Source organism: Trinickia violacea (genome assembly GCF_005280735.1).
Classification (GTDB): Bacteria; Pseudomonadota; Gammaproteobacteria; order Burkholderiales; family Burkholderiaceae; genus Trinickia_A; species Trinickia_A violacea.
On the sequence record NZ_CP040078.1, the window covers coordinates 1,879,787 to 2,110,472 of the forward strand.

The following is a 230,686-nucleotide window of genomic DNA, read 5'->3' on the forward strand; positions in this document are numbered from 1 at the left end:
CGCAAGATCGACCTCATGTACCTGTCGACAACCGACTACGTCCAGCACAAGGCGGCACCGGGCAGCGCCGACGCCAACGCGTTCTACGCGATGATGGACCGCTACCTCGCGCAGCTCGACGAACTCGGCTGGGCAATCGGCCTCACCGCCGACCACGGCATGAACGCGAAGCACGATCCCGAAACCGGCGAGCCGAACGTCATCTACTTGCAGGACGTGATGGACGAATGGCTCGGCGCGCGGGCCGCACGCGTGATTCTGCCGATCACGGATCCGTACGTCGTGCATCACGGCGCGCTCGGATCGTTTGCGACCATCTACCTGCCGCGCGATGCCGACGCTTCGCAAATCATTGGACGCATCGCAGCGATGGACGGCATCGACATCGCGCTCGACAACCGTACCGCGTGCGAGCGGTTCGAGCTGCCGCGCGATCGCGTCGGCGATGTGGTGGTCGTGAGTCAGCGGAACGTCGTGCTCGGCACGCGCCGCGATGAGCACGACCTGTCGGGGCTGACGGTGCCGCTGCGTTCGCACGGCGGCCTGTCGGAGCAAACGGTGCCGCTCGTCTTCAACCGCAGGACCGATGGCTTGCCGGGCCGCGCCCGCATGCGAAATTTCGACATCTTCGATGTCGCGCTGAACCACTTGGGGACGCAATCATGAACACGCTCAGCCATCGGCATCCGGCCGATCACCCCGCGTTTCGCGCGGAAGCGCTGCGCATCAAGGGAGAACGGGCTGTGCGCGAGCGCACGCTCGATGTCTTCGATCCTTATACGGGGCAGCGTGCCGGAACCGTCCCGCTTGCAAGCGTCGAAGACGTGCGGGAAGCGCTGACGTATGCGGCGAACTATCGGGCGAAGCTGTCGCGCTATGAGCGATCGCACATCCTCGAGCGTGCAGGTGCGCTGTTGCGCGAACGAACGGAAGCCGCCTCCGATCTGATCTCGCTCGAATCAGGCTTGTCGAAACAGGATTCGCGCTACGAGATCGGCCGCGTCGCCGACGTGCTCAAGTTTTCCGCGATCGAAGCGTTGCGCGACGACGGACAAAGCTTCTCGTGCGATTTGACGCCGCACGGCAAATCGCGGCGCGTGTTCACGCAGCGCGAGCCGCTCGCGGGCGTGATCGTCGCGATTACGCCGTTCAACCATCCGATGAACCAGGTCGCGCACAAGATCGCGCCGGCGATCGCGACGAATAATCGCGTGGTGCTGAAGCCGTCGGAGAAGGTGCCGCTGTCGGCGTATTTGCTGGCGGACATCCTCTATGAAGCAGGACTGCCCGCGCCGATGCTGCAGGTCCTGACCGGCGACCCGCGCGAGATCGCCGACGAGCTCATCACGAACCCGGCGGTGGAGCTGGTGACGTTTACCGGCGGCGTGGCGATCGGCAAATACATCGCTTCCAAAGCGGGCTACCGGCGCGTCGTGCTGGAACTCGGCGGCAACGATCCGCTGATCGTGCTCGACGATGCCGACATCGAACGCGCCGCATCGCTCGCGGTGCAGGGCTCCTATAAGAACTCGGGCCAACGCTGCACCGCCGTCAAGCGCATGCTGGTGCAAAAGAGCATCGCGGAGCGATTCACCGAGCGGGTCGTCGAAAAGACGCTTGCATGGTCGTACGGCGATCCGTTCGACGAGTCCAATCAAATGGGCACCGTCATCGACGAACCCGCCGCTCAGCTATTCGAGGCGCGCGTGAACGAAGCCGTCGCTCAAGGCGCGCGGTTGCTCGTAGGCAACAAGCGCGCGGGCGCGCTGTATTCGCCGACGGTGGTCGACCGCGTGGACCCATCGATGACGCTCGTGCGCGAAGAAACCTTCGGCCCCGTCTCGCCGATCATCACCTTCGACACGATCGACGACGCCATCCGCATCAGCAACGGCACGGCGTTCGGATTGTCGTCGGGCTTGTGCACGTATCGCAGCGACGTGATCGCGCGCTTCGTCAACGAACTGCGCGTGGGCACGGTCAACGTGTGGGAGGTGCCGGGATATCGGATCGAGCTGACGCCATTCGGCGGCATCAAGGATTCGGGCCTTGGCTATAAGGAAGGGGTTCAGGAAGCGATGAAGAGCTTTACGAACCTCAAGACGTTTTCGTTGCCTTGGGAGTAAATGAATGGCACTGAGTCTCGACGATATCCGTTCGCTGTTTGCCCAGCATGGCGCCATCTCGTACAGCGGCGAGCCCGTCAGCCAGCTTGAACATGCATTGCAAAGCGGCAAGCTCGCGGAAGACGAGGGCGCGAGCGAGGAGCTGGTCGCCGCGGCGTTCCTCCACGACCTGGGGCATCTATTGAATCTGCACGGCGAGACACCGACGGCGCGCGGCATCGACGATCTCCACCAGTACTTCGCGCTGCCGTTCTTGCGGCCGATCTTGCCGCCTGCGGTGCTCGAACCGATTCGTTTGCACGTGGATGCCAAACGCTGCTTGTGCGCCATCGACAAGACGTACTTCGGCAAGCTCTCGGAGGATTCGGTGCGCAGCCTGAAATTGCAAGGCGGCGTATTTAGCGACGAGGAAGCGCAGGCATTCCTGCAATTGCCGTATGCACAAGATGCACTGCGTTTGCGGCAATGGGACGATCGCGCTAAGACGGCGGGTAAGGAGACGCCGGATATCGAGCACTTCTTAGGCGTCGTTGAGCGGGTGATGTGCTAGCGGCTTTGCGGTGTTTTTCTAGGCAATGAGCACTCGTGCTTAGCTGGCTTGCCGAGTCACTCACTACTGCTTCTATATAGAGCGACGCATGCGTGCATGCGTCGCTCTAATTTCTTCAAAATACCGCTTGCCAGGTATGCGGAGGGTGGCTAGAATCTCGGTCTTTCGCGCTTCGGAGTGAAGCGCGGGGGAAGCGAGGCAGGTCGGGTGCAAGTTGGACGAAGCCCGATGTGGCAAGGCTTTCGGCGGGGTTGATAAGTTTGAGTGGTTAAAAAACTTGTTGACGAGTGACGAAAGATTCTGCATAATCTCGTTTCTCTGCTGCTGATGCAGCGACGCAAGACGGTAGCGAAGTTCGGTGCTGTTGCGCGATGCGATCTTTAACAATTTACAGCCGATAAGTGTGGGCGCTTGATGGCGATGCGAGGCGGATCTTTCGGGGTCTGCTCCAAGCAAAAGTATCAAGTCTCACACAGTATTAGAGGAAGGTTTATCCGTCGAAAGATGGATTAATCATCGTCAGTACGTTGAGTGAGCGACCGGTTCTACGGAACCGAAAACAGTAACAGGTATTGAACTGAAGAGTTTGATCCTGGCTCAGATTGAACGCTGGCGGCATGCCTTACACATGCAAGTCGAACGGCAGCACGGGGGCAACCCTGGTGGCGAGTGGCGAACGGGTGAGTAATACATCGGAACGTGTCCAGTAGTGGGGGATAGCCCGGCGAAAGCCGGATTAATACCGCATACGATTTTAGGATGAAAGCGGGGGACCGAAAGGCCTCGCGCTATTGGGGCGGCCGATGGCAGATTAGCTAGTTGGTGGGGTAAAGGCCTACCAAGGCGACGATCTGTAGCTGGTCTGAGAGGACGACCAGCCACACTGGGACTGAGACACGGCCCAGACTCCTACGGGAGGCAGCAGTGGGGAATTTTGGACAATGGGGGCAACCCTGATCCAGCAATGCCGCGTGTGTGAAGAAGGCCTTCGGGTTGTAAAGCACTTTTGTCCGGAAAGAAATCCTTGGCCCTAATATGGCTGGGGATGACGGTACCGGAAGAATAAGCACCGGCTAACTACGTGCCAGCAGCCGCGGTAATACGTAGGGTGCGAGCGTTAATCGGAATTACTGGGCGTAAAGCGTGCGCAGGCGGTTCGCTAAGACCGATGTGAAATCCCCGGGCTTAACCTGGGAACTGCATTGGTGACTGGCGGGCTAGAGTATGGCAGAGGGGGGTAGAATTCCACGTGTAGCAGTGAAATGCGTAGAGATGTGGAGGAATACCGATGGCGAAGGCAGCCCCCTGGGCCAATACTGACGCTCATGCACGAAAGCGTGGGGAGCAAACAGGATTAGATACCCTGGTAGTCCACGCCCTAAACGATGTCAACTAGTTGTTGGGGATTCATTTCCTTAGTAACGTAGCTAACGCGTGAAGTTGACCGCCTGGGGAGTACGGTCGCAAGATTAAAACTCAAAGGAATTGACGGGGACCCGCACAAGCGGTGGATGATGTGGATTAATTCGATGCAACGCGAAAAACCTTACCTACCCTTGACATGGACGGAACCCTGCTGAAAGGTGGGGGTGCTCGAAAGAGAACCGTCGCACAGGTGCTGCATGGCTGTCGTCAGCTCGTGTCGTGAGATGTTGGGTTAAGTCCCGCAACGAGCGCAACCCTTGTCCTTAGTTGCTACGCAAGAGCACTCTAAGGAGACTGCCGGTGACAAACCGGAGGAAGGTGGGGATGACGTCAAGTCCTCATGGCCCTTATGGGTAGGGCTTCACACGTCATACAATGGTCGGAACAGAGGGTCGCCAAGCCGCGAGGTGGAGCCAATCCCAGAAAACCGATCGTAGTCCGGATTGCACTCTGCAACTCGAGTGCATGAAGCTGGAATCGCTAGTAATCGCGGATCAGCATGCCGCGGTGAATACGTTCCCGGGTCTTGTACACACCGCCCGTCACACCATGGGAGTGGGTTTTACCAGAAGTGGCTAGTCTAACCGCAAGGAGGACGGTCACCACGGTAGGATTCATGACTGGGGTGAAGTCGTAACAAGGTAGCCGTATCGGAAGGTGCGGCTGGATCACCTCCTTTCTCGAGCTTAACGCGTCAAAGTTAAGCGCTCACGCTTATCGGCTGTAGATAAAGACAGGCTTAAGGGGTCTGTAGCTCAGTCGGTTAGAGCACCGTCTTGATAAGGCGGGGGTCGTTGGTTCGAATCCAACCAGACCCACCAATTGTCTGCGGTGGCTGGAGCTCGGAACCCTTGGAGTGTCAGGTACGGGGGATTAGCTCAGCTGGGAGAGCACCTGCTTTGCAAGCAGGGGGTCGTCGGTTCGATCCCGTCATCCTCCACCAATCACTAATGATAAGGACTTGATCCGAGTGAGGATCGAGTGTTTGTCATTGGCGATTGAGCCAGTCAGAGCGGTAAGTGAAAGCTTATCGGCTGTCGTTCTTTAACAATCAGGAAGAAGTAGTAATGGATAGCGAAAGCGCTTAGAGATGGGCGTGGACGCTATCTGGGTTGTGATTGTATCGATGTATCTCAAGATGATTCGAACTTAATGTTCGGCTCAATTGGAATACGGCACAACGCGAAAACTCAACCTATGACGGGTGTGCTTGGAAGCGGACGCGAAAGCGCAAGCGAGCGAGACGCACTAGTTATAGGGTCAAGCGAACAAGTGCATGTGGTGGATGCCTTGGCGATCACAGGCGATGAAGGACGCGGTAGCCTGCGAAAAGCTTCGGGGAGCTGGCAAACAAGCTTTGATCCGAAGATGTCCGAATGGGGAAACCCGGCCCGTATGGGTCATCCTAGACTGAATACATAGGTCTAGTGAAGCGAACGCGGTGAACTGAAACATCTAAGTAACCGCAGGAACAGAAATCAACCGAGATTCCCAAAGTAGTGGCGAGCGAAATGGGATCAGCCTTGTACCTTTTATCTTAGTTGTTAGCCGAACGCTCTGGAAAGTGCGGCCATAGCAGGTGATAGCCCTGTAGGCGAAAACAGTTAGGAAGAACTAGGGGTACGACAAGTAGGGCGGGACACGTGAAATCCTGTCTGAAGATGGGGGGACCATCCTCCAAGGCTAAATACTCGTGATCGACCGATAGTGAACCAGTACCGTGAGGGAAAGGCGAAAAGAACCCCGGGAGGGTGAAATAGATCCTGAAACCGCATGCATACAAACAGTCGGAGCCTCGCAAGGGGTGACGGCGTACCTTTTGTATAATGGGTCAGCGACTTACGTTCAGTAGCAAGCTTAACTGATTAAGGCAGGCGTAGCGAAAGCGAGTCCGAATAGGGCGTTCAGTTGCTGGGCGTAGACCCGAAACCAAGTGATCTATCCATGGCCAGGTTGAAGGTGCGGTAACACGTACTGGAGGACCGAACCCACTAACGTTGAAAAGTTAGGGGATGAGCTGTGGATAGGGGTGAAAGGCTAAACAAACTTGGAAATAGCTGGTTCTCTCCGAAAACTATTTAGGTAGTGCCTCGTGTATCACCTTCGGGGGTAGAGCACTGTCATGGTTGAAGGGTCCATTGCGGATTACTTCGCCATAGCAAACTCCGAATACCGAAGAGTGCAATCACGGGAGACAGACATCGGGTGCTAACGTCCGGTGTCAAGAGGGGAAACAACCCAGACCGCCAGCTAAGGTCCCCAAATATGGCTAAGTGGGAAACGAAGTGGGAAGGCTAAAACAGTCAGGAGGTTGGCTTAGAAGCAGCCATCCTTTAAAGAAAGCGTAATAGCTCACTGATCGAGTCGTCCTGCGCGGAAGATGTAACGGGGCTAAGCCATATACCGAAGCTGCGGATGCACATTTATGTGCATGGTAGGAGAGCGTTCCGTAAGCCTGCGAAGGTGCGTTGAAAAGCGTGCTGGAGGTATCGGAAGTGCGAATGCTGACATGAGTAGCGATAAAGGGGGTGAAAGGCCCCCTCGCCGTAAGCCCAAGGTTTCCTACGCAACGTTCATCGGCGTAGGGTGAGTCGGCCCCTAAGGCGAGGCAGAAATGCGTAGCTGATGGGAAGCAGGTCAATATTCCTGCACCATTGTTAAATGCGATGGGGGGGACGGATCGCGGAAGGTTGTCCGGGTGTTGGACGTCCCGGTCGCTGCATTGGAGAAGGTGCTTAGGCAAATCCGGGCACAGGATTCAAGGGTGTGGCGCGAGCGACTTCGGTCGCGAAGCAATTGGAAGTGGTTCCAAGAAAAGCCTCTAAGCTTCAGTTTAACAATGACCGTACCGCAAACCGACACAGGTGGGCGAGATGAGTATTCTAAGGCGCTTGAGAGAACTCGGGAGAAGGAACTCGGCAAATTGGTACCGTAACTTCGGGATAAGGTACGCCCCTGTAGCTTGACTGGCCTGCGCCAGGAGGGTGAAGGGGTTGCAATAAACTGGTGGCTGCGACTGTTTAATAAAAACACAGCACTCTGCAAACACGAAAGTGGACGTATAGGGTGTGACGCCTGCCCGGTGCCGGAAGATTAAATGATGGGGTGCAAGCTCTTGATTGAAGTCCCGGTAAACGGCGGCCGTAACTATAACGGTCCTAAGGTAGCGAAATTCCTTGTCGGGTAAGTTCCGACCTGCACGAATGGCGTAACGATGGCCACACTGTCTCCTCCCGAGACTCAGCGAAGTTGAAGTGTTTGTGATGATGCAATCTCCCCGCGGCTAGACGGAAAGACCCCATGAACCTTTACTGTAGCTTTGCATTGGACTTTGAACCGATCTGTGTAGGATAGGTGGGAGGCTATGAAACCGGAACGCTAGTTTCGGTGGAGCCGTCCTTGAAATACCACCCTGGTTTGTTTGAGGTTCTAACCTTGGCCCGTGATCCGGGTCGGGGACAGTGCATGGTAGGCAGTTTGACTGGGGCGGTCTCCTCCCAAAGTGTAACGGAGGAGTACGAAGGTACGCTAGGTACGGTCGGAAATCGTGCTGATAGTGCAATGGCATAAGCGTGCTTAACTGCGAGACCGACAAGTCGAGCAGGTGCGAAAGCAGGTCATAGTGATCCGGTGGTTCTGTATGGAAGGGCCATCGCTCAACGGATAAAAGGTACTCTGGGGATAACAGGCTGATACCGCCCAAGAGTTCATATCGACGGCGGTGTTTGGCACCTCGATGTCGGCTCATCTCATCCTGGGGCTGTAGCCGGTCCCAAGGGTATGGCTGTTCGCCATTTAAAGAGGTACGTGAGCTGGGTTTAAAACGTCGTGAGACAGTTTGGTCCCTATCTGCCGTGGGCGTTGGATATTTGAAGGGGGCTGCTCCTAGTACGAGAGGACCGGAGTGGACGAACCTCTGGTGTACCGGTTGTCACGCCAGTGGCATCGCCGGGTAGCTATGTTCGGAAGAGATAACCGCTGAAAGCATCTAAGCGGGAAACTCGCCTTAAGATGAGATATCCCCGGGGACTTGATCCCCTTGAAGGGTCGTTCGAGACCAGGACGTTGATAGGTCGGGTGTGGAAGCGCAGTAATGCGTTAAGCTAACCGATACTAATTGCCCGTACGGCTTGATCCTATAACCAGTGCGTTTCTGTCGACCAGTGTTAGCGCTTCAGCGCTTACTCTGGTCCCATGCAGAGCAACACGCCCAAGGTTGAGATCAACCGCGTTGTGCACACAGTCACAACCCAATCCATTACACACCCTACTTCTTCCCAGATTGGCTGCGCCGCCTCAAGCGATGCAGCAACAAGTCATGCCTGATGACCATAGCGAGTTGGTACCACCCCTTCCCATCCCGAACAGGACCGTGAAACGACTCCACGCCGATGATAGTGCGGATGCCCGTGTGAAAGTAGGTAATCGTCAGGCTTCTCTATACGTCCACAACCCCACCCCTCAAAGGTGGGGTTGTGGCGTTTACGCGCTAGAAAAACCAGCCCCGAAAAAACGTCGGAAGACATGCCGGTGCAGCTAAACCGGCTCCGCAGCGCCACGGCGGCGGAGCGTGGCCCATCCTCAGAACACTCCGCCGTAAAATTATTTGCCTAGCCTCATCCTCGTTTGATGAGGCGGATAATGAATAGCAAGATAACAGCGCCGATCACTGCAGTAATGATCGATGCGATCATGCCGCCGCCGAGCGAGATCCCTAGTACGCGCGCCAACCAACCACCAATAAACGCGCCGACGATCCCGACGATGATGTCGACGATCAATCCGAAGCCGCCGCCTTTGACCAATACGCCCGCTAGCCAGCCAGCGATTGCGCCGATAATGAGCCATGCAATGAGCCCGTGTTGCATAGTGGAGACTCCGTGGTGAAGAGTAAAAAGAAAAGCGCCAAATCATTGCGCTGACCGAGCTTAAATGGTGCACATAGGCGAGTCCATAGTTAGGATACGCAATTAACACTATTTAGAGATGTTGCTGGGGGGCTGAGCGGAGCGGGTAAATCACGTCGAATTGGATTTAACCGGTGCTCAAGGAGAAGCAAGTCGCCGCGAACGCCGAAGATCTCTGCGACAAGGCAACAAGCCAATGCACTGCGCGCAGTCACTGAGTTCATATCGTTCTCGGCGTCGGGCTGCACAGAGGGAAAGAACGATGGCCGATCCCGCGTCGGCGGCTAGGGTCCATCGCTTACGCTTGTTATAGGTGACAGTACATTCATTCGCAAGCGGGAACGCACCACAGCACATTCTAATCGAGTCGATCTGTTGGCTATTTGAAGGCTTGGCGCGACCGAGCGTTTAAGTGACTCTCATTCGGGCGTGGGTTCGGCTTCCTTCGCGGTCCAACTCACGCTCGACACGCCTTTTTCCATGCTGATGCGGCTTGCCATCAGCTCGAGCTTCGATTGATCTTTGGGATGCAGCTTGAGCGTTGCTGTCACCAGGATGCGCCCGGCCGCATCGGGTACATCTTCGCTCGTGAGGCTCTGGAACGACAACGGCGCCGAGTACATCGAGTTCGAAAGTGCGGTGCGGATGTGAATCTCGTCCTCCTCTCGGCAGACGACGGACAAAACGTACTCGCGTATCAGGTCCGCGTTCGAAACGGGCGTTGCATTGATGGCTTGACTGACTGCACGCAGAACCGTATTCGTCAGCAGCACGACGGCGGTGCCGGCGAGCGCGGGACCATAGTGGCCGGCGCCGCAGAGCACGCCGACAGCGGCGGAACACCACAACGTCGCGGCTGTGTTGATCCCTTGGATGGAGCCCTTATCTCGCATGATCACGCCGCCACCGAGAAAGCCGACACCCGACACGACGTACGCGGCAATTTGCGTCACGCCAGCGACTCCGTTGCCAGTAAGGACGCCGAGTGTGACGAACAGGCAAGCACCACTTGCGACGAGGGTAATGGTGCGCAGACCGGCTGTGCGTTGGCGCATCTGGCGTTCGATGCCGATTGCGACTCCGCACGCAAACGCGGCCAGCAACCGGAGGGCGAATTCAAGCGTCATGAGATAAGCGTTCTAATGGTTTTGGTGAGTGATGGATTCGACCGCGAGCTTGGGTTTCATACGTGGCCCTGTGAACAGTCAGGAGCGTGAGCATGCCACGCTTCGGTGAACGTATTGATGTCGTACGGCGAACACGAACTCGGTAGTCAATGCGCAACGGGACGCACCTCGGGTATCTCGAAGATCGTTGTCGGTGGACAGGGCAGCGCACGACAACCCTTCGCGCGAACACTGGCGCGCTATGGCTATCGGGAACACGAGTACACAGGGGTGCAGCGAACTGCGACGCGCACCGCTCGCCTGTTGGCAAGACGGCGGCAGAGAGAAAAACTGGCGCGGGACTTGCCGTTCAGGCGGTGAGACCAAGTAAGGATCGACTACTGCTGCTGTCCAAGGCGGCGGACCTCAAAAATTGAGAATAGCGAAATTTTAGGCAGTTGCCGACGCGAGCGTCAACTCGAAATTGCTGCACTGCGCAGAACGCGTGAGACATTTGAAGAAGTGCGTCCAAAAGAAATACGGGTAAGCAAGAAATCGCGTACTCCTTGCTTCGAGTCAGGCCGCGGCGCCCGCCACCAGCCTCAGCCGCGTGATCTCCGACGGCGCCCCAAGACGTTTGGGAGGTCCCCAGTAGCCTGTGCCTCGGCTCGTGTAGACCCACAGGTTGTTGAGGCGCGCGAGTCCCGCCGTAAACGGCTGTTGTAGCCGAACGAAGAAATTCCACGGAAAGAACTGCCCGCCATGCGTGTGTCCGGACAGCTGGAGTGTGAATCCCGCGTCCGCGGCGGCAGGCGCGGTGCGCGGCTGATGCGCGAGCAGCACGCGCACCCTGACGTCGCCGGGCGCACCGGCGAGCGCCGCGACAGGGTCGCTGCGGTGCGATGGGTCGAAGTGCCCCGCCGTGTAGTCGGTCACGCCCGCGATCAGAACCCGCGCGCCATCGTGATCGAGGACGACATGCTCGTTCATCAGCACATGCAACCCGAGGTGCTCGAATTCGGCAATCCATTGGTCGGCGCCCGAATAGTATTCGTGGTTGCCGGTGACGAGGTACGCGCCGTATCGAGCGCTGAGACGTCCGAGCGGGCGGGTGTGGGTCGAGAGCTGCGCGACGCTGCCGTCGACGACGTCGCCTGTCACCGCGATCAAGTCCGGCTTGAGCCGATTGACTGCATCGACGATCGCGTCGACGTAGCGCTGTTTGATCGTCGGGCCGACGTGGATATCGCTGATCTGAACGATCGTGAAGCCGTCGAGTGCGGCGGGCAAGCTTTCGATCGGTACGTCTACGGTGACGACGCGCGCGCGTCGGCGAGCGTTGATAAACCCGATCGCCGTCGACAGCAGCGCGAGGAGCGGCACCATCGCGGCGGAGTCGATCCGCCAGCGGGCGAGCGGCACCGTGTGCGGCCAAAGCGCGTCGATGGTCAGAAGGGATGCCAACGCAACGTCGCGAACCAACGTCAGCATGAGCAGCGACGAGAAGAAGCCCATCGTAAGCAGACCGATCCAAGCGAGCCGGTCGGCGAGCGGCTGGCGCTCGAGCGTGCGGGCAAGCATACCGGCGGGAATCAATCCGCACGACAACACGAGCCACAGTGCCGCGAGCCCACGGAGCACGGGGCCTACCGGCAACTCGGGAATGAGCCGCAAGCCGACATAGATGTGCAGCAGAACGCCGATGCCGATGGCACGGACAAAAAAGCCTGAGCGACGCATAGGGCAAGAGGGAGAGAAAAGGGAGGCCCGCAAGGCGGCGCTGCGCTTTGCAGCGTTCCTTGGGTGTGGCCGAGTCATTTTACAGACAGAACGCTTTCGCCGTCGGCGGCCGATTTGGTGCGCCGACCGCGCACGACGGCTGTTTTTGTCCGGGCTGCCGATTTTTACGCCGAAGCGGATTGTTCCGCGCGAATGCTGATCTAAACTATTGATTTCATGGTTCGGTTCCACCGCTGCAGTTGACGGGCACGATGGAAGGAGGCGAATGATGAAGATAATCAGGTTTGCGGACCATCCGCATCGCGAACACCACGTCGGCTACGAAGGCAGTCATGTGATGCTGCCGCTGGTGGGGCTCTCTTTGATGGCGCTAGCGGTTTATTTCGGCGTGCGCCGTCTTGACATGCTTGATATCTCGCGTGACGTGCTGTTTTACGTCGTCATGGTCTTCGCCGCGCTAGGCATCGCGGGGCTGTTCGGCGCGGCCGGCGCCTGGCTGCGATCCGGTGGCGACGAGCGGGGCGAAGGCTTTTGCTTCGTCGGCGCGTTGCTTGGAGCGCTCGTTTTTTATATCGCGTTGCTGATGTAAGCCGGGCTGCAGCGCGCTGCTACGCTCGCTGACGAATGGATGAAGCGGCGCCCTTGCGCGTGTGTGTTGGCACGCACGCGCAAGGGCGCCGCTTTGCATCGGTCAGACGATTCTTGCGGTTTCGTCGAATGCGAAGCGAGGGCTGCGTTCGAACAGCTTCGACGGGTTGCCGTATCCCAGATTGACGAGGAAATTCGATTTCACGGTCGTACCCGCGAAAAAAGCCTCGTCGACTTTTGCCGAATCGAAGCCGGACATCGGGCCGGCGTCGAGTCCCAGCGCGCGGGCCACCAGGATCAGGTAGCCGCCTTGCAGCGTCGAATTGCGAAACGCGGTGGCCGAAATCGCCGCGTCATTGCCAGCGAACCAACTACGCGCATCCGCGTGGGGAAAGAGCTTCGGCAAATGCTCGTAAAACGCCATGTCCATGCCGACGATGACCGTCACTGGCGCGGCCATCGTTTTCTCGACATTGCCCGCCGACAGCGCGGGGCGCAGCTTTTCCTTGGCTTCCGGCGTCTTGACGAACACGAAGCGGCCGGGGCTGCAGTTTGCAGACGTGGGTCCGAGCACGACGAGGTCGATCAATTGTTTGAGAAGCGCGTCGTCGACCGGCTTCTGCAGCCAGTCATTGTGGGTGCGCGCGTTGCGAAAGAGTTGATCGAGGGCGGTATCGGAGAGCGTCATGGCGCGAGGGGTGAGCGGAAGTTGAGGCGGAGGTTGTCGGCTGCGGTGGCCGCCGATGTCATTGCGATTAAAGCTATGGATCGCCGGCAAGCGGCGTTGCTCGGTGCCTGGATGATAACCGGCGAGCGGGGGGCTTGCTGGCGCTCCGGGCTACGACTGCAGTAGTTTCTTCAGCAGCTCGGCGACATGGCGACGGGCCGTGCGCTCGGCTTCTTCTTCGTCGCGAGCCTGAAGTGCGCGGAGAATGGCGTCGTGCTCGTCGCGGTTCGCCTGGAGTTCGTCAAAGCTAGTGGCGCGTTTTCCGCACATCGCGCGAGTCTGCGCATAGAGCGCCGACAGGGTTTTCTTGATCGCGGGACTTTGCGCGGCGTCGAGCAATCCGTGATGGAACTGCAGGTTCGCCTGATCGTAGGCCGTCCGATTTTGCTCCTGAATGGCAGTCGACTGGCGATCGATCGAATCCGCCAGCGCCGCGAGTTCGTCCGAGCTGATCCTGCGCGCGGCCAGCCGGGCCGCCATACCTTCCAACGCTTCGCGCGCTTCGAACACCGTGGCAAGCCGTGCGGGTTCGAATGCGATCAAAAAAACGCCTTGCCGCGGCGTGACTTCGACGATCCCCTCGGCTTCCAGGCGCGCCACGGCGGACCACACCGGCGATCGGCTGACGCCCAGGTCCCCTGCCAGTTCCTCGACGCTGATCTTGTCTCCCGGTGCATAACGATCGCCGTCAAGCAGCAGGTCGCGCACGGCGACGTAGGCATCGACGGCGAGCGTCGAGCGCCTGAGTTTTTGCGGTGCGGCGGTCATTGCCAAACGGCCCCTTTGGTATGCGGTCGACGGTATGCAACATGCAATCCTTTGCCTACCGGAATCAAGGTTGCGTCGAATCGCGGCAGTGCATTGACGGCGGCCAGATAGCCGGCGATTTCTTCCGGGTGCGATAGGGCGTTGTCGGCGATCAGCAGCACGTCGTCGGTCAGCTTCGGAAGGAGGAGTTCGAGTTGGGACGGGGCGCTGATTCGATCCGCGTCGAAGAAGACGCAGTCGAACGGGCCATCGAGAGCGGCACAACATTGCGTCGCGTCGCCCTCGATAACTTGCGCGTAGTTCTGGACGCAGGCGCGGCGCAGGTTTTCGCGCGCTTGAGCGGCCTTGGCCGCGTCTCGTTCGATCGTGGCAATCGGATCGCCGGCGGTTTTCGCCATCGCCCGGGCAAGCCAGATCGCGCTGTAGCCGTTCGATGTGCCGATTTCCAGTACGCGTCTGCGCCCGCTTGCCGTCACCAAAAGAAACAGCAACTCGGCAGTAGGGCGTTCGAGGTTCAATAGCTTTTGCTCGCGGTCAGTCGCGGTGGCGTCGACGCTCGCACCGTGTGCTTCCAATTCACGAAGCACGGCTTCGATTTCAGCGGTTAGCACAATATCTTCCTCTTAATTCAGGATTCGTGTTTCATGATACGTGATAGAGGGCGACAGGTGAACAACAATTGGCTAACGTGACACAATGACTTTCACAACCGGAATGCGCCCATGAAAGCGATGATTGATGACATTTTTGGTGATATTCCGCAGCCTGATGTCGATTGGTATCCGAATTGGTTGTCGTCGGACGCGGCGATGCTCATCCTCGAGCACGTCATTGCCGAGGTGGAGTGGAAGCAGGACACCATGTACACCCCTGCGGGGCTCACGCCGTTGCCGCGTCTGACCGCATGGCAAGGTGACGCCGGCGCGGTCTACGTGTACTCGGGCATACGCAACACGCCGCTTGCGTGGACGCCGACCGTTCTGGAACTCAAGGGCGCCGCGGAAGCCGTTAGCCGTGCGCGCTTCAATAGCGTGCTTTTGAATCGCTATCGAACCGGTAACGACAGCATGGGATGGCACGCCGACCACGAGCCGGAGTTGGGCGCGGAACCTGTAATCGCGTCAGTGAGCCTCGGTGCCGCGCGCCGGTTTGACCTGCGCCATAACAAGACTGGGGCGGTTCAGTCTTTTCAATTGACGGGCGGTAGCCTGCTCGTGATGCGCGGACGCACTCAGGCGGAATGGCGCCACCGCGTGCCGAAGGAGCCCAGTGTCCGCGGCGAGCGTATCAATTTGACGTTCCGCTTCGTAAGCCCGCGCTCTTAGCTGACGCCACGTTTTCGGGCGACAAGCCTGCAAATTTTCGATTGCGCTCCGCTGGCTCCTGAATACACGTGGGCCTTAATTCCGCACTAGCGCACGGCGGTAACCGGTACTCGCGAGATCCTGACCAAGCGTGCCAGAACGCTGTGGCTAAAGAAATTGAAGACCGTATGCAGCGGATCGTTGCGCGGCGCGGCCAGCAGGATTTCATCGCAGCCGGTTTTTTCTGCGCATTCCGCAATCGTCGGGACCAGCGGTCCGACCTGAATCGTGACGGAATATTTGACGCCGGCGTCCTTGAGGATGTGCTCCGCACGATCGAGTGCCGCGTGCGCGTAGGAGTTTTCGAGGAAGCGCAGCTTGGAGAGGGGGTAGAACGCTTCGAGGCGAGTCGATTCGAGTGGCGGCTGGACGTTCATAAGCACGATTTCTGACGCACATCGTTCACTGTAGAGAAACGCCGCGTGCCGAACGGCTTGAAGCGAACGCGTCGAGCGACTAACCGGCACTAGTATTTTCAACATGATTTTCTCTCCCTCACGCCGAGGGCTGGTCTCGAAAGCGAGCGGTGACGGGCATGTCGATAGGCTATCGGATCGTATGTAGGGCTGGCCTAAAGAAAGCGAGTGATGGTGTAAACGTGATGTAAATATTGAGTGCTTTGCCAACGGTCTCGGTATTAAAACTTTTTAAAAAGTTTATGCGCATAACAATAGGCCGACCGGCAGTTTGACAGCTGGGTTCGGACGCTAGCTCGTGACGCAGCGCTTGCCGTCTTCGAGTCGGTGTCCGATGGGCCAATGCCCGCGCTTCTGCTTACGCCGGCAGGCGATATTCATGTATATGCATGTAAAATGCCCTCATCCTTGGCGGTCTTCCAAAGAACCAAAAGATGCTCAGCCGTGGGTTTTCAGTCGCACCGCATCTCGCCAGATGCGATTTCCGTCTAACGAGAGGGGCACCATGTCGGAACCGCCGTTGCGGTTGCTATGTCATTGCGGCACGCTGCGTCAGGCCGCGCGCGCCGTTACGTCGCTATACGATGCTCAGTTGGCGAAGCATGGCATCCGTATCACGCAGTTCACGATCCTGATGGCGCTGGATCGCGACGAGCCCGTCAGCACGACGCAGCTATCAGACGAACTGCTGTTGGATCAGACGACCTTGAGCCGTACGCTTGCGACGCTGCGAACCAAGCGCTTGGTCGCGGCAGAGGCGGGCGACGATCTACGCATGCGCTTCTGGATGCTCACGCAGAAGGGCGTCGCGCTGCTGCGCGCTTGTGAAAGCGACTGGAAGGCGGCACAGGAGGAACTCTATCGCCGGGCCGGAAAGCGTCATGTCAAGGCGCTTGACGAGCAGATCTATGCGCTTGCGAGCAAGCTGATCGAAGACTAGCCACAAACGCTTCAAATTTCACTGCGCGATCGACTAGGCAAAAAAAACGGCCCGTCGACATGAAAGCCGAGCGGGCCTAGGAGGGTTGGCCTCGAGATAGCCAGGGCCGAATATACGCGTTGATTAGCGTGCGAGGGGGCGCCGGTAATGATCGGTAAGCAGAATCGTCAATGGCACCGATCAAGCGCGCGAGAAGCGATGCATCACGCACGCGCGTGCTCGATGGGCAACAAGATGCGGACCTGCAGGCCACCGTCGCCGGCGTTCGATATGTCGCAGCGTCCGCCGTGGTCTTGCGCGAGTCGCGCGACGATCGCGAGCCCAAGGCCGCAATGCCCTTCGCCGCCGCGTGCCGAATCGAGCCGCACGAATGGCTTCATCGCCAGTTCGACTTTCTCTTCCGCGATGCCGTCGCCATGGTCGCGTACGGAAATGATCCACTCTTTATCCGTTTGCGACGTCGAGATCTCAATGGGTGGCATGCCGTGTTCGAGCGCGTTGTCGACAAGGTTCGTAACGAGCCGGTCGACCAACGTGCGCGGCAACAGGAAGGCGGGGCCCGCCATAAGCGAGAGCTCGAATAACGACGTTTCGCCCGTGTCTTCGTCGGATACGCAGAATTGCTCACGCAGGAATTCGTCGACGGGAATGGGCGGTCCGGAATCGGTGGTTTGTCCGGCGAACTCGAGAAACTGCTGGACGATATGGGTCAGCGAGTCGATGTCGCGGATGAAGTCCGAGCGCTCCTCTTCGGCGACCGATACGCTTGCGCGAAGTTTGAGTCTTGTCAGAGGCGCTTTCAGGTCGTGAGCGACACCGGCCAGCATGACGGCCTTGTCGGCATCCGCTTCGTTCAGGCGCCGCATCATGTCGTTGAATGAGTGGATCAGATCGCGCAATTCGCGCGGACCACGTTCATTGACTTCCTGCGGGCGCGCGCCGTCACCGAAGGCACGGGCCGCATCGGCGACGCGCGTGAGCGGGCGCTGCATCTGCCACGCGGCAAGCAGCGACAAGAGCAGCGCGGCAAACAGCATCGAGAGGGCTTCGACCACGAAGTTCGGACGCGGCGGGATATCGATCGGCGCGACGATCCAGGCCGACCTGCCGGGGAAGCGCACCCACAACCGCGGCGGATGAGCATCGTCGATGGCGATTTGTGTGCCGGTGGGCAAGCGCGTACGCAGATGCTGGACCAAGTCGACGAACGGCGCACTGGACGGCTCGCGCAACTGGACGGCAGCCGGCATGTTCCAGGTGGGCACGAGATGCACGCGCAATGCAGGGGCAAGCTCCACATTGGTCGACTCTTCACCGTTGGCGGCTTGCAGCACGAGCAGCAACCCGCGCGCGAAGCCGTCCACTTCATGACGTGTCGGCTGTGTCGTTAGTAATGCGAACCACCCAGCTTGAACTGCAAAAAGCACTGCCGTTGAGAGCAACGCCATTCTGCCGAATAGCGTGTTCAACGGGTTCTTCATGCGTTAGACACGGCCTCGGTGATCGCGTGCGAGGGATTGGCGTCCGGCACGAACACGTAGCCTTTGCCTCGCACCGTTTGCACGTAGCACGGGTTCGACGGATCGTCTTCGATGATGCGTCGCAGGCGCCAGATCGGCACGTCCAGGCTGCGGTCGCGAAACGCGAGTTCGTCGTGGTGCACGAGATCGTGTATCAGCACGCGCGACAGCACCTTATACGGATGATTGACGAAGATCTTCAAGAGCGCGAATTCACTGTCGCGAAGCGGGAGCCGCGCGCCGTCACGCAGCAGTGCGCGCGTTGCGAAGTCGAGCTCGAAAGGGCCGAAGCGAAACCGGTCGCGTGCTTCCGGTGCGCTGGTCGATGCCGGGCCGCGGCGCCGCAGCACGGTATGGATGCGCGCCAGCAATTCACGTGGATCGAAGGGCTTCGTGATGTAGTCGTCCGCGCCGAGCTCGAGACCGACGATGCGATCGGCGACCGAACCCCGCGCGGTGACGAAGATCACCGGAATATCGTCGCCAGCCGCGCGCAGATTCGCGAGCGCGCGCAAGCCGTCGGTGTTCGGCATCATGATATCGAGCACGACAACGGATGGCCGCTCGCGCTCGAGGCGGCGGCGCAAATTGCTACCGTCATGCAGTACGGAAACATCGAGGCCGTTTTCTTTGAGGAACCGGCACAAAAGATCGCGCACGACCGGATCGTCGTCGACGATGAGGACCTGTGTATTCATGGGCCGGATTTTAGATCGGCGTGCGTGACGGAAAAGGAATTGTTTTCTTACTGATACTTACATAACGAACGAAGCGGTAAGAAGTGGCCGTTCGCCGTCCGAGAATCGGCGAAAAAAAGCCCGCTATCAAGCGGGCTTAAGAGCGCACACGTGGGCGGTCCTCTGCCTCACGACTCAAGTCTAGCCACAGTCGGAAAAGGCGACTGTCAACCATTGTCAAGGAAGCGGGCAGGCACGGGCTCTGAGAGTTGCGACTGGCCTGACATTCGGGGTGGGTGAACTAGTGGACGGCCGAGTCGACGAGGATCGTCGTCAGACTGGCCGTGTTCCTGAAGCTCGGGCGCTGGTGGCTTTGAGCGGTGCGACTTGCGATGTTCGTGAGCAGCGCTTTAGCGCCGGAACACGCTGTTTTCTGCAGAAACGGATTGGCGATCGACAGCTTGCAGGCGCCAGAATCCGTCCATCGGGGTGTGCTTTTCGACGCTTGACCAGGCGGCGGCGCCATGCGCGGTCGAGACGCGTTGGTGGCGATCGACATGCAGTCCGCGCAACGTGCACAGAGGTGCGTCCTCGCTCGGGGCGCACAGTGTGGTGACACCGTTTTCGTCGCGCATTTCGCCCCAAGGCGGAAGATCGATCCCATCGTGCGATTCCCTCGACCAAACTCGCTCGTCCGTGTCGAGCCACAGCACGGCGTAATCGTGATTCACGGTGGGATCGGAACCGTTAATCAGAATGGTCAGACGCATTTCATGTCCTCCATAAAAATCCGCAGAGCGTGATTTAACAGTCTAGATCGCAGACGAATGAATTCAAGCTCACAAAACTACGGCTTCCTGCTGCGGCGCGAGGCATGGTATGGGCCTAGAGGCGATGACGAGGACGCTTAATGAAGTCAGTCCCCTTCATTACCTAATTGCCGGTTGCACGACGATGCGCTGCCGAAAGATTTACCGAGGTAGGCGCGAATTTCACGGTTTCAAACGCGAGCGACGCACTCTCGTCGCCGTGGATTCCACCCGCTCAGTAAAGCATTCTGGGCAGCCGCTCGGCTAAATCCTTGTCGTAGGCTTGTGCGTCGAAGTCGCGACTAGCGAGCCGCTTGTGCATTTGTCCTGCGCTCGGCAGTTTCGAGCGCTCGATGTGCCGCTCGGGGTCCCATAGACGGGAGCGCGCCAACGCCTTCGAACAGTGGAAGTACACCGCTTCGACGTCGACGACGATCGCCGTGCGCGGCAGCTTGCCGTCCACTTCGAACGATTCGAGCAGTGCTGCATCGTTCGAAACGGTCGCGCGCCCGTTGACACGCAGCGTCTCGCCGACGCCCGGCACGATGAAGAGCACCGACACGCGTCCGTCGATGACGATATTGCGCAGATTGTCGATGCGGTTGTTGCCGGGCCGATCCGGAATCGCGAGCGTGCGCTCGTCGATGATTCTCACGAACCCGGGAGCGTCTCCCTTCGGCGAGCAATCCGTGCCGTCGGGCCCGGCCGAGGCCAGTACGATGAAGGGCGACGCCTCGACGAACGCGCGGTAGTCCTCGTTCAGATAGGGGATTTCCTTCCAGATTGCGCGCTCTCCTGGCGTGCCGTAAATCGCTTCCAATTGCTCGACGCTTGTCAGCATGGTGTTCGTCCGTGAATGGGGGGATCGGCTCGATATTGTGCTTGGTATTTTGCATACACAACGCGGAATATTGTGTTTTGTATATCTTCGATTGCGCGTTGCAATTGGGCAGTCGAACCCTATTTCGCGGACGGACGCCGCGCTGGCGCTACTTGACCGCATTGACAGAGGCCTTGCGGATCGCGGCATCCTGATCTCCTGCTCCGCCGCTCCGCCGCTCCGCCGCTCCGCCGCTCCGCCGCTCCGCCGCTCCGCCGCTCCGCCGCTCCGGCAGATCGCGTTGCCCCACGATGAACAGGTTCCCGTCGTTCAGCGGACGACATACCCCCGGTCTTGCATGCAGTCGCCGTATGCGCGCCAGTAGGTTGTCATCGGCGGCTCCGGCGGCGGCAACGGCGGCATCTGAACGCCGCTCGCGCCCGAAGCGCCCAGCGCGCCTGAAGCACTCGCGGGACCGAGCGCGAGCGTCGTCGACGATGCCGCGCCTGACGCAGCGGCTGCGTCGGAAGCGGCTGCCATTGGGGTGCCGGATGCGGCTCCACTGGCGGCACTTGCAGTTGCCGCACCGCTCGCCGGGTGTGCGCCGCTTGCGGCGATGCCGGGTGGCAGCGGCGGCGCCGACGCGCCGTGCCCCGCGTCCGCGGCGAAGTTGATCGGCGTCGTGCGCGTCGGCTTCTGCGGCTGGCGGGCCATGTCGATATGGGTCTGAGAATTTGCCTGGCCGTAGCAGAGCGCGTTGTCGATCGCTTGCTGCGCCGGGCTCTGGCTGCGCGCAGGATAAACCACAGGCCGTTGCGCTAACGCCGTCCCGCTGATCGTCAGTAGTGCGATGCAGGCGCAGGCGGAAATGCGGATACTCATCGTTTTTCTACTCCCTTAGCCGAAGCGGAAGGGCTCGAGGCGAAGCGGCGACGGACGTTTCGAGACGCGCGTCCTGGCATCGGGCCACGCAGGCCGCCCCATATGGGTCGTCCCATGCGGGCCGCCCCGGTCCGCCAAGTAGCCTGCAGACAGGATACCGCCGCTCCTAGGCCCGCGATCAAGAGAGTATCGGCGTCATCCGCCATCTTTGGCGTGAATCGCCAGTGGGACGAAGCACATTGGCGTCTATCGACTAGTCGTCGCGCGTCAGATGGCGTTCGTACGCGTCAGCCATTCGCGCCCCTTGAGCATGCCGTTCCAATAAAGCCAGGGCATCAGCACGGTCTTCATCTGCCAGGCAAGTCGGCGCGGTACCGTTGGGTCGAGGGGAAAGGTCGGTAGCAGTTTGCCGTCGTAGCCGAACTCAGCCAGCACGACTTTGCCGTTCTCGACCGTGAGTGGACACGCGCCGTAGCCGTCGTAGCGCGCGGGCATCCGCTGGCCGTTACGAACCGCGAGGATGTTGTGCGCAACCACCACGATTTGCTTGCGTACTGCCGCGGCGGTCTTTGCGTTTGGCGTCGACGTCACGTCGCCAAGCCCGAACACGTTCGGATAGCGGGGATGCTGCAGCGTCGCCGGATCGACTTCGCACCAGCCGCCGGCATTGGCGAGAGCGCTGGCGCGGATGAAGCCGGGCGCCGTTTGCGGCGGCACGACATGCAGCATGTGGAACGGTTTGTCGACACGGGAGACCTTGCCGTCGGCATCTTTCACATCGAACGAAGCGATGCGGTTCGGTCCGTCGACGGCCACGAGATTCGAATTGAGCGCGAGCTTCGTATCGTAGCGTTCGATGTACTTCATCAGCGAAGGCACAAACGCTGCGACGCCAAAGAGCACGGGCCCAGCCACGTTGAATTCGACATCGATGCGTTCGAGCAGGCCCTTGCGACGCCAATGATCGCAGGCGAGATAGAGCGCTTTTTGCGGTGCGCCCGCGCACTTGATGGGCATCGGCGGTTGCGTGAAGAGCGCGCGTCCTGCTGGTGTTGAACGCACGAGTTGCCACGTATAAGGCGCAAGATCGAAGCGGTAGTTCGACGTCACGCCATGCTTGCCGAGCGTGGCTTCGAGCCCGTCGACCTGATCCCAGCGAAGCTCCAGGCCGGGGCAGACGATCAATTGGCGATAGCCCAGTTCACGGCCGTCGTCGAGCTGCACGCAATCGCTGTGCGGAGCGAATCCGGCGACACGCGCGCGAATCCAGGTGGCGCCTTGCGGAATAACCGATGCCGTTGGACGGACTGTCTTTTGGATGTCGTAAGCGCCGCCGCCGACGAGCGTCCAGGCGGGCTGATAATAATGCTTGTCGCTCGGCTCGACGATGGCGATCTTGAGATCGGTCTGGCGGCGCAAAAGGCTCGCTGCCACGCCGACACCGGCAGCGCCGCCGCCAACAATAAGGATATCGAATGAATCGGCTCGGGCTGCCGCGTTCATTGAAGCAAGATGGGTTACCTGCATGTTGTTATGGATTGTCGATGGTAATGAATTGCGTGCTATAGCACGTTCAACGGCGTTTTCAGATAGCGGATGCCGTTGCTCTCGGGTTCAGGCAGAACGCCTGCTCGGATATTGAGCTGAATCGAAGGGATGATCAGCGTGGGTTTGCCAAGCGTTGCGTCGCGCGCCGTTCGCATGGCGACAAAGTCGGCTTCGGCGATGGTGTCGCGCACGTGGATGTTCATCGCGCGCTGCTCGGCGACTGTGGTCCGCCAGCGGACGCCGCGCCCCGCGGGCGGGTAGTCGTGGCACATATAGAGGTCGGTCTCGTCCGGCATCGCCAGGAGCGAGCGTATCGACGCGTATAGCGTGCGGGCGTCGCCACCGGGAAAGTCGCAGCGGGCGGTGCCGACGTCCGGCATGAAGAGCGTATCGCCGACGAACACTGCGCCGTCGAACATGAACGCCACGTCTGCGGGTGTGTGTCCGGGCACGTGGAGCACGGTGGCCTCGAGCTCGCCGACGCGCAGCGTCTCGTTGGCCGTGAACAGACGGTCGAACTGCGAGCCGTCGGGACGGAATGTCGGCTCGAAATTGAAGACCGGCCCGAAAATCTTCTGCACCGAGCAGATGTGTTCGCCGATTCCGATCGAGCCGCCCAGCTTTTCTCGCAGATACGGCGCGGCAGACAAATGATCCGCGTGCGCATGCGTTTCGAGCAGCCACTCGGTTTGCAACTGCTGTTCGCGCACGTAGTCGACGATGCGATCGGCCGAAACGGTCGACGTGTGGCCGGAATGCGGCTCGTAGTCGAGCACCGAATCGATGATCGCGCAGCGGGTGCCGGGGCCCGCATGGACGACATAGCTGATGGTCGCCGTCGCGGAGTCGTGGAATGCCTGAATCTGGGGTTTCATGGCGAGCCTTGTTGATTATCAGTCGCGCGGCGTGCGGTGGGGGATGCGAGAGTCTATGTTAAGCGGACCGTCGCAGTGGCGGTAGTCAATGTGACGCCGCGGCGCACCATGATGCGCCGCGGCGGCCGGCGGTCACGCATGAGAAGACGAGGGCGGGCGATGTCGTGGGCTGAGGCGCAAGGACGGCGGCGGCTCGGTGCGCCGGCGGCCATATTGCCGGCCCACGGCGCACGACGACCAGCAGGCGCATCAGCGAGCCCAATAGCCTTCGATGTACACCCATCCTGGCCCGGACCTCACCCAGCGGCCGGGCACCCAACGCCATCCTTTCCGGCCGCTGATCCAGCGGCCAGACACCCAGACATAGGTGCCGTTGTGCCAGCGCCAATGCCCATTGGTCCAGATATAGCCGTGAGCGTGCGGAGGCGGCGGACGGCGTTCGTGACGAGGCGGCGGCGGGGGCCGGCCCGGGCCGCCCGGAGCCGGCCGAGGTTGCGGCCCGCCAGGAACGGGCTGTGCCGGGGGCATACCCGGTGGCTTTCCGCCCGGTCCGGAGGGGGGCGGATAGGGGCCGCCGTTCGATCCTGGCGGCGGTGGCGGTGCGGGCTGTGAGAGTGCATCCAGCGCTTTGACGCCGGACAGCAGGCTCGCGGCGGCCATGGCGAGGCGTTGCAGGCATGCGCGTCGATTCATAGGGCTCCTTTGACTGTTGGGCGCGACGAAGGGTAAGCGCGGAAAGCAGCCGGGGTACGGCGAAACGGCTCGCGTCCTTCGTTCGGCGGTATGCGAGTGTCGAGTGGGTTCGGGGCGTGTCGGTCGGAGGCGTTCGCGAGCGACGAAATATACCGTGCGACCCCTCATGTCTGTCGAACGCAGACATCTAATGACACTCAGCACGCCGATAAATTCAAACGCAATTCGCTGCAAGCAGGCAGCCTGTCTTGTTCGGAGTGCGGATAATTTTTAGCCGTGTGACGCCTTTTTTTGAGTGCTATGACGCTATTTTCGAGACAATTTTATTAACGTTTAGTTGTTAATTTACAACTAGAAGGCAGATTGTAATGCTATGAGATAAGCGTTGCATGTCCCCGGAAGGGCTCGCGAGATGATGGAAAATCATTTGAAAACAATTGGTTATGTGGGGTGCCTCTCTTTATTGTTTCTGTAGGCGAAAAAATGTATTGCATGATGTATGTATGCTTCGTGTAAGGCTGGCACGTAGACTCGGTCTTCGTAAGGCGGTTGATAAGAATCTGAACGACCACTGTAAGTGGTCGTTTCGAGTGATGCCTCCGTCTTTTTATAACAAGGTCGCAAGGCCAGTCTTATTAAGGGAGCTTGTCTCACATGAAAAAAAACCTAATCGTGGCAGCCGTTTCCGCTTCGTTTGCTGTCGCAGCTCACGCACAAAGCAGCGTCACGCTGTATGGCGTGCTGGATACGGGTATTACGTATCAGAGCAATGTTGCTCCGGCGCTAGGCGCGACTGATGGCAAGTCGCTGTGGCGCATGGGCAGCGGCATCGACCAAAGCCGCTGGGGCCTGCGCGGTTCGGAAGACCTGGGTGGCGGTTTGAAGGCGATCTTCACCCTCGAAAGCGGCTTTAACATTGGGAACGGTGCGCTTGCCAACAACGGCGGTATGTTCAACCGTCAAGCGTTCGTTGGACTGTCGAGCGGCTACGGCACGGTGACGCTGGGCCGGCAGTACGACGCCGTGCAAGACTATCTCGCGCCGTTCACTGCAACGGGTACTTGGGGCGGTACGTATTTTGCCCACCCAGGCAACTTCGACAATCTGAGCACGAATGGTGGTTTCGCTTCGAACAACACCATCAAGTTCGCGAGTGCCAATTACGCGGGCCTCCAGTTCGGCGGCACTTACAGCTTCTCGAACGACACGAACTTCACGAATAACCGCTCCTATAGCAGTGGCGTGTCGTATCAATACCAAGGCTTCAGCATCGGCGGCGCATTCGCTCAGCAGAATAACCCGAACGCTACTAAGTTCGGTGCCACGTTTGATGGGAACCTCTCCAGCGATACCTATCGTCAACGTGAGTATGGTGTAGGCGCCGGCTACGTGTTCGGTCCGGCGTCGGTCGGCGCGGCATGGACGCAAGTTCGTGTCGACAACACCTCGGCCCTGAGTGGCTTGACGCTTCGCCAGAACAATTACGAAGTCAATGGCAAGTACAACTTGACTCCGGCGTTGGGTCTGGGCCTCGCGTACACGTTCACGCAGGAAAAGGCGGGCGTGGGTGGTTCCGACTTGAGCACGCGCTTCCACCAGATCGGTGCGCAAGCCGACTACTCGCTGTCGAAGCGCACGGACGTGTACGCTCAGGTCGTGTTCCAACACGCAATGGGTGACGCGGCGTTCGCATCGATCTACAACGGCGATTCATCGACGCTGTCGTCGACCTCGCCGAACCAAACCGCAGCAACGGTCGGCCTGCGTCACCGCTTCTAAAGCGACGCGGCGGGGTTGTCAGTAGTATGAAAAAAGGGTGCCGGACGCGGCACCCTTTTTTCGTTCTGCGCGTGAGCTCTTTAACGCGCGATCTCTTTAACGCGCGATCTCTCTTCTTGGCGATCTCGGCGCCGCGGCTGGAGATTCGCCGCGGCACTCGTACCTCAAAGCGTGAAATCAAAGCGTGAAATCATCCGCCGCTTCCGGCTGGAACACGATCTGATCGACTTTCAGCGTCTTCACTTGCCCGCTCGGCGGGGTGAAGCGGATCATGTCGCCGCGCTTGGAGCCGAGCAACGCGAGGCCCACCGGAGAAAACACGTTCAACTGACCCTTTTCGAAGTTGGCCTGGGGCGGATAGACGACGGTCCATGTCATCGGCTCACCGGTGTCCTTGTCGACGAGGGTCACTTTCGAGTTCATGGTGACGACATTGGCTGAGACTTCGCGCGAATCGACGATGCTGGCGCGTTCCATCAGTTCATCCAGCATGTCGAGATAGCCAGCCTGCGGGCTTGCCTGTGCAGCGTGCTTTTCAAGGCGCGTGACGTCGAGTTCGGTAAGGTAGCAAGTCTTCTTTTTCATGATCGGATAGGGCGCAATGGCGGCGAACAGGCGCGGGCAGAAGCCGACCGCGCACGCGCTGCCAAATGCGAAAGTAAAAATAAAGGGGAATGTAAGGAATGGTATCACGCGAGAGGCGGTATCCGCGAGCGTCTACGCCTCGATCGCGGTGTGACCCTGCTCGCAACCGTGTCAAATCTGGCGTTGCGGGCTTGTTTCTCATTACCGGGTATCGTTGAGAGTGTGTTCAACCGGTTATCGAGGAAATGACGTGAGCGAAACGACTTTGCCCATTGACGCCCCTTTCGCCGACGCTGACCCGGTCGCCGCCCAATCCACCCCGTTGCGCACCGATGTGCTGATTATCGGCGCCGGCCCGGTGGGACTATTTGCCGCGTTCGAAGCGGGGGTGATCGGCTTGTCGTGTCATATCGTCGACGCGTTAAAGGAAGTCGGCGGGCAATGTATCGAGCTGTATCCGGAGAAGCCGATCTTCGATATTCCGGCCGTGCCCGTGTGCACGGCGCGCGAGCTGGTCGAGCGTTTGATGGAGCAGTGCCGTCCGTTCGGGTTTCCGATTCATCTCGGACAACAGGTGCGAAGCGTCACGCAACGCGCCGACGACAAACGCTGGACCGTCGTGACCGATCAAGGGCTCGAGTTCGATGCCGCGGCGATCTTGCTGTCCGCCGGCAACGGCGCTTTCGTGCCGCAACGCATTGCGCTCGATGAGGCGCCGGCGCTGGAAGGGCGTCACGTGCACTACGCGGTGCGCCAGGTTGCCGCGTTTGCCGGTCAGAACGTGATTGTCGCGGGTGGCGGCGACTCCGCGCTCGACTGGGCGCTCGCGCTTCGAAAAGTCGCGCGGCATGTGACGCTCGTGCACCGGCGCGACGCGTTTCGAGCGGCCGAAGCGACGGTGCAGGAGGTCAAGCGTGCGGCAGCCGACGGAGAACTCGACATCGTGATCGGCACGCTCGCCGCGCTCAAGGCTCCGGGCGGCGCGCTCGAATCCGTCGATATCAAGCAGATCGGCGGAGCGGTCACCCTGCCGGCCGATCATCTGATCGCGTTGTATGGTCTGGTGGCGGATCTGGGTCCGATAGCGGACTGGGAGCTCGATATTCGTGCGGGACGCGTGATCGTCGACACCAGCGGCTACGAATCGTCGCGCCCCGGTATTTTTGCGGTCGGCGATATCGCTGGCTATCCGAACAAGCAAAAGCTGATTTTGTCGGGGTTCCACGAGGCGTCGCTCGCGCTGCGCAAAGCCTACGGCTATGCCTATCCGGACAAGAAGCGCGTTCACGTCCATTCGAGCTATGACGCGAAGCTGTCGGCGCGCATTCTCGGCACCGAGGCACCGTCGGCGGATTTGCCTGAGCGCTGATCCGCCCCTCACCGCGGTATCGTCGCAGTCTTGTCTGCCAGCCATCTTCGGGAGGTTTCGCAACGTGACCGCAGCGTCATTCAATCAGCGCGTCGGCGCGGCACTCGCGCCGCTTGCAAACGCGGAAAAAGCTGTCGCCATGCGGGCTTATATGCGCGACCAGTTCGACTACCTGGGCGTGCCGACGCCGCAACGGCGTGCGGCCGTGCTGCCGATTCTCCGCGAACTCAAGGGCGTCGACGCGGCCCGGCTCATCGAGCTGGCCGAGGGCTTATGGACGTTGCCACAGCGTGAATATCAATACGTGGCAGTCGACCTGCTCGCGCGTCATTGGAAAGCGTTGACGCTCGAGCAGCTTCCGGCGCTGCTTTCGCTCGCGCAGCGAAAGTCCTGGTGGGATTCGGTGGACGGTCTTGCGGGCGTTGTCGGCGATGTGGTCAGGGCGGACAGAAAGCATGACCCGGCTTGCCAGATCCACATGGATCGCGCGTTGGGGCACGAGAACCTGTGGGTCCGCCGCATCGCGATGCTGCATCAACTGGGCTGGCGCGACGAAACCGATGTCCCGCGCCTATTTCGTCACGCGCGCGAACTCGCGCCGGAGACCGATTTCTTCATTCGCAAGGCGATCGGCTGGGCATTGCGAGACTACGCGTGGCACGACCCGCAAGCGATTCGGCAGTTTCTCGACGAGATGCGCGATGTGCTGTCGCCGCTTAGCGTGAGAGAAGCGGGAAAGAATCTGTCGCGCTTGGGGTGAGTCGTTTCGGGTCTTTAGCCGATTCGCTGCTACACATTCGCTGCCACATGTTGCGCAGACGAATCGATGCGTGCGCCGATACCGAACCGGCTGCAGAAGCTATCCTTTAAGACGAGTCCCACGGATTCGCGTCGCGTGTAACGCGCGGGTTTGCCTGCGGTTTTCGAGCGCGGTTCCGTGGTGCCTCACGGACAGTTGATTCGAGTCAATGTGCAAAGGCGGTGCAACTTTCAAACTGAACATTCTGCGCGCCGCAACGGTTGCGCAATCCCTTCAACGAAAGCAGGCGCAAGCCCGGGAGAGTGTCATGTACGAACGAATCATGGTGGCGGTCGACGGCAGCCAAGCGGCGCGGCTCGCGCTCGACGAGGCTTCGAAGCTCGCGGAAGCGATGCGCGCAGAGGTGCTCGCCGTGTGCGTCGTGGCGCATTCGCCTCAACTGGTCGATATCGGAGGCGGTTTCGTCGAAGATAACCGGACGAGCTCGGCGGCTGCCGATGCGGCCACGAAAGCGCTCGACGAAGCGCGCGAATTGTTCGCGGCTAAGCGTGTGGCCGGCAACGTGCGGGCAATCGATTCGTACGGCGAAAGCATCGCGCAGGTGCTGACGCGTGCCGCCGAGGAATTCGACGCGAAACTCATTGTGATGGGAACCCATGGCCACACCGGAATGAGGCGTCTGTTGCTCGGCAGCGTTGCGGAATCGCTGCTGCGCGAGACGACCGTGCCGCTTCTGCTAGTCAAGGAAACGCCGCGGTCGTAGCCGGAAGCCGAACGCCGAGGCGAGCGATGAGGGCATTGCGCCCGCGTAAGTGCGGGCGCAATGAACCATGCCCAACAGCAATGCCCAATGCACGGTGCTTTGGAGTAAAGGAGCGCGTATCCAAAGATTGGACGATAGCGAAATAGCGAGATAGTGCGGGAAGTATAATTTTCGTTTTGCCCGGGCAACTCCCCGACTGTCCCGAGCTGTCTATCTCGCAACCGTAGGGCGCATTTTGACTATTCCAACAACACAGCAAAACGGAGACGGCCTCAAACGCGGCCTGAAAAACCGCCATATCCAATTGATCGCGCTCGGCGGCGCGATCGGCACAGGACTCTTCCTCGGCTCGGCGAGCGTACTGCAGGCGGCAGGCCCGTCGATGATTCTCGGCTACGCGATCGGCGGCCTGATCGCGTTCATGATCATGCGCCAGTTGGGCGAGATGGTTGCACAGGAGCCCGTAGCCGGTTCGTTTAGCCACTTTGCGCATAAATACTGGGGCGACTTCGCCGGCTTCCTGTCCGGCTGGAATTATTGGGTGCTTTACGTGCTCGTGAGCATGGCCGAGTTGACGGCGGTCGGCACCTATGTGCACTTCTGGTGGCCGGCCGTGCCGACGTGGCTGTCCGCGCTCGTCTGTTTCGTCGCCATCAACGCGATCAATTTGGCCAACGTCAAGGCGTACGGCGAAACGGAATTCTGGTTCTCGATCATCAAGGTGATCGCGATCATCGGCATGATCGTGTTCGGGGGCTATCTGCTGATCTCGGGGCGTGGCGGACCGCAGGCGTCGATCACCAACTTGTGGAGCATCGGCGGTTTCTTTCCGCATGGCTTCCATGGCCTCTTCATGATGCTCGCCGTGATCATGTTTTCGTTCGGTGGGCTGGAGCTGATCGGCATCACCGCGGCCGAAGCGGACAATCCGCGCAAGAGCATTCCGAAAGCCGTGAATCAGGTGATCTATCGAATTCTCATCTTCTACGTCTGCTCGCTCGTTGTCTTGTTGTCGTTGTATCCGTGGAATCAAGTGGCTCAGGGCGGCAGCCCGTTCGTGATGATCTTTTCGGAGATCGGCGCCGGGTTGACGGCCAATGTGCTCAACGTGGTCGTACTGACCGCCGCGCTTTCCGTCTATAACAGCGGCGTGTATGCGAACAGCCGCATGCTCTACGGTCTGGCGGAGCAGGGCAACGCGCCGCGCGTGCTGATGAAGGTCGACCGCCGCGGCGTGCCTTATTTGGCGATCGGTCTTTCGGCGCTCGCCACCTTTGCCTGCGTGATCATCAATTACCTGATTCCTGCGGAAGCGCTCGGGGTGTTGATGGCGCTGGTCGTCGCCGCGCTGGTGCTGAACTGGTCGTTGATCAGCCTCACGCATATGAAGTCGCGCAAAGCGATGCTCGCCGCCGGCGAGACACTGGTGTTCAAGTCGCCTTGGTTTCCCCTCACGAACTGGATCTGCATCGCGTATATGGCGATGGTGCTCGTCATTCTCGCGATGACGCCCGGGCTCTCCGTGTCGGTCTGGCTGGTGCCGGTCTGGCTCGTGGTGATGTGGGTCGGCTATTTGGCGAAGCGCCGTTCGTCAGAGGGCATGGCGCGGGCGGCGGGTCAGGCAGGTCAGTAAGAACGCTTGTTGGCGGCGTGTCGCGACGCTAGGCATGATCGCGTTCGCCATGTACGCGTGCGCGGCATTCCGGTGACGGGCGAGGTCTGGGTTCCGAGCGAGGCAAACGCAGTTTAGCTGGCAAACGAATAAAATCATTTTATCTGTTTTGCGGATATTTGACGTTTATTTGTTTGGGGCATAAACTGCGTTTATTCGCGCTCTGGATGACCGCCGTGCAACAACTCCTCGCCACTGCCGATCAACTCGGCACCATCCTCACCGCCGCCCGGCGGGCCGCAGGCTTGACGCAGACGCAAGCTGCCGCGCGAGTCGGTGTGAGCCAGAGCCGGCTCTCCACGATGGAATTGAATCCCGGCACGATCACCGTCACGCAACTGTTCGCGCTCTTGGCCGTCTACCGCCTCGAACTGCAGGTGAGCGACGAGCACCCGACGTTCGAACTGCGCGATTCAGCGAGCGAGTGGTAGCCGATGGGCCGCAAATCGCTGACCCGGGCGCTTTCCGTCTGGGCGAACGGCACCCGGATCGGCGTCTGGCGGATTCCCCCGCGTGGCCCCATGGAGCTGCAATACGACGACGCGTGGCTCGCGTCGCCGGCAGGGCGTCCGCTGTCGCTGTCGCTGCCGTACAGCCCGAACAACCTGCCGCTGCGCGGCGACGCGGTACTCAACTATTTCGACAATTTGCTGCCGGATAGCGAAGCGATCCGCGCACGCATCGCGAGCCGTTTCAGAACAGCGTCGGCCGATACCTTTGACTTGCTGCAAGCGATCGGGCGCGATTGCGTCGGGGCGGTGCAGCTGCTCGACGAGGAGGAAGCGCCGCACGACGTCGCGAGCATCCGCGGCACGCCGCTCACGGAAACGGACGTCGAAGCGCTACTTGGGCAAACCGTCAGCGGGCGGGCGCTCGGCGCGAGTGGCGTCGAGGGCGACGAATTCCGTCTGTCGCTCGCCGGCGCGCAGGAAAAGACCGCGCTCCTGTGGCATGGCGGCCAATGGATGCTGCCCCACGGCGCGACGCCGACGACACACATCCTCAAGCTGCCGCTCGGCCTCGTCGGCAACAAGCGGGCCGACCTCAGCACGTCGGTCGAAAACGAATGGTTGTGCTTGGAGATTCTCGCGGCGTACGGCTTGCCGGTGGCGCGCGCGGAGATCGAGACATTCGGCGCGCAGAAAGTGCTGAGCGTCGAGCGCTTCGATCGCCGCCTGCACGAGTCGAAAGCGTGGTGGCTGCGCCTGCCGCAAGAGGATTTTTGCCAGGCGCTGGGCGTGCCGCCGTATCGGAAGTACGAAGTCGACGGCGGGCCGGGCATGCGCGATATCGCGCAGATTCTGCGCCGCTCGGAGCGCGCAGAGACGGACATCGAAACGCTGGTGGCGGCGCAGATCGTCTTCTGGATGCTCGCCGCACCGGATGGCCACGCCAAGAATTTCAGCCTGCATTTGCTGCCGGGCGGGCGCTGCCGCCTGACCCCGCTTTATGACGTGATGTCGATTTGGCCGGTCGAAGGCGACGGGCCGAGCCAGTGGTCGTGGCACAAGGCGAAGCTCGCGATGGCGATCGAGGGCAGGAGCAAGCACTACGCGATGAAGGAGATTCAGCGCCGGCATTTCAACGCGATGGCGCCGAAGTGCTTCTACGGACACGATGCCGAGCCGATCATCACACGTTTGATCGAAGCGACGCCCGGCGTGATTCAGGCGGTCGCGGCGCGCTTGCCGGCCGCGTTTCCGCTCAAGGTCGCCGAGCGGATTTTCAAGGGCTTGCAGGCTTGCGCCGAGCAACTCGATGCGGCGCCGGCGTGAAGCAGGGGATGTCTTAGCGCCTGTTATTGGTGTGAACAGGCACTAGCAAGCTAGCGCCGACGAGACGCCGCCAAGGCGCCTGCTCGCGAAGTGCGCCCTGAGCGCGTCACTTCCGCTGTTCGTCGCTGGCAGCGGCAGCCGGCACTTCCTCGTGCATCGCCGCGCAAACCGCATCGGCAAAACGCTGCAGTGCCGGCAGCGAGCCACACACGCTGTGATACGTTTCGCGGCCGATGCGTGCGTCCACCAGGACTTGCATGCCCGCTTTCGTCGCAATTTCAAGAATGTCCATTTTCGCCTCCCCAACAGGCTGTTGGTTATCAGCTTTGCGACGCCGACTGAGCGTTTGGCATTGATGGCTTTTGGATCGGCGCGATTCCAATGAATCGCGGCAAAAGCTCAGTCGGCACCCCCCTCGCTGATTATTATTTGGCGCTTGCCGCCAATTGCGTGTGCGATAAAGGATGCATTGATCTCGCAAATCGAATCGCAAGTAATTTTCACGCCTGTGTATTTTCTCGCGCTTCTTCTTGCCGGGAATGTGCGGCCGCGCACAGGCCGATGTTCCCAATGTCTGCTATCCCGCTTAACACCCGCAATGGCTTGCACCATCTGCCCCTCGCGCCACATCACCGCTTCAGCGCAACCCCCGTATCCCCGTTTTGTTTGCTGCTTATATACGACGAATTCTAGGTGTCGGACTTAGCGCAAACAACACGATTTAGAGTAACGGATTCCCGTAAATGTTAACCCACCGCACGTTTTCACCGATAGGGCTTACGAGATCGGAAATCCGCGCGGCGCTTATTCTTTTTAACGGTGCGATTCGCAGAAAACTTTAGATTAGGGGAATTGCGTAGTCTGGTGTCCGCAGTCCCCAATCAGCCCGTCTTGCGCACCGGCGGGAAATGCCGCTTGCCCGATCCCGGCGTGAGACGCCGGAAGCGCTCCTTCTTGTGCTCCTCGTCGAAGTGCGCAAGCGACGTCTTGACGAGGTCGCTGCGCGAAACGATGCCGGCGAGCCGCATCGTCTCCCGGTCTGCGACGACCGGCAACCGCTCCAAGCCGTGCACCGCGAGGCGGGTGGCGACGGCGCGGCACGATTCGCTCACGAGCGCGACCGGCATCGAACGGCCGGCGAACGCGTCGGCGACGCGCGTGTCGGGGCCCAAGCCGTCCGCGCCGTCTTGCAGCACAAGCAGACTTTCGCGATCGGCGATACCCGCCAGCACGCCTTCGCGCACGACGGGGTACGCGCGATGCGTCTGCATCGGGCCGAAGAACGCGATCAGCGCTTCGCGCACCGTGAGGTTGCCGTCGATCGTCTGCACCGAGCGCGTCATGACTTCATCGACATAGTGGCGCTCGAGTGGATCGACGCCGTATTCGCGGTAGATGTGATAACCGCGGCGCGCGATCTTCTCGGTCATGATCGAGCGGCGCATCACGACGGTCGCGAAGCCGTGTGCGACGAGCGTCGCGGCGAGCAGCGGCAGCATCGCGTTGACGTCGTGCGTGAGACCGAACGCGAATATGATCGCGGTGAGCGGCGCGCCGAGCGTGGCGCCGAGCGTCGCGGACATGCAGACGAGCGGCCACAGCGCAGGCTCGCCGCCCGGCAGCACATGGCCCAGCACGACGCCGAGCCCCGCGCCGAGCATCAGAAGCGGGGCGAGCACCCCGCCCGACGTGCCCGAGCCGAGCGCAATCACCCAGATGATCGCCTTCACGACGAGGATCGCCACGGCGATCTGCAGCGGCAGATTCTGATGCAGCAGGTCGCCGATGACGTCGTACCCGACGCCGAGCGCGCGCGGTTCGAGGAAGCCGCCGATGCCGACCACGATTCCGCCGAGTGCCGGCCACCACATCCAGTGGATGGGGAGCTTGTGGAACCAGTCTTCGACTTGATAGAGCGCCGCCGACAAGCCCGAGGCCAGCGCGCCGCACAAGAGCCCGGCGATCACGCAGGAAACGAGCGACGCGGCGCCGGGCGCGGCCGTTTGCAGCGGAAACAGCGGGCCGGTGCCGAAGAATAGGGCGCGCGCGAAGCCGGCGACCGCGCAGGCGAGCGCGACCGGCAGGAAACTGCGCGGGCGCCATTCGAAGAGCAGCAATTCGACGGCCAGCAGCACGGCGGCGACCGGCGTGCCGAAGACCGCCGTCATGCCCGCCGCCGCGCCCGCCACGAGCAGCGTCTTGCGTTCGGCCGACGTGAGCTTGATGAATTGCGCGAGCAGCGAGCCGAGCGCGCCGCCGGTCATGATGATCGGGCCCTCGGCGCCGAACGGGCCGCCGCTGCCGATCACGATGCCCGATGACAGCGGCTTGAGCACGGCGACCTTCGGCGACATGCGGCTCTTGCCGAACAGGATCGCTTCGATGGCTTCGGGAATGCCGTGGCCGCGAATCTTCTCGGACCCGAAGCGCGCGATCATTCCGACGACCAAGCCGCCCGCCGCGGGGATGAGGATGACCCAAGGGCCGAGCTTATTGAGCGCGGGCGAATGGTCGGCGATCGAGAACGTGCCGAAGAAGAACAGATTCGTAAACAGATGAATCAGATCGAGCAGCACGACCGCGGCGATCGTGCTCATCACGCCGATGACTGCCGCCAGCGCTGAGATGCCCGGAAGGCGGGCGTTGACGGAGAAATCCCGTTTGTGGGAGTCGAAGTGCGTGTCCATTTCAATAATCGATTTGAGGAACCTTGAATGCGCCTTCGAGCGACTTCAATTCGGCGCGATGCAGTTCGGCGAGTCGAGAAAGCAATTTCTCGCCGGTTTTTTGCAGATGAACTTCGACTTGGCGGCGGTCGGCTTCGCTGACCTTGCGCCTGACGAGATCGAGCGCCTCGCAGCGCGACACCAGCGCCACGACGCCGTGATGCTGCGCTTGCAGGCGTTCCGCGAGCTCGCCGATGGTGGCCCACTCGCGGCCGGGGTAGCCCTTCACGTGCAACAGCAGCAGATACTGCAAAGGCGTAATGCCTTCGCTCTGCGCGGCTTGCTCGGAAAAGCGCTCGAAGCGGCGCATTTGATAGCGGAATTCGGATAGCTGTTCGAAATCCGCTTTGTCGAGACCGTTGCGGGTGGGCGCTTTCATCGTAGGGTCGGCAGGAAAAATGGAAAGCGTGAATAATATCACGGTGTGATATAAATGGCCGCAAACGCCCTATTTATCAAGAGGCTAGAGCTTATAACCGGGCCTGCCGCGATCTGCGCGGCGCGCCCATCAGGCGGCGCGCCGCGCCTTGGCTTGCTCCTGGCGATAAAGACCCGAGATCAAATCCGCTTGCGTGATCATCCCAGCCAGACGCTGATAGGTGTCGAGTACCGGAATGTGATGATGCCCGGAGTTCGCGAAGATCGGAATCAGTTCGGAGATGGGCGTGCCGACATTGACGGTGCAGACCGCCGTGGTCATCAGCTCGCCGACTACGGGTGCCGGGACCGTGCTGCGCTTGAACCAGCGCACGAGCGGCAGCTTCGGTCGCGACGGGAGGCCGAACGCGCGTTTCTCGACGAGGTTCGCGCGCGTCACGATGCCGACGACGTGCTGCGTATCGTCGGTGACGGGCAGCGCCTTCACTTGATGACGCCTGAGCAGGCTCCACGCCGCCGCAGCCCGCGTGCCGCGCGAGACGGACACCACATTGCGCGACATCACGTCGGCGCAGGTCAGCTCGCTCGCGCTGCGCGCGTAGGCGAGCATTTGCGCCTCGTGCAGCAGCGATTCCAGGTCGTCGTGATCGATGTCGAGCAGCTCGCCGCGCCGCTTCACGAGGGCTTCCAGCTCGGCGCGCGTGATGCCGGTATTGGCGGCTCCCGGACGGACGGCCCCCGCATTACCGGCCCCTTTATCGTCGGCATGCTGGCGCCCCGCGTGCGGATAGCGGTGCCCCGTGACGGCGTGATAGACGAGGGCGGATGCCAACAGCGCGGCCGATTGGATGGCGATCGGCTCGAGCACGAAGCGAAAGCCGAGCGCATGCACGGCCGGGCCGCCGAGCACGGCGGTCAGCGCGACTGCGCCCGAGGGCGGATGCACGCAGCGCAGCGCAAACATCGCACTAATCGCCAGCGCGACGGCCAAGGCGGCGGCGGACACGGGGTCGGCAAGCCAACCCGCGCAAGCGACGCCCACCGTGGCGGAGACGAGATTGCCGCCGATGATCGACCACGGTTGCGCGAGCGGGCTCGCCGGCACGGCGAACAGCAGCACGGCTGAAGCGCCCATCGGCGCCACCAGCAAGGGAATGCGCGTGTCGGGCCCGAGCAGGACATGCATGGAGATGCCGGTCACGGCGATGCCGATCAGCGCGCCGATACAGGAGCGCAGGCGCTCCTGCCATCGGACGGAAACCGGACTGGGAGTGAAGCTGACGAACCAGCGAGCGAGGGCGGAGCGGGACAAGATCTGACCAGTGATTGAAACGAGGTGGACGATGCGCCAACGGGGTCACACCTTAAGGTCAAACCCTCGGGAAGCGAAAGAACGAGTTCTTATGATTATATTTCATTGTGATATAAAACGGCGCATCGCCTTGTGCACGCTACGTGATGAGCGGTATTTGCAAACGCTCATCAAACACTCGTCAACCGCTCATCAACCGTAGTGGCAGACGTAATCGAGCGTCTCGACGACTTCGATATCGAAGCTGCTGTTGCCCGGCACGTCGAACGATTGGCCGGCGCCATATTCACGCCATTCGCTCTCATCCGTCAGACGAATGCGGCAACGTCCGCGCGTCACGTCCATTCTCTCCGGCGCTTGCGTCGAAAATTTCAGCGTCGAGGGGAAAATCACCCCTAGCGTTTTGCGGCTGCCGTCGCCGAACAGTACCGTGTGAGACACACACTTGCCGTCGAAGTACGTGTTCGAGAGCTTGAGGACCGACACGTTGTCGAATTGCGTTGCGCTGGTCATGCGTGAGAGTTCCTTTGGTCGTTGGTGCCGGAGAGGGTCTTCGCCGGCAGAGGTGCATGATAACCAGCATCCGCGCCGGGCCACGCTTCCTTATTGTCATTCTTCAATTGCCGCATTACGATTTCTGACAATTGAGTCAGCATGATAATTACATTTAAATTACTGACAAATTTGCCATTCTCGCGCCAGCAAGGCGTTGGGGCTGCGGCTCTACGATAGTCACCGAATCACCGGAAGATGCGCGCAAGACTGCCTCTGTTCGCTCCTGCTCGAACGTGGCGATTGCCGTATGATGCGGCCGCATGGGGCTTGAAGCGGCCCTTGCGCGTTGCCGACGCCCGCTGCCGTACACCACTCGCCGTGGTGCGCCCAACGGCTATTCACGCGTTTTTCGTTCCGGCGTTTCGTGCGAGTTATCTGCGCGTAATTTGTGTTCAGCCGGCGTAAAACGTAGCGCACACGTTTTATCCCTGGCGATTCCACTTCCTTTCTGAATATTGCGGGCGCGTATCAATGTGGATTGTTAACGTTGCGCTTAAACGGCCATACACGTTCATCGTGATGGCCATATTGATATTGCTGGCGACGCCGTTCGTGCTGATGACGACCCCCGTCGACATCCTGCCGGACATCAACATCCCGGTCGTCAGCATTATCTGGAACTACACGGGTCTGTCCGCCGAGGACATGGCGAACCGGATCACCTCGGTCAACGAGCGCAGCCTGACCACGACCGTCAACGACATCGAGCACATCGAGTCGCAGTCGCTGCCGGGCATCGCGATCATCAAGATCTTCCTGCAGCCGACCGCCAACATCCAGACCGCGATCGCACAGACCGTCGCGATCGAGCAAGCGCAATTGAAGCAGATGCCGCCGGGCGCCACGCCGCCGCTCGTCATCAGCTATTCGGCGTCGAGCATCCCGGTGATTCAGCTTGGGCTTTCAAGCCCGAAAGAGTCGGAGCAGCAGCTCAACGACACGGCGCTCAACTTCCTGCGTCCGCAGCTCATCACGATTCCCGGTGCCGCCGTGCCGTATCCGTACGGCGGCAAATCGCGCCTGATCTCGGTCGACCTCGACACGCGCGCGCTGCTCGCCAAGGGCCTGACGCCGATCGATGTCGTCAACGCCGTCAACGCGCAGAACCTGATCCTGCCGACCGGCACCGCGAAGATCGGCGCGAAGGAATACACGATCGACATGAACGGCTCGCCTGCGACAGTGGCGGGCCTGAACGACATTCCCGTGCGCACGGTCAACGGCGCGACGACCTACCTGCGCGAAGTGGCCCACGTGCGCGACGGCTTCTCGCCGCAGACCAACGTGGTGCGCCAGGACGGCCATCGCGGCGTGCTGATCTCGATCCTGAAGAACGGCAGCGGTGCGTCGACGCTCTCGATCGTGGGCGCGCTGCGCGACCTTCTGCCGGGCGCGAAGGCGGCGCTGCCGCCGGATCTGAACATCACGCCACTGTTCGATCAGTCGGTGTTCGTGAAGGCGTCGATCGCGGGCGTGATCCGCGAAGCGCTGATTGCCGCCGCGCTGACCGCCGCGATGATCCTGCTGTTCCTCGGCAACTGGCGCAGTACCTGCATCATCGCGATTTCGATCCCGCTGTCGATCTTGTCGTCGCTGCTCGCGCTGCATGCGCTCGGGCAGACGATCAACATCATGACGCTCGGCGGCCTCGCGCTCGCGGTCGGGATACTGGTCGACGATGCGACGGTGACGATCGAAAACATCGAGCGGCACCTGCACATGGGCACCAATCTGCACGACGCGATTCTCGAGGGCGCGGGCGAAATCGCGATTCCGGCACTCGTCTCGACGCTGTGTATCTGTATCGTGTTCGTGCCGATGTTCTTCCTGACGGGCGTCGCGCGCTATCTGTTCGTGCCGCTCGCCGAAGCGGTGGTGTTCGCGATGCTCGCGTCGTACATCCTCTCGCGCACGCTCGTGCCGACGCTCGCGCTCTTGCTGATGGGCCACGCGCACAAGCCGAAGGACGGCACGAAGCCGAACGTCTTCATGCGGCTCTATCACCGCTTCGATCAGCGCTTCGAGACCATGCGCGCGGCCTACATCGTGATTCTGTCCACGCTGCTCGTGCGCCGCCGGATGTTCTCGACGGTGTTTCTCTCGTTCTGCGTCGTGTCGCTGGGCCTTGTCTTCGCGCTCGGCCGCGATTTCTTCCCGACCGTCGACGCGGGCGACATCCGCATGCACATGCGCGCGCCGACCGGCACGCGGATCGAGGAAACGGCGCGCCTCGCCGACGACGTCGAGCACGTCATCCGGCAGGTGGTGCCGCCTAAAGAGCTGCACACGATTCTCGACAACCTCGGGCTGCCGTATAGCGGCATCAATCTGTCCTACAGCAACGCGGGCACGATGGGCACGCTCGACGGCGAGATCCAGGTCGCGCTGAACGAGGACCACCAGCCGACGCAGGGCTATATCGACAAGCTGCGCGCGGTGCTGCCCGAGCGCTTCCCGGGCGTCGAGTTCTTCTTCCAGCCCGCCGACATCGTCACGCAGATCCTGAACTTCGGCCTGCCCGCGGCGATCGACGTGCAGATTACCGGCGCGGACCAGCGCGGCAATTTCCAGGTCGCGAGCAATCTGCTGAAGCAGGTGCGGATGATTCCCGGCACGGTCGATACGCACATCCAGCAGAAGCTCAATGAGCCGACCATTCATCTCGACATGGATCGCACGCGCCTCCAGCAATTGAACCTGAGCGCGGCCAACGTCGCGCAGAACGTGCTGATTTCGCTGTCGGGCAGTTCGCAGACGGCGCCGGCGTTCTGGTTCAACAACCGCAACGGCGTCGAGTACAACGTTGCGGTCCAGACGCCTCAATACCAGGTGTCGTCGATCGACGAGCTGCTGCGCACGCCGGTTGCCGCGCCCGCCGGCGCCGGACCGGCCCAGTCGACGCAATTGCTCGGCAACCTCGTGCAAGTGTCGCCGCGCAATGAATTCGCCGAAGTGACGCACTTCAACATCCGGCCTACCATCGATCTCTACGTGAGCGTGGAAGGGCACGATCTCGGCAGCGTCGCGGTGCAGGTCAACAAGCTCGTCGACGAGGCGCGCGCGCAACTGCCGCGCGGCAGCACGATCGTGATGCGCGGCCAGGTACAGACGATGCGCAGCTCCTATATCGGGCTCGGCGTCGGCGTGGCGATGGCGATCGTGCTCGTGTATCTGCTGATCGTCGTGAACTTCCAGTCGTGGATCGATCCGCTCATCATCGTGAGCGCGCTGCCGGCGGCCTTGGCGGGCATCGTCTGGATGCTGTTCCTGACGGGCACGCACCTGAGCGTGCCGGCGCTGACGGGCGCCATCATGACGATGGGTGTGGCGACCGCCAACAGTATTCTGATGGTCGCGTTCGCGCGCCAGCGGCTCACGGCCGGGGCGCCGCCATTGACGGCGGCGCTCGAAGCGGGCGCGAGCCGGATTCGTCCGGTGCTGATGACGGCATTCGCGATGATCATCGGCATGATCCCGATGGCGCTCGGTCTCGGCGAAGGCGCGGAGCAGAACGCGCCGCTCGGCCGCGCGGTGATCGGCGGTCTGCTCTTCGCGACCGTTTCCACGCTCTTTTTCGTGCCGCTCGTGTTCGCCGGCATTCATGGCCGCCTCGCGCGCCGCCTTGCGAAGGCGGAAGGTGACAACCCCAGCGGCGACACGCACGCTTGAAGCAACGAATGACTCTGGTTGACTGACATGACAGAAAAAACGCATGCATCCCTTGCGATTCCCGCACGAGAAACGGTGGACGGCCATCAGCTGCCGCCGCGCACCCGGGAGTGGAAGCGCGCGAAGATCGCGATCGTCATCGTGCTGCTCTTGCTCGCGATCGGCGCGCTGCGCACGGTGGTCTCGAACATCATCAACAACCGCACGGTCGCGGCCGTCACGGTGCAGAACGCGAAGCAGTACGTGAACGTCGTGGTGCCGAAGCAGACCGACGGCGGCGGCGATACGCTGCTGCCGGGCACGTTGCGCGGCTTTGTCGAGTCGCCAATTTATGCGCGCGCAAACGGTTATCTGCTGCACTGGTATGTGGATATCGGCGCGCACGTGAAGCAAGGGCAGTTGCTCGCGGACCTCGACACCCCTGAAATCGATCAGGAACTCGCGCAAGCCGTCGCACAGCGCGACCAGACGAACGTCAGCCTCGGCCTCGCGAAAACATCGTACGAACGCTGGCAGCAATTGCGCCAGCGCGACGCGGTTTCGCAACAGGAGCTCGACGAGCGGCAGAGCGCATACAACCAGGACGTCGCGAATCTCGCCGCGGCAAACGCCAACGTGCAACGTCTGCAGCAGCTCGAGTCGTTCAAGCGGATCGTCGCGCCGTTCACGGGCGTGATCACGCAGCGCAACGTCGATGTCGGCGACCTGATCGACGCGGGCAGCGGCACGAGCCGCGCGCTGTTCGCGCTCGCGCAGGCGGACCCGCTGCGCGTGTACGTGCAGATGCCGCAGGCGTACTCGCAGAACGTGAAGGTCGGCATGCAGGTGGTGGTGACGCAAGCCGAGCTGGCAGGCCAGCCATTCCACGGGACGATCACGCACATTGCCGGCGCGATCGACGTGCCGACCCGTTCGCTGCAGCTCGAAGTGACGCTGCCGAATCCGGACGGCAAGCTGCGCCCGGGCGCCTATGTGCAGGTGGCGGTGCCGTCGACCGAGCACGCGCGGCTGCTCGTGCCGGATAACGCGCTCTTGTTCCGTGCCGAAGGGCCGCGTCTGGCGGTCGTCGATGCGAACGGCGAGGTGCATCTGCGCAAGATCGTGATCGCGCAGGACCTGGGACAGAACCTCGAAATCGAAAGCGGCATCGAGCCGACCGACAAGGTGATCGTGAACCCGAGCGATTCGATCTCGGACGGCGACCACGTGACGATCGCGCCCGCTTCGACCGACAAGGAGCTGTCGTGATGCGCGCACGCCGCTTCGTGGCACCGCGATTGCCGCATTTGCCGCGTGTGCCGCATTTGCCTGTTAGGCCGCCGCTCGGCGCGGTCGCGGCGTTGTGCGCGGTGACGCTCGCGGCCTGCACGGTCGGGCCCGATTACAAGGCGCCGCAGACCGAGGCGCCTGAAGCGTGGCGCACCGATTCGTACTGGCGCGTCGCCACGCCGTCGCATGCGCCGCTCGCGCTCGACTGGTGGCAGATGTACGGCGACTCGACGCTCAACGACCTCGAAACGCAAGCGCTCGCGCAGAACCAGACGCTCGCCGCGGCGGTCGCGCACTACGAGCAGGCGAAGGCGACGCTCAAGTTCACGTCGGCGCAGCAGATTCCCGAAGTCGATTTGTCGGGGCAGGCCGATCGCCTGAAGATCTCGCGCAACCGCCCGGTGAGCTCCTACACGGTGCCGAATCAGTCGACGGTGCAGAACCAGCTCCAGCTCGGCCCGTCGATCAACTACGACACCGATTTGTTCGGCCGCATCCGGCGCGAAGTCGAGGGCGCGAAAGCGTCGGCCGAGCAGTCGCGCGACGATCTCGCGAACGCGCGCCTCGTGCTCACGACTGACCTCGCCACCGACTACTACTCGCTGCGCGAACTCGATGCCGAAATCGACGTGCTGAACCAATCGGTGGTGCTGCAGCAAAAGGCGCTCGACTACGTCAATTCGGAGCATGAGTTGGGCTCGGTGTCCGGGCTCGATGTCGCGCAGCAGCAATCGGAGCTCGATTCGACGAAGGTTCAGGCGACGCTGCTCATCAACACGCGCGCGCAGTTCGAACACGCGATTGCGGCGCTCGTCGGCGTGCCGGCGCCGCAGTTCTCGATCGAACCGAAGGTGCTGGCGATGACGGTGCCCGCGATTCCGCTCGGCGTGCCGAGCGATCTGATGCAGCGGCGTCCTGACATTGCGTCTGCGGAACGCTCGATGGCGGCGGCGAATGCGCAGATCGGCGTGCAGAAAGCGGCGTTTTTCCCGAGCCTGACGCTGACGCCGGGCATCGGCTGGGAGAGCACGAATTTCGCGAGCCTGCTGAGCGCTCCGAGCCTGTTCTGGACCATCGGCGGCACGGTCGGCCAGGTGCTGTTCGACGGCGGGCGGCGCGCGGCGAACGTGAAGTTCGCGAGCGAGGGCTATCAGGCGGCGGAGGCGACGTATCGCCAGACGGTGTTGAATGCGTTCCAGCAGGTGCAGGACGGCGTGACCGGCTTGTCGGTGCTCGACGATGCGTCGAAGCAATCGCATGCTGCCGTGGGCGATGCACAGAAGCTGCTGCAGCTCGCGAACGATCGCTATTCCGGCGGCCTCGTCGCGTATCTGAACGTGATCGACGCGCAGCAGTCGCTTTTGACGAGCGAGCGCCAGGACGTGCAGATTCACGGGCAGCAAATGACGCTTTCGGTGGCGCTCGTCAAGGCGCTCGGCGGCGGGTGGGACGTGAAGGCGCCCGACGCCGGGAATCCTTCGCAGGCGGCGAAGCCGGATGAAGCGCAACGCACGGCGGCGCTTCCGCAGAATTAATCGATTCGGAAGCGCCGGAATTGACTGAAGTGCAAAGCGAGGCGGCTAGCGTAAGACGCCAAGTGTCAGGAGAGCAGAAGGAGAGAGACACTGCGTTTCATATAATCAAATAGCGCAGACGAGGGATACGCAATGAAATTACTGATCGTGGAAGACGAGCACAAGGTCGTCGATTACCTGCGCTCCGGTTTGACCGAGCAGGGCTGGGTGGTGGATGTCGCGATGGATGGCGAAGAGGGCACGCATCTCGCGATCGAGTTCGACTATGACGTCATCGTGCTCGACGTGATGCTGCCCAAGCGCGACGGTTTCTCCGTGCTGAAATCGTTGCGCGCACACAAGCCGACGCCGGTCATCATGCTGACCGCGCGCGATCAGATCAACGACCGCGTGCGCGGCCTGCGCGAAGGGGCGGACGACTATCTGACCAAGCCGTTCTCGTTCCTCGAACTGGTCGAGCGTCTGCATGCGCTCGCGCGGCGCACGCGCTCGCAGGAATCGACGCTGATCTCAGTGGGCGATTTGTATGTCGATCTGATCGGCCGCCGCGCGAGCCGCGATGGCGTGCGGCTCGATCTGACCGCCAAGGAATTTCAGTTGCTCTCGGTGCTCGCGCGCCGGCAGGGCGATATTCTGTCGAAGACGGCGATCACCGAGCTCGTCTGGGACGTGAATTTCGACAGCCACACCAACGTCGTCGAAACGGCCATCAAGCGCCTGCGCGCGAAGCTCGACGGCCCGTTCCCGACCAAGCTGCTGCACACGGTGCGCGGCATGGGCTACGTGTTGGAAGTGCGCGAAGAGGCAGAGACGTGAACCACCCCCACGCTCACTATCGTCCGCTGCCCCCCGAGGAGGCATCGTCATGAACCCTTCGATCGCGCGGCGGCTGGCGATGATGTTCGCGCTCGTCGCGCTCTTTGTGTTCGCGCTCGTCGGCACCTGCCTCTACCTCGTGCTGCGTACGCAACTCCATAACCACCTGCGCGAATCGCTCGACGATCGCCGCGAGATCGCGCAGCTCATCGTCACGCATTCGGTGACGCCAGAAAAATGGAAGATGGCGCGCGAAAAGCTCGCGGACATGACGCCGCGCGACGGCAGCACGCAGTATTCGGTGACGAGCTCCGATCCGCATTTCCACTACGGGCATCCGGTCACCGGGACTGAATTGTCGGAATGGATTCCCGGCTATAAGAAGATACGCCCTGCGGGCCACGGCGCAGCGGACATGCTCGTCAACACGACGACGATTCCGGCGAGCGGCGTGCGTCCGGACGTGCAACTGCAAGTCGCCGCGTCCTGCTTGCCGAACACACGGACGCTGCGCGTCTTCGGCTTCGCATTGACCGCGCTGGTCGGGCTCGGCACGCTCGGAGTGCTGTTGCTGAGCCACTGGGTGGCGAAGCTCGGGCTCGCGCCGCTCACGCGCCTGACGCGCGATGCGCAGGCCGTCAGCCCGAACAACCGCTCGCAGCGGCTCGATGCGCGCTCGCTGCCGCATGAATTGAACGATCTCGCGAACTCGTTCAACGGCGCGCTGGAACGGCTCGATGTCGCGTATGGGCGGCTGGAATCGTTCAACGCCGACGTCGCGCACGAATTGCGCACACCGGTCACGATCCTGATCGGCCAGACCGAAGTCGCACTGACCGCGCGCAATCGCTCGATCGAAGATTTGCGGCATACGCTGCAATCGAATCTCGAAGAGTTCGAGCGCATGCGCGGCATCATCAACGACATGCTGTTCCTCGCGCGCGCCGATCAGGGCGAGCGGGCGACGGGGCTCGTCGAGGTGTCGCTGGCGGCGGAGGTGGGGCGCACGCTCGACTATCTCGAGATGCCGTTCGACGAGGCGCAGGTGCGGGCCGTATCGCACGGCGACGCGCGGGCGCCCGTCAATACGTCGCTGTTTGGGCGCGCCTGCACGAATCTGCTCATGAACGCACTTCAGCACTGCACGGATGGCATGACCGTGACGGTGACGCTCGCGCGGCACAACGAGCATGTGCACATCTCGGTGGCGAACCCCGGCGAGCCGATCGATCCGGCGGCGTTGAGCCATTTGTTCGACCGCTTCTACCGTGTCGAGGCGTCGCGGACCAACAGCCGCGAGAACCACGGGCTCGGGCTCGCGATCGTGAAGGCGGTCGCCGAGATGCACGGCGGCACGGTGTACGCGGCGAGCGCAGGCGGGATCAATACGTTCGGCTTTTCGGTGGCGGCGGGAAGTGCGGAGCCGCGCGAGCCGGAACGCGAGAAGAGGGAGATCTCGGTGCCGAGGGCAGCGCCGAGCGCGGCGGTCGAGTTGGCTGCGACCGCTACGAACGCGCGCAGACTTGGCGCGCGCTCGGGGCGCTGATCCAGCCGCGAGTTCGACCGCTCATCTCAGTTCGAGCGAAACGAAGCTGCGCGCGTTGTCGCGCTGGATCAGCAGCGCGACTTCCCTTCCTGCCTTGGCCGCAAGCGCAGCCACCTCCCGCTGCGAACTGACCGGCGTGCCGTTGAGCGACAGGATGATATCGCCGGGCTGAATGCCCGCGTTTGCGGCGGCGCCGAACACGCCGTCCACGATCAAGCCGCGTGCGACGCCCGTTGCGCGCAACTCCGCCGCCGTCATCGGATGCGCGACCAAGCCGAGGCGGTCTCCCGCGCCGGCGTCGCTTTGCCGAGGACCCAGGTCCTCGTCAGCCGCGCTTGCGCCGCTGCCGACCACGATCGTCATCGGCCGGCGGTTGCGGATCAGCTTGAGCGCCATCTTGCCGCCCGTCTGCGGGTCCGCGAGGCGATCGACGAGATCGGCGGCGCGATCGATCGGCTGGTCGCCGACTTGCACGATGACGTCGCCCGGCTTGAGGCCGCTCGTGGCAGCCGGCGTCCCGGGCTCGATGGCGGTGACGAGTGCTCCCGCCGCCTGCTGCAAGCCGAATGCGCCGGCCAAACCGGGGTCGACGTCCTGCGCCTCGACGCCGAAATCGCCTCGCGAAACCATCTTGCGCTGCGTCCGCAACTGCGCGCGCACCTTGTTCGCCAAGTTGATCGGAATCGCGAACGTGAGGCTCTGGTAGCGCTCCGTGTCGGCGTAAATCTGCTCGTGGATGCCGACCACTTCGCCCGCGCGATTGAAGATCGGACCGCCCGAGTTGTCGGGATTGATGGAGACGTCGGTCTGGTAAAACGGAAAGTTGGCGCCGTTCGGCGTCACGTGCGCGGTGGAGCTGACGATGCCGTTCGTCACGGTGTTGTCGAAGCCGTAGGGCGCGCCGATCGTCAGCACCGGTTCGCCGACACGCACGCGGGACGAGTCGCCGAGCTTGACCACGGGCAGCCGCGCGGCTTCGATCTTGATGACCGCGACGTCGTTCTGGAGGTCGGCCACCAGCACCTTGCCTTTGAACTGGCGCTTGTCGGTCAGCGTGACCGTCACTTCGTCGACGGAATCCACCACGTGGGCCGTCGTCAGAATGAAGCCGTCCGGGCTGACGATGAAGCCGGACCCGCTGCCCGAGATCGCGCGCGGCGGGCTGTTTTGCGCATCCGTCCACGTGGCAGGCGCGCCGCGCCTGAAGAACGCGGTGAACGGATCGTCGGGATCGATCGGCGTGGGCGCTTGCGCCGACGCCGGCTGATCCGGGCCCGCCGTGCTGATGTTCACGACGGCTGGCCCATAACGTTCGACGAGGGTCGGGAAGTCGACTTGTGCCGCCGCGTTGACGCTCGTCGCTCGCATCTCTCTCGCAGGCGCGGGCGATGGGGGCATCCCAGGTGCCGGCGCGGCGCCCGCGGCGAGCGCGGTCGCGTGCATGCAGGAACATCCGGAGACAGCGAAAGCCATCACGGCGGCGTGAAGCCAGGTGCGGAAGCGGGGCGAATGGAACACAACACACCTCCAAGGTGGTCGTATGCCGGGAGCCTGGCGCCACACGTATTGGGCACCGGTGGGCTGACAAGCACGGTGGCTGAATTATTTCGCGCACCGTCGCCGTCGACTGTGATGCAGCACACCGAGGCGGTAGAAAATTTATTCGATGTGCGCAACAAAGCCCGATTGATCCGGTGCGAATTCGGGGCGCAACGTGAGTGCCGGAATCTCGTACGCCCCGGCGTTCTGCGGGCGATACGGAATCGGCGTCGTGGTCGCGAGCGCATCGAGCCGCTTGCCGAGCGCGTCGCTGATCTCTGCGTAGCGCGCTTGGTCGATTCGACCGGTCCGGTACACGACGAACGGCGGCAATACGTCGAAGCCCGGGTAATAGAGGACGCCGTGCTGAATCGGAAACAGCACGTCGTCGATCGGGCCGTTGATGCCGCGCGCGCTGTAGTGAGACTCCCATCCGCCCGTCGTGACGACGAGCATCGCGCGCTTGCCGGCCAGCATGCCTTCGCCATAGCGGTCGCCCCAGCGTGCCTCGGAGTGTTCGCCGACGCCATACCCGAAGCCGTATGCGTAGACGCGCTCGACCCAGCCCTTCAGGATCGCCGGCATCGAGAACCACCACAGCGGAAACTGCAGGATGACGGCATCGGCCCAGCGCAGCTTGTCCTGTTCGCGTGCGATGTCGTCGCTCTGCAGCCCATGCTCGAACGCGTGCTTGGAGTCGAGCGAGGGATGGAAGCGCTCCTCGGATACGCGGTGCGTGCTGTCGTTCGCGTCGAGCGTGGTTTTCCAATTCATCGCGTACAGATCGGAAACCTGCACGGTGTGTCCGGCATTTTCGAGGCGCTTCACTGTGAAGTCTTTGAGCGAGCCGTTCAATGACTTGGGTTCGGGATGGGCATAGACGAGCAGAACATTCATGGTTGGAACTCCGTGGTTTCCGTTGCTGAACGGAAGCAGAGTAGGCCGTCTCCAGGTATATTAAAAATGAATATTCAGAATTACAGGTATTGCCATGATTAATTTAAGACGGCTGGACCTCAATCTGCTCGTCACGCTCGATGTGCTGCTGTCGGAGCACAACGTGACTCGCGCGGCGGAGCGCCTGAACTTCTCGCAACCGTCGGTGAGCGTGCATCTTGCGAAGCTGCGGGATATCTTCGGCGACCCGCTGCTGCTGCCGGGCCCGCGCGGCATGCGGCCGACCGCGCGCGCCGAGGCGCTGCGCGAGCCTTTGCGCGAAGCATTGGAGGCGGTGGAGCGGGCGGTGTCGCCGGTCAGCGCGTTCGATCCCTCGGAGGCTACGCATACTTGGCGCGTCGCGGCGACGGACTATGGCGAGTCGACGATCGTGCTGCCCGCGTTGAGCCGCTTGCGCATGGCTGCGCCCGGAGCGCGGCTCGCCGTCCTCGAGCTGGCTCCGCCGCGCATCGCCAAGCAAGCGGAGCAGGGGGAGATCGATCTGGCGTTCCATACCACCGAGGGCGCGCCGCCAGGCCTGCGCAGACTGCCGCTTTTTACGGAGCGCTATGTGCTGGTCTGCCGCGCCGGTCATCCGCGCTTGAAACGAAAGCCGACGCTCGCGCAGTTCTGTGCGCTCGATCATGTGATCGTCTCGCCCGACGGCGGCGGTTTTTACGGCGTAACGGATGAAGCGCTTGCTGAAGCCGGTCTCTCGCGCCGAGTGGTGCTCTCGGTCCCGCACTTTCTGTTCGTCATGTCGGTGCTGGCGAGCACCGATCTCGTCGCGATGCTGCCTGAGCGTCTCGTGCGCGACGTGAGCGCGCTGAGGGTTTTCGAAGCGCCGGCAGAGGTGCCGGGCTACGAGATGTCGATGCTCTGGCACGAACGTTCGCATCGCGATCCCGCGCATCAATGGCTGCGCGAGCAGATCGCTGATTCGGTGTGACGCGCGGACTTCGTACCCATCTCGCCGTGTCCCATTGACGACCACTTGGCTCGCCGCGCGGGCGCCGGCGAGCGAAAAGGCGCTGCCGTCTTCCCTAACAAAATATCAGTCAATCCTTACACGACTTTCGCTGTAGGGATGTGCGGCTCAAGCCGTTTACCCAGCAAAGAGAAAAGATATGAGAGACGAGGTTGCTTTGCCTTAAGCAATCGCTTCAACGAGGGCTCTAGCCATTAACGTTAGGACACGGAACCATGAGCCACTTCACGCAAACCATCAGATTCAAGATCATTCTCGCGCTCGGTGTTTGCGGAATCCTTCTGCTCGCGACAGGGCTCTTCGGCATTTCTGGGCTCTCCAAACTGAATGTGAATCTGATCGGAACCTATTCTGGAAACGTCCTTCCCCTCGCGAATCTTGCGGAAATCCAAGCGGCGCAACTCGAAATCCGAGTCAAGCTCAGGACGATGCTGGAGGCCAAGACGGCCGACGGCATGGCCAAGCCGCTCTCCAAGGTGGAGGGCTACATGGCGACCATCGATAAAAAGTGGCCCGACTACTACCCGTCCGGCGTGTCCAACGATACCGAGCGTGCCGTCGCGGATAAGATCGCGCACGATCTCGTGACGTTCAAATCGCAGGTTGCCGATCAGATGGCAGCGCTCAAGTCCGGCGATCTCGAGAAGGCCGGCAACTTGATCAATGCGGGGACCGAAATCTCCGAGTCTTTGCACGAATTGATCAGCCAAGACATCAAGATCAACGTCGACGAGGCGAAGCAGTTCGTGGACGACAGCGAGTCCACCTTCGACAGGCTGCTGTGGACTGCGATCGGTTTGGTGATTGCCGGCGTCGTCGTGGTCGTCGGCGCGTCGGTGTATCTCTTGCGCGCGATCTCGAAGCCGCTCGGCAAGGCCGTGGACATCGCCAATCACATTGCCTCCGGAAGGCTCGACAACGATATCGCCGTCGACGAGAAGGGCGAGTTCGGCATGCTTCTCGAGGCGCTGAAGAGAATGGAGCAGCAACTCGGCGATACGGTGCGCGGCATCCGGACGGCGACGGAATCGGTCACCGTCGCGTCGCGCGAAATCGCGAGCGGCAACACCGATCTGTCGGCGCGCACGGAGGAGCAGGCGGCGTCGCTCGAAGAAACCGCGTCGAGCATGACGCAATTGACGGAGACCGTGAAGCAGAATGCCGATAACGCGCGGCAGGCGAATGCGCTCGCAGTGAGCGCGACCGACATGGCCGATACGGGCAACGATGCCGTGCAAGGCATGGTGACCACGATCGGGCAGATCAGCGGCAGCTCCAGCAAGATTTCCGAAATCACGGGCGTGATCGAGGGCATCGCGTTCCAGACCAACATCCTCGCGCTCAACGCGGCAGTGGAGGCGGCTCGCGCCGGTGAACAGGGGCGCGGTTTCGCGGTGGTCGCGAGCGAGGTCCGCAGTCTCGCGCAACGCTCGGCTGCGGCCGCGAAGGAAATCAAGGAGCTGATCGGCTCGTCGGTCGCGATGATCCACGACGGCGCACAACAGGCTTCCGAGGTTGGCGAGACCATGGGCCGCGTCAAGCAGGCGATCAAGCAGGTGTCCGACATCGTCGGAGAGATTGCTGCCGCTTCCGAGGAGCAGAGCACCGGCATCGAGCAGGTCAATCAGGCCGTCACGCAAATGGACGACGTGACGCAACAAAACGCGGCGCTCGTCGAACAAGCGGCAGCGGCGGCGCAATCGCTCGAAGAGCAGGCGCTGAAATTGGGCAGCATGCTGGCGGTATTCAAACTCAGCGAAACGGGCGTGGTTCCGGTGCGGGCCGACGTTGTGCCCGGCAAGCCGCGCGTGGCGAGTGCGAGTGTGCCGCCGTTGCGTCGTCCGGCGCCGGCCGCAAAGGTCGCGGTTGCTGCGCCGAAGCGGGCTGCACCCCGCGCCATTGCGGCACCCGCACCTGCAAGCGAACCCGCTCTCGCAAACGACGACTGGCAATCGTTTTGATTGGACCTGAATACGGCGCGTTCGAGCCTCACTTAGTCACGTCACTTAGTCACGTCACTAAGCGAGCATCGAGAGGCTCGAACTCGAGTCGGGCCTCCGCCGCCGCGCGAGGTGAATGCCTGCGAGCATGCAGCGCACGGAGCCGCCCGCCATTTCGATGGTCGGCACATCGAGCGGCAGGAGCTGCGCCGACCGCTCGATCAGCTTGCGCTGACGCGGCGAAAGGCATTCGAACGCGCGCCGCGAGAGCGCCAGCACGCGGCCATCGCGGCCCGACAGCTCCAGCGCGTTGCCCGCGAAGCTCGCGATCTGCGCGTTGTCGAGCGCGATCACGGTGCGGCCCGTTTCGGCGAGACGCCGGTGAATCTCGTCGCGCCGCGCCGCGTCGACGATCAGATCGAAGCCGACCAGCGCGAACTCTGTCGCGACGCTCATCATCACGTTGGTGTGATAGATCGGCTGGCCGTGGGCGTCGGCAGTGTCGAAACAAATCGGCTCGAAATTGAAGTGGGTGCAGAAGCGCTCGAGCGCGACCGGATCGGCGCGGCGCGAACGCGCCGTGTAGGCGATGCGCGCGATGTGATCGAGCACCATCGCGCCCGTGCCTTCCAAAAAGACGTCGTCGTATTCGAGGCCCGAGTAGTCGATGACGTCTTGCACGCGGTACTCCGCCTTCAGCATCTCGATGATGTCGGCGCGCCGCTCGCGCCGGCGGTTCGCGCTGTGCATCGGATAGAGCGCGACGTGACCGCCCGGATGCGTCGAGAACCAGTTGTTCGGAAACACCGAGTCGGGCGTGCCGTTTTCGCCGTGGTCGTCGAACACGTGGACGCGAACGCCTGCCGCCGTTAGCGCACGCGCGGCCGCGCTGACTTCGTCGCGCGCCGCTGCGGCGAGCGACGCGGTCTCAATCGCATCCGCCGCCACGGCCGTGCGCTGAAACGCGTTGTCGGCAGCGGTTTCGGGGTTGGGAAGGAAACCATGCGGCCGGATCATCACGACGGCGGCAGGGGCTTGAATCGAGAGCAGACTCATGTTCGGCAACGGATCAGCGGTAAAGGAAACGGCACGTCGGGACGGGCGCTCGATCTCAGCGATCGAATGCATACGATTCGGCGGGAGCGGGGGCCGCGCTCGATGTTCCCGACGCGCTGGGCGCGCCGATCAGCGCGAACAGGTTCTTCGGATCGGCGGCGGGCGGGATCAGCGCAATCTCGACGCCGGCCTGGTGCCCCAGCGCGAGCGCGTAGAGGTAGCGAAGCGCCGAATAATCCTCGAGCGCGAACCCGACCGAATCGAAAATCGTGACTTGCGTCGCGTTTTCGCGGCCGGCGGCCACGCCGCGCAGCACGCGCCACAGCTCGGTGACGGGGAAGTCAGCGGGAAGCTGCTGGATGTCGCCTTCGATGCGCGTCTGCGGCTCGTACTCGACGATCACGCGGCCCATGCGCAACACGTCCGCATGCAGCTCGGTCTTGCCCGGGCAATCGCCGCCGACCGCGTTCAGATGCATGCCGGGCTCGATCATGTCCGGCGTGAGGATGGTCGCGTAAGCCTTGTCCGCGGTGACGGTCGTGACGATGTCGGCGCCGCGCACGGCGTCGGCGGTCGAGGCTGCGCGCACGATCTTGAGCGCCGGATACGCCGACAGGTTGCGCACGAGCTTGTCGGTCGCGCGCGGGTCGACGTCGAACAGGCGGATTTCGTCGATGCCGAGCAGCGTGTGAAACGCGATCGCTTGGAACTCGCTTTGCGCGCCGTTGCCGATCAGCGCCATCTTGCGCGCCTCGGGGCGCGCGAGCGCCTTCGCGGCGAGCACGGACGTGGCCGCCGTGCGCAGCGCCGTGGTCAGCGTGAGTTCGGCGAGCAGCAGCGGATACCCCGTGCCGACTTCGGCGAGCGCGCCGAATGCCATCACGGTATGAATGCCGCGTTCTGCGTTGATCGGGTGGCCGTTGACGTATTTGAACGCGAACAGCTGCGAGTCGGCGACCGGCATCAGCTCGATGACGCCGTCGCGTGAATGGCATGCGACGCGCGGCGATTTGTCGAAATCGCTCCATCGAAGATAGTCGACGCGCAGGGTGTCGACGAGTTCGCCGAGAAAGCGCGGCACGCCGATGCGGGCGACGAGGCGGCTGGTGGCGGGGACGTCGAGGAAGCGGGTCATGGGATGTCTCCAGTGGGTGCGCGGCTTCGAATGCCGCGGGTTGGAAGCATTATTCCCAGGAGCCCGGCCAACAAAAAGCCAGCAAACCTGGCAAATTCATCGATAGGATTGGCAAATTGATGGATCAAAATAGCATTTTGTGCAATCGATGCTGGCATGACGGCTCAAACGGCCTCAAGCTGCGGCTTTTCATGAATTCAGGCAGGGATGTCCTTCCATGATCAATCTCGACGACGTCGACCGTCAGCTCATCGCCTTGCTGCGCGATAACGCGCGCGTGCCGGTGGTGACGCTCGCCAAGCAGTTGAAGGTCGCGCGCGCGACGGTGCAGAACCGGTTGACGCGTTTGGAGCAAAGCGGTGTGATCGTCGGCTATACGGTTCGCTTGAAGCCGGCGGCGGAAGCGCATCGGATTCGCGCGCTGATGTCGATCGCGGTGCAGGGCAATCGCGCGCAGGAGGTCGTCAAGGTGCTGCGCGGGTATCCGAATGTCGCGACGATACACAGCACGAACGGGCGCTGGGATCTCGTTGCGGAGCTGCAGGCGGATTCGTTGGAGAACTTCGATCGCGTGCTCGGCGCGATTCGGTTGATCGACGGGATTGCGAATACGGAGACCAGTATTTTGTTGTCGACTCATAAGGTGTGAGGGGGGAGCGGCCTCCGGCATGACCGGGGGCCGCTCCGCCTGCCTGCAAAAACCTAAACCCTGCCTACCGACTCAAAATCTGCAGACCGGCGGTGGTTTGCGCCGTTGCGTGCGTGTAGAGGTCGAGGCCGCCCACATAGCCATCGCCCTCGTCGGCCACGTAAAGCGTGTTCGCATCGGCTCACCTCACCGTCTCACGCGCGGCGCACCTTGGTTCGAGTTGCGCGCGAGTTCGACGAACGCGTGCAGATAGTCGATCGACGCATCGGCCTCTCGCGTGCCCAGAAAGATCTGCTTCGCGATCCCCTCGCGCCCGAGCTTCACGCTCGTCACGGGCATACGGTCCGCGTACTCGTCGGCGAGCCAACGCGGCAGCGCGGCCACGCCGCGATCGCTTGCGACCATCTGCAACATGATGTCGGTGGTCTCGATCGTCTTGTGGCGGCGCGGCACCACGTTCGCCGGCCGCAGAAACTGATTGTAGATATCGAGCCGGTCGGTCTCGACCGGGTAGGTGATCAGCGTTTCGTCGACGAGCTGCTCCGGCTTCACGTAACGAACATTCGCGAAACGATGCCGTTCGGAGACCACGAGCACCTGCTCATAGTCGAACACGGGATCGAAGCGCAAACCCGGACGCATGAGCGGATCGGGCGTGACGAGCACGTCGATGTCGTAGCCGAACAGCGCGCCGATGCCGCCGAACTGAAAGCGCTGCTTCACATCCACGTCGACGTCGGGCCAGCGCGCCAGATACGGCGACACGACCTTGAGCAGCCACTGATAGCACGGGTGGCACTCCATGCCGATGCGCAGCGTGCCGCGCTCGCCGGCGGCGTACTGCTTCATCCGCGCTTCGGCCTGCTCGAACTGAGGGAGCAGCCGGTTGGCGAGCGAGAGCAGGTATTGCCCCGCTTGGGTGAGCCGCAGGCTTCGTCCTTCACGATCCCAGATCGGGGTGCCGAGCTGCTGCTCGACTTTCTTGACGGTATGGCTGAGCGCCGACTGCGTGAGATGCAGGACCTCGGCCGCCGCCGTCAACGAGCCTTGACGCTCCACTTCACGAATGATGAGTAGATGAAACCGTTCCAGCATGGCAAAGACTCGCTAAGAGATGCGTGAATAAACTCGCATGAAGAAATCTAATGGATCAATGAAATAATGCCATTTTATTTCATGAGCTGAAAATCCTATCATCGCTGCCAGCACTTTCCATCCTCCTCTACGGCAGCTTCCATGGTCACGACACACAATCTCGGCTTCCCGCGCATCGGCGCCAAACGCGAACTGAAATTCGCCCTCGAAAGCTACTGGAAAGGCGAGTGCTCGCGCGACGAACTCAAGGCACTGGGCGCGCAGCTGCGTCAGCGTCACTGGGAGAATCAGCAAGGTCTCGATCTGGCGCCCGTGGGCGACTTCGCGTTCTACGACCAGGTGCTCGACATGAGCTTCACGCTGGGGAATCTGCCGGAGCGTGTGCAGGGCTTCCACGGCGACGCGCTCGACAACGCCTTCCGTGTGGCGCGCGGCCGGTCGGCGCAGACCGCGGAAGACCATGGCGCGTGCTGCGGCGGCGTTGCGGCGGGCGAGATGACCAAATGGTTCGATACGAACTATCACTACATCGTGCCGGAGTTCACGGCGTCGACCGGCTTCACGCTGGACCCGTCGCGCCTCGTGACGCAACTGACCGAGGCCCGCAATCTCGGCGTGAACGCGAAGCCCGTGATCATTGGGCCGGTGACGTACCTGTGGCTCGGCAAGGCCAAGGACGAAACGGACCGCCTCGCGCTGCTGCCGAAGCTGCTGCCGGTCTATGGCGCGCTGCTCGACACGTTCGCGGCACAAGGCGTCGAGTGGGTGCAGATCGACGAACCGGCGCTCGTCACCGAGCTCGATCCCGCCTGGCAGCAAGCGTTCGTCACCGCATACGAGACGCTCGAGACGCGCCGCGTCAAGCTGCTGCTCGCGACGTACTTCGGCCAGTTGCAGGAGAATCTCGGGCTCGCATGCTCGCTGCCGGTCGACGGCTTGCATATCGACGCCATCAATGCGCGCGACGAAGTCGCGACGCTCGCCCGCGCGTTGCCGGCGGAGCGCGTGCTGTCGGTTGGCGCGATCAACGGCCGCAATATCTGGAAGACCGACCTGACCGCGACGCTCGACTGGCTCGAACCGCTTGCCAAGACGCTCGGCTCGCGGCTGTGGATTGCGCCATCGTGCTCGCTGCTGCACGTGCCGGTCGATCTGTCGAGCGAACAGAAGCTCGATGCCGAAATCCGTTCGTGGCTAGCGTTTGCGTTGCAGAAACTCGACGAGCTGAAGGTGCTCGCGTCCGCGCTCAATCAGGGCCGCGCATCGGTCGCCGCGGAGCTGGCCGCGAATGCGGCGGCGATCGCGTGCCGCCGTGCGTCGCCGCGTGTCCACAATCCGGCCGTCAAGGCGGCGCTCGCGCGCATCGACGCCGCGCTCGGCCAGCGCCAGAACCCGTATGCCGCCCGTGCGCCGAAGCAGTCCGCGCGGTTGAAGCTGCCGGCATTCCCGACCACCACGATTGGCTCGTTTCCGCAGACCGCCGAGATCCGTCACGCGCGCAGCCAGTTCAAGGCCGGCGCGCTCGACGAGGCCGGCTACCAGGTCGCGATGCAAGCCGAGATCGCCCGCAGCGTACGCGAGCAGGAAGCCCTGAGCCTAGACGTGCTGGTTCACGGCGAAGCCGAGCGCAATGACATGGTCGAGTATTTCGGCGAGCAACTCGATGGCTACGCCTTCAGCCAGTTCGGCTGGGTTCAGTCGTATGGCTCACGCTGCGTGAAGCCGCCCATCCTGTTCGGCGACATCAGCCGCCCAAAGGCAATGACGGTCGAGTGGATCCAGTACGCGCAGTCCCTCACCAGCAAGCCGATGAAGGGCATGCTGACCGGGCCCGTGACGATCCTGAACTGGTCGTTCGTGCGCGACGACCAGCCGCGTTCGGTGTCCTGCTATCAGCTTGCGCTCGCGATCCGCGAGGAAGTGCTGGACCTGGAGCGCGCCGGCATCCGCGTGATCCAGATCGACGAGGCCGCGCTGCGCGAAGGCCTGCCGCTGCGCCGGTCGCAATGGCAGACGTACCTGGATTGGGCGGTCGAGTCCTTCCGCATCACGGCCAACGGCGTGGGCGACGAGACGCAGATTCACACCCACATGTGCTACTCGGAGTTCAACGACATCATCGCGTCGATCGCCGACATGGACGCCGACGTCATCACGATCGAGACGTCACGCTCGGATATGGAGCTGCTCGACGCCTTCGACACCTTCAAGTATCCGAACGAGATCGGGCCGGGCGTGTACGACATCCACTCGCCGAACATTCCGAGCCAGGAGCACATCGTTGCGCTCATGAAGAAGGCGGCTGAGCGGATTCCGGCGGAGCGTCTGTGGGTGAACCCGGACTGCGGGTTGAAGACGCGTCAGTGGGCGGAAGTCATTCCGGCGCTGACGAATATGGTGTCTGCCGCGAAAACGCTGCGCAGGCAGGTGCAGTAACGGCGCGATCCGCCCGCCTGCCGCAGCAAGATCCGGTAAGCAGAGGTCAGATTCCCGGGATTCTCGATGTTTTGCCCAGCGTCTTTTCAGCGATCATTGCCTGGGCCCTAAGCTGGCAGCGCACATGGCCGAAGGGCAACTTGGTCAAGAAATAGCGAAGACTCATCGTGAATACTTGGTTTGCACGAACCGTGCTGCTGCCGGTCGCCATGCTGCTCGCCGCGCACGGCGGATATCAATTTCTGACGCCCGCGCCGTCGCGTGACGACGGCTTCGCGCTTGCGGCGGGCAGCCCGCGCATGGACGCCCGCGGGCAGGACGGCGGCCAATTCGATCTCGCCGTCGCCGGCGCGCCTCCGATCAAACCCGCTATAGCAGTCAAGCCGCGGATCGTCGATCTAAGTGCGCCGATCGTTCGCAATGTGCTGGCCGAAGCGTATTGGCCGTGTGCGTTTAGGCGAACCGCCGACGCGCGGCTGCCGGACGACGGTGGATTGAATGTTTCGATCGACGCTCGCGTGGCGGCGCTGATCCTCGTTGCGCCGCTGGCGCTGCTCGCGGTGTGCTTGTGGTCCCGCCGCACGCAGCGCGCATGGCGCTCGCTCGCGCGCACGATCCGCGAATCGCACGCTTGCGGTGCATGGGCGGGTTTCGAGGACGCGCCGCGCGACGTGCGCCGGGCCGCGCGCACGCTTCGCGACCTCATGTGCAGTCGAAAGCGTGCGCTGGAGGAACAGTCGGAGGCGATGTCGGCGTTCGCGCGTCACATCGACGAGCGGGTCTCGCGGCTTCGCACGCGCGCGCTGACCGTCGGCAAATGGCACCAGCGCGCCGCGTTCATCGAGGAAATCGAGGCGTTCACGGCTGTTGCGAATCAATTCGCCGGGGTCGCGGCGCCGCATGCCACACCTCACTCAACCGCTCATTCGACCCATACGCCGCTCGTGCCCGTCGATTGGTTTCTGCGCGATTGGTCGTTGCAGGGCGGCGCTGACGAGCCGTCGGTCGTGCTCCATCTCAAGGCCGGTCCGCACTTCATGCTGCCTCGCGCGGCGCTCGAGCGCATGATCGGCAACCTCGTCGGCAATGCCCTCGCGCACGGCGCGCCGCCGGTCGAGATCCGCACGACGGGCAGTCCGCGCGCCTGGACGCTCAGCGTGCGCGATCACGGCGAGGGCATCGAGGAGCGCGACTTTGCGGCGGTGCTTCAGCCGTCCGCACCGCGCGATGCGACAGGGGATCTCGGCGAGCACTGGGGGTTGGGGCTCTCGATCGTAGGACGGCTCGCCGAGAGCTGCGGCGCCAAGCTCAAGCTCGGCAATCATCCCGAGGGCGGGCTTTGGGTACGCATTATCGTGCCGGTCGCTTGATGGACGGGCGCCGTCCATAGCCCGGCAAAGCAGACATTATTTGCCCGCGTTGCCGCCCCACGTCTGCCCGTCGAACAGAACATCGACGCGCGTCTCCTCCGGAATCTCGACATCGCAGAGCGCCGCCGCTTCACGGTAAAGCGATGTCTGATTGATACCGGCGGCAATCGCCGCATCGCCCGCGCTGTCCCCATCGCGCAGCAAGTTCCAGCGACGGTATTGCGCGAGAAACCATTCACCGTCGGATAGCCGCGGATAGTTGACCTTGCCGCCATCGAAAAAGCTCATCGCGAGCGGCGGTTTCGCGAACTGCGCGCCTTCATAGATGCCGACGAGACGCGGCTCGATCACCTCGCGCGGCACGTTGAGCACCTCCGGCTTCGCGAGCCACGCGGAGATCTCCGAGCGATGCTCGCGCGTGTCGACCCAGCGGCACGCTTCGAGCATCGTCTGCACGAGCGCACGCGCCGTATTCGGATACAGCGACACGAAATCGCGCCGGCACGCGAGCACTTTCTCCGGATGACCGGGCCAGATGTCGCTCGTCGCAATCGCGGTTTTCCCGGCGCGCCGCGCTTCGGCGACCGCATGCCACGGTTCGCCGGCACAGAAGCCGTCGAGCTTGTCTTCCGCGAGCGCATCGACCATCTGCGGCGGCGGAATCACGACGCTTTGAATATCGCGCAGCGGATGCACGCCCTGAGCCGCGAGCCAATAGTAGAGCCACATCGCGTGCGTGCCGGTCGGAAACGTCTGAGCAAAGACGGGCACGCGGTTCAGCGACGCGAGCCCCGCTTTCAGGCTGCCATGCTCCTTCACGGCTTGCGTGAGCCGGTTCGAAAGCGTGATGCCTTGCCCGTTGCGATTGAGCACGAGCAGCACCGCCATATCGGCCTGCGGCCCGCCGATGCCGAGCTGCACGCCGTAGACGAGCCCATACAGCGCATGCGCGGCGTCGAGCTCGCCCGAGAGCAGCTTGTCGCGCACGGCAGCCCACGACGGCTGGCGGCACAGTTCGAGCGTGAGCCCATGGCTGTGGCCGAATTCGAGCACCTTGGCGGCGACGAGCGGCGCGACGTCGGAAAGCGCGACGAAGCCGAGGCGCAGGTGCGTCTTCTCGAGCTTGCCGTGAGTGTCTTCGGCCACATGCGAGGAGGAGGGTGTTGGCGTAGTCATATCGTGCGGTCAACCGAGAAGATCGGCCATCGAGACGAGCTGCCGCGCGACTTCGGCAACCTTGATGCCCTGGTCCATCGCGCGCTTGCGCAGCGTCGCATACGCTTCCTGCTCGGACATCTTGCGGCGGTCCATCAAGAGGCGTTTCGCGCGGTCGATCATCTTGCGGTCGGCCAGTTCACCTTCGACTTGGTGAAGACGCTGGCGCAGCTTCGCTTCGTGCGCGAAGCGCGCGAGCGCGACTTCGAGAATCGGCGCGAGCCGCTCGGCCGCGAGTCCCTCGACGAGATAGGCCGTCACGCCCGCGCCGACTGCCGCGTGGATCAGCTGCTGGTTCGCATCGCTGCTGAACATCAGCACGGGGCGCGGCGCCGTTTCGTTCATGACGGCGAGCTGTTCGAGCGTGTCGCGCGACGGCGATTCGGTATCGATGATGACGACGTCCGGCCGCTCGCTTTCGACGACTTTCGGCAGCGCCTGGGGCGTCGCCGCTTCGGGCAGCATGTCGTAGCCGAGGCGAGCGAGCGCCTCGCGCAAATCGCCGATGGGTTTGTCGGTGTCGGTGACGAGCAGCACGCGCAGCATGGGGGAGGGAAGGCTCGGCAGATCAGGTTCCAGTGTCTCGACGCCGCCGCGCGCAAGGCGGCTGGGCGTTCATGTGTTCAATATACGCAGGTTCGCGCGGTTCGCGTGAGCGCGGCGTGCGCGCGGCTGACGAGGCCCGGCGTCGGCGCACTCCGGCAAGGCGCTCGGCGGTGCGGCTATCTGCGCGGAATTGGGCTGAGTCGCGTCGGTCAGGCCGCATACGCGTACCCGTCGAGCGGGCGGCGCGGGGCCGCGTTGGCATCGTCTTGCGCCGAGGCGCTCGATGCGTCGAGCGCAAACCCCTCGGCCGCGCCGATCGCGTCGCCGATCAGAATCACCGCCGGGCTGCCGAACCCGGCCGCAGCAACATCGTCAGCCAAGCTTCCGAGCCGGCTCAAAAGGCGCCGCTCGCTGGCCGATCCCGCCCATTGGACGACGGCGGCGGGCGTCGATGGCGCGAGCGTTTCTGCGAGGCGCGCACACACGTGTGCGATCCGGCTCATGCCCATGTAGATCGCGAGCGTCGTGCGCGTCGCGGCGAGCGCGGCCCAATCGGGCTCGCTGTCGTCCTGCAGATGCGCGGTGACGAACGTCACGCCTTGGCAATGCTCGCGATGCGTGAGCGACACGCCCAGCCCCGCCGCTGCCGCGAACCCCGACGAAATGCCGTTGACGATTTCGACTTCGATGCCCGCGCGGCGCAGGTCCGCGATTTCTTCGCCCGCGCGCCCGAACAGCAGCGCTTCGCCGCCTTTCGCGCGCACGACGTGAAGCCCTTTGGCCGCATAGCGCCGCATGAGCCGCTGAATGAACGCTTGCGGCGTCGACTTGCAGCCGCCGCGCTTGCCGACGCGGATCACGCGCGCGTTCGGCGCGAGCGTCGCGAGCTGCGCGTTCGCAAGATCGTCGAGCAAGAGGACGTCGGCGCGTTCGAGCGCTTTGGCCGCGCGGATCGTCAGCAGATCCAGGTCGCCGGGGCCGGCGCTCAACAGGGTGACTTTGCCACTGACCATCGTCATGTCCTTTACATCAGTGCGCCGCGGCCGGCACGGCGTCGTAGAGGCGCCGGATTTCCGGCACGCACGAGCCGCAGACGCTGCCGCAGCCGAGTGTCGATTTCAGTTCGGCGAGGTCCGCGCCCGCCGCGATCGCCTCCGCGATCTGCGATTGCGTGACTTGCTTGCAGTTGCAGATCACGCGGTCGCGCGGCGCGCGCTTGCCTTCGACGAACACGGCATGGCGTGGCCCGCTCCACGGGGCCGCTTCGCGGATGCGGTCGATCAGCGCGGCCGCGCCGGTCGTGCCGCTTGTACCCTTCGCGCCGCCTGCGAGCATGAAGCCGTCGATCATGTTCTCGTGCCACGCGACGCGTTTTTCGTGGCCGCGCCGCGCGTCGCGGTATTCGAGCAGGTCCTCGCCGCGCGGCAGGCCGAGCGCGTCGTGAAGACGATCGAGCCATTCGGCGGGCGCGCGGACGTCGGCGGCCGAGACGATCAGCATCTCGCCGCCGTTCTCGTCGGCTTCGATCCGCACCGACGCGTAGCGCCGCTCGCGCAACAGCGGCTGCACGGCGGCGTGCAGCGCAAGCACGTCGCTGCCACCGTCGCCGCCCCGTTTAGCGGCGACGAGACGCCACGGCAGGTCCGCTGCTTGCACGCGCACTGCCGCGTGCTTCAGTTCGGGCTGCGCGGAATGCGGGTCGACGGCGGGCACGGTCGTCTCGTTGATGCCGCCGCTGTTGAGGAACTGCCCGTTCCAGTGCATCGGCGCGAACACGGTGCCCGAGGCGACGTCGTCCGAGATTTGCACCGGCAGCACGAGCGAGCCGCGGCGGCTCGCGATGGTGAGGAGGTCGCCGTCCTTGAAACCGCGCCGCGTGGCGTCCGCGCGATGCATCGTGAGCGCGGGCTCCGGCGCGTGCGCGAACAGCGCGCCTACCCGGCCGGTGCGGCTCATGCCGTGCCATTGGTCGCGCAGGCGTCCGGTGACGAGGCGGAACGGATAGCGTGCATCGACGGGCTCGGCGACCGGCAGATAGCGCGTCGCATGAAAGCGCGCGCGGCCGTCGGCGGTGGCGAAGACGCCGTCGGTATAGCGGCGCGCCTGGCCTTGCACCGCATCGGCCGCGAACGGCCATTGCTGCGGGCCATCGGTTTCGAGCTTCGCGTACGACAACCCGCCGATATCCAGATCGCGTCCTGCGGTGAGTCTGCGGTGTTCGTCGAAGACGGCTTGCGGCGTGTCGAAGCCAAACAAGGTTGGCGTCTGCGATGACAGCTTCGCTTCGATGCGTCGCGCGACTTCGTTGACGATCCACCAATCGGGCTTCGCTTCGCCGGGCGCATCGACGGCCGCTTGCACGCGCGAGATGCGCCGCTCCGAATTCGTGACGGTGCCCGATTTTTCGCCCCAGCTCGCAGCGGGCAGCAGCACGTCCGCGTAGGGAACGGTATCGGTCTGCGCGAACGCTTCCTGCACGACGACGAACTCGGCGGTCGCCAACGCTTCGCGCACGCGCACGATGTCGGGCATCGAATGCACGGGGTTCGTGCACGCGATCCAGATCGCCTTGATCTTGCCGCTGCGCACGGCATCGAACATCTCGACGGCGGGCAGTCCGGGCCGATCCGACAATCCTTCCACGCCCCACAGCGCTTCCACTTCCGCACGGTGCCCGGCATTGCCGATATCGCGATGCGCGGCGAGCATCGTCGCCATGCCGCCGACTTCGCGTCCGCCCATCGCGTTGGGCTGCCCCGTCAGCGAGAACGGCCCCGCGCCGGGACGGCCGACCTGGCCCGTCGCGAGATGCAGGTTGATGAGCGCGAGGTTCTTGTCGGTGCCGTGGCTCGATTGATTGAGACCCATGCAATAGAGCGAGAGCGCCGCCGGGCTCGCGCCGAACCATTCGGCCGCCTGCAGCAGCGCACGCTCTTCGATCCCGCAGATCTCGGCCGCCATGCGCGGCGTGTATTCGCGCACGAGCGCCTTCAGCGCATCGAAGCCCTCGGTGTGCGCGTCGATGTACGCGCGATCGAGCATGCCTTCCCAGATGAGGTGATGCAGCATGCCGTTGAACAGCGCGACGTCGGTGCCGGGCTGGATCGCGAGATGCAAGTCGGCCATCGCGGCCATGTCGGTGCGGCGCGGATCGACGACGATCCAGCGGATGTCCGGATGCTTCGCCTTCGCTTCTTCGAGCCGCCTGAACAGCACCGGATGCGCGTACGCCATGTTGCTGCCCGCGAACAGCACGGTCTGCGCGAGTTCGAGGTCTTCGTAGCAGGTGGGCGGGCCGTCCGCGCCGAACGCCTTCTTGTACGCCGTGACCGCGCTCGACATGCACAGCCGCGAGTTGGTATCGATGTTGTTGGTTTTGACGAGCCCCTTCGCGAGCTTGTTGAAGACGTAGTAGTCCTCGGTCAGCAGTTGGCCCGAGACGTAGAACGCGACCGCATCGGGGCCGTGGCGTTCGATGACCTGCGCGAAACGCTCGGCGACGAGATCGAGCGCGCTCGACCAGTCGGCGGGCTCGCGCTTGGCGTCGCGCGTCGCGCGCACTTCGGGGCGCAGCAGGCGGCCCGTCACGCTTTGCACCGTCAGCGGCAGCGAGCGGCCCTTCGTGCACAGCCGGCCGTAGTTCGCCGGGTGCTCCGGATCGCCTTGAATGCCGGTGATGCGGCCGTCCTCGGCTTCGACGAGCACGCCACAGCCCACGCCGCAATAGCAACAGGTGGAACGGGTGACGGTTTTCATGGCGTTGGCGTTCGTGGCGGTTGAGGACGATTCAATCGGCGAGTCAATCGACGGTTCAATCGATTCGAGCGGATCAACCGGTTCAAGCGAGGCAGACGAATACTGCATCGCCTTCCACCTTCACCGGAAAGCGCCGTGCGCAGCCTTCATCCGGGGCGCGCGCCTCGCCGCTGGCGAGTTCGATATTCCACGCGTGCAGCGGACACGTCACGGCCTCGCCGTGCACGATGCCTTGCGAGAGCGCACCGCCTTTGTGCGGGCAGTGGTCGAGCAGCGCGAACACCTTGTCCGTCGCCGTGCGGAAGATCGCGACGTTGCCATGCTCGCGCTCGAGCACGCGGCTGCCGAGGCGCGGAATGTCGGACACGTTGCAGACGTGCGTCCAGGTCGAAGGGAATTGCATATCCATGTTCCGTTCCTTGAATCCTTAAGCGACGACCTTGATCGGGATGTACTCGTGCTTCTGCGCACCGCCCACGCGGGCTTCCCACGGATCGGGCAGTCCCTCGAGCGAGTACAGCAGGCGTTCATACAGCGCCTTGCGGTTCGCGGTATCGTCGACGATCTTCTTCTTCACATAGTCGAGCCCGACGCGCGCGATGTAGTGCACGGTGCGGTCGAGGTAGTGCGCTTCCTCGCGATAGAGCTGCAGGAATGCGCCGCTGTATTCCATCACTTCGTCGGAGGTCTTCACCTTGACGAGGAACTGTGCGACTTCGGTCTTGATGCCGCCGTTGCCGCCGACATACAACTCCCAGCCGCTGTCGACTGCGATCACGCCGACGTCCTTGATGCCGGCCTCCGCGCAATTGCGCGGGCAGCCGGACACGGCGAGCTTCACCTTATGCGGCGACCACATGTTGGCGAGCATCGTTTCCAGATCGATGCCCATTTGCGTGCTGTTCTGTGTGCCGAAGCGGCAGAACTCGCTGCCCACGCAGGTTTTCACGGTGCGGATCGATTTGCCGTACGCGTGGCCCGACTTCATGCCGAGGTCCTTCCACACGTTGACGAGGTCTTCCTTCTTCACGCCGAGCAAGTCGATGCGCTGGCCGCCCGTGACCTTGACCATCGGGATGTGGTACTTGTCGGCGACGTCCGCGATACGGCGCAATTCGTCGGGCGTCGTGACGCCGCCCTTCATCTGCGGCACCACCGAGAACGTGTTGTCCTTCTGGATGTTCGCGTGCACGCGTTCGTTGACGAAGCGGCTTTGCGGATCGTCGACGGCGTCGCGCGGCCAGGTCGAGATCAGGTAGTAGTTGATCGCGGGGCGGCAGGTCGCGCAGCCGTTCGGCGTGCGCCATTCGAGGAAGTCGTAGACGGCCTGGTGCGAGAACAGCTTGTGCTCGCGGATCGCGCGGCGCACTTCGTCGTGGCTGCGGTCCGTGCAGCCGCAGATGGCTTTCGTCTTCGGCGTTTCCTGGAAGCTCGTGCCGACCGTGCTCATCAGGATCTGCTCGACGAGGCCCGAGCACGAGCCGCAGGAGCTCGCGGCCTTGGTGTGCTTCTTGACGTCGTCGAGCGTGAAGAGGCCCTTCTCGGTGATGGCCTTGACGATCGTGCCTTTGCACACGCCGTTGCAGCCGCAGACTTCGTCGCTGTCGGCCATCGCCGCGGCCTTGTCGTGGCCCGACACGCCCGCGTCGCCGATGCTCGATTCGCCGAACATGATGTGGTCGCGCAACTCGCCGAGCTTGCGGCCTTCGCGCAGCAGCTTGAAGTACCACGCGCCGTCGGCCGTGTCGCCGTAGAGGCAGGCGCCGACGAGCTGGTCGTCCTTGATCACGAGCTTCTTGTAGACGCCGCCCGACGGATCGGACAGCACGATCTCCTCCGTGCCCTCGCTGCCCAGAAAATCGCCTGCGGAGAAGAGGTCGATGCCGGTGACCTTGAGCTTCGTCGACAGCACCGAACCCTTGTAGCTGCCGATGCCCATCAGCGCGAGGTGATTCGCGCACACCTTGGCCTGCTCGAAGAGCGGCGCGACGAGGCCGTAGGCGACGCCGCGATGGCTCACGCATTCGCCGACCGCGTAGACGCGCGGGTCGTAGGTTTGCAGCGTGTCGTTGACGACGATGCCGCGGTTGCAATGCAGCCCCGCCGATTCGGCGAGCGTCGTGTTCGGGCGGATGCCGGCGGCCATCACGACGAGGTCGGCGGGGATCTCGCTGCCGTCCTTGAAGCGCACGCCCGTCACGTCGCCCGCATCGTTGCCGATGATTTCCGTGGTCGCCTTCGAGAGCAGGAACGCAAGCCCGCGTTCTTCGAGCGAGCGCTGCAGCAGCTTGCCCGCGGTCGCGTCGAGCTGGCGCTCGAGCAGCGTGTCGGCGAGGTGCACGACGGTCACGTCCATGCCGCGCAGCTTCAGGCCGTTTGCGGCTTCGAGGCCCAGCAGGCCGCCGCCGATCACGACCGCGTGCTTCTTGACCTTCGCGGCCTCGATCATCGCTTCCGTATCGTAGATGTCGCGATAGGTGATCACGCCTTTGAGCGTGTTGCCCGGCACCGGCAGGATGAACGGCGACGAGCCGGTCGCGATCAGCAGGCGGTCGTAGGGGGCCTCGACGCCGTCGCCGGTGGCGACGACGCGCTTCTTGCGGTCGATCTTCGTGATCGTCTTGCCGAGGTGCAGATGCACGCCGTTTTCCTCGTACCACGCGAGCGGATTGAGGACGATGTCGTCGAACTTCTGCTCGCCGGCGAGCACCGGCGAGAGCAGGATGCGGTTGTAGTTCGGATGCGGCTCGGCGCCGAACACGGTGATGTCGTAGTGATCGGGAGCGAGCGCGAGCAGCTCTTCGATCGTGCGGATGCCGGCCATGCCATTGCCGATGACGACGAGACGGGGCTTGTTCATGATTTCTGTTCCTACAAGGTCGATGCTGGTGCGATTCGATTCGGGGCTATTCAGTGCGTTGCGCTTAAAGCTCGCTCATACGCGAGCCGTCGCGCCAGTCCACGACGCGCGCCAGCGGCGCTTGACGTTGGAAAGGCCGAGCCAGCCGAGCGCTACGAGGCATGCGAAGAGCCACAGTCCGGCGGAGTAGAAGCCGGTGGCCTGCTTGATTGCGCCGAGGCTTGCGGCCAGCGCGAAGCCGCCGACGCCGCCCGCCATGCCGACCAAGCCGGTCATCACGCCGATGTCCTTTGCGAAGCGCTGCGGCACGAGCTGGAACACCGCGCCGTTGCCCATGCCGAGGCACAGCATCGCGACGATGAAGAGCGCGAGCGACACGGCGGGTGCGCCCGCACTGAAACCTGAGGTGCCGATCAGCGCAGCCACGGCGCCATACACGGTCAAGAGCGAACGCGTGCCGCCGATGCGGTCGGCGAGCAGCCCGCCGAACGGACGCATCACCGAGCCCGCGAACACGCACGCGGCGGTCGCATAGCCGGCGGTCTTCGGATCGAACGCGAATTGATCGTGGAAGTAGCCTGGCAGCGAGCTCGCGAAGCCCGAGAAGCCGCCGAACGTGAGCGCGTAGAAGAACATGAACCACCACGCATCGCGGTTCGCGAGCATGCGGGCGTAGTCGCGCAGATGCTTGTGCTGCGACGGAACCGGCGCGTCCTTCGCGCAGAAGACATAGATGACGAGTGCGCCGGCGAGGGGAAGGCAGGCGATGCCGAACACGTTTTGCCAGCCGAGCGCGACGGCGAGCGCGGGCGCGAACAGCGCGGCGAGCACGGTGCCCGAGTTGCCCGCGCCGGCGATGCCCATCGCAGTGCCTTGATGCTGCGGCGGATACCAGCGCGACGCGAGCGGCAGCGCAACGGCGAAGGACGCGCCGGCGACGCCCAGGAGTGCGCCGAACACGAGCGCCTGCGCCATGCTGTGAATGCCGACGCGCCAAGCGCCGAACAGCGCCGCGATCACGACGATCTGGCCCAGCAGGCCAGCACGCTTCGCGCCGATGCGATCGGCGAGCATGCCCATCGGCAAGCGCAGCAGCGCGCCCGCGAGGATCGGCGTGGCGACCATCAGCGCGCGCTGCTGAGTCGACAGTTCGAGCGTCTTCGCGATCTGGATCTGCAGCGGCCCGAGCAGATACCAGACCATGAAGCTCAGGTCGAAATAGAGGAAGGCAGAAAAGAGCGTCGGGGTGTGTCCACTGCGCCAGAAGCTGCGGTCCATGTTGAGTTCCGTCGTCGTGCCGCGAAGGGAAGCGAAACCGTCGCGGCGAACGTCGATGCGCCATTGCTCGACCAAACAAAAACGGCGTCCGCCCGTGTCGATGCACGAGGGGACGCCGTTGTCCTGGTGGGCCGCGGATTGATCCGATGATGTCGCGCGTGCCCGGTGATCCATGTGACCCGGCGCCGTTGCCGGGTACGGGCAAGCATTACGCAACCTCCGTGCCAAGCTGCACCATCGCTGGAAAGCCAATGCTGGCGTGGCTTTGCGGCGATTGCACCAATTTGTGCTGTTGCACCGCAGCAGTGCGGCGCGCCGCCGTGCCGCACAGGATCGGCGCGGTGTGCATCGTCTTGGGGGGAGGGGCCCTGGGCGGGCTTTATGGGGTTTGGGGCTGTTTTGGGGCTGTTTGGGTTTGTCGTGCAACTTTGAATTCGCGGCGTTCCGTATAGTCCGTCCCTCCCCGGGACCGGGGTTACTTTTGTCCTTGCCAAAAGTAACCAAAAGCGCGTCCTCGCCGGACGGCCCGCCCGGAGGCACTCAACCCTGTTAGTACCGGTGTTCCGAGTGCAACCGTGGGAAACCGTTATCGCTCGCCTTTAGTCCCGTTTGCATGCGGCACAGAATTTCGTCCGTTCGCGTCAAATCAGCGATGCAGGTCAGGAAAGACCTGAAAGTGCTTGTCTTGCGGTGGGCCCATGCGCTTGGGCTCCCTTCCCATCGTAGGCAACGGGGGGCGCTGCCAAATCGGTAGCGTCGATTTATATCGTATCGGCGCAATTCTGTGCCGCGTACTGATGGGACGTGCGGCGAGCAATAACGGTTTCCCACGCTTGCGCGGAACATCGGCACTAACAGGGTTGAGTGCCTCCGGGCTAGGCCGTCCGCCCAGGACGCGCTTTTGGTTACTTTTGGCAAGGACAAATCTATGGTCAGCCTGACTTTTGCAAGCGAGGTGGTGTTGACGTAAATTGGACGTGCGCAAATCTATCCGGGGTCGCTGTGGAAACAGGTTTCCGCCCCATGATGAGAGCCGCACCGGGCAAACCTCAAAAGTGACTCAGCATGGGAACGCTGTTTTGTCTTTCAGGTTGCTTGCCCGGCCGTTGAGCCGTTTATGTCTTCACGTATCTCGCGTCGCAAAACCAGGAAGTGACTAGGGTAAAAGCTAACGCAAGCGGCGCAGAGTGTCAGGCTGCGGCTACAGCCTGAGCACCTTGGTAGTGCGTGCCTCTGGCGAGGATGGCCCAGGCGATCCTCGCCAACTTGTTCGCCAGCGCGCACGCCACCACGTTCGCATGCCGTCGGCTCAGCAGGCCGCGCACCCAGGCGCCCAAGCGATCGGTGCGCCGCTCGATGTGCTGCATGATGGCCTTCGCGCATTGCACCAACAGCCGCCTTATATTCTTGTCGCCGCGCTTGCTGATCCCCAGCAGCGTCGGCTTGCCGCCCGTGCTGTATTGGCGCGGCACCAGCCCGACGGACGCCGCGAACTGCCGGGCCGAAGCGAACTGCCGCGCGTCGCCCAATTCGCTCGCCAGCACGCTGGCCGTGATCGGCCCGATGCCCGGAATCTCCAGCAAACGCTGGCTGCGCTCATCCTCCCGCAGTTGCCGCATCAGATCGCCCTCGATCTCGCCAATTTGTGCATCGAGGTACTTGAAATGCGCCTGCAGACGCTCGAGCAGCGCGATCAGCCGCGGCGGCAGATCATGCGCGCCCAGCACGGCCGGCAGCCGGCGAATGACGGCCATCCCTGTGGGCAAACTCACGCCGAATTCCAGCAAAAAAGGCATGAATCTGATTGACCGTGCCGGTGCGATCGCGCACCAGCCCCTCGCGCACGCGGTGCAAGGCCGAGAGGGTTTGCTGCGCCTCGTTGCGCGCACTGACGAAGCGCATGCTCGGGCGCGAGGCCGCCTCGCAGATCGCCTGCGCATCGGCGAAATCGTTCTTGTTGCTCTGCAGGAATGGTTTGACGAACTGCGGGGAGATCAGCTTGGCCTGATGGCCCAGTGCCTCGACCCGCCGCGCCACCCAGTGCGCACCCGCACACGCTTCCATGACCACCGTACAGCTCGGAACATTGCCAAGCAGGGTGAACATCTGGCTGCGCGTGAGCTTCTTGCGCCACACCATGCGGCCCGAGGCCGACTGCGCGTGCAGGTGGAAGCAATGCTTGCCAAGATCGATTCCGATCAACGAGATGGGGTCCATGACGATCTCCCGAAAAGGAAGCAGCCCGATCAGCGTAAGCCGATCGGGCTGCTTCGGTCAGGCTGACCATCTCATTAGTGACCCCGGTCCCGGGGAGGGACGGACCATACGGAACGGCGCGAAATCAAAGTTGCACGCCAAGCGCTAACGAACCAAACCCAAACGATTCAAACACCGACGACGAGACTGTCAAAGTTCAATGCTAGAGTTTCGAGTTCCATCTGCATCAGGCTTGGCGGCCGGCCCATCAAGGCCGCCTCGCTGCGGACACGATTCGATCGAGCGGGAGCACACCGGTGAAGAAAGCAACAGACGCTATCCATCACGCGGCAGCCGAGGGCTACACGACGAGCGCCGCGAACTACGTGCGCGGCAGGCCCGGCTATCCGCCGGAAATCGCCGGCTGGCTGCGCGACGGCCTCGGGCTTCATGAAGGCCGGACGGTGGTCGATCTCGGCGCGGGGACCGGCAAGTTCACGCACGACCTCATCGAGTCGGGTGCCACAGTGATTGCCGTCGAGCCCGTTGCGGAAATGCTGGAGACGCTCTCTGCCGGGAATCCGCGAGCCTTGGCGCTGACGGGCACGGCCACGTCGATACCGCTGCCCGATGCGTCGGTCGATGCCGTGGTCTGCGCGCAGTCGTTCCATTGGTTCGCGACGGCCGAGGCGCTCGCGGAGATCCAGCGTGTGCTGAAGCCGGGCGGCAAGCTCGGTCTCGTCTGGAACATGCGCGATGCGCGCGTCGATTGGGTGGCGAAGCTCGATGCGATCGTCAACCGTGTCGAGGGCGATACGCCGCGCTACTACACGGGCGCGTGGCGCAATGTGTTTCCATATCCCGGTTTCGGGCCGCTCGACGAGCAGCACTTCAGTCACGGCCATACGGGCGCGCCCGAGGACGTGATCGTCACGCGCGTGCGCTCGACGAGCTTCATCGCCGCGCTGCCCGCCGACGAGCGCGCCAAGATCGACGGCGAGGTCTACGCGTTGATCGCGGCGGAGCCGTCGCTCAACGGCAAGGACGTCGTGACCGTTCCCTACGAAACGGCCGCGTTTTTCACAGTAAAGGAGTAGGTGTCATTCCATGAGTGGTCGATTCAATCCCGCGCTGACCGCGCTTCTTGCCGCCGCGCTCTTCGGCGCGACCACGCCGTTCGCGCGCGTGTTGCTTGGCTCGCTCTCGCCCTTTATGGTCGCGGGGCTGTTCTACGTGGGAAGCGGCGTCGGTCTTGCCGTGTGCTTGATCGTCAAGCGGACTTCCCGTGCGATAGTGTCTGCCTCCGAGCACCACCAGCACGAAGGCCGCATCGCCGCGTCCGAAGTGCCGTGGCTGCTCGGCGCGATCGTGGCGGGCGGCGTGGCAGGGCCCGCGCTCCTGATGCTCGGCCTCGCCACTACGCCGGCCGCAACGGCGTCGCTGCTGTTGAATCTCGAAGGCGTACTCACGGCCGTGATCGCGTGGGTGGTGTTTCGCGAGAACGTCGATCTGCAGGTGTTTCTCGGGATGGTCGCGATCGTCGCGGGCGGCGTGCTGCTGTCGTGGCACCCGGGCGCGGCGGGCGTGCCGCTCGGCGCGTTGCTGATTGCCGGCGCGTGCCTGTGCTGGGCGATCGACAACAACCTTACGCGCAAAGTCTCGACCAACGATGCCATGGTGATCGCGTGCTTGAAGGGGCTGATCGCGGGGCCGGTGAATCTGGCGATCGGGCTCGCGCTCGGCGCGCATTTCCCGTCGTTCGCGAAGACCGCTGCCGCGATGACGACGGGCTTCGCAGGCTATGGCGCGAGCCTCGTGCTGTTCGTCGTCGCGCTGCGCAATCTCGGCACGGCGCGCACGGGCGCTTACTTTTCGGTCGCGCCGCTGTTCGGCGTGGCGCTGTCGTTGCTGATCTGGCCGGAATGGCCGTCCGCGCTGTTCTGGGCCGCCGCCGCGCTAATGGCCGTGGGCGTCTGGCTCCACATCCGCGAGCGTCACGAACATGCGCACACGCACGAGCCGCTCGAACATACGCATCGGCATCGGCACGACGAACACCATCAGCACACGCACGACTTTCCCTACACGGGGGACGAGCCGCACTCCCATCCGCATGTGCATGCGCGTATCACGCACACGCATGCCCACTTTCCGGATATCCATCACCGGCATTCGCATTGAGGCGCGTCACGCGCGGCGGGGTTTGAGCGGGTCGCTCCAGTTCGCCGCGGCGTGGTCTTGCATGACCAGATGCCACAACTGTGTGACTTCGTTCACGACGTCCGCCTCGGCCGCACCCAGGTCCGCAATCGGATAAGGCACGTGCGCGGACGCGGGGGCGTGGCCCGACAAGCCTCGCGCGATCTCCTCGCTCGAAGCCGCGATCCAATCCCCCAGCGCCTGGCTCGAAGCGGACGTTTGCCGCGACATGCGCAGGCGGGTCGACGTTCCGGCGATGCGCCTCAGCACCTCGAGCGTGGCCTTCGCGTTGCGCAAACCGTCGGTGCGGCGCAGCGGCTCGAGCCGCGCGAGCTTCAGCAGATCCTCGGCCTTGTTGCTCGCGAGACCGGCGCTTCGGCGCGCCGCCTCGCACGCGGCGAACGTGGCCGGCGTTTCGTGCAAGGCGGCGATCAGATAGGCGAGGTTGTTGCGAACGGCATCCGCCACGGCGCTCTTGAGATCGCCGGTATCGCGCTTCGGCCACAGCAAATAGGTGACCAGCAGCGCAAACAGGCATCCCAGCACATTGTTCTCGAGCCGGGCGACGGCGTAGCCGAGTTCGCTGGCGGGCGCGGCGAAATCGGCGACCAGCACGAACGACGGCGTGAGAAAGAGCGCATAAAGGCCGTAGCTGACTCGCCGTAGCGACACGGTCAGGCAGACGAGCGGGAACACGACCAGCGAGATCGCGAGTGGCGTCTGCACGAGCAAGCCGATCGCGGCGGCCAGTGCCGCGCCGGCCGCGCTTCCCGCCGCTCGCTCGAGCCCGCGCATCCAGGTGTTGCCGTTCGACGGCTGGAGCACGACGAGCGTGGCCATCGTCGCCCAATAGCCGCTCGGCATGTGCAGCAGCTTGACCGCCGCATAGGCCGCCGTGGTGGCAACCGCGAGCCGCACGGCGTGCCGGACGCCGAGCGACTCGAACGACGCGTTCTGCTTGAGGCGCTCCCAGTTGGCGAGCAGCGTGTGGCGCAGCGCAATCGGCCACGGTTCCTCGTACCGTACGGTGCCGCCGCTGCCCTGATCGGCCGGCATGGGCGGCAGCGACAGGTTCTGCTCGGCCGGCGTGGCCAGTTTTCTCGACAAGGCAGGCAGGCGTTGCCGCAGCGATACCGGATAGTCGGCCGACGGCACTTCGAATCGCTCACCCATGCGATACAGCACGCCGCCCATCGCCAACAGGCAGCGTGCGGCGCGCGTGCGGCGAAGCGGCCCGTAGTGCGCGTATTCGGCGGCGTTCGAAATCGCGATCAAGTAGCCGAACACGCTTTCCGCGTCGGCTGCCGCAAACGAGAGGTTTTGGTAAGCCTTTGCCCCATCGATTCTTGCCTGAGGCATGCTGAGCAGCGACCGGTAGGCCGCTTCGATCGCGGCGCGTGCCTGCGCGCGCACCTCGGTCGCGTGCCGGGCCCAATCGCCGGCATCGGCATGGCTTGCCTCGATCAACCGGGCGCAGTCTCGCGCGAGCTCCGAGAGCCGCGCATACGCGAGACGCAGCGCGTAGCGGCTGGGGGCGAAAGGGTGAATGCGCCAGACGGTGAAGCTCAGGAGGGTCGCGAATACACAGCCGCTGAAATAGATCGTCAGCAACGGAGCGGCGGCAGCGAGATCGTGTTGCGGCTTGTCCACCAGCACGATGCAGGCCACGGCCGCGAGCAGCGCCACCTGATACGCGGCCGAGGAAAAGATCGTCGTCAAGCCGGCCAGCGCCGAGAACGCGAACACGGCGGCGACCGCGTACGGTATCCCGGCGCCCGAGGCGAACGCGGTGATGCCGCCGCACAGTGTCGACAGGAGCGCGAAGCCGCCCATCGATGCGAGGCGCCGGCGTGGCGATTCCGCGGCGTCGGCGAGGCAGGTCCAGAACGCGCCGATCGCGGCCCACGCGAACAACGGATTGTTCAGCCACTTGCCGAGCAGCAGCATCGCGGTCGCGGCGAACGCGGCGCGCAATCCTTCCGACAGACTCGCTTCTTCAATCGAGAAATAGACGAGCCATGACGGCCGCAGGCGGGACCAGGCTTGCACCATTGCGTTTATCGCCGGGTGGCGTCTGGGCAAGCTTGACATGGAGGGTCTGTCTGAAGGAGTGGACGCGAGCGGCGAGAGGCAATGATGGTAATGAGAGGGAATTGAGTCGTAAAGCGCGAATTAAAGAAGGGCATACGCGCCTACGTCAGCAGGTAGCCGGGGCCCGGCGCGGCTTCGGCGGGCACGTCCTTGCCGCACAGCTCGAGCAGCGACCGCTCGATGTTGCGCGTCATCGCATCGAGCGCGAGATGATGCGGGGCGGTGCCGAACGGTTCGGCGATTTCGCTTGCAATCGCTTCGAGGGCGATCAGCGTGTACGACATGAATACGGCGATGATCGGTGTCGCCACGCCGATCGAATCGACGAGCCCGAATGGCAGCAGCACGCAATAGAGGTAGACGGTCCGGTGCAGCATGACGCCGTAGGCGTAGGGGATCGGCGTCGATGCGATCCGCTCGCAGCCACCGACGGTCGTGGCGAGTTCGTTCAATTGCGCGTCGAACATCCAGAGCTGGGTGCCGGAGATCGCGCCGCGCCGCTCGAGTTCGGCGAGCTTTTGCCTGAGATCGTTGAGGATCGCAATGGGGCGAAAGTGCAGCGGCGCCAGTCGACGCGCCGGCTCGGCGCCCAAGTAGCGCGACAGGTCGTCAGTGGGGTCGGTCCCGCGCAATTGATGCTTGAGTGCGTAGACGAACGCGATCACGCCGTTCACGAATTCGATTCGTCCGCTTGACGTACCGTCTTGCGCAGCATCGGCTGGGAGATAGCAAAGGGCCTGCGACGCCAGCGTGCGCGTCGCATTGAGCACATGGCCCCAGATGCGCCGAGCTTCCCAATAGCGGTCGAAGCTCACGTTGTTCCGAAACGCGAGGAAGATCGACAGCGCCACGCCGCACAGCGCGAAAGGCGCGACGTCGAGCGGAATCTTTTCGCCGAACACGCGGCCGTGGGTGGCGACGGCCAGCACGCTCACGAGCGTCATGAGCGCGAGTTGCGGCAGGATCGAACGAAGCACCGAGCCGTTCCAGACGAACAGCATGCGGAACCAATGATGGGTGGGGCGGACGATCATCGCGATTGCGCGCCGGGTGCGGCGCGCATCCTCCGAGCGGTTGGGTTATGCCGTCACGCCGGCGGGCGGCGCCGACTTGTGCAGCAGCACCGGAATCGATTTCGAGGTCGGCGTATTGCACACGTCGCCGACGCTCGAGAGCGGCACGAGCGGATTGGTCTCCGGATAGTACGAACCGATGCAGCCGCGCGGGATGTCGTATTCGACGAGCAGGAACGAATCGGCGCGGCGCTCGATGCCGTCGTTCCACACCGTCGTCATGTCCACCCAGTCGCCGTGCTGGAAGCCGAGCATCTCGAGATCCGCCGCGTTGATGAACACGACGCGGCGCTGGCCGAACACGCCGCGATAGCGGTCGTTAAGCGCGTAGATCGTCGTGTTGTATTGGTCGTGCGAGCGGGTCGTCATCAGCGTCATCACGCGTTCGCCATGCTGTTTTTTCGCGCGGCGAATCGGCGTGTCTTCCTCGATCCGGTGCACGATGAAGTTCGCTTTGCCGGTCTCGGTCTTCCAATCGCGTTCGCGCGAAGCGACGCGCAGATGAAAGCCGCCGGGATGGCCGATGCGTTCGTTGTAGTTGTCGAAGCCCTCGATCGTTTGCTCGATCGCATCGCGTACGCGCGAGTAATCGCGCGCATAGCCGAGCCAATCGACCTTGCCGCTGCCGAGCGTCGCGTGCGCGATGTTCGCGACGATCGCGGTCTCCGACATCAGGTTCTTCGACGCCGGCGCGTTCATGCCATACGAGATGTGCACCATGCTCATCGAATCCTCGACGGTCACGCCCTGCGCGACGCCGCCTTGGAGATCGATTTCGGTGCGGCCGAGCGTCGGCAGGATCAGCGCGTCCTTGCCGTGCACCAGATGGCTGCGATTGAGCTTGGTGGTGATGTGCACCGTCAGGTCGCATGCGCGCAGCGCATCCCAGGTGCGCGGCGTATCGGGCGTCGCGATCGAGAAATTGCCGCCCAAGCCGAGGAACACCTTGATATGGCCTTCGAGCATCGCTTCGATCGTCTCGACCACGTCGTAGCCATGCTCGCGCGGCGGCTCGAAATCGAAGACTTTGCCGAGACGGTCGAGAAACGCCTGCGCCGGCTTTTCTTCGATGCCGACGGTGCGGTTGCCCTGCACGTTCGAGTGGCCGCGAACCGGGCACAGGCCCGCGCCTTCGCGGCCGATATTGCCGCGCATCATCATCAGGTTCGACAGCATGTGCACGGTCTGCACCGAGTTCTTGTGCTGCGTGATGCCCATGCCCCAGGTTGCGATCACGCGGCGGCCGTTGCTGTAGATCCGCGCGAGGTTCTCGATGTCTTCGCGCGCCACGCCCGATTCCGCTTCGAGCGCGGGCCAGCTTTCCGCGCGGAGGTCGGCGGCGAACGCGTCGAAGCCCGAGGTGTGCTCGTCGATGAACGCGACGTCGAGTATGCGTTCGTGGCCGGCCGCGACCGCTTGGTCGTCGAGTTCGAGCACGCGCTTGGCGACGCCCTTGAGCAGCGCGAAATCGCCGCCGAGCTTTGGCTGAATGAACGTGGTCGCGATCTTCGTGCTCGACATCGTCAGCATCTCGACCGGGCTTTGCGGGTCGGCGAAGCGTTGGAGTCCGCGCTCGCGCAGCGGATTGATCGAGACGATGGCCGCGCCGCGCTTCGAGACTTCACGCAGCTCGCCGAGCATGCGCGGGTGGTTCGTCGCCGGGTTCTGGCCGAAGATCAGGATCGTGTCGCAGTGCTCGAAGTCGTCGAGCGTCACCGTGCCCTTGCCGATGCCGACCGTCGTCGGCAGGCCGCGGCTCGTCGCCTCGTGGCACATGTTCGAGCAGTCGGGGAAGTTGTTGGTCCCGACCATCCGCACGAACAGCTGATAGAGGAACGCGGCTTCGTTGCTTGCGCGGCCCGAGGTGTAGAACGCGGCCTCGTTGGCGTTGCCGAGCGCCTTCAAATGCTTCGCGATCAGCGCGAACGCGGCGTCCCAGGCAATCGGCTCGTACTTGTCGGTGAGCGCGTTGTAGACCAGCGGGTCCGTCAGGCGGCCGTGCTGCTCGAGCTCGTAGTCGGTTTCCTTCATCAGCGCGTCGACGGTGTGCTCGGCGAAAAACGCGGGCGTGACGCGCTTGGACGTCGCCTCGGCGGCGACCGCCTTTACGCCGTTCTCGCAGAACTCGAACGTCGAGGCATGCTGCTTGTCCGGCCACGCGCAGCCTGGGCAATCGAAACCGTCGGGCTGGTTCTGCTTGAACAGCGTCTTGTAGTTGCCGCCCGCGACACGCTCCTTGACCAGATTGATCGCGACTTGCTTGATCGCCCCCCAGCCGGCGGCGGGATGATGGTAGGGCTCGATGCGCCCTTGCGGCTTGTTGGGTTTGTCCACGGTGTCGGCTCCGGTTTTCTCGCGCCTGGCAGCGAAATGGTGTCGAGGGATTGATTTAGCGCAAGGTTAAGGCACTTTGAAGACGCGCTGAGCGCACACATTCGCAGTGCGTGGAAGAGTACAGTTTTGATACGATCCATTGATCATTGGAAACTGTGCTCCACAAGCTTTCGATTGGCTGTCGGAGGCGGGGCATGACGACGAAACAGCACTCGACGGGGGACTCGGTGAAGCTTTACGAAAGGCTTGCGAGGGAAATCGAGGATCTGATCGCTCAGGGCGTGTTTCGCCACGGCGATCGCATCCCGTCGGTCCGGCAGGCCAGCCAGCATCGGCAGATCAGCATCACGACGGTGCTGCACGCGTACATGCTGCTCGAAAGCAAGGGGATCATCGAAAGCCGGCCACAGTCCGGCTATTTCGTGCGGTTGCCCGCGAGCATGGGCGGCAACACCGGCGGCAAGATCGAGACCGAGCTGCGCACGTCGGAGCCGATCGCCGTCTCGGCGCAGGTCGACGTGAGCCGGCTCGTGCTGTCGACGCTGCGCTCGATCGGCAGCGGCTCGGCCATCCCGCTCGGCTCGCCATACCCCGACCCGAAGCTCTTTCCGTCCGACAAAATCAGCCGTTACGGCTCGGCGATCGTGCGCCGCAAATCGCAATGGGGCGTCACCGACGAGCTGCCGCCCGGCAATCCCGAACTGATCCGGCAAATCACGCGGCGCTATTTGGAAAACGGCGAGCCGGTCGATCCGAACGAGATCGTCGTGACCGTCGGCGCGACCGAGGCGCTCAACCTCTGCTTGCAGGCGGTCGCGAAACCGGGGGACACGGTGGCCGTCGAGTCGCCGACGTACTACGCGATGCTGCACGCGATCGAACGGATGGGCATGCGGGCGATCGAGGTCGCGACGCATCCGAGCGAAGGCATCGATCTCGGCGCGCTGTCGTCGATCCTGGACACCACGCGCATCGCGGCCTGCATGGTGATGCCGAATTTCCAGAATCCGCTCGGGTTTCAGATGCCCGAGGAGAAGAAACGGGAACTGGTCGAACTGCTCGCGCGGCACCACGTGCCGCTCATCGAGAGCGACGTCTACCACGAGCTGTATTTCGGCGAATCGCATCCGCGCTCGTTGAAATCGTTCGACACGCACGGGCTCGTGCTGCACTGCGCGTCGTTTTCGAAGAGCCTGACTTCGGCTTACCGCATCGGCTGGGCGATGGCCGGGCGCTTTCACGAGCAGGTCGAAAAGCTTAAATTCCTCAATACGCTGACCACCCCTTCGATTCCTCAGCTCGCCATTGCCGAGTACCTGAAGAACGACGGCTACGAGCATCACTTGCGGCGTGTGCGCAAGGTGTACGCGCAACAGGCGAACCTGATGACGGCCACCGTCAAGCGCTTTTTTCCGGAGGGCACGCGGACCTCGCACCCGATGGGCGGTTACGTCCTCTGGGTGGAGCTGCCGCCGGCTGTCGATTCGATGCGGCTGTACCAGCTCGCGCTCGACAACGGCATCACGATCGGCCCCGGCTATATGTTCTCGGCGGCGAACAGCTACCGCAATTTCATTCGCCTGAACTACAGCTACACGTGGTCGCCCGAAATCGAAGGGGCCTTGATCACGCTCGGCAAGCTCGTGGCGGCTTGCATGGCGGTGAGCCGCGCCTAGAATCAAAGCGACGTTGGTTCTCACCGCTCGTCCCAGTCCGACTATGACCCATTCGCTCAGAAACCGGCTCGTCCTCGCGCTTTGCATCCTGGTCACGGTGGTGGGCGTGGTCCAGGGCATCAGTTCGTTCAGGTTGTCGGAAGAGGGCATGCGCGCGCTGCTCGATCTGCGCCTCGAACAAGTGGCGAACCGGATGCGCAACGGCTACATCGAGGCGCTTCCGGCGTTCCCGTCGCGCGGCTCGCAGCCGCCGCGCGATATCGTCGTGACGATCTGGAAGGGCGATGCGGACGCGCCGTACCGCTCGACCGATCCGGCGCTCAGACTGCCGCGCGACGCGCCCTCCGGATTCGTCACCAACCTGGTCGGCGGGGAGCCGTGGCGCATCTATACGCTGCGCGAAACGTCGCTCGTCATTCAAGTCGCTCAGCGCTCGAGTGTGCGCCACGAGCTGGCCGAAGAGCAGGCGCTCAATACGCTGTGGCCCATCGCGATTCTCGTGCCGCTCGTCTGCTTCGCCGTGGTGGTGGTCGTCGATCGCTCGTTTGACCGATTGACTCGGCTCGGCGCCGAAGTGCAGTCGATCGATGCCGGCAATCTGCAATCTCTGCCGACGGCCGGCGTGCCGCTCGAACTGCTGCCGTTCATCGATTCGATCAACCGCATGATCCGGCGGCTCGCGCGCTCGATCGAGGTCGAGCGCAAGTTCATCTCGGACGCCGCGCATGAACTCAGAACGCCGCTGACGGCGCTTCAATTGCAAGCCGACAACCTCCAGCGCGACATCGCACCGGGCAACCAAGAGCGTTTCCAGGAGTTGCGCAAGGGCATTGCGCGCAGCGGCGGTCTGATCTCGCAGCTGTTGCGGCTGGCGCGCGCGGACGCGTCGTTGGAAGCGGGCGCGCTCGAACGCGTGGACGTCTCGACGGTCGTCGTCGACGCGGTCGCGGAAGTGCTGCCGATTGCGGCGGCGCGCAGCATCGACATCGGCGCCGAGGAAATGACGAGCGCTTACGTGCAGGCGATCAAGGCGGATGTCGGCGTGGCGCTCAGAAACCTCGTGAGCAACGCGATTCGCTACACGCCCGATGGCGGCAAGATCGATTTGAGCCTGCAGGTGCGTGACGATCTGGTGTGGGTCGAAGTGACGGACACAGGGCCAGGTATCGCGGAAGATTTGCTGCCGCGCGTATTCGACCGGTTTTTCCGCGCCAACTTCGATATCGAAGGCAGCGGGCTCGGGCTATCGATCGTCAAGGCGATCGCGAACAAGTACGGCGGGACGACGACGCTGCGCAATCGCAACGACGGTCAAACGGGGATCGTCGCCTCGATCAGTTTTCGTCAGGCGCACGACTATGCGCCGGTTCGAGCATTGGACGCGGCGCATTCTTGAGCGCGCCTGTCAGCACTTCGGCGCGCTGCTCAGCATCACGGTCCAGCCGAGACCGCGCACATTCGTGATGACCGATCCGCCGAATTTCTTGCGCACCGAGTGGATGATGACGTCGATCGCATTGCTTTCGACTTCTTTACCCCAGCCATACAAGCGGTCTTCGAGCTGGTCGCGCGACAGGATGGTGCCTGGGCGCTCGAGAAAAGCGTGCATCAGCGCGAATTCCTTCGCGGACAACATCGACGTGACGCCGTTGCAAGTCAGCGTGCGTTTGTCGAGGTCGAGCGCGAGCGCGTCGTCGCCGAGCCGGGACACGGCGTAGCCTGCTTTGCGCCGCAGCACCGCGCGGATGCGCGCGAGCAATTCGGGGACTTGGAATGGCTTGAGGACGTAGTCGTCGGCGCCGAGGTCGAGGCCCTCGACGCGCGTATCCAGGGCGTCCTGCGCGGTCAGGATCAACACCGGCACGCGATTGCCGGCGGCGCGCGCCGCTCTGAGCACGTCGATGCCGCTCATGCCGGGCAGGCCGAGATCGAGCAGCACGACCGTGTATTCCGCGGCTTCCAGTGCGTGCCGGCCCGCCGTGCCTTCGCGCACCCAATCGACGCTGTAGTTCGCGTCTTTCAGCGCGCGCAGCAGGCTCTGTCCGATTTGCAGATCGTCTTCAACCAGCAGGACTCTCATGATTCGTGGACGCCATACCCGGAAATGGTGGATGCGTCCCGGGGACGCGACATTAATCATAGTTGACCGGCCTCCTGAGCGGATGCCCAAAAGGGGCCTCGCGAGGCCCCTTTTTTAGCGACGAATCCGCCCGTCAGGCGTGAGCGCTGCCGAGCCGGTGGCTGAGCCGCTCCAGCATATCGGCGACGCCCATACCCGCCGGCAAGTCGGAGATGTAGCCGTTGCGGCGCGCAACGCACGCTCTGACCGCTTGCCTGGCATTCGATACGGTGTGCGGCGTGACGCGCGCGTGCCGCATGATGCCGAGATCGTTGTCGCCGTCGCCGAAGTAGTGGATGACGGCGGCGGGCGGCAAATACTGCACGAGGTTGGCTTTGTCGATCGTCGTCGGTATGACGTCGATCGCGCCGTCGTGCTCCGGATGCACGTAGACGTTCAGCGCGAGATCGTGCCGCCAGATGAAGCGCGCGATGATGTCCTTGGCGTCGTGCACTTCCTTGTCGAACTGTCTCGACCAGATCGAGCGTTTGACTTCCGGCTTGCCCGGCGGCAGATCCATCAAGTCGAGCGAGCGGGCGAAGTATTCGAGGTCCCGGTGCTTGGGGGCGACGGTCTCGAACGCGTGTTCCGGAATCACGATGTGCCCGCCGTTTTCGCAGCAATACATCCACGGCGTCAGCTTCAGTTCGGCGCAGCGGTGCCGCAGGACGTCATAGCTCTTGCCGGACGCGATGAAGAGCCGGACGCCTTCGTCCTGCAGCTCGTGCAGACGTTCGCTGAGCTCGGCGGGCGGCGGCAGGCCGGGAAGCTCGAGGGTCCCGGTGCGGTCCAGTCCGATGTACACGTTATGCATGTTGAACTCCTTCAAAAGCCTGTTGGACACGGGGTGGAAAGTAATGCGGGGCCATCTGCGCGGGCGCCGGTTCCGCTTCGTGCCTGCGGCCGAGGCTCAGGCGCGACAGGAGCTGGTCCGACGCATTCATCGCGAACGACGGCTTGCCGGGCAACACGCACAGCACATCTTCGGCGACTTCTTCGACGAAGCTGCGGCTGCCGCGCGATCCCTTGCCCATTGCGGCGCTTTCGGTTTCGAGCGTCGTGTAGATGCCGCGCACCCGTCCGGCTTCACTCAAGCCCGGCAGCGTTGCGCGCAGCATATCGAGCTGCTTTTCGAGCCGCTCGATATCGATGCTATGGTTCCTTTCGGTCCGAATCGGGCTCGCGCCGTGCGTGTACAGCAGCACGGTCGAGCCGTCCGCCGTGTATTGCGGCGCGATCGACATCTGCGCATCGGGCACCACGATGCTTCCGTTGGCGACGGCGCCGCGCATCGTGAGCACTTGGCACACCCGCGTTTGCGTCGTCACGCTGGCATCCACGCCGGGAATGCCGCTCAGCACTCTGGACGTGTTGGCTCCGGCGCAGACGATGAGCGTCTTCGACGTGATCAACTGGTCGCCCGCAAAGAGGCGATACCCCTGCCAGCAACGGCTGATGTGCCGGATCGTGCCGCACCGGAGCAAATCGCGATTCGCCTGGCGCAGCTTGGCGACGAGTTCGCGACCATCGAACAACATGTGCGGAAACGAAAACACTTCCTTCAGGCGATGTCCGCTCAAGAGCCCGGTCTTGGCCGAGGTCTGGGTATAGGGGATGTCGAGCGCGTCCCAGGTTTGGGTCCAGCGGCTGCTGTCGCCGACGAAGCCGACATGGGACTCGGTCGAGCGAACCCGCACGCCAAGCCGCCGAATCATGTTTTGCCAGCTCGGGTAGGTGTCGCGAAGCTGGCCCGTCAATTCGCGCTCGGCGTAGAAGTGTCCGCGGTGAACGTAGAACGGCAAGCGGTGCGTCTGGCCTTCGCCGGAGTGCGTTTCGGGTTCGACGCAGCAGACGTTCAAGCCGAGCGCGCGCATTCTGTCCAAAAGAACCAGCGCTTGGACGCCGGTGCCGATAATGACGTAGTGGTAATTCATGACGGTTTCCATCTCCTCTCGATAGTGCAAAGCAAAGCCGTCCGCAGGGGCAGGGTGGCTTGCGATTTCGGTCTCATGCGATCGATCACGAAAATCATTCGCTATCGATTCGGATAACGAATGATTCCGTTCTCAAGGGTTTCCTTCAGCGTTCGGGCCACATCGCGCAATGCGTCATGGCGACGGGTGGACTATAAAAGGACGCGCCGAATTAGTCTGTTGGAAAAGTATGTCGCGCGGTTTCAGCGCGATCTTGGGGACAGGGTCTGTTATTCGTGAAAACGCGTGCACACGCGTGCGAGCCCGTGTGCGCATGCGAAGCGGCCCTGGCGACGCCGGTTCGTTAGAACGGGTAGCCTTTCGAGTCGACTTCGCGCATGCGGCGTTCGAGGTCGCCGAGATCGGACGACGACGCGAGGTAGTCGTCGCGGCGGCGGCGTTCCGCGCGTTCGAAGAAGTGGCCGAGATGATGAAGAAGGAATGCAAACATGGTGTGCTCCATTAATTCGATTGAATGCGCGGCGTGCGCGATGGTGTGTTCTCGCAGCCGCGGCGGATCTAACAACGGGCACTAGCGCATGAGTGCAGAGGGCTTGCTGATGTTTCGGTGGCGCTCGGCTCGTCGATGAAGATGAATCGTACGGGCCGGAAATTAGCCAAGAATGAGGAGAATGAGGCCGAGTGATCTGAGGAATGCGGCTAAGAAGAAGGCATTCCGAAAGTGTTCACGCTTTCTGCCAAAAGCGCGTGACGGCCGGATGGATTTCGTTGCGCCACCGTGGGCCCGTGAACAGGCCATAATGATCGCAGTCCGCAATCGTGAGCCCTAGCCGCTTGCTGTCGGCGATGCCGCTGCACAGCGCTTGCGCCGCATGCGTCTGCTGCGCGCCGGTGATGGTGTCGTGCGTGCCCTCCACGGTGCAGAGCGCGATCGACGATAGCGCCTGCGGACGCACCTCGCGCCCGTCGACCTTCCACGTGCCGCGCGCCAACTGCTGTTCGTGGAAGATCACCTGCAGCGTGTCGAGAAAGTAATGCTCGTCCATGTCGAGCACGGCCGCGTATTCGCCCATTTGCCGAAGACTGCGCGCGATGCCCTCCGCATCGGCCGCGGCCTGGCTCGACCAGTAGTCCGCTTCGAGTTGCCACTTGTGGCGCGGGTACGCCGCGGCGATGGCGGCCTGCTGGTAATAGCCTGGATATACGCGGCGGCCGGCGCCCGCGTAGGGCGGCGGAACGGTATCGATGAGCGTGCGGCGGAACCACTCGACGCTGTGCGATTGCGCGAAGCGGGCGAGGCCGGTCGGGTTGAGGCGCGTATCGATGGGGCCGCCCATCAGCGTAAGGCTCGCGGCGGGCACGTCGCCAACGCTTGCGAGGAGCGCAAGGGCGGCGAGCGTGGGCGCCGTCGCCTGGCACACGGCGACGACATGAATGCGCTCGCTGCCGATCTTGCGCAGGAAGCGCTCGACGAGGAGTACGTTGTCGTCGAGGCCGAAAGCGCCGGCTGAAAGCGGCACGTCGCGGGCGTCGACCCAGTCGGTCAGATAGACGTCGCCGTCCTGAAGCAGCGCTTCGACGGTCTCGCGCAGCATGACCGCGTGGTGCCCCGCGAGCGGCGCGCAGATCAGGATGTCGAGCGGCTTACGGCGGCGCGTGCGGGGCACGCTGTCCACCTCGCGCGCAAAGTGCCGGAGCACGCAGAACGGCGTGCTGTCGGCGATGCGCTCGGCTACCGGTATCGCGCGCGAGCCGATCGTCACTGACTCGATGCCGAACGGAGGCACTTCGGCCGGTTGGGGTTGCAGCAGGGTGGAGAGCCAGTCCGAGCCGAGGAGCGCGGGCCAGCTGCCCCACGCGCCCGCGCCGAACGCGGCCCATGCGCCGGCCGTGCGGATCAAGTTGCGTTGCGCTTCCACCCATGCGTACCACATGGCGGCTCCGGTCCCATCGAAAGCTAAGAAGGCGTGCCCGCTCGATTTCATGAGCGGACGCGCAATGACGTCGGGCTCTTATTTTCCGCAGCAAATAACACGTTCGCAATATTCGCTTTGCACGGCGTGCTTCGATCTGCCACCTGGGTGCGCGTGAATTGGCTGTGTCAGAACTCATAGTCGACAGACACGGAAACCTCAACTCCCGCCGCGCGTTGCGTAATCGGGCTATGTGCCGCGGACCCGACCAATTGTTGAAGCGCCGTGACGGTGTTCACGATCCAGTGCTTGGCCGGCAGCCACGTCGCGCTGACGCCGAGCCCGTACGATTTCACGCCGGCCGAGGCCCGATATTGCGGATAGCGCGAGTGCGCCGCTTGCGTCGCGTTCACGCCGAACCAGCTGTTCATGTAGGTCGAGTCCGCAAACGTCACGGACGGCCCCGCGAACCAGAAGAACGTCTCCGAGCTGCCGGGCAGGGGCAAGTAGGCGCCGATGTCGCCGATCCAGCCATCGGCGCCGCCTAGGTTGCGGCGAATATCGGCGCGGATGTCGAGCGGGAATGTCTTCGAGATCACATAGTCGCCGAACAGCTTCAGCACGGGCGCCGGGTTGATGTTACCGAGGCCGTAGAGATGCTCGTAGTCGGTCTGCTCGCGGCGGCCCAGATCGTAGGTGACGGCGAAGGCGAGACGCCAGTTCCGGCCGCTCAGGAAATTGACGCCCGCGCCGTCGCCGGTCGAAAGAAAGAAGAGGTTGCGGTAGCGGATATCGATGCTCGGGCCGGCCAGCACACGGTAGCGCGAGGAGCCGTCATAGAACGGCTGGAACGCCATGCCGGCCCCGACGCGGACGCTCCACGCGGGCGTCTCCGGCTCGTACACCTGCTCGAGCGTGATGCCTGCCGAGTACTGCCACTCGGCGAGCGGCGACGGTGTCTGCGCAATCGCGGCAGTGGGCGACGTCACGCCGATGACGGCAAGGGCGGCCACGGGTCGCATGTTCATCGATGGGCTCCTCTTGGATCGCGATCGATTTCGGGATGCGGGGGGCAAGTCGGTGCAGCACAGCATAACGTAACGTTGCCGCAATGCGGCAAGCCGATTCGAGCGGCCGCTTGTCGCCGTACGGATAGGCGTCGCGTGATGCAATGGCCGTGCCCGCCTTGTTGCCGGGGCTTGCGGCCACGCAAACTGGCACCCGCTCCGCCCGTTTTCTAAACTGGATGTTGCACTGTCATGTGCCGACCCGAGGACCGGCATGCGCATCGCGCGAATCCCGACCCCTTTGCGGTCGATCGGCCCGGCCACTCACCGGCATGAATTCACCACCATGACGAGGGCTAGATGAGCAATCTTTCGCAGGGCGACAACTGGCGAGACATCGCCGCCACGCTGGGACACTATTTCGAGTCGCGTTCCATCCCCTTTCACATCGAAGAGCGCGCCAACGGCACGTTGCACATCGGCTTCGAATCGGCGGGCCATCCGGCGACGGTGACGGTCTCGTTCGACGAGAGCGCGTATCGCGACCTGGAGCGTTTCGACGACGAAGCCAAACGCCGGGCGCTTTCGCGCATCGAATCCGAATTCGCGCGGCTGATGAACCGGGGCGGGCCGTCCGCGCTAGCGGGCGAGTTTCGTATCCATCGCGTGTGAGCCGGCACAAAGCACGAAATCGCGGTGGCGCAAGGGGGGCGCCGCCGCGTCCGGAGCGCACGCGCAGCAAAGCACCTTACAAAATTGTTGCTAGTGAGAATGGTTCTCATTATGATTGCGGCTTGATGTCCAACCCGTGATCGTTCAAGCGAAGTGACAGGCGATAGCAGCCCGCTTGGCGTCAAGAACAAGAAGTTGCCGCCATGAGACCGCTGCTCGTCAAACTGCACCGCTGGTTCGGAATCGGCATTGCACTGTTCCTGTTCATGTCCGGCCTGACGGGGGCCGTCATTGCGTGGGATCACGAGCTCGATGCCGCGTTGAATCCCGGCTTCTATCACGCGCGCAGCAACGGCCCCGAGCTGCCGCCGCTCGAATTGGCCCGTCGCGTCGAAGCGGCCGATCCGCGCTTGCGCGTCACGTACTTGCCGCTTGGCGTCGAACCGGGGCACGCGCTTCAGATGCGGGTGGAGGGCAGGATCGATCCCGCCACGAACGCGCCTTACGACCTCGGCTTCAACCAGCTCTCGATCGATCCGGCCACGGGCGCGATCCAGGGGCGCCGGGAGTGGGGCGCGCCATCGTTGTCGCGGCTCAATGTGTTGCCGTTTCTCTATCAGCTTCACTACACGCTGTACCTGCCCTGGATGGTGGGCGGCCTGTCGACTGGCGTGTGGCTGCTCGGCGTCGTCGCGATCGTGTGGCTGTTCGACAGCCTGATCGCGCTGGTGCTCGCGTTTCCGAGCGCGAAGTCGTGGCGCAAGTCGCTCGTGTTTCGCGTCAAGCGCGGCGGCTATCCGCTCACGTTCGACTTGCACCGCTCGGGCGGCGTATGGGTGTGGGGTCTGCTGCTCGTCATTGCGACCACGTCGGTTTCGATGAATCTGCCGGCCCAGGTGATGCGGCCGGTCGTGTCGCTGTTTTCGACGCTGACGCCGTCGCCGTTCTACGACGCCGGCAAGCTGCCGATACCCAAGCCCGGCAGTGCCGCGCTGCCGCGCGAACGCATCGTCGAGCTGGCGCGAGAAGCGGGGCGGGGGGCGCAGCTTGCCGCCGCGCCCGGGGCGATCTACTTTGCGTCGGCGCTCAATGTGTATGCTGTCGGCTACTTCGCGCCGGGCGGCGACGAAGGCGAAAGTCCTCTTGGCAATCCTTGGATCTATTGGAACGGGGCGACGGGCGAGCGCATCGCGTCGAACCTTCCCGGGCGCGGCAGCGCGGGCGATCTGTTCATGGAGGCGCAATTCCCGCTGCATTCGGGCCGCATCGGCGGCCTGGCGGGGCGGATTGCGGTCAGCTTCATGGGCGTGACGGTCGCGCTCCTGAGCGTGACGGGGCTCGTGATCTGGCTGAAAAAACGGCGCGCGCGGCGCAAGATCGGCCGCGCGCTTCAGCTGCCGTCGCGATTCGTATAGTGCGCAACGAGCGCAAGCGCGGCCGCAAACTTGAGCACGCAATCGACCAGCGACAGATAGAAGCCGGTTCGCAGCACGTTGTATTCGAGCGGCAAGTCGAGCCCGATCGCGATCACGCTGACTGCGCAGACGAACGTGAACAACACGCGCGCACCGCGCACGCCGCGCAGCGTGCACACGACGAGCACGACCAGCAGCGCCTTCGAAAACAGCAGCGCGAGCGTTTGCGCGACGCCGAAGCTGCCGTGCACTTCCCATGGAATCACGACGAACGACCAGACGCACACGCCGATGACGAGCGCGCGCGTCATCGGGCCCAGCCGGCGCGCGCGTCGGCGCGCTCCCGCCGGGTGGCCGGGTGCGTCGAGAGGGCTGGCGTCTTGGGCGGGTAAATGCTGGCGCTCGGCGTGTCCGGCCGCGTGGTCGCCGAATTCGCGTCCGTTCATACGAGGGCTTTCCGTTGAGGAAGGCGCGTGCCATGCCGCGATTGCGTTGCTTGGTCCCCGTGCGTTCTACTCAAACTATACGGCCAACAAAACACCGCTTAATGACATTTTTGTTGAGCTAACGACTTATAGGGATTTCCGCAAAAGGCCCATTTGTCTGCGGAGTGCGGGGGCGTGTACGACGCTGCGTGAGGATGCCATATCAGGCGATGGCAGAAGGCGTCGTGCGGTTGGCAGGGTTTGGCGGGCAACGGCGATTGCTCCGAGCGTGGCGTGAAACGACACTCGATCTCAACGGCGCGCGTCGCGAATTCCGGGCAAAAGCCGGTTCGCGGGCGCGCCGCCCCGATCGACTCACACGACCCGACCCGACCTGGAGAACCCCATGACCACGACCATCGCCGGCATCAAGATCCCCGACAGCCAACTCGCGCGCGCCGCCACCGAATTGGTGCGCGACACCGAACCGGACCTGCTGTACAACCATTCGCGCCGCGTGTTCCTGTTCGGCGCGCTCGCGGGCGAGCGCAAGCACCTCGATTACGATCCCGAGCTGCTCTATATCGGCGCGATGTTCCATGACATGGGGCTCGTCGATGCCTACAGCAGCAAGACGAATCGCTTCGAAGTCGACGGCGCGAACGCGGCGCGCGACTTTCTCGTGCAATACGGCGTGAACGAATACGACATCGAGCAGGTGTGGACGTCGATCGCGTTGCACACGACGCCGGGGGTGCCGGAGCATATGAAGCCGGTGGTGGCGCTCGTCACGGCCGGTGTCGAGATGGACGTGCTGGGGCTCGCGTATCACGAGTTCACCGACGAGCAGCGCATTCAAGTCGTCGCGGCGCATCCTCGCGAACGGGACTTCAAGAACGACATCATCGACGCGTTCGCACACGGCACGATCAAAAAGCCCGAGTCCACCTTCGGCAACGTGAAGGCCGACGTGCTCGCGCTGCGCGATCCGGAATACAAGCGGCTGAACTTCTGCCAGATCATCCTGGGCTCGGCGTGGGACGACAGCCAGAGCCACGTTCATCACGCTGGTTGCGCGTGCAACGAATCGGCGGCGGCGTAGCGCAAGGGCGCGGCGCCGGGCTGTATCGATACGATCAGCCCGGCGTCGCCGCGGTCACTTGCGCATAGACGTCATGCGACAGCTGCAGCAGCGTCGCACGGTCCATGCCGCCCGAGATCGCATAGCCGAAGTTGCCGTCCACCCAATAGAACACGTTGACCGAGCCGTCCTGATACAGCTTGAACGCGGTGGTGTTCGAACTGACTTTCCGGTGCGAAATGCACAGCGTGATGCGCTCGTTCTTGCCGTCGCGGTACCAGAACTGCGCGACGGAGCCATCGTTGCCGTTGAATACGCGTCCCCCCATCAGCTCGAGCCCGCTCTTCGTGAGGTTGGGCGGACGCACGTCCGTACCGAGCTTGTTCGCGAGCACCTGCACGAATTCCTGTTCCTGGTCCGCGCTCATCATGGTGGCGGGACGGTAGACGGACGGCATGTAGACCACGTGCGCGAACGCGGCCTGGCGCGCGAGCGGATCGGCGTTTTGATAGCTGACGGTGTGCGTGTTGCCGCCATCGGCCGACATTTGCGCGACCGTATCCCTGCCGACGTTCGTGCCGACGCCGATGCCCACGCCGATCACGAGCGCCGCCGCGAGGCCCGCGAATTGCGGCCAGTTCGCGGCTTTCAGCCAGCGGCGCGGCATGGGCGTCTGCAGACGCTTGGGCACGGGCTCGCTGAGCACGCGGTCGTAGCGGTCATGGAACATGCTGTTGAGCGAGAAATAGTCGCTCACGCGCGCCGCGAGATCGGGATTCCGTTCGAGCGCTTCCTCGACCACGCGACGCCGCTCCTCGGACAGCGTCCCGTCCACGTAGGCGTGGATGTCTTCTTCTTCGATCGGAGTGTATTGGTCGCTCATCGCACCACCTGTAGTTTTGCGCCGGGCTGCGTGCCCGCCATCAATGCTCTCAGCCGTTCCCGTCCGCGCGACAGCCGCGACATCACCGTGCCGATCGGAATGTCGAGCGCGAGCGCGACATCCCCATAGCTCATCTCTTCGAGCCCCACCAGCAGCACCACCTCGCGCTGCTCGGCGGGCAGCCGCTGCAGCGCGTAGTCGAGATCGCGGACTTCGAGCGTGCGCGTCGGGCTCGCCTGGACCGCGAATTCGCTCTCGGGCACTTCGTCGTCATCGACCGAGACGTGCGTGGCGCGCATCGATGCCTTGCGCGTCTGATTCACGAACACGTTGTGCATGATCGTAAAGAGCCACGCGCGCAGATCGGTGCCGGCCTGAAACCGCTCGGTCCGCCCCAAGGCGCGCTCGAGCGTGTCTTGGACGAGATCGTCGGCCAGGTCGCGATTGTTGATGAGCGCCCTCGCGTAGCGCCGCAATCGCGGCACGTGATCCATCAACTCGTTACGGATGTCCATTTGTCATATCGATCAGAGAGTGGCGGCGCGCGCCAGTGGCTGCGAACGACGGTCATACGGGAGCAAACACGCTTGAGCGCAGTTTATTCCCGATGACCTTCAGCCGGTAGCGGCGGGGTTCTCGTGCCGCCGGAGCACGTCAAGATCGGCGCAAGGTCAGCGTATCCGCGGCTCTCATCAGGCCGTGAGTGTCGGCGTTGCCGGCCAGCACGTAGCGCTGGTGGTGCTCGGTCCAGGTGAGCAGACGCAGCGCGCCGGCTCGGTGCGCCGACCATTGCGAGTGGCTCGAAGCCGCCAGCGTGGAAGCCGTCAGCAGCACCACCGGCTTGCCGTCGGCGTTGACGTAGACGAATTCCGCCGCCCGCGAGAAGGGGCCGAGCTGCACGAGCTTTTTCGCCACGAAACGCAGACCGACGGAACCGAGATCTGGCGCCGGTTCGCCGCCAGCCAAGGCCGGCGCGGGATCAGCCGCGCTCGCCGTGGGGTCGGAAGCCCGCGCGAGCGCCATGACAGCGGCGTTGTCGAGCGCCTGCGGGGAGACTTGGATGGCGGCGATCCATCCGCTCGTGGCGAGAACGGCGACAGCGAGCGTCATCAACATGCGCACCGCGGCGAGATTGCCGAGTTGCGCCCAGCGCCGGTGCAGGGCGGCACGCCACGGTTCGCGCGGCGGCGAAGTTTTGCCCGGCGGCGAGCTCTCGCCGGCATGGTGGAACGCATGCTTGATCTGCGCGTTGAGCCGGGCGTAGAAAGCGACACGGCGGGCTTCGCCGGGCCGGCTTTCCAGATAGTCGTGCAGATGCGCGGCGCGATCCGGTGCAAGCACACCGTCGGCATAGGCGAGGATGTCGTGCTCGGAAAGCGAGGTGGATTCGGGTCGATGGGTCGGTGCCATGGTGTCAGCGTCAGGCAAGTAGCGTCTCTTGACGAGGCAAACACGGCCATTTCGCGTTTATTCCATCGCAACGACAGATTTTGACGCTTCGATGATTTGGTAGCAGGAATAAATCCGCTCGCGCTGTGTTAGCCCGCATGAAGCGTCGATTTCGAGCCAAGGAGCCCCTGTGACCAAACCGTCGTCGTCCCCTCCGTCCCCACTCTGCGTGCCGTGCCGGCTCGCCGCCATCGGCGCGGTCGTCGCGGCGCTCGCCGGCGGCTTCGCCTACGTTGCCGGCTGGCTCACGCCCGCCCGCCTGACGGCCCCGCGCATTGTCAATCAATTGCAAGCCAACGCCGGAGTGCACCCGGGTTACCGCCGCAATCATGCGAAGGGCGTTTGCGTGTCCGGCTATTTCGCGAGCAACGGCAACGGCGCCGGCGTGTCGCGCGCGGCCGTGTTCGAGCCGGGCGTGACCACACCGGTGATCGGGCGCTTCGCGATTCCCGGCGGCAATCCGTACGCGCCGGACAACAGCGTCCCCGTCCGCAGCATGGCGTTGATGTTCAAGCTGCGCGATGGCGAGCAATGGCGCACGGGCATGAACTCGACAGCGCTGTTCGCCGTGCACACGCCGATGCAGTTCTTCGAGCAGCTGCTCGCGTCGCGGCCCGACCCGGCCACGGGCAAGCCGGACCCGCAGCGGCTGAAGGCGTTCTTCGCGGCCAATCCTGAAACGCAGCCCTTCCTCGCCTGGGTGAAGGCGAATCCGCCGTCATCGAGCTTCGCGAACGCCGCGTACTACAGCATCAACGCGTTCCGTTTCACCGACGCCGCCGGGCAAACGCGATTCGTGCGTTGGTCGATGCGGCCGGAAACGGCTTATGCACCGCTCACCGCGGCGGAAAAAGGCGAGAAGAACTTTCTCTCCGATGAACTCAGTCAGCGCCTGGAAGCGAGCGGCAGCTTGCGCTGGCATCTGATCCTGACCGTCGCCGCGCCCGGCGACCCGACCGACGACGCGACCCAGCAGTGGCCCGCCGACCGTCAGCAGATCGACGCGGGCACGCTCGTCATCGATCACGAGTCGTCGCAAGAGGAAGGGCTGTGCCGCGACGTCAATTTCGACCCGACCATCCTGCCCGACGGGATTCGTCCATCGGACGATCCGCTCTTGGCGGCACGCTCGGCCGCGTACGCGCTGTCGTTCAACCGCCGCACGCATGAAGAAGCCGCACAGCCTGCTCACGCGAACCCGACCTCGAACGGAGCCCATTCATGAAGCCCGCGCAAACGCATTTCAGTCCGCTCGCGCGGCTCATCCACTGGACGATGGCCGTCGCGATTCTCGCGATGCTGTTCGTCGGCGTCGGGATGGTCGCGACCGTCTCGCGCGCGCACAACGTGTTGCTCGCGATTCATCGGCCGCTCGGCATCGCGCTGCTGGTGCTGGTGATCATCCGCCTCTTCGTGAGGATCAGGCGCGGTGCGCCGCCGCTGCCGGGGGATATGCCGGCGCCGCAGCAGTTCGTCGCGAAGCTCTCGCATGTCGTGCTGTACGCGCTGATGGCGGCGATGCCGCTGATCGGCTGGTCGATGTTATCGGCGGGGGGATTTCCCGTGACGCTGTTCGGCGCGCTGCATCTGCCGCCGATCATGCCGCACGACGTGCGGCTCTATGCGCTACTGCGCGCGCTGCACACGTACCTCGCGTTCGCGCTCTTCGCGACGGTGCTGATGCATCTCGCCGCCGCGCTGTTCCATGGCCTCATCCGGCGCGACGGCGTGCTCGCGAGCATGACGGGGTCTGCGGCGCGGCGCTGAGGGATGACCAGGGGCGGCTCAGGATTCGGCCAGGGGAATGCGCACCGTGACGTGCAACCCCGCCTGTGACGGTTCGTCCGCATAGCCGAGCCGAACGTCTGCGCCGAGTCGATCCGCGATGGTCTTGACGATCGAGAGCCCCAGGCCCGAGCCCACTTCGCCGCTCCCCAGCGCGCGATAGAACGGATCGAACACGCGCTCGCGCTCGGCCGCCGGAATGCCCGGTCCCGAATCCTTGATCTCCAGAACGGCGCGCCGATCGCGCGCGGTCACCGACAGATCGATGCGTCCGCGCTCGGGCGTATAGCGGATCGCGTTGTCGACGAGATTCCTCACGACCGCGATCAGGTCCACCTCGTTGACGAGGACGAGCGCATCGTTGTCGCCTTCCACGCCGATATCGATGCACTTGGCCTCGGCGAGCGCCATGAGGTCTTCGAGCACGCGCCGGTAGACGTGCTGCACGGAAACGGCCGTGCTTGGCCGCTCCGGCGTGGACTGCGCGCGCGCCAGCGTCAGCAATTGGTCGAGCAGACCCCGTCCGCGCTCGATGCCCTTGCGCAATACGGTCAAGCGATCGCGGGCCTCCCCGGACATGTCCGCTTCGGCGAGCCGCTCGGCTTGCAGCGACAGGGCTGTCAGCGGGGAGCGAAGCTCATGCGCCGCGTCGGCGACGAAGCGGCGCTGCGTCTCCATCGATTGCTCGATGCGCCCCAGCAAGCGATTGATCGCCACGACGAACGGCCGCACTTCGGCCGGCAGGTGCCCGGCGTCGACGGGGTGGAGTTCGCGCTCGCCTCGGCGGTCGATATCGGCGGCGAGCGACGCGATCGGCCGGAACATCTTGCGCACGAGATTGGCCGTGACCAGCAACAGGACGGGCACGAGAATCAAAAACGGCATGACGGTGCGCACGGCGCCGTCTCGCGCGATCTCGTCGCGAAAGCCGGTTTCCTGCGCGACCGCGATGCGCTCGCCGGTCGCCATCGTCTTGACGAGCACGCGGAACGGCTCGCCGCCGATCGTGAGCGTGTGCATGCCGTCGGGCGCGTCGAGCGGGATCGGCAAGACGTCCGAGGCATCGTTGCCGCTCGCAGCGGCGCTACCGGCGCTATCGGCGCTCAGGTATTGAACGACGACGCGCGATTCTTCATCGCTGTGTTGCGCGCGGCCGCGGTCCCCGAGATGCGGAAGCGGCAAGTGCTGCCGGTCGAACAGGGCCGCGACTTGCCGCAACACGTCGTCTTGCAGCTCATGGGCTTCGTCGAAGGCGGTCGCGAAGGAAATGACGCCGGCCACGATCGCGACGAGCAGAATCGCGAGCGACAGCCCGAACGACAGCCTGAGCTGAACCGACTCGCTCAGCCGCCTTTTGAAACCATCCATCCCACCCCCCGGACGTTCTTGATGATGTCGCTGCCGAGCTTGCGGCGCAGCGTATGGATCAGAAACTCGACCGCGTTGCTTTCGACTTCCTCGCCCCAGCCGTAGATGCGGTCTTCGAGGTCGCGCCGCGACAGAATCGCGCCGGGGCGCACGAGCAGGGCCTGCAGCAAGGCGAACTCGCGGTTCGAGAGCTGCAGCGCTTCGCCGCCCGCGACGAGGGCTTGCCGCGTCGCCGGATCGAGCGACACCGTGCCGTTCGAGAGCACGGGCGCGGCGCTGCCGGCTTTGCGGCGCAGCACGGCGCGCATGCGCGCGAGCAGCTCGGCCATTTCGAAGGGCTTGAGCACGTAGTCGTCGGCGCCGCCGTCGAGGCCGCGCAGGCGGTCGTCGAGGCCGTCACGCGCGGTGATGATGAGGAGCGGCACCGGGTTGTCGTCCGCGCGGATCGTCTCCAGCACTTGCTGGCCGTCTTTACCGGGAAGGCCCAGGTCGAGCAGGATCAGGTCGTAGTGCTGCATGCCGAGTGTCGTGAGCGCCGTTGGCCCGTCCTTTACCCAGTCCGCCGCGTAGGAGGCGTCTTTCAGCGCCGAGTGGATCGCCTCGCCGATCATCGGGTCGTCTTCGACCAGCAATACGCGCATGGCGCCTTCCTCCTGTGGTGACGATGGTGACGAGGGTCAATGGGCCTTGCTCGCGGCGCGTTGCCTGAACACCAGGAGGCTCGTCAGGATGAACGCCAGCAGCGCGGCGGACGCCGAGTAGCGGCTGAGCGCCAGACCGCCCGAGCTGAGCGGCTTGTCCAGGAGGTCGCCCAACGTGGCCCCGAGCGGACGCGTCAGGATGAAGGCAGCCCAGAACAGCAAGGTCCGCGAGACGTTCGTCCAAAAATAGGCCGCGGCGATCAGCACGATCAAGCCGCCGAATACGACTGCGGCGCCGGTATAGCCGAACCCCGCCGTATCCGCCATCCAGTCGCCGAGCGCGGTGCCGAGCGTCTGCGAGAACATGATCGTCACCCAATAGAACATCTCCGCCTTGGGCGAGCTGATGGTATCGACCGACACGGAACCGAGCGCGCGATACCAGACGAAGAGCGAAATCAGCAGCAACGCCAGCAGCAATGATGACCCGCCCGCATAGCCGATGCCAAGCGAGCGATCCGCGAAGTCGGCGAGCGTCGTGCCGACCGTGGTCGTGGCGATGATCGTTACCCAGTACAACGCGGGCTGGAACGCCTTCGCGCGAATCTGCACGATGACGGCGGCGATGAAGGCCACCGCGAAGATCAGCGTGCCGACCAGGTAGCCGAGGTTCATCGACATCGTGACGGCGTCGCCGCCGGTTTCTCCCAGCGTGGTGGCGGCAATCTTGACGATCCAGAACATCAAGGTGACTTCCGGCACCTTGCTCAATGCGTGTTCAGTGCGGTGATTCATAGGTGGCTCGATGAGTTGTAAGGTTGGGCTGCGGGTTCGCCGGCTGGCTAGGCGGGCGGCCACACGGCCGCCCTGCCGCCCTGCGAATCAGGCGATCAACACATGCCACAGTGTGCCCGGCCAAACTTAGCCTGGACATAGGCGCATCAGCGGCGCACCCAGCCTAGCGCGATGAACTTGCTGAAGAGCATCCGGTGGACGCGGATCGCAACCCCATAAGTGTGCGGCATCCACCAGCGTGTCGCGCAAGACACGAGCCAGGCGCTCGCGGCCGACACGCACACGGCGCCCGCCATATCGAGCGGATAGTGCACGCCGACGTAAATGCGCGCCCACGCGACCGGCAAACCCAAGAGCGCCAGCGCAACGCCGGTCGCGCGCCGGCCGCCATGCATCGCGAGACTGAACGCGACCGACCACATCAGCGTCAAGTGGTCGCTCGGAAAAGAGGAATCCGGCGCATGCTCGACGAAATTGTGGCCCAAGCCGATCACGAACGGACGAGGATGTTGCCATAACAAGGCGATGATCTGGTTGACGAGCAGCGCCACGATAGCGCATGCGGTGGCTTCGAGCATCATTTGCCGGGTCGCCTTGCCGCCTCGCAGCCATCCGATCGCCACGACAGCGGGCACGGCCCAGATCAGGTATTCGGCGCAGAAAATGCCGAGGGTAAGCATGAAGGGGCTGGGATGCGCGGGTGCGTTGAGCAACAGAAACAGCGATTGATTCAATTCTTCCATGAGCGATTGGCAGTGCGATTGCGAAAGCTCGCCACGGCGGCGCGTCGTGCTTCTCCAATGGCGCTGGGGACTGGCGAGTGGGGGAGATTACCGACGCAGACTTAGCGGTGACTGAGCATGCGGAACGATCGCCGTGCTGGAACGTCAAGACGATCGGGTAAGCTATGACCCGCAAACGGCACGAATAGTGCCCTTGATCGCGGCTGATTGCCGTGGCGCCGGTCTCGGACCGGTACGAAAACGATGTTTCACCACACGAGGATCGCAATGCGCCTGTTACTCGCCCTGGTTTTGCCTTGGCTTCAGTTCTTCACGATCGGCCGCCCGTTTGCTGGCATCATTTGTCTCTTGCTCCAGATCACGATCATCGGGTGGGTGCCGGCCGCGATCTGGTCGGTGTACGCGTTGAGCCAGTACAACACCGATAAGAAGATCGAAGAGGCGTTGTCGAGAAGGGCTTGAGCGTCACTCTCCAACGCCCGCGCTTGAGCGGCATCATCGTTTCAACCGATGCCAGGCAAACGTGATCCCGCGGCGCAGGTCGCCATTCAGGACGCGCCCCGTCACCGTGGCGAAGCCCCCCCAGACAACGGCCATCGGGCGGGGGAGCAGGAGGATCGGGGCCACCCAGAGGTGAAAAATGGCGCGTTTCGCGAAGCGCGTGTTGAAGAACTGGTGCGTCTCACGGGCACTGCCTTGATTGGCGAGACGCTGGCGCAGCAAATAGAACGGGTGATACGACAGCAGCATGCGCGTCTCGAAGCCGCGGATGTCGTGATCGGTCAGGCCGCTCGAACGGTAGCTGTCGAGGATGCGCCCCAGGCGCTCGACGAAAATCTCCGGCGCCCCGTAGCCCCCTGAGTTGTTGCGTTTGCATGCCAGCATGTATTCGGTCATGAAGGCGTTCTTGCGCGCGAGGATGGCGGCGCGCATGACCAAATGAACCTGCACGAGATTGCTGCCGCAATAGTCGCGCGCGTCGACGTTCGACTGAATGCGCCGGTTGACGAGCAGTGCCGAAATGAAGGTGATGAGCGGGCCGACGGCATTGAGGAATTTGCCGATCTCCGTGAATTCGCGAATGGCGCCTGCACGGCCCGGATATTCTGCGTCGGGGTCGTTCTCGTAGCCGAAAGGGCGCAGGCACAAGACGCCGTAGTCGTTCGATTCCAGCAAGGAAACGACGCGCGCGAGCGTGCCGCGCACATAGAGATCGTCGTCGCCCATGATCTGGACATAGTCGCCGCGCGCTTCGTTGAAGCATTGCGCGATATTCGCATCGGAGCCCAGGTCCCGGTCGTTGCGGAGATAGCGGACGGGAAGACCTGTGGCGATAAGGTTCGCGACGACGTCCGGCGTTTCGTCGGTCGAGTGATTATCGGAGACGATGACTTCGACCTTGCCGGCTTGAACGGTTTGCAGCTCCTCCAGCAACCGTTGCAGATTCATTTTCAAATAGTGCGCGCGGTTCAAGGTGGGAATGGCGATCGTCAGTTTCGGTGGATTCGCGGAAATCATGCAGTGGCTCTCCATAGGCTGTTGCAACGGCGCCAAATGATCACGCCGGCCGGCAGATTCACGATGATATTCACGCCGGCCATGACCGCTATCACACCCGCGGACGAGTAGTGCCGTGCCGCGTAGAACGAAGCGGGTACCGTAATCAATGCTGCAAACAGGCTGAGCCAGACGAGCGGCTCGCGGCGGAAACTGCGCAGGTGCAAGGCGAGTCCGCCGATGAACTGACCGATGAACGCGAAGAGGAAGAGTCCGAGCAATTGTGGCCACGGCAAGAGCCGGTGTACGGCTGAATACTCCGCGAAGCGCGTGACAAGGCCGACGACTGCGGTTGTCCCGGCGGCGAAGACGCCGAGGCTGACGCCGAAGTCGCGCCAGAAGAGCTGGTCGAGCCGGCGCCAATCGCGCGACGCGGCGGCCTGCGCCATGCCGGGCACGCGTCGCAGAAGCCAAGACTGAGAAATCAGCCCGATGGTATTCACGACGGTCAGCGACAGGCCGAACTGCCCGGCAACGATCGCGCCCTGGGTATGAAACAAGACGGGGGTGTTGATCTGCGTGAGCAGATAGCCGCATAGCCAGTTGATGCCCAGCCGCCATTGCAACGGCCAGATTTCTTCGCTCCAGCGGTAATCCTCGTTCGGCATGTCGCGAGCCATGGCGACGAGCGGGCGATGGAAGCTGGCCAGCCACACGAGCGGAATGCAGAGCGCCATGGCCGGTGTCATCACGACAGCCCATAGCCCCCCTCCCGAAGCGAGCGTCATCCAACAGGTGAGCGATCCAAGAACGGAAGTCGCGAGCCGTACCGAATAGACCTGTGCGATTTGGCCGCTTCCCTCGACCATGGAGAGGAACGGCAGGGGCAGCAGGCCGCCTGCGCTAAGCAAAGAGAGCACGAGCCAACAGGACACCCACGACATGCCTGTCGATGTCTTGGAAGCGAAGAAGACCCAGCCTCCGGGCAGAATCAAGGCGATGAACGCGAGCGCGGCGATCGCATACCAACGCACGGACTTCGCGAGCAGCGATCTGAAATGGGCCTGCCGGCTGCCTTCGAGCGCGTTGCCGCTTGCCCAGCGCAGTCCGACGAACGAGTGTGCCGCGACTTGAACCAGCACCGTCGAGAGGCCGAGATCGAAGAGCGTGTAAAGCGCAGCGACGCTCAGGAAACTGTAGTACCAGCCCTGAAGTTCGGCAGTGAGGTAGTGGACCGCGAGCACGGTTGTGACGAGGCCGGCGCCAGCCTGCCACACGCGCAGCGCCAGGATGAACGTGAGGTCCTGTCTCAAGCGGACGGTAAATGACGAAATTATCTGCTGCACGCTTGTGCCGCCCTCGATGTTTTGATGATGAGTGGATGTCGTGCGCGCTCACTGGTGCTCAAAACAGTTTCGCTGCGAGGTCGTAGTCGCTGGGCCGGCCGACGTCGAGCCAGTGCTCGAAGATCGGAAAGCAGGAAACGGGTGCGCCGCGCCGGATCTGCTCGTGAGTGACATCGGTCATGTGGTAAGGGCCGCTTGCCGGCAACGTCGAGAAGACCCTCGGTGACAGGAAGTAGATGCCGCTATTGATCAGAAAGCTGAATTTCGGCTTTTCGTCGATATGGCTGACACGCGTTCCCGTTGCGCTCACCACGCCGAACGGAACCTGGAAGCTGTATTGCGTCGCCGCGATGGTCAGCGCCGACTCGGTGCGCAGGTGGTAGGCAAGGAACATGCTGATGTCGAGATTCGTGAGAATGTCGCCGTTGAAGACGAGCGTTGTGTCGTCACGAGAGGAGAGCAGCGACAGCGCACCGCCCGTGCCGAGCGGAACATCCTCGTGAATGTATTCGATGGGCACGCCGAAGCGCTCGCCGCTTCCGAAGTGATTCACGATTTTTTCGGGCAAGTAGTGGGTCGAGATGAAGATGCGGGTCGCCCCATAGTTCACGAGCTTTTCGATGCTGATTTCGAGCATGGGGCGGCCGTTGATCTGCAGCATCGGCTTGGGCGTATCTTCCGTCAGCGGCCGCAGCCGCATGCCGAAACCTCCCGCCATCACCACCGCCGTGAAATGCTGGTTCACATACGAGGGCGACGAATTGATGCTTTGATGATCGACGATCTCGACCGGTGCGCCATGACGATCGACGAGAATCAATTGACGCAGCGAATGCCGGCGAAACAGCGTCGTTCGTTCCGCATGCGTCGAGCCGATGTTGGCGGTGATCGGTGCTGGCCGACTGGTCTTGAGCTTGACGTTGTGAATATCGCGCGCCGTGCCGTCGAGTTGCTTGCCCTCCAGAAAGGCGCGTCGCACATCGCCGTCGGTGACGATGTTGACGAAGCGCTCCGCGTCGTCGTAGATCAGCACACAGCCCAACGGCCCGCTGGCTTGGATGCGGGCGACAACCTCGGAAATCGGGGCGTCGAGCGATACTTTGAGTCGGTTGATGTTCGCGTTCGTCATGTCCGCACCTTCTCTGGCAAATCAGTTTCGAAGTCGTGACCGGGGCTTCAGGGACGGGATTCCGTCCGATACCGGCACGCCAGGCTCGCGTAGTTAGTGAAGGTCATAAAAGGTCTTGTGAAGCAGATCGCTCAGGTCGTGCGATACGAGGATATCGACGATCTGTGCGGTCGTTCCGGGCCGGTCATAGGGATTGCTCGCGCTGGCGGCGCGCTGGCGAAAGTCGGCCGACAGCGCACGCCGGAGCGCCTCGACGATGTGCGCTGTGTCGTCATCGCACGTAATGACGCTTTCTCCGCGCACGCGTCCGGCTTGCCGCGGGCCGATGTCGACGCTCGGCACGCCGAGCGTCGGCACTTCGATGATCGCGCTCGACGAGTTTCCCACGACCGCTGCGGCGTATCGCGCAGCAGACAGATAGAGTCTTGCCCCGAGCGACATATGGAATCGATAGCGGCCGGGGTGTTCGGCCGCCCGCGCCGCGAGAAGCCGGTTGATTGCCATGCCGCCGGCATCGGCGTTCGCGCCTGTCATGACGACAGTGTGGTCCGGGAACCGCTCCAGCGCGTCGAGCAACGCGTTCAACTGGGCTTCGGGCCGCTTTGGGGACAGCGTGGCGGGATGGAAGGTGACCAAGAAGTAAGGTTGCTGCGGATCGATGCCTAGCCTGCGGTCGATTTCGTCTTTGTCGAAAAGATCGAGAGTCCGGATATTTTCGACACCCATTGCGCCGACTGCGAACACGCGATCGGGACGCTCGCCGAGTTGAATGACACGGGTCCGGTAGGCTTCCGTGCTCGCGAAGTGCAAATGGCTCAATTTCGTTATCGCGTGACGAAACGATTCGTCGATGGCGCCGAATGTGAGTTCGCCGCCATGCAAATGGGCGATGGGAATCTTGCAGACCGTTGCTGCGGCTGCGGCCGCGAAGGCCTCGAAGCGGTCGCCGAGAATGACGAGGAGGTCCGGTTCGAGGCGTCGGAATGCGTCGCCGTAGCGGATCATGCCGAGCCCCATCGCGGTGTACACGCCGGATTCCGACGCGCTGTCCATCAACACTTCGATTCGTTCGTCGATGGCGATGCCGTCGCCGGCAATTTCCCGCCAGGTTGCGCCGCTCGATTCCGCGACATGCGATCCGGTCGCCAGCAGCTTGACGGTCACGTCTTGCGTGGCCGCAAGCGCGCGAATCAGCGGGCGCAGCAAGCCATATTCAGCGCGTGTGCCGGTGAAGATACAGATCGTGCGCATAGCGTGAATCCTGTGTAGAGCGAATTGCGGTTGACATCACCAATTCTTCGCACCCAGCGTCCAAGTGCCATAGGCCGGCCTTGCCGGGTCGATCAACGCTGGATGCGCCTGCTTTGCGTACGCGAGGTCGGGAGGGTTCGCGTACACGAGCTTGAAGTCGAGGCCATCGGACATGTAGAGATAGGCCGGCTCCCCGTTCGAACGAGGCGTCATCGACTTCATGCGCGCCATGTAATCGGGAAACAGCCCAGGAATGTCGCCGTTGACGATCGGTGGTCCGATGCGCTCGGTCGGCGAGAGCTCGTGGATGGGAATGTCACCATCGGGGAGCGATGCCGTGACGGGGTAGTGTCCGTGATCGAGGCGGTAGGCGCTCAATGCTTTGGCGATATCGAAAATTTGTTCGACGCGCGCGTCGGCTTGAACGTATTCGTACGCCATGCTCACGTCCATGTAGGAGCCAAGGTTCGACTCCCACGGATCGCCTCGGAGATACGACCGAACGATCGACAGAACGCGCAAATCGTTGAGCGTGACGACACCGTTGCGCACCGTGATGATCGCGTGCGGCTTGTCGAACTGGTAGTCGCCGAAGTTGAAGCGCTTTCGCAATGCCGGATTCGAGAGGAGCGCTACCTTGGGCGGCCAGGTGCTGTACTCATCGACCGATACGCCTAGCCTGTCGCGAGTGTGATACACGGATACCAGCTCGCCCGTGTACTCGTAGTTCCAGAGCTTGCGGTCGTCGATGCGATGCGCAGCGTCGTCGAAGACGAAGGTGCGGATGTCTTTAAGCGGCGCCTGATGCGCCTGAACGAACGCCATGATCGCCGTCTGGCGAATCCAATCGCGCCAAAGATCCAATCCGCTGACGAGGCCGCTGCCCACGGAGGCGCCGATCACGTAGCCGAGCAGAAGGTCATGTCCGATGCTGCGCAGCACCGCTATCTTCGAGAACGCCAGATCGAGAAGGTTGGCGAACGAGATCAACACGAGTGCGAGCCCGGCGATCGCAGGGAGGATGTTGCGGCTTTCGTAGAAGTCGGTGAGTTCGGGCGCCTTGCCTACGATCAGGTACGGATAGACGGCGGCGGCGAACAGGACCCAGCCGAGCGCCGCTTGCGCGAGCGCCTTGTTCAATGTCGGCCGCTGCCGCCTGCGCGGTGCGATGCGCAGCAGCAGGAAGCAGATGAGTGCGCAGGCCAGCAGCATGAGCGGCGTGACGCTGCGTGACGAAGTGGCGAAATAGTCTCGCAGGACTGGCCGGATCGCTCCGAAGGCGTTGAAGATCGACGACATCAGAATGCGCCGATCGACGTCGTTGTAGTCGCCATAGAGCGTGGACTTGACGCTTGTCAGCCGCTTGATCAGTGCGAAGACGATCGGCAAGGCGAGCAATACCGCGTTTTGCAGCGCGAACTCGCGCAACGGTGCTTTGGCTTTATGCAGGATCGAGCGCAGGCATGCCGGCAAATCGCGGAGACGGGAAGCCAGTTCACGCCAGCCAGAAAATTCGGCGGACCAGTCGATGCGCTCGCTCGCCTGACGGGCGGCCAAGAGGACCAGGAGCGCGAGGAACAGCGGAATGAGCGAGTTGAGGTAGAACGAAAAGAAAAAGAACGGCAGGCTCAGGAGCCGCGCTTTTTTGCGGTTGGGCATCGTCAGCAAGCATGCGCAGCCGATCCAGAAAGACGCGATGTAGACGTTGTACATCGCTACGCTGGTCAGGAATCGGATCATTGCGACATGCGTTGCCGCATAAATCAGAAACAGCTTGAACGCATCGTTGCCGGAGATCACGCGCTGGCGATACAGCACGTAAGCTGCGGCAATGCCCGCGATGACCCATGCGACCAGCGCGGTCGCGCGCATCGCGAGCGCCGGGGAGGGCAGCGCGTTGATGGCGTTGGTCAGGTAGCCCCCCCAGAAAATGCCCAACTCCCGGCCGATGCGGATGCTTTGTTCAGGTGCCTGAAAACGCCATACCCAGTCGTCCCAGAAGTATCCGGGGTTGCACAGAATGAGCGCGGTTCCGCCGAAGATCGCAATGAGCGCAATGGGCGCGCACCGAGCCCAGACTTGCAGCGACTGCAGGGCGGCGAGCCGCTTGTGCGGCACGTCACGCTCGCGTGGTTGCGCGTCGGTATCGGTTCGCAGCGGTGTCAGCATCGAGGCTTCATCCGGATCAAACATCGTTCACCAGGCGCACCAGCCGCCGTCGACAATGAGGTTCTGACCTGTCACGTAGCTCGACAGGTCGCTTGCAAGAAAAAGCGCCACGCCCTTGAAATCCTCTTCGGTCGCCATGCGTGCGAGCGGTGTGCGTTGCGTGTAGCGCTCGACAAACTCGGCGGGTTGATTGCGCCATACCCCGCCAGGGCTCATCGCGTTGACGCGAACGCGCGGCGCCAAGGTGGTCGCAAGCCAGTGGGTCAACTGAATCAGCGCGCCTTTGCTTGCACCGTAAGCGGCCGGATTGCCCATGGCGGTGCCTTCGTAGAGCCGCCAGTCCGGTCCTACGACGCCGTATAGCGAAGACACGTTGATGACCGATCCTTTGCCGGACTGTTCGAGAAGGGGCAAGGCGGCTTGGACGAGCTCGAAGACGGCGGTGACGTTCACCTCGAAAGCGGCGCGCCAGGCGGCGCTTCGCTGCTGCTCGAAGGGAACGGCCCAGCCGTCGAGCTTCGAGGTCCCGACGAAGGCCGCACAGTTGACGAGCACGTCAAAGCTTCCGCAGCGCTCGGCGACGTGCCGGGGAAGCGCGCGCACGCTGGCTTCGTCGGCAAGCTCGACTTCGAACGTGGCGACGTCGACGCTCGCCGCGCGGCGAAGGTGCTCTGCGCGTCGTTCCAGTTCCAGGCGTTCGCGATCCACTAGCGCAATCGTCGCGCCGGCTTCGGCTAGCGCCTCGGCGATCGCCGCGCCGATGTGCCCGGCGCCTCCGGTGATCACGGCGGTCTTGCCGGTAAGAGACATGAGTTGCGAGATCGTGCGCATCGTATCGATATGGCGTCGTTGACGTTAGAGGTGGACCCAGCGCCGATTCAGCGCGGCCGATTCCGCGGCGACGATAAAACGTAGAACGTCGCGGCCTTCGTCGAAGGAACACATCGTCGAGGTGTCGTTGTCGAAAAACGCTTGAAGTTGTGCGCGATAGGTCGAATCGCGCTCGGCTTCACAGCGGGTCATTTCACCGTCGACGGCCAGCGTGCCGTTCACGAGATCCAGGCTGGCGGTCAGATCTTGTGCGTTGATCGTGATGGTTCGCTTGGGCGTCCGGTCGAGGTAGTTGATGGAAATCGCCACGGCCGGACAGCGCTCGTTGACCGACAGGATCGAATAGACATCGTCGCTGTCGATATCGAGGCTGCTGACGTGCCCGCCAATGGCGGCGACCGATTGGGTTCGCCCGCACAGCCACAGCGCGAGGTCGATTTCATGCGACAGATCCCTCAACACGCCGCCGCCCTGCTCCTTGCGCGCGGAGTAAGACGACCGGTAGTCCGTTTCCGGGCGCCACTGCGGGAGATACTGCCCGGCGTAGAAGCTGGCGCTGTAGAGCGGCCGCGATGCGAGCGTCTCGCGCAGTTTTCTGACGAGCGGGTGAAAGCGCAGGTTGTAGGCCACCGAGACATGCATGGCCGGCGGCAGCGCGGGCGCTTTGTCGAGCCTATGGCACAGCGGTTTTTCGACCAGCAGGCGGCCTGCGAAGCCGGCTTGGGCCAGCTCCTGGAGGGTCTGCGCGTGAAGGTCGGTCGCGTTGGCAATCACGATTTGGTCGCAGGGTCGTTCGGCGAGCGCCTGCGCGATACTGGCGAAGCGGGGAAACGGCACCGCCGGACGGTTCGTGACACAGGCGACGTCCGCGCCCGCCTCCGCGGCGAGGCGGCTATGGCGCGCGCCGATCGATCCGTAGCCGATCACGAGCAGGCGCTTGTCCACGTTAGATCGGTTCATCTGCGGCATAGGCGCGCGTCGCCAGCGTTCCGACCACGCGATCCCATTGGGCAGGCGAAATGCCCGCCCCGGGACGACGCACGGTCAAGTTCTCGGGCGACAGCGGTTCGCCTTTGGCAATGGGACGGCTTGCGACGATCGACTTGCGCGCGATCAGGCGATTCGGCAGTTCGGACGGGGTCGGGCGCTTGCGGCCGTCGCCGAGCGCCGCCGTGACGCGGCGCACGGACTCGACCATCCGCGCGAACTCGGGCGCCTCGAGACTGGCGCGGTGATCGGGGCCTTCCATCGACCGGTCGAGTGTGAGGTGCTTCTCGATCACACGTGCGCCGAGCGCGGCGGCGGCGATCGGAATGTCGATGCCTTCCGTATGGTCGGAATAGCCGATCGAGATGCGCGGAAAGGCACTGCCGAGCGCGAGCATGGCGCGCAGATTGACCTCTTCGATGGGAGCCGGGTATTCGGTGGTGCAGTGGAGTACCGTGATCCGCTCGAGTGGCGTGCCTGCCGCCTCCAGCGTTTCCAGCGCATCTTCCACCTCGCCGAGCTTCGCCATTCCCGTGGAGAGGAAGATCGGCAGCCTCATCGCGCCCAGTTCGCGCAGGAACGGAATATCGGTGAGATCGCCTGAGCTGACTTTCAGTGCCTTCATGCCCACGCCGGCGAGAAAGACGGCCGATTCCGCATCGAATGGCGTGGACAGGAAAGCAATGTCCCTTTGTCCGCAATAAGCGGCGATATCGCGAAAGGCGGGAAGCGGCAATTCGAGGCGCTTCAACATCTCGAACTGCGACTCGCCTGCGCCACTTGTCTGCTTCTGATAGTTCGCTTTCGGCGCGAGCCGCGTGACGAGCTTTTCTGCGCGAAAGGTCTGGAATTTGACGTAGCTGGCGCGCGCTTGAGCGGCAGCGTCCACCAGGCGATAGGCCAAATCGACAGAGCCGTTGTGATTGACGCCGGCTTCGGCGATGACTGTGCAGATTGGATTCACTTTGCGTGTGCTCCGATAAACAGCGCGCCGTCCGGCAGCGTCTTAAGAACACGGGTTCCCATTCCGACGATGCAGTCCGCGCCGACCACGACGCCTTCGCGGCAGACGGCGCCGCTGCCGATCAGGCTTCGATCGCCGATCGTGGCGCCGCCGTTGAGGACTGCGGTTGTCGCGACGTGGCAATGATTGCCGACAACCGCATCGTGCTCGATCAGCGCGCGGGTGTTGACGATCGTATTTGCGCCGATTCGCGCATCGGGGCCGATGTGTGCCGCGTGCATGACGACCGTGCCTTCGCCGAGCGTCGCTGAGCGCGCGACGTGCGAGCGAGCGGACACGAGAGCCGGCAGCGTGAAGCGGGCCGCTTTCAGCGCATGGAACAGGCGAATCCTGATGTCGGGTGACTTGATCTGTCCGCAGGTGACGAGCGCGAACTCGCAGCGCTCGCGCAGCCGATGGAGATCGTCATCGACGCCGACGACCTCGTAGCCCATCACCTCCGAGATCGCACTGCCGCGCCGTTCGACGATGCCGGCAATGCGCCACGCTTGCGTCGATTCGATGACGTCGATGACCGCTTTGCAATGACCGCCTCCGCCGACCAGCAAGATGTCTTTCATGTCGTCGCCTCGGTGCGTACGCCGCTCGGAATGTTGACGAGCCGGGCACTGACATGCGCTGTGACGTCGAGCGGTCCGCGCGGGCTTTGCGCGAACATCGGCAGCGTATGCAGCGGCTCCCAGGCGGGGCGCGTCATGACGCCCGCGTTGTTGGTGACCTCCAGGCAGGCATCGCGCTCGGCCTCGTTGCGCAGCAGAATCGCGCAGAGCCAATAGTTGGCGCGCGTGCCCTCCGGTTCGGCCACGAAGGGAATGTCGGAGGCCGTGAAGGCGGCCCGATAGCGTTGGGCGAGTGCCCGTTTGAAGCGAAGGAAATCGTCCAGCTGCTCGAGCTGCGCGCAGCCGAGCGCGGCATTCAAATTCGGAAGCCGGAAGTTGTAGCCGATTGCGTCATGCTCGAAGCGCCAGCGGTGGGGGACCTTCGCCGTGGTCGTCAGGTGTTTGGCCCGCTTGGCGATGGCCGGGTCGTTCGTCATGATGGCGCCGCCGCCGCCGGTCGTGCACACCTTGTTGCCGTTGAAGCTCAGCGTGCCCAATCGACCGGTGGTGCCGCAATGCCGCGTGCCGCGCCAGCTCCCGAGCGCTTCGGCGGCGTCCTCGACGAGCGCAATGCGCCACGCCTCGCAGACTTCGGCGATCTCGTCGATGCGGCACGGAAAGCCGAACGAATGCATCGGCACGCAGGCGGCCACGCGGCGGCCCGACGCGCGATGCCGCACGCTGCCGTTCGTGCGTTCGCACTCGCGCTCGAGAAATGCGCGCAGCGCATCGGGCGACATGCCGAGCGTCGCCAAGTCGACATCGACGAAAGCCGGCACCGCGGACGCGTGAGCGATCGCGTTCGCGGTGGCGACAAAGCTGAGCGATTGCGTGATGACCAGGTCGCCGGGCTCGACATCCGCGAGCAGCAGGGCCATGTGCAGCGCAGTGGTGCCGTTCGTTGTCGCGATCACGTGCTGCGCACCCGTGAGTGCGACCAGCATGCGCTCGAACTGGTCCACGTACTCGCCCACCGACGAAACGAAGGTCGATTCGATCGTCGACTCGACATAAGCGCGCTCGTTGCCGGCAAATACGGGGGCATGGAGGGGCAGCGGTCCGTTACCGCCGTACACGTGGCGGACGATGCGAAGGATGTCGTGGGCGCGGGTCATGGCTCAGACGTTGTAGAGATCGGCTTTGTAGCGCGCCAGATTGGCGGGCTCCGTGAACCACTGCACGGTCTTCGCGATGCCTCGGCGAAAGCCGTCCGGTCCGCCGTATTCGGGCGCCCAGCCGGTCAGCGCGCGCAGGCGTCCCGCATCGGCAAGCAGCCGTTCCACTTCGCTCTTCTCGGGACGCAGCCGCTGCTCGTCGGTTTCGACGCGCACGTCGATGCCCATCGTCTCGGCGATGACCTTGACGGTGTCGGCAATGCTGATCTCGAAGCCGCTGCCGGCATTGAGCACCTGGCCCACCGCGGCGTCGCTCTCCATCACCGCTTCGAACGCGCGGACGGTGTCGGTGACATAGTTGAAGTCGCGTGTCGGATGCAACGAACCGAGCTTGATCGCGCGCCGGCCGTTGGCGATTTGCGTGACGATGCTCGGAATCACGGCGCGTGCCGATTGACGCGGGCCGTACGTATTGAACGGACGCAGCACGGAGACCGGTGTGCCGAACGACAAGTGGAACGACAGCGCAATCTGATCCGCGCCGATTTTCGAGGCCGAGTAGGGCGATTGACCTTGTAGAGGATGGGTTTCGGAGATCGGGACCGTGAGCGCCGTGCCGTACACCTCGCTCGTCGATGTGTGCACGACGCGCGCGCCGGAATCGCGCGCCGCCTGCACGACGTTCAGTGTGCCCTTGATGTTGGTATCCACGTACGTATCCGGCGAGTGGTACGAATAGGGGATCGCGATCAGTGCGGCAAGATGAAGAACGACGTCACGATCGGCGACCGCCTTGCGCACGCCGTTCGGGTCGCGGATGTCGCCGGCGAAGATGTCGAGCGAGGATTGCACGTCGCGGGCTGCATGGTCGAGCCAGCCCCACGAGTTGAACGAGTTGTACAGCACGAATGCGCGGACGTCGTGCCCGGCACGCACGAGATGTTCGGTGAGGTGCGAGCCGATAAAACCGTCCGAGCCGGTAACCAGGATTCTCTTTTTCGACGACATGCGTTTCCTTTGCGAAGTCGGTGGACGAGCTTGCCGCGGGGGATAGCGGCAAGCTCGTCTAATCGTTGTCGAACATCGTCATGTTGCGTTCCAATTCCTCACGCGCCAGCAACGGGTCCATGTCTTCCATCGGACGCGATGCGAGCGTGCCGTCCGGCTTGCGGTATGAGCTCGCGCGGAAGCGCTGCTGTTGCTGGGACACGAGCATTTCGACGATCCATGGTTCGTCGTCGGCGAATACCCGCGCGATCGACTCCTTCAGCTCGGCGTTCGTTGCGATGCGCAGGTACTTCAAGTGGAATGCCGCGGCCAGTTGCTCGAAGTTCGGATTGCCGACGCCCGAATGCACGTCCGTCCCGACCTGGCGACCGTCGAAGAAGCGCGTCTGCGTGTTGCGGATGCTCTGGTATCCGTCGTTGTTGCTGATGAAGAGTTTGGCGTTCAGCCGGTTGTGGCCGAGGAACATCAGCTCTTGAATATTGAAGAGCACGCTGCCGTCGCCGGTGACCAGGACGCCGCGGCGCTTGCGATCGTCCGCAATGCAGGCGCCGACGAGCGCCGGAAGATCCCAGCCCATCGCGCCCATGCATGCGCTCGTGAAAGCGACCTGGCCGTCTTTCACGCGGTGGTTCTGATAGGCGATGATGCAGCCGTCGAGCGAGTTGCCGCTCACGACGATGTCGGTATCGCCCAGTTGCCGCGACAGCTCGTCGTACGCAGCGTAGATATCGACGTGCTCCTTTTGCAGATGCTCGGAAGAAGGCATCGGCGGGTACTCGCGCTTCCACATCGCGCAGGCGTCGAGCCAGCGCTGCGGGGTTTTCCGGTCGCGCAATTCGAGCTCTGCGCGAAACGCGGCGATAAATTCGTTCGCATCCGCCAGCACCGGCAGATCGATCGTGATGTTGCGCTTCTCGAGATCGCCTTCGTCGATGTTCACGAGAATCTTCTTCGCCTTCGGCGCGAATTTGTCGCTGAATCCGATGGCCGCGATCGACAGGCTCGTGCCGATCGCGAGCACGAGATCCGCATTTTGCAGCGCAAAGTTGGCGCGACGTTGCCCGCCGGGACCGATCCGGCCTTGGAAACAGGGATCGTCTTCGGCAAGCGCATCCATCGCGCTGATGGTCGACATGGCCGGCACGCGCAGATCCGCGACGAGTTTGCGGAAGGACTGGCGTGCGCCGCCGAGCACGATGCCGTTGCCGTAGAGAATGACCGGCCGCTTGGCAACCGCGAACCAATCGGCGATCTGTGCGACAGCCGCCTGGTCGAGTTCCGGCGTGGCTTTCCCTTCCGGCACATAGGCGCGCTGTTGCTCCGGCTCGATCAGGGCGGACTGGATGTCGAGGGGAAGGTTGAGCCAGACCGGACCGGGCCGGCCGGCCCGCGCGAGATACAGGCACTTTTCCAGCTCGTAGCGGAGGTCTTCGGCACGCGTCACCGTGACTGCATGTTTCGTGACCGGCGCGGCCATCGGCGTGATGTTGATCTCCTGTGGCCCTACCTGGCGCTGGCGGTCGTAGTCCGCCATGATGGCCGTGCGCACCTGCCCGGAAATCACGAGAACCGGGATGGAATCGACCCAGGCGCCCGCGACGCCGCTCAATGCGTTGGTGCTGCCCGGACCCGTCGTGACGAGGCATACGCCAAGACCTTCCGTCACCCGCGCATAGCCTTCGGCCGCGATTGCGCAGGCTTGCTCGTGGTAGTTGCACCAATAGCGCAAGTCGGGCGAGCGGCCCAACGCGTCGCATAGATACATGATCCCGCCGCCCGAGACCATGAACACATCCTTGACGCCCTCCTCGGCGACACGCTGAAACACATAATCCGCGACACTGATTGCCATCTGATTTCGCCCGATTGAAAGAGTGACTTGATTCGCGCCTTGTGAGCGAGGCCGCCCGCATTGACAAGGGTGTACAAAGACTGCCCGCCGGTTCCCGGCGTCACTTCAGGTCCGACCGCTTGCGGTGCCAAGCCAAGGTTCTGCGGATCGCTTCGTCGAGGGGCACGGCCACGCGCACACCCAATTCAGTCTCGATTCGCTTGAGCGAGGGCAAGTACGCCGACGGCGTCGCGCCAGGCACCGGGATGCCCTTGATCGTCACGGCGTCCGCCGGGTAGCCGCCCGCAGCGGCGACCCGACGCGCCAGCTCGCCGACCGATACCGCCTCTTTGCCGCCGACGTTGTACGGCACGCCGCTGCGGCCGCGCACCAGAATCGTCAGCAGCCAGACGACGAGATCGGCCGCATAGAGATACGAACGTAATGGCGTGCCGTCGCCGGTGACGACAATCTGGCGCCCATGCAACGCGTCGCGGATGAAATTGCCGATAACGTAGTTGTGCTCGAGAGACAGATGCGGCCCGACAAACGCGAAACAGCGCGCAATCAGGGCGTTGAAGCCATGCGTGTACGCAGCGACCGACGTCATGACCTCCATCGTCCGCTTCGATTGTCCGTACACGCTGCGCTCGGAGACATAGTCGGCGATGCCCGCGGGGCCCTCGACGTACCGCGAGACGTCGCTCGAATCGGACGGCAGATACACCGAGCCCGATGTCGTCAGCAGCAGCGATTTCGTCTGGTGACGCACGGCCATGTCGACGACGCGGCGCGTGCCGTCGATTGCCGAATTCAATTGGCGCTCCGCCCAGTCCGTTCGCTGGTCCACGTTGTTTTCTGACGCAGCATGCAGAATGTGCGTGCAGGGTTCGGCGGGGATGGCGAAGTCCGCCAACGAGCCTGTGACGAAGCGCAACGCCTCGCGGCCGCGCAAATGCGGCGCGCGCGCGCTCAAGAAACGCTCGGGCGAGCGGCTGAGGACAGTGATCCGCAGATCGAGCCGATGCGCCTGGTTTGCCCATAGCAGCGACTCCAACAGCCAAATGCCGAAAAAGCCGGTGCCTCCGGTCAGGAAGAGGTGCGCGCCGCGCAGCTCGGACCAGATCGGCGCGAGGCCCCGCGACACGTTATCCAGGTCTTCCTGGAAGAGCGAGTAGCCGTGTGGAATATCAAGCATCGCTGTTCTCGAAGTTGATGCGTTCGTGTTCGACGACCATCGGACGCCGGACCGTATGGGTGACGAGCAGGCCGATATATTCACCGAGCAATCCAACCAGCAGGAACAGCATGCCGAGGAAGAAAAAGAGGCTGATGGCGAGCGGCGCAATGCCCATTTGAAATTCGCTCCATGCCATGAGCTTGCGGACCAGGTAATAGATCCCCATGAGAAAGCTCAGGCCGCTCATGCAGGCGCCCATCAGCGTCGCAAGCCGCAGCGGTGCCTTCGAGTGATTGACGATGCCGAGCAGGGCGCTGTCGAGATACACGAAAAACGTGCCCTTCGAGATGCCGCGCTTCCTCACCGGCTTGTCGAACGGAACCTCCGCGCGTGCATAGCCGATTTCGCAAATGAGTCCGCGGAAATAGGGGTAAGGGTCATCGATGTCGCGCAGGATATCCATGACCGCGCGGTCATACAGACCGAAGCCGGTGAAGTTCTGGACTTGCTCGACATCGGAAATGCGGGTGATCAGCGAGTAGTACGCCCTGCGCAAAAGCGGAGTCAAGCCGCGCTCCTCGTGCTTGCGGCGTACCCCGATCGCAATCTTGAATCCTTCCTCCCAGCGCCGAATGAATTCGGGCAGCAGCTCGGGCGGGTCTTCCAGGTCGGAAGCCATGCCGATCACCGCGTCGCCTTTGGCAAGCAGCAAGGCGTGGTAGGGCGAACGAATGTGCCCGAAATTGCGCACGTTGACGATCGCCTTCAAACGCTTGTCGTTTCGGGCGACCTTGCGTATCACGTCCACCGTGCCGTCGGTCGACGCGTTGTCGATCAGAATGATCTCGTAGTCGTACTGCGGCACCTGCAGCATCGCCGCCGTGATGCGCGCGTGCAGTTCTTCGATGTTGTCTCTTTCGTTGAAGCAGCCAGCCACGATACTGATCAATTTTCGGTCGCTCATTCGCGCTGCGCCTTATTGAAAGTGAAACGGTCATGGCCGACATACGAAATCACGATGCCGACGGTCATGAGCATGGCCTGGGCAATCCAGAATGGGATGCCGATGACGTTCACCAGCAGCCAAAGTCCGGCAATGCCGATCAGCGCGTTGCCGCCGTACACGACATAACAACGCAGATATTCCTGGAGCCAACGTCCGTGAGACCGGAACACGAATAGCTTGTAGGCGATAAACGCCTCGGTAATGCTGACGACGTTGGCGATCGCCCCGATGGCGACGATGTGCAGGTGGCGAGTCAGCGCGTAGTAAAGGCCGACGGACACGAAATAGCCAAATGCCGTGTTGAGTCCGCCGATCAGCAGATACCGGAATCCCTTCCGGCCAATCTGCGGATAGGCGGTCAGGATGCGCGTCAGTGTCGTCCTCATACGTAGGCTTGCCTCGTGAGTCCTGGGAGCGGGGTAACGCGCAAACGCTAGAAATTGACGCCGAGAAACGTTTCGATTTTAGTCGCAAGGTAGTCGAGCCGTGCTTCGTCGAGACCGGGAAATACGCCGACCCAGAAGGTGTTGTTCATGACGATATCCGTGTTGGTCAGATCGGCGCTCACGCGATAGTGACGGCCGATCATGTAGGGCTGGCGGGTCAGGTTGCCTGCGAACAGCAGGCGCGTGCCGATCTTTTCCTGGTCGAGGTAGGTGAGCAGATCGACGCGGCGCACGTCGGCTTCCGGGCGGAGGGTGATCGGGAAGCCGAACCACGACGGATCGGAGTTGGGCGTGGCTTCGGGAAGAATGAGCCAATCCTCGCAGGACGTCAGCCGGCCGGACAGGTAGGCGAAATTGCGGCGGCGCGCTTCGATGAACGACGCAGCGCGTTCGAGCTGCGCGAGGCCGCATGCGGCCTGCATGTCCGTAATCTTGAGGTTGTAGCCCAGGTGAGAATACGTGTACTTGTGATCGTAGCCCTCGGGCAAATCGCCGAGCTTCCAGCAGAAGCGCTTGGTGCAGGTGTTGTCCTTGCCTGGCGCGCAGTAGCAGTCTCGCCCCCAATCGCGGAACGACGCGGCGATATCCTTGAGTTCGTAGCTATTCGTAAAGACTGCGCCGCCTTCGCCCATCGTGATGTGATGCGCGGGATAAAAGCTGAGCGTGCCGATATCGCCGAAGGTGCCGACGAGCTTGCCGTCATACGTGGAGCCGAGCGCATCGCAGCAGTCTTCGATCAGCCACAGGTTGTACTTCCTGCACAACGCGACGATCGCGTCGAGGTTGAACGGATTGCCGAGCGTATGGGCCAGCATGATCGCCTTCGTTTTCGGGCTGATGGCCGCTTCCACCTTCGATGCGTCGATGTTGTAGTTGCCGAGCGCTACGTCCACGAATACCGGCACCGCACCGAACTGCAGGATGGGATTGACCGTGGTCGGGAAGCCTGCCGCCACGCCGATGACTTCGTCTCCCTGGCGGATCGCGCGTTCGCCGAGCTTTGGCGAGGTCAGCGTCGAAAAGGCAACCAAGTTTGCAGACGAGCCAGAATTCACGGTGATCGCGTGGTCCACCCCTATGAACGCCGCGAGCCGCTTCTCGAACGCGTCGTTGAACCGGCCGGCGGTGAGCCAGCCGTCGAGACACGCATCGACCATCGTGACCATCTCGCGGGGGCCCATCACCTTGCCCGACGGCGGCACGGTAGAGACGCCCGGCGCGAAGAGCGGCGGCTTGGTGGCAAGCGCGCCGTATTCGTTGACCAACTGCAGGATCTGAGTGCGAAGCGATTCCAGGTTCGTAGTCATGAGTCGAGGTAGGCGCGAATTTGGGAGTGACTCAAAGCCTGCATGTCGGCTTCGCTAAGGAAAGCCGCGTGCCATTCGACGATCTTGTCGATCGCTTGTGAAAGGCGCCAGCGAGGTTTCCAACCTAGCAAGCCACGTGCCTTGGAACAGTCGAGCTTGAGCGCGTTCGCTTCATGCACCTGCTGAGTGTCGTGCTGTTCCCAGCGGGCGCCGGGTCCCCATTGCGATGCGAAGCGCTCGACGATCCAACGGACCGGCTGCGTATCGGCATCGTCGGGGCCGAAGTTCCAGGCGCCGGCATACTTCGGGCCGTCAGCCAGCAGTCCTTCTGCTAACTGCAGGTATCCGCCAAGCGGCTCGAGTACATGCTGCCAAGGCCGTATCGAGTTCGGATTGCGAATCGCCACGGCTCTTCCCGACGACAGCGAACGCAGAATATCGGGAACCAGCCGGTCTTGGGCCCAATCGCCGCCTCCGATCACGTTGCCTGCGCGCGCGCTTGCCACTGCAACGCCGTGCCGCAGGTAATCGGCGGGATTGAAGAAACTATTGCGATACGACTCGGTAATGAGTTCGGCACACGCCTTGCTATTGCTATAGGGATCGAAGCCGCCCATGCGGTCGTTTTCCCGATAGCCCCATAACCATTCGAGATTTTCGTAGCACTTGTCGCTCGTCACGTTGATGACGGCTCGCACGGAGTCGGTACGCCGCACGGCTTCCAGCAAGTTGACTGTGCCCATCAGATTCGTCGAATAGGTCTCGACCGGAGCCTCATAGGAGCGGCCGACCAAAGGCTGCGCCGCCATATGAATGATGGTTTCCGGACGGCACGATTGAACAGCGTCGAAGAGCTTGTCGTAGTCGCGAATATCGCCGACGACCGAGTGCATCGAATCGCCGACCCTGGCGACCTCGAAGAGGCTCGGCGTAGTGGGCGGCGGCAACGCGTATCCGCTGACGTCAGCGCCCAACTCCTGAAGCCAGAGACACAGCCAGCTTCCCTTGAACCCGGTATGCCCGGTGACAAGCACACGCTTGCCGCGCCAGAATGAATCGCTTACGCCCATGTTTTCCATGGCGCATTGCCTGAAGACCAGAGCTGTTCGAGGTAAGTCTTGTCTCGCAATGTGTCCATCGGCTGCCAGAAATCGCGATGAAACCACGTCTGAAGTTCGCCTTCGGCTGCCAACCTTTCCAGCGGTTCAGCCTCCCATAGCGTGTCGTCGCCCCGTATGTAGTCGATCACCTTTGGGTTGAGGATGAAAAATCCGCCATTGATCCAGGACCCGTCGCCGCGCGGTTTTTCGCGAAAGCTGCGGACGACGTGCCCTTCCAGGTCCAGTGCGCCGAAGCGCCCAGGCTGTTGGGTTGCCGTAAGCGTGGCAAGCTTGCCGCTCGTCCGGTGAAATTCGATAGCCGCGGTGATATTGATATTGCCCACGCCGTCTCCATACGTGAAGCAGAAGTCATCTTCCCCGAGGTAGTCACGGACGCGTTTTAAGCGTCCACCGGTCATGGTTTGTTCACCGGTGTCGACTAGCGTGACACGCCAGGACTCGGCGCTGTTCTGGTGAACGTCCATCTTGTTGTTGCGCATGTCGAGCGTGATGTCGGACATGTGCAGAAAGTAGTTCGCGAAGTACTCTTTGATGACGTACCCCTTATAGCCGCAACACACGATGAAATCGTTGATCCCATGCTGGGAATAGATCTTCATGATGTGCCATAGGATCGGTCTGCCACCGATTTCGACCATGGGCTTTGGCTTAAGAGACGTCTCTTCGGATATCCGGGTACCTAGTCCACCTGCAAGCAGAACTGCTTTCATGTCTCATGGTGTCCTCATAATTCCGGAGCAAGTAAGATAGCGCAATAAGGGGATGAAAGGCTAGCGCTGTCTTAGCGAATTGGGATTCGTAACCCTCTGTTTGACGATGGTTGACGGGTGTCACGCCGTCTATGAGAAATCTGGAACCGGGGGCAGGGAAAATTCGACGATCCTATGCATGCCGAATGAATATTTTGCGGATATGAAAGTCAACTTGCTTTAAGTTTTAGGTAAATTCGATCTGTCGCTCTTGTCGGCATCGATCTTTTTTCCGATATCTGATGTTGCATTTATGCAGAATGCATCAGGCAATCTCCAGCGAAATTACCGCGGCGCTACTGAAATTCGGGGATGAGGAACGTTCGGAAATCGAAGGAAGCGGGAACGCTGGGAAAGTAATCGGGAGGAGCGCCGCACATGCCGAGATACCTTGCATCCCACGCCTGATCTGTCTTCCGCTCTAGGCGAAAGTGCTTTTGCGACGAGCACTGAGTGTTGGTGTTGTCGAGGTTGGACACGGTCTGCCATTCGATGCTTAGGCGATCGCCGTCGATCTTGCAAATCTTCCCTTGCAGCAGCAACTTTGATGTTTGCGTTCCGCATACCTCTGGCCGCGCGTCAGAAGGCGAAAACGCAAGCGCAACCTGACTTCCAGGTCGAAAGTACTTTAATGGGTTGCTAAGAAAGCCTTGACCGATTTCATCGGTGGCTGCCGCTCCGTACATCTGTACGAACATGTTCAACGCGCGCCGCTTGTTCAACTTCGTTGCCAAGCCGAGAGACTGAGCCACTTGCAGCGTGTCGTCTCGCATCAAGACGGACCGAAGGCTTTCGGGATCGTCAGCAAGAACGGCCTCAGTTGCCGCAGAGTGGTTTGAGGTATTCAGAAGGTAGGAATTGGGCTGATATCCCAAGAGCAGCTTGGTGACTTCAGTGTCACCGGAGCGTATCGCTTGCATCAATGGCGTGTCACCGTGTGCGTCCTGGGTATTTTGTCTGGCCCCTTTCGTGATGAGCAACCGAATCAGCGGCGGATAGTGCGCTGGAACCGCTCTCGTCAAATCGTCGTTGTAGTCGTACTGGGCAAAGGCTGTGGCGGAAAAGGAAGTGAACGTGACGAGCGCCGCAAGATAAGCGATTTTCATGCCGATGTTCCCAATGCGGATCGGGTGACTTCTCGACCAACCTTGCGAAAAGGCGTTTCGATAAAGCGATATGTCAATTCAGCGAGGCAAATGGCAGTTAACAAAAATGCGGCAAATTGCAACGCATAGCCGACGCGTGTCAGCTTGAGGGCATCGGGAACAGACTCATAGAGCCGGAAGTACAGGTCGTTATAGACATAGATGACCAACATATGACCGAGATAGAGTGAGTAGGATCGCGCGCCGATGTACTCCAGAGCGGTCGATACGATGGGGATCGGAAGGATCCAGCCTCGCTCGAGCGAGGCCAGTGCGACGAGAATGACCGACACCGCTGCGTAGCTGCAAAACGCAGCGTTTGAAACGGAGAAGTACAACTCACCCGTTGTGCCCTCTAGCACTTGGGTGTTCGTGACCCCAGGTAGAAGCGCCAGGAGTGCGCAAAGAGACAAGCCGATTAGCGTTTTCACTACCGGAAGACACTTCGGATTCAGCACGGCGAGTGCGACGCTTGGCAAAGATGACATGTCTCGCATTAGCGAGTCCGAGCGCCAAGCCAGTAGGCTTTTGTACTTCGGCGCGAGTAGCGCAAGAATCACGCCCAAGAAGAGTTCATCGAATCGCGTATGTGACAGATTAGCGATGTTGCCTGCGGTCAGCGGCCTCGCGATGAAGATGATAATGACGACACCCAGCCCGAGCGCGGCGAGCCGTCGTGAAGTACTGCCGCAAAGGACGAGGAGGAGGGGCGCGATGAGATAAAAGTGCTCCTCGATCGACAAGCTGTAATAGTGCGCGAGGTTGTGGGAGATTCCACCGTACACCATCGCATAGTTATAGATGCCGCCCGCGAATGCGATCCCCTCGCGAAAGATATCCTGCGGCTTAGCGAAATCGGCGATGCTGCCGGTCGCTGCCATGACCGTGGCGATCAGCCAGTAAAGCGCAATGTAGAAGAACGCGGACGGTGCAATCCGGAAAACGCGGCGAACATAAAATTCCACGATCGCACGTTGGCAGCTTTGCAAACGTTCGAGCGCGCTTGAGCCGAGGGAGGCGGGCAAGGTCCGGAGAAACGAAGCGGTGACGACAAATCCGGAGATGACGAAGAACAGGTCGACACCGGTGAAAGTCGAATACAGGAATGGGCTAACGAGCTGTTTGAATGGGGCGTGAACGAGGATCGTAAGCAGAACCGCGATGGCGCGAAGGCGTTCAATTTCGAGGTTCTTGCGAATGGTCATCGCTAGCGGTCCGGGAAAGGTGGGCGCATCCGTGACGGCCGATTGTACGCGCGACAGACTCTTAGGTGTGGCTCCCAAAGGGAAAGTTGTCGCTTGTTGGCGATATGAGGGCGACTGATGCGCGCCGTGTCATCTGATATCTCATAGCTGCACGAATTTTGCTTAAGCAGTCGTGCCTGACCGCATGAACATTCGCAAGACCGCGGCTCGAGCCGGCTTTTCCAGCGTTCGATAGATCAGGGCTGAGAGCATCAATGTGACGGCAAGAAACGCGATGCATCGGCCGACAATCATTGGAACATGCTTTGAGATGTCAGTGTCCGGGCTAACGGTGAACAAGGGGAAAAGGTCGGTGTGGACGAAGTAGAGCGAGTAGCTGATCTCGCCCACCAACATAAAGGGAGCAAATGACAAGATCTTCGCTGCGAGCCCGCGCTCGCGGCTCAAGAGATAAATAGCGGGCGGCACCGAGGCCGCGTATCCGAAGTGTATGGCCGTGCCCTCGAACAGAAGGGGCGCGGATATTCCGATCTCGCTAAGAAAGGACACCGCGATATACAGAAGGCTACTCATCCCGATCAGAAGCCCTAGCCGGTCCGCATGAATCGACACGCTACGTTGCCGGCGCGCGAGCCAGATCTCCGCAATACCCATGCCTGCAAAGAACTCAAAGCAACGCCCGTATGGGCAGTAATAGACTAGCCACGAATAAACGCTAAGAGATCTCGATTCGCCGAGCCTTGTTGCGATCCAGTGCTGCACTGTCCCCGAATCGGAAACGATGACGAAGAGGCCGCGCGCGGCTATCGACGCGATCACGATCAAGAGCCCGCGCGAGAGGGAGGGCGTGCTGTTTCCTCGGGCCAGGATAAGCGGAATAAAAAGCACGTAAAAGAACAACTCCGCGCTGACCGACCAGGCAGGGTTGCCGAAATACTGGGACGCAGTGACATTGACGCCATTGATAACGGCATAAAACCAGGATTGCATGCCGACGAGGTAGATCGGGAGGGTTGTCACGTATAGCGATGCACTGGACGCATCCCCGCTCGCGACGGATCGCGCCATGTTCAGTGCGAAATTGACCAGCACGTAGGCGATCATCAGCGGATAGAGACGGGCAATGCGCGCGAATATGAAATGGAGGACGCCCTCTGAACGGTTGGCGGAGATCCGATGAGCGTAGTTGTAGTACATCACGAAGCCGCTGAGCACAAAGAATGTCGTCATGCCGAGGATGCCGGTTTTGATCAGCGCCGGCTTGGCGGCCGTCACTCCTAACGGAAGCATCAGAAGTGTCATGTGATTGATCACGATGAGCAGGGCTGCGATACCTCTAAGACTTGTCAATGGATGGATCGTCGGTCGCATTGCGTGTGCTGGCGGGCGAGGCGGTTGTCGAGCTTGTTGAGCCTGGTGACCGGCCCGATGAGACAACGGTAGCGAAAAGACTATACCTCGCTGATTGCCATTCGTCGCCACTCTGTGAGGCGGAAACGGACTAACACTGCATCACCTTGGCCAGCCTCTTTAGTGCGGCATCGATATCTTCCGCACTGATCCCGCCATACCCGAACAGCAGCCCATGCCGTGCCGGCTGGCTCGCATAGAACGCCGCGATTCCATAAAGACCGATCGACGCCTCGGCCGCGGCCGCGATCAACGGGCCTTCTTCGATGCCGTTCTTCAACAGCGCCGTCATATGGATTCCCGCTGCGGGAACCAGCGGCTCGAACCAAGGCGCGAGGTCGCCGCTCAGATGCGCGATCAGTACGCTGCGCCGCGCCTCGTATTGCTTGCGGATGCGTCGCAGATGCCGCGCGAAATCGCCGTCGAGCATGAAGCGCGCGAGCGCGGTTTGCGTGAGCGTCGTCGTATGCCAGTCGCCGATCTGCTTGGCTTTTTGAAGCGCCGGATTCAGCGAGCGCGGCGGTATCACGTAGCCCACGCGCAGCTCGGGAAAAATCGTCTTCGAAAACGTGCCGACATACGCCACGACCCCCGCACGATCGAGACTCTTCAACGATTCCATCGGCCGGCCTTCGAAGCGGAATTCGCCGTCGTAGTCGTCTTCGACGATCACCGCGCGGTGCCGCTGCGCCCATTCGAGCAGCTCGACGCGCCGCTCGAGGCTCATCGGCATGCCGAGCGGAAATTGATGCGACGGCGTGACGTAGACGAGCCGCGCATCTTTGGGCAAGTCCGCTACGACGAGACCTTGTGCATCGACGCGCACGCCGGCCACTTTCGCGCCGAGCGCCGCAAAGGCGGCCCGCGCGGGCGGATAGCCGGGATCTTCGACGGCGACGACATCGCCCGGCTTGATGCACACGCGCGCAAGCAGATCGAGCGCCTGCTGCGCGCCTTGCGTGACGATCACGTCTTGCCAGCTGCAGGCGACTGAGCGGCTGAACGCGACATAGCGCGCCACCGCGAGGCGCAATTCCTGTTCGCCGGCCGGGTCGCGATAGTGGCCGCGGCTTTTCGCTTGCATTCGCAACGCGTGGCCGAATGCGCGGCGCCAGGCATCGAAGGGGAATTGCGTTTTATCGGTGACGCCGCCCATGAAATCGAACGGCAATGGCGGATGCGGCGTGGGCATCGACAGCGATTCCGGCACTTCCGACCACACCGAGTAGGCCTGAAGGAGCGTGTCGCCGACCTCGATGTCGGGCGAGCGCTTTTCGGCTACCGGCAAGTGTTGCGGCGCCCGTGTGAGGCCGTCGGCGACGAACGTGCCGTCGCCCTGTTGGGCGCGCAGATAGCCCTCGGTGATCAAGCGCTCGAAGACTTCCAGCGTCGTCTTGCGCGACACGCCGAGTTGGGTGGCGAGTTCGCGCGTCGATGGCAGGCGCTGCCCGCCGGCGAGCCGTCCGTCGATGATGCCGGCCCGAAGTTGCCGGTAGATCTGGCCGGTCAAGTCCTGGCGGTCGTGGAGGCGGATGATCGGTATGTCCATTGCAGCGGTGATCTGGATTCGGAGAACAGGGAGGGTTTGCGGCACGCCGTCTCGCGGACGGCTTGCTTTGGTTGGCTTTGATTAAGCGGCGTGCGTCGTGTGCTTGATTTTCGAGAAGAAGTCCGCAACGAACGCCAACGCAAGCGCGACGGCTCCGCACAGGAACACGAGCAGGTAGTCGTTGTGAAAGTGCGAGAACAGATACGAATAGCCATAGCCGCCCAGCGCCTGAAACAGCGCGAAGGCGGTGGTCGCCCGGCTCCATGCCGCGCGTTGTTCGTGGTGGTCGTGCGGGACGAGTTCGTGGATGCGTCCGAGCACGAGCGGCACGATGCCGGGCGTGAAGATGCCGAGGATCACGGTGGCGGTGCCGATCAGCACCGCGTTGCCCGAGAAAGCCAGCAGCGCGACTGCCACGGCCTGCAGGGCGAGCCCCCAGCGATAGGCATTGCCGAACCCGATCCGGTCGCCGACGTTCCCGCAAATCAGGGGGCCGACGATCGCGGCGAGGCCATACAGCACCCAGTAGCTCGCGCCGACCCCGGGCCCGCGCCCGAGACCGCGCGCGACGTAGTCGACGAGCAGAATCATCGCCGGGACGAGGCCGAGCGCATTCGCGGCGTACTGGCCATACAGCACGCGCATCGTGAGACCGCCGTGCCGATGCGCGAGGTGCGGCGCGGCGGCGTGCGGCGCCGGCGCGGGCGGATTCGAGGCGGGCCAGCCGAACCAGCTCACGGCGGTGAGCACGAGCGCAACCACGCCGAGGCCCAGCCACGTCTCGCGCAAGCCGTAGTGCAGGAGCTTCGGCACGAGCGTGCCGGACGCGGCGATGCCGAGACCGAGCCCCAGAAAGATCAGGCCGCCCACGAAGCCGCGGCGCGGCGCCGGAATATGCGGGAGGATCGACGTGGCCACGAGCACCATGATCGCGCCGCCGGAAATACCCGAGAGCAGCCGCCAGACGAAGAACCACGTCACCGAGAGCGGATACGCGCACGCGAAGAACGCCGCGGTGACGACCACCATCAGCCAGCGCAAGGCGGTGCGGTTCGAGAGCTTGGCCGCAACCGGACGGCCCGCGAGCGCGCCGATCAGATAACCCGCGAAGTTCGCTGCGCCGAGCGTGACCGCCTCCGAGGAGCTGAACCAGTTCGCCTGAATCAGCGACGGAATGAGCGGCGTATACGCGAAGCGAGCGAGGCCGATGGCGACGAGGCTGCCGCACAGCCCGGCGAGCGTTGCGAACCACGCGCGGGCGTCCAGCGACGAGGATTCGCGCCCGTGGGCGGCGGATTGAAGTGAAGGCACGACCCCCTCCTAATGCAGCCACCTGAGCGCTACGCAGGTGTCTTGCGGAACGCGATGGCGAAGCGGTTCCAGCTATTGATCGTCGCGACGAGCAGCGTCAGATCGACGATCTCCGCGTCGCTGAAATGCGGCCTGACGACTTCCCAAACCGAATCGGGCACGTGCTCGATCGAAACCAGCGTGAGCGCCTCGGTCCACGCCAGCGCGGCGCGCTCGCGGTCCGTGAAGAACGGCGTTTCGCGCCAGACCACGACGGTGGCGAGGCGTCGATCGGTTTCGCCGCCCTTGCGCGCATCGGCCGTGTGCTGGTCGACGCAGTACGCGCAGCCGTTGATCTGCGAAGCGCGCAGCCGTACCAGCTCGGTCAGCGACTTTTCGAGCGACGATTTGGCGATCTGCTCTTCGAGCGCGAGCATGGCTTTGACGGCGTGCGGGTTGGCTTTGTAGAAGTCGAGGCGAAGTTTCATGATGAATGGGCTCCTGAAAGGGTGATCGGGTTGAATCCGGGTTGGAACACGCGACACCCTTAAAGATTAAGCGCCAAACTGGCATTCGCAAATGACCGATTTTTCGTATTTCCAGGTAACCAGTTGCCCGGGCCGTTGCCAACGAGCAACGGCCTAGGCAACTGTCGCGCCGGCTATTCGATCGCCGCCGCCGGGCCGAAGAACTCATAGCGGCTTTGCGATTCGGGCACGCCGATCGCCTTCAGATGACGCTTGACCGCCTTCATGAACGCAATCGGCCCAAGGAAGTACACGTCGACATCGCGCGTTTGCGGCAGCCAGCGCTTGAGGAGCGTCTCGTCGAGATAGCCGATCGCGTGCGCTTCCTGATCGCCGTCGCGGCGTTCCTCATAGCAGTAGAAACGCTTCAGTTGCGGGTGACGCGCGGCGAGCTTGTCGATCGTTTCGCGGAACGCGTGGACGCCGCCATGCCGCGCAGCGTGAATGAAATGCACGGGGCGATGGGTGCCGAGCGCCGCCTGCAGCATCGCAAGCGTCGGCGTGATGCCGACGCCGCCGCTGATCAACACGAGCGGCTTGTCGCTGTCTTCGAGCGTGAAGTCGCCGGACGGCGCGAAGAGTTCGAGCGAAGCGCCTTCGCCGACTTGCTCGTGCAGGAAGTTCGAGACCTTGCCGTTGGGCTCGCGCTTCACGCTGATCCGGTATTCCTGGCCGTTGGCCGCCGCGGAAAGCGAATAGTTGCGACGCACTTCCTCGCCGTCGATCACGAGCTTCAAGCCGATATATTGGCCGGGATGAAACTCGAGCAGTTCGCCCCCGTCGGCGGGGCGCAGGTAGAACGACGTGATCTCGTCGCTTTCCTTGATCTTGCGGGCGACGCGGAACTCGCGCGTGCCGCGCCAGCCGCCCGGCGCGTGTTCCTTTTCCGCGTAGGTCTTTTCTTCGAGGCCGATCAGGAGGTCGGCGAGCTGGCCATAAGCCGCTGCCCAAGCGTCGATCACGGCATCGGTGGCGATCTCCGCGCCGAGCACTTCGCGAATCGCGCGCAGCAGGCACTTGCCGACGATCGGATAATGCTCGGGCAGGATGTTCAGCGCGACGTGCTTGTTGACGATCTGCGAAACGAGGCCGCCGAGCTGTTCGAGCTGATCGATATGGCGCGCGTACATGAGCACGCCGTTGGCGAGCGCGCGCGGCTGCGCGCCGCTTGCCTGGTGCGTCTGGTTGAAAAGCGGGCGCACTTCAGGGTACTCGCCCAGCATCATTCCGTAGAAGTGCGTGATGAGCGCTTCGCCGCCGCTCTCGAGCAGCGGCACGGTGGCTTTGACGATGGCACGGTGTTCGGCGGATAGCATCTTGTAGTGTCCTTGTGGAAGTTGACAGGTGGCTGGAAGCTCGCCAGCGCTGTCTATATCCACGAACTGTGCCAGAATAAAAGACTCGATTAATCAACGTCTTATTAATTCGCATGGTCGATCCGACGATAGTCAAAACGACTGCTAGTGAAGTCAAATTGACTGCGCGCGCACTGCTCGATACGCTGGCGCCGCTGATGCAGGACCTCTCGCACGACTTGCCGGATACGGAGCGCTACCGGCGTCTGCTGCAGAGCCTGCGCGCGCTGTTTCCGGGCGACGCGGCCGCGCTGCTGCGTCTCGACGGCGACACGCTCGTGCCGCTCGCCATCGACGGTCTGTCGAGCGACACGCTCGGCAGGCGCTTTCGCGTCAGCGACCATCCTCGCTTTGCGCAACTGCTCTCGAGCGACGAACCGACGCGTTTTGCGGCCGATTCCGATTTGCCCGATCCGTACGACGGCCTGGTGCAAGGCATCGCCGGCAAGCTGGAGGTGCACGACTGCCTGGGTTGTCCGTTGTTCATCGGCGGGAGGCCGTGGGGCCTCCTGACGCTCGATGCGCTCGATCCAGCCCAATTCGACGCGCTCGACATGCCGGCATTGCAGGCATTCATGAGTCTCGCGGCGGCGACGGTCAGCGTCGTCGAGCGCATCGAAACGCTCGAGCGCACCGGCGAGGAAGAACGCAGCCGCGCCGAGGAAGCGTTCCGGCAAGCGAGCGGGCAGCACCGCCGCGATTTCATCGGCAGCAGCGATGCGTACAAGCGGCTGCTCGAAGAGATCGAAATCGTGGCCGCGAGCGATCTGACCGTGCTCGTGACCGGCGAGACCGGCGTCGGCAAGGAGCTGGTGGCGAACTCGATCCATGCGTTGTCGGCGCGCGCGGGCAAGCCGCTGATCAGCCTGAATTGCGCGGCGCTGCCCGACACGCTCGTCGAAAGCGAGTTGTTCGGGCACGTTCGCGGCGCGTACTCCGGCGCCTCGTCGGATCGACGCGGCAAGTTCGAGCTTGCGCATGGCGGCACGATCTTTCTCGACGAAGTCGGCGAACTGTCGCTGACGGTCCAGGCGAAGCTCCTGCGCGTCATGCAGAACGGCCAGCTGCAACGGCTTGGCTCGGATAGCGAGCACAAGGTCGACGTGCGTGTGATTGCCGCCACGAATCGCGATCTTGCCGAAGAGGTCAGGGCGGGGCGCTTTCGCGCGGACTTCTACCATCGTCTGAGCGTCTATCCGCTGCGGGTGCCGCCGTTGCGTGAGCGAGGCCGCGACATCCTATTGCTCGCCGGCTTCTTCCTCGAAGAAAACCGCAGCCGGCTCGGCCTGCTCAGCGTGCGTCTGTCGGCCGATGCGCAGGCGGCCCTGCTGCGTTATTCGTGGCCCGGCAATGTGCGCGAGCTGGAGCATTTGATCGGACGCAGCGCGCTCAAGGCATTGGCGGCGCAGCGCGAGCGTCCGCGCATCCTGACGTTGACGGCGGCCGATCTTGCGCTATCCGATACGCCCGATGCGTCCGGCAAGCCGCCGCTCGCCGACGAACCCGAAGCCGTCGAAAAGGACTTCCGCACCTCGGTCGCAGACTTCGAGCGCAAGACGGTTCTCGCTGCGCTCGTGCGTCACAAGCAGAATTGGGCCGCTACGGCGCGCGAGCTCGGCCTAGATCCGGCGAATTTGAATCGATTGGCAAAGCGGCTTGGATTGAAATGACATCGTGCTGTCAATGAGGTGGCTTGCTGGTTTTAGCGGACAACTGGTCACCTTCAGTGGCCAGAAAATTGTCTTGAACTGGTTCTATGACCCTAGCTGCCGAATGTTTAGACTTGTCCACCTTGCAAGGCGGGCCCTCTTAATCCAAGGCGCGTCTTATTGCAATAGCCAATTAAGAAACTTCGTCCAAAGCGAAAAAAATTCTTGCCTTGCTTGATCTGCCTCACATAATTACTTTTCGTGTAGAAGACCGGTCACATGATTCGTGTAGGCTTTGCGGGCTTATCGAATCAGCAGGTTTGCGGGTGCAGTAGGCCGCGCGGTTCGCGCGGCAGATAAAGCGAATAAAACAATAGGATCGCTCCTGACATGCAATCCGTACGAGGAATCCGGTGAAGAATCGAATCGCCTCTTTGATTGGCGCACTCTTGGCGTCGTGCACGTTCTTAACGACGCCGGCATTGGCCGCCGGCCCGGTTGCCGAGAAAGCGCCGGATACGATGGAGGCACGCGTGATGGGCTGCGCGGCCTGTCACGGCGCGCATGGCCAAGGCACCGATAACGATTACTTCCCGCGCCTGGCCGGCAAACCTGCCGGCTATCTCTACAACCAGCTGATAGCGTTTCGCGACGGCCAGCGCAAATACCCGCCGATGAATTATCTGCTGGCGTATCTGCCCGATGCCTACTTGAAGCAGATCGCCGAGTACTTCGCGAGCCAACGCCCGCCGTTTCCACCGCTGCCGGCGCCCACGGTCGACGCCGCAGCGCTCGAGCACGGCAAGTCGCTTGCGACCGGCGGCGAGCAATCGCGCGGCGTGCCTGCGTGCGCGAGCTGCCACGGTGCGGCGCTGACCGGCATGGCGCCCGCGATCCCCGGCTTGCTCGGCCTGCATGCCGACTACCTGAGCGCACAGCTGGGCGCGTTCCGCTACGGCACGCGTCACGCGGCGAGCCCCGATTGCATGCACCAGATCGCCACGCGTCTCTCCGACAGCGATATCACCGCGATCGCCGCGTGGCTCGCCTCGCTGCCTGCGCCTGCGAACCCGGCGCCTGTCGCTGCCGGCTCCTTGAAGCTGCCGCTCGCGTGCGGCAGCGTTCCCAACTAACCGAGGCCCCTCCGTGCACAGCGTGCTTAGTCATCGCTACTTCAAGGCCAAGGCGTTTGCTGCGCTGACCGCGCTTGCCACGCTGACGTGTGGCGGCATGCTCTGGCTCGGCGTGCCGCGAGCGCAAGCGCAAGCGCAAACGCCGGCGCCCGCGAGCGCCGACGCGCAAGTCATCGCGCGCGGCGAAACCCTCGCGCGCGCAGGCGACTGCATCGCGTGCCATACGATTCCGGGCAAGCAGCTCTTCGGCGGCGGACGCCCGATGGCCACGCCGTTCGGCACGCTCTATTCGCCCAACATCTCGTCGGACAAGGAAACCGGCATCGGCACTTGGACTGCCGACGAGTTCTACCGGATGCTGCACGAAGGCAGGTCCAAAGACGGCGATCTGTTGTACCCCGCGATGCCCTACGCGTCGTACACAAAGGTGACGCGCGCGGACTCCGATGCGATCTACGCGTACCTGATGTCGACGCCGCCGGTCCACCAGCCCAACCGCCCGCACGAGCTGCGTTTCCCGTTCAACCAGCGCCAATTGCTGCTCGGCTGGCGCACGCTCTTCTTCCGAGCCGGCGAATACCAGCCGGACCCGTCGCAATCGGTCGAATGGAACCGCGGCGCGTATCTCGTGCAAGGGCTCGGCCACTGCACGATGTGCCACACGGAGATCAACGCGCTCGGCGGCAATACGAAGTCGAAGGAGTTCCAGGGCGGGCTGATCCCGATCCAGGACTGGTATGCGCCGTCGCTGACCTCCAACAAGGAAGCGGGCCTCGGCGACTGGAGCATCGACGATATCGTCGGCCTGCTGCATGCCGGCGTTTCGAACCGCGGCGCGGTGTATGGACCGATGGCCGAAGTCGTCTACGACAGCTTCCAGTACTTGAGCGAAGACGACGTGCGCGCCGTGGCCGTCTATCTCAAGGCGTTGCCGGGGCATACGAGCGAAGTCAGCAGCGAGGCTCCCACCACCGCCATGACCGAAGAGAAGAACCGGCTCGCTCCGCTCGGCAAGAAGATTTACGACGCGCAGTGCGCGGTGTGCCACGCGGACCAAGGGCAAGGCAAGCTGCCGAACTTCCCGCCGCTCGCGAACAATCAGTCGATCCAGATGACCTCGTCGGTCAATCCGATCCGGATGGTGCTGAACGGCGGCTACGCGCCGGGCACGATGAAGAACCCGATGCCGTACGGCATGCCGCCGTTCGCGCAGTCGCTCTCGGATGCCGAGATCGCAGCGGTCGTCACTTATATCCGCACGGCCTGGGGCAATCACGGCACGCCGGTCACGGAGAAGGAAGTCAACACGCTGCGCTCGGCGACCATCTTCTGAATCTGAGGACGCGATGATCAATACCCCTGTCCCCAAGAACGGCAGCGAACCCCCTGAAGCCGAGCGCGTCGACGAGATCGTGCGCCGCGGACCGCGCGGCGCGATCGCGGTGGCCGGCATCGCGACGGCCATCGTGATCGGCCTGTGGTACGCGTTCTACTTCCTCGTGTTCCTGCCGCGCGGCTTCATTCAATGAACGGCTCATTCATCTAACCAGACGGCACTATGTCGAACCCAACCGTTCCCGATCCGCACGCCTCCGCCAAAGTCGCCGAAAGCATCGAGCGGCGCTGGGCGTTCCTCGCGGTGCTGCTCATCGCGAGCACCATCGCGGTAGTGATCTTCACCGGCCTGCGCTGGTCGGCGATGCCGCCTTCGCGCGTCGAGACCATCAGCCCGGAAACGCTCAACGTCTCGGGCGAATTCGTCGAGAGCAACTTGGGCAGCGCGGTGGAGCCCGACGGCTCGGTGACGGTGCGCATCGTCGCGCAGCAATACTCGTTCACACCGCAGTGCCTGTTGGTGCCGGCCGGCGTGCCGATCACGTTTCGCGCGACGAGCGCCGATGTCGTGCATGGCTTTCTCGTGACGAACACCAACATCAACTCGATGGTCGAGCCCGGCTATATCGCCACCTTCAGGACCACTTTCGCGCAGCCGGGCGATCACCTGATGCCGTGCCACGAGTATTGCGGCACGGGGCACCAGGGGATGTGGGCGCACGTGAAGGTCATCGACAAAGACGCATTCATGCAAATGGCGGCCGCATCAAGGAGACTCAGTTGTGTTAAATAACAAGCGGCTCGTGCTCTCGCATTTCTGGCTCGCGTTCGGCGTGTTCGGCGTCGCGCTTCTGCTCGGCGCCTGGCAGATGGTTGTGCGCAGTCCGCTGCATCCGTGGCTGCAGAACCCCGAGATCTACTACCGCTCGGTGACCGAGCACGGCACCGTGATGGGCTATGTGTTCCCGACGCTCATCGCAATGGGCTTCGGCTACGCGGTGACGGAGCTGTCTCTGAAGCGCACGCTCGTGGGCGCGCGCTGGGCGTGGGTGGGGTTCTGGCTGGTGGCGGTGGGCGCCGTGATGGCGTCGATCACGGTGGCGCTCGGGCTCGCCTCGGTGCTCTACACGTTCTATCCGCCGATGATCGGCAACGTGTTCTATTACCTTGGCGTCGTGCTGGTGGTGGTGGGCTCGTGGATCTGGGTGGCGCTGATGTCGGTGAATCTGGCGGCATGGAAGCGCGACAACCGCGGCAAGCCTGTGCCGCTGCCGATGTTCGCGACCGTGGCAGGTTCGTACCTGTGGGGCTGGACCGCGGTGGGCGCGGCGATCGAAATCCTCTTTCAGATCTTGCCGGCCGCGTTCGGGTGGAAGACGACCATCGACGCGGGCCTCGCGCGCGTGTTCTTCTCGTGGACGCTGCACGCCATCGTCTACTTCTGGCTGATGCCCGCGTATATCGCTTACTACACGATCGTGCCGCGCGCGATCGGCGGCCGCCTGTACAGCGATACGATGGCGCGCATCTCGTTCATCCTGTTCCTCGTGGTGGCGATGCCGATCGGCATTCACCACCTGTTTGCCGATCCGCAGGTGGGCTCGGGCTTCAAGTTCCTGCAATCGGTGTTCACGGCGCTCGTGGCCGTACCGACGTTGTTGACCGTGTTCACGATCTGCGCCTCGGTGGAGATTGCCGCCCGTCTGCGCGGCGGCAAGGGCGCATTCGGCTGGCTTAGCGCGCTGCCGTGGGACAACCCGCAGATGCTGGCGCTTGCGCTCTCGTTCGTGATGCTCGGCTTCGGCGGCGCGGGCGGCCTCATCAACATGAGCTACCAGCTCGACTCGACGATTCACAACACCCAGTGGATCACCGGTCACTTCCATCTGATCTACGCGGGCGCGATTGTCATCATGTACTTCGCGATCGCCTACGACTTATGGCCGCAAATCACGGGCCGCGCAATGACGAACTGGAAGCTCATGCGCCTGCAGCTGTGGCTGTGGTTCATCGGCATGATCGTGCTGACGTTCCCGTGGCACTGGGTCGGCATTCTGGGCATGCCGAGGCGCATGGCGTATTACGACTACACCGACCCGGAGATCGCCGCGCAAGCGATCTGGGTGGTGATGTCGGCAATCGGCGGGCTCATTCTCGTGCTCTCGGCGATTCTGTTCTTCGTGGTGCTGATCCAAGGGCATCGCAGCCAAGCCGAGACGCCTGAGGAATACCGCTTCAGCACGGCGGTGCACGAGCCGCGCACGGTGCCGGTGGCGCTCAACAGCTTCGCGCTGTGGCTCACGCTGATGGTCGCGCTGACGGTGCTCAACTACGGCTATCCGATTGCGCAGTTGATGGCGAGGGGCGACACCGTGCCCGTGATTCCGATTGGAGCCCAGCGATGAGCGAAGAACGCCTGTTCTCGTTGCGCAACCCGTGGTTCAGGGCGAGCGTCGGCGCCACGGCGGTGGTGTTCGTGTTCAGCGTGGTCGTGGGCTTCGTGTGGTTGCCGTCGGCGCAGCGCGACGCGCAGTTCCAGGGGCTCTGGAATGCGATCTGCAGCGCGGCGGGCGTGCCGCAGCAGTGGCTCGCCAACGACGCGCCGGTTGCACCTCAAGTGCCGTTGAGCAAGGTCGAGGTGACGCCGCAATTGCTCGCGGGAGCGACGGCATCGTCGATCGGACGCGGCGCGACGCTCGCGCTGCGCTGCACGATGTGCCATGGCGAGCGAGGCATGAGCGGAGCGAGCTCGCCGAATCTGGCGGGCCAGTATGCGATCGTGGTCTACAAGCAGTTGCAGGATTTCCAGAGCGGGGCGCGCACGAACGCCGTCATGTCGCCGATGGCCTTGAACCTGAGCGATCAGGACATGCGCGACCTGGCGGCGTATTACGCAACGCTGCCGCGTCCGGCTGCGGGCCAAGGGCTCGATCTGGCCGACGCGCCCGGCATCGTCGTGCACGGTGCGCCGCTGCGCAATATTCCGGCGTGCGCGGCCTGCCATGGCGGCATCGATCACACAGCGGGCAGCCCCTGGCTCGACGGCTTGCCGGCTGCGTATACGCAGGCGCAGTTGCAGGCGTTTGCATCGGGCGCGCGGCGCAACGATATTTCAGGGCAGATGCGCAACATCGCGCGCAACATGACGCCCGACGAAATGGTTGCGGCCGCAACCTTTTACGCGCAAAGCACGAAGCGGTAACTTCTCCCCAGCAGCGTTGTCGCCGCGGAAATTCCTTCCGCGGCGAACGTCCGCGCTCGTCTGACATGTAATTGTTTGTAAATGGCAGATCGGCTTCACGGACGAGACTCAATCGGCATTCACATTACCTCCGCGGTTGCTCATTTCCGAAAACAAACCAACGAGGTCGTGAATGAAAGAGTTCAGGAGGTGGTCTGCTAAAAGCGCTGCAATCGGCGCGGGCGTGCTGGCGCTGGCCGGTATGCAAGCACCGGTTCAAGCGCACGAGATGAAAGAGGCGAAGCACGTGCTTCTTATCAGTTTCGACGGTCTGCACGAACAGGACGTGGCGCGCTGCATCGGCGCGAACACGTGCCCGAATCTCGCGCTCTTGGCGAAATCGGGCGTGACGTATACGAACGCGCACACGCCGGGTCTGTCCGATTCGTTTCCGGGTCTCGCCGCGCTCTTGACCGGCGGCTCGCCGAAGTCAGCGGGTCTCTTCTATGACGTGTCCTACGACCGTACGCTCTATGCCCCGTCCGATACGACTTGCTCCGGCAAGCAGGGATGGAACGTCGTGTTCGATGAAACGACGGGCATCGATGCGGAAAACGGCGGCGCGCTCACCCACCTCGACGGCGGCGGCAAGTTCAACCCGCAAGCCATTCCGAACGCGATGATCGGCGGTGTCTGCACGCCGGTGTATCCGCACAACTATGTGAAGACGAACACGGTCTTCGAAGTCGTCAAAGAGCACATTCGCGGCGCGCGCACGGCATGGGCCGACAAGCATGCGTGGGGCTACGACTGGGTGAACGGGCCGTCGGGGCAGGGCGTCGACGATCTCGCGCGCACCGAGATCAATTCGATCGACCCCGCCACCGGTACGGACTACCTCGACAGCTACACGCACACCGAGAAGTTCGATGACTACCACGTGCAGGCGCTGATCAACGAGATCGACGGCAAGGACTCGACCGGCACGACGAGCGCACCGGTGCCGACGGTGTTCGGCACGAACTTCCAGACGCTGAGCGTGGCCCAGAAGGCCACGGTCGCGACGGGAGGCGGCTACCTCGACGCGGACTTCACGCCGGGCCCGAAGGTCACGGGCGCGATTGCCTACCTCGACGAATCGCTCGGCCGCGTCGTGGCCGAGCTGAAGCAGCGTGACCTTTATAAGTCGACGGTCATCATCGTGACGGCCAAGCACGGCCAGTCGCCGACGGACCATACGAAGCTCGTCAAGAACGGCGACACGCTCACGAAGCAGCTCGAAACCAATAACTATCTGGACCCGAACGGCAACTTCGGCCAGAACAATACGAAAACGGGCAACTTGAATGACGGCAGCGGTCTCGTCGACACGGGCTTCGTGCAGACCGACGACGTCGGCCTGATCTGGCTGCGCGACCGCAGCCAGCTGCGCTCGGTGGTCGCCACGCTGAACGCCAACCGGAGCTGCAACGCGCCGGGCATCTGCGCGGACGGTTCGCAGGCGTACATCCTGTACGGCAACGCGCTGTCGTCGCGCTTCGGCGATCCGGCGCAGGGCCGCACGCCCGACATCATCGTGCAGCCGAATCCGGGCGTGATCTATACGTCGAGCAAGACGAAGGATGAAGAGCACGGCGGCAACGCACCCAACGACAGCCATCTCGGTCTCGTCGTGTCGTTCGCGGGGCTGCCGCATGCCGGCCGCACCGTGTCCGACTATGTGCTGACGACGCAAGTGGCGCCGACGATCCTGCGTGCGCTCGATCTCGAGCCGGAACTGTTGCACTCGGTCGCGCTGGAAGGCACGCAGGCCCTGCCGGGCCTGGGCGTCGCACACAACTGAGCATGGCTTAGCGGCTTGAATTAGGGCCGCTGTTTGGAGGGCCGCGCTGGTGGCTAACGCCAGCGCGGTCCTCGTCGTATTGCACCTCGTTTCTCGGGTTCTCCCTTGTAGGAAAGCGCCGACAGCGCGAAGCCGTGTACTACGCGAACTTCGGCGCGGGCTGATTTAAAGAGCGAGGAGACTGTCCAATACTGTGCTCAAGAGAACAGTCTTTCCGCACGCTCCGTTGGCCAAGACACTGCAAACGGACGTTCGATGAGGCTTACTTCTCCCGTGCGCCTGAAAGCGGATCGAGCGGATCGAGTGGACCGGCAGCGCGACGTCTTCCTTTCTTGACCAGAACGGGGAACACCATGAGCCTCATTGCGCGGGACCTGATCGAACTTCAACGCCTCGCCCTCGGCGGCGCGGGCGCCTTGACCCTCCATCTGCTGCGCGAGCTGGCGGCGAACCTGATCGCCCCCGGCGTTGCGGATGTACGGGACGGCTGCTAAATAAGCCGCTCGCCAACGCAAACGTTTGGCGAGCCAAGGTGGTGTGCAATGCGTGGCGTGCAATGCGCCGCTAGATACCGATGGCGTTGTGCTTGACCGCCGAAGGTTGCCCGGCGCCCTTGACCAGGCTCTGCCAGGCCGGACCCTGTTCGGGGTTTGGGCCCTGCGCATCGTAGAGACAATCGTCGAGCTGACCCGCCACGCTGTCGATCGCGTGCACGAAGCTCACCGACGACTTCCCATATTCTCGAGCGAGTTCGGCGAGATCGAGCAACGCCGCGTAGTTCGCCGCGCAGCGCGGCGGCAATTCCGACTCGGCGGACGGCGCGGGTGGTTCGGCGTTCGCCGGAGGAGCCGCATTCGCCACGCTGATCGTTGCCGCCGCAAGCGCGGCGAACGCGACGATCAGCGGCACGAGAAAGGCGAACTTCCGCAATAAGAAGACCCAGAGCGCGGTGCCGCCCGGCCGGGGAGATGTCGTTTGGCCCTGTTCCCGAATCGAGGGCTCGATCGCGCGTTTCATCGGTTCGCGCTCCGTTTGATCGATTTCGCTCATGGTCGTATGGGGTTGCTCGTCGTCGCTCAGGCCCAGTGAGCCGGTACCCAGACTGCGCCGACCCAGTGGCCCGGCACCCAGACCGCGGGCCGCGGCGCGACGTAGACAGGGGCCGGCGCGACATAGACGGTCTTAGGCGGCGGCGGGGGCGGCACGACGACGACTGCGGGCGGCACGTAGACAACCGGCGGCGGCGGAGGCGGCGGCACATAGACGGGCACCGGCGCGATGACCACCGGCGGCTTGGCGACGACGACCGTGGTGCCAGTCGTGACGGTGCCGCCGGTTACGACCGTGGTGCCGGTCGTGACGGTTCCGCCTCGGACCACGGTTCCACCCGTCGTCACGGTGTTGCCGTTCACGCCGGTCACGGTGCCGCTCGTCGTCACGTAGCCGGTGCCGACGCCGTTGGCGGTGCCCGAGTGGGTGACCGTGCCGCCGTTCGAACCGGTTGCGGTGCCGGAACGGGAGCAGGTCGAGCCCGAGCAGTTCGTCGACGCGTTGTGGTTGACCGTGTTGCCGTTCGAGCCGGTGACCGTACCCGACGACGAGTATTGCCCGGGCGCGGTGCGCGTCACGCTGCCGTCGCTCGTGGCGGTCTTGCCGTCGGGGCCGGTGGCCGTGCCGGTGTGCGAGCAGGTGCCGCCCGAGCAGTTCGTGTTGCCCGAGTGCTGGACGGTGTTGCCGTAGCGTCCGGTCGCGGTTCCGGAGTTCGAGAACTGGCCCGGCGCGGTGCGGGTGACGTTGCCGGTGTTGGAGGCCCAGCCGCCGTTCGGGCCGGCGATGCTGCCCGCGTGCGAGCAGCTCCCGCCGCCGCAGGAGCCCCAGTGGGCGCCGTTATAGGTGCCCCGCGGCGTGTAGGCGGTGCCGTGCCCCGAAAAGCCCCACGCAAACGCCGATGCGCTGCCCAGCGTGAGCATGGTGGCCGTGGCCGCGAGCACGAGGTTTCGCAGGATGCCGCGCGCGGGTGCGGCGATCGCGGCGGGAGCCGGCTTGGCGTCGGCGGTCTGGATGGCAAATGGGCGGATTTTCACGGGGCGTCCTTCACGGTTCGGGCCACTTCGCGCGCTGCGGCGTGGCGACGGATGGACTATAGAAGGACGCGCCGATTCAAGCTGTTGCAAAACTATGTCGCGGGGTTTCACTGCAGGGGCTTAAAAACCCGTGCTCGGCCATGAAATTACAAAATGAAAGCCATGGCGCTTGCTCGCCTCGATATTGTTGATAAAGGACAAAGGCAGCCCGGCGGCAATTTTCTACCATGGTATTCAGCGTTGTCGTTCGGGATTGGCTGGTCGCAGAACTGCGCGACAGTACCGCACGATCGATGTGGAGATCGTCAAGCAGCATGACTACGGAACCGTTGAACGCGGAGGTCGACCATGGGCATCTTCAACTGGCTTTTGCACCGCGATCGCGCCGTTTCGGAGCCCGCTGGATTCGATAATCAGCAGACGCGCGAAGCCGTCGAGCGCATCGCTGCGATGAGTCCGCGACTGCGTTTCGCGAACCGGTATCAAGAGCATCTCGGGGCCGCCGTGCGGCTCTCGCTCGAATACGTCGGCAAGCTCGCCGAAACCTTGCCGGCGCCGCTTGAAGCGAGCGCGTCAGCCTGGTCCTCCGATCCGCACGTTCACGCCTTCTTTGCCACCGCGGCCGACGTCACGGAAGCGATCAGCCGTTCTGCCGACGTGCAAGCGTATTTCGACCAACATCCCAGTGCCGATGAAGTCATCGGTGTACTCAGCATGGCGATGACCGAGCGCAACGGGATGGGCGTGAAGCAAGAAGGCGGTATTACGCGCACGGACGTCGCGTGGACCACCGTCAGCTTCGGCGACCATGTCGTGCGCCTGTGCGGCGGGACCGTCGAAGCGGTGCGCCAGGAAGTGATCCGGCTTGCCATCGATCAGCTTGCCGTAGAGGGTCTCGCGCGCATCGAGGCCGACGCGTCCCGGCGCGCCGAACTCGAAGAGGAGCACGCGCTGCTCAAGGCGCGCTTGCAGTTGCTCGAGCGCCGCAGCGTCGGGATGAGTTCACTGGCGAACGGCGGGGCGCTTGCCAAGCTCACCGAAGCGAAGCAGGTGCAGGAGAAAATCGATGAAAACGAGGAGAACCTCGCGAATCTCGGCCAGAGGACTGATGCACTCGAAAGACAATTGGCGCTCGTTTGCGAGGTGCTCTCTGATCCGGCGGCGCACGTCGACGTCTCGAAGAAGCTCGTCAGGCTCAACCGGATGAATGTGATCGTCGAGAGCGGTGGTTCGGAGGCGGGCACCGAGATCGAATTCCGGGTCGCGCACATCCCGGGGAATCCGCCTCGCACGCGTGCGTTGGCGCTGGTGCGCATTGCGCGCGCCGATCTGATGCCGGCTACGAGTCTCACGCGTGAAGGGAAGCATTTCGTTATCTGACGCTTAACGCACCGGCGCGGACGTCCTTGCATTTCCCGCTTGGCTTCACCCCAGCCGTTGCCCGCTCCCCGTATCGAACAGATGCACGTGCTCGCCGGGCAGATGCAGCGTCACACGCTGCCCGGGCTCGATCGTCGCGCGCTGGCGCGTCGTGGCGCACCACGTGCTGCCGCCGATCTTGCCGTACAAGTGGGTTTCCGCGCCGGTCGGCTCGATCACCTCGACTTCCATCACCACGCCCTCCGGCGCCCGCGTTTCGATGTGCTCGGGCCGGATGCCGAGCGTGATCTTCGCGCCGGGAGCCGCGGACAGGTTCGTCTGCGGCAACGCAATCGAACCGCCGTCGGCGAGCACCAGCCGCGCTCCCTGAGCGTCGTGCTGCCATTCGCCTTCCACGAAATTCATCGACGGCGAGCCGAGAAAGCTCGCGACAAACAGGTTCTCAGGCCGGTCGTACAGTTCGAGCGGCCGGCCGATCTGTTCGATACGCCCCGCGTTCATCACGACGATGCGGTCGGCCATCGTCATCGCCTCGATCTGATCGTGGGTCACGTAGATCACCGTGTTCTTCAAGCGCTGATGCAGCGCCTTGATTTCGGTGCGCATCTGCACGCGCAGTTTCGCGTCGAGGTTCGACAGCGGTTCGTCGAACAGGAACAGCTCCGGCTCGCGCACCACCGCGCGTCCCATCGCGACGCGCTGCCGCTGGCCGCCCGACAGCGCGCGGGGCAAGCGGTCCAGATAGCCGCTCAAGTTCAGCATCTTCGCGGCGGCCTCGATGCGCGGCTTGAAGCTCGTCGGCGGCTCTTTGCGGATGCGCGGTCCGAAGGCGATGTTGTCGAAGACGGACAGATGCGGGTAGAGCGCATAGCTCTGGAACACCATCGATACATTGCGCTGCTGCGGCGAAAGCCCGTTCGCGCGCTTGCCGCCGATGGTCAGCTCGCCGCCGGTGATCTCTTCGAGACCGGCGACCATTCGCATCAGCGTGCTCTTGCCGCAACCCGATGGGCCGACCAGCACCACGAATTCGCCGTCGTCGATCGAAAGATCGATGCCGTGCACGACCTGGGTGTCGCCATAGCGTTTGAAAATGCCGCTCATCTGCACTGCTGCCATGCTGTCCTCGTTGCGGTCGGATGCGTTGTTTTAGCGAAATGCGCCTTGTTTAGCGATTCAAAACGATTCGAGTGTCAGCTCCTCGGCCATCAGCCGGTTGCCCGCCATGAGCCCGCCGTCGACCGGCAGCGCGACTCCCGTGATCACGCGCGCCATCGGCGAGGCGAGGAACATCACGGCGTCGGCGATATCGTCGGGCGTCGCGAAGTCGCCGAGCGGGTACCACTTCTTCAATGCTTCGAACACCTGCGGATTCTTGTCGACGCGCGCCTGCCAGGCCGGCGTCTTCACGGTGCCGGGGCAGACGATGTTCGCGCGGATGCCGTGGCGGCCCAGTTCGATCGCCAGCGCCTTCGTATAGCTGATCAAGCCCGCTTTCGCGGCGCTATATGCCGGGTGACCTAACGCGGTCATGCCGTTCACGGAGCCGATCAGCACGATCGCGCCGCGCTTGCGCTCGATCATCGAGGCGCGCACGGCTTCGACCGTGTGATAGGTGCCGTTCAGGTTGAGATGCACGTCGCGCTGCCAGCTTGCGGGGTCGGTGGAGGCGAGCGTGCCGCTGTGCGCGCCGCCCGCGTTGGCGACGAGCACGTCGACAGGGCCTTTGGCGGCCACGGCCTGCGCGACGGCTGCTTTAACGGCTGCCGCATCGCCCAAGTCCACGGTGACCGGCGTCACGCGATCCGCGCCGAGTTCGGCGGCCAATGCGCTTAGCGCCCCCGCTTCGATATCGAGCGCGAGCACGTTATCGCCCGCCGCTACGAAACGCCTGCACAGCGCGCTGCCGATTCCGCCGCTTGCGCCAGTCACCAGCACGACACGATTCATCGCTGTCCTCGTCTGTTGGGTCGCTTTCAAATAGATCGCATGGAAGTGCGGTTCCGGCGTGTTCTTTGCGTTCAGGCAACCGAGCCCGCACTGCACCAAATCGGCTTTCCTAACAACATATTAGGCAAACGATAGGCGCGCCAAAAATGTCGCAGATCCTACGTGACAAGTCCATTTTCGTAACGTAGGATTTTTCGCAATTCAAATAATCAACAACCCGGCGGCCTGTCAGGCGGCGGATTCATTCAGGAGAGTCAACATGTCGTTGCAATCCCGTGCTTCCCTCGCGCTTGGCAAACTTGCCGTCGCGCTGGCGTTTGCTGGAATCGCCGTGGCGGCCCAGGCCGACACGGTCCGCGTCACCGTCGCTCACTACAGCGATGCGACCGCGCCGTACTTCGAGAAGATGGCCCGCAGCTTCGAGAAGGCCAACCCCGGCACGACGATCAAGATCGAGGACGTGAACTGGGACACGCTGCAACAGAAGCTGCAGACGGACATTTCCGGCGGCGCCAACGCCGACCTGGCAATCATCGGCACGCGCTGGCTGCTCGACTTCGTGAAGGACGACGTGGCCGAGCCGCTCGACAGCTACATGGACCCGAACTTCAAGAACCGCTTCATCGGCCCGTTCCTGGCCCCGGGCCAGATCGACGGCAAGACCTACGGCCTGCCGATCGCGGCTTCGGCACGCGCGCTCTACTACAACAAGGACATGCTCGCATCGGTTGGTTATCCCGATGGTCCCAAAACCTGGAACGACGTGATCGAGGCGTCGAAGAAGCTCAAGGCCAAGGGCATCGCGGGCTTCGGGCTGCAAGGCAAGGAGATCGAAACGGATGTCTACTTCTACTACGCGTTGTGGACCGACGGCGGCGAGGTCGTCAACAAGGCGGACAAGGCGGTGTTCAACGCGCCGGCCGGCGTCAAGGCCGCGACGATGTACAAGATGATGATCGATGAAGGGCTCACGCAGCCGGGCGTCACGGGCTACAGCCGCGAGGACGTGCAGAACCTCTTCAAGCAGGGCCGAGTGGCGATGATGATCTCGGCGCCGTTCCTCGCCAAGCAGATCAAAAAGGAAGCGCCGAACCTGAAATATGGGATCGATCCGATTCCGATGGGCACCACGCACGCGACTTACGCCGTCACCGATTCGATCATGATGTTCAAGAACTCGAAGGTGAAAAAGACCGCGTGGAAGTTCCTCGACTATCTGTTCACGAAGGACCCGCGCGTCGAGTTCACGAGCACCGAGGGTTTCCTGCCGACCACGAAGGCTGAGGCGGCCGATCCGGCGTTCAACGATCCAGACACCAAGGCGTTTGTCGCGCTCCTGCCGACGGCCCGCTTCGCGCCCACCGTCACCGGCTGGGAAGACACGGCGAAGGCCGTGACGGACGCGATGCAGTCGATCTATCTCGGCAAGGCGAAGCCCGCCGATGCGCTGAACGCGGCGGCCGACCAGGCCGACAAGTCGCTCGGTCATTGATGTAACGATGTCACGGCGGGCGGCCTGGCGCGAGCCTGTGCCGCCTGTCCACGCGCGCAACTTATGGCCCACGTCCCCTACGATCAAACCGGTCTTGGCCGCTCGGCGGCGCCGCGCTTCAATCAGCCATGGCTGCTGATCGTGCCGAGCCTGATCCTCGCGCTGTTCATCATCAGCTACCCGATTTTCAACATCGTGTACCAGTCGGTGCACGATGTGTCGCGCTTCGGGGCGATCCGCGGCTTCAACGGCCTGCAGAACTTCTACGGCGTATTCAGCGATCCCGTGTTCATCGACTCGGTCAGGCGCACGATCGTGTGGACCGCGTGCGTGGTCGGCGGCACGGTGCTGCTTTCCGTGCCGGTCGCGCTCGTGCTCAACCAGGACTTTTACGGGCGCGGCATGGCGCGCACGATCGTGATGCTGCCGTGGTCGGTCTCGCTGACGATGACGGCCGTCGTCTGGCGCTGGGCGTTCAACGACGACTATGGGATGGTCAACGTCACGCTGCAGCGGCTCGGGTTGATCGGCGGACCGATCCACTGGCTGGCGACGCCCGAATTTGCGTTTCCGGTGGAGATCGGCATCGGCATTCTCGTGTCGATTCCGTTCACGGTGACGATCCTCCTGGGCGGTCTCTCTTCGGTGCCGGCCGATATCTACGAAGCCGCGCGCATCGACGGCGCGAGCGCCTGGCAGCAGTTCCGCAAGCTGACGCTGCCGTTGCTGCGGCCTTTCGTGAACATGGCGATCCTGCTGAACGTGATCTACGTGTTCAATTCGTTTCCCATCATTTGGGTCATGACGCAGGGCGGGCCGGACGAAAGCACCCACATCCTCGTCACGTACCTCTACGAGCTCGGCTTCAGGCTCGGGCGTCCCGGTCAGGCGGCGGCGGTGTCGCTGATCATGCTCGTGATGCTCTTCGTGTTCACGGTGATCTACTTGCGGCTGCAGCCCAAGCAGGAAGGGGAAAGCACGTGAACGCGAAAATGAAACGCACCCTATGGTGCTGGCTCGCGTTATCGCCGCTGATCGTGATCGTGCTGTTCCCGTTCGCGGTCATGCTGTGCACCGCGTTCAAGCCGGCCAACGAGATCTTCGTCTACCCGGCCCGCTGGCTGCCCGTGCAATGGCGGTGGGAGAACTTCGTCGAGATGTGGGACGCGGCCAACTTCGGCGTCGCGTTGAGGAACAGTTGCGTGATCAGTTTTCTGTCGACGTCGCTCGCGCTCGCCGTCAGCGTGCCCGCCGCCTACGCGCTCGCGCGCTTTCCGTTCAGAGGGCGCGGCGTGTATCGGCAGTTCCTGCTCGTCACGCAGATGCTTTCGCCGATTCTGCTCGTGGTCGGCCTTTTCAGGCTCGCCGCGATGATCCCATATGGCGACGGCAACCTCGTCGATTCGAAGCTCGGCGTGATCGTCTCGTACGCCGCGTTCAATATCGCGTTCGCGGTGTGGATGCTGTCGTCGTACTTTCAGACCGTGCCGCGCGATCTCGAAGAGTCGGCGTGGCTCGAAGGGTGCGGACGCACGAAGGCGGTCTTCAAGGTGTTCTTGCCGCTTGCCGTGCCTGCGATCGTCGTGACTGCGATCTTCACGTTCATCAGCGCTTGGAATGAGTTCGCGGTGGTCTATACGCTGATCCGCTCGCCCGAGAACAAGACGCTGACCGTGCAGGTGACCGACATGGTCGCCGGCAAGTACACGGTCGAATGGCATCTAGTGATGGCAGCGACGCTGTGTGCGACGCTGCCCGTTTCAGTCGTGTTCGCGTGGCTTCAGCAGTATCTCGTGAAGGGGCTGGCGCTGGGGGCGGTGAAGTAGGGCGACTCGCTCACGGCTCGACGAGCACCCCAGTCGACGACTGCGCGACGCCCGCCCGCTTGCGCGCAAGCCAAGCGATGCAAACGAGCGTGATCAGCGCCAGCACGCTGTAAAACGCCGCGAGCGGCCACCATTGCCCGGGATAGCGATGGGCGAGGACCGTGCCGACGAGCGGCGTCAGCCCGCCTGCCAGCGCGGCGCACAGCTGGTATGAGAGCGAGATCGCCGAATAGCGCACCCGCACCGGGAACGCATTCGCCATGAAACCGGCCATCACGGCGTACGAGCTCGACATGCACATCACGGCGAAGCCGATGCCCGCGACGATCGCAATCGGCCGCCCGCTCGATACCAGAACGAACATCGGATACGGCGACAGCATCGCCAGCGCGGCGGCCGCTTTCAGAAAGCGTTCGACACCGAGCCGCTGCGCAAACCAGCCGGACGCGAACTGCGTGGCGAGCTGCAGGAACGCGACGGCGAACAGACAGTCGAGCATCAGGGCGCGGTCGATGCCCAGTGTCTGCGTCGTGTAGTTCAGCATGAACGCGTTGACGAACCACGCGCCCGCCACGCCGATCACGTTCGCGCCGAGGCACAGCAACACCGTGCGCCACGCGTCGCGCACCACCTCCGCGACCGGCAGCGCCGCGGTGCGGCGTTCCGCTCGCACCTGTTCGAACTCGGGGGATTCGCGCACGCCCATCCGGATCAGCACGCCGACGATGAGCAGCACCGCGCTCGCGAGAAACGGCAGGCGCCAGCCCCAGTCGAACAGCGCGTCCTTGTCCATGCCGGCGACCGCGCGGAATGCAACGAGCGACAGGATCAGCCCGGCGGGGCTGCCCAACTGGGCAAACGACGCGAGAAACGTCCGGCGCTCGCGCGGCGCGTGCTCGCTGGCCATCAGCACGGCGCCGCCCCATTCGCCGCCGATGGCGATGCCCTGGGCGATCCGAAGCAGCACGAGCATCACCGGGGCGAGCGCGCCGGCGCTCGCATAGGTGGGCAGGAAGCCGATGCAGACGGTGCTCACGCCCATGATCGCGAGCGTCGCGACCAGCGCCTTCTTGCGGCCGAAGCGGTCCCCCAAGTGACCGAACACGAGGCCGCCGAAGGGGCGCGCGAAGAAGCCGACCGCGAACGTCCCGAACGACGCGAGGGTGCTGATGAACGGTTCGTTCGACGGGAAGAACAGCTTGCCGAAAATCAGCGCGGATGCCGTCGCGTAGATATAGAAGTCGTACCACTCGATCGTCGTGCCGACGAAGGCTGCGGCTGCCGCGCGTGCGGGCTGGCGGCCGGCTGGCCGCTCAGGCTGAGTCGGGTTCATCGTTTGTCTCCGAATGTTTTTTGGTGATTCAGCGACGGGTCTTGCGCCGTCGTTGTCGTTGAGTCGAAGCCGCGTGCGGCGGGGCGTTCAGCCCTTCAGCACGCCGGCTTCAAACAATTGCCGCTGGGTCTGCGCATCGATACCGAGCGCGTCGAGCACGGCGCGCGTGTCGGCGCCGAGCGCCGGCGGCGCCGTTCGATAGCTCGCGGGCGTGCGCGAAAGCTTGATCGGCGTTCCGGTGCCGCGGTAGTCGCCGAGCTCCACCAGCAGCCCGCGATGCCGCGTATGCGGGTGGTCCACGACGCGATCGACCGTCTGGACCGGCCCGCACGGCACGCCCGCTCGAATCAGCTCGGCAGCCAGGGGCTCGCACGCGTGCCGCGCGAGCAGGGTCTCCAACGCCGACTTCAGCTCGGGCCGGTGTGCGCAGCGGCGGCGGTTGTCGGCGAAGCGCGGATCGCCGGCGAGCTCCGGGGCACCGAGATGCGCGCACAACCGCGCGAACTGCCGGTCGTTGCCGACTGCGAGGAAGATCGGCTCGGTTCGCGTGCGATAGCTGTCGTAAGGGGCGATGTTCGGGTGGGCGTTCCCGCTGCGCTGCGGCGTCTGGCCCGAACCGAAGTAATTCGGCAGATGCGGATGGAGCAGCGACACGCCGCAGTCGTAGAGCGCGATATCGATGGATTGACCGAGTCCGCTCCGCTCGCGCTCCGCGAGCGCGAGCAGGATACCGGCCAGCGCGTTCAGGCCGGTCACCATGTCGACGATCGGCAGGCCGATGCGCAGCGCGTCGCCATCGCGCTCGCCGTTCACGCTCATCAGGCCGGTCATGGCCTGGATCGCCGCGTCATAGCCGGGCAGGCCCCCGAGCGGACCGTCCGGACCGAATCCGGTGACCGCGCAATGGATCAGCCGGGGCAAGCGCGGCCTCAGATCGCGTTCGTAATCCATGCCCCAGCGCGCGAGCGTGCCGGGCTTGAAGTTTTCGACGAGCACGTCGGCGTCTTCGAGCAGCTTCCAGAGCAGCTCGCGGCCGGCCTCGCAGGTCAAGTCGACGGCGATGCCCTGCTTGTTGCGATTGACGCCTGTGAAATACCAGGCGGTATCCCCGAAGAACGGCGGGCCCCAGCCGCGTGTTTCGTCGCCTGATGGCGGTTCGAGCTTGATCACCGTCGCGCCGTGATCGGCCAGCGCCTGGGTGCAGTACGGGCCGCCGAGGACGCGGCTCAGGTCGATCACGCGCAGGCCCTGCAGGGCGCCGGCCGTTGGGGTCGTCGCGGTGGCGCGAAGCGTTGCCGTCATTGCGCGCCTCCTTGGGGGAGAATCTGCAGCGCCTCGTCGAGCGTGACCGGGCGCGCGGCCAGCAGCGCGCCATAGAGCGCTGCGTCGCGCGCTTCGCTATTCGTCTGCAGATCGAGCGGATCGGCGGGCAGCAGCTTGTGGCGGACGACGAGATGCGCGAGCGCGAGACGCCGGTAATCCGGCGCGAGGCGCATGCCTTCGCAAGCCATCAGCACGGCCGTAGTTGCGTGATACAGCGCCGAGCCGGCTTGCCGGACCCGTTCGTCGCAGCCTGTGTCGGCGACATACGCCAACCCGTCGCAGGCGCGCGCCAGCACGTGCCGGAAGACGGCGAGACTGGCCGCCGGCAAACCGGCGGCGCCGAGACGATCGAGCAGGAACGTGCGCAGCGGCTGCAGCGCGCCATCGCGCTTCGCCGCGCGCGCGATATCGAGCGCGACGATATTGCTCGTGCCTTCCCAGATCGACCCGAGATGCGCATCGCGCACAATCCGCGCATCGCTCCACTCCTCGATATAGCCGGTGCCGCCGCGCACTTCCATCGCGTCGCCGGTGACGCGCCGCGCGTCGCGGCACGCGCGAAACTTGATCAGCGGCGTCAGGATGCGCACACAGCGGGCCGCCGCTTCGTCGCCGGTGTCGGCCGCGGGCAGCAGCAGCGCGATTTGCATGAACATCGAGCGGGCCTGCTCGGCGGGCAGCATCATCTTGAGCAACTGGCGCTGCATCAAGGGCATGTCGATCAGCTTGCGTCCGAAGGCTTCGCGATGCCGCGCCACGTGGAGCGCTTCGGTCAGGGCGCGGCGCATCAGTCCCGCGGCGCGCACGCCGTTCGACAGCCGCGACATGTTGATCATGTCGGCCATCTGATGAAAGCCGCGCCCGACCTCGCCGATCAGACGCGCGTGCGCGCCCTCGAGCACGATCTCGCCGCTCGCCATCGAGCGGCTGCCGAGCTTGTCCTTCAAGCGCACGATCCGGTAGTGGTTGCGAGAGCCGTCGGCCAGCGTCTTCGGCAGCAGAAACAGGGCGAGACCGCCGATGCCGTCCGGCGCACCGTCGGGGCGCGCGAGCACCATCGCGAGATCGGCGTCGGCGTTCGAGCAGAACCATTTGTCGCCGTAGAGGCGCCACACGGTGTCGCCGTTTGCGCCGGTTTCGCGCGAGGCACGGGTTGCGATGCGCGCGACGTCGGAGCCCGCAGCCTGCTCGGTCATGAACATGGCGCCCTGATACAACGTGTCGAAATCACGCGAGGCGAGCAACGGCAGGAAGCGCGCCACCAATTCCGGCGAGCCGAACTTGCGCAGCGTGCGCGTCAGCGAATCGGTCATGCTCACCGGACAGCACAGCCCGAACTCCGCCTGCACGAACAGGAAAGTCAGCGCGTATTTGACGAGCGGCGGCGGGGCGTCGCCGCTGTGGCTCATGGCCGCCAGACCGAGCTCCGAGTAGGCGACGCGTTCGAGCGCGACGTAGTCCGGATGCTTGTCGATGCGCTGCAGCGCTTCGCCTCGGCGTGTGCGGTGCTGCAGCTGCGGGGGATGTTTGTCGGCGCTCGATGCCCATTCGTCCAGCTCGCCCGATGCGCGCCCGCCGAGCGCATCGAGCTGCGGTTCGAGCGCGCGGTAAGCCGTTTCGCCGAGATGAAGGCGCAGCAGGGACGCGAGATCGGGATCGGCGGCGAAGAAGTTGAGTCCCCGGCTGTCAGGGATGTTGTCGGCGCCCGTGCGGGGCGCGAGATTCGGATTCTGATGGTTCAGATCGTTCATGCGGGTGTCTCCTGCCTGATTGGTGTGATTCAGCATAAAAGCAGGATCGATAACGGTCTAATACAGAATTTGTCCTATACGATAGACAGCGCTTATTGATCACCCTTTTTCGGAGCTGCCGCATGGACCTCAAGCAACTGCGTTATTTCGTGGCCGTCGCCGAAGAACTGCATTTCGGCCGGGCGGCGAAGCGGCTTTTCATTTCGCAACCGGCTCTCAGCTTCGACATCCGCAAGTTCGAGGAGCAGCTCGGTGTGCAATTGCTCGCGCGCACCAGCAAAGCCGTCTCGCTGACGAACGCGGGGCAGGTGCTGCTCGTCGAGGCGCGCAGGCTGCTGCTGCAGGCGAGCGAAGCCGAGCGCCTCACGCAGCGCTCGGCGCACGGGCTCGCTGGCCGGCTGCGCATCGGGTTCGTCAACTCCATGCTGTATCGCGGGCTGCCGCGCGCGGTGGAGCGCTTCGAGGCCGATCATCCCGCCGTCGAGATCGTGCTGAAGGAAATGAACACGCAAGAACAGGTGCAGGCGATCCTGACGATGCAGATCGACATGGGCTGTGCGCACTGGGGGACGTTTCCGGCGGAGGTCGCTTCGGAGGCCATCGTCTCCGAGCCGTTCGTGTGTTGCGTGCCGGCGGCGCATCCGCTCGCGCGGCGCCGGCGCATCGACTTGCGCGCGCTCGCGAACGAGCCGTTTATCTTGTTTCCACGCACGGCCGCACCGCACTATCACGACTTGATCATCGCGCAATGCGTAAGCGCCGGGTTCAGCCCGCAGATCCGCCACGAAGCGCGGCTATGGCAGACCGTCGTGACGATGGTGGAGTTCGGCATGGGCGTCGCGCTCGTGCCGTCCGCGCTGCGAAAAATGAACAATGAGCGTGTCTCGTTTCGGCCGCTTGCCGCGGCGGCGCTCGAGTCGCAGGTGCTGTTGCTGCGGCGCGCGGACAATGCGGAGCCGGTCGTCGAACGCTTCGCCCGGCATTTGACCGCTGCCGCGCAGCGCGGCGGCGCCGATTAGCGCGGCAGGAAAGCGCGTTCGCGCATCACGGAGCCGGGTCTGCCTGCGATGGCGCGTCGAGGTTGCTCGCAAAGCCCGCCTTCTTATGCGTGCCGTCGCAGAACGGCTTGTTGCCCGACTGGCCGCATCGGCACAGCCAGACTTCGTCCTTCTCGACATCGATCGATTTGCCGCCCTGCGTGACGATCGTGAAGTTGCCCTTGATGTGGTACGGGCCGTCGTTGCGTGGCGTGATGATTGCCGTTGCCATGTGCGCCTCCAGGGAGGGTGAAATGCGCGATCCTGCATGGCGCGGCACGCGCTATGCGGCCGACTGCACGCAGGGCCACTTCCAGTCTATAGCCTATGAACTCGCCTATAACTACGATATCGGAACGTTAGGCTGAACGATAAGAACGTGAGGGCGGTCATGACCACGGCTGCTAGTTTTCATATCGGCTACACGCAGTATCTGGGCCCGGACGGCGAACCAGTCCAACCGTTGCCCCCGTTTGCACGCGATGCGGCCGCGCTGATCCCGCTCTATCGCGCGATGGTGCTCACCCGCGCGTTCGACACCAAGGCTGTTGCACTGCAGCGCACCGGCAAGCTCGGCACGTTTGCGTCGTCGGTGGGACAGGAGGCGATCGGGGTGGGCGTCGCGAGCGCGATGCAGCCCGGCGACGCGCTGTTTCCCTCCTATCGCGACCACGCCGCGCAATTGCTGCGCGGCGTCACGATGACCGAAAGCCTGCTGTATTGGGGCGGCGACGAGCGCGGCAGCAATTTTGCCGTGCCGCGCCAAGACTTTCCGAATAGCGTGCCGATCGGCACCCAGGTGTGCCATGCCGCAGGCGCGGCATACGCGTTCATGCTGCGGCGCGAAGCGCGCGTCGCGGTGACGATTTTCGGCGACGGCAGCACGTCCAAGGGCGATTTCTACGAGGCGATGAATCTGGCGGGCGTCTGGCGCGCGCCGCTCGTGCTCGTCGTCAACAACAACCAGTGGGCGATCTCGGTGCCGCGCAGCCGGCAGAGCGCGGCGCAAACGCTCGCGCAAAAGGCGATCGCGGCGGGCATCGACGGGCTGCAAGTCGACGGCAACGATGTGATCGCGGTTCATCAGGTGGTCCACGCGGCGCTCGCGAAGGCGCGCCGCGGCGATGGTCCGACGCTGATCGAGGCGCTCAGCTATCGCCTCGGCGATCACACGACCGCCGACGACGCGACGCGCTACCGCGACGCCGAGCTCATCAACAAGCAGTGGGAAAACGAACCGCTGCTGCGTCTGCGTACGTACCTGATGCGCGCGAACGTGTGGGACAAGGCGCAGGAAGAAGCGCTCGCGAAGACATGTCACGCTGAAGTCGAACAGGCTGTCGAGGCGTATTTGGCGGTCCCTCAGCCGGACGTTTCCGCGATGTTCGATCACTTGTATGAAACGTTGCCGTCCGCGATGCACGAGCAGCTGGAGATGGCCCGGTATTTCGCACCCGCGAACGGCGGCAATGGCAAGAATGGTGGGAACGGGGGCCGCCATGGCTGATCTCAACATGATCGAAGCGATCAATCAGGCGCTCGCCTACGAACTCGCGCACGATCCCGCCGTCGTGCTGCTCGGCGAGGACATCGGCGTGAACGGCGGCGTGTTTCGCGCAACGGCCGGCTTGCAGGCGCGCTTCGGCGCGGAGCGGGTGCTCGACACGCCGCTGGCCGAAACCGCGATCGCCGGCACGGCGGTCGGGATGGCGGCGATGGGCTTGAAGCCCGTTGCCGAAATCCAGTTCAGCGGCTTCATCTATCCGGCCATCGATCACATCCTCAATCACGCGTCGCGTCTGCGTCATCGGACGCGCGGGCGCCTCGCTTGCCCGCTCGTGCTGCGCTCGCCGTGCGGCGCGGGCATTCATGCGCCCGAGCATCATTCGGAAAACCCCGAGGCGCTGTTCACGCCTATCCCAGGATTGCGCGTGGTGACGCCTTCTTCGCCGGCGCGCGCCTACGGCTTGCTGCTCGCGGCGATTCGCGACCCCGACCCCGTCATCTTCTTCGAACCGACGCGCCTCTATCGCCTCTACCGGCAGGCGGTCGAGGACAATGGCGAGGCGCTGCCGCTCGATAGCTGCTTTACGCTGCGCGACGGTTCGGATATCACGCTCGTGAGCTGGGGCGGCGCGCTGCAGGACGTACAGGCCGCGGCGGACTTGCTTGCGCAGGAAGGCGTGATGGCCGAGGTGATCGATGTGGCCACGCTCAAGCCGCTCGACATGACGACGATCCTCGCGTCCGTCGCCAAGACGGGACGCTGCGTGATCGTGCACGAGGGCTCGCGCACCGGCGGCGTCGGCGCGGAAATCGCGGCCAACATCGCCGAGCGCGGGTTGTACACGCTGCTCGCGCCCGTGCAGCGCGTCACCGGCTACGACGTGGTGGTGCCGCTCTTCAGACTCGAAAGCCAATACATGCCGGGCGTGGAGCGTATCGTCGCCGCCGTTCGGCAAGCGCTGGAGGCCTAGACATCAAATGAAGATTTTCAAACTGCCCGACCTGGGCGAAGGACTGCAGGAAGCGGAGATCGTCGAGTGGCACGCCAAGCTCGGCGACGATGTGCGCGCGGACCAGCCGCTCTTGTCGGTCGAAACGGCGAAGGCGATCGTCGAGATTCCCTCGCCCCAATCGGGGCGCATCGCGAAGCTGTTCGGGCAGCCGGGCGATATCGTGCATCTGGGCGCGCCGCTCGTCGCGTTCGAAGGCGAGGCCGACGATGCCGATGCAGGCACCGTGGTCGGCCACATGGCGGTCGGGCAGCAGGTCGTGCAGGAAACGCCGGCGGCGATCGGCGGTACGGGCGGCATCGGTTCAGGCGGCGGCGCCGGCGTGGGCGCGATCAAGGCGATGCCTGCGGTGAGGGCGCTTGCGCGCAAGCTCGACGTCGATCTCGCGATGGTGACGCCGTCGGGCCCCGAAGGCGTGATCACGGCGGCGGACGTGCAGCGCGTCGCGAAGGTCCTCGCCGAGCTCGGGCCGCCCGAAGTGTTGCGCGGCGTGCGGCGCGCGATGGCGCAGAACATGGCGAGGGCGCAAAGCGAGGTCGCGGCGGCCACCGTCATCGACGACGCCGACATTCACGCATGGCCGCCGCATACCGACGTGACGATCCGTCTGATTCGCGCGCTCGTGGCCGGATGCAGCGCCGAGCCGGGGCTCAACGCCTGGTTCGACGGACACACGGGGCGGCGCCACGTGCTCGAGAAAATCGATCTCGGCATTGCGGTCGATCTGCCGGATGGACTGTTCGTGCCGGTGCTGCGCAACGTCGCGCATCGCGACGCCGCGGATCTGCGCGGCGGGCTCGACCGGATGCGCGCCGACATCCGCGCCCGCAAGATTCCGCCGGAAGAGATGCGCGGCAATACGATCACGCTGTCGAACTTCGGCATGATCGCCGGCAAATATGCGGCGCCGGTGGTGGTGCCGCCGACCGTTGCGATACTCGGGGCGGGACGGATTCATGAGCAGGTGGTCGCAGCGGATGGCGTGCCCGCTGTGCACCGGATCTTGCCGTTGAGCCTGACGTTCGATCACCGGGTCGTGACGGGCGGCGAGGCGGCGCGTTTTCTGGCGGCGACCATAGCGGACTTGCAGATGGCGCAGTAACGGCTGGCCTCACAACCGAGAAAAGGAAATATCACATGGGAAGTCCGCAGGTCTGTGCAGGGGCCACGCTGCAGTGCTCGTTCGGCGCCGCGCCGGGGACGTTGAACGTATTGCCGGCCAATCGCACGCTGGTGGGCGGCGTGCCGGCGGGCACGATCCTCGACTCCATTCCGATCGTCAACATCACCCCCTTCGCGATGTGTCAGAGTCCGTCGAATCCGACGGTCATCGCCGCAACCGCTGCCGCGCTCGGGGTGTTTACGCCGATGCCGTGCGTGCCTGTCACAGCGTCGCCTTGGATTCCGGGCGGGGCGTCGACGGCGATCATCGGGCCCGCACCAGCGCTCGATGCGCAGGCGACGCTGGTTTGCGCGTGGGGTGGGGTGATTAAGGTTGTCTATCCGGGGCAGGTGAGTACGCTGGTACCGTGAGGCTGAAATCGGCTATCGAGATGAGCTAACATTAAATCGCACTCATCTTTCGGGTTCCGGCGGAGAAAAAATGGCTATAAAAATATTGATGTGGAACACCCAGCACCTGAACAACCAGAATCGGGCTAGGCCGATGAGTTGGGCTTACGCGGAGAAAATAGAGCTACTGAAGAGACTGATTCTGGACGAAGCCCCGGATATCATTGCCCTTTTCGAAGTCGGAACCACAAGCTACCCTAATACCACTCTCGTAGCGAACCTTTCGGGTAAATATTCACTAATCGGCTTGCTTGGCCAGGAAGGCGGAGCCACCAAAAATACGACGCTTGGCTCGGTGGTTTTCGTAAAAGACGAGCGGAGTGCCGAATTCAGCGGAGTATCGTTCCAGACTGTGTTAGGAAGCGGGCATAAACGTGCAACGATTGTGGTTAAAGATAGCGAGAATAATCACTTTGCGTTCTATCACGCCAATGCGTCATCTAACGCATGGCGTAACATCAAAGACGAGATCGACTATCTTCAAGATCAAATTTGCCAAATTGAAGGTACTCTTGTTTTTTTTGGCGGTGACTTGAACACCGTTGCAAAAGAAGCTCCCGATAGCACAGAGGATCCGAAATATCACCGCGTCATGGAGAAATCGATTCCCGAAGGTCCGGGCTACACGCATGTGTCGATAAGGAATTCCCGAACGTCTGCCGACGAGAAACATAACTTTGAGGGGGTGGACTTGGGGGGCGAAAAGGAGCGCGGACTTGTGGTATCGCTGTCCATGCTTGATTTCGCCTACGTCGCTCGAGGCGTACGCCGGCGCGGCGCGTGTCCCGCGGCCGTCAAAGGGAAACGAGTTTGGAATCCAGTGTCAGAAGGCCGGGAAGAGTACTTGGACTCGGATGCGGAGCAGGAGCAGGTCTACAAGACGCTTGAGAAGATCTACCTCGGCAACGGGGTAAGTGTAAGGAGCGACCACTTCCCCGTGTTCTACGAGTTGGGCGGGTAACGCGGTCCGGGTGCCGACTCCGCTGCCGCCGGTTCGCCCCGCATCCCCCGCCACCATTGCTGCCAGCGCGAAACCGGCTTGCCTTCGGCATCGAGCGGCCGGCCATCGGCCGCATAGCGCTCCGCCGGGCCAGCCGGCTTGCCGGCGTTGAACATCTGCCGCTCCGCGAGCCGCCCGTTCGGATGGAAACGCTGTAAGAGGCCGTGCGGCTTGCCTTGCCGATAAACCGCATGCTCGAGCAAGGTGCCGTCCGGCAGCCACGTCTTGCTATCCCCGCTCAGCGCGCCGTGCGCGTACTGCGCCTCGCGCTGCACCGTGCCGTCGGCGAGGTAGTACACCGCCTTACCGTGCAGTTTCCCATCGGCGTAGTTGAGCTGCGCCGAGCGCGCACCGTCCGGATGAAACATCGTGGCAGGCCCATGCAGTTCGCCGTGCGCGTAGCTCAGCAGCGCCACCGGCACACCGCCGGTGAGCACGCGCGCGCTGCCGTGCAGCGCACCGTCGAGCGTCGTGCCCTCGATGCGCGAGTCGCCGCGTTGCAGGGTCACGTTTTGAAGCCGTTCCATCGAGGGCCCTCAATTGATCTTCACGATGCCGCCTTTGACGGTGAGCATGCCGCCGCCATCGACGGTCTGCTCGACCGCGCCCTTGTTCGACACGCTTTGCGCTTCGTTCGATAGCGTGCCGTCCGATTTGTTGGTCAACGACGAGCCCGCCTGATTCGTCAACGAGAGGGCGGCTTGATGCGTCATCGAGCCATCGGTTTTCGCGGAAAGGTCGCCGCTGCTTTGCAGCGTCAGCGTGCCGGTCACCTTGATGCTCAGATTGCCGTCGACGGTCAGCGTGTAATTGCCCGACACCGTCTGCTCCAGATTGCCGCCGACTTTGCGTGTTTCGTTACCGCCGGCCTTCACGGTGCGCGTGCCGGCGATGTCGACCGTCTCGTTGCCGGTCTTCACCGTCGCGCTGCGATTGCCTTGCTCGAGCACGAGCGTGTCGTCGCCGTTCTTCACGGTGTGTGTGCGGGCGTTCGTGATCGTGCTCGTCTCGTCGTGACCGATGGTCCAGGCGGCATCGTTCAGCACGTTCACGTTGAGATCCTTTTGCGCCTGCAGGAACACTTCCTCGCTGTCCTGCTTGTCTTCGAAGCGCAGTTCGTTGAAGCCCGCGCCGCCTTTCGACGTGCTCGTCTTGATGCCGGACTGCGTCTGATTGTCCGGCAGCGTGTAGGGCGGCTGATTCGCGCCGTTGTAGACGCTGCCCGTGATGAGCGGGCGGTCCGGGTCGCCGTCGATGAACGTCACGACGACTTCGTCGCCGATGCGCGGCATGAACTGCGTGCCGAAGCGCTTGCTCGCCCACGGCTGCGCGACGCGTATCCAGCACGAGCTCTGTTCGTCGTTCTTGCCGTCGCGGTCCCAATGGAACTGGACCTTGACGCGCCCGTATTGGTCGGTCCACAGCTCTTCGCCCGCTTTGCCGACGACGCTCGCGGTCTGCGTGGGCATCGTCGGGCGGCGCGTCGTGCATGCGGGCCGCCAGGCGGTGTCGGCCGGGAATGCCTCGAAACGGTTGCGGTACACGCTGTGGTTTGCATCGTGGACGACGCTCGACACCACCCACGCGATATTCGCGCTGTCCGATTCGTGTCCGGAGAGTGTGAACCGGTAGCCCGGCATCAGCGCGCGGCAATCGCTTTCGCCGATGAGACGGCGCGCACCTTTGCGCAACGCGTCGATGCGGCGCTTGGTCATCGCCGACGCCGCGGTGCTCGTTGCATAGCGGCCCGGATACTCATAGACGGTCAATGTGTTCGATTCGGCCTCGGCCTGCGAGTAGAGCTGCGAGGCCGGCGTGAGGTAGGCGTAGTCGGAATTGGCGAACGCGCCGCTCACGGTCTCTTCGACGATCTCGCAGTACAGCACCTGCGCCGTTTCGCGCTCGCCCGCGTGGCCGGGCACGCAAGACAGCGTGGCCGCGCCGGGCAGGCTTTCGAACGCATCGTTGCTGTCCGCGATGACGAGCGTGTGCTTGCCGCTCGCATGCTTGAAGAAATAGAACCAGCCTTCTTCTTCGCAAAGGCGATTCACGAACGCGAAATCGGATTCGGCATATTGCACACAATATTCCCGCGTCTCGTAGCTGCTGGTGAGCGAGAACGAAAAATCGCTGATGCTGTGGCCGTTGAACACAGCCTCGATGATCTGCTGCGTCGTCTTGCTCTGGAAGATGCGGTTGTTCGCCGAGAGCGTCAACAGCCAGAGCCACGAGCGCAATTCGAGCGCGTAGTGACTGCCGTCGAGGGTGGCGGGCAGTTGAGCGGCGCGCATGCAGACGGCGTCGATGAGACGCGGCGAGTCGCCCCAGACGAGCGAGAGCGATGCGTGCTGGCCCGTCATGCCCGATAGCGCGACGGCAGGCGAGGCGCCCGTCGCGCGCACGCTCAGCTCGGCGACGGCGCTGATCGCTTCGCGTCCGCTGAATGCGGACGGAAAGAGCGAATCGAACGGCGCGCCGGCGATCGTGATGCGTGTGGTGTCGTCGGTGGGTGTCGGACGGGACATGTCGGGCCGGAAAGGTCGGGTGTTATTCGAGCGCCCACTGCGCGAGCGTGCCGACGAGCTCGTTCATCAGCACGTTGTCGATCTCGCGCGCACCCGCGGTACGGCACCGCGCGAGCACGGCATCGACGATGCGCGCATCGAAAGCGAACTGCTTGCCGGTGGATTCGTGGTAACGGGTTCTCAGCTGCTCGAGTTTCTTCTCGATGATGGCGCGCACCACCGCGTCGTCGAGCGGCCGGTAGGGCACGGCGGTCATCCGCGCGAGGAACGCGGGGCGGAACGCCTTGAGCAAGGTCTCGCGCAGGCGGAGGGCGAAGGCCTCCGTGGCGAGCGTCCCGGGCGGCACGTGCATCAGCAGTTCGGCGCCGACGTTGCTCGTGGCGAGAATGACCGTGTTGCGAAAATCGACCGTGAGGCCTGTGCCGTCTTCCATCATGCCTTTGTCGAATACGTTGTAGAACGCTTCGAGCACGTCGGGATGGGCCTTCTCGATCTCGTCGAGCAGCACGACGCTATACGGGCGGCGGCGCACGGCCTCGGTCAGCATGCCGCCCGTGCCGAAGCCGACGTAGCCGGGCGGCGCGCCCTTCAGCTGGGATACCGTATGCGCTTCCTGGTATTCCGAAAGATTGATCGCGATGAGGTTGCGTTCGCCGCCGTAAAGCGCGTCGGCGAGCGCGTACGCGGTCTCGGTCTTGCCGACCCCGGTCGGGCCGACGAGCAGAAACACGCCAACGGGTTTCAGCGGGTCGGTCAGGCCGGCGCGATACGCCTGGATGCGCTTGGCGATCCGGTCGAGCGCCGCGTCCTGGCCGACGATGCGCTGCGCGAGACGCTCCTTCAACGTGCGCACCGCGTGCATCTCGTCGGCCAGCATCTTGCCGACCGGAATGCCGGTCCAGCTCGCGATCACGGCGGCCACTGCCTTCGAATCGACGCAGACGGGCACCATCGCATCGTCCTCGCGGATCGCTTCGAGCCCGCTTTCGAGCCGGGCCAGCTCGGCGGCAAGATCTTCGAGCGCCTCGCTTTGCGCGCTGTCGGGCGCGGCGCGCAAGGTCCGATCGAGCGCTGCGAGCCTCGCGCGCGCGTCGAGAATCTCGCGGACCGTTGCCGCTTCGTCTTGCCAGCGCGTATCGAGCTCGCGCGCGAGCGCGGCGTTGCGCTGGTGTTCGGCGTCGAGCGCCGCAACCCGCGCCGCGTGGTTTGCGCCCATCACCATCTCTTGCCGCAGCCGCGTCAGCTCGTCGTGAAGCGAACGTTCGCGATGCCGCGCGGCTTCCAGCTGCGGCGGCGTGTCGTGCTGCGCCAGCGCGACGCGCGCACAGGCGGTGTCGAGCACCGCGATCGCCTTGTCGGGTAACTGCCGTCCGGAGATGTAGCGATGCGAGAGCTTCACGGCGTCGACGATGGCCGCTTCGAGCACCGCGACGCCGTGATGCTCTTCGAGCTTCGCGGCGACGCCGCGCAGCATCGCCACCGCGGTCGCTTCATCGGGCTCTTCGATCTGCACGAGCTGAAAGCGCCGTGCAAGCGCGGGGTCTTTCTCGAAGTACTTCTTGTATTCGAGCCAGGTCGTCGCCGCGATCGTCCGCAGCTCGCCGCGCGCGAGCGCGGGCTTGAGCAGGTTCGCGACGTCGCTCTGGCCTTCCGCGCCGCCGGCCCCGATCATCGTGTGCGCTTCGTCGATGAACAGAATGACCGGCTGCGCGGCGCGCTTGACTTCGTCGATCACGCCCTTGAGCCGCTGCTCGAATTCGCCTTTGACGCCGGCTCCCGCTTGCAGCAGCGCCAGATCGAGCACACGCAGCGCGACGTTGGCAAGCGGCGGCGGCACGTCGCCGGCGGCGATGCGCAGCGCGAGCCCTTCGACCACGGCAGTCTTGCCCACCCCCGGCGCGCCGACGAGGATCGGATTGTTTTGCCGGCGCCGCAGCAGGATGTCGACGGTCTGGCGAATCTCGGCATTGCGGCCGACGATCGGATCGATGCGTCCCGCGCGCGCGTCGGCGGTCAAATCGAGCGTGTATTGGTCGAGCATCGCGGGCGCGCTCGCGGCGGCGCCGGAACCGCTCGCACGGGACTGGGCCGCCGCCGCGCCGCGTTCGGACGACGCGGCGAGCCATTCTTTCCGATTCGCGCGCAGCGTGGCGGACGACACGCGCAGAATCGACGGCACGCTCGCGGACAACTGCGCGCACAGCGCGTCGTTCTCGAGCAGCGCGACGAGCAGCGTGCCCGAACCGACGAAGGGCTCTTGCAGCACGACGGTGGACTGCACGAGCGCGTCCTGCAGCAGCAGCACGAGATTTGCCGAGAACGCCGGCATGCGGGTGTTGCCGCGCTTGAACTGCTCGAGCGCGTTGTTGATCTCGGCAATGAGCGTGTCGCGCTCGAGGCCGAAGTGCGGCAGCAGGCAGGCCAGATCGCCGCCTTCGATGTCGATCAGCTCGAGCAGCCAATGCTCGATTTCGACGTGAAAGTGCGTTTGCCGCTGGCAGCGTTGCGCTGCCTTCTCCAGCGCGCTGCGCGCCGGCCGTTCGAGCTTGCCGACCAGCGTCTTCAGATCGAGCGCCATCAAGCGGCTCCGCTGCCGCCGCGCAGCGTCATGCGCGCGGTGCGGGCCGGCGGTATCGCGCCCGCGCCGGCCCAGGCGGTCCAGCCGAGGCGCGGCGGCACCGCTTTGGAAAGGCGCGCGCGCGGCTGTTGGCCGGCGGCCAGGTGCAGCTCGACGTGGAGATAGAGATCCGCGCCGAAATAGGCCGCCGCGAGGCCGCGCAGCTCCGTATGGCGCCCGCCGCCTGGCAGAAACGATTCGTAGTCGCCGAGCGCCAGCGGGCCGATGCGAATCCCAATCCCGCGGTGTTCGTCCCAGATCCGGGTCCCGGCCACGGCGCCGGTGCCCAGCCGGTGATTGCGGCCCTGGCGGCCGATGCGTGTCTGGCTCGCCGCCGCGATCTCGCGCCAGCCGCCCGCAAACGGCGACGAACGCATCGGCAGGCCGAAATGGTGGCACGCCATCACATCGAAGCCCGCCAGCGAACGCCGGCTGTTCGCGAACAAGCCGGCGCGCGCGAGCACGGCATGCGCATCGATGCCTGCGGGCGCGGCGTGCCGGCGCGCCGAAAGCAGCAGGCCGGACAGGCCGCGCAGGACCGTTTGCGCGGTGCTTCGATCGGGTTCGAGATAAGGATCGGCGACGCGATACTTGCGCTGGGCGCGATAGAGCAGCGCGAGCAGCCGGTGCTGGAATAGATTCAGAAACGCGACCGCTGAGGTGTCCTTGTTGCGCACGCGGTCCTGCAGCCATTCGAGGTAGGTGTCGGGCAGCGGGCCTTCCGGCCCGCCGAGACCGAAGGCATTGACTTCGAGCTGCGGCTGCGGCGGCTCGTCGACGGCAGGGGCGGTGAGCGATCGCAGCGGCGCCTCGCGCACCGCGCCGAGCGCGCTCGGCGCGAACACGGGCGCGAGCGCGCCCATCAGTCCGAGCGCTTCGGCGCGCGGGTCGAGGCCGGTGCCGAGCGGCACGGCGCCGGGCCGCAGCAGTTCGAGAAGCCGCACTGCCTGCGCGAATTCGAAGGCATGCGGTTCGTCGAAGAGGCGCTCGGCTACAGAACGAGCGGGGTGCCCTGCATCGGCCGCCATGCGTGAATCTCCCTGCCGTCGCGCACGAGCGCGGTATGCACGAAACGGTTGACGCTCGCGTAGAGCGAGAAGAAGTTCGCGAGCACGCCGGAGAACATCACGGGACTCGTGCCGACGAAGTGCGAAGGGTCCAGCTCGATTGAGACCTTGAGGCCGTTGCGCCAGCCGCGCCACAAATCGTCGCCGACGTGCGCGACCACCGGTTCGCTGGCGACGCCCGTGAGTCCGGCAATCTGCCGTTGGGCGGCGGGACTTGCCGCGAGATTGTGCAGTTCGAGCATTTCGCGCAGCGTCTGCAGCGCCTGTGGTCCGGAGACGAGCGGCGCGTGATTCAGGACGAACTGGGACGCCAGGCGCCAGCGCGAGCTGCCGTCGAGCGTGGCCGTGATCTGCCGCGTCGGGCGATGCGCGATGCGCACGCTCGCGACCGGGCCCGGCTGCTCGAACGAGAGTGCAGCGCCGGGTTCGAGCGTATGCGCGAGGTGCCGGTTCGTGCACAGCAGTTCGGCCGTCAGCGTTCGGGCAGGCGTGCTCGCCGGATCGAAGCGGGTATCCACGAAGGTCAGCATGATGTCGCTGCCGGGCCGCGACGGGTGCATGCCCGACACGCGCCGCGCGTGCCAATAGAGCGTCGAGCCGAGGCCGTGCTGCACGCCGTAATAGGGCGGCACTTCTTCGACTTCGCGTCCGTTGACGGAACGCACGCTGCGCACCGCGTAGATCTCGGTGCTCGCTTCACGGTGCGCGTCGGGGCTCACGCGGATTTCCCGCTGCGTGCCGTCGGGGCGCAGCGGCTCGGAGGTGCGCGCAAACAGATTCAGCGCAGGCGTGCAGCCGAGCGCGAAATCGTGGGCGTGCAGCGTGAGCCGGCCGCTCGGCGCGGCCGTCAAGCCGATCAGCAGATCGAGCCGGTCGCCGGCGTCGGCAGGCGGCGTGAACGGCACATCGAAGAACGCGAATTTCTCGGGGAAGGCGAAATATTCGACGAGCAGCCGGCAGGCCGGGTGTACGCCGTCTTCGTGCGGCAGCAGCGCTTCGGATTCGCTGAAGCCGACGGGGTCGGGCTTTCCCGTCAGCGGCTGTGGCGGCTGTTCGGGCCGTTGCACGTAGATCGCCGAGCCGTGCGCGCACAGCAGGTCGTAGAGCGTCGCGGCCGTCACGGGCGAGCCCGCCAGACGCAGCCGCAGGCGCTCGATCGGCAGCGCGCCGAACGTATGCGAGCCCGTGCAGCGCAGCGATAGACGCAGCGCCGATTGCAGCGCCGCATTCGCCGTTGCGGCTTGCGCCTCTTCCGCATTCAGCAGTTGCGCGGCTTCGAGCTCGATCGGCCAGAGCGTCACGTCGGCCGAAGTGCGCCAGCGCACCGCGGCGCCGCCCGACGTGACATGCTGGAGCGGCGTATTGCGCGGCACGGTGTACCCGGCGGCGACGCTGCCTTGCGTCGGGTCCGCCTCGAACTGCACGATCGTCATCGACGGGATGGGCCGCGACGCATACGGATAAAACTGCTCGAGGAGGCCATCGGTCAGCTCGGAATACTCGTCGTCGAGCGTGCGCTGAATGCGCGCCGTCAAGAGCGCGAAACTTTCGAGCAGCCGCTCGACGTGCGGATCGGCGCTTTCGCCGGGCCCGAGTTCGAGACGGCGGGCGATCTTCGGATAGCGCCGCGCAAAGCTTTCGCTCGCGCGGCGCAGGTAGGTCAGTTCGCGTTGATAGTAGTCGAGCAGCAGGTCGTCAAGCGATTCGTTCATCGACGACTCCGACCGGCTGTCCGTCGGCCAATGGCGCCACGAAAGCGATGGGCCAGCGGCCTGCGGCGCTGACGAGGTGGCCCGTGATGCGCAGCCGCAGTCGCCACGGCACGTCCGGGTCCGGCTCGATCTGCGCTTGCGGTTGCGCCAAGCGCGGCTCGAATGCCGTCACGGCTTCGACGATGTCGCGCTCGAGCGCTGCCCGGTCCGCCGGCCGCGCGGCGTGGCTCGCGCTCCAGTCGGGCAGGCCATAGTGCAGCACGTCGAGCGGCCTGCGCCCTGGCGCCGGGGTCTTTCCGCGCCGCGTGTTGAGGAGGCGCACGAGTTCGGCGCGTACGGAATCGCGCAGTTCATCGGGCGTGAGCGTGCTTTGCACCGAGGGTTCGTCGGGCGAGTAGGGCGCGTCGTCTTCGAGCCGCTCGAAAAGCGGCACCGGTGCGACAGGCGTATCCGGGCGGACGGCTGGCGGCATGGGCGTGGAGGGCCGATCGGCTCGCGCGCGTTACTTGACCAGCTTGTTCGCGGCGAGATCCCAGGTCGACGCGGCCGTGCCTTCCTTGGCGCCGTCGTCCTTCTGAGCCGTCAGCTCCCATTTGATCTTCGTGAAGTTCATCGACAGCGTCTCGACCGGCTTGCCGCCCGAGCCGCCCGACACGCTCACGTTGCTCAGCACGACGTTGCTGAGCGTGTAGGTGATGAACGGCATGATCTTGCCGTCGCTTTCGGCGGCGTTGCGGCCGACGACCAGCTTCGCGGTCGCGATCGCCTTGCCGCCGCAGCAGTATTCGTTGAGCGTGGGCGTGGAGATGTCGACGAACTTCGTGACCGTCATCTCGCCGATATGCGGCTTGCCCGACGTGCGCTCCGAATTGCTCACGTCGTTGGTGACCTGCATGGCCACGTTGTGGCTGTACGACATGACTTCGATCTTGTCCGTGTAGCCTTCGAGCGTGCATTCGCCCTTGATGTCGTCACCGAGATCGAGAATGATCGAATCCATGAGTCAGCGCTCCTCACGCGTGGGGAAGCGGCGCGTGCCGTGCTGGCCGCGCCGCGTGGATAGGGGAATCGTGCATGCGGTATGCAAAATGCCCAATACCGCATGCGGCATGCCGCATGTCAGGCGGCCGCTGCCGGAGGCGGAAGCGCCGCGACGAGCCGGATCGAAGCGGTCAGCTCCTCGAGCTGGAAGTGCGGCCTGAGGAATACCGTCGCCCGGTAGGCGCCCGGCTTGCCCGCGACTTCCGTCACGTCGACGCGCGCCTCGCGCAGCGGGTACTGCGCCTTGATCTCCTGCGGGGCGTTGTCGTTGAGCAGCACGTAGTCGGCGATCCAGGTGTTCAGGTACGAGCGCACGTTGTCGCGCGTCATGAAGCTGCCCACCTTGTCGCGCATGATCACCTTGATGTAATGCGCGAAGCGCGAAGCGGCGAGCACGTAGGGCAGCATCGCAGAGATGCGCGCGTTGGCTGTGGCCTCGTTCGTGTTGTAGACCGACGGCTTGTTGGCCGTTTGTCCGCCGAAGAACACGGCAAGCCCTTCGCTCTTCTTGTGGCATAGCGCGATGAAGCCGAGCGAATCCAGTTCCTTTTCGCGCCGGTCGGTGATCGCGACTTCGGTCGGGCATTTCATCGCCTTGTCGCCCGCGGCCGTCTGGAAGATGTGATCGGGCAGCTTCTCCACCGCGCCGCCGCCTTCCACGCCGCGGATCGCTGCGCACCAGCTGTACTGCGCGAACGCGTTGGTAATGCGCTGGCCCAGCGCGTACGCGGCGTTGCCCCAGAGATATTTCGAGTGATCGGTGCCGTCGACGTCTTCAATGAAGCGCATGCCGTCGACCGGATTGCTGTCCGGATGATAGGGACGCCGCATCAGCACGTGCGGCAGCACCAGTGCGACGTAGCGCGAGTCTTCGCTCTTTCTGAATTCGCGCCAGCGGTGCATGTCGATCGTTTCGAACACCTTCGACAGATCGCGCGGCACGCCGAGCTCGGTGAAGCTGCCCATATCGAACAATTGCGGATGGGCCGCCGAAATGAACGGCGCGTGCGCCGCCGCTGCGACCGAGGCGAGCTTTTCGAGCAGGCTCACGTCAGGGGTCTGGCGCGTGAAGTAGTAGTCGCCGATCAGCACGCTGAACGGGTGCCCGCCGAACGTGCCGTATTCCTCTTCGTAGATCTTCTTGAAGAGCGCGCTCGTGTCGACGTCGATCGCCTTTTCGAGGTCGTTCTGCAAGTCCTTCTTCGATGCATTGAAGAGGCGCAGCTTGAGCCGCGTGCTGGTCTCGGTGTTCTTCACGAGGTAGTGCAGCCCGCGCCACGAGGCTTCGAGTGCCTGAAAGTCCGGGTGATGGAGCACCTTGTTCATCTGCTCGCCGATCAGCTCGTCGATCTTGCGGATGTGATCGTTGATCATCGCGACGGTGTCGCGGCTGATCGTCATGTTCTTGTCGAGCACCTGCAGCGCGAATTCGGCGAGCAGTTCGCGTGCGTGCTGCTGCTGCTCTTCGTCGTGGGCCATGCGGCCGTCCTGGACGATGCGGTCGAGCAGGGTGAGCGTTTCCGTTTGCGCGGGCGCGGCCGCGGCTTGAATATCCGACATCAGCGTCTCCTGAAGCAGCGGAACTCAGTTCGCGGGCGTGTCGCCGGCGGGGGCGTCGGGCTCCGACGGCGCCGGCAGTTGCGCGACCTCGCCGTCTTGCGGATGGGCGGACTTGATCTCGGTCAGCCCCTGCGTGTTGTGCACCACGTCCTGCAGCAGCTTGTCGAGCTCGTCGTTGCCGTCGAGCTTCGTCAGCAAGTCGCGCAGGCGCAGCCGCGCCTCGTAGAGCTGCTTGAGCGGCGCAATCTGCTTGACGATCTCCACGGGGTCGAACTCGTCGATGTGCTCGAATTTCAGCGCGAGATTCAGCTTGCTGCCGTCGGAAGCCAGCGTGTTGTCGACTTGCAGCGCAACACGCGGGCCGATCGACTTCATCACGTCGTTGAAGTTGTCGCGATCGATGTCGACGAAGCGGCGCTCCGTCATTTTCGGCAGCGGCGTTTCGGGACTACCGGACAAGTCGGCAAGGATGCCGACGACCAGCGGCAATTCCCTTTTTTCAATGGCATTGCCGATTTCGACGTCGTACGTGATCTGGACGCGCGGCGGGCGGTTCCTTTCGAACCAATGCTGTGTACTGTCAGCCATGGTCACCTCAGCAAGTTTCTTTTTCTAATACGTGGAATTCTCGGAATACGGCTTTTTTGTCTCTTTTATGACGCTTTTTTGTTTCTTGCATGACGAGCCGAAATTGCACGGGCAGGCCGTGCGGCTGTCATGCATGCAGCTATTGAACCGCTTGCATGGAAATCGAAATCGAATATATGTTGCACGCCCGAGCGCAATAGAACCCCACGGATGCCACGCCGCAATCTGCGGCTAGCTTCCGTTCGAATCGGTCAGCATGCCTATGTTGCGGGAATGCCGACGCCAAAGGAATTTGAAAGAGAACCTTGAAAAATTCACCTGGCCGCTTAAAGATAAGACAAAATTACTCTACGATAGACGTCAACGAATTTCAAACTAAATTTACGTGACGATTGGGGTACGCTTTAAAAACATCGCAATCCTTACATATTGATTGCTAAAAAGACGAGAGAAGCACACACAGAGCGATAGGGGGTAGCGAAGTGACCAGCGCGTTGCGACTTGCAGGCTCCCGGCTGCCCGGTCTGCTGCACGGCTTGTTGCCGGTGCTGCTGCTGGCCGTGTTGTGCATCGCGGGGTGTTCCGCGTCGCTGCCCCGCGTCAAGATCGATTCACTCGCGATCAACGTCACGGCGCAAGCGAACCTCGATACGCCGATCGCCGTCGACGCCGTGCTGGTACGCAATCCTCAGCTATTCGACACGCTGCTCGGCCTGCCGTCGGCGAAATGGTTCGCCGAGCGCGATCAGATGCAGCGCGACTATCCGAGAGATCTCACGGTGCTGTCCTATGAGCTCGTGCCCGGCCAGCAGCTCACCGATCCCAAGTTCGCGTTCAAGGGCGAGCACGCCGCCGGCGTGCTGGTGTTCGCCGACTACCAGACGCCGGGGGCGCACCGCGTGCGCCTCGACGGCGGGCCGCCCAAGGCAGTGCTTCTGCTCGGCGACCAAGACCTTCAATTGATGTCCCGCTAGAGGCGAGCCGCCTGACATGATGCGTACCCTGTTTCCCGATCCGATCTGCTGGTTCGAAGGCATGCCGCTCTTGCCGCAGCATTTCCAGACCCAGGCGCTGCACGCGGCGGGGCACGCCGCGTTGCTGGCCGGGGCGGCGCGGCCGCACTACTGGGGCGTGCTGGCGCTCGAGCAGGAAGAGGCCGGGCTCGCGGAAGGGCTCGTGCGCATCACTGCGCTGGACGCGATCCTCTCCGACGGCCTGCCGATTCGCCACACCGCCGACGATCCGGTGCTGCAGATCGACGTGCGCCAGGCGTTCACGACGCCGGAGCAGACGGTGACCGTCTATCTGGCGGTACCGCCGCTCTATCGCGGCGGCCAGCTCGATCAGCGCGGCTCGCGCTACCGGCAGCACGAAAGCGTGGACGTCCCCGATCTGGCCGCCGGCGCCGACCCGGCATCGGTGACGACATGGCGGCCGCGGCTGCATCTGATGACCGATCTCGGCAATCAGGAATACGACCGGCTGCCGTTGATGCGCCTGCGGCAGCAAGGCGGCGGCGTGGCGCTCACGGAGTACGTGGTGCCGTGTCCGTTCGTTGCGCCCGAGTCGCTGCTCGGCCAGCGCGTGATGCGTGCCACCGTGCGCGCGCGCGAAAAGTGCGTGTTTCTCGCGGGCCGCCTCGATGCGGCGCGGCACGCCGGCGAACTCGACGATGTCGCGCAAATCGAGCGTCAACTCTCGGCGCTATGGATGCGCTTGCCGGAGGCGGAGGCTGCGCTGCTGTCGCGCTCGGTGCACCCGCTCGAGCTGTACTTCATCCTCGCCGGCATGGCGGGTGCGCTTGCCAGCCTGCGCCCGGAACGCGGCGTGCCCGTGTTCGCGCCGTTCGACTATATGGAATTGCTCGCGTCTTTCGATCCGCTGCTGGAATGGATCGATGCGGCGCTTGCGACGATCCGGCAGGGTTACCGGGTGCGCCAGTTCACCGCTGAAGGCGGGGGATTCTGGATCGCTCCGCCGTTCGAGGCGGGCGCGGCGCAAGCGGAACTGGTGATCGGCCTGCGCATGCCGGCCGACGCCGGCGAGCACGACGCCGCCGCGTGGCTCGAGCAGACTGTGATCGCGTCGCGCCCGCACGTGCCCACGCTCGCGCGTCAGCGGATGCGAGGTCTCGCGCGCCGCCCGCTTGGACGCGACGAGCGCGCGGCCTACAGCGCGGGCGACGACACCGCGATGTTCGCCATCGTGCTCGACGATGGGTGGTTCGATCGTCAGGAGCCGTTGCACATCGACGTGCGCGCGGGCGCGCGGGGCGTCGCGCCGTGGGCGGTGCAGCTTTTTACGCCGGCGGGCGAGGCGGGTGAAGGCGCCGCGGGGGCGCAGCGTGGCGGCAATGAGTGACTTCGACAGCGGCCTCGGTGACGATCGTGACGCACGCGGGCCGCTGACGCGCGCCTTCGTCGCGGCGTTCGAGCACGCGACGGCGGCGCGCGCCGCCATCGAGCGACGCTTGGATGAGCTGTCCGATCCGGCGGCGCAGGCCGAGGAACTCGCCGCGCAGCTTTCGGCGGCGGCGCGGCGGCTCGCGCGCGAGGCGATGGCGTGGACGGGCGCCGCGGGCGAGACGGACATTGCCGCGGCGCAGTACGCGTTCGTGGTGTTGCTCGACGAGCTGCTGCTGTTCTCGGAGTGGCCGGGCAGCGCCGCGTGGGAAGCGCGGCCGCTGGAGATGCGGGTGTTCGGCACGCACGCGGGGGGCGAGCGCCTGCCCGACGCGATCGAAGCGCTGCTCGCGCAGCGCGATCCTTCGCAACGCGATCTGGCCAGTGTCTATCTCGCGTGCCTGATGCTTGGGTTCAAAGGGCGCTTGCGTGGCGAGGCGGGTGCGCTGCGGCACGATCAGCTGCGGCACGCGCTCTTTGCGTTCGCGATGCAGCGCGATGCCGAACCGGCCAGGCTCGCCGCGCCGCTCGAACGCGCGGGCGTCGCGCCGGGCCGCGCCGCGGCGCTCACGCAGATGTTTCCCGATCTTGCGCGCCTGGCGCTGCTGCTGGGCATCGGCGTGTGCGTGCTGCTCGGCATTTCGCACTTGGCCTGGTCGTTGGCGACGGCGCCCGTGCCGCCCGCTGTGACGCAGTTCCGGTCGCTCGCGCTCCTCGATCCATCGCCGCCGCGCGTGGACCGTTCGAGCGCGTCGGGCGTCGTCATGCCGCTGGTGCCGTCCGTGCCGCTGCGAACCGTCGACGCGGACAGTCTCGCCATGCGTACGGCAGCGCTACCCGAGACGGCCCGGCTTGAGGCGGCCCCGTCCGAAGGAGGGCGTCCATGACGCTCGTCGTGATCCTGCTCGGGCTGATCGCGCTGATTCTGTTGGCGCTCGTTGCGTTCGCCGTTTGGCAATGGTGGCGCAGGCGCGAGGACGGCAGGCCGTTGCGCAGTTTTCGCGCGGCCGTGCGCGCCGCCCACGCGGCGATGGGCGTGCCCGACGCGTATTCGATTCCGCGCATTCTCGCGACCGGGTCGCCTGCCGCGATCGATGCGCTGTGCCGCAGCTGGCGCATGACGCCGGCGGGCGACCCCGGCTGGTACGGTCGCGTGTGGCACGACGCGGAAGGACTGCTGATCGCCGAGCCGAACGACATGCTCGCGGCCCCTCCCGCCGACCGCCAACTCGGCGTCTGGCGCAGGCTGCTGCGCGCGGTGCTGCGCAACCGGCCGGGCCGTCCGCTCGACGCGATCCTGTGGGTGATCGCGGCCGATGCGCTCGTCACGGAGGACGGTCAGCCGCGCGAAACGTCGGCGGTCGCGCTCGAATCGTCGCGCAAGCTGTTCGCGCTGCAGCGGCAATTCGGCCAGATGCTGCCGCTCTATGTCGTGATCAGCGGCTGCGATGCGATTCCGGGTTTCGATGCGCTCGCCACCGGTTTGCAAGGCGCGGCGGGCGGCGCACCGCTTGGCTGGGCCTCGCCTTATCCGCCCAAGCGCGCGTACGAGGACGAGTGGATCGGCGAGGCGTTCGCGACGATGCGCAACGCGCTGACCGAAACGATCGCCGAACTCGGCACGCTCAACGGCGGGGTCGGCGAGGGCCTGTTTCTGCTGCCGCAGCGCATCGATGCGTTGCGCACGCCGTTGCGCGAGCGCATCGATCTTGCGCTGCGCGGTGGCGCGGACGGCACGGCGCCGCTGTTGCGCGGCATCCATTGCGTCGGCTCGGTGCCCGAGCGGCTGCCGCCGGGCGACGCCAACGGCGTGTTGGGTCTGCGCGCGAGCGCGCCGGCGTTCGCCGCGCGCCTGTGGCACGACGTCGTGCTGCGCGGTCAGGGCCTCGCCTGGCCGATCCCGCGCGTGCTCGCACTGCGCATGCGGCGGCACCGGGTGGCGACGATTGCCGCCGCGGCGCTGGCAGTGTGCTGGTGCGTGGGGCTGGGCGTCTCGTGGTGGCACCTGCGCAGCGATGCGCGCACGCTCGCCGGCGCATACGATTCGCTGACGCTCGCGCTGACCACCTACCGCGAGTCCGACCGGAGCGATGCGGCCGCCGCCAAAGTGCTCGGCACGGCGGCGGGGACCTTGATGAACGTGCCGCGCTGGCGCCTGACGTCGCCGTTCATGCCGCTTTCCTATATGACGCTGGAAAGCGAGCTCGACGACACCCAGGAACAGATGCTGCGCAGCGTCGTCTTCGCGCCGCTGCGCGACCGTCTCATGCAACGGTTCGCGGATTTGTCTTGCGCGGCAGGCGCCGCCTCCGGTGCGGATGCGACGCAGGAGACGGCTGCCAAGCCTCAGGATCTGCCGGAGTACCTTGGCGGCACCCAGCTCGTCGCCAAGGCGGCGCAAATCGAGCATCTGATTTCCCGCTACAACGAGCTGGTGGAGATCGGCACCGGCGATCTCGCGATGCTGGCGCAACTGCTGCGCGAGGCCGAGGGCGTCACGCTCGCGCCCGAGCGTGTGCCCGATCGCGAGTCGCTCGATGCCGTCGTGCGCGACATTGTTGTCGACAACGGCTTGGTGCAGTTCAGCAGCGCCCCGGCCGTGGCGGCGCGCCAGCGCGCGAGCCTATGCTTCGAGCAATCGTTCGATGCGTGGTTCGATCGTGTCTATTCGGATTCGACGCTGACCGCTAACGCGGCGTTGGTCCAGACGGCGCTGACGGACTTGCGCGCGCCGGGCGCGACACCGACGGACGCCGCGCTGAGCACACTTGCGAGCGGCATCGATACGCTCGCGGCGCAGGTCGACACCGCCGATCACGGCTGGGCGAGCGCACATGGCAAAGAGCTGGTGCCGGGCCTCACGACGACGTTCGACACGGCCCAGCATCTGCAACTGATCGGCGCCGCGCCTGTTGCAGCCGTGCTTGCGCACGAAGAAGCCCAGCAGAACGCGTTCTCCGCGCGCTGGCTGGTGAGCGGCAATCTGCCGGGCGTGTTGAGCGCGACGCCCGCAAGCGGACTGCAGCTCGCCGCCGACTTGCCGCAGTTGCGCGAAGCGCTGCGCACGCTGCTTGCGCAGCCGTTTGCCGGCGGCTCGCCCAATGCGAACGCGGCGATCCGCAGCGTCGATGCGGCGAGCGCGCAGCGCGCACTGGCGGTGTTGCCCGCGTACCGGCAATACGTTGCCGGGCCGCTTGCGCAAGCTCCCGATGCTTACCGCGGCCCCTTGCTCGCCGCTGCCGGAAACGACGCCGTGCAAAGCATGGTGGGCGCGCTGTCGGCGCCGGCCTCGCCCGCGACCCAGCGCGACGTCGCCTCGGCCGCGGACGCCGCGATGCAATTCGACGCGCTAAAAAAGAGCGCGCTGGATCTGATCGCCGCCTTCGATTCGCTCGGCCGCGACGATCTCGCGACGACTGTCGCCCTGCGGGTGAGCGACGCCGCCTTGGCTGTCCTGCGCGCGTCCGATGCGCAGCTGGAGTCGCTCGCGCCGTTCCGCCCCGTGCGCGGCGACTTTTCCGGCTGGAACGGCAGCCCGGGCGGCGCGCTGCGCGCGTTCGGCGCCGCCACGCCGCAGGCGCTGCAAACGTATCTGGCCGCGCAAGCGGCAGCGGTGGCCGAGGCCGCGGGCAGCGCCGCGAGCGCGCTCGATTGGCTGAATGCGCAAAAGCCGCCGCTCGAACCGTCCGACGCGCGGCTGGTCGCCCGGTGGAGGGCATTGTCGGCGGATCTCACGCAGTACCGAGCCAAGAGCCCCGCGAGCGCGATGATCGCGGTGCCCGCGATCATCTCCGAGCAGCTCGACAAGCTCGATCTCAACAACTGCAGCGCGACGCTCGAGCAGATCGACGTGCCGGCGGCCGGCGATATCGTGGCGAGCGCGGGTGTGCGGCTCGTGTCGTCGGCGCGCGAGCAGTGTTTCAGGCTGCAGATGGGCACCGGCATGGAGGCCTACGAGCAGATCCGGAACTTCTTCGCGCGCTATCTGGCCGGACGCTTCCCCTTTGCCGCCGATGCGAACGCGCCGGCCGCCGACGTGCGCCAGACCGCGGCGTTCGTCGCGCTGCTCGACGCCCATCTCGCCGATGCGCAGCGCGGACTCGCGGCGGCAGCGGCGGTCGGGCGCGGGCGTCCCGATGAGGCGCGCTTCATCGCGCAGCTCGCTGCCGCCAAGCCGTGGCTCGACGCGCTCCTCGCGCGCGGCGCGGACGGCTCGCTGCAAGGCATGGAGCTCAGCGTCGAATGGCGCGTCGATCGCGTCGACGAGGTGGGCGCGGATCAAGTCATCGAATGGAAGCTCGCGAGCGGCAGCGACACGCTGACTTACCCGTCCTCGGGCGAGCCGCCCGTGCGCTGGAAGCCGGGGCTGCCGGTGTCGATCAGCTTGCGCTGGGCGAAGGACGCGCCGTGGCAGCCGATGTTCGACGCCGCGCAACCGACGCTCACGGGCGCAAACGGCGTCGCGACCTGGAGCGCCGCCGACGCGTGGGCTTTCCTGCGCATTGCGCGGCTGCATCAGATGCCGGCGGACGCGGGCGCCGCGATCGCGGGGCAGTCGCCTCGGCTGCTGTTTACGGTGCCGGTGCGTGACCGCAACGGCGCGATACAGACGGCGCGAATGTATCTGCGCGTCGGCTTCATCAACGCGGCGAAGGCGCCTCAGGCGATTCCCGACTTGCCGGTTGCCGCACCCGGCTACGGCGTACCAGGGACGACGACGCTCGGCTACCCGCCGGCCGCGGGCTTCTCGGAGGCGGGCCGCGGATGATGCCGGAACTCGAACTAGCCGCGCTGCTGCAGCCGCTGCCGGGCGTTGAGCCGTGCGGCCCGTCGCTGCTGCACGATCCCGCATTCGATGCGATCCGCGCGGCGCGTCGCGCCGACGATCCGAGTCTGCCTGCGGGCGTCTGGCAGACCGAGCTGAAAGTGGCCGACTGGCAGGCGGTGGAAACGCATTGTGTCGACATCCTAAGGAATCGCAGCAAGGACCTGACGATCGCGGCGTGGCTCGGCGAGGCCTGGCTGCAGCGCTACGGCGTGCCGGCGCTGCCGCGCTGCTTCGAATTGATCGCGGGATTGTGCGAGCGCTTCTGGGATGGCGTGCATCCGCTGCCGCGCGACGGCGACGCCGGTTTCCGCGCGGCGCCGCTCGCCTGGCTCGTTACGGCGTACGCAGATTTGCTGTCGGTGCAAATCGAACTGTTCGAAGGCCGCGACGGCCTGCGCGGCACGCTTGCGCAGTGGCAGGCTGCGCAACGCGCGCAACTGGCCGCGAGCTCGCGCCAGAACGTGCCGCCTGCGCAGCGCGAAGCGGCCACGCGTACCGTGACCGTGCTGCAGGAAGCGGCGCGCGCGGCGTCGCCGGTGGCGCTGCGGCACGCGCATGAATCGCTTTCGACTGCGCGTCTCTTGATCGAGCTGCTGGATGCATGGTGCACGCCGCGCCTCGGCAACGAAGCGCCGAGCTTTTCGACGCTGCTCGAAACGATGACTCAAGCAGGACTTGTCTTGACGGAGTGTCTCGCCATGCATCCGAATTCAGAGCCGCCGCGCGCCGTGCCGGCGAGCGACGCCGAGCGCACGGCCGCCGCGCCGGGGCAACAGCAGTCCAGCGCGGCAGCGGGCGTGCCGGGCATGCCTCAAAGCCGAGAAGACGCTTACCGCCAATTGGCGACGATCGCGGATTACCTGATGCGCTACGAGCCGCATAGCCCGGTGCCGTACATGATCCAGCGGGCGCTGGAGTGGGGCGGTAAGCCGCTGCCTGTCCTGCTGCGGGAACTGATGTCGAGCGAAGCGGACGGGCAGAAGCTGTGGACGGTATTGGGCTTGCTGCCGGGGGCCGAGAAGACGAAATGAGGGCTGCCAGTGGCGTCGCGTGGTGCCGCCAGGAATCGACGCAGTCAGCTATTTGAGCATCAAGTCTGGCTAGTGATGATCTTTGCGGAAGCCGAGGTCGGCTTGAGGATGTTCTTTTCGTTTTCCAGGCCGGGGCAGCGGGTCATTTCGAGGAGTTTCGTCTTTCCCGCATGCGCGTCTACGCTCGACACCTTGAATTTGTACGAGTCGGTGGGCACCACTGCCGCGCCGGCACCGTAAAGGAACTCGTTTTTTGACACCGTCATGCCCCATGTTCCGTTCGGAATTTGCACCAGCCACGACTTTTCGTCGAAGGCGAGGACTTGATTATTGTGGGTGGGCGTCGTGACCGAGCGGAGATGGGCGAGGATCACATCGAGGCTTTCATTGCTGAGCTTGAACTTGACCTTGTCGCCGTACCCGGCGGAATCGAGATCCTTGCACCCATTGCGATCCGACGGCTTTGCCCAATAGCTCGCCGCCTGCAGCGCATGGCCGACAGACGTCACGGCCGTCCACCATGCCGGGTCGCCGTTGAAGGGCTTGGTGGGTTCCATTTTGCTGTTCGCATCTTTCGGGTCGTCGGAGCGCTGATCCCCGGACATGCCCGGAAAGCCGCCGAATACAGGGCTCGTGCATGAGACGAGCGCGGCATGAAGCGTCTCCTTGCTGGTTGCGTTGGTGATGCGTTCCGTCACGCTGTCTGCGGTTCGAGCTAGTTTGTCGATGACGTTTTTCACCTCCACGAAGGACATCATCGATTTGCCTGCGCTATGGACGATGTCGCTATCGCAAGTCACGATGCTGCCCAAAGCCGTCACGGTGTTCGGCAATTCGGCAAGCGCTTGTGGCGTGTTGTATAGGGGACTGCTGCGCACGAAGGAATTCAACGAGCCCGCGTAGTAATAGCCGAGCACAGCGGCAAGGCAGTAGTAATACTTCCACGGCAGGATGTGATGGAAAGTCCAACTGTCGCAATCGGGCGTTTTTCCCGTGCGCTTCGGGGGAAGCTGCACAGTCAATTGATAGTCGGCCATGGCTTTTTCGTCCTCTCGCCCGTCCGGCGGACATGACGGCTTGCCATTTGGCGGCCTAAATGCGGCGGTCCCCGTCGTGTGGATTCATCATAGGTAAACGCGGCAGCCAGCCCAAGGACCCGATGATGTTTTCCGATGACACTCATGCCGGCTCCCGCTCGATCACCTGAGGCTGACATCGACCTTACGCAGCATCCCAGCCGCCGTTTCGATTTTCTCGATGAGCATCGACTCAGCGAGCGATGCCGCGATCAAGCTGATACCGTTGTCGGGTTTGTGAAAAATATGCTAAGTCATACTGATCATATAGCGATAACCCGGCGCAAAATTTACTTGCCTCATTTCATTTCTATGTTTTTTGATCGGTCGGTGTGATGATGATCTAAAGGAAGACTTTAAATAGAAGGAACCTGTCGGACTACAAAATGTCTATTTTTGATGTCCCTTTTTTGCAGGAGGGGATGTCAAATGGCTGCTATATCACCGGGGGAAGCGCCCCTCTCCGAAGAGGAATCCCGGCGCCAACTACGCCGCGCAGTCGTCGCCAGTACGATTGGTACTACGATCGAATGGTACGACTTCTTTCTCTACAGCATCGTGACTGGGCTGATCTTCGCGAAGCTGTATTTTCCTGAATCGAATCCGCTTGTCGGCACATTGCAGGCTTTCCTGATCTATGCCGTCGGCTTTGTTGCGAGACCGGTCGGCGCGGCCATTTTCGGCCACTACGGCGATCGCATCGGGCGCAAAGCCACGCTGATCGTGACGCTGCTGCTGATGGGTATCGCCACGTTTGCCGTGGCCTTCGTCCCAACCTACGCGACAATCGGCATCTGGGGCGCTGTGATCCTCACGGTGCTGCGCTTCATACAAGGCGTAGGCGTGGGCGGTGAATGGGGCGGCTCGGTCTTGATGTCGATGGAGTGGGCGCGCACGAACGGGCATCGCGGCTTCGTTGCCTCCTGGCCGCAGTTCGGGGTGCCGGCGGGACTGTTCCTCGCTAACTTGGCAGTGCTGGCGATGAGCCAGATTTCCGGCAGCGGTTTCGCGACGTGGGGCTGGAGAGTGCCGTTCTTCCTGAGCATCGTGCTGGTCGCGATCGGTCTTTATATTCGCTTGAACATTCTCGAAACGCCGATCTTTGCGCGGCTCCTCGCCGAGCACAAGATCGAGAAGACGCCGATCCTCGAGGTGATACGCCGCCAGCCGAAGGACATCGTTCTCTCCGCCTTTGCCCGCATGGCCGAGCAGGCGCCTTTCTATATTTACACGGCCTTCGTCTTCACCTATGGCGTCCGGAACCTGGGCGCGACACGCGACTTGTTGTTGACGGCCGTGTTGGCCGCTGCCGTGCTGGAGTTCTTCACGATCCCGCTCTTTGGCCACGTGTCCGATCTGATTGGGCGGCGCAAGATGTATCTGATCGGCGCCGTCTGCGCCGGCATATTCGGCTTCATCTATTTCGGCATGGTCGACACCAAGAGTTCGCTCTGGATCTTCGTGGCCATCATGCTTTCGCTGGTGCCGCATGCCATGTTGTACGGCCCGCAAGCGGCTTTTATTGCGGAGTCTTTCACGGGGAGGATGCGTTATAGCGGAGCATCGCTGGGCTACCAGTTGGCATCGGTCATTGCGGGCGGTCCCGCGCCGCTCATTGCGACCGCGCTCTTTGCCTACTACCAATCGGGCTATGCCGTCGCGTGCTATGTGCTGGCGTGCGCGGCGCTCAGTCTGATCTCGGCTTCGCTGATGGGCGATCACACCAATCAGGACATCTCGCGGGAATATGACGAAGCGCGTGCGATGGGGGACGATGGACACGCACGGCCCGCTACGTGATCGACACGAGTGGAAGAAAAAATAAGCGGCTGGTTGCGAGACCAGCCGCTTTTTCGCGCTTCAAATCGTCCTTCCCTGCATCCGCCGTCCGAAACGGGCGCGCTCCGCACGGTCCATCAGCGCCAGAAACTGATCCGATTCCATGTGAACCAGCTCTTCGTGATCGCCGGCCTCGAAGTAAACGTCCGGCTGGCTGGCCAGGCTTTCATCGAGGTAGGTTGTCATGCCGTAGGCCGTGCACACGGGCGGCAGCGCGCCGTATTCACAGTCCTTGAACAGCTCGCGCAGATCGACTTCCCTCGCGAGTGTGAGACGCCGTCCCGTTTTCGACCACAACTCGGACAGCTTCACGGCATAGGTCGACGGCAGCACGGCGGCGATGTAGCCGTGCTCGTCTTCGAAGAGCACGGTCTTTGCGAGGCGGTCGCCCGGAATGTGGGCCGCCGCGGCGGTTTCCATGCTGGAGTGGCTATACGGGTGATGCACGATTTCGTATCGGGAGCCCTTGTTGCGCAGGCAGTCCTCGAGGATTGCAGACATTGACATGGCACACCTCCTGTCAGATATCGCATTGAAAAACGAGCCAGTGTGATCTTCCAGAATAGGTCGCTTGTGTGCGAATGGCAGGTGAACTTGGGTGCGGTGACTCGGTGCCGTGTGCTTGCTGCGCTGCCGCAAGCCCGTAAGTAGCGTTCGTCACGTCTTGTGTATGACCTCTGATCCAGTTGCGCAGCGGCAACGGTCTGACCTTTCAAGCCGTCTCCCGCTCGACCAGCGTAAAGCCGACATCGACCTTGCGTTGTTTTCCTGCCCCCGTCTCGATCTTTTCGACGAGCATCGACGCGGCCAGCTTGCCGATCCGAGTGCCGTCGATACGGATCGTGGTGAGCGGCGGATCGGTGTCGACGGCGAAGTTCTGGTCGCCGTAGCCGATCACCTTCAACTGCCCCGGGATCGACAAGCCCCGGTGCCGTGCTTCCATCAGCACGCCGAGCGCCATGATGTCGGCGCCGCAGTACACGGCGTCGATGTCGGGGTGCGCGTCGAGAAGGCGTCTCAACGCGCGCCGGCCGTCCCCGAGGTTGGCGGGCGATTCGACGGATACGACGGGAATGTCCCGCGCGGTGTCGAACGCCTTGACGAACGCCTGCGCCCGCACTTGCGCGCGATGGTCGCCCGGCGTCACGATCGCCGGACGCCGCGCGCCGCGCTCGCGCAGATAGCGCGCCGCCGCTTCGCCCACTTTCTGATGCGAGAAGCCGACGAGCATGTCGAGCGGTGCGCGCGTGATGTCCCACGTTTCGACGACGGGAATGCCTGACGCCTTCAGCTTTTGCTTCGCGTGCTCGGAATGGACGACGCCGGTCAGAACAATGCCGGCCGGGCGTCTGCCGACGATCGCATCGAGCAGGGCGTCCTCGCGCGATTCGTCATAGCCGCTCTGGCCGAGCAGGAGCTGATAGCCGGCCGCAGCGAGCTCGGCGGTCAGCGCGGCGACGGTTTCCTGAAACACGCTGCCCGCGATGGCCGGAATCAGCGCGACGATCAGGCGGCTGCGATTCGACGCGAGCGACCCCGCGATCAGATCGGGCGTGTAGCCGGTCTGCTGCACGGCCGCGCGCACGCGTTCGAGCGTCTCGCTCGACACCAGCTCGGGCGTATTCAGCGCCCGTGAGACCGTCACCTTCGTCACGCCGATCAGCTCGGCAAGGTCGCTCAAGGTCACGCGTCCCGTGCTTTTGCGGGCTCGGCGCGCGACGGTGGGGCGCGGCGCTTGCGGAAGGGGGGGCGTCGGGGTCTTGGTCACGGCGCTTAAACGTTGTAGGGCACACGCACACCCGGCTCATCCGCCGGAAAATCCTTCGTATTGCGCGAAACGAGCAACAGCGAATTCACTTGCGCGGAGGCCCAGACAATCGCGTCGGGCAGGCGAATCCTTTTCTCTTTGCGAATCGCGACAGCGCGATTCGCGATCGCGCTGTCCAAGGCGATGACGTCAAACGAGTTCAGCCATAAGCGGATCGCCCTCTCTTCCTTCGCTGTGGCGCCAACCAGAACTTCCATCCACGTGATCGTGCTGATTGCTCGAGACTCATAGCGCGACAGCTCTTTCTGGGCCGCGCCGATGCCGCCGAGATAATCGATCAGGATGTTCGTGTCAAAAAGGGCTTTTACCATTCCGAGCGCAACGCCTGTTGGTATTCGAGGCCGTCGATTTTCTTGCTCTTCCACAGGCCGAAGACGTCGGCGCCGCGCAAGCGCTTGTGATCCGCTATATAGGCCTCGATCGCGTCGCGAATGAGCGCGGCGCGAGGGCGTTGCTCTTCCTCCACGATTGCCGCGAGCGCTTCGAGCTGCGTATCGGGGATGTCGACCAAAACTCGGCTCATAGCCTCCTCCATTGCGTGATATACATATCGTATATCATTGCTTCTGTCCACGCAAACGGGGCACTATGCCCTCGACCGCCTCCCGATACCTCCCCAAAAAACCCACTGGCAATTCTCCCCAAAGCGTAATAGCATGGCATCGAATGTTACCGGTTACATAAACCGGTAACAGCCCACAATCGAAAGGAGACGGCAGCGCGTCATCGCGCGCGGCCATAGAGGATTCGACCGCATGCTGCAGGCCAACACGAATTTCACCGGCGCGCTGCTCAGGCTCAATGACGCGGACAACGTGCTGATCGCGCGCGAGGCGCTTGCAATCGGTCAGCAGGTGCGCGTCGGCGAAACGGTGGTGCGGTTGCGTGCGCAGATCGCGGCCGGCCACAAGGTGGCGGCCCGGCGCATCGTCCGCGGCGAGCCGATCCGCAAGTACAACGCGATCATCGGCCGGGCGGCGCGCGATATCGAAGCCGGCGAGCACGTTCATGCGCACAACATCGAGCTGATCGATTTCGAGCGCGATCCGGGATTTGGTCTCGATGTGCGTCCCGTCGACTACCTTCCCGAATCAGAGCGCGCGACATTCCAAGGCATCGTGCGTCCGGACGGGCGCGTTGCGACGCGCAATTTCATCGGCATTCTCGCTTCGGTCAATTGCTCGGCCACGGTCATCAAGCACATCGCCGCGTGGTTCACGCCGGAACGTTTAGCCGCGTATCCAAACGTCGACGGCGTGGTTGCGTTCGCGCAGACGAGCGGCTGCGGGATGTCGTCGCCGAGCGAGCACTTCGATGTGCTGCGGCGCACGCTGGCGGGCTATGCGCGTCATCCGAATCTGGCGGGCGTGCTCGTGGTCGGACTGGGTTGCGAGCGCAACCAAGTGGCCGGCCTGCTCGAATCACAGGGGCTGCACACAGATAAGGCGCTGCACGCGCTCGTGATGCAGGACACGGGCGGCACCCGCGCGACGATCGAGGCGGGCATCGCCGCGATCCAGCAGATGCTGCCTGCCGCGAACGACATCGTGCGGCGTCCGGTGAGCGCGAGCCATCTGAAGATCGGGCTCGAATGCGGCGGGTCGGACGGGTTCTCCGGCATTAGCGCGAATCCCGCGCTCGGCGCGGCCATGGATTTGCTCGTGCGCCATGGCGGCACGGCGATCCTTTCCGAGACGCCGGAGATCCACGGGGTCGAATACATGCTCACGCGCCGCGCCGTGACGCCCGAGGTCGGCCAGAAGCTGCTCGACCGGCTCGCGTGGTGGGAGCGCTATACGCGCGGCCACAACGGCCAGTTCAACGGCGTGGTCGGGCCCGGCAATCAGCAGGGCGGTCTCGCGAACATCTTCGAGAAGTCGCTTGGCTCGGCGATGAAGGGCGGCACCACGCCGCTGCAGGCGGTGTACGAATACGCCGAGCCGATCGACCGCGCGGGCTTCGTGTTCATGGATTCGCCGGGCTATGACCCCGTCGCCGTCACGGGGCAGATCGCGAGCGGCGCGAACCTCATCTGCTTCACGACGGGCCGCGGCTCGATGTTCGGCTCGAAGCCCGCGCCGACGCTCAAGCTCGCGACCAACACGCCGATGTTCAATCGTCTCGCAGAGGACATGGACATCAATTGCGGGCTCGTCGTCGACGGCGAGCGATCGATCGACGAGATGGGGCAGGACATCTTCGAACACATTCTGCGCGCCGCCTCGGGCGAGCGCACCAAGAGCGAATTGCTGGGCCTGGGAGATCACGAGTTCGTGCCGTGGCACATGGGCATCGTGAGTTGAAGTTTGTGCCACTGCGCTAACACACCGTGAACAGACGCCTCGAAGCGTCGCGCGGTGTGTCATTGAAGGGCAAGACACTGGATGGAGACAAGACATGCAGGATGACCCGCAACAGCCGCGCTCGAAGGTGCGCTGGGTGGTGGCTGGCCTGATGTGGGCGGCGATCGCGATCAACTACATCGACCGCACCGTGCTTGCGGCGGCGGCGCCCCATATCCAGTCGGAGTTCGGCTTGGGCGCGATGGAAATGGGCATCGTGATGTCCGCGTTCTTCTGGTCGTACGCGCTGCTGCAATTGCCTGCCGGCATGCTGGCCGACCGCTTGGGGCAGAAGACGGTGCTCGGCTTTTCGGTGTTCTGGTGGTCGGCCGCGACAGCCGTGACGGGGTTCGCAACCGGCTTCAAGTCGATTGTCGCGTTGCGCGTCGCACTAGGCGCGGGTGAGGCGGGTGCCTACCCGAGCAACGCGGGCATCGCCTCGAAGTGGTTTCCGCGCCAGGAACGCGCGACGGTAGCAGGCATCTTCGACAGCGGCTCGAAGCTCGGCGGCGCCGTCGCGATGCCGCTGATCGCCTTTCTGCTCGCGCTGTTCGACTGGCGGATCACATTCGCGATCACCGGCTTGCTCGGCATCGGCTGGTTCGTCGTCTGGCAGTTCACGTTTACCGATTCGCCCGCCGCCCATAAACGTGTGAACGCGGCCGAACTCGCGCACATCCGCGAAGGACAAGGCGCACGGCACGCCGACGAAGACGCGGCTGCGCCGCCATGGCGCAAGCTGCTCGCGCATCGCAACATCTGGGCGATGTGCATCGGCTTCTTCATGATCAACTACAACTCGTATTTCTTCATCACGTGGCTGCCGACGTATCTGATCAAGGCGCGCGGCCTCTCGATGATGGAGATGGGCTTCATGGCGTCGCTGCCGCTGCTGGCGTCGATCGTCGTCGAGATTTTCGCGGGCTGGGCGTCCGATCGCGTCTACAGCTCCGGCAAGCTTTCGCTCACCGCGACGCGCAAGCTATTCCTCGTGATCGGGCTCGTGATGGCGTCGAGCATCGGACTCGCGGCGTTCGCGCAGTCCGCCGTGATGGCGGTCGTGCTGCTCACGATCGCGAAGTCGGGCACGACGGTCGCAGCTTCGCAAGTGTGGGCGCTGCCCGCCGACGTGGCGCCGCGCAACGCGGTGTCGATGGTGGCTGGTATACAAAATACGGTATCCAACATCGGCGGTGTGATCGGGCCGATCGTGACCGGTGCGATCGTCGGCGCGACCGGCTCGTTCATTCCGGCGCTGGTGTTTTCGTCGGCGCTGATCGGGCTCGCGATCCTGAACTATCTGTTCCTGCTCGGCAAAGTGGAGCCGATCCGATTCGATCACCAACCTGTGGAGCGAGATGAACGACATGTCCAGCGAAACGCAGATGTCAGCGCTTAATCCCTTCAAAGCCGCGCTCAAGGCCAAGCGGCGTCAGATCGGTTTCTGGCTGTCGATGGCGGATGCGTATCTGTCGGAAGTCAGCGCGACGGCTGGATTCGATTGGCTGCTGATCGATAGCGAACACGCGCCGAACGACCTGCGCAGCATCCTCGCGCAACTACAGGCGGTGGCGCCGTACCGGGCGGAAGCGGTGGTGCGGCCGGCCAACGGCGATCCGTCGCTGATCAAGCGCCTGCTCGATATCGGCGCGCGCAATTTGCTCGTGCCGATGATCGATACGGCGGAAGAGGCGCGCGCAGTCGTGGCCGCCGTGCGCTATCCGCCGCATGGCATGCGCGGCGTGGGCAGCGCGGTGGGCCGGGCGTCGCGCTGGAGCGCTCGCGGCGATTACCTCGATGTCGCCGATGACGAAGCGTGCGTGCTGGTGCAGGCGGAGACCAAGACCGCGCTCGAGAATCTGCCAGCGATCTGCGAGGTGGACGGCGTCGACGGGGTGTTCATCGGTCCTGCGGACCTCGCGGCCTCGATGGGCTATCGCGGCATAGCGGGGCATCCGGACGTGCAGCAGGCGATCGATGCGGCGATCCGCACGATCGTTGCGTCGGGCAAGGCAGCCGGCACGTTGACGTCCGATGCGGCGCTCGCGAGGCATTACCTCGAGCTTGGCTGCACGTTTGTCGCGACAGGTGTCGATATCCTGATGTTCGCGAATGCGGCTCGCAAGCTCGCTCGCGAGTTCGTCGAGCCGGGCGCGATGTAGCCATGGTTCGCCATGGAGAGCGGCGAAGGGTCCAATTAATAAGCGCTGAAGCGCCAACTTGACGGAACTGGGGGTGGGGGTGTTGTCGTTGTCGTGCAACTTTGATTTCGCGCCGTTCCGTATAGTCCGTCCCTCCCCGGGACCGGGGTTACTTTTGTCCTTGCCAAAAGTAACCAAAAGCGCGTCCTGGGCGGACGGCCTTGCCCGGAGGCACTCAACCCTGTTAGTACCGGCGTTCCAAGGTCAACCGTGGGAAACCGTTATTGCTCGCCGCGCGTCCGGTTAGTCAGTATGACTCCCGTGAGGTAGAGGCTGGCCCGCCGCGAGGCATCAAACGCGGGTTAGCATCGCTGCCAGAGCCGCACGGTGTGGACAGGGCCACACCCGGCGATGTCCACCGCGGAGGCCAGCATGGAACACGATAGCACTCTGTACGTCGGTCTTGATGTCCATAAGGATTCGATCACGGTCGCCTATGCGCTTGGCGCGGGCGAGGTCGAACTGCTTAGCAAGATCGGTACGACCAAGACGGATATCGATCGCCTGTGCAAGCGCCTGCAGTCGAAGGCGCGGCGCATCGGCATCGTCTACGAAGCGGGGCCGTGCGGCTACGCGCTTTACCGCCAGCTCGCGCAGAAGGGGTTCGACTGCATGGTGTGCGCTCCGTCCTTGATTCCCAGGAAGCCGGGAGAGCGCGTGAAGACCGATCGGCGCGATGCGATCAAATTGGTGCGGGCACTGCGTGCCGGCGACCTGTCAGCGGTCTATGTGCCCAGCGTCGAAGACGAAGCATTTCGCGATCTGGCCCGCGCGTGGGCCAGCGCCAAGGACGATCTGAAACGTGCACGGCAACGCCTGAAGGGCTTTCTACTCTCGCACGATGTGCGTTATGCCGGCCGAGCCGACTGGGGACCTGCGCACCGGCGCTGGCTGAGCACATTTGCGTTCGACAGCGCCTGGCAGCAACTGGCGTTCGAGGAACATCGGCGCACGATCGAGGATCGTCTCGCGCAATGCGAACGGTTGGAGACCGCGTTGCGCGAGGCGGCCGTCGACTGGCGCTTTTATCCAGCGGTGCTGTGCCTGCAGGCCATGCGCGGCGTGCAGTTCACTACGGCGGTGGGCCTGCTTGCCGAACTGGGCGATCTATCGCGCTTTGCCCAGCCACGCCAGTTGATGGCTTGGCTGGGGGTGACGCCATGCGAGCATTCGTCGGGCGAGAAGCGCCGTCAAGGCAGTATCACCAAGAACGGCAACAGCTATGCGAGAAAGCTGCTTGTCGAAGCCGCTTGGGAGCTACCAGCATCCGGCCCGTGTGAGTCCGGAGATTCAGCGTCGCCACGAGGGCATCCCCAAACCCATCGTTGATCGTGCCTGGGATGCGCAGGTGCGCCTGTGTGGGCGTTATCGCAAGCTTGTCGCACGTGGCAAGCCAAAGAACATTGCGGTCGTCGCGCTCGCCCGGGAACTGAGCGGCTTCATCTGGGACATCAGCCGGCTCGCGATGTCGCTCGCCGCGCGGCCCGAGGTGCGCATGGCGTGACGCAACGCCTGCGCGACGCTTGAATTACCCTGGCCACTTGAGAAGGTGTTTCCTGAGGGCGGCGTAGCCCGGCACCTGAGTAACCCGCGAGCGTACTACGCAACGGATTGCATCCGACTTGCGGCGTTAGATAGCGGTAGGCTTATTGGGCGGACATCTGTAATGCGGTAGCCAACCCGCGGATATCAGCGTGATCCACCGTCGAGACTTACTGCTACGCCGCCCTCAGGAAATTCGGACAACATGCAGTTGAAAACTGGAAAACCGATCCCGATTGACAGCGGGAGTCATATCAGTACGCGGCACGGAATGGCGCCGATACGAAATAAATCGACGCTACCGGTTTGGACGCGCCCCACGTTGCCTACGATGGGAAGGGAGCCCAAGTGCATGGGCCCACCGCAAGACAAGCACTTTCAGGTCTTTCCTGACCTGCATCGCTGATTTGACGCGAACGGACGAAATACTGTGCCGCATGCAAACGGGACTAAAGGCGAGCAATAACGGTTTCCCACGGTAGCGCTCGGGATATCGGAACTAACAGGGTTGAGTGCCTCCGGGCGAGCCGTCCGGCGAGGACGCGCTTTTGGTTACTTTTGGCAAGGACAAATCTATGGTCAGCCTGACTTTTGCAAGCGAGGTGGTGTTGACGTAAATTGGACGTGCGCAAATCTATCCGGGGTCGCTGTGGAAACAGGTTTCCGCCCCATGATGAGAGCCGCACCGGGCAAACCTCAAAAGTGACTCAGCATGGGAACGCTGTTTTGTCTTTCAGGTTGCTTGCCCGGCCGTTGAGCCGTTTATGTCTTCACGTATCTCGCGTCGCAAAACCAGGAAGTGACTAGGGTAAAAGCTAACGCAAGCGGCGCAGAGTGTCAGGCTGCGGCTACAGCCTGAGCACCTTGGTAGTGCGTGCCTCTGGCGAGGATGGCCCAGGCGATCCTCGCCAACTTGTTCGCCAGCGCGCACGCCACCACGTTCGCATGCCGTCGGCTCAACAGGCCGCGCACCCAGGCGCCCAAGCGATCGGTGCGCCGCTCGATGTGCTGCATGATGGCCTTCGCGCATTGCACCAACAGCCGCCTTAAATTCTTGTCGCCGCGCTTGCTGATCCCCAGCAGCGTCGGCTTGCCGCCCGTGCTGTATTGGCGCGGCACCAGCCCGACGGACGCCGCGAACTGCCGGGCCGACGCGAACTGCCGCGCGTCGCCCAATTCGCTCGCCAGCACGCTGGCCGTGATCGGCCCGATGCCCGGAATCTCCAGCAAACGCTGGCTGCGCTCATCCTCCCGCAGTTGCCGCATCAGATCGCCCTCGATCTCGCCAATTTGTGCATCGAGGTACTTGAAATGCGCCTGCAGACGCTCGAGCAGCGCGATCAGCCGCGGCGGCAGATCATGCGCGCCCAGCACGGCCGGCAGCCGGCGAATGACGGCCATCCCTGTGGGCAAACTCACGCCGAATTCCAGCAAAAAGGCATGAATCTGATTGACCGTGCCGGTGCGATCGCGCACCAGCCCCTCGCGCACGCGGTGCAAGGCCGAGAGGGTTTGCTGCGCCTCGTTGCGCGCACTGACGAAGCGCATGCTCGGGCGCGAGGCCGCCTCGCAGATCGCCTGCGCATCGGCGAAATCGTTCTTGTTGCTCTGCAGGAATGGTTTGACGAACTGCGGGGAGATCAGCTTGGCCTGATGGCCCAGTGCCTCGACCTGCCGCGCCACCCAGTGCGCACCCGCACACGCTTCCATGACCACCGTACAGCTCGGAACATTGCCAAGCAGGGTGAACATCTGGCTGCGCGTGAGCTTCTTGCGCCACACCATGCGGCCCGAGGCCGACTGCGCGTGCAGGTGGAAGCAATGCTTGCCAAGATCGATTCCGATCAACGAGATGGGGTCCATGACGATCTCCCGAAAAGGAAGCAGCCCGATCAGCGTAAGCCGATCGGGCTGCTTCGGTCAGGCTGACCATCTCATTAGTGACCCCGGTCCCGGGGAGGGACGGACTATACGGAACGGCGCGAATTCAAAGTTGCACGACAAACCCAAGCAAAACGCCACAACCCCAGCACCCGCCGGGAATTCAAAGTTGCACAACAATCCCGTCCCGCCCATCGCGACCGCGTGATGTTCGCAAACGCCGCGCGCAAGCTAGCTCGCGAGTTCATCGAACCACAGCCAAATATCGCTTCACAAAGCTGAGGATCGCCTTGGACCGGTAATCCTTCGCCAGCTGGCAAAGATGGTCGGCGAAAGGACGATAGCGCTCATCGAGTTCGGACAGGCGCGCGGCGTGTTGGAGAATGGCGCGCATGTCGCCGAGCCGCGCCAGGTGGTGCAGCGCTTCGATCTCATCCGGCGGCGGCGCGATCAAGGTCCCGGTGAAAAGGTCGGCGGCGGGCGCAGCCGCGGAGTCCATTTCCACGGCTTGCGCGTCAGCGGTTTCGTCAGACCACTCGATATTCAGAAGCCGCGCGATGTGCGACAACAATCCGCTGAGGTCGATCGGCTTGGTCAGAAAGGCGTCGGCGCCGGCCGCCAGGCTTTTCGCCGCATCGCTCCCCGAGGCGCCGGCAGAGACGGCAATAATGGCCAGATCCCGAAACTGCGGCATGTCGCGCAGGCGGCGCGTGGCTTCGATCCCGTCCATGCAGGGCATGACGACATCCATCAGGACGAGCGCCGGCCGCAGCGCTTTGACCTTCTCCAAGGCTTCCAGCCCGTTGCTGGCCTGAGCCATCAGGAAGCCGAGGGGGCCGAGCATATCGACCGCCACGGCACGGTTCTCCGCCACGTCGTCCACGACCAGGATGGTCTTGCGCGGCCCCTTGTAGCCGCTGACCGTCCATTCGGGCGGAGCGACAATCGGCGGAGGCGCCACCACCGGAACCTCGAGCTCGAACCAGAAGAGGCTGCCGGCGCCGCGGCGGCTCTCGACGCGGATCTCGCCGCCCATCAAGCGCACGAGCTGCCGGCTGATGGCGAGGCCCAGCCCCGTCCCGCCGAACCGGTGCCGCATGTCGCTCGCTTGCTCGAAAGGCTGGAAGATCGTCTCCAGGCGCGTCTCTTCGATGCCGATGCCGGTGTCCCGCACGTCGAAGCGCAGCCGCCCGGGCGGCAGGAAACCGACGCGCAGATGCACGCTGCCTTCCTCGGTGAATTTGATCGCATTGGAGAGCAGATTGAGCAGCACCTGGCGCAGCCGTTGTTCGTCGACCCGCACGCCGACGGGCAGATCGGGCGCCATCTCGCAAGCGAAGGCCAAGCCCTTTTCCAATGCCTTCACCCGGATCGTATCGGCAAGGAAGTCGATGAAGCGGTCGAGCGCAATGTCGGAGAGGTGGAGCTCCACTTTGCCGGCCTCGATTTTGGCCATGTCCAGGATGTCATTGATGATCGCGAGCAGGTGTTCGCCGCTGCGCTGGATCACCATGATCCCGTCGGTCTGGCGCTGATCGAGGCCCTTGTCGCACTTGAGGATCTGCGCGTAGCCCAGAATCCCGTTCAACGGCGTGCGCAACTCGTGGCTCATGTGCGCGAGAAAGTCGCTCTTGGCGCGGTTGGCCGCGTCGGCATGCTCTTTGGCGACGGCCAGTTCGGCCGTCCGTTCGCGGATCATGTCTTCGAGGTGCTCGCGATAGCGCCGCAGTTCCTCTTCGGCATGCTTGTGATCCGTGATGTCGCGCGAGATGCCGAGCAGGAAGCGCGGTTCGCCGCGCACGTCGAGGATCGGCATCTTCATCGTGTGCACGAGTCGCGGCCCGTGACGCGTATGAACCGTCTCCTCCGGCACGTCGACCATCTGGCGCGATTCGAACACGGCACGATCCTTCAGTACGAAGAAAGCGGCCTCGTCGGGCGGAAACAGCTCGCGATCGGACTTGCCGATGAGTTCCTCGCGCTGATAACCGAGCAGCTGCTCTCCGGCCTTGTTGAAGCGCACGTAGTGCAGCGTCGCCGCATCCTTCACGAAGATCATGTCCGGGATGTTCTCGACGATGCTGTCCAGGAAATGCTCGCTGGCTCGCGCGGCCGCTTCGGCACGCTGTCGTTCGGCGATCTCGGCCGTCAGGCCGTCGAGCGCGGTGCTGAGCTCGGCCGTGCGCTGCGCGACGCGCGCCTCGAGTTCGGCGTTGAGCGCCTTCAATGCGTCCTCGGCCTGCCTGCGCTGGCGCCGGTCTTCGAGGAACTGCTCGACGGCGCGCGCCATGTCGGCAATTTCGTCGCCGCCGTGCACGGGGACGCCGGATGGGCCGTCCCCGGCTTCGCCGTGCCGCAGCGCGTGGCTGACCCGGTCCAACCGTTCCACGACATGACGGCCGAGGAATACGCGGGCGATCAGCCAGGCGAGCAGCAGGCTCATCGCCACTTCGGCGCCGACCCACGCGCTCGTGCGGTCCGAGTGTTCGGCCAGGTCCTGGACCGCTTGGCGGTAGTCGCGCGTGAAATAGTCCGACTGCTGGTGTGCCGCGGCGGTCAGGGCGTCGGCTTGGCGGCGCAGATCGTCCTCGAGGCTCGCCAACGACACGCCGGAACGCGGCGTGGGCGCCGGCGCGGCGCCGGCGGCCAGCGCGTTTTCGCGCAGCTGTGCCACGACGTTGACCGTGTTGCGGAAGCGCTGGCTCGACCGATGGATCGCCAGCGCGTCGACGCCGACGTCTTCGCTCGCGGTCGCCGAGGCCAGGCGGTCCACCAGGCTGTCGAAGCTGGCCAGCTGCTCGATGACATGCCGATAGGTCTCGCGCACGGCGTCGACGGTATAGTCATTCGACAGCTGCAGCGCCAGGCGCTCGATCAGCAGCGTACGCTGCGCCAGGTCCTGCGCCTCCTCCAAGCGCGCGAGCCGCTCGTCGGCCAACTGGCGGATCGCGTGAGCCGAGCCGGCCAGCGAATAGAGCGTCGTGGCCCCGACCGCGACCACCAGAGCCGCCAGGCAGGCGACCACGAGCGTGAATTGCGCGGTGAGCGATTGGGGGAGCGGTAGTTTCACGGGCGTTGCCAGATGCGGCGATAGATGTCGCGATAGCCGTTGGCGGGATCGTAGAGCAAACGATCGCCGCCGTCCGCGCCAATGTTCTCCGCCGTCACGAGATGCACCGGAAACACGTAGCCCGTGACGCTTTCCCCGGCGAAGAGCCGGTTCAGCTCGTCGACCAGCTGCCAGCCGTGCAGATTCAGCGGTTCCGCCACGGTGCCCGTCTGGAACGTGCCGGAGCGGATGCGCAGAAAAGCCGATTCGCTGCCGTCGCCGGCCGACAGCATGGTCATGGCCGTGTTCGGCCAGCCGGCCTGGGTCAGCACCGGGGCGGCGTAGTCGAAGTAGATGTCGTTGATCGCGAGCGCATACGTCCAGCGGCTGCCATAGCGCGCGAGCAAGGCGCGGGTCGTGCCCGGCATCCGTTCCTCGCTGCGCGAGATCGGCACATTGCACATTTCGAGCAAGGTGCAGCCGCTGCAGGCGCGCACGACGGCGGCCATGGCGTCCGCCTTGTCCTGCGCGATGTGGTATTTGGAGTCGGTGAAGATGATGGCTCTCGCATGCCCGTCGGACTGCACGATGGCCGCCAGGGCGGTCACGCGCGCGACCTCGAGCGGATCGGTCGACACGTTCATCGCCACCGGGGTGCCGGGCACCGGCCCGGCCCGGGACGCGACATGCCAGCCGACGATCGGAATGCGCGCTTCGGCGAAGGGCTCCAGCCCGGGCAGCAGGGCGTGCGCGTCGCTTCCGACGATGATCAGCCCGTCCGGGCGGCTGGCGAGCGCAGCCGCCAGCATCTTCAGCTGCAGGTTCGGCGCGCCGCCGTCGTCGAAGATCTTCACGCTCCAGCCGATGACCTTGGCCGCCTCCAGCACACCGTCGACCACGCCGACGATGCCGCCGTTGCGCAAGTCCTCGGCGACGATGGCGATGTGTTTGCCGGGCTGGGCGCGCGGCCCCTTGCGCGGCCCGTTCCAGGGCGCGGCCGGTTGCTCGGCGGCGTTGACGATCTGCTTGGCTTCGGCCAGGAAATGACCCGCCGCGGCGACCGAGGCCGCGGGCACGGGCGCGGTCGATGAACCCTGCGCCGCGCCAACGGAGGGCAGGCACGCGCATATGCATGCCCATACGCATGCCGGAAGCAAGCCCTTCATGTTGTTCCCCGAGGGCCCCGTCGCGGCCGATTGGCCGTCATTGGAGATGAAACTCAAATGCTGCCCGCAGGGCGGCCTTGCGGACAAGATGGTATACCCCAACGGCCGCTCAACGACACAGCTCCTCCAGCCGCACCCCATTCGTTTTCGGCCCAAACCCGCCGATCGCCACCACCACCGCGAGCATGCAAACCGTGATGCCCGTAAACACGCCCGTTACCCCAAAGTCGCGCAACAGGGACGCAATGACGAAGCCGGACATCATCGCGCCCACCCGGCTCGCCGAGTAGACGATGCCGTTGGCGCGGCAGCGTATGGCGGTTGGAAAGAGTTCGGCTTGATAGGCGTGGTAACAGACGGAGATCGTCTGACCGGCGAGGCTGATCAGCACGCCGAGCGTGATCAGCGGCACGACCGTTTTCACCTGCCCGAAGAGCAGCCCGAACATCACCACCGCCAATGCCGAGACGACGATCAGCCATTTGCGCTGGACTTTGTCGGCATAAAGCATGGCCAAGAGCGGACCGACAGGCAGTGCGATCGCGATGGCAGACGAATAGAGCAGGCTCTTGGACACCGTGATGCCCTGACCGATCAGGAGTGTCGGCACCCAGTTGGCGAAGCCGTAATAGCCGATCGCCTGGCAGAAGTTGAAGACCACCAACATGATGAGCCGCGATCGATAAGGCGGCTGCCACAGCTCTGCCAGCGACGCGCGGCGATGCGGCGGCAACGCCACGGCCGGCAATGGCGGCGGCAGCGCTTGACCGAGCTGCTGCTCGGCGCGGGCTTCCATCGTCTGCACGACGCGCTCGCCTTGCTCGACACGACCGTGCATCGCAAGCCATCTCGGGCTTTCCGGCACCGCACGGCGAATGAACCAGACCAGCACCGCGCCGGCCGAGCCCGCCAGCACGACGCAGCGCCAGCCGTCGATGCCGAAGAGCGTGGTGGGAACGAGCCAATACGAAAGAATCGCGGCAACCGGCGCCGCAGCGAACATCACCATCTGGTTGAACGCCATTGCGCGGCCGCGCATGTGTTGCGGCACGAGCTCGGTGACGTAGCTGTCGATCGTCACGATTTCGATGCCGACTCCGATGCCGGTGATGAAGCGCCACAGCACGAGGCCCTCGGGCGTGTGCTGGAACGCCATGATCGCCGAGCCCACGGAATACCAGATGAGCGAGAACGTGAAGACTGTGCGGCGTCCGTAGCGGTCCGGCAGCCAGCCGAAGCAAAAGGTGCCGGCGAACAAGCCGGCGAAGGTCGCCGCGATGAAGCCGGCGATGCCCTGCAAGCCGAAAAACGCCGAGGTGGTGGTCCTCAGCATGCCGCTCTTGGCCATGCCCGGCGCGATATAGCCGGTGAAGATCAAGTCGTAGACCTCGAAAAAGCCGCCGAGCGAGATCAGTAGCACGAGCAGCCACAGATAGCGCGTGGCGGGAATGCGATCCATGCGCGCGGAGAGTGCCGCTGCCGCGCGAGCGAAGGGCGGGACCGGGCTTGAGGCAAAGGGGGAGGTGTCCGCGGTGGCGGTACGCTGCATGACTGTCTCCTATCTCATGCAATGCTGTCGATGGTTTCGTAGGCAAGTGTTATTGAGGATGCCTGACGGATGGGAATTCGCGAGGGGCCATGCGGCGATCATGGCCCTGGGTGATCAATCAAGCGTCATGGCGCTTGAGGCGTCCCAGTACTTCGTCCGTGTGCTCGCCGGCTCGTGCCAACGGCTGGCGCACACCGGGGCGGCGTCCGTCCATCAGCAAAGGCAGGAGCACGACTTCGGTCATGCCGCCGTCGTCGGTTTGCATCGGCGCGAGCCCGCCGCTGGCCTTCAAATGCGGGTCCTCGAAAAGCTGGTCGGGGCGCACGATCGGCGCGTAGGGAATACCGGCGGCTTCGAGCTTCAGCGCGAGCTCGTCGGCGCGATGGTCTTTCAGGATCTCGCCAAGGCGCGCGAGCAATTCAGGGCGTACCGCCACGCGCAGCGCGTTGCTCGTGAATTGCGGCTCGGCTGCGAGGTCCGGCCGCTTCAGCACGTTGCACAGCGTGACGAACTGCTTGTCGCTGACGGCGCCGATGAACAGCTGCTCGCCGCCCGCCAGCGTGAACACGTCGTACACGCTCCATGCCGAGACGCGCGCGGGCATCGGCGGCGGCGCTTCGTGCGTCATCGCGTACTGCTGCATGTGCTGCGCGGACAGGAACACGCAGTTCTCGAACAGCGCGCTTTGCACTTCCTGGCCGCGCCCGGTGGCATCGCGTTCGCGCAGCGCGGCGAGCACGCCGATCGCGCCGAACATGCCGCCCATGATGTCGTTGACCGACGTGCCTGCGCGGAGCGGCCGTCCCACCGGCCCCGTCATGTATGACAAGCCGCCCATCATCTGCACGACTTCGTCGAGCGCGAGGCGATGCTCGTAGGGGCCGGGCAGAAAGCCCTTGTGCGAGACGTAGATGAGCCGCGGATAGCGCTTCGAAAGCGTCTCGTAGTCGAGCCCGAGCTTCGTCATCAAGCCCGGCCGGAAATTTTCGAGCATCACGTCGCATTGGCCGATCAAGTCGACCGCGGTCGCATGTCCTTCCGGCGTGTCGATGTCGAGCACGACGCTCTTCTTGTTGCGGTTGAAGGTCCGGAAAAAACCGATGCCGAGACCGGGCAGGTTGCGGGTCTTGTCGCCGCCGGGCGGCTCGATCTTGATCACTTCGGCGCCGAGATCGGCGAGGATCATGCCGCACGTCGGGCCCATGACCATGTGAGTGAATTCGATGACGCGAACGCCTTCGAGTGGAAGCCGGGTGGGGGTGTTCATACGGAACCTCAAAGGGTGAGCGTGCGGATCGATCGGGCCGGGAAGGTCTTGGGCAGGCCGGCGAGCCACAGGGTGCCGTGCAGCGTCTCGTTCACGAGCCACTGCGCGACCTTGGCGCGCAGTGCGAGCAGCCGCTCGATATCGATGCCGGTCTCGATGCCCATGTCGGCCAGCATGAAGGCGAGGTCTTCGCTCGACGCGTTGCCGCTCGCGCCCGGCGCATGCGGACAGCCGCCGATGCCCGCGAGCGTCGCGTCGAAGCGCGCGATGCCGGTGCCGAGCGCGGCGTAGACATTGGCGAGCGCGAGGCCGCGCGTGTCGTGGAAGTGGCCGCACCAGAGCCTGTCGCCCGCGATGCGGCGCGCCTTCTCGAACAAGTCGCGCACGGCGGCGGGATTCGCGTAGCCGACCGTATCGGCGAGGCTCACGCGATCGGCGCCTGCGTCGAGCAGGGCCTGCATGCAGCGCAGCACTTCGCGTGGCTCGACCGCGCCTTGGATCGTGCAGCCGAACGCGGTGCCGATCCCGCCTTCGATCAAGGTCTTCGAGCCGGCGGCATCGCGCGCGGCGCGGATGCGCGCCACTTCGGCCACGACTTCGTCCGGTGTCTTGCGCAGATTCGCGAGGCTATGGGCGCGGCTAGCCGACAGCGGCACGAGCAAGACATCCGCCTGCGATTCGATCGCGCGTTCGGCGCCTTTCAGATTCGGCACGAGTACCGAGACGACGAGGCCGGGCAGGGTCTTCGCGTAGGCGACGAGTTCCGCCGTATCGGCCAGCTGCGGCAAGAGCCGGGCAGGCACGAACGAGCCGACCTCGATTTCGCGCTGGCCGGCGGCATAGGCGTCGGCGATCCATTCGATTTTTTGCGGCGTCGGGAGAATTGTCTCGATGCTTTGCAGGCCGTCGCGCAAGCCGACTTCGCGGATCACGACGCTGGCGGGGAAGAGGGGCATGGGGTTGTCTCGCGGTTATCCGCCAGTCGTGTCTCCGCTGGCGCTGTGCTAACTTTAGGCATTCCGTCCGGTACATAAAGAGGTATTTCGGAACGGTTGCCATTCCGAATAGGAAACTCACACGCGCCGAAGGCCCCAAGTAAGCGCTGAAGCGCTAACTTGGATCAACTCCGGCATGAGACCAGAGTAAGGCGCTAAAGCGCCAACTCTGGTCGACAGGAGGCATCGATGCGCGACATCCATCTGAAAACACTGCGGCTGCTGGTGTCGGTCTGCGAGCACCGGAACATGGCGCGCGCAGCCGCGGAGGAGCACATCGAGCCGTCCGCGATCAGCAAGCGCATCGCGCAATTGGAGCACGACCTCGGCGTGCCGCTTCTCGTTCGCACGCGCCGCGGCGTGCAGCCGACGCCGGCCGGCGTCGCGCTCGTCGAGCACGCCAAGAGCGTGCTGTTCACGATGGACCGCATCGCAAGCGACGTCGCCGCGTACGGCAGCGGGCTCAGGGGCAGCGTGAGCGTGTGCGCGTCGGCATCGGCGATCGCGGAAGCGCTGTTGGACGACATCGCGTCGTTCATGCGGATGCCCGCGCACGAGAATATCCGCGTGAACGTCGAGGAACGGCTGTCGCTCGATCTCGTGCGCCGCTTGCGCGAAGGGGCGGCCTCGATCGGCGTGTGCTGGGACAACGCCGATATCGAAGGGCTGCAGTCGCGCCCGTACCGGCAGGATCGCTTGGCGCTCGCGGTCCATCCTGACCATCCGCTTGCGAGCCGCAAGTCGCTCACCTTCGAGCAGACGCTCGATCACGAGCACGTCGGGCTGCCGCCCGCCACCGCGGTCCACACGATGCTGCAGCACGCGGCCGCGCGGAACGGGCGCACGGTGAGCTATCGCGCGATCGTGTCGAACTTCGACGCCGCATTTCGCGTGGTCGCCGCGAATCTGGGCATCAGCGTGGTGCCGGCCGTTGTCGGCGAGACGTACAAGCGCCTGCTCAACGTCAAAGTGATTCCGCTCACGGACCGTTGGGCGGCGCGGCGCTTCATCGTCTGCTTCAAAGACTTCGATGCGCTGCAGCCGGCGGCGCAGCGCATGGTCAATCATCTCGCCGAATGCGCGAAAGAGGCCGCGAATATCGAATAAGCGCCTACGCGCGAAGTGATATCTCACGGCGCCTTCATCACGGCATTCACCCGCCTGGCTCATGACCCGTCAACTTTGCGAGGTAGTGGATCGAGCATCGCGTGACTAGCATGGATTGGGGTTCCGTGCGGGACCCCACGACCACTGACAGGAGACCAGGAATGGCTATTCTCAGTTTCAACGGACGGGTCAACATCGCGGTGCGCATCGTCACGGAGAAGTTTCCGCAAGCGAAGCTCTACGAGGCGGACGGCGTGGCGCTAGGAGGACCGACCACGCATCCCGCCGAGATCAATCAGATGCGTGTCGTCTTTCAGAACGTGCACAACACGACGGTCATCATCAAAGAGACCGGCTATGGCGAATTCGGGCCGCCGGTGCTGTATCCGGAGCCGTGGCTCGAAGATGTCGTGATTCCGTGGCCGATCGAAATGGATCTCGACAAGGCCAATCAGCTCAAAGAAGCGGCCGGCTTCAAGGGGCCGTATAACACCGTGACGCTGCGCAATCCGCTCGGGCCGGTGCGTCAGAATCCGCTGTTCATCTTCGGGCTTAGCGGCTCGGGGCAATACATCTTCGTCGACACCATCACCGGCAAGGTGACTTCCGGAAGCTGAGCCGGCACAGGCGAATCGGCGCCTTGTTTCTGCCTTCGCGTCAGCCGGGGGCAGGATCGAGTTCTTCCGGTCAGCGCCATGATCGCCGCCGAGTGCGCGCGATCATGGTGCGCTGCGTCATCGAAGTGCATCCGCTGCACACTCCGCGCACCGCCCACGTCTTTTTAGCCCCCGCTGTTTAGCCCGTTCTTGCCGCCGTCGCTCGCCCAGCCTAAGCGCACGCGTGATGGCACGGCTATTGCGTAAGGTCACCGCAAGGCCAACGGCGGCCTTGAAACATTCACACATTCGTCCACCGCTCTCGCGAGCGGCTACGGGGCAACGGCGTCCCGAAGCGACTTTCACGCTGATCGCACAACCGATCCGCGCGGCATCGCTTCGGGACGTTTTTTTTTGCGCCGTCGACGGGGTGCCGCGCACTCCGCTCGACGGTCCCGAATCATCCGCTAAGCACATCACGCCATGAAAGGACGAACCCCTATCAACCACGACGCCGTTTCCGGAGAAGTGATCGGCGAGCTCATCAACCTATCGGGCCGGCAGCGGATGCTTTCGCAGCGCATCGTGCTGCACGTGCTGCTCGCATCGCGCGGGGACAGCGCGGCGCTCGATGTCGTCAAGACCTGCCTAGCGACGTTTGCGGCGACGCACACCGATCTGGTGAGCGGCAACGCGCGCTTGCCGGGCGTGTTTTCAGACGCGCTGAAACAGCTCTATTTCGGCACGGCGTGCGCCGACGACCTGATCCGCCGGTTCATCGCCCGCACCGCCGATGCGATCGCGAGCCTCGAATCGGGCGCCGCCGCAAGCGATGAACAGGTCGACGCGCTTGTGATGCAGGCCACGCCGCTGCTCGAACTGCTGCAGCAAATCACGCTCGCGTACCAGAAGGAAATGCACGGTATCGAAACGGCGGCGAAGAAGCGCCAGGCCGAGATCGCCGAGCAGTTGGGCAGCATCTCGATGCAAGCCAACATCGTTGCGCTCAACGCACGGATCGCGGCGGCGCGCGCGGGCCAGTTCGGACGCGAGTTCGCCGTGATCACGACGGTGCTCGCCGACATCATCAAGGAGATGGATCAACTGATCCATAGCGTGGTCGATACGCGCGAATCCCGTGATACCCGGCAAGCCCCCGGCATTCCCACCCAACGCAACACCGTCCCGCAAAGCCGGCAAGCCAATGCCGGCCGCGCGTATCAATAGCCTTCGCCACTGTGTGAGAGACCGATGACAAACCTGTTGAATTCGCTCAAGAGCGGTAACTGGCGTGCGTTGCTTGCATGCTTTCTGTACTTCGATACCGGTTTCACCGTGTGGGTGATGTTCGGGCCGCTCGCGCCGTTCATCCACAAGGACATTGCGATGACGCCGGCCGAGCAGGGCTTTCTCGTCGCCGTTCCGGTGCTCGGCGCGGCCATTCTGCGCGTGACGCTCGGCAATCTGTATCAGGCTTACGACGGTCGGCGCGTGGCGCTGTTCGGCGTATTGCTCTCGGCCGTGCCTTCGGTCGTGCTGCTGTTGTTGCCGGCTGCGCCGTCGTATACGTTGCTGCTCGTGCTGGGCGTGTTCCTCGGTGTCGGCGGCGCCAGCTTCGCGGTCGCGCTGCCGATGGCCGGCAGCAACTATCCGCCCAAGGTTCAGGGGCTCGTGCTCGGGCTCGCGGCAGCGGGGAACATCGGCGCGGTGCTCGACGGTTTCATGTTCCCGGGTCTCGCCGATCAATTCGGCTGGGCGAAAGCGGCGGGCGCGTCGCTGCCGCTGCTCGCACTCGCGGCGACGGCGCTGTTTTTCTGGGCGAAGGATCTCGGCGTCAAATCGGGCAACGCGCCACGTGCGCTAGGCAGTTTCTGCGTGACGTTGGCAGGGCTCGTCGCGCTCGTGCTCGCCGTGCATGCGGGCGTGTTCGGCGCGGGCAAGACCGGTGTGCTGCTGCTGCCGGTGCTCGGTGCGCTGCTCGCGATCGCCGTGTTGCCGCAGCGCTATCGCAGCGTGCTCGTCGAAGGGGATACCTGGGTTGTGATGCTCGTGTACAGCATCACGTTTGGCGGCTTTGTCGGGATGTCGTCGTATGTGACGACGCTTTTGATCTCGCTCTATCAGCTGCCGAAGCTCGAAGCGGGGCTCTTCATGTCCCTGCTGGCGTTCATCGGTGCGTTGGTGCGGCCGATCGGCGGCCTCATCGCCGACCGCATCTCCGGCGTGCGTGCGCTCGTGCTGCTGCTGGCCGGTATCTCCGCGTGCGACTTCGCGTTCGCCGCTTGGATGCCCCCGCTGCCCGCCGGGATCGCGCTGCTTGTCGTCACGTATCTGCTGTTCGGTCTCGGCAATGGCGCGACGTTCCAGCTCGTACCGCAGCGCTGGGCCGGCAAGACGGGCTTGATGTCGGGCATCGTCGGTGCGGCGGGCGGCATCGGCGGGTTTTATCTGCCGGTGATCATGGGCATCGCGAAGGAAAGCACGGGCAGCTATCAGATGGGGTTTGCGACGTTCGGCGGATTGTCGGCGGTGGCGTTCGCTCTGGTTGTCGTGCATCGCACGCGCTGGCTCGAATGGGCGTTGCCGAAGGAAAGTCTCGCGGTCGTGGAAGCGCCGAATGCCATACCAGCCGCCGCATTGCGAGTGGATAGCGAGGCGTAGTGGAAAGTGCGGGGCAGGGCGGGCGGGCCGTGCGACGGCCTTGCCCGCCGAGCGCTACACTGGCTTCTTTATCGTCGAGAAGCACCCATGGTCACGATTCGAGAAGCGGCCTTTCCGGAACACGTCGAGGCAGTGCGCGCCATTTTCCGCGAATACGCCGAGAGCTTGGGCATCGACCTCCGCTTTCAGAACTTCGAAGAAGAGCTAGCGAACCTGCCGGGCAAATATTCTGCGCCAGACGGCCGGCTGCTGCTCGCGTGCGAGCAAGGACGTGAAATCGGGTGCGTGGCGATGCGTCCCATCGACTCGGCGACGTGCGAGATGAAGCGCCTTTATGTGCGTCCGCAGGGGAGAGGGCGCGGGCTTGGAAGGCGTCTTGCGGAATCGATCTGCGAGATTGCCAATGAATCGGGATATCGACGCATCAGACTGGACACCTTGCCAACGATGACAGAAGCGCAAGCGCTATACGCTGCGATGGGATTCCGACCGATACCGAGCTATGTGTTCAATCCCATATCAGGCACCCAGTACTTGGAATTGGATCTGGTGGCGTGGCGATCGAACCGAACGTAGAGGGCTCGCGGCAAGCAGGATCGCACACGATCAAGCCACCAGGATCCCCAAGTCGTTCGCAAGCAGCGCCGCCTGCGCGTAGGAAATCGTCGCGCGCTTGAAAATCGGCGCAGTCCGGATTTTGAGCGTGCCGAGTTCCACTTCGCGTAGATCGGCTCCATCGAATCTCGCGTCCACCAAGTGCGCTTCGCGCAGGCTCCCGCCTTCGAAAACCACCTCGCGGAAATCGCAACCGCTCAAATCCGCGCCCGAGAAATCGAGCTTCACGAGCCGCTGCTTCCGGAACGAAAAGCCCCGCATATCGGCGCCGACCAAGAGCGAATCGGAGAACTCGAGGCCCAACGCGGATATCCCGGTAAACACGGCCCCTGTCAGCTTCACCCCTTCGAACATCGACGACGCCAGCTTCGCGCGCGCCCACGACGAGTTGTTGAAATCGGAATCTTTGAACCGTGCGTCGGTGAGGTGCGCGGCGCCGAAGTCGATGCTGCGGGCCTTGCAGCCCAGCCAGCGGGTGTTGTCGAGCTTGGCTCGCCGAAAGGACGTTTCCGCCGCCGAGCATCGCAAGAACGTGCAATCGCGCAAGGTCAGGTCGGACAAATCCTCGCCGTCGAAAACGCAGCCCTCGAATTCGATCGGAGCGGGGCTCTCGTCGAGCAATGCAACGAGGTCGGCGCGGTTCAAAGTTTGATCGGTGATAGGCATAGGGTCGGTTCGTGAGCGAGAAAACAAAAACATGATGCTTCGCGTTTGCGGTCCGGAAGAGGCGAAATTATAATCCGAAACATTCCATCCGGATGGTTTGATCCATGACAAACGCTCACCGCCGACAAAAGCAGCCCGAGCTTGTGCGTAAGGAACTGCTCGCCGTCACGCTGCAAATCCTCGTCGACGAAGGCCCCCATGCTGTCACGCTCGACGCGGTCTCCAGGCGGGCCGGCGTCACCAAAGGCGGGCTGCAGCATCACTTTCGCAGCAAGCAAGCGTTGCTCGACGCGCTCTGCGATCAGGTTCTCGACGACTTCCAGACCCGCTATGAGCTGGCGCTGCTTGCCGAGCCCGATACGCCCGGCAAGCACGCGCGCGCTTACGTGCGGCTCGGCTTCGACAGCGGCAACGATCCGGAGCAAGTTCGCATGCAGCGTGCGATCGCGTCGCTCGCGCTGACTTGGCCGCCATGCCGCGAGCGCTGGAGCGAATTCGTCCAAGCCGCGATCAAGGCGGACGGGCCGGGCAAGGACGCCGCAAACCGTCTGCTGCTTTGCCGGCTGGCGTCGGACGGGTTCTGGTATTCGCAGATGCTCGATACCTACGCGATCGGCAAGACTCGCAAGAAAGCGCTGTTGAACGCGCTATTGGCTCTTTGCGAATAGTGACGCAGCGCCGCGAGCGAGCCGCGTTGCGCTTAGAATCGAGCTATCGATCCAACCGCTGGCGGAGCAACAGATGCGCATTCTGGTCATCGAAGACGAGCCGAAGACAGGGGCCTACCTCAAGAAAGGTCTGGAAGAATCGGGCTATCACGTCGATGTGGCGACCGACGGCGCCGAAGGCCTGATCCTCGCGCAGGAGGAGAATTACGACGTCATCGTCCTCGACGTCATGCTGCCCACGATGGACGGCTGGGCAGTGCTCAAGACGTTGCGCGCGACCCGCACGACTCCGGTGCTGTTCCTGACCGCCCGCGACGACGTGGCCGACCGCGTGCACGGCCTCGAACTCGGCGCCGACGATTACCTTGTCAAGCCGTTTGCCTTCGTCGAACTGCTCGCCCGGGTACGCACGCTTGCGCGCCGCGGACCGCCGAGAGAAAGCGAGCTGCTCAAAGTGGGGGATCTCGAGATCGACGTCAACCGGCGGCGCGTGCGGCGCGGCTCGACGCGCATCGATCTCACGCCGCGCGAATTCGCGTTGCTGCAACTGCTCGTGCGCCGTCAAGGCGAGGTGCTGAGCCGCACGCAGATCGCGTCCTACGTCTGGGACATGAATTTCGACAGCGACACCAATGTGGTCGAAGTGGCGATCCGCCGCTTGCGCGCGAAGATCGACGACGATTATCCGGTCAAGCTGATTCAGACGGTGCGAGGCGTTGGCTACGTGATCGAAGCCAAAGAGGCCGATTGATGGCGTCGCGCTCGCTGACCGCCACGCTCGCACTGGCCTTCGCCGGCACGACGCTGGCCGTGTTCGCGCTCGTGGGCAGCGTGCTATACTTCGCGCTGGACCGTGAGGTCAAGCAGCAGGACGATCTCGACATCGTGCTGATCTCGCGCCATACGCGGCGCCTCGCAGAAGAGCTCGGCACGCTCGACGATTTGCGCGATCACGCTGATCGCCTGACGAGCCAGGTGCTCGGCAACACGGCACTCTCGATGCAGATACGCGACGCCGACCGGCGCGTGCTCGTCGATCACAACACCGAGAGCATCGCCGATCCTTCGACGCCTTCGCCCGCGCTGTCGCGGCGCGTCGGCGCCACGCAGCGGATCACGGAAAGCGACATCCTAGAGTGGCACACGTCCCAGGGCGTGCCGGTGCGCGGCCTCGCCACCGACGCCGTGCTGCGCGACGGCACGCCGGTCACGCTGATCATCGCGCGCAACATGACCGACCGCTGGCTGCTGCTCGACTACTATCGCGACCGGCTCTACTGGGTGGGATTCGCCGGCGTGCTGCTCGCGTTCCTGATGAGCTGGATGCTCGTGCGCGAATCGTTGCGGCCGCTGCGCGAGATCGCGAGAAAGGCGGGGACCGTGACTGTCGATCGGCTCAGCACACGCATCGAAGCCGACGACGTGCCGAGCGAGCTCGAGGCGCTGGTCGCCTCGCTGAACCGGATGCTCAACCGGTTGCATGACGGTTTTCAGCGCCTCTCGCAATACACGGCGGATCTCGCGCACGATATGCGCACGCCGCTCGGCAACCTGCGCGGCGCGACGGAAGTCGTGCTCGCGCGGCCGCGCTCCGTCGATGAATATCAGGCGGCGCTCGCGTCGAACCTCGAAGAGTGCGACCGCATTTCGCGCATGATCGAGAGCGTGCTGTTTCTCGCGCGGGCGGAGCATCCGCAGTTTGCGGCGCGGCTCGGCGAGCTCGATGTGGCGAAGGAGCTGGCGCATATCGCCGACTACTTCGAAGGGCTTGCCGACGACGCCGGCGTGCAGTTGCGCGTGACGGGCGGCGCGCGGCTTCGCGCCGATGCGGAGCTGTTCCGGCGCGCGGTCAGCAATTTGCTCGCGAATGCGCTGCGTTATACGCCGCGCGGCGGCGACATCACGCTGGTGGTCGAAGAGGCGCCGGATGCCGTGCGCGTGACGGTCGCCAATCAAGGCACGCCGATCCCGCCTGAGTTGCTGGAGCGCATTTTCGACCGCTTCTATCGCGTCGATCCGTCGCGCAAGCTCGAGGCGAATTCGGCTGGGTCGACGGGGCTCGGGCTTGCGATCGTGCGGACCATCATGGAGCTGCATTGCGGCCGTGCGCATGCCGAGAGCGATGCGGTAAGCACGCGGTTCATTCTGACGTTTCCGCGCTAGCTGCCCCGAAACTTCCTTAGCCGGAGCGACCTGCAATCGACACGAGCAGATTGTCAATTAATTTAACAATCATCAGTTGTCCGATTGAAGTTTGGTATAGTCGAAGCTTGATAGATGGAAGCGAATATTTGATGCGTTTCGCATAACTTATTGATGATGTCGCGCGTTCAGGCAATCGGCATTCATCAAACCATCGTTTGTTGGAATCAACAATCATCGCTAGGAGCTTTGGCTATGCCACGCATTGCAGAAGAAAAAGACGTTCAGCCCGATTCCGTTACCAAATTGAAGCATTTGTTTGCGACCATCGGGGCGCTGACAGAGTATGGCGGCCGCATCACGAAAGCGACAAGTGGCTTGACGGTTGCAGGCCTCACCGTTGCGCGCGTTGGTGACGTGGTGACCTATGAAGATGGCAGCGAAGCCGCCATTACTGACGGGGCGGGCGAATACGCTGTCGATAACGGCAAGTCCATCGCTCTGGTCGGGAGTGGTCTCAGCAACGGCGATCGAATCGTGGAGACTCTTCAGAATTCCTGGGGGATCGATGTATCTGACGCCACGGGCGTCAAAGGGCTTTTCGATCCGGCATATTTGCCGCCGCCGGCGCCGCCGCGCTACCGGTTGGCGGTACGCGGCGCGACTACCGCGCGCGGGGGCGTCTTGCGCGAGCCGTCGGGCACATGGGAGGTAAGCGTTGCCTTGGGTAAGGCGGCTGTCATCGGTGACCTGATTCACTACCCGGACGGCACAACCGCCCGGATCGTAAGTGGACTGGGTCTGGCTGACAATCATGATTACGTCCCGAAGGCGTTCGTCGGTAGTGAACTGGACAACGGCGACACCATCACCGATAGCCCCGAGCGGGACGGCACGGCCTCATCCACCGTGTTCGTTGTCGTGAAGCGTTCGACCGTGAGCGACTGATGCGGAGGAACGTATGATTCGCTATTTCCTCGCGCGGGGCGACCGCGCCGGAAGCGCGGTGATTACCGAAGGTCTCGACAGTGTGACCTGTTCGAACCCGCCTCCAAGGGTGAATATCGCCACGCTTTGCATGAAAACCTATTGCACAGCCTGCAGGCAAGAGGGGTTCATCGCGCCGAAAGGGCCGCGCTGGCCCGGCACGGGACCAAACGGCATGCCCTGGGCACTGAGCGGTGATATCAACGTCTGCCGATGCAATCCGCCCCCGATCTTCTATGCCGAGCGTGGCATGTCGATGACGTTTACTGCCGAGGAGGCAGCTGCACTGGTCGCTCCTTACGCCAGTTCACGGCGGCCGGCGACAGAGGACGCAGACGAGGATCTCGAGCATTATTTCGAGATTGTCGACGCAAAAACCGAGGCTCCTATCGAAGGGATGACCTATAAGCTATCCAGCAGCGGTCAATCTCTCGTCTACGACGCGACGTTATCCGGCGGGAGAACGCGCGCGTTCTCGATGAAGGAACATCCGAATCTGGCCTTCGTGGCGTGGCGTGAAGGGGATGTGCGATGAGCGGCGCAATCAGCCAAGACGTACGATTGCTTGCCGCGATCGCTTACGGGGAAGCATCCACGGCGAACGACCCGCAGGAGATCGGGGGTATTGCGTTTGCAGTGGCAAATCGGTGTCGAGCATGGGGTGGAAAGGCACTATCCGAGTTGCGCGATGCAGACCCGAACTATTCATATGCATGGGATGGCTCCAACGCTAGGTTTAACAAATTGATGCGCACCCCTGATAGTGAAATTGGGCTGAATCCGGGGATGAAGCTGGCTGTCGATTGGGCCCAGAAGGCATTGGCTGGCGATGGGCCGGATCCGTCGAACGGTGCATTTTGGTGGGACGGACTCGACTTCAAGACCAATTATGCGAACCATCCCAAGGTGCGCGATGGGTTCGAATGGGGCTCCGCATCCGACAACATTTTCGGCGTGCTGGAGAAACGGCGCGAAGTCATTGTTCGATGGAAGGTCCGTAACAAGAAGACAGGGAAAATCGTCGATGGCGGTGAACGTGGCCGCTACAATTCGGTATGGGTTTCGACGGCCGCGCACGGTAGTACAGTATTTTGGCTGCACAACCCTGATTACCTGAAAGCCAGTGGAGGAAAGGCATACCGATGAAATCCGCAGTGATGCTGATGGCGGCATTGACCGCCCTATCGAGCAGTGCAAATGCCGCCCGATCTTACGACAGCTACGACGCGTTCTACGCCGCCCGGCCGGGTGCGGTGTTCGGTAACCCGATCAAGCAACCTGCCGGGCCTCTCCATCTCTATTCAGATTCCGGTGAGCAGGGTAGTTATACGGAGCTGCGATCCACTCTGGACAGTAAGATTGTGCGAATCGAGGTTGCAGAGAATCGCATAACGATCAACGGCAAAACCTACCGCTTCGCGCACGCAACGACGTTTCCGAATGAGCATGTAATAGACATTTATCCGGGCAACGCTAACGTGTTTCTTACAGCAGGAACGAACAGTCGTCCTCCTCTTCTGTGTGTGGAAGGGTACGGCAGTGGTTCCGGAGAAGCTGACCGACACCAGCAAATATTTCTTTTGGTGAACCCTCTAGCTAGCAAGCCGACGTTTCTACATCTACCAAGTTTGCTTTCGTCATGTCGGGCCGTAGTGGCGACGAAGGACGGCAAGCTTGCCTTTCCGAAGAACAGTTACGTGTTCGATGATGCACAAGAATCCCGCATTGGCTTGCTAGTGTCGTACTACTCGTTTGAGAATCAGCACTTTGTCTCTGTCCCGGCTCCAAACCAACTCCGGCTTAGATTTACGCATCCAGAGATCCCGTTTCAATTTTCGGTTCAGGACGAGGACTAAGCGGCCGACCATCATCGCTCACGTCGGCTTGCTTCCAGAGCCGGTGCTGGGCTACCGGTCTGAGGTCCGTCAGTTGCAGTTATTTCGAGCGGGAAACCGCGTCGATTGCAAGTCCAACTGATTTCAAATGCAAGTCGTTACAGCTACCTTCCTCGGAGAGCATCCATCGGATTCTATCCGCTGATGTTGGCAGCCTGATGGTTGCGGCAGATGAGGCGATGGTTTGCACCAACGGAATCCAAGCTTTGCAGGCCGTGCATTCCTGGGCTTTACGGCATGGCTTGGCACTGCCGCGCGAAGTGGAGCTTGTCATGTTGTACCTTCCTGAGATCCTGCAACCGAACCCGTATCGGCGCGTTTATGCAGAACGCGCACGCTTGGGGGCTCATGCATGAAATGGCTCGCCGACAAAGCCACACTCATCGCAACCGCAATCGTTGCAGCCGGATTGGCGTGGGCCATGCTCCACTACGCAGGGCAGTGGTACTTCTCAGCGGGCCTTGTGCTCGCCATCGTGTTGTTGTTCGTCGAGAACCACCGGCTCAAGAGGCGCTTGCGCGAGCTTGGCCAGAAGCCGCGTGGCTGGTGAGTCCCTGCCACCCACCCCCCAGCGCCTTCAACAACCCCACACTCGCATCGATTCTCCGTGCCTCGATCTGATCGGAAGTCCGCTCGTTGGCGAGCGCGGTCGTCTGCGAGGTGACCACGTCGAGATAGCTCACGGCGCCCGCCTGATAGCGGTTCATCGTGAGCTGCAGCGCCTGCTGCGCGGCGGCGGTCGCACGCTGCTGCGTATCGGCTTCGCTCGCGAGCGTTTGCAGCGCCGACAAGTTGTCTTCGACCTGTTGAAATGCGACGAGCACGGTCTGACGATAATCGGCGACGGTGCCGTCGTATTGCGCGGTCGCGCCTTTGAGCGTCGCCTCGCGGCGGCCGCCGTCGAACAGCGTGCCCGCGAGTTGCGAACCGATCGACCAGAACAGGCTTGGCGCGGTGAGCCATGGCGCGAAGAACGTGCTTTCGAGCCCGGCCGACGCCGACAGCGTCAAGTCGGGATAAAACGCCGCATGCGCTTCGCCAATCTGCGCGTTGGCCGCTGCGACTCGGCGCTCGGCGGCGGCGATGTCGGGGCGCCGTTCGAGCAATTGCGAAGGCAGTCCGGCGGGAATCTGCGGCAGCGTGACAGAGGCTGTGCTTGCAGGCAGCGTGAATGATGACGCCGGCACGCCGATCAGCGTCGCGATCGCGTGTTGCAACTGCGCGCGCTGGACATCGATATCCGTGTCCTGCGTGCGCGTGCTTTCGAGTTGCGTCTGCGCTTCGGCGACGGCCGACTCGTCGATCCCGCCCGCAGCGAATTGGTGCTGCACGATCTCGAGCGACGCTGCGTAGGCGGCGACGGTGTCGTCGAGCAGCTTCTTCTGGATGTCGAGCGAGCGCAGGTCGAAGTAGTCGGTAGCGAGATCGCTGGCCATCGACAGGCGCACCGATTGCAGGTCCGCTTCGGTTGCTTGCGCGGTGTCGCGCGCGTTGACGGTCGCGTCCTTGACGCGCCCGAACAGATCGGGCTCCCAGCTTGCGGCGACACCCACGTCGTAGTCGGGCACGGTGTGGCCCGCGAGCGAATGCCCGAGAACGTTCTGTGAAAGGCGCGTGCGCGATTGGGCGATGCCGGCCGTCACGGTCGGCGAGTAGCCGGCGTGCTGATAGTCGACCATCGCGCGCGCGGCCTGCAGTTGCGCGACGGCCTTCTTGACCGACTGGTTCGAGATGTCGATCTGCGCTTCGAGGCGGTTCAGTTCCGGATCGTCGAACAGCGTCCACCACGGGCCGCGCGGGTGATCGTCGGCAGGCGTGGCGACCGACCAGCCCGCCGACGCTTGCGGCGCGTTCGCGTAGTGATCGGGCACGGCGACCTCGGGCTTCGTGTAGGGCGGCAGCGTCGAGCAAGCGGACAGGGTGGTCAAGGCGCAGACGAGGCCGATGACAGCCGTCGTGCGGGCGAGGGGAGCGGACAGGATACGCATCGTGGTTCTCCTTCGCGCGGCGCTCAGCCTTGCTTGCCTGCAGACGCAGACCCGGACGCAGGCTCAGCCGCCGTCGTCGATGCAATGCGCACCGCCTCACCGGCGACGATCGCGTCGCCCGGATTGTCGATGACGCGATCGCCTTCGGCCACACCCGTCGCGACTTCGACATAGGTGCCGAAATCGCGGCCGATCGTGACTTGCTTCAACTGCACCTTGTTGTCGCTGCCGACCACCGCCACCGTCACGCCGTTAGGCCGGAACAGCAAAGCGCTGACGGGCAGATCGAGCGCGGGATGTGTCGTTTGCAGCGCGAGATGCGCCTGGGCGTAGGCGCCGGGCATCAGCGCGCCGTCGCGGTTGTCGACGTCGATCTCGACGCGCAGCGTCCGGCTCACGGGATCGATCGCATCGGCGCTGCGCGCGACCGTCGCCGGGAACTCGCGGCTGGGATATTGCTGGGTCGTCAGATAGACCTGGGTGCCGGACGTGACGTAGGCCGCGTCGTCCTGCGGCACGTTCACGAAGATCCGCAGCTTGTCGGTCTGCTCGATATGAAAGAGTTCGCCCGGATTGCCCGCGAGCCCCGGCGAGCCGCCCGCGGTAACGAGCGCGCCGACGTCGACGTTGCGCGTCGTGATGACGCCGTCGAACGGCGCGGTGACCTTCTCGTATGACACGAGCTCGGTCAATCGCGCGACGTTCGCCTGCGCCGCTTCGAGCGCGGCTTGCTTCGCCTGCATGTCGCTGGTTTTCGTCTCGGCGTCCTGCTGCGAGACGGACTGCGTTTGCAGCATCGTCTGCCAGCGCTTTGCGGTGCTCGCCGCGTAGTCGTAGTTCGCCTGCGCGGCAGCTTCGTCGGCACGCGCCTGCTTGAGTTGCGCGTCGAGCTCGGGGGTTTCGATGTCGGCGAGCGTCTGACCGGTTTTCACCTTCGCGCCGATATCCGTGTACCAGTGCTGGATATAGCCGCTCGTGCGCGCGTAGATGGAGGCGTCGGCGTAAGGCGTCACCGCGCCCGGCAGCAGCAATTCCTGCGAGGCGGGCGCGCGGCGCGGCGCGACGACCTGAACCATCGGCTCGCGCTGCGCCTCGACCTGCTTGGTGAGCGCAGTGCTCGCCGCAAGGCGCGGCACGATGCCGATGGTGAGCAAGGCGGCGGCCACGCAGGCGAGGGCGATGGGCAGCATCAACCGGCGGCGGCGCGATTGGGTAGCGGGTGTCGACTCATCGACGCCCGCGCGAGCGACGGGCACCCGTTCGGTCGATGCGGTAGCGTCGCGATCGTTCGACGGCACATTGGGCGTAGTCATGGCGATTCCTATTCCTTCCAGGCTTTCGAGTTATTGAGCGTGTTCGCTGGCGGCTTCAGCGGCGGCTTTACGTTCGAGGGATTCGCGACGTTTCGCGAGCCACGTGTGCACGAGGCCGAACACCACCGGCACGAACAGCAGCGTGGAGACCGTGCCGAGCGCGAGTCCGCCGATCACCGCGCGGCCGAGCGGCGCGTTCTGCTGACCGCCGTCGCCGAGGCCGAGCGCCATCGGCAGCATGCCGATCAGCATGGCGAGCGCGGTCATCAGCACCGGACGGAAGCGGCTGAACCCCGCCTCGAGCGCGGCCGTGAGTGGCTCGACGCCGTTGCTCAACATCTCGCGCGCTGTGTTGATGACCAGGATGCTGTTGGCCGTCGCGATGCCGATGCAGAGGATGGTTCCGGTGAGCGCGGGCACGGAGAGCGTCGTGTGCGTCGAGAACAGCATCCAGGCGATCCCCGCGAGCGAGCCGGGCAGACCGCAGATGATGACGAGCGGATCGATCCACGACTGGAAATTCACGACCATCAGCAGATAGACGAGCGCGATCGCGAACACGAGCCCGGCACCGAGCCCTTCGAACGATTGATTCATCGATTGCACCTGACCGCGGATCACGATCGACGAGCCCGGCGGCAGCTGAGCGCGCGCCTGGTCGACGAGGCGCGTCACGTCCGACGCGACGCCGCCAAGATCGCGTCCCTGCGCCGACGCGAAGATATCGAGCACGGGCTGCACGTTGTAGTGCGAGACGACGGCCTGCTGCATGCTGCGCGACATCGTGCCGAGCGTGCCGAGCTGATTCTGCGGAACGTTTTGCGAACCGTTCGAGGGCGGGTTCGTCGTCACCGGAATGTTCGCGAGCGTCTGCAGCGAATGAATGTCGTATTGCGGCACTTCGGCCATCAGCGGATAGCTCACGCCGTTCTTCGGATCGAGCCAGAAGTTCGGCGTCGTCTGCGAGCTGCCGGAGAGCGCGATCAAGAGGTTCTGCGCCACGTCGTGCTGCGTGAGGCCGGCTTGCATCGCCTTGGTGCGGTCGACGTCGACGTTGAGGGTCGGCTCGTCGCCCGGCTGCTGAATGCGCGCATCGACGAGACCGCGCACGCCGCGCAATTGCGTGAGCAGGTGATTGGCGACCACGCGATTTTCGGCGAGCTTGTTGCCGACGATCTGGATGTCGATCGGCGCGGGCAGACCGAAGTTGAGGATCTGGCTGACGATGTCGGCGGGCAGAAACGCGAACGTCACGCCCGGGAACGACGCGGCGAGCACGTTGCGCAGCTTCGCGACGTATTCGGCGGTCGGGCGGTGATCGGGCTTCAGCGTGATCATGATGTCGGCGTCTTCGGTGCCGATCGGCGCGGACGAATCATAGGTGAGGTTGATGCCGCTCACCGGCAGGCCAATGTTGTCGAGCACGGCGGCCTGTTCGGACTTCGGGATCACGGTGCGGATCTTCGCTTCGACTTCGTCGGTGATGCGTGCGGTTTGTTCGATGCGCGTGCCGGTCGGCGCACGCAAGTGCAGTCGGATTTCGCCGGTGTCGACAGCAGGAAAGAAGTCGCGGCCGGCGAACGGAATCAGCGCGAGCGAGCCGAGGCACAGCGCGAGGTAGATCGGCAGGAAACGGCGACGGCTGGCGATCGCGCGTTGCAGCACGGCGCGGTAGCCATTCCTCAACGCTTCGAAACGGTGCTCGAACGATGCCTGAAACCGCACCAGCGCGCCGAAGCGTCCGCTCTTCGCTTTTCCGTGCTTGGACGGCGCGCGCATCAGATACATCGCGAGCGTCGGGATCAGCGTGCGCGAGAAGAAGTACGACGCGCACATCGCGAACACCACGGCCTCCGCCATCGGCACGAACAGATAGCGGGCGACACCTGAGAGCAGGAACATCGGCACGAACACGATACAGATCGCGAGCGTCGAGACGAAGGTCGGCACGGCGATCTCACCCGAGCCGTTGAGGATCGCGTCGTGCAGCGGCTCGCCGTTTTCGAGGTGATGCGTGATGTTCTCGATTGCGACGGTCGCGTCGTCGACCAGTATCCCGACCGCGAGCGCGAGCCCGCCGAGCGTCATGATGTTGATCGTCTGCCCGAGCGCGGAGAGCGCGATCAGCGAGGTCAGCACCGAAAGCGGGATCGACACCGCGATGATCAGCGTCGCGCGCCAGCTGCCGAGAAAGAGCAGGATCATCGCGGCGGTCAGGCACGCGGCGATCAGCGCCTCGCGCACGACGCCCGAAATCGCCGACTTCACGAACACCGATTGATCGGACAGCGGCGTGATCTTGAGCGCTTGCGGCAGGCCGGCCGCGATCTTCGGCAGCATCGCCTTGACCTGCTGGATGATCGTGAGCGTCGATGCGCTGCCGGTCTTCTCGACCGTCAGCAGCGCGGCGCGCTTGCCGTCGCTGCGCACGATATTCGTTTGCGGCGCGTAGCCGTCGATCACGTGCGCGACGTCGCGCACATAGACGACCGTGCCGTTGACGGTCTTGATCGGCAGGTTGTTGAGCGCCTCGACCGACTGCGTGCTGCCGTTCATCTCGACGTTGTACTCTTTCGAGCCGATCTTCGCGGTGCCGCCCGGAAGAATCAGGTTTTGCGCGTTGACGGCGTTCACGACGTCGATGGGCGCGAGGCCCTTCGCCTGCAGCGCGCGCGGATCGAGCTGAACCATGATCTGCCGGATCTTGCCGCCGTAAGGCAGCGGCACCGCGGCGCCTTGCACGGTCGCGAGCTGCGTGCGGATGAAGCTGTTGCCGAGGTCGTAGAGCGTTTGTTCCGGCAGAGAGTCGCTCGAGAGCCCGAGCTGCAGCACCGGCACGGTCGACGCGTTGTACGTGATGATGTTCGGCGGCAGCGTGCCGGGCGGCAGGACGCGCAGGATCGAAGCGGAGTTAGACGCGGCTTCGGCGATCGCGCGGTTGATGTCGGCGCCGGGGTGGAAAAAGATCTTGACCACCGACACGCCGTTGAGCGATTGCGATTCGATGTGCTCGATGTCGTCGACGTCGGACGTGAGCGCGCGTTCGTAGTTCGACGTGATGCGGTGGGCCATGTCCTCCGCCGAGAAGCCGTTGTACGTCCACACGATGCTGACGACCGGAATGTCGATGTTCGGAAAAATGTCCGTCGGCGTGCGCATGATCGCAAGCGGCCCGAGGATGAACAGCAGGACGGCGAGAACGATGAACGTATAGGGCCGCCGCAGGGCCAGTCTGACGATCCACATGACAAATCCTCGGAGAGAGTCTTCTTGCAGCGCCCTGGCGCGAAGGCATGCGGCAGGGGCTTTACATGTCGGAAAGTTTGACTGGCGGGCATTTACCCGCGACTGACCGGAAAATTACAAGTCTGTTATCTGGCGAGGCGGCAGGGCGCGGCAAGGCGCGGTCCGCTCCGTTATCGACGCCCCCGACCGGAATTCGAACGCCCAGGGAGTTTGAAATCCGGCCGTCCCGAACGACGTGAGGGGAGCAATCCGGCTCCCCCAATCCCCCAGCCTTCCCGCGCCGCCTTGCCACGCGGACATCCGCGAGTGCTCCCGTGCCGATGGCATGGCCGTTGCGATATTCGTCGCGAGCCGCCGATCCGAATTCGCAGCGCTCGGCCCCGCGAAACGCCGCGCGGCTCGTGGCTACATCAACTATTGGAGACGAAAACATGGAAGGGCTTTCGCAAGTCCAGGTACTCGGCATCGACGCGGGCGGCACGATGACCGATACCTTCTTTGTGCGCGCCGACGGCCGGTTCGTCGTTGGCAAGGCACAGAGCAACCCCGAGGATGAATCGCTCGCGATCTTCAATTCGTCGCAAGACGCGCTGGCCCACTGGAAACGCGACGTCGATCAGGTCTATCCCGAACTCGTGACCTGCGTGTACTCGGGCACCGCCATGCTGAACCGCGTCGTGCAACGCAAGGGGCTCGACGTCGGCTTGCTGGTGAACAAGGGTTTCGAGCACGTTCACCTGATGGGCCGCGCGATCCAGAGCTACCTCGGCTACGCGCTCGAAGAGCGGATCCACCTGAACACGCACCGCTACGACGAGCCGCTCGTGCCGCTGTCGCGCACGCGCGGCGTCACCGAGCGCACCGACGTCCAGGGCGAAATCGTCATTCCGCTGCGCGACGAGGAAGTGCGCCATGCGACGCGGGAGCTCGTCGAAGCGGGGGCGAAGGCGATCGTGATCTGCTTCTTGCAATCGCACAAGAACGCGACGAGCGAGCGGCAGGCGCGCGACGTCGTGCGCGCCGAACTGAAGGCAATCGGCGTGGACATGCCCGTGTTCGCCTCGGTCGACTACTATCCGCAGCGCAAGGAAAGCCACCGGATGAACACGACGGTGCTCGAAGCCTATGCGGCCGAGCCCTCGCGCCAGACCTTGAAGAAGGTCAGCGACCGCTGCCGCAAGCACGGCGCGAAGTTCGATCTGCGCGTGATGGCCACGCACGGCGGCACGATCAGCTGGAAGGCGAAGGAGCTGGCGCGGACCATCGTGTCCGGTCCGATCGGCGGTGTCATCGGCTCGAAGCTGCTCGGCGAGGCGCTCGGCTACGACAACATCGCCTGCTCGGACATCGGCGGAACGTCGTTCGACATGGCGCTGATCACCAAGGGCAAGTTCGCGATCGCAGCCGACCCGGACATGGCGCGTCTCGTCCTCTCGCTGCCGCTCGTCACCATGGATTCGGTCGGCGCCGGCGCCGGCAGCTTCGTGCGGCTCGATCCGTACAGCGGCGCGATCAAGCTCGGGCCCGACAGCGCCGGCTACCGCGTCGGCACCTGCTGGCCCGAGAGCGGCCTGACCACGGTTTCCGTGTCGGACTGTCACGTGGTGCTCGGCTATCTGAACCCCGAGAACTTCCTGGGCGGACAGATCAAGCTCGACGTGAACCGGGCGCGCGAACACATCAAGGCGCAGATCGCCGATCCGCTCAAGCTCTCGGTCGAGGACGCCGCGGCCGGCGTGATCGAACTGCTCGACCTGCAACTGCGCGAGTACCTGCGCTCGAACGTCAGCGCGAAGGGCTACAACCCGACCGAGTTCGTCTGCTTCTCGTACGGCGGCGCGGGTCCGGTCCATACCTACGGCTACACCGAAGGGCTCGGCTTCCGGGACGTCATCGTGCCCGCCTGGGCGGCCGGCTTCTCCGCCTTCGGCTGCGCGTGCGCGGACTTCGAATACCGGTACGACAAGAGCGTCGATCTCGCGCTGCCGCAGCTCGCCCCCGCCGGCGACAAGGAGCAGGCCGCGCAAACGATCCAGAAGGCGTGGGCCGAACTGGCCGCCAAAGTGATCGAGGAGTTCCGCATCAACGGCTTCGCCGAACAGGACGTGATTCTGCGCCCCGGCTTCCGGATGCAGTACATGGGCCAGCTCAACGACCTCGAAATCGAATCGCCGATCGCCAATGCGTCCACCGCAGAGGACTGGGAGCGGCTCGTCGTCGCGTTCGAAGAGACCTACGGCCGCGTCTATGCGAGTTCGGCACGCTCTCCCGAGCTGGGCTTCTCCGTCACCGGGGCGATCATGCGCGGCATGGTGGTCACGCAAAAGCCGGTCCTGCCGGAGGACCCCGAAGGCGGACCCACGCCGCCCAAGGAAGCGCGGACCGGCACGCGCAAGCTTTACCGCCACAAAGAATGGCACGACGCCGCGCTGTGGCGGATGGAAGCCCTCAAGCCGGGCAATGTCATCACCGGGCCCGCGATCATCGAGTCCGACGCGACGACCTTCGTGGTGCCGAAGGGTTTCGCCACCACGCTCGACAAGCACCGGCTCTTCCACCTCAGAGAAGTCAAGTAAGGAGACAGGCAATGAACATGATGTCCAGCCAGGAAGTCGGCTTTGCCGATCTGCTCAAGAATGGTCTGACGCTCAAGCAGTTTCGCGATGCGATCCTTGCACGCACGGCGCAGACCGGTCACTACAACGGGCTCGAGCGGCTCGAGCTGCGCGAGAGCGACCCGATCCGCTACGAGAAGATGTTTTCCAAGCTGCGCGGGGGGCTCGTTCATGCGCGCGAAACCGCCAAGAAGATCGCGGCAAGCCCGATCGTCGAGCAGGAAGGCGAGCTCTGCTTCACGCTCTACAACGCCGCGGGCGACTGCGTGCTCACGTCGACGGGGATCATCATCCATGTCGGCACGATGGGTGCGGCGATCAAGTACATGATCGAAAACAACTGGGAGGCCAACCCCGGCATTCATCCCGGCGACATGTTCACGAACAACGACTGCTCGATCGGCAATGTCCATCCGTGCGATATCGCGACGATCGTGCCGATCTTCACGCACGGCAAGCTGGTCGGCTGGGTCGGCGGGGTGACGCACGTGATCGACACGGGCGCGGTGACGCCGGGTTCGATGTCGACGGGGCAGGTGCAGCGCTTCGGCGACGGCTACATGATCACGTGCCGCAAGACCGGCGTGAACGACACGCCGCTGCGCGACTGGCTGCACGAAAGCCAGCGTTCGGTTCGCACGCCGAAGTACTGGATTCTCGACGAGCGCACCCGCATCGCGGGCTGCCACATGATCCGCAACCTGATCGAAGAAGTGATCGAAGACGAAGGGCTCGACGCCTACGAGAAGTTTGCTTATGAGGTGATCGAGGAAGGGCGCCGGGGCCTGCAGACGCGGATCAAGGCGACGACGCTGCCCGGCAAGTACCGCAAGGTCGCCTTCGTCGACGTTCCGTACAACCATCCCGACGTGCAGACCTCATCGGCATTCGCGAAGCTCGACTCGATCATGCACTCGCCCGTCGAGATGGAAATCCGCAAGGACGGCACCTGGCGTCTCGACTTCGACGGCGCGAGCCGCTGGGGCTGGCACTCGTACAACGCGCATCAGGTCGCGTTCACGAGCGGCATCTGGGTGATGATGACGCAGACGCTCGTGCCGACCCAGCGCATCAACGACGGCGCCTATTTCGGCACGGAATTCCATCTGCCCAAGGGCGCGTGGATGAACCCGGACGACCGCCGCACGGGCCATGCCTACGCCTGGCACTTTCTGGTCTCGGGCTGGAGCGCCTTGTGGCGGGGTCTGTCGCAGGCGTATTTCAGCCGCGGCTACCTCGAGGAAGTCAACGCGGGCAATGCCAATACCTCGAACTGGCTGCAGGGGGGCGGCATCAACCAGGATGGCGACATCCACGCCGTCAACAGCTTCGAAGCGTCGTCGTGCGGCACGGGCGCCTGTGCGATCAAGGATGGCCTCAATCACGCCGCCGCGATCTGGAATCCCGAAGGCGACATGGGCGACATCGAGATCTGGGAGATGGCGGAGCCGTTGCTCTACCTCGGCCGCAACGTCAAGGCCAACTCGGGCGGCTACGGCAAATACCGCGGCGGCTGCGGCTTCGAAACGCTGCGCATGGTCTGGAAGGCGCAGGACTGGACCATGTTCTTCATGGGCAACGGCTACATGAACAGCGACTGGGGGCTGATGGGCGGCTACCCGGCCGCCACCGGCTACCGTTTCGAGGCGCACCGCACCGGCCTGAAGGAGCGCATCGCGCTGACCGAGAGCCTGCCGCTCGGCGGCGACACCAACCCGGATTTCCCCGACTACGAAAACCACCTGAACGCCGGCGCGGTCGTCAAGCGCGACCAGCAGTGCATGACAACGGAGGACTGCTACAGCAACTACGACCTGTACCTGAACTACCTGCGCGGCGGTCCCGGCTTCGGCGATCCGCTCGACCGCGAGACCGACGCGATCGAGCGCGACCTGAACAATGCCGTGCTGCTGCCGGAGTACGCGCAGAAAGTGTATGGCGCAATCGCGACGAAGGACGCCAACGGCATCTGGACCGTCGATGCAAAAGCCACGGCGCTGCAGCGCATCGAGATCCGCAACGAGCGCCTCGCGCGCTCGCAACCGGTTCAGGAATGGATGAAGGGCGAGCGCGAGCGGATCTTGCTCAAGCATGCCTCGACACAGGTCCAGCACATGTTCGCCACGAGCTTCGGGCTCTCGACGAAGTTCGAGCAGCGGTTCCGGACGTTCTGGAATCTCCCCGAGTCCTGGACGCTCACCGAAGACGAGCTGGACGTGCCGACCTACGGCTCGAAGTTCCGCATGGACCTGTCGAAGATGCCCGACGTCAATACCGTGGTGCTGGTCGAAGAGTAAGGCCCGCCATTTACCGCGCAAACATTAGAGAGGCTGGAGATGTCTACTTACACCAAGGAACAGATCAGGAACCTCGTCGAAGGCAAGCTCGACTGGGATACGACGCTGCGCATGCTGTCGATGCCCAAGGACGGCGAGCGCTTCCAGATGTACCTCGACGCGCTGCAGCGGAAGCTCGGCTGGAAGGACCGCATCGTGCTGCCGCTCGGACCGCACTTGTACATCGTGCAGCAGCAGGCGACGAAGCAATGGGTCACGCAGTGCGACTGCGGCCACGTCTTTTGCGACTACCGCGAAAACTGGAAGCTGCAGGCGAACATTTTCGTGCGCGACTCCGAAGAGGCGATGGACGAGGTCTATCCGCGGCTGATGGCGCCCGACACGCAGTGGCAGGTGTACCGCGAGTACTACTGCCCCACGTGCGGCACGATGCACGATGTGGAGGCGCCGACGCCGTGGTACCCGGTCATCCACGACTTCGAGCCCGACATCGATGCGTTCTACTCCGAATGGATCAAGCTGCCCGTTCCGGAGCGGGTGGATTGATCTGAGGTTTGACGCAAGCGCCGCGTCGGCTGGCAAAGGCGGCGTTCGATTTCCGGCCGTTCGATTTTCGGACGGCCGGTTTGTTTTTTGGACGGTCGCAGCCGAACGTGCCACGGGATTCAGGCGACGCCGCTATCCCGCGACCTGGCTCGACCATTGCTTCTTCGGGAGTCGCCGCTGACTCATACCGCGGCGTGGGATCGGAGTACGATGTCCGCAGCACACCCCCCGGCTCAGCACGGCCGGGCGATCCCAGCGTTTCCAGAATAAGGGCCCTCAGACGGCCTTACGGTTCGCCCGCCCGCGAGCCGCTTTGCATGGGACACAGGAGACACGCATGCAAGAGACACGCACGCCCATGGACTGGTTTTCCAGCCCCGAGCACGACGCCAGCATCATGGCCGCTTGGGAGCATCTGGTGGGCGGCAGCGAATGGCACTCCACCGACGTGCGCGGCGTCGTCGACGATTCGTGGCAGCGCTGTCTCGTCAGCCACGTCGATCCCGGAGCCGACCGCGCGCCCCCGCCGCTCGACGAGGACCATTTGGTTCAGTGGCAGGCGACGAACACGCGGCTCATCAACGTGAGCCTGCCGCTCATGCAGCAGACCCGCGAGCTGCTCTCGCAGACCGGCACGGTGATGCTGCTGGCCGATCCGGACGGCATGATCCTGCAGCACGAAGGCGACATGCGGATTCTGGAGCCGGCGCGCGAAGTCGGACTCGTGCCCGGCTGCAACTGGACCGAACACACCTGCGGTACGAATGCGATCGGCACCGCGCTCGCGCTGAGGCAGCCGGTGCAGATTCACGGTGCCGAACACTTCTGCGCAGGCATCAAGCGCTGGACCTGTGCGGCAACGGTCATCCGCGATCCGCTCGACGGCCACGTGCTCGGTGTGATCGACGTGTCGGGGCTCGCGGATACCTACAGCCGGTATAGCCTTGCGCTCACCGTGTCGCTGGCCGGACGCATCGAGAGCCGTCTGGCCAAGGACGCGATGGAGCGCCGCCTGCGCCTTCTCGATCGCTGCGCGGCGCGCTTCGGCTCCCATGGCACCGACGCGGTGCTCATCGTCGACGAGCGCGGGCGGCTCGTCAAAGCGAACCCGCAGGTCGTGCCCGCGCTGCGCCGGCTCGGGTTCGACGTGCCGCTCGACGCCGGATACGTGCTGCCGGGTATCGACGCCGGCATGGGGGGAGCCGCATCCTCGGCCGCGCCCCCGTGGTTGCGGTATGCCCAAATCGAAACGCTGAGCGAAGGCAACGTGGTGCTCGGTTTCATGATCGTGATACCGGGAGCGCCGCGTATGCGCGGCGCTGTAACGACTCCCTGCGGACGCGACCGGCAACGCAGCGCCGCGGACGCATTCGAGCGCGTCGTCGGAGACAGCCGCACGTTGCGCGCGGCGGTCGACAGGGCGCGCCAGCTGGCGGCCTCGAAGGTCCCCGTGCTGCTGCTCGGCGAGACCGGTGTCGGCAAGGAGCTCTTCGCACAGGGCATTCATCAGGCAAGCGAGCGGGCCGAGGGGCCGTTCGTCGCGCTCAACTGCGGCGGGCTGTCGAGGGACTTGCTCGCGAGCGAGCTCTTTGGCTACGCGGAGGGGGCGTTCACCGGCGCACGCAAATCGGGGGCGGCCGGCAAGATCGAAGCCGCCGATGGCGGCACGCTGTTTCTCGACGAGATCGGTGAAATGCCGCTCGATATCCAGCCGCACCTGCTTCGCGTGCTCGAGGAAAACGAGATCTACCGGCTCGGCGAGAACACGCCGCGCAAGGTGAACTTCCGCCTCGTCGCCGCGACGCACCGCGACCTGAAGGATGCGATCGCGAAGGGCGCGTTCCGCATGGACCTGTTCTACCGGATCGCCGTCACGACCGTCTCGATTCCGAGCCTGCGCGAGCGCACCGAGGACCTGCCGGCCCTCATCGCACACTGGATCGCCCATCTGAGCGAGTGCTACGGCCTGCCCGCCAGGAAGTTCGACGACGATGCCTATGCCCGCCTGCTGAGCTATGCGTGGCCGGGCAACGTGCGGGAGTTGCGCAATGCGATCGAGGGTTCGCTGCTGCTTGCCGAGGGCGATCTGATCACCGCGGACAAACTGCCCGTGGAAATTGGCGCGGCCGCCGCCTTCGCCGTTCGCGCAGCGCAGCCGTTGACGAGCCAGCCCGGCCCGGCCGCAGCCGCTTCGCTCAAGATGGCCGAAGCCGAAACGATCCGCCGCGTGCTGGCCCAGCATGCCGGCAATCTCACGCAAGCCGCCAACCAGTTGGGGATCGCCAAAAGCACGCTCTATGAAAAGATCCGCCGGTACAACCTGCTGGAAGCGGTCAGCGATGTGCGCCGGCGCGGCGCGGAGTGACACACTTGATGTCCCAAGACGGAACAGGCCCTTCTTCGTGAGGCAGCAGGTCTGCGCGGGGGGGCGGCAAGCGCAGCGCCGGCGGCGCCCGGAAGCGCGCTCGTTCCCGCCCGTGTGCAAGCGGCCGCCTACGCGCGATGCTCAAGCCGCGCGCCTGAACACGTTGAGGGTCGGCTGATTGGCCGGCGGTGGATAGACGCACCACGACCCGTCTCGATGCTGAAAGAAGACGATCACATAAGGACAAAGCGGCCGCGATACGCTAACGCAGCGCGATGCGCCGGGTAACGCGCGAGGCGCTCGCGAGACATGAACCGATGCGGCCTGTGTGGCGCCGAACCATTTTTCGATCTGCGTGCGCAGGGAATGGCCATCGTGCTTCATTTCCGTCTCCTTCGATAGCCGCATGCTGTGTCGCATTCCCTTAGAAGCGCTGATCAATCGCGGCTTTGGCCATATCGATGCAATTGCCGTGCCGGTCATCAAGCAAGCCTGCGCCTGCTTCATCTTCGAATCCTTCATGTCCGCGAGCGCCTGGGCGGCGACATGTTGAGGGCCGGCTTCGCGCGAAGAAGATAACGAGCTTGTAATGCGAGGGTCAGCTTCGGGACAGCGGCCGCTTTCCAAAATGATGACAACTCTTCATCGACATCGACGCCGATGGAGGGCCTAAAGGCCCCGTTCATGGTGAATGCGGCCGCTACGCTCTCGAAGGAGACACATCATGAAAGCACTGATCCAGGCCGTCCTGATTTCCTGCGCACTGGCCGCGCCCGCATTCGCGTTCGCTCAATCGACCAACGCGCCGGTGACGCGCGCCGAAGTGAAAGCCGATCTCGTCCGGGTCGAGCAAGCCGGCTATCGTCCGCAAGCGAACGATGTGAACTATCCGGCCGACATTCAGGCCGCCGAGGCGAAGATCGCGGCGCAGCAGACGTCACCCGAGGCGTCCTCGGTGGGTGGTGTGGCGATGACGGGTACTTCGCAAGCCGGCGCGCCGATGGCGTCGCTTGCGCTGAACGACGCGCAGTCGCTGTATGCGCATCATTGAGCGCGCCTCATGGGTGCATTCGCGGGCCGCAATCGCGCCCGCTGAAGCAGGGACTAGCCGCGCGCCGAGCTTCCTCTCGGCGTGCGGCTTAGCACTTCATGCGCTCTTGAACCGCGCCGCAAGCTGCTCCGCACCACGCCCGAGAATGCCGACATCCGAACCGACCGCCGTGAACGTGCAGCCGAGTTCGATATAGCGCCGCGCGAGCGCTTCATCGGGCGTCAGAATGCCCGCGGGCTTACCGGCCGCCACGATGCGGCGGATCGAATCCTCGATGACCGCCTGCACGTCCGGGTGCTTGATCTCGCCGACATGGCCGAGCGCGGCGGCGAGGTCTCCGGGGCCGATGAACACGCCGTCGATCCCCTCGACAGCGGCGATGCGCTCGAGATTGTCCAGGCCGAGCCGGCTCTCGATCTGCACGAGCACGCACAGCTCGCTCGCGCATCGCTTCGGATAGTCCGCCACGCGGCCGAACCCGGACGCGCGCGACGCGGACGCATACCCGCGCACGCCTTCCGGCGGATAGCGCGTATACGCCACCGCGTTGCGCGCTTCTTCTTCGGTCTCGACGTACGGAATCAGCAGCGTCTGCACGCCGATATCGAGCAGGCGCTTGATCGTCACCATCTCGTTCCAGGGCGGCCGTACGATCGGATGCGTGCTGGAACCCATCGTCGCTTGCAGTTGGCTATGCACCATCGGCAGCTCGTTCGGCGCGTGCTCCATGTCGAGCAGCAGCCAGTCGAAACCGGCGCCGGCGAGCAGCTCGACCGAGCCGTGGCTCGCGAGGCTCGACCACAGGCCGATCTGTTGCTTGCGCGCGGCAAGCGCGTGCTTGAAGGGGTTGTCGGGCAGCTTCATCGTGCGTTTCCTATCTGTGAGCTTGACGTGAGCTTGAGTGAGGGCGGGCTGAAGACTGGCTTTAGCGCGCCCGATTGCGGCGTTCCTGCGGCGTGAAGTCGAAGCTGGCGAAGCTGCCGCCTTGATAGCGCTGTGCGGTGGCGTCGCGCGGATTCGGCTTTGCGAGAATCTCCGCGGCGTAGTCTTCCGCGTTCTGGCGCGGCTTGTAGCCGAGGCGCGCGGCGCCCGAGTTGTCCCAGTAGCTGCGCGTATTGTTCGAGACGCCCCAGACCACCTGAAAGCCGAGATCGGGCACCTCGATCGACAGCTCGATCAGCTGCAGCAGATCGTCGAAACCGAGCCACGTGCTCAGGTGGCGGAACTCCGTCGGCTTTTCGATGCAGCTGCCGATGCGAATGCACACGCTTTCGATGCCGTGCTTGTCCCAGTAGAGGCGCGCGAGTCCTTCGCCCCACATCTTGCTGAGCCCGTAAAAGCCATCGGGCCGGAAATCGCAATCGAGCGCGAGCGTGTCCTCGACCGGGTGCATGCCGATCGCGTGATTGGAGCTCGCGAAGATGATGCGGCGCACGCCATGACGGCGCGCGCCTTCGTACACTTCGACGAGCCCGCGCAGATTGTTCTCGATGATTTCCGGCAGCGGACGTTCGACGCTCGTGCCCGCCATGTGGATGAGCACGTCGACGCCTTCGAGCAGCCGGTCGACCACGGCCGGATCGCGCAGATCGCCGTGCATGACATCCTCGCCGTCGACGAGCGGTTCCAGAGGCCGCGTACCGGCCGCCGAGCGCAGGTTCACGCCGCGCCCCAACAGCGCTTGGCGCAACACGCTGCCAAGCTGGCCGGCCGCGCCGCTCAATGCAATTTTCTTCATAGTGCAGATCCTTTCATGCCGAGCATGCCGCGGAACACGACGAGCAGCGGCCAGCTCGTCGCGAGGCCGTGCAGCATGTTCAAGCCTTGGGTGCGTCGGTCGTGTAATTCGCCATCAACTCGAGCGCGCGAACGATCGCCGAGTGATCCCACGCCTTGCCGCCCTGCGCCGCGCACGCATTGAACAGCTGCTGCGTGCTGGCGGTATTGGGCAAGGCCATGCCGAGGCTGCGCGCGCAATCGAGCGCGAGATTGAGGTCCTTCTGATGCAGCTCGACGCGAAAGCCCGGATCGAAGGTGCGCTTGATCATGCGTTCGCCGTGCACTTCGAGCACGCGCGACGAGGCAAAGCCGCCCATCAGCGCTTCGCGCACCTTGGCCGGATCGGCGCCCGCCTTGGCGGCGAACAGCAGCGCCTCGCCGACCGCCTCGATGTTGAGCGCGACGATGATCTGATTGGCGACCTTGGCGGTCTGGCCGTCGCCGTTGCCGCCGACCAGCGTGATGTTCTTGCCCATCAGCTCGAACAGCGGCTTGGCGCGCTCGAAGGCGGCTTGCGGGCCGCCCACCATGATCGTGAGCGTCGCCGCCTTCGCGCCGACTTCGCCGCCCGACACCGGCGCGTCGAGATAGTCGCAGCCAAGGGCGTTGATCCGCTCGGCGAACACGCGTGTTTCGATCGGCGAGATCGAGCTCATGTCGATCACGAGCTTGCCGGGCGCGAGGCCGGCGGCGACGCCGTTTTCTCCGAAGAGGGCGTCGGCCACGTTGGGCGTGTCGGGCACCATAGTGATGATGATGTCGGCGGCAAGCGCGACCGCCTTCGCGCTCTCGCACGCGGTCGCGCCCGCCGCCACCAGCTCGGCGGGCACCGTGCGGCGCGTGTAGGCAAAGAGCTCGTGCCCGCCTTTTTGCAGGTTCAGTGCCATCGGGGTGCCCATGATCCCGAGCCCGATAAAGCCGATCTTGCTCATGCTAAGAATCCTTGTGACCGTCAGTCACTTTGAAGCGCCGCTCACGCGGCCGGTTGAAGATAGTTCGCGGCCCAGCCGAGACCGGCGGCGGTCGTCGACGCAGGCTTGTACTCGCAACCCACCCAGCCGTCGTAGCCGATTCGATCGAGGTGGGCAAACAGGAACGGATAGTTGATCTCACCGGTTCCCGGTTCGTTGCGGCCCGGGTTGTCGGCAAGCTGGATGTGCGCGATGCGGGCCAGGTGCTTGGAGAGAGTCGCGGCCAGCTCGCCCTCCATGCGCTGCATGTGATAGATGTCGTATTGCAGGTAGACGTTGTCGCTGCCGCTCGCGGCGATCAGATCGAGCGCCTGCCGCGTGCCGCAAACATAGAAGCCGGGGATGTCGTAGGTGTTGATCGGCTCGATCAGCAGGCGGATGCCGGCGGCGGCCAATGCGGAAGCGGCGAACTTGACGTTGGCCACGAAGGTGTCGCGAACCTTGTCCGCCGCGATACCGCTTGGCGCGATGCCCGCGAGCACGTTCAACTGCTTGCAGCCGAGCGCTCGAGCGTACTCGATCGCCGTTCCCACTCCGTCCTGGAACTCGCCCACCCGATCCGGCAGGCACGCAATGCCGCGCTCGCCGCCGGCCCAATCACCCGCCGGCAGGTTGTGAAGGACTTGCGCCAAGCCGTGCTGGTTTAGCAGATCGGCAAGCTGGGATGAGTCGTATGCGTAGGGAAAGAGGTACTCGACGCCTTTGAAGCCGGCACGGGCGGCCGCTGCGAAGCGGTCCGGAAAGTCGACCTCGCCGAACAGCATCGTGAGGTTCGCGCAGAATTTCGTCATGGAGGTGTCTCGCTGCAAACGTACGGCCAGCCGGGTAGGGCAGATGCGCTGCCGTCCCGCTCGCGATGTAAGGCATCATCACCTTTTCGTGAGTAAGTTGTCAAGCAAGTATGAGCTGGGTAGTGGCTTTCCCTTATGCGCACGGAGCCAGCCCACTCGCTTGACCGGGTCAATGTTGTATAGCAACAATAAAGCGGCCGGCGCGACGTGAGATCGCGCCGGCCGCTTTGTCTTGAGGACTCGTTGGGAGGAGACATAGATGGCAATGGAAGCAGCGGCGAGCGCGGGCCCGAGCCTGCGCGCCGAGCGCGTGGAAGCCGCGGGCGCGACGCCTGCCATGGTCGGCGAGAGCCCCGTGTGGCATGCGCGGCAGCAAGCGCTTTACTGGGCCGACATTCCGCGGCAAAAGATCATCCGCATGCAACCGGATTCGGGTGCGCGGACCGAATGGGTGTTGCCGGAACGCGTTGCGTGCTTTGCGTTCGGCGCCGCCGGCGGATTGATGGCGGGCCTGGAAACGGGGCTCTTTTCGGTGACGCTTCCGGAAGGCGGCGCAGGCGATGAACCGCAAGCGGCGCAGGTGAGAAAACTGGCCGCGCCCGAGTTCGCGCTCCCGAACATGCGCTTCAACGATGGGCGCTGCGACCGCCAGGGGCGCTTCTGGGCCGGCACGATGTTTCAGGACACCACGGCGGCGCGGCCCGTCGGCGCGCTGTTCCGGTTCGACACGTCGGGCACGCTCTCCGCGCCGGTCGTCGATGCGCTGATCGTGCAGAACGGGCTCGCGTGGTCGCCTGACGGCCGCACGATGTATCTATCGGACTCCCATACCTCCAAGCGCCTGATCTGGGGTTTCGATTACGACCGGGAAACGGGCGAGCCAAGCCGCCGCCGCGTGTTTGCCGATTTGCACGACTACGTGGGCCGCCCCGATGGCGCCGCGATCGACGCGCACGGCTGCTACTGGATCTGCGCCAACGACGCCGGCCGCGTGCTGCGCTTCACGCCGCAGGGCAAGCTCGACCGGCAGATCGAATTGCCGGCCATGAAGCCCGCGATGTGTGCCTTCGGCGGCCGCGATCTCGACACGCTGTTCATCACGTCGATCCGGCCGGATCAGGGCGCGACCGAGCACGACGGACACGTGTTCGCGGTTCGCCCCGGCGTGTCGGGGTGCGCGGAGACGGCGTACGGCGGGGTGCTTTGAAGCGGGGTGAAGCATGAGCCAAGTGGAGTGCAGGCTCGACGTTTCGCCTCGAATCGACCGGCTGAATCGATTTGCTCGGCAAGTCTATCAATGTTGTTTGACAACATTGCGAGGGCGATGCTACCTTTGAACCTGTCCGAAAACAATCTCCGGTACGAGACCTCATGAATGTGTCCCCAATCGTCGAGAGCGAATTCGCCTCGACCGTCATGGCGGTGCCGCCGCTTGCGCGCCGCGCCGATCTGTCGCTCGACGTCGCCGAGAACCAGAAGCTGATCCGCCACATCGAGCGCGGCGGCGTGCGCACGCTGCTCTACGGCGGCAACGCGAACTTCTACCACGTCGCGGTGAGCGAGTACCGCGAGTTGCTTGACATGCTGGCGGAGAGCGCCGGGCCGGACACCCGGGTGATTCCGGCGATCGGCCCCGACTTCGGCAAGATGCTCGACCAGGCGCGCATCCTCGCGCAAACGTCGTATCGCACGGCCATGGTGCTGCCGCTTGCGGGCTTCACGACTTCCGAAGGCGTCGAGGCGGGGCTCGAGCGGATCGCGGACACCGCGGGCATTCCGCTCACGCTTTACATCAAGAGCGAGAGCTATGTCGATATCGATACGCTCGCGCGCCTCGTCGACGGCGGCACGCTCGCCGCCGTGAAGTACGCGATCGTGCGTGAGAATCCGGCGGACGATCCTTATCTGCGCCGCCTGCTGCAAAGCGTGAACCCGGCGCGTGTCGTGTCGGGCATGGGCGAGCGCCCGGCGCTGATCCACGTGCGCGACTTCGGCCTGGCCGCGTGGACGACCGGTTCCGGCTGCATCGCTTCGCGCTCGGTCGCCGAGTTGCTGCGCGCGGCCCGCGAATCGCGCGCCGCCGATGCCCAGCGCCTCTACGATGCCTTCATGCCGCTCGAAACGCTGCGCGACACCATTTCGTTGATCCGTGTGCTGCACGACGCCGTGACGTTCTCGGGCATCGCCGACATGGGCGCGATGCTGCCGCTGCTCAGCGCGACGCCGAAGGAACATCACGCCGCGGTCCGCGCGGCGGCGCAAGCGTTGCTAGACTTCGAGCGGAGCGTCGTGGCGGAAAGTTGCGACGCCTGAGACTGACCAACGAAGGAGACGCGATGCAGATTGCAGGTGAAATGTTGTTAGGCGCCTCGGCAGTGCGGGGCGTGAACGGGACGCTGCGCGCATTCGATCCGGCGCGCAATCAGGAGATCGAGCCCGCGTTCGGCGCGGGCGGCGCAGCGGATGTCGCGCGTGCCTGCGAACTGGCGGCGCAAGCGTTCGACGCGTTTCGCGCGGCCCCGCTCGAAACGCGCGCGCGTCTGCTCGAATCGATTGCGGAAAATATTCTGGCTTTGGGCGATGCGCTGATCGAGCGCGCGCATCTCGAATCCGCCTTGCCGATGGCGCGCCTCGAAGGCGAGCGCGGCCGCACGGTCGGGCAGTTGAAGCTCTTCGCGTCGCTCGTGCGCGACGGCCGCTGGTGCGGCGCGGTGCTCGATTCGGCGTTGCCGGAGCGCAAGCCGCTGCCGCGCTCCGATCTGCGTGCGCAGAAGATCGGCCTCGGCCCCGTTGCCGTGTTCGGTGCGAGCAATTTTCCGCTCGCGTTTTCTGTCGCGGGCGGCGATACCGCCTCTGCGCTCGCGGCGGGTTGTCCGGTCGTCGTGAAGGCGCATCCGGCGCATTTGGGCACGTCGGAGCTGGTCGGCCGGGCGATCCAGAAGGCCGTCGCCGACAGCGGTTTGCCCGAGGGCGTGTTCTCGCTCTTGATCGGCGCGGGTAACGAAGTGGGCGAGGCGCTTGTCGCGCATCCGGCGATCAAGGCGGTCGGCTTCACGGGCTCGCGCCGCGGCGGCCTGGCCTTGACCGGCATCGCCGCACGCCGCAAGGAGCCGATTCCGGTCTACGCGGAGATGAGCAGCGTCAATCCGATGTTCCTGCTCCCGGCCGCGCTGGCCGCACGCGGCGAGACCATCGCTCAAGGATTCGTCGA

General features: G+C 63.8%; 194 protein-coding genes, 2 tRNA genes, 3 rRNA genes and 2 pseudogenes (2 of these 201 cut by a window edge). 88 read left to right on the plus strand and 113 right to left on the minus strand.

Annotated elements, in window-relative coordinates; translation table 11 throughout:
* The 8 genes from phnA to rrf all read left to right on the plus strand — a co-directional run.
* On the plus strand, window positions 1–666 hold the 3' portion of the coding sequence (gene phnA / locus FAZ95_RS30585) for a phosphonoacetate hydrolase (RefSeq protein ID WP_137336177.1). 594 nt of this gene lie to the left of the window's left edge; the window shows 666 of its 1,260 coding nt (coding positions 595–1,260); the start codon falls outside the window, past its left edge; its stop codon occupies window positions 664–666.
* Window positions 663–2,126 carry a phosphonoacetaldehyde dehydrogenase gene (phnY, locus tag FAZ95_RS30590; protein WP_137336178.1) on the plus strand — a complete coding sequence of 488 codons (1,464 nt, stop codon included), beginning with the start codon at window positions 663–665 and terminating at the stop codon, window positions 2,124–2,126. Before phnA ends, phnY begins: the two co-directional genes overlap by 4 nt.
* A gap of 4 nt (window positions 2,127–2,130) precedes the next feature.
* A complete protein-coding gene (locus FAZ95_RS30595; protein ID WP_137336179.1) occupies window positions 2,131–2,676 on the plus strand; it encodes a phosphonate degradation HD-domain oxygenase in 546 nt (181 codons plus the stop codon).
* Window positions 2,677–3,250: 574 nt separating this feature from the next.
* Window positions 3,251–4,780, plus strand: a 16S ribosomal RNA gene (locus FAZ95_RS30600).
* A 65-nt stretch (window positions 4,781–4,845) separates the two neighbouring features.
* Window positions 4,846–4,922, plus strand: a tRNA-Ile gene (locus FAZ95_RS30605).
* 46 nt (window positions 4,923–4,968) lie between these two features.
* Window positions 4,969–5,044 (plus strand) — tRNA-Ala (locus tag FAZ95_RS30610).
* A gap of 315 nt (window positions 5,045–5,359) precedes the next feature.
* Window positions 5,360–8,239 (plus strand): 23S ribosomal RNA (locus FAZ95_RS30615).
* Between the two features lie 183 nt (window positions 8,240–8,422).
* Window positions 8,423–8,535: ribosomal RNA gene (rrf, locus tag FAZ95_RS30620) — 5S ribosomal RNA — on the plus strand.
* The 16S, 23S and 5S rRNA genes sit together here with 2 tRNA genes alongside, the layout of an rRNA operon.
* Window positions 8,536–8,717: 182 nt before the next feature.
* On the opposite strand, the gene FAZ95_RS30625 is transcribed toward rrf, so the two are convergent.
* The 3 genes from FAZ95_RS30625 to FAZ95_RS30635 form a co-directional block, all read right to left on the minus strand.
* On the minus strand, window positions 8,718–8,969 hold the full coding sequence (locus FAZ95_RS30625; RefSeq protein ID WP_137336180.1) for a GlsB/YeaQ/YmgE family stress response membrane protein: 252 nt from the start codon (window positions 8,967–8,969) through the stop codon (window positions 8,718–8,720).
* A gap of 458 nt (window positions 8,970–9,427) precedes the next feature.
* Window positions 9,428–10,135, minus strand: coding sequence for an MgtC/SapB family protein (locus tag FAZ95_RS30630; protein ID WP_137336181.1), 708 nt, complete (start codon window positions 10,133–10,135; stop codon window positions 9,428–9,430).
* 555 nt (window positions 10,136–10,690) lie between these two features.
* Window positions 10,691–11,854: a metallophosphoesterase gene (locus FAZ95_RS30635; RefSeq protein ID WP_137336182.1), complete on the minus strand. Its 1,164-nt coding sequence runs from the start codon at window positions 11,852–11,854 to the stop codon at window positions 10,691–10,693.
* A gap of 268 nt (window positions 11,855–12,122) precedes the next feature.
* Between FAZ95_RS30635 and FAZ95_RS30640 the strand changes: the two genes are divergently transcribed.
* A complete protein-coding gene (locus FAZ95_RS30640; RefSeq protein ID WP_137337677.1) occupies window positions 12,123–12,443 on the plus strand; it encodes a hypothetical protein in 321 nt (106 codons plus the stop codon).
* A 102-nt stretch (window positions 12,444–12,545) separates the two neighbouring features.
* On the opposite strand, the gene FAZ95_RS30645 is transcribed toward FAZ95_RS30640, so the two are convergent.
* The 3 genes from FAZ95_RS30645 to FAZ95_RS30655 form a co-directional block, all read right to left on the minus strand.
* Window positions 12,546–13,130, minus strand: a complete 585-nt coding sequence (locus FAZ95_RS30645) for a malonic semialdehyde reductase (RefSeq protein WP_137336183.1) — start codon at window positions 13,128–13,130, stop codon at window positions 12,546–12,548.
* A 150-nt stretch (window positions 13,131–13,280) separates the two neighbouring features.
* Window positions 13,281–13,937: a GntR family transcriptional regulator gene (locus FAZ95_RS30650; protein ID WP_137336184.1), complete on the minus strand. Its 657-nt coding sequence runs from the start codon at window positions 13,935–13,937 to the stop codon at window positions 13,281–13,283.
* Window positions 13,934–14,455, minus strand: a complete 522-nt coding sequence (locus FAZ95_RS30655; protein WP_254700001.1) for an O-methyltransferase — start codon at window positions 14,453–14,455, stop codon at window positions 13,934–13,936. Before FAZ95_RS30655 ends, FAZ95_RS30650 begins: the two co-directional genes overlap by 4 nt.
* A 213-nt stretch (window positions 14,456–14,668) precedes the next feature.
* Between FAZ95_RS30655 and FAZ95_RS30660 the strand changes: the two genes are divergently transcribed.
* Complete coding sequence (locus tag FAZ95_RS30660; protein WP_137337678.1) at window positions 14,669–15,262, plus strand: alpha-ketoglutarate-dependent dioxygenase AlkB family protein; 594 nt, start codon at window positions 14,669–14,671, stop codon at window positions 15,260–15,262.
* A gap of 86 nt (window positions 15,263–15,348) precedes the next feature.
* On the opposite strand, the gene FAZ95_RS30665 is transcribed toward FAZ95_RS30660, so the two are convergent.
* Window positions 15,349–15,783 (minus strand): universal stress protein, encoded by a 435-nt coding sequence (locus tag FAZ95_RS30665; protein ID WP_137336186.1) that lies wholly within the window; start codon window positions 15,781–15,783, stop codon window positions 15,349–15,351.
* 454 nt (window positions 15,784–16,237) lie between these two features.
* On the opposite strand from FAZ95_RS30665, the gene FAZ95_RS30670 reads away from it, so the two are divergent.
* On the plus strand, window positions 16,238–16,657 hold the full coding sequence (locus FAZ95_RS30670) for a MarR family winged helix-turn-helix transcriptional regulator (RefSeq protein WP_137337679.1): 420 nt from the start codon (window positions 16,238–16,240) through the stop codon (window positions 16,655–16,657).
* Between the two features lie 203 nt (window positions 16,658–16,860).
* Here FAZ95_RS30670 and FAZ95_RS30675 read toward each other — a convergent pair whose 3' ends face one another.
* The 8 genes from FAZ95_RS30675 to FAZ95_RS30715 all read right to left on the minus strand — a co-directional run bounded on the left by FAZ95_RS30675 (window position 16,861) and on the right by FAZ95_RS30715 (window position 24,649).
* Entirely contained in the window at window positions 16,861–18,138 is a 1,278-nt protein-coding gene (locus FAZ95_RS30675; RefSeq protein ID WP_137336187.1) for an ATP-binding protein, read from the minus strand.
* The gene (locus tag FAZ95_RS30680) at window positions 18,135–18,875 is read right to left on the minus strand and encodes a response regulator (protein ID WP_137336188.1); all 741 of its coding nucleotides are present in this window, start codon (window positions 18,873–18,875) and stop codon (window positions 18,135–18,137) included. Before FAZ95_RS30680 ends, FAZ95_RS30675 begins: the two co-directional genes overlap by 4 nt.
* A 389-nt stretch (window positions 18,876–19,264) precedes the next feature.
* Complete coding sequence (locus tag FAZ95_RS30685; protein WP_137336189.1) at window positions 19,265–19,624, minus strand: DUF3564 domain-containing protein; 360 nt, start codon at window positions 19,622–19,624, stop codon at window positions 19,265–19,267.
* A gap of 274 nt (window positions 19,625–19,898) precedes the next feature.
* Window positions 19,899–20,504 (minus strand): pyridoxamine 5'-phosphate oxidase family protein, encoded by a 606-nt coding sequence (locus FAZ95_RS30690; RefSeq protein ID WP_137336190.1) that lies wholly within the window; start codon window positions 20,502–20,504, stop codon window positions 19,899–19,901.
* Window positions 20,505–20,813: 309 nt separating this feature from the next.
* The gene (locus tag FAZ95_RS30700) at window positions 20,814–21,365 is read right to left on the minus strand and encodes a hypothetical protein (RefSeq protein ID WP_137336192.1); all 552 of its coding nucleotides are present in this window, start codon (window positions 21,363–21,365) and stop codon (window positions 20,814–20,816) included.
* A gap of 267 nt (window positions 21,366–21,632) precedes the next feature.
* Window positions 21,633–22,868 (minus strand): NAD(P)/FAD-dependent oxidoreductase, encoded by a 1,236-nt coding sequence (locus tag FAZ95_RS30705; protein ID WP_137336193.1) that lies wholly within the window; start codon window positions 22,866–22,868, stop codon window positions 21,633–21,635.
* Window positions 22,869–22,927: 59 nt separating this feature from the next.
* Complete coding sequence (locus FAZ95_RS30710) at window positions 22,928–23,788, minus strand: MBL fold metallo-hydrolase (protein ID WP_137336194.1); 861 nt, start codon at window positions 23,786–23,788, stop codon at window positions 22,928–22,930.
* A gap of 249 nt (window positions 23,789–24,037) precedes the next feature.
* Window positions 24,038–24,649, minus strand: a complete 612-nt coding sequence (locus tag FAZ95_RS30715) for a YXWGXW repeat-containing protein (protein WP_437437750.1) — start codon at window positions 24,647–24,649, stop codon at window positions 24,038–24,040.
* 486 nt (window positions 24,650–25,135) lie between these two features.
* Here FAZ95_RS30715 and FAZ95_RS30720 point away from each other — a divergent pair, with 486 nt between their 5' ends.
* On the plus strand, window positions 25,136–26,260 hold the full coding sequence (locus FAZ95_RS30720) for a porin (RefSeq protein WP_137336196.1): 1,125 nt from the start codon (window positions 25,136–25,138) through the stop codon (window positions 26,258–26,260).
* Window positions 26,261–26,437: 177 nt separating this feature from the next.
* Here the strand turns inward: FAZ95_RS30720 and FAZ95_RS30725 are convergent, their stop codons facing one another.
* On the minus strand, window positions 26,438–26,845 hold the full coding sequence (locus FAZ95_RS30725) for a GreA/GreB family elongation factor (protein ID WP_137336197.1): 408 nt from the start codon (window positions 26,843–26,845) through the stop codon (window positions 26,438–26,440).
* 271 nt (window positions 26,846–27,116) lie between these two features.
* Between FAZ95_RS30725 and FAZ95_RS30730 the strand changes: the two genes are divergently transcribed.
* From FAZ95_RS30730 to FAZ95_RS30755, 6 genes are all read left to right on the plus strand, one after another.
* Window positions 27,117–28,214: an NAD(P)/FAD-dependent oxidoreductase gene (locus FAZ95_RS30730; RefSeq protein WP_137337680.1), complete on the plus strand. Its 1,098-nt coding sequence runs from the start codon at window positions 27,117–27,119 to the stop codon at window positions 28,212–28,214.
* A 64-nt stretch (window positions 28,215–28,278) separates the two neighbouring features.
* Window positions 28,279–28,974: a DNA alkylation repair protein gene (locus tag FAZ95_RS30735; RefSeq protein WP_254700003.1), complete on the plus strand. Its 696-nt coding sequence runs from the start codon at window positions 28,279–28,281 to the stop codon at window positions 28,972–28,974.
* A gap of 307 nt (window positions 28,975–29,281) precedes the next feature.
* Window positions 29,282–29,737: a universal stress protein gene (locus FAZ95_RS30740; protein WP_137336199.1), complete on the plus strand. Its 456-nt coding sequence runs from the start codon at window positions 29,282–29,284 to the stop codon at window positions 29,735–29,737.
* A gap of 235 nt (window positions 29,738–29,972) precedes the next feature.
* Window positions 29,973–31,370, plus strand: coding sequence for an amino acid permease (locus tag FAZ95_RS30745; protein ID WP_254700005.1), 1,398 nt, complete (start codon window positions 29,973–29,975; stop codon window positions 31,368–31,370).
* A 206-nt stretch (window positions 31,371–31,576) separates the two neighbouring features.
* Complete coding sequence (locus FAZ95_RS30750; RefSeq protein WP_137336200.1) at window positions 31,577–31,840, plus strand: helix-turn-helix domain-containing protein; 264 nt, start codon at window positions 31,577–31,579, stop codon at window positions 31,838–31,840.
* Between the two features lie 3 nt (window positions 31,841–31,843).
* On the plus strand, window positions 31,844–33,184 hold the full coding sequence (locus FAZ95_RS30755) for a type II toxin-antitoxin system HipA family toxin (protein ID WP_137336201.1): 1,341 nt from the start codon (window positions 31,844–31,846) through the stop codon (window positions 33,182–33,184).
* Window positions 33,185–33,290: 106 nt separating this feature from the next.
* Here FAZ95_RS30755 and FAZ95_RS30760 read toward each other — a convergent pair whose 3' ends face one another.
* The 5 genes from FAZ95_RS30760 to ppnP all read right to left on the minus strand — a co-directional run bounded on the left by FAZ95_RS30760 (window position 33,291) and on the right by ppnP (window position 38,113).
* Window positions 33,291–33,476, minus strand: a complete 186-nt coding sequence (locus tag FAZ95_RS30760; protein ID WP_137336202.1) for a hypothetical protein — start codon at window positions 33,474–33,476, stop codon at window positions 33,291–33,293.
* Between the two features lie 589 nt (window positions 33,477–34,065).
* Window positions 34,066–35,871 carry a chloride channel protein gene (locus FAZ95_RS30765; RefSeq protein WP_137336203.1) on the minus strand — a complete coding sequence of 602 codons (1,806 nt, stop codon included), beginning with the start codon at window positions 35,869–35,871 and terminating at the stop codon, window positions 34,066–34,068.
* A gap of 1 nt (window position 35,872) precedes the next feature.
* A complete protein-coding gene (locus FAZ95_RS30770) occupies window positions 35,873–36,289 on the minus strand; it encodes a MarR family winged helix-turn-helix transcriptional regulator (RefSeq protein ID WP_137336204.1) in 417 nt (138 codons plus the stop codon).
* Window positions 36,290–36,418: 129 nt separating this feature from the next.
* Window positions 36,419–37,600 carry an HPP family protein gene (locus tag FAZ95_RS30775; RefSeq protein ID WP_137336205.1) on the minus strand — a complete coding sequence of 394 codons (1,182 nt, stop codon included), beginning with the start codon at window positions 37,598–37,600 and terminating at the stop codon, window positions 36,419–36,421.
* Window positions 37,601–37,792: 192 nt separating this feature from the next.
* Window positions 37,793–38,113, minus strand: a complete 321-nt coding sequence (gene ppnP / locus FAZ95_RS30780) for a pyrimidine/purine nucleoside phosphorylase (RefSeq protein ID WP_137336206.1) — start codon at window positions 38,111–38,113, stop codon at window positions 37,793–37,795.
* Window positions 38,114–38,626: 513 nt separating this feature from the next.
* Between ppnP and FAZ95_RS30785 the strand changes: the two genes are divergently transcribed.
* The 5 genes from FAZ95_RS30785 to FAZ95_RS30805 all read left to right on the plus strand — a co-directional run bounded on the left by FAZ95_RS30785 (window position 38,627) and on the right by FAZ95_RS30805 (window position 46,990).
* Window positions 38,627–41,824, plus strand: a complete 3,198-nt coding sequence (locus tag FAZ95_RS30785) for an efflux RND transporter permease subunit (protein ID WP_137336207.1) — start codon at window positions 38,627–38,629, stop codon at window positions 41,822–41,824.
* Between the two features lie 27 nt (window positions 41,825–41,851).
* Window positions 41,852–43,072 (plus strand): efflux RND transporter periplasmic adaptor subunit, encoded by a 1,221-nt coding sequence (locus FAZ95_RS30790; RefSeq protein WP_137336208.1) that lies wholly within the window; start codon window positions 41,852–41,854, stop codon window positions 43,070–43,072.
* Window positions 43,072–44,628: an efflux transporter outer membrane subunit gene (locus tag FAZ95_RS30795; RefSeq protein ID WP_137337682.1), complete on the plus strand. Its 1,557-nt coding sequence runs from the start codon at window positions 43,072–43,074 to the stop codon at window positions 44,626–44,628. The genes FAZ95_RS30790 and FAZ95_RS30795 overlap by 1 nt, the downstream gene beginning before the upstream one ends.
* A gap of 132 nt (window positions 44,629–44,760) precedes the next feature.
* On the plus strand, window positions 44,761–45,444 hold the full coding sequence (locus FAZ95_RS30800; protein WP_137336209.1) for a heavy metal response regulator transcription factor: 684 nt from the start codon (window positions 44,761–44,763) through the stop codon (window positions 45,442–45,444).
* Between the two features lie 49 nt (window positions 45,445–45,493).
* The gene (locus tag FAZ95_RS30805; protein WP_137336210.1) at window positions 45,494–46,990 is read left to right on the plus strand and encodes a heavy metal sensor histidine kinase; all 1,497 of its coding nucleotides are present in this window, start codon (window positions 45,494–45,496) and stop codon (window positions 46,988–46,990) included.
* 21 nt (window positions 46,991–47,011) lie between these two features.
* Here the strand turns inward: FAZ95_RS30805 and FAZ95_RS30810 are convergent, their stop codons facing one another.
* Window positions 47,012–48,433 (minus strand): trypsin-like peptidase domain-containing protein, encoded by a 1,422-nt coding sequence (locus FAZ95_RS30810; protein ID WP_254700006.1) that lies wholly within the window; start codon window positions 48,431–48,433, stop codon window positions 47,012–47,014.
* 216 nt (window positions 48,434–48,649) lie between these two features.
* Window positions 48,650–49,426 (minus strand): NAD(P)H-dependent oxidoreductase, encoded by a 777-nt coding sequence (locus FAZ95_RS30815; protein WP_137336211.1) that lies wholly within the window; start codon window positions 49,424–49,426, stop codon window positions 48,650–48,652.
* Between the two features lie 94 nt (window positions 49,427–49,520).
* Here FAZ95_RS30815 and FAZ95_RS30820 point away from each other — a divergent pair, with 94 nt between their 5' ends.
* Together FAZ95_RS30820 and FAZ95_RS30825 are read left to right on the plus strand one after the other, a co-directional pair.
* Entirely contained in the window at window positions 49,521–50,414 is an 894-nt protein-coding gene (locus tag FAZ95_RS30820; protein WP_137336212.1) for a LysR family transcriptional regulator, read from the plus strand.
* A gap of 254 nt (window positions 50,415–50,668) precedes the next feature.
* Window positions 50,669–52,414: a methyl-accepting chemotaxis protein gene (locus tag FAZ95_RS30825; protein WP_137336213.1), complete on the plus strand. Its 1,746-nt coding sequence runs from the start codon at window positions 50,669–50,671 to the stop codon at window positions 52,412–52,414.
* Window positions 52,415–52,471: 57 nt separating this feature from the next.
* Here FAZ95_RS30825 and ctlX read toward each other — a convergent pair whose 3' ends face one another.
* The 3 genes from ctlX to FAZ95_RS39600 are packed head-to-tail and all read right to left on the minus strand — an operon-like array spanning window position 52,472 to window position 54,742.
* On the minus strand, window positions 52,472–53,449 hold the full coding sequence (ctlX, locus tag FAZ95_RS30830; protein ID WP_137337684.1) for a citrulline utilization hydrolase CtlX: 978 nt from the start codon (window positions 53,447–53,449) through the stop codon (window positions 52,472–52,474).
* A gap of 55 nt (window positions 53,450–53,504) precedes the next feature.
* Window positions 53,505–54,584, minus strand: coding sequence for an ornithine cyclodeaminase (gene ocd, locus FAZ95_RS30835; RefSeq protein WP_137336214.1), 1,080 nt, complete (start codon window positions 54,582–54,584; stop codon window positions 53,505–53,507).
* On the minus strand, window positions 54,581–54,742 hold the full coding sequence (locus FAZ95_RS39600; RefSeq protein ID WP_175425809.1) for a hypothetical protein: 162 nt from the start codon (window positions 54,740–54,742) through the stop codon (window positions 54,581–54,583). Before FAZ95_RS39600 ends, ocd begins: the two co-directional genes overlap by 4 nt.
* A gap of 59 nt (window positions 54,743–54,801) precedes the next feature.
* On the opposite strand from FAZ95_RS39600, the gene FAZ95_RS30840 reads away from it, so the two are divergent.
* Window positions 54,802–55,233, plus strand: a complete 432-nt coding sequence (locus tag FAZ95_RS30840; RefSeq protein WP_137336215.1) for an Lrp/AsnC family transcriptional regulator — start codon at window positions 54,802–54,804, stop codon at window positions 55,231–55,233.
* 186 nt (window positions 55,234–55,419) lie between these two features.
* Here the strand turns inward: FAZ95_RS30840 and FAZ95_RS30845 are convergent, their stop codons facing one another.
* Window positions 55,420–56,328: a LysR family transcriptional regulator gene (locus FAZ95_RS30845; RefSeq protein WP_137336216.1), complete on the minus strand. Its 909-nt coding sequence runs from the start codon at window positions 56,326–56,328 to the stop codon at window positions 55,420–55,422.
* 141 nt (window positions 56,329–56,469) lie between these two features.
* Between FAZ95_RS30845 and metE the strand changes: the two genes are divergently transcribed.
* Entirely contained in the window at window positions 56,470–58,764 is a 2,295-nt protein-coding gene (gene metE, locus FAZ95_RS30850) for a 5-methyltetrahydropteroyltriglutamate--homocysteine S-methyltransferase (protein WP_137336217.1), read from the plus strand.
* A gap of 167 nt (window positions 58,765–58,931) precedes the next feature.
* Entirely contained in the window at window positions 58,932–60,134 is a 1,203-nt protein-coding gene (locus tag FAZ95_RS30855; RefSeq protein ID WP_137336218.1) for a sensor histidine kinase, read from the plus strand.
* A gap of 36 nt (window positions 60,135–60,170) precedes the next feature.
* Here the strand turns inward: FAZ95_RS30855 and FAZ95_RS30860 are convergent, their stop codons facing one another.
* From FAZ95_RS30860 to FAZ95_RS30895, 8 genes and pseudogenes are all read right to left on the minus strand, one after another.
* On the minus strand, window positions 60,171–61,310 hold the full coding sequence (locus FAZ95_RS30860; protein ID WP_137336219.1) for a CmpA/NrtA family ABC transporter substrate-binding protein: 1,140 nt from the start codon (window positions 61,308–61,310) through the stop codon (window positions 60,171–60,173).
* Window positions 61,311–61,319: 9 nt separating this feature from the next.
* Entirely contained in the window at window positions 61,320–61,895 is a 576-nt protein-coding gene (locus FAZ95_RS30865) for an ANTAR domain-containing response regulator (RefSeq protein ID WP_137336220.1), read from the minus strand.
* A gap of 209 nt (window positions 61,896–62,104) precedes the next feature.
* Window positions 62,105–62,914: a uroporphyrinogen-III C-methyltransferase gene (gene cobA, locus FAZ95_RS30870; RefSeq protein WP_137336221.1), complete on the minus strand. Its 810-nt coding sequence runs from the start codon at window positions 62,912–62,914 to the stop codon at window positions 62,105–62,107.
* A 10-nt stretch (window positions 62,915–62,924) separates the two neighbouring features.
* Window positions 62,925–65,651, minus strand: a complete 2,727-nt coding sequence (locus FAZ95_RS30875) for a nitrate reductase (RefSeq protein WP_137336222.1) — start codon at window positions 65,649–65,651, stop codon at window positions 62,925–62,927.
* 82 nt (window positions 65,652–65,733) lie between these two features.
* The gene (nirD, locus tag FAZ95_RS30880) at window positions 65,734–66,054 is read right to left on the minus strand and encodes a nitrite reductase small subunit NirD (RefSeq protein WP_137337685.1); all 321 of its coding nucleotides are present in this window, start codon (window positions 66,052–66,054) and stop codon (window positions 65,734–65,736) included.
* Between the two features lie 24 nt (window positions 66,055–66,078).
* Window positions 66,079–68,511, minus strand: coding sequence for a nitrite reductase large subunit NirB (gene nirB, locus FAZ95_RS30885; RefSeq protein WP_137336223.1), 2,433 nt, complete (start codon window positions 68,509–68,511; stop codon window positions 66,079–66,081).
* A 75-nt stretch (window positions 68,512–68,586) separates the two neighbouring features.
* A complete protein-coding gene (locus tag FAZ95_RS30890) occupies window positions 68,587–69,963 on the minus strand; it encodes a nitrate/nitrite transporter (RefSeq protein ID WP_254700008.1) in 1,377 nt (458 codons plus the stop codon).
* A gap of 1,016 nt (window positions 69,964–70,979) precedes the next feature.
* Window positions 70,980–72,006: pseudogene (locus tag FAZ95_RS30895) on the minus strand (IS110 family RNA-guided transposase).
* A 296-nt stretch (window positions 72,007–72,302) separates the two neighbouring features.
* Between FAZ95_RS30895 and FAZ95_RS30900 the strand changes: the two are divergent.
* Complete coding sequence (locus FAZ95_RS30900) at window positions 72,303–73,082, plus strand: class I SAM-dependent methyltransferase (protein ID WP_137336224.1); 780 nt, start codon at window positions 72,303–72,305, stop codon at window positions 73,080–73,082.
* 10 nt (window positions 73,083–73,092) lie between these two features.
* Window positions 73,093–74,166 carry a DMT family transporter gene (locus FAZ95_RS30905; RefSeq protein ID WP_137336225.1) on the plus strand — a complete coding sequence of 358 codons (1,074 nt, stop codon included), beginning with the start codon at window positions 73,093–73,095 and terminating at the stop codon, window positions 74,164–74,166.
* A 6-nt stretch (window positions 74,167–74,172) separates the two neighbouring features.
* On the opposite strand, the gene FAZ95_RS30910 is transcribed toward FAZ95_RS30905, so the two are convergent.
* The 3 genes from FAZ95_RS30910 to FAZ95_RS30920 form a co-directional block, all read right to left on the minus strand.
* The gene (locus FAZ95_RS30910; RefSeq protein WP_175425810.1) at window positions 74,173–76,236 is read right to left on the minus strand and encodes an FUSC family protein; all 2,064 of its coding nucleotides are present in this window, start codon (window positions 76,234–76,236) and stop codon (window positions 74,173–74,175) included.
* A 140-nt stretch (window positions 76,237–76,376) separates the two neighbouring features.
* Window positions 76,377–77,309: a bestrophin family protein gene (locus FAZ95_RS30915; protein ID WP_137336227.1), complete on the minus strand. Its 933-nt coding sequence runs from the start codon at window positions 77,307–77,309 to the stop codon at window positions 76,377–76,379.
* Window positions 77,310–77,354: 45 nt separating this feature from the next.
* Window positions 77,355–79,682 (minus strand): FdhF/YdeP family oxidoreductase, encoded by a 2,328-nt coding sequence (locus tag FAZ95_RS30920; RefSeq protein ID WP_137336228.1) that lies wholly within the window; start codon window positions 79,680–79,682, stop codon window positions 77,355–77,357.
* Window positions 79,683–79,909: 227 nt separating this feature from the next.
* On the opposite strand from FAZ95_RS30920, the gene FAZ95_RS30925 reads away from it, so the two are divergent.
* Together FAZ95_RS30925 and FAZ95_RS30930 are read left to right on the plus strand one after the other, a co-directional pair.
* Window positions 79,910–81,358, plus strand: coding sequence for an aminotransferase-like domain-containing protein (locus FAZ95_RS30925; RefSeq protein ID WP_137337687.1), 1,449 nt, complete (start codon window positions 79,910–79,912; stop codon window positions 81,356–81,358).
* Between the two features lie 43 nt (window positions 81,359–81,401).
* Entirely contained in the window at window positions 81,402–82,754 is a 1,353-nt protein-coding gene (locus tag FAZ95_RS30930; RefSeq protein ID WP_137336229.1) for a sensor histidine kinase, read from the plus strand.
* 9 nt (window positions 82,755–82,763) lie between these two features.
* On the opposite strand, the gene FAZ95_RS30935 is transcribed toward FAZ95_RS30930, so the two are convergent.
* From FAZ95_RS30935 to FAZ95_RS30960, 6 genes are all read right to left on the minus strand, one after another.
* Window positions 82,764–83,438: a response regulator transcription factor gene (locus FAZ95_RS30935; protein WP_137336230.1), complete on the minus strand. Its 675-nt coding sequence runs from the start codon at window positions 83,436–83,438 to the stop codon at window positions 82,764–82,766.
* Between the two features lie 133 nt (window positions 83,439–83,571).
* Window positions 83,572–84,291: an HAD family hydrolase gene (locus FAZ95_RS30940; protein WP_137336231.1), complete on the minus strand. Its 720-nt coding sequence runs from the start codon at window positions 84,289–84,291 to the stop codon at window positions 83,572–83,574.
* Window positions 84,284–85,411, minus strand: coding sequence for an FAD-dependent oxidoreductase (locus FAZ95_RS30945; protein WP_137336232.1), 1,128 nt, complete (start codon window positions 85,409–85,411; stop codon window positions 84,284–84,286). Before FAZ95_RS30945 ends, FAZ95_RS30940 begins: the two co-directional genes overlap by 8 nt.
* 343 nt (window positions 85,412–85,754) lie before the next feature.
* Complete coding sequence (locus FAZ95_RS30950) at window positions 85,755–85,901, minus strand: DUF3563 family protein (protein ID WP_137336233.1); 147 nt, start codon at window positions 85,899–85,901, stop codon at window positions 85,755–85,757.
* 235 nt (window positions 85,902–86,136) lie between these two features.
* Window positions 86,137–87,345 carry a polyhydroxyalkanoate depolymerase gene (phaZ, locus tag FAZ95_RS30955; protein WP_137336234.1) on the minus strand — a complete coding sequence of 403 codons (1,209 nt, stop codon included), beginning with the start codon at window positions 87,343–87,345 and terminating at the stop codon, window positions 86,137–86,139.
* A gap of 167 nt (window positions 87,346–87,512) precedes the next feature.
* A complete protein-coding gene (locus tag FAZ95_RS30960) occupies window positions 87,513–88,352 on the minus strand; it encodes a MipA/OmpV family protein (protein WP_437437751.1) in 840 nt (279 codons plus the stop codon).
* 339 nt (window positions 88,353–88,691) lie between these two features.
* On the opposite strand from FAZ95_RS30960, the gene FAZ95_RS30965 reads away from it, so the two are divergent.
* On the plus strand, window positions 88,692–89,003 hold the full coding sequence (locus FAZ95_RS30965) for a hypothetical protein (RefSeq protein ID WP_137336236.1): 312 nt from the start codon (window positions 88,692–88,694) through the stop codon (window positions 89,001–89,003).
* Window positions 89,004–89,206: 203 nt separating this feature from the next.
* Window positions 89,207–90,418, plus strand: a complete 1,212-nt coding sequence (locus FAZ95_RS30970) for a PepSY-associated TM helix domain-containing protein (RefSeq protein ID WP_137336237.1) — start codon at window positions 89,207–89,209, stop codon at window positions 90,416–90,418.
* Here FAZ95_RS30970 and FAZ95_RS30975 read toward each other — a convergent pair.
* Window positions 90,394–90,864, minus strand: coding sequence for a hypothetical protein (locus FAZ95_RS30975; protein ID WP_137336238.1), 471 nt, complete (start codon window positions 90,862–90,864; stop codon window positions 90,394–90,396). The genes FAZ95_RS30970 and FAZ95_RS30975 overlap by 25 nt on opposite strands.
* A gap of 385 nt (window positions 90,865–91,249) precedes the next feature.
* Between FAZ95_RS30975 and FAZ95_RS30980 the strand changes: the two genes are divergently transcribed.
* Window positions 91,250–91,945: an HD domain-containing protein gene (locus tag FAZ95_RS30980; protein WP_137336239.1), complete on the plus strand. Its 696-nt coding sequence runs from the start codon at window positions 91,250–91,252 to the stop codon at window positions 91,943–91,945.
* 34 nt (window positions 91,946–91,979) lie between these two features.
* Here FAZ95_RS30980 and FAZ95_RS30985 read toward each other — a convergent pair whose 3' ends face one another.
* The 3 genes from FAZ95_RS30985 to FAZ95_RS30995 form a co-directional block, all read right to left on the minus strand.
* A complete protein-coding gene (locus FAZ95_RS30985) occupies window positions 91,980–92,807 on the minus strand; it encodes an anti-sigma factor family protein (RefSeq protein WP_137336240.1) in 828 nt (275 codons plus the stop codon).
* The gene (locus tag FAZ95_RS30990; RefSeq protein ID WP_137336241.1) at window positions 92,804–93,322 is read right to left on the minus strand and encodes an RNA polymerase sigma factor; all 519 of its coding nucleotides are present in this window, start codon (window positions 93,320–93,322) and stop codon (window positions 92,804–92,806) included. Before FAZ95_RS30990 ends, FAZ95_RS30985 begins: the two co-directional genes overlap by 4 nt.
* 139 nt (window positions 93,323–93,461) lie before the next feature.
* The gene (locus FAZ95_RS30995; protein WP_137336242.1) at window positions 93,462–94,217 is read right to left on the minus strand and encodes an anti-sigma factor family protein; all 756 of its coding nucleotides are present in this window, start codon (window positions 94,215–94,217) and stop codon (window positions 93,462–93,464) included.
* A 169-nt stretch (window positions 94,218–94,386) separates the two neighbouring features.
* Between FAZ95_RS30995 and FAZ95_RS31000 the strand changes: the two genes are divergently transcribed.
* Window positions 94,387–95,481, plus strand: coding sequence for a catalase family peroxidase (locus FAZ95_RS31000; RefSeq protein ID WP_254700010.1), 1,095 nt, complete (start codon window positions 94,387–94,389; stop codon window positions 95,479–95,481).
* The gene (locus tag FAZ95_RS31005; protein WP_137336243.1) at window positions 95,478–96,023 is read left to right on the plus strand and encodes a cytochrome b; all 546 of its coding nucleotides are present in this window, start codon (window positions 95,478–95,480) and stop codon (window positions 96,021–96,023) included. The genes FAZ95_RS31000 and FAZ95_RS31005 overlap by 4 nt, the downstream gene beginning before the upstream one ends.
* A gap of 18 nt (window positions 96,024–96,041) precedes the next feature.
* Here FAZ95_RS31005 and FAZ95_RS31010 read toward each other — a convergent pair whose 3' ends face one another.
* The 4 genes from FAZ95_RS31010 to FAZ95_RS31025 form a co-directional block, all read right to left on the minus strand.
* Window positions 96,042–97,409 (minus strand): ATP-binding protein, encoded by a 1,368-nt coding sequence (locus FAZ95_RS31010; RefSeq protein WP_137336244.1) that lies wholly within the window; start codon window positions 97,407–97,409, stop codon window positions 96,042–96,044.
* Window positions 97,385–98,050 carry a response regulator transcription factor gene (locus tag FAZ95_RS31015; RefSeq protein WP_137336245.1) on the minus strand — a complete coding sequence of 222 codons (666 nt, stop codon included), beginning with the start codon at window positions 98,048–98,050 and terminating at the stop codon, window positions 97,385–97,387. The genes FAZ95_RS31010 and FAZ95_RS31015 overlap by 25 nt, the downstream gene beginning before the upstream one ends.
* 36 nt (window positions 98,051–98,086) lie before the next feature.
* Window positions 98,087–98,845, minus strand: coding sequence for a COG4705 family protein (locus FAZ95_RS31020; protein WP_137336246.1), 759 nt, complete (start codon window positions 98,843–98,845; stop codon window positions 98,087–98,089).
* 146 nt (window positions 98,846–98,991) lie between these two features.
* Window positions 98,992–99,588, minus strand: coding sequence for an undecaprenyl-diphosphatase (locus FAZ95_RS31025; protein ID WP_137336247.1), 597 nt, complete (start codon window positions 99,586–99,588; stop codon window positions 98,992–98,994).
* A gap of 267 nt (window positions 99,589–99,855) precedes the next feature.
* On the opposite strand from FAZ95_RS31025, the gene FAZ95_RS31030 reads away from it, so the two are divergent.
* Complete coding sequence (locus FAZ95_RS31030) at window positions 99,856–100,050, plus strand: YqaE/Pmp3 family membrane protein (RefSeq protein ID WP_137336248.1); 195 nt, start codon at window positions 99,856–99,858, stop codon at window positions 100,048–100,050.
* Window positions 100,051–100,083: 33 nt separating this feature from the next.
* On the opposite strand, the gene FAZ95_RS39605 is transcribed toward FAZ95_RS31030, so the two are convergent.
* The 25 genes from FAZ95_RS39605 to hmpA form a co-directional block, all read right to left on the minus strand.
* Window positions 100,084–101,106 (minus strand): glycosyltransferase family 2 protein, encoded by a 1,023-nt coding sequence (locus FAZ95_RS39605; RefSeq protein WP_175425811.1) that lies wholly within the window; start codon window positions 101,104–101,106, stop codon window positions 100,084–100,086.
* A complete protein-coding gene (locus FAZ95_RS39610; protein WP_175425812.1) occupies window positions 101,103–102,431 on the minus strand; it encodes a hypothetical protein in 1,329 nt (442 codons plus the stop codon). Before FAZ95_RS39610 ends, FAZ95_RS39605 begins: the two co-directional genes overlap by 4 nt.
* A 58-nt stretch (window positions 102,432–102,489) precedes the next feature.
* Window positions 102,490–103,560, minus strand: coding sequence for a nucleotidyltransferase family protein (locus FAZ95_RS31050; protein WP_137336252.1), 1,071 nt, complete (start codon window positions 103,558–103,560; stop codon window positions 102,490–102,492).
* A gap of 93 nt (window positions 103,561–103,653) precedes the next feature.
* Complete coding sequence (gene neuC / locus FAZ95_RS31055; RefSeq protein ID WP_137336253.1) at window positions 103,654–104,811, minus strand: UDP-N-acetylglucosamine 2-epimerase; 1,158 nt, start codon at window positions 104,809–104,811, stop codon at window positions 103,654–103,656.
* Window positions 104,812–104,847: 36 nt separating this feature from the next.
* Window positions 104,848–106,980 carry a hypothetical protein gene (locus FAZ95_RS31060; protein WP_137336254.1) on the minus strand — a complete coding sequence of 711 codons (2,133 nt, stop codon included), beginning with the start codon at window positions 106,978–106,980 and terminating at the stop codon, window positions 104,848–104,850.
* 27 nt (window positions 106,981–107,007) lie between these two features.
* Window positions 107,008–107,811, minus strand: coding sequence for an SDR family oxidoreductase (locus tag FAZ95_RS31065; protein ID WP_137336255.1), 804 nt, complete (start codon window positions 107,809–107,811; stop codon window positions 107,008–107,010).
* A gap of 24 nt (window positions 107,812–107,835) precedes the next feature.
* Complete coding sequence (locus FAZ95_RS31070; RefSeq protein ID WP_137336256.1) at window positions 107,836–108,771, minus strand: Gfo/Idh/MocA family protein; 936 nt, start codon at window positions 108,769–108,771, stop codon at window positions 107,836–107,838.
* Window positions 108,758–109,762, minus strand: coding sequence for an N-acetylneuraminate synthase (neuB, locus tag FAZ95_RS31075; protein ID WP_137336257.1), 1,005 nt, complete (start codon window positions 109,760–109,762; stop codon window positions 108,758–108,760). Before neuB ends, FAZ95_RS31070 begins: the two co-directional genes overlap by 14 nt.
* Window positions 109,759–110,382: a NeuD/PglB/VioB family sugar acetyltransferase gene (locus FAZ95_RS31080; RefSeq protein ID WP_137336258.1), complete on the minus strand. Its 624-nt coding sequence runs from the start codon at window positions 110,380–110,382 to the stop codon at window positions 109,759–109,761. Before FAZ95_RS31080 ends, neuB begins: the two co-directional genes overlap by 4 nt.
* Complete coding sequence (locus FAZ95_RS31085; RefSeq protein ID WP_137336259.1) at window positions 110,379–111,536, minus strand: LegC family aminotransferase; 1,158 nt, start codon at window positions 111,534–111,536, stop codon at window positions 110,379–110,381. The genes FAZ95_RS31080 and FAZ95_RS31085 overlap by 4 nt, the downstream gene beginning before the upstream one ends.
* A 3-nt stretch (window positions 111,537–111,539) precedes the next feature.
* Window positions 111,540–112,544: an NAD-dependent 4,6-dehydratase LegB gene (locus FAZ95_RS31090; RefSeq protein WP_137336260.1), complete on the minus strand. Its 1,005-nt coding sequence runs from the start codon at window positions 112,542–112,544 to the stop codon at window positions 111,540–111,542.
* Window positions 112,545–112,602: 58 nt separating this feature from the next.
* Window positions 112,603–114,396 (minus strand): thiamine pyrophosphate-binding protein, encoded by a 1,794-nt coding sequence (locus FAZ95_RS31095; protein ID WP_137336261.1) that lies wholly within the window; start codon window positions 114,394–114,396, stop codon window positions 112,603–112,605.
* 100 nt (window positions 114,397–114,496) lie between these two features.
* Window positions 114,497–115,573: an NAD-dependent epimerase/dehydratase family protein gene (locus tag FAZ95_RS31100; protein WP_137336262.1), complete on the minus strand. Its 1,077-nt coding sequence runs from the start codon at window positions 115,571–115,573 to the stop codon at window positions 114,497–114,499.
* Window positions 115,566–116,519 carry a glycosyltransferase family 2 protein gene (locus FAZ95_RS31105; RefSeq protein ID WP_137336263.1) on the minus strand — a complete coding sequence of 318 codons (954 nt, stop codon included), beginning with the start codon at window positions 116,517–116,519 and terminating at the stop codon, window positions 115,566–115,568. The genes FAZ95_RS31100 and FAZ95_RS31105 overlap by 8 nt, the downstream gene beginning before the upstream one ends.
* Complete coding sequence (locus FAZ95_RS31110; protein ID WP_137336264.1) at window positions 116,516–116,947, minus strand: GtrA family protein; 432 nt, start codon at window positions 116,945–116,947, stop codon at window positions 116,516–116,518. Before FAZ95_RS31110 ends, FAZ95_RS31105 begins: the two co-directional genes overlap by 4 nt.
* Before the next feature lie 47 nt (window positions 116,948–116,994).
* Window positions 116,995–118,314 carry a lipopolysaccharide biosynthesis protein RfbH gene (rfbH, locus tag FAZ95_RS31115; RefSeq protein WP_137336265.1) on the minus strand — a complete coding sequence of 440 codons (1,320 nt, stop codon included), beginning with the start codon at window positions 118,312–118,314 and terminating at the stop codon, window positions 116,995–116,997.
* Window positions 118,311–119,393 carry a CDP-glucose 4,6-dehydratase gene (gene rfbG, locus FAZ95_RS31120; protein ID WP_137336266.1) on the minus strand — a complete coding sequence of 361 codons (1,083 nt, stop codon included), beginning with the start codon at window positions 119,391–119,393 and terminating at the stop codon, window positions 118,311–118,313. The genes rfbH and rfbG overlap by 4 nt, the downstream gene beginning before the upstream one ends.
* Window positions 119,375–120,145: a glucose-1-phosphate cytidylyltransferase gene (rfbF, locus tag FAZ95_RS31125; RefSeq protein ID WP_137336267.1), complete on the minus strand. Its 771-nt coding sequence runs from the start codon at window positions 120,143–120,145 to the stop codon at window positions 119,375–119,377. The genes rfbG and rfbF overlap by 19 nt, the downstream gene beginning before the upstream one ends.
* 335 nt (window positions 120,146–120,480) lie before the next feature.
* The gene (locus FAZ95_RS31130) at window positions 120,481–121,290 is read right to left on the minus strand and encodes an ankyrin repeat domain-containing protein (protein WP_137336268.1); all 810 of its coding nucleotides are present in this window, start codon (window positions 121,288–121,290) and stop codon (window positions 120,481–120,483) included.
* Window positions 121,287–122,534: an acyltransferase family protein gene (locus FAZ95_RS31135; protein WP_137336269.1), complete on the minus strand. Its 1,248-nt coding sequence runs from the start codon at window positions 122,532–122,534 to the stop codon at window positions 121,287–121,289. Before FAZ95_RS31135 ends, FAZ95_RS31130 begins: the two co-directional genes overlap by 4 nt.
* 162 nt (window positions 122,535–122,696) lie before the next feature.
* Complete coding sequence (locus FAZ95_RS31140; RefSeq protein WP_137336270.1) at window positions 122,697–123,905, minus strand: acyltransferase family protein; 1,209 nt, start codon at window positions 123,903–123,905, stop codon at window positions 122,697–122,699.
* 130 nt (window positions 123,906–124,035) lie between these two features.
* Window positions 124,036–125,493, minus strand: coding sequence for a MocR-like pyridoxine biosynthesis transcription factor PdxR (pdxR, locus tag FAZ95_RS31145; protein ID WP_137336271.1), 1,458 nt, complete (start codon window positions 125,491–125,493; stop codon window positions 124,036–124,038).
* Between the two features lie 81 nt (window positions 125,494–125,574).
* A complete protein-coding gene (locus FAZ95_RS31150) occupies window positions 125,575–126,804 on the minus strand; it encodes a YbfB/YjiJ family MFS transporter (RefSeq protein ID WP_137336272.1) in 1,230 nt (409 codons plus the stop codon).
* A gap of 29 nt (window positions 126,805–126,833) precedes the next feature.
* Window positions 126,834–127,271, minus strand: coding sequence for a carboxymuconolactone decarboxylase family protein (locus FAZ95_RS31155; RefSeq protein WP_137336273.1), 438 nt, complete (start codon window positions 127,269–127,271; stop codon window positions 126,834–126,836).
* 173 nt (window positions 127,272–127,444) lie between these two features.
* Window positions 127,445–128,626: an NO-inducible flavohemoprotein gene (gene hmpA, locus FAZ95_RS31160; RefSeq protein ID WP_137336274.1), complete on the minus strand. Its 1,182-nt coding sequence runs from the start codon at window positions 128,624–128,626 to the stop codon at window positions 127,445–127,447.
* A 113-nt stretch (window positions 128,627–128,739) separates the two neighbouring features.
* On the opposite strand from hmpA, the gene norR reads away from it, so the two are divergent.
* The 9 genes from norR to FAZ95_RS31205 all read left to right on the plus strand — a co-directional run bounded on the left by norR (window position 128,740) and on the right by FAZ95_RS31205 (window position 138,300).
* Window positions 128,740–130,335, plus strand: coding sequence for a nitric oxide reductase transcriptional regulator NorR (norR, locus tag FAZ95_RS31165; protein ID WP_137336275.1), 1,596 nt, complete (start codon window positions 128,740–128,742; stop codon window positions 130,333–130,335).
* A 404-nt stretch (window positions 130,336–130,739) separates the two neighbouring features.
* Window positions 130,740–131,447, plus strand: a complete 708-nt coding sequence (locus FAZ95_RS31170; protein WP_496543834.1) for a c-type cytochrome — start codon at window positions 130,740–130,742, stop codon at window positions 131,445–131,447.
* Window positions 131,448–131,544: 97 nt separating this feature from the next.
* Complete coding sequence (locus FAZ95_RS31175) at window positions 131,545–132,780, plus strand: c-type cytochrome (protein WP_137337690.1); 1,236 nt, start codon at window positions 131,545–131,547, stop codon at window positions 132,778–132,780.
* Window positions 132,781–132,793: 13 nt separating this feature from the next.
* The gene (locus tag FAZ95_RS31180) at window positions 132,794–132,976 is read left to right on the plus strand and encodes a hypothetical protein (protein ID WP_137336276.1); all 183 of its coding nucleotides are present in this window, start codon (window positions 132,794–132,796) and stop codon (window positions 132,974–132,976) included.
* A 29-nt stretch (window positions 132,977–133,005) separates the two neighbouring features.
* Window positions 133,006–133,575, plus strand: coding sequence for a cupredoxin domain-containing protein (locus FAZ95_RS31185; protein WP_137336277.1), 570 nt, complete (start codon window positions 133,006–133,008; stop codon window positions 133,573–133,575).
* Window positions 133,565–135,187, plus strand: coding sequence for a b(o/a)3-type cytochrome-c oxidase subunit 1 (locus FAZ95_RS31190; protein WP_137336278.1), 1,623 nt, complete (start codon window positions 133,565–133,567; stop codon window positions 135,185–135,187). The genes FAZ95_RS31185 and FAZ95_RS31190 overlap by 11 nt, the downstream gene beginning before the upstream one ends.
* Window positions 135,184–135,984 (plus strand): c-type cytochrome, encoded by an 801-nt coding sequence (locus tag FAZ95_RS31195; protein WP_137336279.1) that lies wholly within the window; start codon window positions 135,184–135,186, stop codon window positions 135,982–135,984. Before FAZ95_RS31190 ends, FAZ95_RS31195 begins: the two co-directional genes overlap by 4 nt.
* Before the next feature lie 172 nt (window positions 135,985–136,156).
* A complete protein-coding gene (locus tag FAZ95_RS31200) occupies window positions 136,157–137,806 on the plus strand; it encodes an alkaline phosphatase family protein (protein WP_137336280.1) in 1,650 nt (549 codons plus the stop codon).
* Between the two features lie 353 nt (window positions 137,807–138,159).
* Window positions 138,160–138,300: a hypothetical protein gene (locus FAZ95_RS31205; protein WP_137336281.1), complete on the plus strand. Its 141-nt coding sequence runs from the start codon at window positions 138,160–138,162 to the stop codon at window positions 138,298–138,300.
* 70 nt (window positions 138,301–138,370) lie between these two features.
* Here FAZ95_RS31205 and FAZ95_RS31210 read toward each other — a convergent pair whose 3' ends face one another.
* Together FAZ95_RS31210 and FAZ95_RS31215 are read right to left on the minus strand one after the other, a co-directional pair.
* The gene (locus FAZ95_RS31210; RefSeq protein WP_137336282.1) at window positions 138,371–138,856 is read right to left on the minus strand and encodes a hypothetical protein; all 486 of its coding nucleotides are present in this window, start codon (window positions 138,854–138,856) and stop codon (window positions 138,371–138,373) included.
* 26 nt (window positions 138,857–138,882) lie between these two features.
* Window positions 138,883–139,890, minus strand: coding sequence for a hypothetical protein (locus FAZ95_RS31215; protein WP_437437752.1), 1,008 nt, complete (start codon window positions 139,888–139,890; stop codon window positions 138,883–138,885).
* Window positions 139,891–140,238: 348 nt separating this feature from the next.
* On the opposite strand from FAZ95_RS31215, the gene FAZ95_RS31220 reads away from it, so the two are divergent.
* Window positions 140,239–141,270: a hypothetical protein gene (locus FAZ95_RS31220; RefSeq protein WP_137336283.1), complete on the plus strand. Its 1,032-nt coding sequence runs from the start codon at window positions 140,239–140,241 to the stop codon at window positions 141,268–141,270.
* A gap of 45 nt (window positions 141,271–141,315) precedes the next feature.
* Here FAZ95_RS31220 and FAZ95_RS31225 read toward each other — a convergent pair whose 3' ends face one another.
* Both FAZ95_RS31225 and FAZ95_RS31230 read right to left on the minus strand, forming a co-directional pair.
* Window positions 141,316–142,389 carry an ABC transporter ATP-binding protein gene (locus tag FAZ95_RS31225; protein ID WP_137336284.1) on the minus strand — a complete coding sequence of 358 codons (1,074 nt, stop codon included), beginning with the start codon at window positions 142,387–142,389 and terminating at the stop codon, window positions 141,316–141,318.
* 57 nt (window positions 142,390–142,446) lie between these two features.
* A complete protein-coding gene (locus FAZ95_RS31230; RefSeq protein ID WP_137336285.1) occupies window positions 142,447–143,220 on the minus strand; it encodes an SDR family oxidoreductase in 774 nt (257 codons plus the stop codon).
* Between the two features lie 259 nt (window positions 143,221–143,479).
* Between FAZ95_RS31230 and FAZ95_RS31235 the strand changes: the two genes are divergently transcribed.
* From FAZ95_RS31235 to FAZ95_RS31245, 3 genes are all read left to right on the plus strand, one after another.
* A complete protein-coding gene (locus tag FAZ95_RS31235) occupies window positions 143,480–144,712 on the plus strand; it encodes an ABC transporter substrate-binding protein (RefSeq protein ID WP_137336286.1) in 1,233 nt (410 codons plus the stop codon).
* Window positions 144,713–144,775: 63 nt separating this feature from the next.
* On the plus strand, window positions 144,776–145,696 hold the full coding sequence (locus tag FAZ95_RS31240) for a carbohydrate ABC transporter permease (protein WP_137336287.1): 921 nt from the start codon (window positions 144,776–144,778) through the stop codon (window positions 145,694–145,696).
* An 8-nt stretch (window positions 145,697–145,704) separates the two neighbouring features.
* Window positions 145,705–146,538: a carbohydrate ABC transporter permease gene (locus FAZ95_RS31245; protein ID WP_137336288.1), complete on the plus strand. Its 834-nt coding sequence runs from the start codon at window positions 145,705–145,707 to the stop codon at window positions 146,536–146,538.
* A gap of 10 nt (window positions 146,539–146,548) precedes the next feature.
* On the opposite strand, the gene FAZ95_RS31250 is transcribed toward FAZ95_RS31245, so the two are convergent.
* The 3 genes from FAZ95_RS31250 to FAZ95_RS31260 all read right to left on the minus strand — a co-directional run bounded on the left by FAZ95_RS31250 (window position 146,549) and on the right by FAZ95_RS31260 (window position 150,945).
* Window positions 146,549–147,871 carry an MFS transporter gene (locus FAZ95_RS31250; RefSeq protein WP_137336289.1) on the minus strand — a complete coding sequence of 441 codons (1,323 nt, stop codon included), beginning with the start codon at window positions 147,869–147,871 and terminating at the stop codon, window positions 146,549–146,551.
* 87 nt (window positions 147,872–147,958) lie between these two features.
* Window positions 147,959–149,173, minus strand: a complete 1,215-nt coding sequence (locus tag FAZ95_RS31255) for a CaiB/BaiF CoA transferase family protein (protein ID WP_137336290.1) — start codon at window positions 149,171–149,173, stop codon at window positions 147,959–147,961.
* Window positions 149,170–150,945, minus strand: coding sequence for an acyl-CoA dehydrogenase family protein (locus tag FAZ95_RS31260; protein ID WP_137336291.1), 1,776 nt, complete (start codon window positions 150,943–150,945; stop codon window positions 149,170–149,172). Before FAZ95_RS31260 ends, FAZ95_RS31255 begins: the two co-directional genes overlap by 4 nt.
* Before the next feature lie 122 nt (window positions 150,946–151,067).
* On the opposite strand from FAZ95_RS31260, the gene FAZ95_RS31265 reads away from it, so the two are divergent.
* The gene (locus tag FAZ95_RS31265; RefSeq protein ID WP_137336292.1) at window positions 151,068–151,964 is read left to right on the plus strand and encodes a LysR family transcriptional regulator; all 897 of its coding nucleotides are present in this window, start codon (window positions 151,068–151,070) and stop codon (window positions 151,962–151,964) included.
* A 25-nt stretch (window positions 151,965–151,989) separates the two neighbouring features.
* On the opposite strand, the gene FAZ95_RS31270 is transcribed toward FAZ95_RS31265, so the two are convergent.
* A complete protein-coding gene (locus tag FAZ95_RS31270; protein ID WP_137336293.1) occupies window positions 151,990–152,214 on the minus strand; it encodes a CDGSH iron-sulfur domain-containing protein in 225 nt (74 codons plus the stop codon).
* 159 nt (window positions 152,215–152,373) lie between these two features.
* On the opposite strand from FAZ95_RS31270, the gene pdhA reads away from it, so the two are divergent.
* The 5 genes from pdhA (at window position 152,374) to FAZ95_RS31295 (ending at window position 157,031) form a co-directional block, all read left to right on the plus strand.
* Window positions 152,374–153,489 carry a pyruvate dehydrogenase (acetyl-transferring) E1 component subunit alpha gene (gene pdhA / locus FAZ95_RS31275; RefSeq protein ID WP_137336294.1) on the plus strand — a complete coding sequence of 372 codons (1,116 nt, stop codon included), beginning with the start codon at window positions 152,374–152,376 and terminating at the stop codon, window positions 153,487–153,489.
* Window positions 153,482–154,459: an alpha-ketoacid dehydrogenase subunit beta gene (locus FAZ95_RS31280; RefSeq protein WP_137336295.1), complete on the plus strand. Its 978-nt coding sequence runs from the start codon at window positions 153,482–153,484 to the stop codon at window positions 154,457–154,459. The genes pdhA and FAZ95_RS31280 overlap by 8 nt, the downstream gene beginning before the upstream one ends.
* Before the next feature lie 7 nt (window positions 154,460–154,466).
* The gene (locus FAZ95_RS31285) at window positions 154,467–155,600 is read left to right on the plus strand and encodes a dihydrolipoamide acetyltransferase family protein (protein ID WP_137336296.1); all 1,134 of its coding nucleotides are present in this window, start codon (window positions 154,467–154,469) and stop codon (window positions 155,598–155,600) included.
* A 35-nt stretch (window positions 155,601–155,635) separates the two neighbouring features.
* On the plus strand, window positions 155,636–156,031 hold the full coding sequence (locus FAZ95_RS31290; protein ID WP_137336297.1) for a DUF4280 domain-containing protein: 396 nt from the start codon (window positions 155,636–155,638) through the stop codon (window positions 156,029–156,031).
* A gap of 70 nt (window positions 156,032–156,101) precedes the next feature.
* Window positions 156,102–157,031: an endonuclease/exonuclease/phosphatase family protein gene (locus FAZ95_RS31295; RefSeq protein WP_137336298.1), complete on the plus strand. Its 930-nt coding sequence runs from the start codon at window positions 156,102–156,104 to the stop codon at window positions 157,029–157,031.
* Here FAZ95_RS31295 and FAZ95_RS31300 read toward each other — a convergent pair.
* From FAZ95_RS31300 to tssB, 9 genes are all read right to left on the minus strand, one after another.
* A complete protein-coding gene (locus FAZ95_RS31300) occupies window positions 157,013–157,597 on the minus strand; it encodes a toxin-antitoxin system YwqK family antitoxin (RefSeq protein WP_137336299.1) in 585 nt (194 codons plus the stop codon). The genes FAZ95_RS31295 and FAZ95_RS31300 overlap by 19 nt on opposite strands.
* Window positions 157,598–157,606: 9 nt before the next feature.
* Complete coding sequence (locus FAZ95_RS31305; protein ID WP_137336300.1) at window positions 157,607–159,595, minus strand: type VI secretion system Vgr family protein; 1,989 nt, start codon at window positions 159,593–159,595, stop codon at window positions 157,607–157,609.
* 22 nt (window positions 159,596–159,617) lie between these two features.
* The gene (tssH, locus tag FAZ95_RS31310) at window positions 159,618–162,173 is read right to left on the minus strand and encodes a type VI secretion system ATPase TssH (protein WP_137336301.1); all 2,556 of its coding nucleotides are present in this window, start codon (window positions 162,171–162,173) and stop codon (window positions 159,618–159,620) included.
* Complete coding sequence (tssG, locus tag FAZ95_RS31315; protein WP_137336302.1) at window positions 162,173–163,240, minus strand: type VI secretion system baseplate subunit TssG; 1,068 nt, start codon at window positions 163,238–163,240, stop codon at window positions 162,173–162,175. The genes tssH and tssG overlap by 1 nt, the downstream gene beginning before the upstream one ends.
* Window positions 163,204–164,991, minus strand: coding sequence for a type VI secretion system baseplate subunit TssF (gene tssF / locus FAZ95_RS31320; protein ID WP_137336303.1), 1,788 nt, complete (start codon window positions 164,989–164,991; stop codon window positions 163,204–163,206). The genes tssG and tssF overlap by 37 nt, the downstream gene beginning before the upstream one ends.
* Window positions 164,975–165,463 carry a type VI secretion system baseplate subunit TssE gene (gene tssE, locus FAZ95_RS31325; protein WP_137336304.1) on the minus strand — a complete coding sequence of 163 codons (489 nt, stop codon included), beginning with the start codon at window positions 165,461–165,463 and terminating at the stop codon, window positions 164,975–164,977. The genes tssF and tssE overlap by 17 nt, the downstream gene beginning before the upstream one ends.
* Window positions 165,464–165,493: 30 nt before the next feature.
* Complete coding sequence (locus FAZ95_RS31330) at window positions 165,494–165,991, minus strand: Hcp family type VI secretion system effector (protein ID WP_137336305.1); 498 nt, start codon at window positions 165,989–165,991, stop codon at window positions 165,494–165,496.
* 119 nt (window positions 165,992–166,110) lie between these two features.
* Window positions 166,111–167,592 (minus strand): type VI secretion system contractile sheath large subunit, encoded by a 1,482-nt coding sequence (tssC, locus tag FAZ95_RS31335; protein WP_137336306.1) that lies wholly within the window; start codon window positions 167,590–167,592, stop codon window positions 166,111–166,113.
* Window positions 167,593–167,616: 24 nt separating this feature from the next.
* Window positions 167,617–168,180 carry a type VI secretion system contractile sheath small subunit gene (gene tssB / locus FAZ95_RS31340; RefSeq protein ID WP_137336307.1) on the minus strand — a complete coding sequence of 188 codons (564 nt, stop codon included), beginning with the start codon at window positions 168,178–168,180 and terminating at the stop codon, window positions 167,617–167,619.
* A gap of 482 nt (window positions 168,181–168,662) precedes the next feature.
* On the opposite strand from tssB, the gene FAZ95_RS31345 reads away from it, so the two are divergent.
* Genes FAZ95_RS31345 through tssA form a run of 5 tightly spaced genes read left to right on the plus strand, consistent with a single transcriptional unit; the run spans window position 168,663 to window position 176,441 of the window.
* Window positions 168,663–169,154, plus strand: a complete 492-nt coding sequence (locus FAZ95_RS31345) for a type VI secretion protein (protein WP_137336308.1) — start codon at window positions 168,663–168,665, stop codon at window positions 169,152–169,154.
* Between the two features lie 16 nt (window positions 169,155–169,170).
* Window positions 169,171–170,541: a type VI secretion system baseplate subunit TssK gene (tssK, locus tag FAZ95_RS31350; RefSeq protein ID WP_137336309.1), complete on the plus strand. Its 1,371-nt coding sequence runs from the start codon at window positions 169,171–169,173 to the stop codon at window positions 170,539–170,541.
* A complete protein-coding gene (locus FAZ95_RS31355; RefSeq protein WP_175425815.1) occupies window positions 170,534–171,469 on the plus strand; it encodes a DotU family type IV/VI secretion system protein in 936 nt (311 codons plus the stop codon). The genes tssK and FAZ95_RS31355 overlap by 8 nt, the downstream gene beginning before the upstream one ends.
* On the plus strand, window positions 171,466–175,350 hold the full coding sequence (locus FAZ95_RS31360) for a type VI secretion system protein (protein WP_137336311.1): 3,885 nt from the start codon (window positions 171,466–171,468) through the stop codon (window positions 175,348–175,350). Before FAZ95_RS31355 ends, FAZ95_RS31360 begins: the two co-directional genes overlap by 4 nt.
* Window positions 175,347–176,441 (plus strand): type VI secretion system protein TssA, encoded by a 1,095-nt coding sequence (tssA, locus tag FAZ95_RS31365; protein ID WP_137336312.1) that lies wholly within the window; start codon window positions 175,347–175,349, stop codon window positions 176,439–176,441. Before FAZ95_RS31360 ends, tssA begins: the two co-directional genes overlap by 4 nt.
* A 59-nt stretch (window positions 176,442–176,500) precedes the next feature.
* Here tssA and FAZ95_RS31370 read toward each other — a convergent pair whose 3' ends face one another.
* Window positions 176,501–177,478, minus strand: a complete 978-nt coding sequence (locus FAZ95_RS31370; RefSeq protein WP_137336313.1) for a hypothetical protein — start codon at window positions 177,476–177,478, stop codon at window positions 176,501–176,503.
* Window positions 177,479–177,946: 468 nt separating this feature from the next.
* On the opposite strand from FAZ95_RS31370, the gene FAZ95_RS31375 reads away from it, so the two are divergent.
* Window positions 177,947–179,317: an MFS transporter gene (locus tag FAZ95_RS31375; protein ID WP_137336314.1), complete on the plus strand. Its 1,371-nt coding sequence runs from the start codon at window positions 177,947–177,949 to the stop codon at window positions 179,315–179,317.
* 60 nt (window positions 179,318–179,377) lie between these two features.
* On the opposite strand, the gene FAZ95_RS31380 is transcribed toward FAZ95_RS31375, so the two are convergent.
* The 4 genes from FAZ95_RS31380 to FAZ95_RS31395 all read right to left on the minus strand — a co-directional run bounded on the left by FAZ95_RS31380 (window position 179,378) and on the right by FAZ95_RS31395 (window position 181,707).
* Window positions 179,378–179,863, minus strand: coding sequence for an aminoacyl-tRNA deacylase (locus tag FAZ95_RS31380; protein ID WP_137336315.1), 486 nt, complete (start codon window positions 179,861–179,863; stop codon window positions 179,378–179,380).
* A 205-nt stretch (window positions 179,864–180,068) separates the two neighbouring features.
* Complete coding sequence (locus FAZ95_RS31385; protein WP_137337692.1) at window positions 180,069–181,037, minus strand: LacI family DNA-binding transcriptional regulator; 969 nt, start codon at window positions 181,035–181,037, stop codon at window positions 180,069–180,071.
* Between the two features lie 92 nt (window positions 181,038–181,129).
* Window positions 181,130–181,495, minus strand: coding sequence for a type II toxin-antitoxin system VapC family toxin (locus FAZ95_RS31390; RefSeq protein ID WP_137336316.1), 366 nt, complete (start codon window positions 181,493–181,495; stop codon window positions 181,130–181,132).
* Window positions 181,489–181,707: a CopG family ribbon-helix-helix protein gene (locus tag FAZ95_RS31395; RefSeq protein ID WP_137336317.1), complete on the minus strand. Its 219-nt coding sequence runs from the start codon at window positions 181,705–181,707 to the stop codon at window positions 181,489–181,491. Before FAZ95_RS31395 ends, FAZ95_RS31390 begins: the two co-directional genes overlap by 7 nt.
* Window positions 181,708–181,939: 232 nt before the next feature.
* Here FAZ95_RS31395 and FAZ95_RS31400 point away from each other — a divergent pair, with 232 nt between their 5' ends.
* From FAZ95_RS31400 to FAZ95_RS31415, 4 genes and pseudogenes are all read left to right on the plus strand, one after another.
* The gene (locus tag FAZ95_RS31400; RefSeq protein ID WP_137336318.1) at window positions 181,940–183,487 is read left to right on the plus strand and encodes a UxaA family hydrolase; all 1,548 of its coding nucleotides are present in this window, start codon (window positions 181,940–181,942) and stop codon (window positions 183,485–183,487) included.
* A gap of 94 nt (window positions 183,488–183,581) precedes the next feature.
* On the plus strand, window positions 183,582–184,925 hold the full coding sequence (locus FAZ95_RS31405) for an MFS transporter (RefSeq protein ID WP_137336319.1): 1,344 nt from the start codon (window positions 183,582–183,584) through the stop codon (window positions 184,923–184,925).
* Window positions 184,912–185,688 (plus strand): 4-hydroxy-2-oxoheptanedioate aldolase, encoded by a 777-nt coding sequence (hpaI, locus tag FAZ95_RS31410; RefSeq protein ID WP_137336320.1) that lies wholly within the window; start codon window positions 184,912–184,914, stop codon window positions 185,686–185,688. The genes FAZ95_RS31405 and hpaI overlap by 14 nt, the downstream gene beginning before the upstream one ends.
* A 411-nt stretch (window positions 185,689–186,099) precedes the next feature.
* A pseudogene (locus FAZ95_RS31415) lies at window positions 186,100–187,231 on the plus strand (IS110 family RNA-guided transposase).
* 875 nt (window positions 187,232–188,106) lie between these two features.
* Here FAZ95_RS31415 and FAZ95_RS31420 read toward each other — a convergent pair.
* From FAZ95_RS31420 to FAZ95_RS31445, 6 genes are all read right to left on the minus strand, one after another.
* Window positions 188,107–189,132 (minus strand): IS110 family RNA-guided transposase, encoded by a 1,026-nt coding sequence (locus FAZ95_RS31420; RefSeq protein ID WP_137336321.1) that lies wholly within the window; start codon window positions 189,130–189,132, stop codon window positions 188,107–188,109.
* A gap of 262 nt (window positions 189,133–189,394) precedes the next feature.
* Window positions 189,395–192,220 carry an ATP-binding protein gene (locus FAZ95_RS31425; RefSeq protein WP_137336322.1) on the minus strand — a complete coding sequence of 942 codons (2,826 nt, stop codon included), beginning with the start codon at window positions 192,218–192,220 and terminating at the stop codon, window positions 189,395–189,397.
* A complete protein-coding gene (locus FAZ95_RS31430; RefSeq protein WP_137336323.1) occupies window positions 192,217–193,365 on the minus strand; it encodes a substrate-binding domain-containing protein in 1,149 nt (382 codons plus the stop codon). The genes FAZ95_RS31425 and FAZ95_RS31430 overlap by 4 nt, the downstream gene beginning before the upstream one ends.
* Before the next feature lie 109 nt (window positions 193,366–193,474).
* On the minus strand, window positions 193,475–194,914 hold the full coding sequence (locus FAZ95_RS31435) for an MFS transporter (RefSeq protein WP_137336324.1): 1,440 nt from the start codon (window positions 194,912–194,914) through the stop codon (window positions 193,475–193,477).
* A 118-nt stretch (window positions 194,915–195,032) separates the two neighbouring features.
* Window positions 195,033–196,181, minus strand: coding sequence for a CaiB/BaiF CoA transferase family protein (locus tag FAZ95_RS31440; RefSeq protein ID WP_137336325.1), 1,149 nt, complete (start codon window positions 196,179–196,181; stop codon window positions 195,033–195,035).
* 8 nt (window positions 196,182–196,189) lie between these two features.
* The gene (locus FAZ95_RS31445; RefSeq protein WP_137336326.1) at window positions 196,190–197,137 is read right to left on the minus strand and encodes a hydroxymethylglutaryl-CoA lyase; all 948 of its coding nucleotides are present in this window, start codon (window positions 197,135–197,137) and stop codon (window positions 196,190–196,192) included.
* Between the two features lie 228 nt (window positions 197,138–197,365).
* Here FAZ95_RS31445 and FAZ95_RS31450 point away from each other — a divergent pair, with 228 nt between their 5' ends.
* The 5 genes from FAZ95_RS31450 (at window position 197,366) to FAZ95_RS31470 (ending at window position 202,116) form a co-directional block, all read left to right on the plus strand.
* Entirely contained in the window at window positions 197,366–198,283 is a 918-nt protein-coding gene (locus FAZ95_RS31450) for a LysR family transcriptional regulator (protein WP_137336327.1), read from the plus strand.
* 161 nt (window positions 198,284–198,444) lie between these two features.
* A complete protein-coding gene (locus FAZ95_RS31455; protein WP_137336328.1) occupies window positions 198,445–198,900 on the plus strand; it encodes a hypothetical protein in 456 nt (151 codons plus the stop codon).
* A gap of 462 nt (window positions 198,901–199,362) precedes the next feature.
* Window positions 199,363–200,106, plus strand: coding sequence for a type IV pili methyl-accepting chemotaxis transducer N-terminal domain-containing protein (locus tag FAZ95_RS31460; protein ID WP_137336329.1), 744 nt, complete (start codon window positions 199,363–199,365; stop codon window positions 200,104–200,106).
* 24 nt (window positions 200,107–200,130) lie between these two features.
* Window positions 200,131–201,540, plus strand: coding sequence for an MFS transporter (locus FAZ95_RS31465; RefSeq protein ID WP_137336330.1), 1,410 nt, complete (start codon window positions 200,131–200,133; stop codon window positions 201,538–201,540).
* Window positions 201,541–201,627: 87 nt separating this feature from the next.
* On the plus strand, window positions 201,628–202,116 hold the full coding sequence (locus FAZ95_RS31470) for a GNAT family N-acetyltransferase (protein WP_137336331.1): 489 nt from the start codon (window positions 201,628–201,630) through the stop codon (window positions 202,114–202,116).
* A 30-nt stretch (window positions 202,117–202,146) separates the two neighbouring features.
* Here the strand turns inward: FAZ95_RS31470 and FAZ95_RS31475 are convergent, their stop codons facing one another.
* A complete protein-coding gene (locus FAZ95_RS31475) occupies window positions 202,147–202,821 on the minus strand; it encodes a pentapeptide repeat-containing protein (RefSeq protein ID WP_137336332.1) in 675 nt (224 codons plus the stop codon).
* Between the two features lie 104 nt (window positions 202,822–202,925).
* On the opposite strand from FAZ95_RS31475, the gene FAZ95_RS31480 reads away from it, so the two are divergent.
* The 7 genes from FAZ95_RS31480 (at window position 202,926) to FAZ95_RS31510 (ending at window position 208,474) form a co-directional block, all read left to right on the plus strand.
* Window positions 202,926–203,489, plus strand: coding sequence for a TetR/AcrR family transcriptional regulator (locus FAZ95_RS31480; RefSeq protein WP_137336333.1), 564 nt, complete (start codon window positions 202,926–202,928; stop codon window positions 203,487–203,489).
* A 73-nt stretch (window positions 203,490–203,562) separates the two neighbouring features.
* Window positions 203,563–204,240, plus strand: coding sequence for a heavy metal response regulator transcription factor (locus FAZ95_RS31485; RefSeq protein WP_137336334.1), 678 nt, complete (start codon window positions 203,563–203,565; stop codon window positions 204,238–204,240).
* Window positions 204,240–205,652, plus strand: a complete 1,413-nt coding sequence (locus FAZ95_RS31490) for a heavy metal sensor histidine kinase (RefSeq protein ID WP_137336335.1) — start codon at window positions 204,240–204,242, stop codon at window positions 205,650–205,652. Before FAZ95_RS31485 ends, FAZ95_RS31490 begins: the two co-directional genes overlap by 1 nt.
* A gap of 234 nt (window positions 205,653–205,886) precedes the next feature.
* Entirely contained in the window at window positions 205,887–206,579 is a 693-nt protein-coding gene (locus FAZ95_RS31495; RefSeq protein WP_137336336.1) for a PAAR domain-containing protein, read from the plus strand.
* A 13-nt stretch (window positions 206,580–206,592) separates the two neighbouring features.
* The gene (locus FAZ95_RS31500; RefSeq protein ID WP_137336337.1) at window positions 206,593–207,153 is read left to right on the plus strand and encodes a PAAR domain-containing protein; all 561 of its coding nucleotides are present in this window, start codon (window positions 206,593–206,595) and stop codon (window positions 207,151–207,153) included.
* Window positions 207,150–207,764 carry a hypothetical protein gene (locus tag FAZ95_RS31505; protein WP_137336338.1) on the plus strand — a complete coding sequence of 205 codons (615 nt, stop codon included), beginning with the start codon at window positions 207,150–207,152 and terminating at the stop codon, window positions 207,762–207,764. The genes FAZ95_RS31500 and FAZ95_RS31505 overlap by 4 nt, the downstream gene beginning before the upstream one ends.
* Window positions 207,761–208,474, plus strand: coding sequence for a hypothetical protein (locus FAZ95_RS31510; RefSeq protein ID WP_137336339.1), 714 nt, complete (start codon window positions 207,761–207,763; stop codon window positions 208,472–208,474). Before FAZ95_RS31505 ends, FAZ95_RS31510 begins: the two co-directional genes overlap by 4 nt.
* Window positions 208,475–209,016: 542 nt before the next feature.
* Here FAZ95_RS31510 and FAZ95_RS31520 read toward each other — a convergent pair.
* Genes FAZ95_RS31520 through FAZ95_RS31530 form a run of 3 tightly spaced genes read right to left on the minus strand, consistent with a single transcriptional unit; the run spans window position 209,017 to window position 215,060 of the window.
* The gene (locus tag FAZ95_RS31520; protein ID WP_137336341.1) at window positions 209,017–210,501 is read right to left on the minus strand and encodes an efflux transporter outer membrane subunit; all 1,485 of its coding nucleotides are present in this window, start codon (window positions 210,499–210,501) and stop codon (window positions 209,017–209,019) included.
* A 23-nt stretch (window positions 210,502–210,524) separates the two neighbouring features.
* Complete coding sequence (locus FAZ95_RS31525) at window positions 210,525–211,814, minus strand: efflux RND transporter periplasmic adaptor subunit (protein ID WP_137336342.1); 1,290 nt, start codon at window positions 211,812–211,814, stop codon at window positions 210,525–210,527.
* Window positions 211,815–211,844: 30 nt separating this feature from the next.
* Window positions 211,845–215,060, minus strand: a complete 3,216-nt coding sequence (locus FAZ95_RS31530) for an efflux RND transporter permease subunit (protein WP_137336343.1) — start codon at window positions 215,058–215,060, stop codon at window positions 211,845–211,847.
* 431 nt (window positions 215,061–215,491) lie between these two features.
* Here FAZ95_RS31530 and FAZ95_RS31535 point away from each other — a divergent pair, with 431 nt between their 5' ends.
* From FAZ95_RS31535 to FAZ95_RS31560, 6 genes are all read left to right on the plus strand, one after another.
* Window positions 215,492–217,636 carry a hydantoinase/oxoprolinase family protein gene (locus tag FAZ95_RS31535; RefSeq protein ID WP_137336344.1) on the plus strand — a complete coding sequence of 715 codons (2,145 nt, stop codon included), beginning with the start codon at window positions 215,492–215,494 and terminating at the stop codon, window positions 217,634–217,636.
* Window positions 217,637–217,647: 11 nt separating this feature from the next.
* On the plus strand, window positions 217,648–219,972 hold the full coding sequence (locus FAZ95_RS31540; RefSeq protein ID WP_137336345.1) for a hydantoinase B/oxoprolinase family protein: 2,325 nt from the start codon (window positions 217,648–217,650) through the stop codon (window positions 219,970–219,972).
* A 39-nt stretch (window positions 219,973–220,011) separates the two neighbouring features.
* Entirely contained in the window at window positions 220,012–220,518 is a 507-nt protein-coding gene (locus tag FAZ95_RS31545; RefSeq protein WP_137336346.1) for an acetone carboxylase subunit gamma, read from the plus strand.
* Window positions 220,519–220,855: 337 nt separating this feature from the next.
* Complete coding sequence (locus FAZ95_RS31550) at window positions 220,856–222,883, plus strand: sigma-54-dependent Fis family transcriptional regulator (protein ID WP_254700012.1); 2,028 nt, start codon at window positions 220,856–220,858, stop codon at window positions 222,881–222,883.
* A 328-nt stretch (window positions 222,884–223,211) separates the two neighbouring features.
* Window positions 223,212–223,436 (plus strand): hypothetical protein, encoded by a 225-nt coding sequence (locus FAZ95_RS39620; RefSeq protein ID WP_175425816.1) that lies wholly within the window; start codon window positions 223,212–223,214, stop codon window positions 223,434–223,436.
* Between the two features lie 171 nt (window positions 223,437–223,607).
* Window positions 223,608–223,934, plus strand: coding sequence for a DUF4148 domain-containing protein (locus FAZ95_RS31560; protein ID WP_137336347.1), 327 nt, complete (start codon window positions 223,608–223,610; stop codon window positions 223,932–223,934).
* Between the two features lie 96 nt (window positions 223,935–224,030).
* On the opposite strand, the gene FAZ95_RS31565 is transcribed toward FAZ95_RS31560, so the two are convergent.
* From FAZ95_RS31565 to hyi, 4 genes are all read right to left on the minus strand, one after another.
* Window positions 224,031–224,798 (minus strand): HpcH/HpaI aldolase family protein, encoded by a 768-nt coding sequence (locus tag FAZ95_RS31565; RefSeq protein ID WP_137336348.1) that lies wholly within the window; start codon window positions 224,796–224,798, stop codon window positions 224,031–224,033.
* A gap of 61 nt (window positions 224,799–224,859) precedes the next feature.
* Complete coding sequence (locus FAZ95_RS31570; RefSeq protein ID WP_137336349.1) at window positions 224,860–225,672, minus strand: NAD-dependent epimerase/dehydratase family protein; 813 nt, start codon at window positions 225,670–225,672, stop codon at window positions 224,860–224,862.
* A gap of 79 nt (window positions 225,673–225,751) precedes the next feature.
* Window positions 225,752–226,645 (minus strand): 2-hydroxy-3-oxopropionate reductase, encoded by an 894-nt coding sequence (gene glxR, locus FAZ95_RS31575; RefSeq protein WP_137336350.1) that lies wholly within the window; start codon window positions 226,643–226,645, stop codon window positions 225,752–225,754.
* Window positions 226,646–226,686: 41 nt separating this feature from the next.
* Complete coding sequence (hyi, locus tag FAZ95_RS31580) at window positions 226,687–227,475, minus strand: hydroxypyruvate isomerase (protein WP_137336351.1); 789 nt, start codon at window positions 227,473–227,475, stop codon at window positions 226,687–226,689.
* Window positions 227,476–227,734: 259 nt separating this feature from the next.
* On the opposite strand from hyi, the gene FAZ95_RS31585 reads away from it, so the two are divergent.
* From FAZ95_RS31585 to FAZ95_RS31595, 3 genes are all read left to right on the plus strand, one after another.
* The gene (locus tag FAZ95_RS31585) at window positions 227,735–228,682 is read left to right on the plus strand and encodes an SMP-30/gluconolactonase/LRE family protein (RefSeq protein WP_254700014.1); all 948 of its coding nucleotides are present in this window, start codon (window positions 227,735–227,737) and stop codon (window positions 228,680–228,682) included.
* A 164-nt stretch (window positions 228,683–228,846) separates the two neighbouring features.
* Window positions 228,847–229,788: a dihydrodipicolinate synthase family protein gene (locus FAZ95_RS31590; protein ID WP_137336352.1), complete on the plus strand. Its 942-nt coding sequence runs from the start codon at window positions 228,847–228,849 to the stop codon at window positions 229,786–229,788.
* A gap of 23 nt (window positions 229,789–229,811) precedes the next feature.
* Window positions 229,812–230,686, plus strand: partial view of an aldehyde dehydrogenase (NADP(+)) gene (locus FAZ95_RS31595; protein WP_137336353.1) — the 5' portion only. 706 nt of this gene lie beyond the right edge of the window; the window shows 875 of its 1,581 coding nt (coding positions 1–875); the start codon lies at window positions 229,812–229,814; the stop codon falls past the right edge of the window.

Bases quoted from the DNA above. Each gene is read 5' to 3' on its own strand.
- phnY (WP_137336178.1), top strand. From the start codon at position 663: ATGAACACGCTCAGCCATCGGCATCCGGCCGATCACCCCGCGTTTCGC.
- FAZ95_RS30595 (WP_137336179.1), top strand. From the start codon at position 2,131: ATGGCACTGAGTCTCGACGATATCCGTTCGCTGTTTGCCCAGCATGGC.
- FAZ95_RS30625 (WP_137336180.1), bottom strand. From the start codon at position 8,969: ATGCAACACGGGCTCATTGCATGGCTCATTATCGGCGCAATCGCTGGC.
- FAZ95_RS30630 (WP_137336181.1), bottom strand. From the start codon at position 10,135: ATGACGCTTGAATTCGCCCTCCGGTTGCTGGCCGCGTTTGCGTGCGGA.
- FAZ95_RS30635 (WP_137336182.1), bottom strand. From the start codon at position 11,854: ATGCGTCGCTCAGGCTTTTTTGTCCGTGCCATCGGCATCGGCGTTCTG.
- FAZ95_RS30640 (WP_137337677.1), top strand. From the start codon at position 12,123: ATGAAGATAATCAGGTTTGCGGACCATCCGCATCGCGAACACCACGTC.
- FAZ95_RS30645 (WP_137336183.1), bottom strand. From the start codon at position 13,130: ATGACGCTCTCCGATACCGCCCTCGATCAACTCTTTCGCAACGCGCGC.
- FAZ95_RS30650 (WP_137336184.1), bottom strand. From the start codon at position 13,937: ATGACCGCCGCACCGCAAAAACTCAGGCGCTCGACGCTCGCCGTCGAT.
- FAZ95_RS30660 (WP_137337678.1), top strand. From the start codon at position 14,669: ATGATTGATGACATTTTTGGTGATATTCCGCAGCCTGATGTCGATTGG.
- FAZ95_RS30665 (WP_137336186.1), bottom strand. From the start codon at position 15,783: ATGTTGAAAATACTAGTGCCGGTTAGTCGCTCGACGCGTTCGCTTCAA.
- FAZ95_RS30675 (WP_137336187.1), bottom strand. From the start codon at position 18,138: ATGAAGAACCCGTTGAACACGCTATTCGGCAGAATGGCGTTGCTCTCA.
- FAZ95_RS30680 (WP_137336188.1), bottom strand. From the start codon at position 18,875: ATGAATACACAGGTCCTCATCGTCGACGACGATCCGGTCGTGCGCGAT.
- FAZ95_RS30685 (WP_137336189.1), bottom strand. From the start codon at position 19,624: ATGCGTCTGACCATTCTGATTAACGGTTCCGATCCCACCGTGAATCAC.
- FAZ95_RS30690 (WP_137336190.1), bottom strand. From the start codon at position 20,504: ATGCTGACAAGCGTCGAGCAATTGGAAGCGATTTACGGCACGCCAGGA.
- FAZ95_RS30700 (WP_137336192.1), bottom strand. From the start codon at position 21,365: ATGAGTATCCGCATTTCCGCCTGCGCCTGCATCGCACTACTGACGATC.
- FAZ95_RS30705 (WP_137336193.1), bottom strand. From the start codon at position 22,868: ATGAACGCGGCAGCCCGAGCCGATTCATTCGATATCCTTATTGTTGGC.
- FAZ95_RS30710 (WP_137336194.1), bottom strand. From the start codon at position 23,788: ATGAAACCCCAGATTCAGGCATTCCACGACTCCGCGACGGCGACCATC.
- FAZ95_RS30715 (WP_437437750.1), bottom strand. From the start codon at position 24,649: ATGAGGGGTCGCACGGTATATTTCGTCGCTCGCGAACGCCTCCGACCG.
- FAZ95_RS30720 (WP_137336196.1), top strand. From the start codon at position 25,136: ATGAAAAAAAACCTAATCGTGGCAGCCGTTTCCGCTTCGTTTGCTGTC.
- FAZ95_RS30725 (WP_137336197.1), bottom strand. From the start codon at position 26,845: ATGAAAAAGAAGACTTGCTACCTTACCGAACTCGACGTCACGCGCCTT.
- FAZ95_RS30740 (WP_137336199.1), top strand. From the start codon at position 29,282: ATGTACGAACGAATCATGGTGGCGGTCGACGGCAGCCAAGCGGCGCGG.
- FAZ95_RS30750 (WP_137336200.1), top strand. From the start codon at position 31,577: ATGACCGCCGTGCAACAACTCCTCGCCACTGCCGATCAACTCGGCACC.
- FAZ95_RS30755 (WP_137336201.1), top strand. From the start codon at position 31,844: ATGGGCCGCAAATCGCTGACCCGGGCGCTTTCCGTCTGGGCGAACGGC.
- FAZ95_RS30760 (WP_137336202.1), bottom strand. From the start codon at position 33,476: ATGGACATTCTTGAAATTGCGACGAAAGCGGGCATGCAAGTCCTGGTG.
- FAZ95_RS30765 (WP_137336203.1), bottom strand. From the start codon at position 35,871: ATGGACACGCACTTCGACTCCCACAAACGGGATTTCTCCGTCAACGCC.
- FAZ95_RS30770 (WP_137336204.1), bottom strand. From the start codon at position 36,289: ATGAAAGCGCCCACCCGCAACGGTCTCGACAAAGCGGATTTCGAACAG.
- ppnP (WP_137336206.1), bottom strand. From the start codon at position 38,113: ATGACCAGCGCAACGCAATTCGACAACGTGTCGGTCCTCAAGCTCTCG.
- FAZ95_RS30785 (WP_137336207.1), top strand. From the start codon at position 38,627: ATGTGGATTGTTAACGTTGCGCTTAAACGGCCATACACGTTCATCGTG.
- FAZ95_RS30790 (WP_137336208.1), top strand. From the start codon at position 41,852: ATGACAGAAAAAACGCATGCATCCCTTGCGATTCCCGCACGAGAAACG.
- FAZ95_RS30795 (WP_137337682.1), top strand. From the start codon at position 43,072: ATGCGCGCACGCCGCTTCGTGGCACCGCGATTGCCGCATTTGCCGCGT.
- FAZ95_RS30800 (WP_137336209.1), top strand. From the start codon at position 44,761: ATGAAATTACTGATCGTGGAAGACGAGCACAAGGTCGTCGATTACCTG.
- FAZ95_RS30805 (WP_137336210.1), top strand. From the start codon at position 45,494: ATGAACCCTTCGATCGCGCGGCGGCTGGCGATGATGTTCGCGCTCGTC.
- FAZ95_RS30810 (WP_254700006.1), bottom strand. From the start codon at position 48,433: ATGCACGCGACCGCGCTCGCCGCGGGCGCCGCGCCGGCACCTGGGATG.
- FAZ95_RS30815 (WP_137336211.1), bottom strand. From the start codon at position 49,426: ATGAATGTTCTGCTCGTCTATGCCCATCCCGAACCCAAGTCATTGAAC.
- FAZ95_RS30820 (WP_137336212.1), top strand. From the start codon at position 49,521: ATGATTAATTTAAGACGGCTGGACCTCAATCTGCTCGTCACGCTCGAT.
- FAZ95_RS30825 (WP_137336213.1), top strand. From the start codon at position 50,669: ATGAGCCACTTCACGCAAACCATCAGATTCAAGATCATTCTCGCGCTC.
- ctlX (WP_137337684.1), bottom strand. From the start codon at position 53,449: ATGAGTCTGCTCTCGATTCAAGCCCCTGCCGCCGTCGTGATGATCCGG.
- ocd (WP_137336214.1), bottom strand. From the start codon at position 54,584: ATGACCCGCTTCCTCGACGTCCCCGCCACCAGCCGCCTCGTCGCCCGC.
- FAZ95_RS39600 (WP_175425809.1), bottom strand. From the start codon at position 54,742: ATGCCAGCATCGATTGCACAAAATGCTATTTTGATCCATCAATTTGCC.
- FAZ95_RS30840 (WP_137336215.1), top strand. From the start codon at position 54,802: ATGATCAATCTCGACGACGTCGACCGTCAGCTCATCGCCTTGCTGCGC.
- FAZ95_RS30845 (WP_137336216.1), bottom strand. From the start codon at position 56,328: ATGCTGGAACGGTTTCATCTACTCATCATTCGTGAAGTGGAGCGTCAA.
- metE (WP_137336217.1), top strand. From the start codon at position 56,470: ATGGTCACGACACACAATCTCGGCTTCCCGCGCATCGGCGCCAAACGC.
- FAZ95_RS30860 (WP_137336219.1), bottom strand. From the start codon at position 61,310: ATGACTACGCCAACACCCTCCTCCTCGCATGTGGCCGAAGACACTCAC.
- FAZ95_RS30865 (WP_137336220.1), bottom strand. From the start codon at position 61,895: ATGCTGCGCGTGCTGCTCGTCACCGACACCGACAAACCCATCGGCGAT.
- cobA (WP_137336221.1), bottom strand. From the start codon at position 62,914: ATGACGATGGTCAGTGGCAAAGTCACCCTGTTGAGCGCCGGCCCCGGC.
- FAZ95_RS30875 (WP_137336222.1), bottom strand. From the start codon at position 65,651: ATGAAAACCGTCACCCGTTCCACCTGTTGCTATTGCGGCGTGGGCTGT.
- nirD (WP_137337685.1), bottom strand. From the start codon at position 66,054: ATGCAATTCCCTTCGACCTGGACGCACGTCTGCAACGTGTCCGACATT.
- nirB (WP_137336223.1), bottom strand. From the start codon at position 68,511: ATGAACAAGCCCCGTCTCGTCGTCATCGGCAATGGCATGGCCGGCATC.
- FAZ95_RS30890 (WP_254700008.1), bottom strand. From the start codon at position 69,963: ATGGATCACCGGGCACGCGCGACATCATCGGATCAATCCGCGGCCCAC.
- FAZ95_RS30905 (WP_137336225.1), top strand. From the start codon at position 73,093: ATGAGTGGTCGATTCAATCCCGCGCTGACCGCGCTTCTTGCCGCCGCG.
- FAZ95_RS30910 (WP_175425810.1), bottom strand. From the start codon at position 76,236: ATGGTGCAAGCCTGGTCCCGCCTGCGGCCGTCATGGCTCGTCTATTTC.
- FAZ95_RS30915 (WP_137336227.1), bottom strand. From the start codon at position 77,309: ATGATCGTCCGCCCCACCCATCATTGGTTCCGCATGCTGTTCGTCTGG.
- FAZ95_RS30930 (WP_137336229.1), top strand. From the start codon at position 81,402: ATGACCCATTCGCTCAGAAACCGGCTCGTCCTCGCGCTTTGCATCCTG.
- FAZ95_RS30935 (WP_137336230.1), bottom strand. From the start codon at position 83,438: ATGAGAGTCCTGCTGGTTGAAGACGATCTGCAAATCGGACAGAGCCTG.
- FAZ95_RS30940 (WP_137336231.1), bottom strand. From the start codon at position 84,291: ATGCATAACGTGTACATCGGACTGGACCGCACCGGGACCCTCGAGCTT.
- FAZ95_RS30945 (WP_137336232.1), bottom strand. From the start codon at position 85,411: ATGAATTACCACTACGTCATTATCGGCACCGGCGTCCAAGCGCTGGTT.
- FAZ95_RS30950 (WP_137336233.1), bottom strand. From the start codon at position 85,901: ATGTTTGCATTCCTTCTTCATCATCTCGGCCACTTCTTCGAACGCGCG.
- phaZ (WP_137336234.1), bottom strand. From the start codon at position 87,345: ATGTGGTACGCATGGGTGGAAGCGCAACGCAACTTGATCCGCACGGCC.
- FAZ95_RS30960 (WP_437437751.1), bottom strand. From the start codon at position 88,352: ATGAACATGCGACCCGTGGCCGCCCTTGCCGTCATCGGCGTGACGTCG.
- FAZ95_RS30965 (WP_137336236.1), top strand. From the start codon at position 88,692: ATGAGCAATCTTTCGCAGGGCGACAACTGGCGAGACATCGCCGCCACG.
- FAZ95_RS30970 (WP_137336237.1), top strand. From the start codon at position 89,207: ATGAGACCGCTGCTCGTCAAACTGCACCGCTGGTTCGGAATCGGCATT.
- FAZ95_RS30975 (WP_137336238.1), bottom strand. From the start codon at position 90,864: ATGAACGGACGCGAATTCGGCGACCACGCGGCCGGACACGCCGAGCGC.
- FAZ95_RS30980 (WP_137336239.1), top strand. From the start codon at position 91,250: ATGACCACGACCATCGCCGGCATCAAGATCCCCGACAGCCAACTCGCG.
- FAZ95_RS30985 (WP_137336240.1), bottom strand. From the start codon at position 92,807: ATGAGCGACCAATACACTCCGATCGAAGAAGAAGACATCCACGCCTAC.
- FAZ95_RS30990 (WP_137336241.1), bottom strand. From the start codon at position 93,322: ATGGACATCCGTAACGAGTTGATGGATCACGTGCCGCGATTGCGGCGC.
- FAZ95_RS30995 (WP_137336242.1), bottom strand. From the start codon at position 94,217: ATGGCACCGACCCATCGACCCGAATCCACCTCGCTTTCCGAGCACGAC.
- FAZ95_RS31005 (WP_137336243.1), top strand. From the start codon at position 95,478: ATGAAGCCCGCGCAAACGCATTTCAGTCCGCTCGCGCGGCTCATCCAC.
- FAZ95_RS31010 (WP_137336244.1), bottom strand. From the start codon at position 97,409: ATGGATGGTTTCAAAAGGCGGCTGAGCGAGTCGGTTCAGCTCAGGCTG.
- FAZ95_RS31015 (WP_137336245.1), bottom strand. From the start codon at position 98,050: ATGCGCGTATTGCTGGTCGAAGACGACCCGATGATCGGCGAGGCGATC.
- FAZ95_RS31020 (WP_137336246.1), bottom strand. From the start codon at position 98,845: ATGAATCACCGCACTGAACACGCATTGAGCAAGGTGCCGGAAGTCACC.
- FAZ95_RS31025 (WP_137336247.1), bottom strand. From the start codon at position 99,588: ATGGAAGAATTGAATCAATCGCTGTTTCTGTTGCTCAACGCACCCGCG.
- FAZ95_RS31030 (WP_137336248.1), top strand. From the start codon at position 99,856: ATGCGCCTGTTACTCGCCCTGGTTTTGCCTTGGCTTCAGTTCTTCACG.
- FAZ95_RS39605 (WP_175425811.1), bottom strand. From the start codon at position 101,106: ATGATTTCCGCGAATCCACCGAAACTGACGATCGCCATTCCCACCTTG.
- FAZ95_RS31050 (WP_137336252.1), bottom strand. From the start codon at position 103,560: ATGACGAACGCGAACATCAACCGACTCAAAGTATCGCTCGACGCCCCG.
- neuC (WP_137336253.1), bottom strand. From the start codon at position 104,811: ATGCGCACGATCTGTATCTTCACCGGCACACGCGCTGAATATGGCTTG.
- FAZ95_RS31060 (WP_137336254.1), bottom strand. From the start codon at position 106,980: ATGCTGACACCGCTGCGAACCGATACCGACGCGCAACCACGCGAGCGT.
- FAZ95_RS31065 (WP_137336255.1), bottom strand. From the start codon at position 107,811: ATGCGCACGATCTCGCAACTCATGTCTCTTACCGGCAAGACCGCCGTG.
- FAZ95_RS31070 (WP_137336256.1), bottom strand. From the start codon at position 108,771: ATGAACCGATCTAACGTGGACAAGCGCCTGCTCGTGATCGGCTACGGA.
- FAZ95_RS31080 (WP_137336258.1), bottom strand. From the start codon at position 110,382: ATGAAAGACATCTTGCTGGTCGGCGGAGGCGGTCATTGCAAAGCGGTC.
- FAZ95_RS31085 (WP_137336259.1), bottom strand. From the start codon at position 111,536: ATGACCCGCGCCCACGACATCCTTCGCATCGTCCGCCACGTGTACGGC.
- FAZ95_RS31090 (WP_137336260.1), bottom strand. From the start codon at position 112,544: ATGTCGTCGAAAAAGAGAATCCTGGTTACCGGCTCGGACGGTTTTATC.
- FAZ95_RS31095 (WP_137336261.1), bottom strand. From the start codon at position 114,396: ATGGCAATCAGTGTCGCGGATTATGTGTTTCAGCGTGTCGCCGAGGAG.
- FAZ95_RS31100 (WP_137336262.1), bottom strand. From the start codon at position 115,573: ATGCTTGATATTCCACACGGCTACTCGCTCTTCCAGGAAGACCTGGAT.
- FAZ95_RS31105 (WP_137336263.1), bottom strand. From the start codon at position 116,519: ATGAGCGACCGAAAATTGATCAGTATCGTGGCTGGCTGCTTCAACGAA.
- FAZ95_RS31110 (WP_137336264.1), bottom strand. From the start codon at position 116,947: ATGAGGACGACACTGACGCGCATCCTGACCGCCTATCCGCAGATTGGC.
- rfbH (WP_137336265.1), bottom strand. From the start codon at position 118,314: ATGACTACGAACCTGGAATCGCTTCGCACTCAGATCCTGCAGTTGGTC.
- rfbG (WP_137336266.1), bottom strand. From the start codon at position 119,393: ATGGAAAACATGGGCGTAAGCGATTCATTCTGGCGCGGCAAGCGTGTG.
- rfbF (WP_137336267.1), bottom strand. From the start codon at position 120,145: ATGAAAGCAGTTCTGCTTGCAGGTGGACTAGGTACCCGGATATCCGAA.
- FAZ95_RS31130 (WP_137336268.1), bottom strand. From the start codon at position 121,290: ATGAAAATCGCTTATCTTGCGGCGCTCGTCACGTTCACTTCCTTTTCC.
- FAZ95_RS31135 (WP_137336269.1), bottom strand. From the start codon at position 122,534: ATGACCATTCGCAAGAACCTCGAAATTGAACGCCTTCGCGCCATCGCG.
- FAZ95_RS31140 (WP_137336270.1), bottom strand. From the start codon at position 123,905: ATGCGACCGACGATCCATCCATTGACAAGTCTTAGAGGTATCGCAGCC.
- pdxR (WP_137336271.1), bottom strand. From the start codon at position 125,493: ATGGACATACCGATCATCCGCCTCCACGACCGCCAGGACTTGACCGGC.
- FAZ95_RS31155 (WP_137336273.1), bottom strand. From the start codon at position 127,271: ATGAAACTTCGCCTCGACTTCTACAAAGCCAACCCGCACGCCGTCAAA.
- hmpA (WP_137336274.1), bottom strand. From the start codon at position 128,626: ATGCTATCCGCCGAACACCGTGCCATCGTCAAAGCCACCGTGCCGCTG.
- norR (WP_137336275.1), top strand. From the start codon at position 128,740: ATGGTCGATCCGACGATAGTCAAAACGACTGCTAGTGAAGTCAAATTG.
- FAZ95_RS31175 (WP_137337690.1), top strand. From the start codon at position 131,545: ATGCTCTGGCTCGGCGTGCCGCGAGCGCAAGCGCAAGCGCAAACGCCG.
- FAZ95_RS31180 (WP_137336276.1), top strand. From the start codon at position 132,794: ATGATCAATACCCCTGTCCCCAAGAACGGCAGCGAACCCCCTGAAGCC.
- FAZ95_RS31185 (WP_137336277.1), top strand. From the start codon at position 133,006: ATGTCGAACCCAACCGTTCCCGATCCGCACGCCTCCGCCAAAGTCGCC.
- FAZ95_RS31195 (WP_137336279.1), top strand. From the start codon at position 135,184: ATGAGCGAAGAACGCCTGTTCTCGTTGCGCAACCCGTGGTTCAGGGCG.
- FAZ95_RS31200 (WP_137336280.1), top strand. From the start codon at position 136,157: ATGAAAGAGTTCAGGAGGTGGTCTGCTAAAAGCGCTGCAATCGGCGCG.
- FAZ95_RS31205 (WP_137336281.1), top strand. From the start codon at position 138,160: ATGAGCCTCATTGCGCGGGACCTGATCGAACTTCAACGCCTCGCCCTC.
- FAZ95_RS31210 (WP_137336282.1), bottom strand. From the start codon at position 138,856: ATGAGCGAAATCGATCAAACGGAGCGCGAACCGATGAAACGCGCGATC.
- FAZ95_RS31220 (WP_137336283.1), top strand. From the start codon at position 140,239: ATGGGCATCTTCAACTGGCTTTTGCACCGCGATCGCGCCGTTTCGGAG.
- FAZ95_RS31225 (WP_137336284.1), bottom strand. From the start codon at position 142,389: ATGGCAGCAGTGCAGATGAGCGGCATTTTCAAACGCTATGGCGACACC.
- FAZ95_RS31230 (WP_137336285.1), bottom strand. From the start codon at position 143,220: ATGAATCGTGTCGTGCTGGTGACTGGCGCAAGCGGCGGAATCGGCAGC.
- FAZ95_RS31235 (WP_137336286.1), top strand. From the start codon at position 143,480: ATGTCGTTGCAATCCCGTGCTTCCCTCGCGCTTGGCAAACTTGCCGTC.
- FAZ95_RS31240 (WP_137336287.1), top strand. From the start codon at position 144,776: ATGGCCCACGTCCCCTACGATCAAACCGGTCTTGGCCGCTCGGCGGCG.
- FAZ95_RS31245 (WP_137336288.1), top strand. From the start codon at position 145,705: ATGAAACGCACCCTATGGTGCTGGCTCGCGTTATCGCCGCTGATCGTG.
- FAZ95_RS31250 (WP_137336289.1), bottom strand. From the start codon at position 147,871: ATGAACCCGACTCAGCCTGAGCGGCCAGCCGGCCGCCAGCCCGCACGC.
- FAZ95_RS31255 (WP_137336290.1), bottom strand. From the start codon at position 149,173: ATGACGGCAACGCTTCGCGCCACCGCGACGACCCCAACGGCCGGCGCC.
- FAZ95_RS31260 (WP_137336291.1), bottom strand. From the start codon at position 150,945: ATGAACGATCTGAACCATCAGAATCCGAATCTCGCGCCCCGCACGGGC.
- FAZ95_RS31265 (WP_137336292.1), top strand. From the start codon at position 151,068: ATGGACCTCAAGCAACTGCGTTATTTCGTGGCCGTCGCCGAAGAACTG.
- FAZ95_RS31270 (WP_137336293.1), bottom strand. From the start codon at position 152,214: ATGGCAACGGCAATCATCACGCCACGCAACGACGGCCCGTACCACATC.
- pdhA (WP_137336294.1), top strand. From the start codon at position 152,374: ATGACCACGGCTGCTAGTTTTCATATCGGCTACACGCAGTATCTGGGC.
- FAZ95_RS31280 (WP_137336295.1), top strand. From the start codon at position 153,482: ATGGCTGATCTCAACATGATCGAAGCGATCAATCAGGCGCTCGCCTAC.
- FAZ95_RS31285 (WP_137336296.1), top strand. From the start codon at position 154,467: ATGAAGATTTTCAAACTGCCCGACCTGGGCGAAGGACTGCAGGAAGCG.
- FAZ95_RS31290 (WP_137336297.1), top strand. From the start codon at position 155,636: ATGGGAAGTCCGCAGGTCTGTGCAGGGGCCACGCTGCAGTGCTCGTTC.
- FAZ95_RS31295 (WP_137336298.1), top strand. From the start codon at position 156,102: ATGGCTATAAAAATATTGATGTGGAACACCCAGCACCTGAACAACCAG.
- FAZ95_RS31300 (WP_137336299.1), bottom strand. From the start codon at position 157,597: ATGGAACGGCTTCAAAACGTGACCCTGCAACGCGGCGACTCGCGCATC.
- FAZ95_RS31305 (WP_137336300.1), bottom strand. From the start codon at position 159,595: ATGTCCCGTCCGACACCCACCGACGACACCACACGCATCACGATCGCC.
- tssH (WP_137336301.1), bottom strand. From the start codon at position 162,173: ATGGCGCTCGATCTGAAGACGCTGGTCGGCAAGCTCGAACGGCCGGCG.
- tssG (WP_137336302.1), bottom strand. From the start codon at position 163,240: ATGGCGGCCGATGCAGGGCACCCCGCTCGTTCTGTAGCCGAGCGCCTC.
- tssF (WP_137336303.1), bottom strand. From the start codon at position 164,991: ATGAACGAATCGCTTGACGACCTGCTGCTCGACTACTATCAACGCGAA.
- tssE (WP_137336304.1), bottom strand. From the start codon at position 165,463: ATGCCGCCAGCCGTCCGCCCGGATACGCCTGTCGCACCGGTGCCGCTT.
- FAZ95_RS31330 (WP_137336305.1), bottom strand. From the start codon at position 165,991: ATGGATTCGATCATTCTCGATCTCGGTGACGACATCAAGGGCGAATGC.
- tssC (WP_137336306.1), bottom strand. From the start codon at position 167,592: ATGTCGGATATTCAAGCCGCGGCCGCGCCCGCGCAAACGGAAACGCTC.
- tssB (WP_137336307.1), bottom strand. From the start codon at position 168,180: ATGGCTGACAGTACACAGCATTGGTTCGAAAGGAACCGCCCGCCGCGC.
- tssK (WP_137336309.1), top strand. From the start codon at position 169,171: ATGATGCGTACCCTGTTTCCCGATCCGATCTGCTGGTTCGAAGGCATG.
- FAZ95_RS31355 (WP_175425815.1), top strand. From the start codon at position 170,534: ATGAGTGACTTCGACAGCGGCCTCGGTGACGATCGTGACGCACGCGGG.
- FAZ95_RS31360 (WP_137336311.1), top strand. From the start codon at position 171,466: ATGACGCTCGTCGTGATCCTGCTCGGGCTGATCGCGCTGATTCTGTTG.
- tssA (WP_137336312.1), top strand. From the start codon at position 175,347: ATGATGCCGGAACTCGAACTAGCCGCGCTGCTGCAGCCGCTGCCGGGC.
- FAZ95_RS31370 (WP_137336313.1), bottom strand. From the start codon at position 177,478: ATGGCCGACTATCAATTGACTGTGCAGCTTCCCCCGAAGCGCACGGGA.
- FAZ95_RS31375 (WP_137336314.1), top strand. From the start codon at position 177,947: ATGGCTGCTATATCACCGGGGGAAGCGCCCCTCTCCGAAGAGGAATCC.
- FAZ95_RS31380 (WP_137336315.1), bottom strand. From the start codon at position 179,863: ATGTCAATGTCTGCAATCCTCGAGGACTGCCTGCGCAACAAGGGCTCC.
- FAZ95_RS31390 (WP_137336316.1), bottom strand. From the start codon at position 181,495: ATGGTAAAAGCCCTTTTTGACACGAACATCCTGATCGATTATCTCGGC.
- FAZ95_RS31395 (WP_137336317.1), bottom strand. From the start codon at position 181,707: ATGAGCCGAGTTTTGGTCGACATCCCCGATACGCAGCTCGAAGCGCTC.
- FAZ95_RS31400 (WP_137336318.1), top strand. From the start codon at position 181,940: ATGCTGCAGGCCAACACGAATTTCACCGGCGCGCTGCTCAGGCTCAAT.
- FAZ95_RS31405 (WP_137336319.1), top strand. From the start codon at position 183,582: ATGCAGGATGACCCGCAACAGCCGCGCTCGAAGGTGCGCTGGGTGGTG.
- hpaI (WP_137336320.1), top strand. From the start codon at position 184,912: ATGTCAGCGCTTAATCCCTTCAAAGCCGCGCTCAAGGCCAAGCGGCGT.
- FAZ95_RS31420 (WP_137336321.1), bottom strand. From the start codon at position 189,132: ATGGACCCCATCTCGTTGATCGGAATCGATCTTGGCAAGCATTGCTTC.
- FAZ95_RS31430 (WP_137336323.1), bottom strand. From the start codon at position 193,365: ATGAAGGGCTTGCTTCCGGCATGCGTATGGGCATGCATATGCGCGTGC.
- FAZ95_RS31435 (WP_137336324.1), bottom strand. From the start codon at position 194,914: ATGCAGCGTACCGCCACCGCGGACACCTCCCCCTTTGCCTCAAGCCCG.
- FAZ95_RS31440 (WP_137336325.1), bottom strand. From the start codon at position 196,181: ATGAACACCCCCACCCGGCTTCCACTCGAAGGCGTTCGCGTCATCGAA.
- FAZ95_RS31445 (WP_137336326.1), bottom strand. From the start codon at position 197,137: ATGCCCCTCTTCCCCGCCAGCGTCGTGATCCGCGAAGTCGGCTTGCGC.
- FAZ95_RS31450 (WP_137336327.1), top strand. From the start codon at position 197,366: ATGCGCGACATCCATCTGAAAACACTGCGGCTGCTGGTGTCGGTCTGC.
- FAZ95_RS31455 (WP_137336328.1), top strand. From the start codon at position 198,445: ATGGCTATTCTCAGTTTCAACGGACGGGTCAACATCGCGGTGCGCATC.
- FAZ95_RS31460 (WP_137336329.1), top strand. From the start codon at position 199,363: ATGAAAGGACGAACCCCTATCAACCACGACGCCGTTTCCGGAGAAGTG.
- FAZ95_RS31465 (WP_137336330.1), top strand. From the start codon at position 200,131: ATGACAAACCTGTTGAATTCGCTCAAGAGCGGTAACTGGCGTGCGTTG.
- FAZ95_RS31470 (WP_137336331.1), top strand. From the start codon at position 201,628: ATGGTCACGATTCGAGAAGCGGCCTTTCCGGAACACGTCGAGGCAGTG.
- FAZ95_RS31475 (WP_137336332.1), bottom strand. From the start codon at position 202,821: ATGCCTATCACCGATCAAACTTTGAACCGCGCCGACCTCGTTGCATTG.
- FAZ95_RS31480 (WP_137336333.1), top strand. From the start codon at position 202,926: ATGACAAACGCTCACCGCCGACAAAAGCAGCCCGAGCTTGTGCGTAAG.
- FAZ95_RS31485 (WP_137336334.1), top strand. From the start codon at position 203,563: ATGCGCATTCTGGTCATCGAAGACGAGCCGAAGACAGGGGCCTACCTC.
- FAZ95_RS31490 (WP_137336335.1), top strand. From the start codon at position 204,240: ATGGCGTCGCGCTCGCTGACCGCCACGCTCGCACTGGCCTTCGCCGGC.
- FAZ95_RS31495 (WP_137336336.1), top strand. From the start codon at position 205,887: ATGCCACGCATTGCAGAAGAAAAAGACGTTCAGCCCGATTCCGTTACC.
- FAZ95_RS31500 (WP_137336337.1), top strand. From the start codon at position 206,593: ATGATTCGCTATTTCCTCGCGCGGGGCGACCGCGCCGGAAGCGCGGTG.
- FAZ95_RS31505 (WP_137336338.1), top strand. From the start codon at position 207,150: ATGAGCGGCGCAATCAGCCAAGACGTACGATTGCTTGCCGCGATCGCT.
- FAZ95_RS31510 (WP_137336339.1), top strand. From the start codon at position 207,761: ATGAAATCCGCAGTGATGCTGATGGCGGCATTGACCGCCCTATCGAGC.
- FAZ95_RS31520 (WP_137336341.1), bottom strand. From the start codon at position 210,501: ATGCGTATCCTGTCCGCTCCCCTCGCCCGCACGACGGCTGTCATCGGC.
- FAZ95_RS31525 (WP_137336342.1), bottom strand. From the start codon at position 211,814: ATGACTACGCCCAATGTGCCGTCGAACGATCGCGACGCTACCGCATCG.
- FAZ95_RS31530 (WP_137336343.1), bottom strand. From the start codon at position 215,060: ATGTGGATCGTCAGACTGGCCCTGCGGCGGCCCTATACGTTCATCGTT.
- FAZ95_RS31535 (WP_137336344.1), top strand. From the start codon at position 215,492: ATGGAAGGGCTTTCGCAAGTCCAGGTACTCGGCATCGACGCGGGCGGC.
- FAZ95_RS31540 (WP_137336345.1), top strand. From the start codon at position 217,648: ATGAACATGATGTCCAGCCAGGAAGTCGGCTTTGCCGATCTGCTCAAG.
- FAZ95_RS31545 (WP_137336346.1), top strand. From the start codon at position 220,012: ATGTCTACTTACACCAAGGAACAGATCAGGAACCTCGTCGAAGGCAAG.
- FAZ95_RS31550 (WP_254700012.1), top strand. From the start codon at position 220,856: ATGCAAGAGACACGCACGCCCATGGACTGGTTTTCCAGCCCCGAGCAC.
- FAZ95_RS31560 (WP_137336347.1), top strand. From the start codon at position 223,608: ATGAAAGCACTGATCCAGGCCGTCCTGATTTCCTGCGCACTGGCCGCG.
- FAZ95_RS31565 (WP_137336348.1), bottom strand. From the start codon at position 224,798: ATGAAGCTGCCCGACAACCCCTTCAAGCACGCGCTTGCCGCGCGCAAG.
- FAZ95_RS31570 (WP_137336349.1), bottom strand. From the start codon at position 225,672: ATGAAGAAAATTGCATTGAGCGGCGCGGCCGGCCAGCTTGGCAGCGTG.
- glxR (WP_137336350.1), bottom strand. From the start codon at position 226,645: ATGAGCAAGATCGGCTTTATCGGGCTCGGGATCATGGGCACCCCGATG.
- hyi (WP_137336351.1), bottom strand. From the start codon at position 227,475: ATGACGAAATTCTGCGCGAACCTCACGATGCTGTTCGGCGAGGTCGAC.
- FAZ95_RS31585 (WP_254700014.1), top strand. From the start codon at position 227,735: ATGGCAATGGAAGCAGCGGCGAGCGCGGGCCCGAGCCTGCGCGCCGAG.
- FAZ95_RS31590 (WP_137336352.1), top strand. From the start codon at position 228,847: ATGAATGTGTCCCCAATCGTCGAGAGCGAATTCGCCTCGACCGTCATG.